Annotated in this window: 205 protein-coding genes, 1 tRNA gene, 1 other RNA gene, 3 pseudogenes and 1 riboswitch (2 of these 211 only partly in view); of the genes and pseudogenes, 96 read left to right on the top strand and 114 right to left on the bottom strand. The window is 52.5% G+C overall.

Annotated features, from left to right (window positions below; genetic code table 11):
* The 5 genes from GFB57_RS06140 to GFB57_RS06120 all read left to right on the top strand — a co-directional run.
* Nucleotides 1-2,027 carry the 3' portion of a Tex family protein gene (locus tag GFB57_RS06140; protein WP_003023521.1) on the top strand. It extends 307 nt beyond the left edge of the window, so only the last 2,027 of its 2,334 coding nucleotides appear in the window; its start codon lies beyond the left edge, outside the window; its stop codon occupies nt 2,025-2,027.
* A 375-nt stretch (nt 2,028-2,402) separates the two neighbouring features.
* Entirely contained in the window at nt 2,403-2,630 is a 228-nt protein-coding gene (feoA, locus tag GFB57_RS06135; protein ID WP_003023519.1) for a ferrous iron transporter A, read from the top strand.
* Nucleotides 2,631-2,648: 18 nt separating this feature from the next.
* Nucleotides 2,649-4,967 carry a Fe(2+) transporter permease subunit FeoB gene (gene feoB / locus GFB57_RS06130; protein WP_003023518.1) on the top strand — a complete coding sequence of 773 codons (2,319 nt, stop codon included), beginning with the start codon at nt 2,649-2,651 and terminating at the stop codon, nt 4,965-4,967.
* Nucleotides 4,968-4,978: 11 nt separating this feature from the next.
* The gene (gene feoC, locus GFB57_RS06125; RefSeq protein ID WP_003023516.1) at nt 4,979-5,215 is read left to right on the top strand and encodes a [Fe-S]-dependent transcriptional repressor FeoC; all 237 of its coding nucleotides are present in this window, start codon (nt 4,979-4,981) and stop codon (nt 5,213-5,215) included.
* Between the two features lie 245 nt (nt 5,216-5,460).
* Nucleotides 5,461-6,399 (top strand): Rpn family recombination-promoting nuclease/putative transposase, encoded by a 939-nt coding sequence (locus GFB57_RS06120; RefSeq protein WP_003023514.1) that lies wholly within the window; start codon nt 5,461-5,463, stop codon nt 6,397-6,399.
* Nucleotides 6,400-6,444: 45 nt separating this feature from the next.
* Here the strand turns inward: GFB57_RS06120 and bioH are convergent, their stop codons facing one another.
* Nucleotides 6,445-7,215: a pimeloyl-ACP methyl ester esterase BioH gene (gene bioH / locus GFB57_RS06115; protein WP_003023512.1), complete on the bottom strand. Its 771-nt coding sequence runs from the start codon at nt 7,213-7,215 to the stop codon at nt 6,445-6,447.
* 37 nt (nt 7,216-7,252) lie between these two features.
* Here bioH and gntX point away from each other — a divergent pair, with 37 nt between their 5' ends.
* The 3 genes from gntX to gntT all read left to right on the top strand — a co-directional run bounded on the left by gntX (nt 7,253) and on the right by gntT (nt 10,255).
* On the top strand, nt 7,253-7,936 hold the full coding sequence (gntX, locus tag GFB57_RS06110; RefSeq protein ID WP_003023511.1) for a DNA utilization protein GntX: 684 nt from the start codon (nt 7,253-7,255) through the stop codon (nt 7,934-7,936).
* A gap of 58 nt (nt 7,937-7,994) precedes the next feature.
* Nucleotides 7,995-8,570: a Fe-S biogenesis protein NfuA gene (gene nfuA / locus GFB57_RS06105; RefSeq protein ID WP_003023509.1), complete on the top strand. Its 576-nt coding sequence runs from the start codon at nt 7,995-7,997 to the stop codon at nt 8,568-8,570.
* A 368-nt stretch (nt 8,571-8,938) separates the two neighbouring features.
* Nucleotides 8,939-10,255, top strand: coding sequence for a gluconate transporter (gene gntT / locus GFB57_RS06100; protein ID WP_003023507.1), 1,317 nt, complete (start codon nt 8,939-8,941; stop codon nt 10,253-10,255).
* Between the two features lie 96 nt (nt 10,256-10,351).
* Here the strand turns inward: gntT and malQ are convergent, their stop codons facing one another.
* Nucleotides 10,352-12,439: a 4-alpha-glucanotransferase gene (malQ, locus tag GFB57_RS06095; RefSeq protein ID WP_003023504.1), complete on the bottom strand. Its 2,088-nt coding sequence runs from the start codon at nt 12,437-12,439 to the stop codon at nt 10,352-10,354.
* Nucleotides 12,440-12,448: 9 nt separating this feature from the next.
* Entirely contained in the window at nt 12,449-14,842 is a 2,394-nt protein-coding gene (gene malP / locus GFB57_RS06090; protein WP_003023502.1) for a maltodextrin phosphorylase, read from the bottom strand.
* 618 nt (nt 14,843-15,460) lie between these two features.
* On the opposite strand from malP, the gene malT reads away from it, so the two are divergent.
* Nucleotides 15,461-18,166 carry an HTH-type transcriptional regulator MalT gene (gene malT, locus GFB57_RS06085; protein WP_003023501.1) on the top strand — a complete coding sequence of 902 codons (2,706 nt, stop codon included), beginning with the start codon at nt 15,461-15,463 and terminating at the stop codon, nt 18,164-18,166.
* Nucleotides 18,167-18,207: 41 nt separating this feature from the next.
* Here the strand turns inward: malT and GFB57_RS06080 are convergent, their stop codons facing one another.
* The 3 genes from GFB57_RS06080 to glpE all read right to left on the bottom strand — a co-directional run bounded on the left by GFB57_RS06080 (nt 18,208) and on the right by glpE (nt 20,294).
* Nucleotides 18,208-18,966, bottom strand: coding sequence for a DeoR/GlpR family transcriptional regulator (locus GFB57_RS06080; protein WP_003023499.1), 759 nt, complete (start codon nt 18,964-18,966; stop codon nt 18,208-18,210).
* A gap of 95 nt (nt 18,967-19,061) precedes the next feature.
* Nucleotides 19,062-19,892, bottom strand: coding sequence for a rhomboid family intramembrane serine protease GlpG (gene glpG / locus GFB57_RS06075; RefSeq protein WP_003023496.1), 831 nt, complete (start codon nt 19,890-19,892; stop codon nt 19,062-19,064).
* A gap of 75 nt (nt 19,893-19,967) precedes the next feature.
* The gene (glpE, locus tag GFB57_RS06070; RefSeq protein ID WP_003023495.1) at nt 19,968-20,294 is read right to left on the bottom strand and encodes a thiosulfate sulfurtransferase GlpE; all 327 of its coding nucleotides are present in this window, start codon (nt 20,292-20,294) and stop codon (nt 19,968-19,970) included.
* Nucleotides 20,295-20,492: 198 nt separating this feature from the next.
* Between glpE and glpD the strand changes: the two genes are divergently transcribed.
* Nucleotides 20,493-22,001, top strand: coding sequence for a glycerol-3-phosphate dehydrogenase (glpD, locus tag GFB57_RS06065; protein WP_003023494.1), 1,509 nt, complete (start codon nt 20,493-20,495; stop codon nt 21,999-22,001).
* Between the two features lie 90 nt (nt 22,002-22,091).
* Here the strand turns inward: glpD and glgP are convergent, their stop codons facing one another.
* From glgP to asd, 6 genes are all read right to left on the bottom strand, one after another.
* Nucleotides 22,092-24,539, bottom strand: coding sequence for a glycogen phosphorylase (glgP, locus tag GFB57_RS06060; RefSeq protein WP_003023492.1), 2,448 nt, complete (start codon nt 24,537-24,539; stop codon nt 22,092-22,094).
* A 19-nt stretch (nt 24,540-24,558) separates the two neighbouring features.
* The gene (gene glgA / locus GFB57_RS06055; RefSeq protein ID WP_003023490.1) at nt 24,559-25,992 is read right to left on the bottom strand and encodes a glycogen synthase GlgA; all 1,434 of its coding nucleotides are present in this window, start codon (nt 25,990-25,992) and stop codon (nt 24,559-24,561) included.
* Nucleotides 25,992-27,287 (bottom strand): glucose-1-phosphate adenylyltransferase, encoded by a 1,296-nt coding sequence (gene glgC / locus GFB57_RS06050; RefSeq protein ID WP_003023489.1) that lies wholly within the window; start codon nt 27,285-27,287, stop codon nt 25,992-25,994. Before glgC ends, glgA begins: the two co-directional genes overlap by 1 nt.
* Nucleotides 27,288-27,301: 14 nt before the next feature.
* Complete coding sequence (gene glgX, locus GFB57_RS06045; RefSeq protein ID WP_003023487.1) at nt 27,302-29,278, bottom strand: glycogen debranching protein GlgX; 1,977 nt, start codon at nt 29,276-29,278, stop codon at nt 27,302-27,304.
* On the bottom strand, nt 29,275-31,461 hold the full coding sequence (gene glgB / locus GFB57_RS06040; protein WP_003023485.1) for a 1,4-alpha-glucan branching enzyme: 2,187 nt from the start codon (nt 31,459-31,461) through the stop codon (nt 29,275-29,277). Before glgB ends, glgX begins: the two co-directional genes overlap by 4 nt.
* Before the next feature lie 273 nt (nt 31,462-31,734).
* Nucleotides 31,735-32,841 (bottom strand): aspartate-semialdehyde dehydrogenase, encoded by a 1,107-nt coding sequence (gene asd / locus GFB57_RS06035; RefSeq protein WP_003023482.1) that lies wholly within the window; start codon nt 32,839-32,841, stop codon nt 31,735-31,737.
* Nucleotides 32,842-33,032: 191 nt separating this feature from the next.
* On the opposite strand from asd, the gene yhgN reads away from it, so the two are divergent.
* Entirely contained in the window at nt 33,033-33,626 is a 594-nt protein-coding gene (gene yhgN / locus GFB57_RS06030) for an NAAT family transporter YhgN (RefSeq protein ID WP_003023480.1), read from the top strand.
* 1,024 nt (nt 33,627-34,650) lie between these two features.
* Entirely contained in the window at nt 34,651-35,097 is a 447-nt protein-coding gene (locus GFB57_RS06025) for a hypothetical protein (protein ID WP_003023478.1), read from the top strand.
* Between the two features lie 95 nt (nt 35,098-35,192).
* Here GFB57_RS06025 and gntU read toward each other — a convergent pair whose 3' ends face one another.
* The 5 genes from gntU to GFB57_RS06000 all read right to left on the bottom strand — a co-directional run bounded on the left by gntU (nt 35,193) and on the right by GFB57_RS06000 (nt 40,186).
* Nucleotides 35,193-36,533, bottom strand: coding sequence for a gluconate transporter (gene gntU, locus GFB57_RS06020; RefSeq protein WP_003023477.1), 1,341 nt, complete (start codon nt 36,531-36,533; stop codon nt 35,193-35,195).
* The gene (gntK, locus tag GFB57_RS06015) at nt 36,533-37,063 is read right to left on the bottom strand and encodes a gluconokinase (protein WP_003023475.1); all 531 of its coding nucleotides are present in this window, start codon (nt 37,061-37,063) and stop codon (nt 36,533-36,535) included. The genes gntU and gntK overlap by 1 nt, the downstream gene beginning before the upstream one ends.
* A 141-nt stretch (nt 37,064-37,204) precedes the next feature.
* Nucleotides 37,205-38,200 carry a gluconate operon transcriptional repressor GntR gene (gntR, locus tag GFB57_RS06010; RefSeq protein ID WP_003023473.1) on the bottom strand — a complete coding sequence of 332 codons (996 nt, stop codon included), beginning with the start codon at nt 38,198-38,200 and terminating at the stop codon, nt 37,205-37,207.
* 129 nt (nt 38,201-38,329) lie between these two features.
* On the bottom strand, nt 38,330-39,025 hold the full coding sequence (gene yhhW, locus GFB57_RS06005; RefSeq protein WP_003023472.1) for a quercetin 2,3-dioxygenase: 696 nt from the start codon (nt 39,023-39,025) through the stop codon (nt 38,330-38,332).
* Between the two features lie 123 nt (nt 39,026-39,148).
* Nucleotides 39,149-40,186 carry an oxidoreductase gene (locus GFB57_RS06000; protein WP_003023471.1) on the bottom strand — a complete coding sequence of 346 codons (1,038 nt, stop codon included), beginning with the start codon at nt 40,184-40,186 and terminating at the stop codon, nt 39,149-39,151.
* Nucleotides 40,187-40,244: 58 nt separating this feature from the next.
* Here GFB57_RS06000 and GFB57_RS05995 point away from each other — a divergent pair, with 58 nt between their 5' ends.
* The 7 genes from GFB57_RS05995 to GFB57_RS05965 all read left to right on the top strand — a co-directional run bounded on the left by GFB57_RS05995 (nt 40,245) and on the right by GFB57_RS05965 (nt 46,392).
* A complete protein-coding gene (locus tag GFB57_RS05995) occupies nt 40,245-40,376 on the top strand; it encodes a hypothetical protein (protein ID WP_009364666.1) in 132 nt (43 codons plus the stop codon).
* 226 nt (nt 40,377-40,602) lie between these two features.
* A complete protein-coding gene (gene yhhY / locus GFB57_RS05990) occupies nt 40,603-41,091 on the top strand; it encodes an N-acetyltransferase (protein ID WP_003023469.1) in 489 nt (162 codons plus the stop codon).
* Nucleotides 41,092-41,137: 46 nt separating this feature from the next.
* A complete protein-coding gene (locus GFB57_RS05985; protein WP_003023468.1) occupies nt 41,138-42,022 on the top strand; it encodes a hypothetical protein in 885 nt (294 codons plus the stop codon).
* Nucleotides 42,023-42,344: 322 nt separating this feature from the next.
* On the top strand, nt 42,345-43,559 hold the full coding sequence (locus GFB57_RS05980; protein ID WP_003023466.1) for a PfkB family carbohydrate kinase: 1,215 nt from the start codon (nt 42,345-42,347) through the stop codon (nt 43,557-43,559).
* A gap of 15 nt (nt 43,560-43,574) precedes the next feature.
* Complete coding sequence (locus GFB57_RS05975) at nt 43,575-44,336, top strand: glutamine amidotransferase (RefSeq protein WP_290366944.1); 762 nt, start codon at nt 43,575-43,577, stop codon at nt 44,334-44,336.
* 53 nt (nt 44,337-44,389) lie between these two features.
* A complete protein-coding gene (locus tag GFB57_RS05970) occupies nt 44,390-45,361 on the top strand; it encodes a DMT family transporter (RefSeq protein WP_003023463.1) in 972 nt (323 codons plus the stop codon).
* Nucleotides 45,358-46,392 (top strand): phosphotriesterase, encoded by a 1,035-nt coding sequence (locus GFB57_RS05965; protein WP_003023461.1) that lies wholly within the window; start codon nt 45,358-45,360, stop codon nt 46,390-46,392. The genes GFB57_RS05970 and GFB57_RS05965 overlap by 4 nt, the downstream gene beginning before the upstream one ends.
* A 44-nt stretch (nt 46,393-46,436) precedes the next feature.
* Here GFB57_RS05965 and ggt read toward each other — a convergent pair whose 3' ends face one another.
* On the bottom strand, nt 46,437-48,182 hold the full coding sequence (gene ggt, locus GFB57_RS05960; protein WP_003023458.1) for a gamma-glutamyltransferase: 1,746 nt from the start codon (nt 48,180-48,182) through the stop codon (nt 46,437-46,439).
* A gap of 118 nt (nt 48,183-48,300) precedes the next feature.
* Between ggt and GFB57_RS05955 the strand changes: the two genes are divergently transcribed.
* Nucleotides 48,301-48,741 (top strand): DUF2756 family protein, encoded by a 441-nt coding sequence (locus tag GFB57_RS05955; protein ID WP_003023456.1) that lies wholly within the window; start codon nt 48,301-48,303, stop codon nt 48,739-48,741.
* Here the strand turns inward: GFB57_RS05955 and ugpQ are convergent.
* The 11 genes from ugpQ to livK all read right to left on the bottom strand — a co-directional run bounded on the left by ugpQ (nt 48,738) and on the right by livK (nt 59,194).
* Nucleotides 48,738-49,481 (bottom strand): glycerophosphodiester phosphodiesterase, encoded by a 744-nt coding sequence (ugpQ, locus tag GFB57_RS05950; protein ID WP_003023454.1) that lies wholly within the window; start codon nt 49,479-49,481, stop codon nt 48,738-48,740. The genes GFB57_RS05955 and ugpQ overlap by 4 nt on opposite strands.
* Nucleotides 49,478-50,548, bottom strand: a complete 1,071-nt coding sequence (locus GFB57_RS05945; protein ID WP_003023452.1) for a sn-glycerol-3-phosphate import ATP-binding protein UgpC — start codon at nt 50,546-50,548, stop codon at nt 49,478-49,480. The genes ugpQ and GFB57_RS05945 overlap by 4 nt, the downstream gene beginning before the upstream one ends.
* Nucleotides 50,549-50,550: 2 nt before the next feature.
* Complete coding sequence (gene ugpE, locus GFB57_RS05940; protein ID WP_003023450.1) at nt 50,551-51,396, bottom strand: sn-glycerol-3-phosphate ABC transporter permease UgpE; 846 nt, start codon at nt 51,394-51,396, stop codon at nt 50,551-50,553.
* Nucleotides 51,393-52,280 (bottom strand): sn-glycerol-3-phosphate ABC transporter permease UgpA, encoded by an 888-nt coding sequence (gene ugpA, locus GFB57_RS05935; RefSeq protein ID WP_003023448.1) that lies wholly within the window; start codon nt 52,278-52,280, stop codon nt 51,393-51,395. Before ugpA ends, ugpE begins: the two co-directional genes overlap by 4 nt.
* A 100-nt stretch (nt 52,281-52,380) precedes the next feature.
* On the bottom strand, nt 52,381-53,697 hold the full coding sequence (ugpB, locus tag GFB57_RS05930; protein ID WP_003023445.1) for a sn-glycerol-3-phosphate ABC transporter substrate-binding protein UgpB: 1,317 nt from the start codon (nt 53,695-53,697) through the stop codon (nt 52,381-52,383).
* Nucleotides 53,698-53,943: 246 nt separating this feature from the next.
* A complete protein-coding gene (locus GFB57_RS05925) occupies nt 53,944-54,225 on the bottom strand; it encodes a hypothetical protein (RefSeq protein WP_003023442.1) in 282 nt (93 codons plus the stop codon).
* A gap of 102 nt (nt 54,226-54,327) precedes the next feature.
* Nucleotides 54,328-55,041, bottom strand: a complete 714-nt coding sequence (livF, locus tag GFB57_RS05920; RefSeq protein ID WP_003827581.1) for a high-affinity branched-chain amino acid ABC transporter ATP-binding protein LivF — start codon at nt 55,039-55,041, stop codon at nt 54,328-54,330.
* A 17-nt stretch (nt 55,042-55,058) separates the two neighbouring features.
* Nucleotides 55,059-55,826, bottom strand: a complete 768-nt coding sequence (livG, locus tag GFB57_RS05915) for a high-affinity branched-chain amino acid ABC transporter ATP-binding protein LivG (protein WP_003023438.1) — start codon at nt 55,824-55,826, stop codon at nt 55,059-55,061.
* Nucleotides 55,823-57,100 (bottom strand): branched chain amino acid ABC transporter permease LivM, encoded by a 1,278-nt coding sequence (gene livM / locus GFB57_RS05910; RefSeq protein WP_003023436.1) that lies wholly within the window; start codon nt 57,098-57,100, stop codon nt 55,823-55,825. Before livM ends, livG begins: the two co-directional genes overlap by 4 nt.
* Complete coding sequence (gene livH / locus GFB57_RS05905; RefSeq protein ID WP_003023435.1) at nt 57,097-58,023, bottom strand: high-affinity branched-chain amino acid ABC transporter permease LivH; 927 nt, start codon at nt 58,021-58,023, stop codon at nt 57,097-57,099. Before livH ends, livM begins: the two co-directional genes overlap by 4 nt.
* A gap of 61 nt (nt 58,024-58,084) precedes the next feature.
* On the bottom strand, nt 58,085-59,194 hold the full coding sequence (livK, locus tag GFB57_RS05900; protein ID WP_003023433.1) for a high-affinity branched-chain amino acid ABC transporter substrate-binding protein LivK: 1,110 nt from the start codon (nt 59,192-59,194) through the stop codon (nt 58,085-58,087).
* A 423-nt stretch (nt 59,195-59,617) separates the two neighbouring features.
* On the opposite strand from livK, the gene panM reads away from it, so the two are divergent.
* Together panM and GFB57_RS05890 are read left to right on the top strand one after the other, a co-directional pair.
* Nucleotides 59,618-60,001 (top strand): aspartate 1-decarboxylase autocleavage activator PanM, encoded by a 384-nt coding sequence (gene panM / locus GFB57_RS05895; protein ID WP_003023430.1) that lies wholly within the window; start codon nt 59,618-59,620, stop codon nt 59,999-60,001.
* A pseudogene (locus tag GFB57_RS05890) lies at nt 59,986-60,112 on the top strand (hypothetical protein). Before panM ends, GFB57_RS05890 begins: the two are co-directional and overlap by 16 nt.
* A gap of 83 nt (nt 60,113-60,195) precedes the next feature.
* Here the strand turns inward: GFB57_RS05890 and livJ are convergent.
* The 5 genes from livJ to ftsY form a co-directional block, all read right to left on the bottom strand.
* Nucleotides 60,196-61,299, bottom strand: coding sequence for a branched chain amino acid ABC transporter substrate-binding protein LivJ (gene livJ / locus GFB57_RS05885; RefSeq protein ID WP_003023428.1), 1,104 nt, complete (start codon nt 61,297-61,299; stop codon nt 60,196-60,198).
* 270 nt (nt 61,300-61,569) lie between these two features.
* On the bottom strand, nt 61,570-62,424 hold the full coding sequence (gene rpoH / locus GFB57_RS05880) for an RNA polymerase sigma factor RpoH (RefSeq protein ID WP_003023425.1): 855 nt from the start codon (nt 62,422-62,424) through the stop codon (nt 61,570-61,572).
* A gap of 255 nt (nt 62,425-62,679) precedes the next feature.
* Nucleotides 62,680-63,738 carry a permease-like cell division protein FtsX gene (gene ftsX, locus GFB57_RS05875; RefSeq protein WP_003023423.1) on the bottom strand — a complete coding sequence of 353 codons (1,059 nt, stop codon included), beginning with the start codon at nt 63,736-63,738 and terminating at the stop codon, nt 62,680-62,682.
* Nucleotides 63,731-64,399, bottom strand: coding sequence for a cell division ATP-binding protein FtsE (gene ftsE, locus GFB57_RS05870; RefSeq protein ID WP_003023420.1), 669 nt, complete (start codon nt 64,397-64,399; stop codon nt 63,731-63,733). The genes ftsX and ftsE overlap by 8 nt, the downstream gene beginning before the upstream one ends.
* Nucleotides 64,400-64,401: 2 nt before the next feature.
* Nucleotides 64,402-65,901 carry a signal recognition particle-docking protein FtsY gene (gene ftsY, locus GFB57_RS05865; protein WP_003023419.1) on the bottom strand — a complete coding sequence of 500 codons (1,500 nt, stop codon included), beginning with the start codon at nt 65,899-65,901 and terminating at the stop codon, nt 64,402-64,404.
* Between the two features lie 276 nt (nt 65,902-66,177).
* Between ftsY and rsmD the strand changes: the two genes are divergently transcribed.
* Together rsmD and GFB57_RS05855 are read left to right on the top strand one after the other, a co-directional pair.
* The gene (rsmD, locus tag GFB57_RS05860; protein WP_003023417.1) at nt 66,178-66,774 is read left to right on the top strand and encodes a 16S rRNA (guanine(966)-N(2))-methyltransferase; all 597 of its coding nucleotides are present in this window, start codon (nt 66,178-66,180) and stop codon (nt 66,772-66,774) included.
* Nucleotides 66,764-67,039 (top strand): DUF1145 family protein, encoded by a 276-nt coding sequence (locus GFB57_RS05855; protein ID WP_003023415.1) that lies wholly within the window; start codon nt 66,764-66,766, stop codon nt 67,037-67,039. Before rsmD ends, GFB57_RS05855 begins: the two co-directional genes overlap by 11 nt.
* 100 nt (nt 67,040-67,139) lie before the next feature.
* On the opposite strand, the gene GFB57_RS05850 is transcribed toward GFB57_RS05855, so the two are convergent.
* Nucleotides 67,140-67,499 carry a DUF2500 domain-containing protein gene (locus tag GFB57_RS05850; protein WP_003023413.1) on the bottom strand — a complete coding sequence of 120 codons (360 nt, stop codon included), beginning with the start codon at nt 67,497-67,499 and terminating at the stop codon, nt 67,140-67,142.
* 141 nt (nt 67,500-67,640) lie between these two features.
* On the opposite strand from GFB57_RS05850, the gene GFB57_RS05845 reads away from it, so the two are divergent.
* A complete protein-coding gene (locus GFB57_RS05845) occupies nt 67,641-68,267 on the top strand; it encodes a lysoplasmalogenase (RefSeq protein ID WP_003023410.1) in 627 nt (208 codons plus the stop codon).
* 74 nt (nt 68,268-68,341) lie between these two features.
* On the top strand, nt 68,342-70,540 hold the full coding sequence (gene zntA, locus GFB57_RS05840; RefSeq protein WP_003023407.1) for a Zn(II)/Cd(II)/Pb(II) translocating P-type ATPase ZntA: 2,199 nt from the start codon (nt 68,342-68,344) through the stop codon (nt 70,538-70,540).
* Nucleotides 70,541-70,633: 93 nt separating this feature from the next.
* On the opposite strand, the gene tusA is transcribed toward zntA, so the two are convergent.
* Nucleotides 70,634-70,879, bottom strand: coding sequence for a sulfurtransferase TusA (tusA, locus tag GFB57_RS05835; RefSeq protein ID WP_003023404.1), 246 nt, complete (start codon nt 70,877-70,879; stop codon nt 70,634-70,636).
* A gap of 168 nt (nt 70,880-71,047) precedes the next feature.
* Between tusA and GFB57_RS05830 the strand changes: the two genes are divergently transcribed.
* On the top strand, nt 71,048-71,713 hold the full coding sequence (locus GFB57_RS05830; RefSeq protein WP_003023401.1) for a 7-cyano-7-deazaguanine/7-aminomethyl-7-deazaguanine transporter: 666 nt from the start codon (nt 71,048-71,050) through the stop codon (nt 71,711-71,713).
* Between the two features lie 72 nt (nt 71,714-71,785).
* Nucleotides 71,786-72,343 (top strand): DcrB family lipoprotein, encoded by a 558-nt coding sequence (locus GFB57_RS05825; protein ID WP_003023399.1) that lies wholly within the window; start codon nt 71,786-71,788, stop codon nt 72,341-72,343.
* Nucleotides 72,344-72,346: 3 nt separating this feature from the next.
* Here the strand turns inward: GFB57_RS05825 and GFB57_RS05820 are convergent, their stop codons facing one another.
* Nucleotides 72,347-73,564: an MFS transporter gene (locus tag GFB57_RS05820; protein WP_003023396.1), complete on the bottom strand. Its 1,218-nt coding sequence runs from the start codon at nt 73,562-73,564 to the stop codon at nt 72,347-72,349.
* Between the two features lie 133 nt (nt 73,565-73,697).
* On the opposite strand from GFB57_RS05820, the gene GFB57_RS05815 reads away from it, so the two are divergent.
* The 3 genes from GFB57_RS05815 (at nt 73,698) to nikR (ending at nt 75,839) form a co-directional block, all read left to right on the top strand.
* Nucleotides 73,698-74,747: an AI-2E family transporter gene (locus GFB57_RS05815; RefSeq protein ID WP_003023393.1), complete on the top strand. Its 1,050-nt coding sequence runs from the start codon at nt 73,698-73,700 to the stop codon at nt 74,745-74,747.
* 62 nt (nt 74,748-74,809) lie between these two features.
* Nucleotides 74,810-75,388: a 4'-phosphopantetheinyl transferase AcpT gene (acpT, locus tag GFB57_RS05810; protein ID WP_003023390.1), complete on the top strand. Its 579-nt coding sequence runs from the start codon at nt 74,810-74,812 to the stop codon at nt 75,386-75,388.
* Between the two features lie 49 nt (nt 75,389-75,437).
* The gene (nikR, locus tag GFB57_RS05805) at nt 75,438-75,839 is read left to right on the top strand and encodes a nickel-responsive transcriptional regulator NikR (protein WP_003023387.1); all 402 of its coding nucleotides are present in this window, start codon (nt 75,438-75,440) and stop codon (nt 75,837-75,839) included.
* A gap of 95 nt (nt 75,840-75,934) precedes the next feature.
* On the opposite strand, the gene GFB57_RS05800 is transcribed toward nikR, so the two are convergent.
* The 3 genes from GFB57_RS05800 to GFB57_RS05790 are packed head-to-tail and all read right to left on the bottom strand — an operon-like array spanning nt 75,935 to nt 80,870.
* Nucleotides 75,935-77,059 (bottom strand): ABC transporter permease, encoded by a 1,125-nt coding sequence (locus tag GFB57_RS05800; protein ID WP_003023385.1) that lies wholly within the window; start codon nt 77,057-77,059, stop codon nt 75,935-75,937.
* Complete coding sequence (gene rbbA / locus GFB57_RS05795; protein WP_003023382.1) at nt 77,059-79,806, bottom strand: ribosome-associated ATPase/putative transporter RbbA; 2,748 nt, start codon at nt 79,804-79,806, stop codon at nt 77,059-77,061. The genes GFB57_RS05800 and rbbA overlap by 1 nt, the downstream gene beginning before the upstream one ends.
* On the bottom strand, nt 79,803-80,870 hold the full coding sequence (locus GFB57_RS05790; RefSeq protein ID WP_290366943.1) for an HlyD family efflux transporter periplasmic adaptor subunit: 1,068 nt from the start codon (nt 80,868-80,870) through the stop codon (nt 79,803-79,805). The genes rbbA and GFB57_RS05790 overlap by 4 nt, the downstream gene beginning before the upstream one ends.
* Before the next feature lie 401 nt (nt 80,871-81,271).
* Nucleotides 81,272-81,455: riboswitch (M-box (ykoK) riboswitch) on the top strand.
* Nucleotides 81,456-81,510: 55 nt separating this feature from the next.
* Between GFB57_RS05790 and GFB57_RS05785 the strand changes: the two genes are divergently transcribed.
* Nucleotides 81,511-82,524, top strand: coding sequence for a magnesium transporter (locus GFB57_RS05785; RefSeq protein WP_003023378.1), 1,014 nt, complete (start codon nt 81,511-81,513; stop codon nt 82,522-82,524).
* 38 nt (nt 82,525-82,562) lie between these two features.
* Here GFB57_RS05785 and GFB57_RS05780 read toward each other — a convergent pair whose 3' ends face one another.
* A complete protein-coding gene (locus tag GFB57_RS05780; RefSeq protein WP_003023377.1) occupies nt 82,563-83,756 on the bottom strand; it encodes an NAD(P)/FAD-dependent oxidoreductase in 1,194 nt (397 codons plus the stop codon).
* A gap of 229 nt (nt 83,757-83,985) precedes the next feature.
* Here GFB57_RS05780 and pitA point away from each other — a divergent pair, with 229 nt between their 5' ends.
* Nucleotides 83,986-85,485 (top strand): inorganic phosphate transporter PitA, encoded by a 1,500-nt coding sequence (gene pitA / locus GFB57_RS05775; RefSeq protein ID WP_003023373.1) that lies wholly within the window; start codon nt 83,986-83,988, stop codon nt 85,483-85,485.
* A gap of 64 nt (nt 85,486-85,549) precedes the next feature.
* Here pitA and uspB read toward each other — a convergent pair whose 3' ends face one another.
* The gene (gene uspB, locus GFB57_RS05770) at nt 85,550-85,885 is read right to left on the bottom strand and encodes a universal stress protein UspB (RefSeq protein WP_003023371.1); all 336 of its coding nucleotides are present in this window, start codon (nt 85,883-85,885) and stop codon (nt 85,550-85,552) included.
* A gap of 392 nt (nt 85,886-86,277) precedes the next feature.
* Here uspB and uspA point away from each other — a divergent pair, with 392 nt between their 5' ends.
* Nucleotides 86,278-86,715, top strand: coding sequence for a universal stress protein UspA (uspA, locus tag GFB57_RS05765; RefSeq protein ID WP_003023368.1), 438 nt, complete (start codon nt 86,278-86,280; stop codon nt 86,713-86,715).
* Between the two features lie 281 nt (nt 86,716-86,996).
* Nucleotides 86,997-88,469 carry a dipeptide/tripeptide permease DtpB gene (gene dtpB / locus GFB57_RS05760; RefSeq protein ID WP_003023364.1) on the top strand — a complete coding sequence of 491 codons (1,473 nt, stop codon included), beginning with the start codon at nt 86,997-86,999 and terminating at the stop codon, nt 88,467-88,469.
* A gap of 48 nt (nt 88,470-88,517) precedes the next feature.
* Here the strand turns inward: dtpB and GFB57_RS05755 are convergent, their stop codons facing one another.
* Entirely contained in the window at nt 88,518-89,021 is a 504-nt protein-coding gene (locus tag GFB57_RS05755; RefSeq protein ID WP_003023361.1) for an Rrf2 family transcriptional regulator, read from the bottom strand.
* Between the two features lie 232 nt (nt 89,022-89,253).
* Between GFB57_RS05755 and GFB57_RS05750 the strand changes: the two genes are divergently transcribed.
* Entirely contained in the window at nt 89,254-90,453 is a 1,200-nt protein-coding gene (locus tag GFB57_RS05750) for an NAD(P)/FAD-dependent oxidoreductase (RefSeq protein WP_003023357.1), read from the top strand.
* A gap of 105 nt (nt 90,454-90,558) precedes the next feature.
* On the opposite strand, the gene rsmJ is transcribed toward GFB57_RS05750, so the two are convergent.
* Both rsmJ and prlC read right to left on the bottom strand, forming a co-directional pair.
* Nucleotides 90,559-91,308: a 16S rRNA (guanine(1516)-N(2))-methyltransferase RsmJ gene (gene rsmJ / locus GFB57_RS05745; protein ID WP_003023353.1), complete on the bottom strand. Its 750-nt coding sequence runs from the start codon at nt 91,306-91,308 to the stop codon at nt 90,559-90,561.
* An 8-nt stretch (nt 91,309-91,316) separates the two neighbouring features.
* On the bottom strand, nt 91,317-93,359 hold the full coding sequence (gene prlC, locus GFB57_RS05740; RefSeq protein ID WP_003023349.1) for an oligopeptidase A: 2,043 nt from the start codon (nt 93,357-93,359) through the stop codon (nt 91,317-91,319).
* 208 nt (nt 93,360-93,567) lie between these two features.
* Here prlC and GFB57_RS05735 point away from each other — a divergent pair, with 208 nt between their 5' ends.
* On the top strand, nt 93,568-94,410 hold the full coding sequence (locus tag GFB57_RS05735; protein WP_003023347.1) for a 23S rRNA (adenine(2030)-N(6))-methyltransferase RlmJ: 843 nt from the start codon (nt 93,568-93,570) through the stop codon (nt 94,408-94,410).
* Nucleotides 94,411-94,514: 104 nt separating this feature from the next.
* Nucleotides 94,515-95,867 carry a glutathione-disulfide reductase gene (gene gorA, locus GFB57_RS05730; RefSeq protein WP_003023342.1) on the top strand — a complete coding sequence of 451 codons (1,353 nt, stop codon included), beginning with the start codon at nt 94,515-94,517 and terminating at the stop codon, nt 95,865-95,867.
* Between the two features lie 41 nt (nt 95,868-95,908).
* Here the strand turns inward: gorA and GFB57_RS05725 are convergent, their stop codons facing one another.
* A complete protein-coding gene (locus GFB57_RS05725; protein WP_003023339.1) occupies nt 95,909-97,303 on the bottom strand; it encodes a cytochrome-c peroxidase in 1,395 nt (464 codons plus the stop codon).
* A 427-nt stretch (nt 97,304-97,730) separates the two neighbouring features.
* On the opposite strand from GFB57_RS05725, the gene GFB57_RS05720 reads away from it, so the two are divergent.
* Nucleotides 97,731-99,380: an alpha,alpha-trehalase gene (locus GFB57_RS05720; protein WP_003023337.1), complete on the top strand. Its 1,650-nt coding sequence runs from the start codon at nt 97,731-97,733 to the stop codon at nt 99,378-99,380.
* Nucleotides 99,381-99,407: 27 nt separating this feature from the next.
* Here GFB57_RS05720 and GFB57_RS05715 read toward each other — a convergent pair whose 3' ends face one another.
* Nucleotides 99,408-100,997, bottom strand: a complete 1,590-nt coding sequence (locus GFB57_RS05715; protein WP_003023334.1) for an STY4199 family HEPN domain-containing protein — start codon at nt 100,995-100,997, stop codon at nt 99,408-99,410.
* 167 nt (nt 100,998-101,164) lie between these two features.
* Between GFB57_RS05715 and GFB57_RS05710 the strand changes: the two genes are divergently transcribed.
* Both GFB57_RS05710 and GFB57_RS05705 read left to right on the top strand, forming a co-directional pair.
* Nucleotides 101,165-101,704 (top strand): GNAT family N-acetyltransferase, encoded by a 540-nt coding sequence (locus GFB57_RS05710; RefSeq protein ID WP_003023332.1) that lies wholly within the window; start codon nt 101,165-101,167, stop codon nt 101,702-101,704.
* Nucleotides 101,705-101,790: 86 nt separating this feature from the next.
* A complete protein-coding gene (locus GFB57_RS05705; RefSeq protein ID WP_003023330.1) occupies nt 101,791-102,141 on the top strand; it encodes a hypothetical protein in 351 nt (116 codons plus the stop codon).
* Nucleotides 102,142-102,159: 18 nt separating this feature from the next.
* On the opposite strand, the gene GFB57_RS05700 is transcribed toward GFB57_RS05705, so the two are convergent.
* From GFB57_RS05700 to GFB57_RS05685, 4 genes are all read right to left on the bottom strand, one after another.
* Nucleotides 102,160-102,762 (bottom strand): response regulator transcription factor, encoded by a 603-nt coding sequence (locus tag GFB57_RS05700; protein WP_003023327.1) that lies wholly within the window; start codon nt 102,760-102,762, stop codon nt 102,160-102,162.
* A 412-nt stretch (nt 102,763-103,174) separates the two neighbouring features.
* On the bottom strand, nt 103,175-103,327 hold the full coding sequence (locus GFB57_RS05695; protein WP_225623515.1) for an EAL domain-containing protein: 153 nt from the start codon (nt 103,325-103,327) through the stop codon (nt 103,175-103,177).
* 120 nt (nt 103,328-103,447) lie between these two features.
* The gene (locus GFB57_RS05690; RefSeq protein ID WP_003023322.1) at nt 103,448-103,888 is read right to left on the bottom strand and encodes a winged helix-turn-helix domain-containing protein; all 441 of its coding nucleotides are present in this window, start codon (nt 103,886-103,888) and stop codon (nt 103,448-103,450) included.
* Nucleotides 103,889-104,410: 522 nt separating this feature from the next.
* The gene (locus GFB57_RS05685; protein ID WP_003023319.1) at nt 104,411-105,169 is read right to left on the bottom strand and encodes an SDR family oxidoreductase; all 759 of its coding nucleotides are present in this window, start codon (nt 105,167-105,169) and stop codon (nt 104,411-104,413) included.
* A 119-nt stretch (nt 105,170-105,288) separates the two neighbouring features.
* Here GFB57_RS05685 and GFB57_RS05680 point away from each other — a divergent pair, with 119 nt between their 5' ends.
* The 3 genes from GFB57_RS05680 to GFB57_RS05670 all read left to right on the top strand — a co-directional run bounded on the left by GFB57_RS05680 (nt 105,289) and on the right by GFB57_RS05670 (nt 108,931).
* Nucleotides 105,289-106,188 carry a LysR family transcriptional regulator gene (locus GFB57_RS05680; protein ID WP_003023316.1) on the top strand — a complete coding sequence of 300 codons (900 nt, stop codon included), beginning with the start codon at nt 105,289-105,291 and terminating at the stop codon, nt 106,186-106,188.
* A 71-nt stretch (nt 106,189-106,259) separates the two neighbouring features.
* Nucleotides 106,260-107,258, top strand: coding sequence for an inner membrane protein YhjD (yhjD, locus tag GFB57_RS05675; protein WP_003023314.1), 999 nt, complete (start codon nt 106,260-106,262; stop codon nt 107,256-107,258).
* 350 nt (nt 107,259-107,608) lie between these two features.
* On the top strand, nt 107,609-108,931 hold the full coding sequence (locus tag GFB57_RS05670; RefSeq protein WP_003023312.1) for an MFS transporter: 1,323 nt from the start codon (nt 107,609-107,611) through the stop codon (nt 108,929-108,931).
* A 93-nt stretch (nt 108,932-109,024) separates the two neighbouring features.
* Here GFB57_RS05670 and GFB57_RS05665 read toward each other — a convergent pair whose 3' ends face one another.
* Both GFB57_RS05665 and pdeH read right to left on the bottom strand, forming a co-directional pair.
* Nucleotides 109,025-111,085 (bottom strand): AsmA family protein, encoded by a 2,061-nt coding sequence (locus tag GFB57_RS05665; protein WP_003846134.1) that lies wholly within the window; start codon nt 111,083-111,085, stop codon nt 109,025-109,027.
* A 78-nt stretch (nt 111,086-111,163) separates the two neighbouring features.
* Nucleotides 111,164-111,931, bottom strand: coding sequence for a cyclic-guanylate-specific phosphodiesterase (pdeH, locus tag GFB57_RS05660; protein ID WP_003023308.1), 768 nt, complete (start codon nt 111,929-111,931; stop codon nt 111,164-111,166).
* Nucleotides 111,932-112,161: 230 nt separating this feature from the next.
* Here pdeH and GFB57_RS05655 point away from each other — a divergent pair, with 230 nt between their 5' ends.
* Entirely contained in the window at nt 112,162-113,091 is a 930-nt protein-coding gene (locus GFB57_RS05655; RefSeq protein WP_003023305.1) for a sugar kinase, read from the top strand.
* 100 nt (nt 113,092-113,191) lie between these two features.
* Here GFB57_RS05655 and GFB57_RS05650 read toward each other — a convergent pair whose 3' ends face one another.
* The 4 genes from GFB57_RS05650 to GFB57_RS05635 form a co-directional block, all read right to left on the bottom strand.
* Entirely contained in the window at nt 113,192-114,685 is a 1,494-nt protein-coding gene (locus tag GFB57_RS05650) for a pitrilysin family protein (protein WP_003023304.1), read from the bottom strand.
* A 221-nt stretch (nt 114,686-114,906) separates the two neighbouring features.
* Entirely contained in the window at nt 114,907-116,193 is a 1,287-nt protein-coding gene (gene dctA / locus GFB57_RS05645; RefSeq protein ID WP_003023301.1) for a C4-dicarboxylate transporter DctC, read from the bottom strand.
* A 157-nt stretch (nt 116,194-116,350) separates the two neighbouring features.
* The gene (hmsP, locus tag GFB57_RS05640; protein WP_003023299.1) at nt 116,351-118,357 is read right to left on the bottom strand and encodes a biofilm formation regulator HmsP; all 2,007 of its coding nucleotides are present in this window, start codon (nt 118,355-118,357) and stop codon (nt 116,351-116,353) included.
* A 226-nt stretch (nt 118,358-118,583) separates the two neighbouring features.
* Nucleotides 118,584-118,691 carry a type I toxin-antitoxin system toxin Ldr family protein gene (locus GFB57_RS05635; RefSeq protein ID WP_003023297.1) on the bottom strand — a complete coding sequence of 36 codons (108 nt, stop codon included), beginning with the start codon at nt 118,689-118,691 and terminating at the stop codon, nt 118,584-118,586.
* 427 nt (nt 118,692-119,118) lie between these two features.
* Between GFB57_RS05635 and megL the strand changes: the two genes are divergently transcribed.
* Together megL and GFB57_RS05625 are read left to right on the top strand one after the other, a co-directional pair.
* Nucleotides 119,119-120,315: a methionine gamma-lyase gene (megL, locus tag GFB57_RS05630; RefSeq protein ID WP_003023295.1), complete on the top strand. Its 1,197-nt coding sequence runs from the start codon at nt 119,119-119,121 to the stop codon at nt 120,313-120,315.
* 117 nt (nt 120,316-120,432) lie between these two features.
* A complete protein-coding gene (locus GFB57_RS05625; RefSeq protein WP_003024323.1) occupies nt 120,433-121,731 on the top strand; it encodes an amino acid permease in 1,299 nt (432 codons plus the stop codon).
* A 35-nt stretch (nt 121,732-121,766) separates the two neighbouring features.
* Here GFB57_RS05625 and GFB57_RS05620 read toward each other — a convergent pair whose 3' ends face one another.
* The 12 genes from GFB57_RS05620 to GFB57_RS05565 all read right to left on the bottom strand — a co-directional run bounded on the left by GFB57_RS05620 (nt 121,767) and on the right by GFB57_RS05565 (nt 133,906).
* Nucleotides 121,767-122,969 carry a sigma 54-interacting transcriptional regulator gene (locus GFB57_RS05620; RefSeq protein ID WP_003024321.1) on the bottom strand — a complete coding sequence of 401 codons (1,203 nt, stop codon included), beginning with the start codon at nt 122,967-122,969 and terminating at the stop codon, nt 121,767-121,769.
* 176 nt (nt 122,970-123,145) lie between these two features.
* The gene (dppF, locus tag GFB57_RS05615; protein ID WP_003024319.1) at nt 123,146-124,150 is read right to left on the bottom strand and encodes a dipeptide ABC transporter ATP-binding subunit DppF; all 1,005 of its coding nucleotides are present in this window, start codon (nt 124,148-124,150) and stop codon (nt 123,146-123,148) included.
* The gene (dppD, locus tag GFB57_RS05610; RefSeq protein WP_003024317.1) at nt 124,147-125,130 is read right to left on the bottom strand and encodes a dipeptide ABC transporter ATP-binding protein; all 984 of its coding nucleotides are present in this window, start codon (nt 125,128-125,130) and stop codon (nt 124,147-124,149) included. The genes dppF and dppD overlap by 4 nt, the downstream gene beginning before the upstream one ends.
* A 10-nt stretch (nt 125,131-125,140) precedes the next feature.
* Nucleotides 125,141-126,043 (bottom strand): dipeptide ABC transporter permease DppC, encoded by a 903-nt coding sequence (dppC, locus tag GFB57_RS05605; RefSeq protein WP_003024315.1) that lies wholly within the window; start codon nt 126,041-126,043, stop codon nt 125,141-125,143.
* Between the two features lie 9 nt (nt 126,044-126,052).
* Nucleotides 126,053-127,072: a dipeptide ABC transporter permease DppB gene (gene dppB / locus GFB57_RS05600; protein WP_003024312.1), complete on the bottom strand. Its 1,020-nt coding sequence runs from the start codon at nt 127,070-127,072 to the stop codon at nt 126,053-126,055.
* A gap of 166 nt (nt 127,073-127,238) precedes the next feature.
* Nucleotides 127,239-128,846 carry a dipeptide ABC transporter periplasmic-binding protein DppA gene (dppA, locus tag GFB57_RS05595; RefSeq protein WP_003024308.1) on the bottom strand — a complete coding sequence of 536 codons (1,608 nt, stop codon included), beginning with the start codon at nt 128,844-128,846 and terminating at the stop codon, nt 127,239-127,241.
* Nucleotides 128,761-128,997, bottom strand: a complete 237-nt coding sequence (locus GFB57_RS05590; protein WP_127674029.1) for a hypothetical protein — start codon at nt 128,995-128,997, stop codon at nt 128,761-128,763. Before GFB57_RS05590 ends, dppA begins: the two co-directional genes overlap by 86 nt.
* Nucleotides 128,998-129,510: 513 nt before the next feature.
* Nucleotides 129,511-129,644, bottom strand: a non-coding RNA gene (locus GFB57_RS05585) — RtT sRNA.
* A gap of 31 nt (nt 129,645-129,675) precedes the next feature.
* A tRNA-Pro gene (locus tag GFB57_RS05580) sits at nt 129,676-129,752 on the bottom strand.
* A 91-nt stretch (nt 129,753-129,843) separates the two neighbouring features.
* Nucleotides 129,844-131,538: a kdo(2)-lipid A phosphoethanolamine 7''-transferase gene (gene eptB, locus GFB57_RS05575; RefSeq protein WP_003024304.1), complete on the bottom strand. Its 1,695-nt coding sequence runs from the start codon at nt 131,536-131,538 to the stop codon at nt 129,844-129,846.
* 212 nt (nt 131,539-131,750) lie between these two features.
* Nucleotides 131,751-132,953: an MFS transporter gene (locus GFB57_RS05570; RefSeq protein WP_003024301.1), complete on the bottom strand. Its 1,203-nt coding sequence runs from the start codon at nt 132,951-132,953 to the stop codon at nt 131,751-131,753.
* A gap of 251 nt (nt 132,954-133,204) precedes the next feature.
* On the bottom strand, nt 133,205-133,906 hold the full coding sequence (locus tag GFB57_RS05565; RefSeq protein ID WP_003024299.1) for an autotransporter outer membrane beta-barrel domain-containing protein: 702 nt from the start codon (nt 133,904-133,906) through the stop codon (nt 133,205-133,207).
* Nucleotides 133,907-134,063: 157 nt separating this feature from the next.
* Between GFB57_RS05565 and tag the strand changes: the two genes are divergently transcribed.
* Together tag and GFB57_RS05555 are read left to right on the top strand one after the other, a co-directional pair.
* Nucleotides 134,064-134,633 (top strand): DNA-3-methyladenine glycosylase I, encoded by a 570-nt coding sequence (gene tag, locus GFB57_RS05560; protein WP_003846107.1) that lies wholly within the window; start codon nt 134,064-134,066, stop codon nt 134,631-134,633.
* On the top strand, nt 134,623-135,063 hold the full coding sequence (locus GFB57_RS05555) for an N-acetyltransferase (RefSeq protein ID WP_003024293.1): 441 nt from the start codon (nt 134,623-134,625) through the stop codon (nt 135,061-135,063). The genes tag and GFB57_RS05555 overlap by 11 nt, the downstream gene beginning before the upstream one ends.
* Here GFB57_RS05555 and GFB57_RS05550 read toward each other — a convergent pair.
* A complete protein-coding gene (locus GFB57_RS05550; protein ID WP_003024290.1) occupies nt 135,032-137,365 on the bottom strand; it encodes a molybdopterin guanine dinucleotide-containing S/N-oxide reductase in 2,334 nt (777 codons plus the stop codon). The two genes, GFB57_RS05555 and GFB57_RS05550, sit on opposite strands and share 32 nt — an antisense overlap.
* Nucleotides 137,366-137,524: 159 nt before the next feature.
* On the opposite strand from GFB57_RS05550, the gene GFB57_RS05545 reads away from it, so the two are divergent.
* The 6 genes from GFB57_RS05545 (at nt 137,525) to ghrB (ending at nt 143,478) form a co-directional block, all read left to right on the top strand.
* Nucleotides 137,525-138,187 (top strand): OmpA family lipoprotein, encoded by a 663-nt coding sequence (locus GFB57_RS05545; RefSeq protein WP_003024287.1) that lies wholly within the window; start codon nt 137,525-137,527, stop codon nt 138,185-138,187.
* Between the two features lie 141 nt (nt 138,188-138,328).
* Nucleotides 138,329-139,345: a LacI family DNA-binding transcriptional regulator gene (locus GFB57_RS05540; RefSeq protein ID WP_003024286.1), complete on the top strand. Its 1,017-nt coding sequence runs from the start codon at nt 138,329-138,331 to the stop codon at nt 139,343-139,345.
* A 99-nt stretch (nt 139,346-139,444) separates the two neighbouring features.
* Complete coding sequence (locus tag GFB57_RS05535; RefSeq protein ID WP_003024284.1) at nt 139,445-140,194, top strand: hypothetical protein; 750 nt, start codon at nt 139,445-139,447, stop codon at nt 140,192-140,194.
* A gap of 3 nt (nt 140,195-140,197) precedes the next feature.
* Entirely contained in the window at nt 140,198-141,136 is a 939-nt protein-coding gene (locus GFB57_RS05530) for a sugar kinase (protein WP_003024282.1), read from the top strand.
* Between the two features lie 64 nt (nt 141,137-141,200).
* On the top strand, nt 141,201-142,481 hold the full coding sequence (locus GFB57_RS05525; RefSeq protein ID WP_003024280.1) for an MFS transporter: 1,281 nt from the start codon (nt 141,201-141,203) through the stop codon (nt 142,479-142,481).
* Between the two features lie 22 nt (nt 142,482-142,503).
* On the top strand, nt 142,504-143,478 hold the full coding sequence (ghrB, locus tag GFB57_RS05520) for a glyoxylate/hydroxypyruvate reductase GhrB (protein ID WP_003024278.1): 975 nt from the start codon (nt 142,504-142,506) through the stop codon (nt 143,476-143,478).
* Between the two features lie 58 nt (nt 143,479-143,536).
* On the opposite strand, the gene GFB57_RS05515 is transcribed toward ghrB, so the two are convergent.
* Nucleotides 143,537-144,247, bottom strand: a complete 711-nt coding sequence (locus GFB57_RS05515) for a DUF3053 domain-containing protein (RefSeq protein ID WP_003024276.1) — start codon at nt 144,245-144,247, stop codon at nt 143,537-143,539.
* Between the two features lie 380 nt (nt 144,248-144,627).
* Here GFB57_RS05515 and GFB57_RS05510 point away from each other — a divergent pair, with 380 nt between their 5' ends.
* The 3 genes from GFB57_RS05510 (at nt 144,628) to cueP (ending at nt 146,137) form a co-directional block, all read left to right on the top strand.
* The gene (locus GFB57_RS05510; protein WP_003024273.1) at nt 144,628-144,918 is read left to right on the top strand and encodes an HTH-type transcriptional regulator; all 291 of its coding nucleotides are present in this window, start codon (nt 144,628-144,630) and stop codon (nt 144,916-144,918) included.
* A gap of 279 nt (nt 144,919-145,197) precedes the next feature.
* Nucleotides 145,198-145,410: an RNA chaperone/antiterminator CspA gene (gene cspA, locus GFB57_RS05505; protein WP_000014594.1), complete on the top strand. Its 213-nt coding sequence runs from the start codon at nt 145,198-145,200 to the stop codon at nt 145,408-145,410.
* Nucleotides 145,411-145,597: 187 nt separating this feature from the next.
* The gene (cueP, locus tag GFB57_RS05500) at nt 145,598-146,137 is read left to right on the top strand and encodes a copper-binding periplasmic metallochaperone CueP (RefSeq protein ID WP_003024269.1); all 540 of its coding nucleotides are present in this window, start codon (nt 145,598-145,600) and stop codon (nt 146,135-146,137) included.
* Nucleotides 146,138-146,250: 113 nt separating this feature from the next.
* Here the strand turns inward: cueP and glyS are convergent, their stop codons facing one another.
* From glyS to GFB57_RS05485, 3 genes are all read right to left on the bottom strand, one after another.
* Nucleotides 146,251-148,320, bottom strand: a complete 2,070-nt coding sequence (gene glyS, locus GFB57_RS05495; protein WP_003024265.1) for a glycine--tRNA ligase subunit beta — start codon at nt 148,318-148,320, stop codon at nt 146,251-146,253.
* A gap of 9 nt (nt 148,321-148,329) precedes the next feature.
* Entirely contained in the window at nt 148,330-149,241 is a 912-nt protein-coding gene (glyQ, locus tag GFB57_RS05490; RefSeq protein WP_001168551.1) for a glycine--tRNA ligase subunit alpha, read from the bottom strand.
* A gap of 95 nt (nt 149,242-149,336) precedes the next feature.
* Nucleotides 149,337-149,645: a YsaB family lipoprotein gene (locus tag GFB57_RS05485; protein WP_003024259.1), complete on the bottom strand. Its 309-nt coding sequence runs from the start codon at nt 149,643-149,645 to the stop codon at nt 149,337-149,339.
* Between the two features lie 172 nt (nt 149,646-149,817).
* On the opposite strand from GFB57_RS05485, the gene GFB57_RS05480 reads away from it, so the two are divergent.
* Entirely contained in the window at nt 149,818-150,813 is a 996-nt protein-coding gene (locus GFB57_RS05480) for an acyltransferase (protein WP_003024258.1), read from the top strand.
* On the opposite strand, the gene yiaB is transcribed toward GFB57_RS05480, so the two are convergent.
* The 3 genes from yiaB to xylA all read right to left on the bottom strand — a co-directional run bounded on the left by yiaB (nt 150,810) and on the right by xylA (nt 154,179).
* Nucleotides 150,810-151,163 (bottom strand): inner membrane protein YiaB, encoded by a 354-nt coding sequence (yiaB, locus tag GFB57_RS05475; protein WP_003024257.1) that lies wholly within the window; start codon nt 151,161-151,163, stop codon nt 150,810-150,812. The two genes, GFB57_RS05480 and yiaB, sit on opposite strands and share 4 nt — an antisense overlap.
* 167 nt (nt 151,164-151,330) lie before the next feature.
* Nucleotides 151,331-152,785 carry a xylulokinase gene (xylB, locus tag GFB57_RS05470; protein WP_003024254.1) on the bottom strand — a complete coding sequence of 485 codons (1,455 nt, stop codon included), beginning with the start codon at nt 152,783-152,785 and terminating at the stop codon, nt 151,331-151,333.
* Nucleotides 152,786-152,856: 71 nt separating this feature from the next.
* Nucleotides 152,857-154,179 (bottom strand): xylose isomerase, encoded by a 1,323-nt coding sequence (gene xylA, locus GFB57_RS05465; protein ID WP_003024252.1) that lies wholly within the window; start codon nt 154,177-154,179, stop codon nt 152,857-152,859.
* Nucleotides 154,180-154,540: 361 nt separating this feature from the next.
* On the opposite strand from xylA, the gene xylR reads away from it, so the two are divergent.
* The gene (xylR, locus tag GFB57_RS05460; protein WP_003024250.1) at nt 154,541-155,719 is read left to right on the top strand and encodes a D-xylose utilization transcriptional activator XylR; all 1,179 of its coding nucleotides are present in this window, start codon (nt 154,541-154,543) and stop codon (nt 155,717-155,719) included.
* A 44-nt stretch (nt 155,720-155,763) separates the two neighbouring features.
* Here xylR and GFB57_RS05455 read toward each other — a convergent pair whose 3' ends face one another.
* Entirely contained in the window at nt 155,764-156,588 is an 825-nt protein-coding gene (locus GFB57_RS05455) for a protein bax (protein WP_003024247.1), read from the bottom strand.
* 316 nt (nt 156,589-156,904) lie between these two features.
* Between GFB57_RS05455 and malS the strand changes: the two genes are divergently transcribed.
* Nucleotides 156,905-158,935: an alpha-amylase gene (gene malS / locus GFB57_RS05450; protein WP_003024245.1), complete on the top strand. Its 2,031-nt coding sequence runs from the start codon at nt 156,905-156,907 to the stop codon at nt 158,933-158,935.
* Nucleotides 158,936-159,111: 176 nt separating this feature from the next.
* Entirely contained in the window at nt 159,112-160,362 is a 1,251-nt protein-coding gene (gene avtA, locus GFB57_RS05445) for a valine--pyruvate transaminase (RefSeq protein WP_003024242.1), read from the top strand.
* A 34-nt stretch (nt 160,363-160,396) separates the two neighbouring features.
* Here avtA and GFB57_RS05440 read toward each other — a convergent pair whose 3' ends face one another.
* Together GFB57_RS05440 and yiaJ are read right to left on the bottom strand one after the other, a co-directional pair.
* Nucleotides 160,397-160,870, bottom strand: coding sequence for a 4Fe-4S dicluster domain-containing protein (locus GFB57_RS05440; protein WP_003024240.1), 474 nt, complete (start codon nt 160,868-160,870; stop codon nt 160,397-160,399).
* 117 nt (nt 160,871-160,987) lie between these two features.
* Complete coding sequence (gene yiaJ / locus GFB57_RS05435; protein WP_003024237.1) at nt 160,988-161,803, bottom strand: IclR family transcriptional regulator YiaJ; 816 nt, start codon at nt 161,801-161,803, stop codon at nt 160,988-160,990.
* A gap of 217 nt (nt 161,804-162,020) precedes the next feature.
* On the opposite strand from yiaJ, the gene yiaK reads away from it, so the two are divergent.
* The 8 genes from yiaK (at nt 162,021) to araD (ending at nt 169,596) form a co-directional block, all read left to right on the top strand.
* Nucleotides 162,021-163,019 (top strand): 3-dehydro-L-gulonate 2-dehydrogenase, encoded by a 999-nt coding sequence (yiaK, locus tag GFB57_RS05430; RefSeq protein WP_003024235.1) that lies wholly within the window; start codon nt 162,021-162,023, stop codon nt 163,017-163,019.
* A gap of 11 nt (nt 163,020-163,030) precedes the next feature.
* Complete coding sequence (locus tag GFB57_RS05425; protein ID WP_003024232.1) at nt 163,031-163,495, top strand: YhcH/YjgK/YiaL family protein; 465 nt, start codon at nt 163,031-163,033, stop codon at nt 163,493-163,495.
* Nucleotides 163,496-163,508: 13 nt separating this feature from the next.
* On the top strand, nt 163,509-164,441 hold the full coding sequence (locus GFB57_RS05420; protein WP_003024231.1) for a DUF4862 family protein: 933 nt from the start codon (nt 163,509-163,511) through the stop codon (nt 164,439-164,441).
* 31 nt (nt 164,442-164,472) lie between these two features.
* On the top strand, nt 164,473-165,792 hold the full coding sequence (locus tag GFB57_RS05415) for an MFS transporter (RefSeq protein ID WP_003024226.1): 1,320 nt from the start codon (nt 164,473-164,475) through the stop codon (nt 165,790-165,792).
* A gap of 97 nt (nt 165,793-165,889) precedes the next feature.
* The gene (locus GFB57_RS05410; protein WP_003024224.1) at nt 165,890-167,392 is read left to right on the top strand and encodes an FGGY-family carbohydrate kinase; all 1,503 of its coding nucleotides are present in this window, start codon (nt 165,890-165,892) and stop codon (nt 167,390-167,392) included.
* Complete coding sequence (gene ulaD / locus GFB57_RS05405) at nt 167,392-168,054, top strand: 3-keto-L-gulonate-6-phosphate decarboxylase UlaD (protein ID WP_003024221.1); 663 nt, start codon at nt 167,392-167,394, stop codon at nt 168,052-168,054. Before GFB57_RS05410 ends, ulaD begins: the two co-directional genes overlap by 1 nt.
* Nucleotides 168,047-168,907 carry an L-ribulose-5-phosphate 3-epimerase gene (locus GFB57_RS05400; protein ID WP_003024218.1) on the top strand — a complete coding sequence of 287 codons (861 nt, stop codon included), beginning with the start codon at nt 168,047-168,049 and terminating at the stop codon, nt 168,905-168,907. The genes ulaD and GFB57_RS05400 overlap by 8 nt, the downstream gene beginning before the upstream one ends.
* Nucleotides 168,901-169,596: an L-ribulose-5-phosphate 4-epimerase gene (gene araD, locus GFB57_RS05395; protein ID WP_003024215.1), complete on the top strand. Its 696-nt coding sequence runs from the start codon at nt 168,901-168,903 to the stop codon at nt 169,594-169,596. Before GFB57_RS05400 ends, araD begins: the two co-directional genes overlap by 7 nt.
* 4 nt (nt 169,597-169,600) lie before the next feature.
* Here the strand turns inward: araD and GFB57_RS05390 are convergent, their stop codons facing one another.
* On the bottom strand, nt 169,601-170,416 hold the full coding sequence (locus GFB57_RS05390; protein WP_003024213.1) for a helix-turn-helix domain-containing protein: 816 nt from the start codon (nt 170,414-170,416) through the stop codon (nt 169,601-169,603).
* A gap of 252 nt (nt 170,417-170,668) precedes the next feature.
* Between GFB57_RS05390 and GFB57_RS05385 the strand changes: the two genes are divergently transcribed.
* Both GFB57_RS05385 and GFB57_RS05380 read left to right on the top strand, forming a co-directional pair.
* Nucleotides 170,669-172,069 carry an MFS transporter gene (locus tag GFB57_RS05385; RefSeq protein WP_003024209.1) on the top strand — a complete coding sequence of 467 codons (1,401 nt, stop codon included), beginning with the start codon at nt 170,669-170,671 and terminating at the stop codon, nt 172,067-172,069.
* A 10-nt stretch (nt 172,070-172,079) separates the two neighbouring features.
* A complete protein-coding gene (locus GFB57_RS05380; protein WP_003024208.1) occupies nt 172,080-174,035 on the top strand; it encodes a glycoside hydrolase family 127 protein in 1,956 nt (651 codons plus the stop codon).
* A gap of 87 nt (nt 174,036-174,122) precedes the next feature.
* Here GFB57_RS05380 and GFB57_RS05375 read toward each other — a convergent pair whose 3' ends face one another.
* The gene (locus GFB57_RS05375; protein ID WP_003024206.1) at nt 174,123-174,863 is read right to left on the bottom strand and encodes a MipA/OmpV family protein; all 741 of its coding nucleotides are present in this window, start codon (nt 174,861-174,863) and stop codon (nt 174,123-174,125) included.
* A 121-nt stretch (nt 174,864-174,984) separates the two neighbouring features.
* Here GFB57_RS05375 and GFB57_RS05370 point away from each other — a divergent pair, with 121 nt between their 5' ends.
* Complete coding sequence (locus GFB57_RS05370; RefSeq protein WP_003024204.1) at nt 174,985-175,947, top strand: LysR family transcriptional regulator; 963 nt, start codon at nt 174,985-174,987, stop codon at nt 175,945-175,947.
* Between the two features lie 7 nt (nt 175,948-175,954).
* On the opposite strand, the gene GFB57_RS05365 is transcribed toward GFB57_RS05370, so the two are convergent.
* The 9 genes and pseudogenes from GFB57_RS05365 to GFB57_RS05325 all read right to left on the bottom strand — a co-directional run bounded on the left by GFB57_RS05365 (nt 175,955) and on the right by GFB57_RS05325 (nt 186,115).
* Entirely contained in the window at nt 175,955-177,091 is a 1,137-nt protein-coding gene (locus tag GFB57_RS05365) for an HlyD family secretion protein (RefSeq protein WP_003024202.1), read from the bottom strand.
* A gap of 5 nt (nt 177,092-177,096) precedes the next feature.
* Nucleotides 177,097-177,420, bottom strand: a complete 324-nt coding sequence (locus GFB57_RS05360; RefSeq protein ID WP_003024200.1) for a DUF3302 domain-containing protein — start codon at nt 177,418-177,420, stop codon at nt 177,097-177,099.
* 211 nt (nt 177,421-177,631) lie between these two features.
* Nucleotides 177,632-179,170 carry an aldehyde dehydrogenase AldB gene (gene aldB / locus GFB57_RS05355; RefSeq protein WP_003024198.1) on the bottom strand — a complete coding sequence of 513 codons (1,539 nt, stop codon included), beginning with the start codon at nt 179,168-179,170 and terminating at the stop codon, nt 177,632-177,634.
* A 92-nt stretch (nt 179,171-179,262) separates the two neighbouring features.
* Nucleotides 179,263-180,414, bottom strand: coding sequence for an L-threonine dehydrogenase (yiaY, locus tag GFB57_RS05350; protein ID WP_003024196.1), 1,152 nt, complete (start codon nt 180,412-180,414; stop codon nt 179,263-179,265).
* Nucleotides 180,415-180,603: 189 nt separating this feature from the next.
* On the bottom strand, nt 180,604-182,448 hold the full coding sequence (selB, locus tag GFB57_RS05345) for a selenocysteine-specific translation elongation factor (protein ID WP_003024195.1): 1,845 nt from the start codon (nt 182,446-182,448) through the stop codon (nt 180,604-180,606).
* On the bottom strand, nt 182,445-183,836 hold the full coding sequence (gene selA / locus GFB57_RS05340; RefSeq protein ID WP_003024193.1) for an L-seryl-tRNA(Sec) selenium transferase: 1,392 nt from the start codon (nt 183,834-183,836) through the stop codon (nt 182,445-182,447). The genes selB and selA overlap by 4 nt, the downstream gene beginning before the upstream one ends.
* A 98-nt stretch (nt 183,837-183,934) precedes the next feature.
* Nucleotides 183,935-184,543: a glutathione S-transferase gene (locus GFB57_RS05335; RefSeq protein WP_003024191.1), complete on the bottom strand. Its 609-nt coding sequence runs from the start codon at nt 184,541-184,543 to the stop codon at nt 183,935-183,937.
* 70 nt (nt 184,544-184,613) lie between these two features.
* Nucleotides 184,614-185,751 (bottom strand): annotated as a pseudogene (locus GFB57_RS05330) (HlyD family secretion protein).
* 2 nt (nt 185,752-185,753) lie between these two features.
* Nucleotides 185,754-186,115, bottom strand: a pseudogene (locus GFB57_RS05325) (DUF3302 domain-containing protein).
* A 531-nt stretch (nt 186,116-186,646) separates the two neighbouring features.
* Between GFB57_RS05325 and mtlA the strand changes: the two are divergent.
* The 3 genes from mtlA to mtlR all read left to right on the top strand — a co-directional run bounded on the left by mtlA (nt 186,647) and on the right by mtlR (nt 190,519).
* Entirely contained in the window at nt 186,647-188,563 is a 1,917-nt protein-coding gene (gene mtlA / locus GFB57_RS05320; RefSeq protein ID WP_003024181.1) for a PTS mannitol transporter subunit IICBA, read from the top strand.
* Nucleotides 188,564-188,783: 220 nt separating this feature from the next.
* Complete coding sequence (gene mtlD, locus GFB57_RS05315; protein WP_003024180.1) at nt 188,784-189,932, top strand: mannitol-1-phosphate 5-dehydrogenase; 1,149 nt, start codon at nt 188,784-188,786, stop codon at nt 189,930-189,932.
* Entirely contained in the window at nt 189,932-190,519 is a 588-nt protein-coding gene (gene mtlR, locus GFB57_RS05310; RefSeq protein ID WP_003024179.1) for a mannitol operon repressor MtlR, read from the top strand. Before mtlD ends, mtlR begins: the two co-directional genes overlap by 1 nt.
* A gap of 12 nt (nt 190,520-190,531) precedes the next feature.
* On the opposite strand, the gene GFB57_RS05305 is transcribed toward mtlR, so the two are convergent.
* Nucleotides 190,532-190,738, bottom strand: a complete 207-nt coding sequence (locus GFB57_RS05305; protein ID WP_003024176.1) for a hypothetical protein — start codon at nt 190,736-190,738, stop codon at nt 190,532-190,534.
* Nucleotides 190,739-191,030: 292 nt separating this feature from the next.
* Here GFB57_RS05305 and GFB57_RS05300 point away from each other — a divergent pair, with 292 nt between their 5' ends.
* The 6 genes from GFB57_RS05300 (at nt 191,031) to trmL (ending at nt 197,327) form a co-directional block, all read left to right on the top strand.
* Nucleotides 191,031-191,393, top strand: coding sequence for a YibL family ribosome-associated protein (locus GFB57_RS05300; protein ID WP_003024174.1), 363 nt, complete (start codon nt 191,031-191,033; stop codon nt 191,391-191,393).
* A 262-nt stretch (nt 191,394-191,655) separates the two neighbouring features.
* The gene (gene lldP, locus GFB57_RS05295; protein ID WP_003024172.1) at nt 191,656-193,311 is read left to right on the top strand and encodes an L-lactate permease; all 1,656 of its coding nucleotides are present in this window, start codon (nt 191,656-191,658) and stop codon (nt 193,309-193,311) included.
* On the top strand, nt 193,308-194,084 hold the full coding sequence (gene lldR / locus GFB57_RS05290) for a transcriptional regulator LldR (RefSeq protein ID WP_003024170.1): 777 nt from the start codon (nt 193,308-193,310) through the stop codon (nt 194,082-194,084). The genes lldP and lldR overlap by 4 nt, the downstream gene beginning before the upstream one ends.
* Nucleotides 194,081-195,271 carry an FMN-dependent L-lactate dehydrogenase LldD gene (gene lldD / locus GFB57_RS05285; protein WP_290366942.1) on the top strand — a complete coding sequence of 397 codons (1,191 nt, stop codon included), beginning with the start codon at nt 194,081-194,083 and terminating at the stop codon, nt 195,269-195,271. Before lldR ends, lldD begins: the two co-directional genes overlap by 4 nt.
* Nucleotides 195,272-195,466: 195 nt before the next feature.
* The gene (locus GFB57_RS05280) at nt 195,467-196,807 is read left to right on the top strand and encodes an aromatic acid/H+ symport family MFS transporter (protein WP_003024165.1); all 1,341 of its coding nucleotides are present in this window, start codon (nt 195,467-195,469) and stop codon (nt 196,805-196,807) included.
* Nucleotides 196,808-196,853: 46 nt separating this feature from the next.
* Entirely contained in the window at nt 196,854-197,327 is a 474-nt protein-coding gene (gene trmL / locus GFB57_RS05275; RefSeq protein ID WP_003024163.1) for a tRNA (uridine(34)/cytosine(34)/5-carboxymethylaminomethyluridine(34)-2'-O)-methyltransferase TrmL, read from the top strand.
* 86 nt (nt 197,328-197,413) lie between these two features.
* Here the strand turns inward: trmL and cysE are convergent, their stop codons facing one another.
* From cysE to GFB57_RS05250, 5 genes are all read right to left on the bottom strand, one after another.
* Nucleotides 197,414-198,235, bottom strand: coding sequence for a serine O-acetyltransferase (gene cysE / locus GFB57_RS05270; protein ID WP_003024160.1), 822 nt, complete (start codon nt 198,233-198,235; stop codon nt 197,414-197,416).
* 78 nt (nt 198,236-198,313) lie between these two features.
* On the bottom strand, nt 198,314-199,333 hold the full coding sequence (gene gpsA, locus GFB57_RS05265; protein ID WP_003024157.1) for an NAD(P)H-dependent glycerol-3-phosphate dehydrogenase: 1,020 nt from the start codon (nt 199,331-199,333) through the stop codon (nt 198,314-198,316).
* Nucleotides 199,333-199,800: a protein-export chaperone SecB gene (secB, locus tag GFB57_RS05260; RefSeq protein WP_003024155.1), complete on the bottom strand. Its 468-nt coding sequence runs from the start codon at nt 199,798-199,800 to the stop codon at nt 199,333-199,335. Before secB ends, gpsA begins: the two co-directional genes overlap by 1 nt.
* Before the next feature lie 46 nt (nt 199,801-199,846).
* Nucleotides 199,847-200,098 carry a glutaredoxin 3 gene (grxC, locus tag GFB57_RS05255; RefSeq protein WP_003024152.1) on the bottom strand — a complete coding sequence of 84 codons (252 nt, stop codon included), beginning with the start codon at nt 200,096-200,098 and terminating at the stop codon, nt 199,847-199,849.
* Between the two features lie 52 nt (nt 200,099-200,150).
* Nucleotides 200,151-200,582: a rhodanese-like domain-containing protein gene (locus tag GFB57_RS05250; protein WP_003024148.1), complete on the bottom strand. Its 432-nt coding sequence runs from the start codon at nt 200,580-200,582 to the stop codon at nt 200,151-200,153.
* A 249-nt stretch (nt 200,583-200,831) separates the two neighbouring features.
* Here GFB57_RS05250 and gpmM point away from each other — a divergent pair, with 249 nt between their 5' ends.
* The 3 genes from gpmM to GFB57_RS05235 are packed head-to-tail and all read left to right on the top strand — an operon-like array spanning nt 200,832 to nt 204,608.
* On the top strand, nt 200,832-202,376 hold the full coding sequence (gene gpmM, locus GFB57_RS05245; RefSeq protein ID WP_003024144.1) for a 2,3-bisphosphoglycerate-independent phosphoglycerate mutase: 1,545 nt from the start codon (nt 200,832-200,834) through the stop codon (nt 202,374-202,376).
* Nucleotides 202,377-202,409: 33 nt separating this feature from the next.
* Nucleotides 202,410-203,669: a murein hydrolase activator EnvC gene (envC, locus tag GFB57_RS05240; protein ID WP_230472378.1), complete on the top strand. Its 1,260-nt coding sequence runs from the start codon at nt 202,410-202,412 to the stop codon at nt 203,667-203,669.
* Nucleotides 203,670-203,672: 3 nt separating this feature from the next.
* Nucleotides 203,673-204,608: a divergent polysaccharide deacetylase family protein gene (locus GFB57_RS05235; protein WP_003024138.1), complete on the top strand. Its 936-nt coding sequence runs from the start codon at nt 203,673-203,675 to the stop codon at nt 204,606-204,608.
* Here GFB57_RS05235 and GFB57_RS05230 read toward each other — a convergent pair whose 3' ends face one another.
* The 3 genes from GFB57_RS05230 to kbl all read right to left on the bottom strand — a co-directional run bounded on the left by GFB57_RS05230 (nt 204,609) and on the right by kbl (nt 208,070).
* Nucleotides 204,609-205,646 carry a glycosyltransferase gene (locus GFB57_RS05230; RefSeq protein WP_003024135.1) on the bottom strand — a complete coding sequence of 346 codons (1,038 nt, stop codon included), beginning with the start codon at nt 205,644-205,646 and terminating at the stop codon, nt 204,609-204,611.
* Between the two features lie 192 nt (nt 205,647-205,838).
* Nucleotides 205,839-206,864, bottom strand: coding sequence for an L-threonine 3-dehydrogenase (gene tdh, locus GFB57_RS05225; RefSeq protein WP_003024132.1), 1,026 nt, complete (start codon nt 206,862-206,864; stop codon nt 205,839-205,841).
* 9 nt (nt 206,865-206,873) lie between these two features.
* Entirely contained in the window at nt 206,874-208,070 is a 1,197-nt protein-coding gene (gene kbl, locus GFB57_RS05220; protein WP_003024131.1) for a glycine C-acetyltransferase, read from the bottom strand.
* 215 nt (nt 208,071-208,285) lie between these two features.
* Here kbl and rfaD point away from each other — a divergent pair, with 215 nt between their 5' ends.
* From rfaD to GFB57_RS05200, 4 genes are read left to right on the top strand one after another with little or no spacing between them, the layout of a single operon-like run.
* Complete coding sequence (gene rfaD / locus GFB57_RS05215; protein WP_003024128.1) at nt 208,286-209,218, top strand: ADP-glyceromanno-heptose 6-epimerase; 933 nt, start codon at nt 208,286-208,288, stop codon at nt 209,216-209,218.
* Between the two features lie 12 nt (nt 209,219-209,230).
* Complete coding sequence (gene rfaF, locus GFB57_RS05210; protein ID WP_003024126.1) at nt 209,231-210,277, top strand: ADP-heptose--LPS heptosyltransferase RfaF; 1,047 nt, start codon at nt 209,231-209,233, stop codon at nt 210,275-210,277.
* A gap of 3 nt (nt 210,278-210,280) precedes the next feature.
* Nucleotides 210,281-211,249, top strand: a complete 969-nt coding sequence (gene rfaC / locus GFB57_RS05205; RefSeq protein ID WP_003024124.1) for a lipopolysaccharide heptosyltransferase RfaC — start codon at nt 210,281-210,283, stop codon at nt 211,247-211,249.
* Between the two features lie 22 nt (nt 211,250-211,271).
* Complete coding sequence (locus GFB57_RS05200; RefSeq protein WP_290366941.1) at nt 211,272-212,516, top strand: O-antigen ligase family protein; 1,245 nt, start codon at nt 211,272-211,274, stop codon at nt 212,514-212,516.
* A 36-nt stretch (nt 212,517-212,552) separates the two neighbouring features.
* On the opposite strand, the gene GFB57_RS05195 is transcribed toward GFB57_RS05200, so the two are convergent.
* From GFB57_RS05195 to rfaQ, 7 genes are read right to left on the bottom strand one after another with little or no spacing between them, the layout of a single operon-like run.
* Complete coding sequence (locus GFB57_RS05195; RefSeq protein WP_003024120.1) at nt 212,553-213,338, bottom strand: glycosyltransferase family 25 protein; 786 nt, start codon at nt 213,336-213,338, stop codon at nt 212,553-212,555.
* A 26-nt stretch (nt 213,339-213,364) separates the two neighbouring features.
* Entirely contained in the window at nt 213,365-214,378 is a 1,014-nt protein-coding gene (locus tag GFB57_RS05190) for a UDP-glucose--(galactosyl) LPS alpha-1,2-glucosyltransferase (protein ID WP_003024117.1), read from the bottom strand.
* A 51-nt stretch (nt 214,379-214,429) separates the two neighbouring features.
* Entirely contained in the window at nt 214,430-215,446 is a 1,017-nt protein-coding gene (gene waaO / locus GFB57_RS05185; RefSeq protein ID WP_003024113.1) for a lipopolysaccharide 3-alpha-galactosyltransferase, read from the bottom strand.
* A gap of 5 nt (nt 215,447-215,451) precedes the next feature.
* Entirely contained in the window at nt 215,452-216,540 is a 1,089-nt protein-coding gene (gene waaB / locus GFB57_RS05180; RefSeq protein WP_032932753.1) for a lipopolysaccharide 1,6-galactosyltransferase, read from the bottom strand.
* A gap of 19 nt (nt 216,541-216,559) precedes the next feature.
* Nucleotides 216,560-217,357 (bottom strand): lipopolysaccharide core heptose(I) kinase RfaP, encoded by a 798-nt coding sequence (gene rfaP, locus GFB57_RS05175; RefSeq protein ID WP_003024109.1) that lies wholly within the window; start codon nt 217,355-217,357, stop codon nt 216,560-216,562.
* Nucleotides 217,350-218,474, bottom strand: coding sequence for a glycosyltransferase family 4 protein (locus GFB57_RS05170; RefSeq protein ID WP_003024107.1), 1,125 nt, complete (start codon nt 218,472-218,474; stop codon nt 217,350-217,352). The genes rfaP and GFB57_RS05170 overlap by 8 nt, the downstream gene beginning before the upstream one ends.
* Complete coding sequence (gene rfaQ, locus GFB57_RS05165) at nt 218,471-219,541, bottom strand: lipopolysaccharide core heptosyltransferase RfaQ (RefSeq protein WP_008321754.1); 1,071 nt, start codon at nt 219,539-219,541, stop codon at nt 218,471-218,473. The genes GFB57_RS05170 and rfaQ overlap by 4 nt, the downstream gene beginning before the upstream one ends.
* 396 nt (nt 219,542-219,937) lie before the next feature.
* On the opposite strand from rfaQ, the gene waaA reads away from it, so the two are divergent.
* Together waaA and coaD are read left to right on the top strand one after the other, a co-directional pair.
* A complete protein-coding gene (gene waaA / locus GFB57_RS05160; RefSeq protein ID WP_003024103.1) occupies nt 219,938-221,215 on the top strand; it encodes a lipid IV(A) 3-deoxy-D-manno-octulosonic acid transferase in 1,278 nt (425 codons plus the stop codon).
* 8 nt (nt 221,216-221,223) lie between these two features.
* Nucleotides 221,224-221,703 (top strand): pantetheine-phosphate adenylyltransferase, encoded by a 480-nt coding sequence (gene coaD, locus GFB57_RS05155; RefSeq protein WP_003024099.1) that lies wholly within the window; start codon nt 221,224-221,226, stop codon nt 221,701-221,703.
* Nucleotides 221,704-221,741: 38 nt separating this feature from the next.
* On the opposite strand, the gene mutM is transcribed toward coaD, so the two are convergent.
* The 4 genes from mutM to radC all read right to left on the bottom strand — a co-directional run bounded on the left by mutM (nt 221,742) and on the right by radC (nt 223,958).
* On the bottom strand, nt 221,742-222,551 hold the full coding sequence (mutM, locus tag GFB57_RS05150; protein WP_003024097.1) for a bifunctional DNA-formamidopyrimidine glycosylase/DNA-(apurinic or apyrimidinic site) lyase: 810 nt from the start codon (nt 222,549-222,551) through the stop codon (nt 221,742-221,744).
* Between the two features lie 98 nt (nt 222,552-222,649).
* On the bottom strand, nt 222,650-222,817 hold the full coding sequence (gene rpmG, locus GFB57_RS05145) for a 50S ribosomal protein L33 (protein WP_003024094.1): 168 nt from the start codon (nt 222,815-222,817) through the stop codon (nt 222,650-222,652).
* A 20-nt stretch (nt 222,818-222,837) separates the two neighbouring features.
* On the bottom strand, nt 222,838-223,074 hold the full coding sequence (gene rpmB, locus GFB57_RS05140) for a 50S ribosomal protein L28 (RefSeq protein WP_003024071.1): 237 nt from the start codon (nt 223,072-223,074) through the stop codon (nt 222,838-222,840).
* A gap of 218 nt (nt 223,075-223,292) precedes the next feature.
* Nucleotides 223,293-223,958, bottom strand: coding sequence for a DNA repair protein RadC (gene radC, locus GFB57_RS05135; RefSeq protein ID WP_003024068.1), 666 nt, complete (start codon nt 223,956-223,958; stop codon nt 223,293-223,295).
* A 171-nt stretch (nt 223,959-224,129) separates the two neighbouring features.
* On the opposite strand from radC, the gene coaBC reads away from it, so the two are divergent.
* The 3 genes from coaBC to slmA all read left to right on the top strand — a co-directional run bounded on the left by coaBC (nt 224,130) and on the right by slmA (nt 226,499).
* Nucleotides 224,130-225,350 carry a bifunctional phosphopantothenoylcysteine decarboxylase/phosphopantothenate--cysteine ligase CoaBC gene (gene coaBC, locus GFB57_RS05130; RefSeq protein WP_003024066.1) on the top strand — a complete coding sequence of 407 codons (1,221 nt, stop codon included), beginning with the start codon at nt 224,130-224,132 and terminating at the stop codon, nt 225,348-225,350.
* Nucleotides 225,328-225,786, top strand: coding sequence for a dUTP diphosphatase (gene dut, locus GFB57_RS05125; protein ID WP_006687626.1), 459 nt, complete (start codon nt 225,328-225,330; stop codon nt 225,784-225,786). The genes coaBC and dut overlap by 23 nt, the downstream gene beginning before the upstream one ends.
* Nucleotides 225,787-225,902: 116 nt before the next feature.
* The gene (slmA, locus tag GFB57_RS05120; RefSeq protein ID WP_003024060.1) at nt 225,903-226,499 is read left to right on the top strand and encodes a nucleoid occlusion factor SlmA; all 597 of its coding nucleotides are present in this window, start codon (nt 225,903-225,905) and stop codon (nt 226,497-226,499) included.
* Nucleotides 226,500-226,581: 82 nt separating this feature from the next.
* On the opposite strand, the gene pyrE is transcribed toward slmA, so the two are convergent.
* Entirely contained in the window at nt 226,582-227,223 is a 642-nt protein-coding gene (pyrE, locus tag GFB57_RS05115) for an orotate phosphoribosyltransferase (protein WP_003024058.1), read from the bottom strand.
* 65 nt (nt 227,224-227,288) lie between these two features.
* A complete protein-coding gene (gene rph / locus GFB57_RS05110; RefSeq protein ID WP_003024054.1) occupies nt 227,289-228,005 on the bottom strand; it encodes a ribonuclease PH in 717 nt (238 codons plus the stop codon).
* A 125-nt stretch (nt 228,006-228,130) separates the two neighbouring features.
* Here rph and GFB57_RS05105 point away from each other — a divergent pair, with 125 nt between their 5' ends.
* On the top strand, nt 228,131-228,994 hold the full coding sequence (locus GFB57_RS05105) for a YicC/YloC family endoribonuclease (protein WP_003024052.1): 864 nt from the start codon (nt 228,131-228,133) through the stop codon (nt 228,992-228,994).
* A 259-nt stretch (nt 228,995-229,253) separates the two neighbouring features.
* Nucleotides 229,254-229,871: a trimeric intracellular cation channel family protein gene (locus tag GFB57_RS05100; protein WP_003024049.1), complete on the top strand. Its 618-nt coding sequence runs from the start codon at nt 229,254-229,256 to the stop codon at nt 229,869-229,871.
* Here the strand turns inward: GFB57_RS05100 and ligB are convergent.
* Nucleotides 229,868-230,686: the 3' end of an NAD-dependent DNA ligase LigB gene (gene ligB, locus GFB57_RS05095; RefSeq protein WP_003024046.1), read on the bottom strand. The gene runs 861 nt beyond the window's last position; only the last 819 of its 1,680 coding nucleotides appear in the window; its start codon lies beyond the right edge, outside the window; it ends in the stop codon at nt 229,868-229,870. The two genes, GFB57_RS05100 and ligB, sit on opposite strands and share 4 nt — an antisense overlap.

The raw sequence follows: 230,686 nt of genomic DNA, 5'->3' as shown, positions 1-230,686 counted from the left end.
TCTATCTGCCGTACAAACCTAAGCGCCGTACCCGTGGGCAGATTGCCATTGAAGCAGGCCTTGAGCCGCTGGCAGACCTGCTGTGGAACGAGCCGTCTCACGACCCGGAAACAGAAGCCGCTAAATATCTCAACGCCGACAACGGCGTGGCGGATACCAAAGCGGCCCTCGACGGCGCACGTTACATCCTGATGGAACGCTTCGCTGAAGATGCCGCGCTGCTGGCGAAAGTGCGTGACTACCTGTGGAAGAACGCGCATTTGGTTTCCACCGTGGTAAGCGGTAAAGAAGAGGAAGGCGCGAAATTCCGCGACTACTTCGATCACCACGAACCGATCTCTACCGTGCCATCCCACCGTGCGCTGGCCATGTTCCGTGGCCGTAACGAGGGCGTGCTGCAGCTTTCGCTGAATGCCGATCCGCAATTCGATGAGCCGCCAAAAGAGAGCCACGGCGAGCAAATCATTCAGGATCACCTTGGCCTGCGACTGAACAACGCACCGGCAGACAGTTGGCGTAAAGGCGTTGTGAGCTGGACATGGCGAATTAAGGTGCTGATGCACCTCGAAACCGAACTGATGGGCACCGTGCGCGAACGCGCGGAAGATGAAGCAATCAACGTCTTTGCCCGTAACCTGCATGACCTGCTGATGGCGGCTCCGGCCGGCCTGCGCGCCACCATGGGCCTCGATCCCGGCCTGCGTACCGGCGTGAAGGTGGCGGTTGTTGACGGTACCGGTAAGCTGGTCGCGACCGACACCATTTATCCACACACCGGTCAGGCCGCCAAAGCCGCCGTTGCCGTTGCGGCGCTGTGTGAAAAATACAACGTTGAGCTGGTGGCGATTGGTAACGGTACAGCGTCGCGCGAAACCGAGCGCTTCTTCCTCGACGTGCAGAAACAGTTCCCGAAAGTCACCGCGCAGAAAGTGATCGTCAGCGAAGCCGGGGCATCGGTTTACTCGGCTTCCGAGCTGGCGGCGCAGGAGTTCCCGGATCTCGACGTTTCATTGCGTGGCGCAGTGTCTATCGCCCGTCGTTTGCAGGATCCGCTGGCTGAGCTGGTGAAAATCGATCCGAAATCGATCGGTGTGGGCCAGTATCAGCACGACGTTAGTCAAACGCAGCTGGCGCGTAAGCTGGACGCGGTGGTGGAAGACTGTGTGAACGCCGTCGGCGTCGATCTCAATACCGCTTCCGTTCCGCTGTTGACCCGCGTGGCCGGTCTGACACGCATGATGGCGCAAAACATCGTCGCCTGGCGTGATGAGAACGGTCAGTTCCAGAACCGTCAGCAACTGCTGAAAGTCAGCCGTCTGGGGCCAAAAGCCTTTGAACAGTGCGCAGGCTTCCTGCGCATCAACCATGGCGATAACCCACTGGATGCCTCCACCGTTCACCCGGAAGCCTATCCGATTGTGGAACGCATTCTGGCCGCTACCGAGCAATCGCTGCGTGACCTGATGGGCAACAGCAACGAACTGCGCAATCTGAAAGCCGCCGATTTTACTGACGAACGCTTCGGGGTGCCGACCGTCACCGACATCATCAAAGAGCTGGAAAAACCGGGCCGCGATCCGCGTCCTGAATTTAAAACCGCGCAGTTTGCCGATGGCGTCGAAACCATGAACGATCTGCTGCCGGGAATGATCCTGGAAGGGGCGGTCACCAACGTCACCAATTTTGGCGCGTTTGTTGATATCGGCGTTCATCAGGATGGCCTGGTGCATATCTCTTCGCTGTCGAATAAATTCGTCGACGATCCACACACCGTGGTGAAAGCGGGCGACATTGTGAAGGTGAAAGTGCTGGAAGTGGACCTGCAACGTAAGCGTATCGCGCTGACCATGCGTTTGGACGAGCAGCCGGGTGAAACCAATGCGCGTCGCGGCGGCGGGAATAACGATCGCACTCAGGGCAATCGCCCGGCGCCAAAAGCGGCGAAACCGCGTGGCCGTGACGCCCAGCCTGCGGGCAACAGCGCGATGATGGATGCGCTGGCGGCGGCAATGGGTAAAAAGCGCTAAGTTTAAACCGTGTGCCGGATGACGGAATCAATACCTTATCCGGCATATTTAATATATGCCCCGCTTCTCACCACAATATATTTATCACTTTATTAACAGATGAAACCTTAATTAAACATTAAGATTCTCAATAATTACCTCCGCGAACCATTCTTTCCCTACAAGAATAAATATTGAGGAATATCAAAATTGGCTCAAATTATTATCCAATTGTACATTCCGTCACATTTATTCTATTGATGATAGAAACCATTCTCATTATCATTGTTTTGTTGATTATTTACTCTTTCCTTACGTTGGCTAATCATCTGGTCTCATGCCGCCCTGTCGCCCCATGAGGTAATCATCCAGTTAGCGAGATATAAGTAGGTCCCTATGCAATTCACTCCTGACAGTGCGTGGAAAATTACCGGCTTTGCCCGTGAAATCAGCCCGGCTTATCGTCAGAAACTGTTGTCACTTGGCATGCTGCCCGGTTCCTCCTTCAACGTAGTACGCGTCGCCCCGCTCGGCGATCCTATCCATATCGAAACGCGTCGCGTAAGTCTGGTATTGCGTAAAAAGGATTTGGCGTTATTAGAAGTGGAAGCGGTTTCCTGTTAATACAGTGAGTCTATAAAAATGAAAAAACTAACCATTGGTTTAATTGGTAATCCTAATTCCGGCAAGACAACTTTATTCAACCAGCTCACCGGCGCGCGCCAGCGTGTAGGTAACTGGGCTGGCGTTACCGTTGAGCGTAAAGAAGGTCATTTCGCCACAACGGACCATCAGGTCACGCTGGTGGATTTACCCGGCACCTATTCTCTGACGACAATCTCATCCCAGACCTCTCTCGATGAGCAGATTGCCTGCCACTATATTTTAAGCGGCGACGCGGATCTGTTGATCAACGTGGTCGATGCTTCAAACCTTGAACGCAACCTCTACCTGACGTTGCAACTGCTTGAGTTGGGCATCCCCTGCATCGTCGCGTTGAATATGCTGGATATCGCTGAAAAGCAGCAAATCCGTATTGATATCGACGCCCTCTCAGCACGTCTTGGCTGCCCGGTGGTTCCGCTGGTTTCCACCCGCGCCCGCGGCATTGAAGCGCTGAAGCTGGCGATCGATCGCTACAAAGAAAACGACACCGTCGAGCTGGTCCATTATGCCCAGCCGTTGCTGCAGGAAGCGGACTCCCTCGCCGACGCGATGGCCAAAGATATGCCGCTCAAACAGCGCCGCTGGCTGGGCCTGCAGATGCTGGAAGGCGATATCTACAGCCGCGCCTATGCGGGTGATGCCGCGCAAAATCTCGATGCCTCTATCGCACGCCTGAGCGAGACAATGGACGATCCGGCGCTGCATATCGCCGATGCGCGCTATCAGTGCATTGCCGCTATCTGCGATACCGTCAGCAATACTCTGACGGCAGAACCGAGCCGTTTCACCACCGCGGTAGATAAAATCGTTCTCAACCGCTTCCTCGGGCTACCGATTTTCCTGTTCGTGATGTACCTGATGTTCCTGCTCGCCATTAACATCGGCGGCGCACTGCAACCGTTGTTTGACGTTGGCTCCGTAGCACTCTTTATCCATGGTATTCAGTGGATTGGCTACACGCTGCACTTCCCGGACTGGCTAACCATCTTCCTGGCCCAGGGCCTTGGCGGCGGGATTAACACCGTGCTGCCGCTGGTACCGCAAATCGGCATGATGTATCTGTTCCTCTCCTTCCTTGAAGACTCCGGCTACATGGCGCGCGCCGCGTTTGTGATGGACCGTCTGATGCAGGCGCTGGGACTGCCGGGCAAATCGTTCGTCCCGCTGATCGTCGGCTTTGGCTGTAACGTACCGTCCGTGATGGGCGCACGTACGCTGGACGCCCCGCGTGAGCGTCTGATGACCATCATGATGGCGCCGTTTATGTCCTGCGGCGCACGTCTGGCGATTTTCGCCGTCTTTGCCGCGGCGTTCTTTGGTCAGAACGGCGCACTGGCGGTCTTCTCGCTGTACGTACTGGGTATCGTGATGGCGGTGTTGACGGGCCTGATGCTCAAACACACCATCATGCGTGGTGAAGCAACGCCGTTCGTGATGGAGCTGCCGGTATATCACGTGCCGCACATCAAGAGTCTGATTATTCAGACCTGGCAACGCCTGAAAGGCTTCGTTCTGCGTGCAGGTAAAGTCATCATCATCGTCAGCATTTTCCTCAGCGCGTTTAACAGTTTCTCGCTGAGCGGGAAAATCGTCGATAACATCAACGACTCTGCTCTGGCCTCCGTTAGCCGTGTTATTACTCCAGTGTTTAAACCGATTGGCGTTCACGAAGATAACTGGCAGGCAACCGTAGGTTTGTTCACCGGCGCGATGGCGAAAGAAGTGGTGGTGGGTACGCTGAACACGCTCTATACCGCGGAAAACATTCAGGAAGAAGAGTTCAACCCGGCAGATTTCCACCTCGGTGACGAGCTGCTCGGCGCAGTGGATGAAACCTGGCAAAGCCTGAAAGACACCTTCAGCCTGAGCGTACTGGCTAACCCTATCGAAGCCAGCAAGGGCGACGGCGAAATGGCGACGGGCGCAATGGGCGTGATGGGCGAGAAATTTGGCAGCGCCGCAGCCGCGTACAGCTACCTGATCTTTGTTCTGCTGTATGTGCCGTGCATTTCAGTGATGGGCGCTATCGCACGTGAATCCAGCCGTGGCTGGATGAGTTTCTCGATTCTGTGGGGCCTGAATATCGCCTACTCTCTGTCGACGCTGTTTTATCAGACGGTCAGCTACAAAGAGCACCCGACCTACAGCCTGGTGTGCATTTTAGCGGTCATCCTGTTTAACATCGTGTTGCTGGGCCTACTGCGTCGAGCTCGCAGCCGCGTGGACCTCGCACTGCTGGCAACCAACAGAACGGCGAGTTCCTGCTGTTCCAGCACGACTGGCGATTGCCACTAAGGTTATCGACAATGGCATCACTTATTCAGGTTCGTGATTTATTGGCTTTGCGGGGGCGTATGGAGGCAACACAAATTAGCCACACGCTGCATACCCCGCAGCCCATGATTGACGCCATGCTGAATCAGTTAGAAAAGATGGGCAAAGCGGTGCGGATTCAGGAAGATGCCGACGGGTGTCTTTCCGGAAGCTGCAAAAGTTGCCCGGAAGGTAAAGCCTGCCTGCGCGAATGGTGGGCTTTACGCTAATCAGATGCTATTTGCCGGATGGCGCTACGCTTATCCGGCCTACAAATGATGCAAACGTCCAGGCCGGATAATTCGTTTATGCAGATATCCGGCTTTTTTGCGTAATGGATTCCACATAGATTTCATTATTTCAGCAAAAAAGATCTATCCTCCAGCCAGCTACGCATCGTTATTAATTCGTGGATGATTACTGCCGACCATGAAAGTAGAGTCTCGTCATCTTGTTTCTCAGGTGACGGATCGCCATGAATACTGACACGACTGCTACGCCGCATGACGCGATTTTCAAAACGTTCTTAAACCACCCGGCAACCGCACGCGACTTTCTTCAGCTCCATCTTCCAGCCTCTTTACAAAAACTATGCGATCTTAAAACGCTGCAACTGGAATCAGGCAGCTTTATCGAGGACGATTTACGCGCGTACTATTCCGACGTGCTGTGGTCGTTAAAAACTCGCGAAGGTGATGGTTACATTTACACCATTATTGAACATCAAAGCAGCGCCGATGCTCACATGGCATTTCGGCTAATGCGCTATGCCATTGCGGTAATGCAGCGTCATCTGGATGCGGGACATAAGAAGCTGCCTCTGGTAATCCCCCTACTTTTTTATCATGGTGCAGCAAGCCCATACCCCTATTCACTTTGTTGGCTGGACGAGTTTGATGACCCAGAGTCCGCCAGACAGCTTTATAGCACCGCGTTTCCATTGATCGATATCACCGTTATGCCCGATGACGAGATTATGCAGCATCGCCGGATGGCGCTGTTGGAACTCATCCAAAAACATATCCGTAAACGCGATTTAATGGGGCTGGTAGAAAAACTGGCCATCCTGCTTGTTAAAGGACACGCTAATGACAACCAGTTGAAAGCCTTGTTTAATTACCTGATGCAAGCCGGAGACACCATGCATTTTGGGGAATTTATTCATGAAATCGCCGAACGTTTACCCCAACATAAGGACAAGTTGATGACTATCGCCGAAAGATTACGACAGGAAGGGCATCTTAATGGCCTTCAGGAAGGCCATCGGAAAGGATTACAAGAGGGGTTACAAACGGGCAAACGAGAGGAAGCTTTGCGCATCGCGACAACCATGCTAGTGGATGGTATCGACAGATTAACAATACTCAGAATTACCGGGCTTAGCGCTAAAGACCTGCCTGCGCAACCGCATTAATTTCAGGCCCGGCAAGCGCGACGCTACCGGGCAAATCAACATTGGCTATAGCTGTTGTTTTAACGCCACCAGCGCTGAGCAGAACTCCGCCGGATGCGAGATAAACGGCGCATGCGCCGCCTTAGCAAACACCAACGACTCGCTCTGCGGCCACAGGGCATCCAGCATCGGGACGACTTTGCGCGGCACCAGGCCATCAAGATAGCCGTACAACCGCAGGAAAGGCATTTCCACCGCGCACAGCGGTTCACGCAAATCAACTGTTTTCAGGATCTCCAGCCCGCCATTAAGCACCTCGACTTCCGGCATGGGTAAAGCAAGCACCGTTTTCTTCAACGCTCGCGCATCCTGACGCGCGGTTTCAGTACCCATCGTTTGCAATGCCAGAAAACGCTCCACTGTACGCTGGAAATCTTCGCTCAGCTGCTGCTGGAAGCCTGCCAGCACCTCTGGCTTGATACCCGGCCACTCATCCCGCGCGCTAAAGCAAGGGGAAGACGCGACGGTCACCAGCGCCTGAACACGCTCAGGATGCGTTAAGGCTACCTGACTCGCGACCAACCCGCCCAGACTCCAGCCGAGCCAGATAGCTTTCTCCGGTGCCTGATTCAATACCCGCTCAGCCATCTCTTCCAGCGACATTGCACCGAAACCCTGGCTACGACCAAATCCCGGTAAGTCGACAAGATGCAGCGTAAAATGCGAACTCAGTTCCTCGCTTATGCAATGCCACACTTGCGCATTCAGTCCCCATCCGTGCAGCAGCACAAGATGGCAATTTCCCGAACCCTGGGTCTGCCACCAGATGTCATTCATCAGTTATTGTTCTCTTTTAGCCTGAAAGGATGCATCTATGCTAACAGTACCGGGATTGTGCTGGCTATGCCGAATGCCCCTGACGTTAGGGCATTGGGGGATCTGCTCAGTCTGTACGCGGGCAACGCGCCAACACGCCAGCCTATGCCCCCAATGTGGACTCCCTGCCGCTCATACCGTCATTCCCTGTGGGCGCTGTCTGCAAAAACCGCCGCCGTGGCAGCGGCTGGTCACCGTCAGCGACTATGTTCCGCCGTTGAGCGGGCTTATCCACCAGCTCAAGTTTTCGCGACGCAGCGAAACAGCCTCCGCTCTTTCGCGTTTGCTGTTGCTGGAGGTACTACAGGCCCGGCGCGTCAGCGCTCTTCCTCTGCCAGACAGGCTGGTCAGCGTCCCGCTCTGGCAACGCCGACACTGGCGCAGAGGGTTTAATCAGAGCGATTTACTGTGCCGTCCGCTTGCACGCTGGCTGGGTTGCGACTGGGACAGCCAGACCGTCTCGCGGGTTCGGGCAACCGCCACGCAGCACCATCTCAGCGCCCGATTACGTAAACGTAACCTGAAAAATGCCTTTCGCCTTGAATTGCCGGTGCAGGGACTCCATATGGTTATTGTGGATGATGTCGTCACTACCGGAAGTACCGTCGCGGAAATCGCGCAGCTGCTTTTACGCAACGGCGCGGCGACTGTCCAGGTATGGTGCCTGTGTCGAACCTTGTAGAGCCTCGATGATGGGCGTATTATAACCAAGTAAAATAGTCAACTATTAGGCCATTACTATGATCCATATTTCCGATGCTGCACAAGCGCACTTTGCCAAACTGCTGGCAAATCAGGAAGAAGGGACACAAATCCGCGTATTTGTGATTAATCCCGGCACGCCTAACGCTGAATGCGGCGTTTCTTATTGTCCGCCGGACGCCGTGGAAGCAACCGACACCGCCATTAAATTTGACCTGCTGACCGCATATGTTGATGAACTGAGCGCACCGTATCTGGAAGATGCAGAAATCGATTTCGTTACCGACCAGTTAGGCTCCCAGCTGACCCTGAAAGCACCAAACGCCAAAATGCGTAAAGTTGCCGATGATGCGCCGCTGATGGAACGCGTGGAGTACATGCTGCAATCGCAGATCAACCCACAGCTGGCTGGCCACGGTGGTCGCGTATCTCTGATGGAAATCACCGATGAAGGCTACGCCATTCTGCAGTTTGGCGGCGGCTGTAACGGCTGTTCAATGGTCGATGTGACGCTGAAAGAAGGTATCGAGAAGCAGCTGCTGGCTGAATTCCCTGAACTGAAAGGCGTTCGCGATTTAACCGAACACCAGCGCGGCGAGCACTCTTACTACTAACGACCAGACTTGTAGGCCCGGTAAGACGCATCCGCGTCGCCACCGGGCATCGATGCCGGATGGTAGCGTAAACGCTTTATCCGGCCTACGCCCTTACATTTCTCTGCACGTACCCTGTAATAATCCCCTGCATAATTTGACCAGCCTCTCATAATTTAAATTTTGCCTGCCCAGGTGATTTTCAAGCGCCACATGTTACCCGTATCATTCGTATCAGCACCTAACACACACATAATAGCCAGCTAAACTGATTAGTTTTGCAGGCAACCAGCATTGGTGCTGAGAATACTCTGTTCCCGGTCGGGACAATCGGAATTTGTCATCTAAACACTGACGTTACCCATAACAAAGTTAAGGCCAGGTAAATCATGCCATTAGTCATCGTTGCTATCGGTGTAATCTTGTTACTCCTCCTGATGATCCGTTTCAAAATGAACGGTTTCATCGCTCTCGTCCTGGTGGCGCTTGCTGTCGGATTGATGCAAGGGATGCCACTGGATAAAGTCATCGGTTCAATTAAAGCCGGCGTCGGCGGAACCCTTGGCAGCCTCGCCCTGATTATGGGTTTTGGCGCCATGCTGGGCAAAATGCTGGCAGACTGCGGCGGCGCACAGCGCATCGCAACCACGCTGATTGCTAAATTCGGCAAAAAACATATTCAATGGGCGGTGGTATTAACCGGCTTCACCGTTGGTTTTGCCCTGTTCTACGAAGTTGGTTTCGTACTAATGCTGCCGCTGGTGTTCACCATTGCCGCTGCTGCCAATATCCCGCTGCTGTACGTTGGCGTGCCAATGGCTGCGGCACTGTCCGTAACGCACGGCTTCCTGCCACCGCACCCGGGTCCAACCGCTATTGCCACCATTTTCCACGCAGATATGGGTAAAACCCTGCTGTTTGGTACGATTCTGGCAATCCCGACCGTTATTCTCGCCGGTCCGGTATACGCACGTTTCCTGAAAGGCATTGATAAGCCAATCCCGGAAGGTCTGTACAGCGCAAAAACCTTCACTGAAGAAGAGATGCCAGGCTTTGGCGTCAGCGTCTGGACCTCTCTGGTCCCGGTTATTCTGATGGCAATGCGCGCCGTGGCGGAGATGATTCTGCCGAAAGGTCATGCTTTCCTGACGGTTGCAGAATTCCTCGGTGACCCGGTCATGGCAACGCTGATTGCAGTGCTGATTGCGATGTTCACGTTTGGTCTGAACCGCGGACGTTCGATGGATCAGATTAACGACACGCTGGTGTCTTCAATCAAAATCATTGCGATGATGCTGTTGATCATCGGCGGCGGCGGTGCCTTCAAACAGGTTCTGGTTGATAGCGGCGTGGACAAATACATCGCCTCAATGATGCACGGCTCTAACGTGTCTCCGCTGCTGATGGCATGGTCTATCGCTGCAGTACTGCGTATCGCATTGGGTTCCGCAACCGTTGCAGCGATCACCGCTGGTGGGATAGTGGCGCCGCTGATTGCAACAACCGGCGTAAGCCCTGAGCTGATGGTTATTGCGGTTGGTTCCGGTTCTGTCATCTTCTCCCACGTGAACGATCCAGGTTTCTGGCTGTTCAAGGAGTACTTCAACCTAACCATCGGTGAAACCATCAAGTCATGGTCAATGCTGGAAACCATTATCTCCGTCTGCGGTCTGGTAGGGTGTCTGCTACTGGGTATGGTGGTCTGATAAAACGGTGCCGGGTGGCGCTTCGCTTACCCGGCCTACCGCTGTCATCGTAGGCCGGATAAGACGCACTCTGCGTCGCCATCCGGCAAAATAACACTACTTCTTCTTCGCCGCCGCTTTTCGCCGCTTATCCAAATCCTTAATCAGCTTATTCACTCTCTCATCGGCGAACATCTGCTCCAGCGTGGCGGTGAGCTTACGCCGCCAGTTTTTGTACTGGTCGCTGGTCCCCGGAATGTTAACCGGTTCAGCCATATCCAGCCAGTCTTCCGGTTGTAGGCCCAGCAGCGCACTGTTGCTGTCAGCGATGTAGCGTTGCATGCCGCGATTAAGAATCGGCGTCATCGACATCAGGGATGCCTTGTGACCGGCACGTTTTGGCAGGCAGCCGTATTTGTGCAGCGCGTCCAGCAGCCCCTGTTTCGCCAGTTCTCGGTCCTGATACAACCCGCGCAGCACGACTTCATCCGGATACAGGCCCAGTGCTTTACCCAGCGTCAAATCGCCGCTATCCCAATAACCTTTAAGCGTAGGTAGGTCATGCGTCGCCGCGACTGCCATTGATTGTTCCGGGTACGCTTTCGGCGTACGGAAGTTTTTCTCATGGTCATTCTCGAAATAAAGCACTTTGTAGGAGTACACGCCGCTGTCGCGCAGCTTGCTGACGATCTCCACCGGCACAGTACCCAGATCCTCACCAATTACCATGCAGTGATGACGTTTACTCTCCAGCGCCAGAATTGAAAACAGGTCATCGACCGGATAGTGCACGTAAGCGCCGTGATCGGCAGTTTCACCGTAGGGGATCCACCACAGACGCAGCATCGACATAACATGGTCGATACGCAGCGCACCGCAGTTCTGCATATTGGCGCGCAGCAGTTCGATAAACGGTTCGTAGGCGCGTGCCGTGATGATGTGCGGATCCATCGGCGGCAGCCCCCAGTTTTGTCCGAGCGGACCGAGAATATCCGGCGGCGCACCAACCGAGGCTTTCAGGCAATACAGCTCGCGGTCGCACCAGGTTTCCGCCCCACCTTCGGCCACGCCAACCGCCAGATCGCGATACAGTCCAATCGGCATCGCAAAACTCTGGCTGGTTTTCCAGCAGTCAGCAAACTGGGTATACGCCAGCCACTGTAACCACAGGTAGAAATCCACATCGTCACGATGTTCTTCGCAGAAGCGTTTTACCTCTGGCGAGTCCACTGACTGGAAAGCTTCCGGCCACACCGGCCATCCCCAGCGTAATGCGTCCTCTTTGACCTGATGCGCATGCAGCGCATCAAAGGCTGCCTGCCAGTAGAGGCTGTCCCCTTCCTGAGACACAAACTGGCGAAATGCCGCCATCTGCTCATCATCACGTGCAGAGAAGCTTTTCCACGCCATACGTAGCGCCGTCATCTTCAGTGCAGTAACGGCAGAATAATCAACCCACTCGGCATCGCGCGCACGTTGCAGAGCTTGCTGAGTCGCGGGTTTCTGCCACCACGCCTGCGCCTCTTTACTCAGGCGGAAATCGTCTACGGCGTTCACATCAATATAAATCACGTTCAACCAGCGGCGTGAAGACGGGCTGTACGGGCTGGCGCTCTCCGGGTTAGCCGGATACAGCGCGTGAATAGGATTAAGCCCGATAAACGCGCCGCCGCGTTGCGCCACATCTACCAGCATGGCGCGGAGATCGCCAAAGTCGCCAATCCCCCAGTTCTTTTCTGATCGCAGGGTGTAGAGCTGAACGCATGCGCCCCACAGCTTCTGCCCGGCTAACAGCGCCTGCGGTTCATAGCAGCGTTTTGGCGCCACGATGATACGACAATGGGTACGCAGCTCGCCCTGAGTCAGGGTCAACGTGTGATACCCCTCCGGCAGCTTCGCCGGAAGAGTGAAAGATTTACCGCCGACGGCATGCCCTTTGTGCTGCACGCCCTCTTCGGTGGTCAGCAGCCAGTTAAACTCTCCGCTTCCCTCAACCGCCAGCGGCATTTTCTTGCCAGCGGTGTAGACCATGACATTCGGCACCGGAATTACCGCCACCTGAGTGGCAGCGGTGGTGCGATGCATGGCGTCAAGCAAACGCCGTTTGGTTTCGGCACCAATAGACTGCGGTTTACCGTGGGCATTAATGTAATTGGGGCTGATCCCCGCCGCCAGCGCGGCATTATCCAGACGTTTGCTTTCCATCGCGATTCCTTAACGTTTCGCCTGCCAGATACGAGCCTGATAATCGCGGATGGAGCGATCCGAGCTGAACATGCCGCAACGTGCGGTATTCAGAATCGCCGCCCGGGTCCAGGCTTCCTGGTCACGATACAACACGTCAACCTGCTTCTGAGCTTCAACGTAGGCCGCGAAGTCCGCCATCACCAGATACGGGTCGCCGCCCTGCTTGCCGATACTGTGCAGCATCTGGTCAAAGGCATGCTTGTCGCCGTCGCTGTATTTCCCGCTTTCCAACTCTTTCAGGACAGCATCCAGCACTTTGTCTTTTTTACGCCATTTCACCGGGTCGTAGCCTTTGGCTTTGAGCACCTTCACCTCTTCCACGGTATGACCAAAGATAAAGATATTCTCGTCACCCACCTTCTCGGCGATTTCGACGTTTGCGCCATCCAGCGTACCAACGGTTAACGCACCATTCAGCGCCAGCTTCATGTTACCGGTACCGGAAGCCTCTTTCCCTGCGGTTGAAATCTGCTCAGAGATATCCGCCGCCGGGATCAGCATTTCCGCCGCCGAGACACAATAATCCGGCAGGAAGACGACCTTCAGCTTGTCGCCAACTTTCGGGTCGTTATTGATAGTTTGTGCAACCTGGTTGATGGCGAAGATGATATTTTTCGCCAGGTAGTAACCTGGAGCAGCTTTTGCGCCAAACAGGAATACGCGCGGCACGCGATCTGCCTGCGGGTTGTCACGGATTTCTTTGTACAACGCCAGAATATGCAGCAGGTTGAGGTGCTGACGCTTGTATTCATGCAGACGTTTAATCTGAATATCAAAGATAGCGTTAGTCGTTATTTCAATACCGGTACGCGCTTTAATAAACTTCACCAGGCGCTCTTTGTTCGCCAGCTTGATGTCGCGATACTGCTGACGGAACTTCGCGTCGTCGGCATATTTTTCCAGGTTAATCAACTGGTCGAGGTCGTTGGCCCACTCTTTTTTCAGCGTTTTATCCAGCAGTGCGGCAAGCGCCGGGTTGCACTGCTTAATCCAGCGACGTGGGGTAATCCCATTGGTGACGTTATGGAATTTGTTCGGCCAGAGCTGGTGATATTCAGGGAACAGATCTTTCACCACCAGATCGGAGTGCAGCGCCGCCACACCGTTAACAGCAAAGCCGCTGACCACGCACATGTTAGCCATGCGCACCTGTTTGTTGTGCACCACCGCCAGCTTCGCCCAGACTTCAGCATCACCCGGCCAGGTTTTATCGACCAACGTCTTAAAGCGCTCGTTGATCTCTTTGATGATTTGCATATGGCGCGGCAGTAGCGCTTTCACCAGCTTCTCGTCCCAGCACTCCAGCGCCTCTGGCATAAGGGTGTGGTTGGTGTAAGCAAAGGTTTTGCTGGTAATGGCCCACGCATCGTCCCAGCTCATCTGGTGCTCATCAATCAGCACGCGCAGCAGCTCAGGAATGGCAATGGTCGGGTGAGTATCGTTGAGCTGAATAACTTCAAAATCAGCCAGCTCATGCAGTTTACGCCCTGCCAGATGATGGCGGCGCAGAATGTCAGCTACGGAACAGGCACACTGGAAGTACTGCTGCATCAGGCGCAGCTTTTTACCCGCGGTGTGGTTATCGTTCGGGTACAGCACTTTCGTCAGTTTTTCGGCGTCGATGCCCTGCTGCTCTGCGCGCAGGAAATCACCGTCGTTAAATTTGGTCAGGTTAAACGGATGCGCGTGGCTGGCCTGCCACAGACGCAGCGGTTGCGCTACGCCGTTACGGTAGCCGAGAACTGGCAGATCCCAGGCCTGACCGGTGATGGTAAAACCTGGCTCCCAGTGGCCTTCTTTGCTGACCTTACCGCCAATCCCAACCTGCACATCCAGCGCCTCGTTGTGACGGAACCACGGGTAGCTGCCACGATGCCAGTCATCCGGGGCTTCCATCTGTTGCCCATCGGCAAACGACTGACGGAACAGGCCGTACTGGTAGTTGAGGCCATAGCCCGTCGCCGACTGGCCGACAGTCGCCATCGAATCGAGGAAGCAGGCTGCCAGGCGTCCCAATCCACCGTTACCCAACGCCGGATCGGTCTCTTCTTCCAGCAGGTCGGTCAGGTTGACGTCATGTGCTTTCAGCTCATCGCTCACCTCCTGATACCAGCCGAGGTTGAGTAAGTTATTGCCGGTCAGACGGCCAATCAAAAACTCCATCGAGATGTAGTTAACGTGACGCTGATTTTTTGCCGGTTTCGCCGCAGGCTGGGCGCTGAGTAACTCAGCCAACGCCCCACTCACTGCCTGCCACCACTGGCGCGACGTCATTTCTTGAGCCGACAGTAAACCGAAGCGCTGCCACTGACGCGTCAGGGCAGCCTGAAATTGATCTTTGTTGAAAGTAGGCTGTGACATAGGGGTTCCAGATCCTTAGGTAATAAAACAACGTTATCGCTAGTTTGCCTGGCTCGTTGTTGACATTCCTCATCCTGGCACGGATTAGGGAGGGAGGAGGAGCGGGGATGAGCATAAAAGTGTGATCTCCGCCACTTAAAGGGGGCGTAATCACCCGTAAATTCGCGCAAACCGTGCATAACGCTCTTTGAATGACGCATTAATAACAAAGGATTAATCGACAATATCAAATAGTGGAGTGACGATGAGAAACAAAATGTAAATAGAGAAATAGTTTCTAACCTGAAATATCTATGCCGGGTAAGATAATTCACATAAAAATTTTAAGTCGGCCACAAAATTCGTCGATTTTGATTAGCCGCCTGGGTAACCATATAAAAACAGAGGGATTTTTCGACACATTAAAAATTACAACGGATCCAGTCGCCACGCCTGTTGCGACTCTTTAAAACAATTATTGCAATAGATGTATAGATTTGTGACATAGTGCAAAATCAGACACACAAAAAGTCCGCTTAGCTTGCATAAAACACCAATCTGGCCGACCTTATATCTATTAATTACGAAGCGCAAAAAAAATCATTCTTCCCTATTTTCACACAGTGAAGTGACTAACTTATGTTGATTCCGTCTAAATTAAGTCGTCCGGTTCGACTCGACCATACGGTGGTTCGTGAGCGCCTGTTGGCTAAACTTTCCGGCGTGAACAATTTCAGGCTTGCCCTGATAACAAGTCCTGCTGGTTATGGAAAAACAACGCTGGTTTCACAATGGGCGGCGGGGAAGAACGACTTAGGTTGGTACTCTCTGGATGAAGGCGATAATCAACAAGAGCGCTTTGCCAGCTATCTGATCGCCGCCATCCAACAGGCAACGGGTGGACATTGCACCACCAGCGAAGCGATGGTGCAAAAGCGCCAGTACGCCAGTCTGACGTCACTGTTTGCCCAGCTATTTATCGAACTGGCCGAGTGGCACCGTCCGCTCTACCTGGTGGTGGATGATTATCATCTGATCTCCAATCCAGCTATTCACGAAGCGATGCGTTTCTTCCTGCGTCACCAGCCTGAAAACCTCACGCTGGTCGTACTGTCGCGCAACCTGCCGCAGTTGGGTATTGCCAATCTGCGGGTGCGCGATCAACTGCTGGAAATAGGCAGCCAACAGCTGGCCTTTAACCATCAGGAAGCCAAACAATTTTTCGACCGACGTTTGTCCTCTCCCATTGAAGCGGCAGAAAGCAGCCGGATGTGCGATGACGTTGCTGGCTGGGCCACAGCGTTACAGCTGATCGCCCTCTCCGCCCGCCAGAACAACCATTCTGCGCACCAGTCCGCACGCCGTCTCGCGGGGATCAACGCCAGCCATTTGTCCGATTATCTGGTTGATGAAGTGCTGGACAGCGTCGACCTCGGCACCCGTCACTTCCTGCTGAAAAGCGCCATTCTGCGTTCCATGAACGATGCGCTGATCGTCCGCGTTACCGGGGAAGAAAATGGCCAGATGCGGCTGGAAGAAATTGAGCGCCAGGGGTTATTCCTGCAGCGGATGGATGACGTTGGCGAGTGGTTCAGCTATCACCCGCTGTTTGGCAGCTTTTTACGCCAGCGCTGCCAATGGGAGTTGGCGAACGAACTGCCCGAAATACACCGCGCCGCCGCCGAAAGCTGGATGGCGCAAGGCTTCCCCAGCGAAGCTATCCACCACGCGCTGGCGGCCGGTGACGCCCATATGCTGCGCGATATCCTGCTTAATCATGCGTGGGGACTGTTTAACCACAGCGAGCTGACGTTACTGGAAGAGTCGCTGAAAGCCCTGCCGTGGGAAAGCCTGCTGGAAAATCCGCGTCTGGTTCTGCTACAGGCCTGGCTGATGCAGAGCCAGCACCGCTACGGAGAGGTTAACACCCTGCTGGCGCGCGCAGAGCAGGAAATAAAAGGCGACATGGAACCAACGCTGCACGCCGAATTCAACGCTTTACGGGCGCAGGTAGCGATTAACGATGGCAACCCTGACGAAGCCGAACGCCTGGCAAAACTGGCGCTGGATGAATTACCCATCGCCTGGTTCTATAGTCGTATCGTCGCCACCTCGGTGCACGGCGAAGTCCTGCACTGTAAGGGCGATCTCACGCGCTCTCTGGCGTTAATGCAGCAAACCGAGCAAATGGCACGTCATCATGACGTCTGGCATTACGCACTGTGGAGCCTTATCCAGCAAAGCGAAATTTTGTTTGCCCAAGGCTTTTTACAGGCCGCCTGGGAGACTCAGGAAAAAGCGTTCCAACTGATCAAAGAGCAGCACCTGGAACAGCTGCCGATGCACGAGTTCCTGGTGCGCATTCGTGCGCAGCTACTGTGGGCATGGGCGCGTCTGGACGAATCAGAAGCCTCTGCCCGTAGCGGTATTGAACTGCTTTCCACTTTCCAGCCGCAGCAGCAGCTACAGTGTCTGGCGCTGCTGGTTCAGTGTTCACTTGCGCGGGGCGATCTTGATAACGCTCGCAGCCTGCTCAACCGTCTGGAAAACCTGCTGGGCAACGGTCACTATCACAGCGACTGGATCTCCAACGCCGATAAGGTGCGGGTGATTTACTGGCAAATGGTGAGCGACAAAAACTCTGCCGCCAACTGGCTGCGCCACACGCCGAAACCAGAATTCGCCAATAACCACTTCCTGCAAAGCCAGTGGCGCAACATCGCTCGCGCGCAAATCCTGTTGGGTGAGTTTGAACCGGCTGAAATTGTGCTGGAAGAGTTGAATGAAAATGCGCGCAATCTGCGCCTGATGAGCGATCTGAACCGTAACCTGCTGCTGCTTAATCAGCTCTACTGGCAGGCAGGGCGCAAAAATGACGCCCAGCGTGTGTTACTCGACGCCCTACAGCTGGCGAACCGCACCGGGTTTATCAGCCACTTTGTTATTGAAGGCGAGGCCATGGCGCAACAACTGCGTCAGCTGATTCAGCTCAATACCTTACCGGAACTCGATCAGCACCGCGCCCAGCGCATTTTGCGTGAAATTAACCAGCATCATCGCCATAAATTCGCCCACTTCGATGAAGGGTTCGTTGAGCGTCTGCTGACTCACCCGGAAGTACCGGAGCTTATCCGCACCAGCCCGCTGACCCAGCGCGAATGGCAGGTTCTGGGACTAATTTATTCGGGCTACAGCAACGAGCAGATCGCCGCAGAGCTGGCCGTCGCGGCAACGACCATCAAGACGCACATCCGCAATTTGTACCAAAAGCTCGGCGTCGCACACCGCCAGGATGCGGTGCAACATGCGCAGAAGCTGCTGAAAATGATGGGATACGGCGTTTAGTTAATGCCTGATACGCGACGCTTATCAGGCCTGGAATTACCTTAGCACAGCTCTAACTGAATATGATGGTCAGCAATCACCTGCATCACACCAGCAGGCGGCAGCGTATCGGTATACACCGCATCCACCATGCTGATGCTGCCCATATTCACCATCGCGTTACGCCCAAACTTCGAGTGGTCCACCACCAGCATCACATGACGTGAATTCTCAATGATCGCGCGTTTGGTGCGAACTTCGTGATAATCAAATTCCAGCAGCGAACCATCGCTGTCGATACCGCTGATGCCTAAGATGCCGAAGTCCAGACGGAACTGAGAAATAAAGTCGAGAGTCGCTTCGCCCATAATACCGCCGTCGCGGCTACGCAGTTCGCCACCGGCGAGGATTATGCGGAAATCCTCTTTCGCCATCAGCGTATTCGCCACATTGAGGTTGTTGGTCACAATGCGTAAATTGCTGTGATTGAGCAGCGCGTGAGCCACCGCTTCCGGCGTGGTTCCGATATCAATAAACAGCGTAGAACCGTTCGGGATCTGCGTGGCAACTTTGCGGGCAATGCGCTCTTTTTCCGCCGTCTGCGTTGCTTTACGGTCATGCCACGGGGTGTTAACGGAGCTGGATGGCAACGCCGCGCCGCCGTGATGGCGCAAAATCATGTTCTGATCGGCCAGATCGTTAAGATCGCGGCGAATCGTCTGCGGGCTGACGGAGAAATGCTCCACCAGCTCTTCAGTACTGACGTATCCCTGTTTTTTTACCAGCTCGATAATCGCGTCATGTCGTTGTGTTTGCTTCATTATTGTTCCCTGAAATTTTGCCGGATGCGCTGACGCTTATCCGGCCTACAAATTGGTCCAAACGCACACCGCCTTCCGGCACCACAAAACTTGAATCAAGTTCGTTTTCGTACATTTATAGTATCGGCAAACGCCATTGCCAAACCCACGGCCAACCCGGCGATATGAGCGCCATTCGCCATCGACATGCCGAATAGATCAAACCAACCGGCAACAATCCAGATCAAGGCAAAGATAATCAAACCACGCTGCAGGAAAATACCGCTCTGCGGATCGCGCTCGCCGCGCAACCACACGTAGCCCATCAGCGCATATACCACGCCAGACAATCCACCAAACCACGGGCCGCTAAATTTCTGCTGAACATAGCCGCTCAACAGGGCGCTGATCACGGTAATAACAATCAGTTTTCCACTGCCCAGACGCTTTTCAACCGCACCGCCGAGATACCACCACCACAGCAGGTTGAACAGAATATGCATCAGCGAGAAGTGCATAAAAGCGTGGGTGAAATAACGCCAGAATTCAAATTTCAGCGAAGGGTCAAACGGCCATGCCAGCCAGAGCATCACAGCCTGGTCGCCCAGCACGTTCATCGCGATAAACACCAGCACACACGCGGCCATCACCAACCAGGTTACCGGACCTGCGCGTTCGCGCAATGTGGCCAGGAACGGATAACGTTGGTAGCGCAGACCGCTGTCGGTCTGACCCGACTGCCAGCTTGCCGCGAGGTAGCGCGGATCGCCCGGATTTTCCAGAAACCGCACCAGTTCAGCGTGCACGCGCTGAGCCTGGGACTCATCCGCCAGCCAGACATCCGTTTGCTGATGTTGTTGAATCGTCAGGATAACGCCCTGTGTCGCCATATAATCAACGAATGCCTGCGCCACGCGGGGGTTAGCAAAAGAGGTAATCATCAACATGGTTGCTGTCGCTTATTCCACACAAAAGAGGACAGTATATCTATCCTGCCCGTTTCAGGCTGCATCTTTGTTAGCTTACGAACCGTATGCCACTTCTGCCGGAAAATGTCGATGCCAGGCATCGAAGCCGCCGTCAACGCTGTAAACCGCGTCATAGCCCTGCTGCAGAAGATATTGCGCCGCGCCTTTACTGCTGTTGCCGTGATAACACATCACCAACACGGCAGTGTCGAAATCATGCTCGCGCATAAATGATCCCAGCGTGTCGTTCGTCAAATGAAATGCCTGTGGGGCATGGCCCATTGCATAGCTTTGCGGGTCGCGAATATCCACTAACACCGCCGCCCCCTGATGCAGCTTCTGATGCGCTTCTTCGACATTAATACATTCAAACTGATCCATTGCTCTCTCTTCTTTTTATGGCAGGTGACGTTTTTCGGACATGTTACTGCTTAGTGTACGTCCCGACGGCAGTTAAACGCCATAATGTTATATGTATCACTGTAAATTGTTTATCCGATGTTACCAATGGCGCGATTCTTTGCTATTATGCTCGATAACGAACATTAATGAGCTATAACGAAAGTGCGAGAGGCCAGCATGGAAACCAAAGATCTGATTGTGATAGGTGGAGGCATCAACGGTGCCGGTATCGCGGCAGATGCCGCTGGACGCGGTTTATCCGTGCTGATGCTGGAAGCGCAGGATTTAGCCTGCGCCACCTCTTCCGCTAGCTCCAAACTCATCCACGGTGGCCTGCGCTACCTGGAACACTACGAATTTCGTCTGGTGAGCGAAGCGCTGGCCGAACGTGAAGTGCTGTTGAAAATGGCACCACACATCGCCTTCCCGATGCGCTTTCGTCTGCCCCACCGCCCGCACCTGCGTCCGGCGTGGATGATCCGCATTGGTTTGTTTATGTACGATCATCTGGGCAAACGCACCAGTTTGCCAAGTTCTACCGGTTTGCGTTTTGGCGCAGATTCCGTAATGAAACCTGAGATTGTGCGCGGTTTCGAATATTCTGACTGCTGGGTAGACGATGCACGACTGGTTTTGGCAAACGCCCAAATGGTCGTACGCAAAGGCGGAGAAGTATTAACCCGCACTCGCGCCACCTCTGCTCGCCGTGAAAACGGTTTGTGGATTGTTGAAGCTGAAGATATCGATACCGGCAAAAAACACACCTGGCAGGCGCGTGGCCTAGTCAACGCCACCGGTCCGTGGGTGAAAGAGTTCTTTGACGACGGTATGCACCTGCCATCACCGTACGGTATTCGCCTGATTAAAGGCAGCCACATCGTGGTGCCGCGTGTACATACCCAGAAGCAGGCTTATATTCTGCAAAACGAAGATAAACGCATTGTGTTTGTCATCCCATGGATGGACGAATTCTCGATCATCGGGACGACAGACGTTGAATACAAAGGCGATCCGAAAGCCGTGAAAATTGATGAAAGCGAGATCAATTACCTGCTGAAGGTTTACAACGCGCACTTTAAGAAGCAGCTGGGCCGTGATGATATCGTCTGGACTTACTCGGGCGTGCGTCCGCTGTGCGATGACGAGTCTGACTCACCGCAGGCGATCACCCGTGATTACACGCTGGATATCCACGACGAAAACGGCAAAGCGCCGCTGCTGTCGGTCTTTGGCGGTAAGCTGACGACCTATCGTAAGCTGGCTGAACATGCGATGGAAAAACTGGCGTCGTACTATCAGGGCATCGGCCCGGCGTGGACCAAAGAGTGCATTCTGCCCGGCGGTGACATTGGCGGCGATCGCGAAGACTACGCGGCCAAACTGCGCCGTCGCTACCCGTTCCTGACCGAGTCGCTGGCGCGCCATTATTCTCGCACCTACGGCAGCAACACCGAATGGGTCATCGGCGAAGCCACCTCGCTTGCCGAGTTAGGTGAAGACTTTGGCCATGAGTTTTATGAAGCCGAGCTGAAATATCTGGTCGATCACGAATGGGTTCGTCGTGCAGAAGATGCGTTGTGGCGTCGCACGAAAGAAGGTATGTGGCTGAACGCTGAGCAGCAGTCGCGCATGACCCAGTGGCTGGCAGAATACATTGAGAAGCACCAGCTGTCGCTGGCGTCCTGATAAAAATGCCGGATGGCGGCGACGCTTTATCCGGCCTACAAAAGTGCATAAACGTAGGCCGGGCAAGCGAAGCGCCCCCGGCCTCGTGTTTTACAACCGCACCGAATCAATATGCCAGATGTTTTCGGCGTACTCTTTGATCGTCCTGTCCGATGAGAAGTAACCCATGTTGGCGATATTAATCATCGATTTGGTAGTCCACTCTTCCGGGTGACGATACAGTTCATCAACCTTATCCTGACAATCAACGTAACTGCGATAATCCGCCAGCACCTGATAGTGGTCGCCAAAGTTGATCAATGAGTCCACCAGGTCGCGATAGCGTCCCGGCTCCTCCGGGCTGAATACGCCGCTGCCGATCTGCGTCAGCACCTGGTGCAACTCCTCGTCTTTCTCGTAATATTCACGCGGCTTATAGCCTTGACTACGCAAGGCTTCAACCTCTTCCGCCGTATTACCAAAGATAAAGATATTTTCTGCGCCCACATGTTCCAGCATCTCGACGTTGGCACCATCCAGCGTACCGATGGTCAACGCGCCATTCAGCGCAAATTTCATGTTACTGGTCCCGGAGGCTTCGGTCCCGGCCAGTGAAATCTGCTCAGACAGGTCGGCAGCTGGAATTATTACCTGCGCCAGGCTGACGCTGTAATTGGGGATAAACACCACTTTCAGTTTGTCGCCAATTTGCGGATCGTTATTGATCACTTTTGCGACGTCGTTGATCAGATGAATGATGTGCTTCGCCATGTAATAGGCCGAAGCCGCTTTACCGGCGAAGATATTCACACGCGGCACCCACTCGGCGTCAGGATCGGCCTTAATGCGGTTGTAGCGGGTGATCACATGCAGCACGTTCATCAGCTGACGTTTGTATTCGTGAATACGCTTGATCTGTACGTCAAACAGCGATTTCGGATTCACTACCACGTTAAGCTGCTGGGCAATGAGCGTGGCCAGACGTTTTTTGTTCTCCAGCTTCGCCCGGCGTACCGCCTGGTTCACCAACGGGAAATCGCAGTGCTGTTCAAGCTCGCTCAACTGGCTGAGATCGGTACGCCAGGTGCGGCCAATATTCTCATCCAGCACCTCAGAGAGCGGCGGGTTAGCCAGCGCCAGCCAGCGACGCGGCGTCACGCCGTTGGTAACGTTGCAGAAGCGGGTCGGGAAGATCTTCGCAAAGTCAGCAAATAGCGACTGCACCATCAGGTTGGAGTGCAGTTCAGACACACCATTAACCTTGTGGCTCACCACGACCGCCAGCCATGCCATACGCACCCGGCGGCCGTTAGATTCATCGATAATCGACGTCCGCCCCAGCAGACCGGTATCGTTCGGATACTGCTCCTGCAGCGTTTTCAGGAAGTAGTCGTTAATCTCAAAAATGATTTGCAGATGGCGCGGCAGAATTTTGCCCAGCATATCCACCGGCCAGGTCTCCAGCGCTTCGCTCATCAAAGTGTGGTTGGTATACGAGAAAACCTGACAGCACACTTCAAACGCATCATCCCAACTGAACTTGTGCTCATCAATCAACAGACGCATCAGCTCAGGGATCGACAGCACCGGGTGGGTGTCGTTGAGGTGAATGGCGATTTTATCCGCCAGATTATCGTAGGTTTTGTGCAGTTGATAATGACGATTCAGAATGTCCTGCACCGTGGAGGAGACCAGGAAATACTCCTGGCGCAAGCGCAGCTCGCGTCCTGAATAGGTGGAGTCATCCGGATAGAGCACGCGGGAGACGTTCTCGGAGTGGTTTTTATCTTCCACCGCCGCAAAGTAGTCGCCCTGGTTAAATTTACCGAGGTTGATCTCGCTACTGGCCTGGGCATTCCACAGGCGCAGCGTGTTGGTGGCATCGGTGTCGTAACCGGGGATAATCTGGTCGTAGGCAACCGCGAGGATCTCTTCGGTTTCTATCCAGCGCGTTTTCTTGCCTTCCTGCTGTATACGCCCGCCAAAGCGCACTTTGTAGCGCGTATTGTGGCGTTTGAACTCCCATGGGTTACCGTATTCCAGCCAGTAGTCCGGCGACTCTTTCTGTCGGCCATCAACAATGTTTTGCTTGAACATGCCGTAGTCATAACGAATACCGTAGCCGCGTCCCGGCAGTCCCAGCGTTGCCAGTGAGTCCAGGAAGCAGGCCGCCAGGCGCCCGAGGCCGCCGTTGCCAAGACCCGGGTCATTTTCTTCATCGATCAGATCTTCAAGATCCAACCCCATACCTTCCAGCGCATTTTTGACATCGTCATAAATACCCAACGATAACAGTGCATTGGAAAGCGTGCGGCCAATCAAAAACTCCATAGACAGGTAATAAACCTGGCGAGTTTCCTGGGATAATTGCGCACGATTAGAACGCAGCCAGCGCTCCACGAGACGATCGCGCACCGCGAACAACGTGGCGTTCAGCCACTCATGTTTATTGGCAATGACCGGGTCCTTACCAATCGTGAACATCAGCTTGTAGGCGATAGAATGCTTAAGTGCCTCTACGCTGAGTGTGGGCGATGCATAAGTAAATGGAGCATTCATATAGGTGATTCCTGGATATCTATTTCAAGCGATAGTAAAGCTCACGGTATGACTTCGCCGCGACTTGCCAGCTAAAATCCATGGTCATGGCCTGACGTTGTACAAACCGCCACAGCGAAGGCCGGGACCACAATACGAAAGCACGCCGGATCGCGCGTAGTAGCGACCAGGCATTACTATCTTCAAATACAAACCCACTGGCGATACCATCCGCCAGGTTTTCCAGCGAACTGTCAGAGACCGTATCAGCCAGCCCACCGGTGCGCCGCACCAGCGGCAGCGTGCCGTACTTCAGTCCATACAACTGCGTTAAGCCACATGGCTCAAAACGGCTGGGAACCAATATCACATCGGCCCCACCCATGATGCGGTGCGAGAAGGCTTCGTGATAACCAATCTGCACGCCCACTTGCCCCGGATGTTCCGCCGCCGCGGCGAGGAAACCTTCCTGCAACACCGGATCGCCCGCGCCAAGTAACGCCAGTTGCCCCCCCTGCTCTAACAGACCCGGCAGAGCCTCCAGCACCAGATCCAACCCTTTCTGACTGGTCAGGCGACTGACTACGGCAAACAGCGGCACTTTATCGTTAACCTTAAGTCCCATCGCGATCTGTAGCTGCCGTTTGTTCTCCGCCTTTTCTTCCAGAGTGTCACGCGTATAGCGCGACGCCAGCAGCAGGTCGGTTTCCGGGCTCCAGATTTTTTCATCCACACCGTTCAGCACGCCGGAAAGCCGTCCTTCCCGATGACGCTGCTGCAACAGACCTTCCATACCATAGGCAAACTGCGGTTCGGTAATCTCCCGCGCGTAAGTTGGACTCACCGCCGTAATGTGGTCTGCGTAGTACAATCCTGCCTTCAGGAACGAAATCTGGCCGTTAAACTCCAGCCCGTGCACATTAAAGAACGACCATGGCAATTGGATGTCATCCATATGCTTTGCATAAAACATGCCTTGATACGCCAGGTTGTGTACGGTGAACACCGATTTCGCCGGATGGCCGCGCGCCGCCAGATACGCCGGGGCCAGACCGGCATGCCAGTCGTGCGCATGCACCACATCCGGGCGCCAGAATGGGTCAAGGCCGCAGGCCATTTCACATCCGGCCCAGCCAAGCAACGCAAAACGCAGGACGTTATCGGTATACGCAAACAGGTTGGTGTCGTGATACGGGCTACCGGGACGGTCGTAGAGATGCGGCGCGTCAATCAGGTAAATACCCACACCGTTGAAATGCCCGAAAAGCAGCGTGATACGTCCAGCGAAGGTATCGCGACGCGTCACGACCTGTGCATCGGGAATGCCGCGACGAATATCAGGAAACGCCGGGAGCAACACGCGGGCATCCACGCCGTCCGCAATTTGCGCGGCAGGTAACGCCCCAATAACATCCGCCAGTCCCCCGGTTTTTAACAGGGGGAACATCTCTGAACAAACGTGTAAAACCTGCATTATCGCTCCTGTTTGATCTGCAGTTTGCGCAGCATTTCACGCGTGACCAGCACAATGCCTTCCTCTGAACGGTAGAAACGACGCGCATCTTCTTCCGCGTTTTCACCTATCACCATGCCTTCAGGAATAACGCAGGCGCGGTCGATAATGCAACGACGTAAACGGCACGAACGTCCCACCCACACTTCAGGTAACAACACTGCCGAATCAATGTTACAGAATGAATTCACCCGCACTCGCGGGAACAGAACCGACTGCACCACCACCGAACCTGAAATTATGCATCCGCCAGAAACCAGCGAGTTCAGCGTCATTCCGTGGCTACCGGAACGGTCCTGCACAAATTTCGCCGGTGGCAGCGATTCCATGTGCGTTCGGATTGGCCAGTCCTGGTCGTACATATCCAGTTCAGGCGTCACCGAAGCCAGATCAAGGTTCGCCTTCCAGTAGGCTTCCAGCGTCCCCACATCGCGCCAGTACGGTTCGGATTCCGGGTCAGACTGCACGCAGGACAACGGGAATGGATGCGCATATGCCATGCCAGCTTCGGTGATTTTCGGGATAATGTCTTTGCCAAAATCGTGACTGGATTTTTCATCGAGATCATCTTCCGCCAGCAGTTCATACAGATAATCGGCGTTGAAAATGTAGATCCCCATACTGGCAAGAGATTTGGTCGGGTCGCCTGGCATCGCTGGTGGGTTGGCGGGTTTTTCAACGAACTCGATAATTTTATCGGTGTCGTCCACGTCCATCACGCCAAACGCGCTGGCCTCTTCAATAGGCACTGGCATACAGGCCACGGTGCAACGCGCGCCCTTCTCGACGTGGTCGATCAGCATGCGTGAGTAGTCCTGCTTATAAATATGATCGCCCGCGAGGATCACCACGTATTCCGCTTTATAGCGTCGAATGATGTCCAGGTTTTGGGTCACCGCATCCGCCGTTCCGCGATACCAGTTTTCACCCTGCATTCTCTGCTGGGCAGGCAGCAAATCGACAAACTCGTTCATCTCTTCGCTAAAGAACGACCAGCCGCGCTGAATATGCTGCACCAGCGTGTGGGACTGGTACTGAGTGATCACGCCGATACGGCGGATCCCGGAGTTAATACAGTTGGATAAGGCAAAATCGATAATGCGGAACTTACCGCCAAAGTGCACAGCAGGTTTGGCACGTTTGTTGGTCAAATCTTTTAAGCGGGTACCGCGGCCACCGGCCAGGATCAGGGCAACAGATTTTAATGGCAGCTGGCGCGCCAACATTACACGATCGTTCTTCTCTAAACTCACCATGACTAACTCCTTTTTTATCTTCTCTGGAACACACACAGTCCGTGCGCAGGTCCCTGCCAGACAGCCGTAAGCACCGGATTATCCTCTCCGGCAAATGGGGGAATGGCATGCCATTCCCCTTCAGGTAAAACGATATCTGTCACCTCAAGCGTGGCGTTTATTGCAATCAGAAAACGGTCTGAAAGCTGGATTTGCATCTGCCTCGGGCCGTTTTGCCACTCATCCGCACTTAAGGGTTGTGCGTACTTATTCAGCCAACGAACATTGCCATCGCCCTCTTCCCACCAGCAATCCCCTGTTAATGCAGGGATTTGCCGGCGCAGATGAATCAGCGCGGCGGTAAATGTGGTTAGCCCACTGTTTGCCTGCTGCCAGTCCAGCCACGTTAAGGCGTTATCCTGACAGTAAGCGTTATTGTTGCCGTGCTGGCTATGACCATGCTCATCGCCCGCCAGCAACATCGGCGTCCCCTGAGAGAGCAACAGCGTAGTTAACAGCGCATGAATGCTGTCGCGCCGTCGCTCAATCAGGTCCAGCGTGCCGCCTAATCCTTCTTTACCATGATTGTCGCTGTAGTTATTGCTAGTGCCGTCGCGATTTTCCTCACCATTCGCTTCATTGTGCTTATTTGTGAAGCACACACAGTCGCGTAGCGTAAAACCGTCGTGCGCGGTCACCAGATTGACCGTGGCGCTGGGTTTGCGACCCTGGCGTTTAAACACATCGCTGGATGCGGCAAAACGCCCGGCAAACTCGCCCAACGAGAGATTACGCTGGAGCCAAAAGCGTCGCGTCGCATCGCGGAAATGGTCATTCCACTCGGCAAACGGAGGGGGGAAATTCCCCACCTGATACCCGCCTTCACCAATATCCCACGGTTCCGCAATCAGCTTCACGCGTGAGAGCAGCGGACAGGTTTGGATCGCGGTAAACAGCGGCGCATCCTGACGAAACGCAGGTGTACGCCCCATGACGGAAGCCAAATCAAAACGAAAACCATCTACATGGCAGGTTTCAACCCAATAGCGCAGGCATTCACATGCGTATTCCACAACGCCGGGATGGCTCAAATTGAGGGTGTTCCCACAACCGGTCCAGTTGTAGTAATCACCATCGTCCCTGATCCAATAATAGCTACGGTTATCAATTCCGCGCAGCGAGAAGACAGGCCCTTCGAGATCCAGCTCGGCGCTGTGGTTCAAAACGATATCGAGAATGACCTCAATCCCCGCTTTGTGCAGCGCTTTTACCGCGTCGCGAAACTCATCAAGCGCACTCTCCGGCGAACAGGCATAGGCCGGATGCAGCGCGAACATGGCCACCGGGTTGTAGCCCCAGTAGTTCGACAGGCCCAGCCGCTGAAGTCGCGGTTCGCTGGCAAAATGCGCCACCGGCAGCAGCTCCAGCGCGGTAATGCCGAGACGCTTGAAATAGTCGATCATTACCGGATGACCCAGCGCTTTGTAGGTTCCGCGAATCTCTTCCGGCAGGTCAGGATGCAAATACGTCAACCCTTTGACATGCGCTTCGTAAATCACGGTATTGCCCCACGGCGTGCGCGGCGGGGCATCATCCTCCCAGTCATAATGGTCGGACACCACCACGCCCTTCAGCGCGATGGTGGCATTATCATGGTGATCCGGTTCATTTAGCCCGCCGTGCAGCAGCGGGTTATCTTTTAACTCGCCCTCGACCCTACGGGCGCAAGGGTCGAGCAGCAGCTTGGCTGGGTTAAACCGGTGGCCCTGCTGCGGTTGCCATGGGCCATGAACGCGATAGCCATAGCGCAGACCGGGCCGGGCGTTGGCCAGATAGCCGTGCCAGACATCGCCGCTACGCCCCGGCAGGTCGTAGCGGAGTTCGCAACCGTCCTCGTCAAATACGCATAATTCAACGCGTTCAGCGTGGGCTGAGAAGAGAGTAAAATTAACGCCATGGCCGTCATACGTTGCACCATGGGGGGTGGCGTTGCCGGTTGCCAGTTGCGTCATTCCCCCTCCCGAACCAGCCAGATCGTTGCCAACGGCGGCAACGTGAGGCTCAGTGAATGCTGACGACCATGACTGGCGATTTCATCACTGTGCACCGCACCGCCGTTGCCAGTATTGCTGCCGTGGTAATGCATCGAATCGGTATTGAGGATCTCACGCCATTTCCCCGGCTGATTGATACCGAAGCGATAGCCGTGGCGGGGCACAGGCGTAAAGTTACTGACCACGATGATTTCATTGCCGACCTTGTCACGACGCACGAAAGCCAGCACCGAACGTTCTTTGTCATCCACCACCAGCCACTCAAAGCCATAGGCGTCAAAGTCGAGCTCGTGCAGCGCTTTGTGATGACGATAGGTGAGGTTCAGATCGCGCACCAGACGCTGTACGCCGTGATGCCAGTTATCACCGCCTTCCAGCAGGTGCCAGTCGAGGCTGGCGTCATGGTTCCATTCACGTCCCTGCGCAAACTCGTTGCCCATAAACAGCAGTTTCTTACCGGGGAAGGCCCACATCCAGCCGTAGTAGGCGCGCAGGTTGGCAAATTTCTGCCACGCATCGCCCGGCATGCGGTCGAGAATCGATTTCTTGCCGTGCACCACTTCATCGTGCGACAACGGCAGGACAAAGTTCTCGGTGTAGTTGTACAGCATGCCGAAGGTCAGCTTATCGTGGTGATGTTGGCGATAAACCGGATCCAGTTTCATGTAGTCCAGCGTGTCGTGCATCCAGCCGAGGTTCCACTTATACCAGAACCCTAAACCGCCCATGTCCTGCGGTCTTGAAACGCCGGCAAAGTCAGTGGACTCTTCCGCCATGCTCACCGCACCAGGCACCTGTTCGCCAAGAATACGGTTGGTATTGCGTAAAAACTCAATGGCTTCGAGGTTTTCACGACCACCAAATTCGTTCGGGACCCATTCCCCTTCTTTACGGCTGTAGTCGCGATAAATCATCGATGCCACGGCATCCACGCGCAGCGCGTCGATACCAAAGCGCTCAATCCAGTACAGGGCGTTGCCCACCAGATAGTTGCTGACTTCACGGCGGCCATAGTTGTAGATCAGCGTGTTCCAGTCCTGGTGATACCCTTCTCGCGGATCGCTGTGCTCATACAGCCTGGTGCCATCAAATTCTGCCAGACCAAAGTCGTCCGACGGGAAATGGCCCGGCACCCAGTCAAGAATGACGTTCAGCCCCGCCTGATGCGCGGCATTCACAAAATAGCGGAAGTCATCGCGCGTACCAAATCGACGGGTCGGCGCATACATGCCGGTAGGTTGGTAACCCCAGCTACCGTCGAACGGATGCTCGTTAATCGGCAACAGTTCAAGGTGGGTAAAGCCCATCCACTTGGCGTAAGGCACCAGTTGATCCGCCAGCTCGCGGTAGCTCAGCCAGAAGTTGTTATCGGTATGACGACGCCATGAACCCAGGTGCACTTCATAGATAGATATTGGCGCATCAAACTGGTTGGCTTTTTTACGCTCCTCGCTCTGCACCACTTTTTCCGGCAGACCACAGATAAGCGACGCGGTTTCCGGGCGCATTTGCGCTTCGAAGGCGTAAGGGTCCGCTTTGATTCGCAGCTTACCGTTGGCATCGATCATCTCATATTTATACAGCTGGCCATGCTGCGCGCCGGGGATAAACAGCTCCCAGATACCGCTTTCTTTGCGCAGGCGCATCGGGTGGCGACGGCCATCCCAGTAGTTGAACTGCCCAACCACTGACACGCGTTGAGCGTTAGGTGCCCAGACAGAGAAGCGCGTGCCGGTTACGCCATCCATGGTATCCGCATGCGCGCCCAGCGTTTCGTAAGGTCGCAGGTGCGTACCTTCAGATAGCAGCCAGGCATCCATATCCTGGATCAATGGGCCAAAACGATAAGGGTCATCAATCAGATTCTGCTGTCCATGCCAGACAACGGCCAACTGATAGCGAAAGAAATTTTTACGGCGGGGAAGTACTGCACAGAAAAAACCACGAGAGTCGAGGCAATCCAGCTTGCCGACTTTGCGTCCGGTTTTGGGTTCGATCACCCACACTTCGGTGGCGTCAGGTAATAGGGCGCGGACTTCAAGTCCAGCGTCAGTTTGGTGCATACCGAGTACGGAAAAAGGATCCGCAAAATGGCCTGCAATTAGCGCATTAATCACGTCTCTATCGATACGAACGGACATGGTTGTCATCCTGTTTTATGGTGTCACCCCTTCCAACTGATTTTCGACATCAGGTAGCGACACTTTTTTTGACCTGAACGGCGCAGCACAATTGTGCATCCTCTCTGCGTCGTCCCACCTTCAGGCAACAACTTAATACCTCCGGTACTAAGTCACCCTTAAAGAATAGCCAATGCTTTATCTTACTCCCGGTAAAAAATGAAACATCTGCGCTTACTCCTGTATTACGCAAAAAAAAGGGTGACTCAGCACCCTTTGATCATTAACAAACCATTACGCCAGTTGACGTAACATGCGGCGCAATGGCTCCGCAGCACCCCAAAGCAGCTGGTCACCTACGGTAAAGGCTGACAGGAACTCCGGTCCCATATTCAGCTTACGCAGACGACCTACTGGCGTGGTCAACGTGCCGGTAACGGCCGCCGGGGTTAACTCACGCATGGTGATTTCACGATCGTTTGGTACTACTTTCGCCCACGGGTTGTGCGCCGCCAGCAGTTCTTCCACGGTCGGAATAGACACATCTTTTTTCAGTTTGATGGTGAACGCCTGGCTGTGGCAGCGCAACGCGCCGACGCGCACGCACAGACCATCAACCGGGATCACGGAAGACGTGTTGAGAATTTTGTTGGTTTCCGCCTGTCCCTTCCACTCTTCACGGCTCTGACCGTTATCGAGCTGTTTGTCGATCCACGGAATCAGGCTACCGGCCAGCGGTACGCCGAAGTTATCAACCGGCAGTTCGCCGCTGCGGGACAGCGTCGTTACTTTACGTTCGATATCGAGAATAGCAGAGGATGGGGTCGCCAGTTCATCGGCCACATGGCCATACAGATGACCCATCTGAGACAACAGCTCGCGCATATGACGCGCGCCGCCGCCGGAAGCCGCCTGATAGGTCGCCACGGAGACCCAGTCGACCAGGTCGTTGGCAAACAGGCCACCGAGGGACATCAGCATCAGGCTAACGGTACAGTTACCGCCGACAAAGGTCTTAATCCCTTTATTCAGGCCATCGGTGATGACATCCTGGTTAACCGGATCGAGAATAATGATGGCATCGTCTTTCATACGCAGCGAAGAGGCCGCGTCGATCCAGTAACCCTGCCAACCGCTTTCACGAAGCTTTGGATAGATTTCGTTGGTATAATCGCCGCCCTGACAGGTCACGATGATATCGAGCGCCTTCAGCGCATCCAGATCAAAAGCGTCCTGAAGCGTGCCGGTCGCGGTTCCACCGAATGTCGGTGCCGCCTGCCCGAGCTGGGAAGTAGAAAAGAAAACAGGGCGAATGGCGTCGAAGTCACGCTCCTCAACCATGCGTTGCATGAGAACAGAGCCGACCATACCGCGCCAGCCGATAAAACCAACATTTTTCATAGCGTTTTTTTCCTGCAGAGATGTGTGCTGTGTATGTATGCCAGTGTCCTGGTGGCATATCCTTCACCATACAAAATGCAGCCAAAGTCGCAAGTGAAATTAATCAATGATAGCGAAGCCATCAGTAATGCGACTTATCCCGCTGCGCAAGCAAGCAGAAAGTCCGTGGTAATTATCAGGGAATTTGAGTTATGAATGAAATCATTTCAGCGGCAGTTTTATTGATCCTGATTATGGATCCACTCGGAAATCTGCCCATTTTCATGTCCGTATTGAAACATACCGAACCAAAACGCCGCCGCGCGATTATGATTCGCGAGCTGTTCATTGCGCTGTTGGTGATGCTGATATTCCTGTTTGCGGGCGAGAAAATTCTGGCATTTCTTAACCTGCGCGCGGAAACCGTTTCTATCTCCGGGGGCATCATTTTGTTCCTGATCGCCATTAAGATGATTTTCCCCAGCGCCACCGGGAATAGCACCGGGCTTCCGGCGGGTGAAGAGCCGTTTATCGTTCCGCTGGCGATCCCGCTGGTAGCGGGTCCAACAATCCTGGCTTCACTAATGCTGTTGTCGCATCAGTATCCTAATCAGATGGGGCATCTGGTAATCGCCCTGCTGATCGCCTGGGGCGGTACGTTTGTGATTCTGTTGCAGTCGTCGCTGTTTTTGCGTCTGCTGGGGGAGAAAGGGGTGAACGCGCTGGAGCGCCTGATGGGGCTGATTCTGGTGATGATGGCCACCCAGATGTTCCTCGACGGCGTACGGATGTGGATGAAGGGGTGACCGTTTTGAAGCTGGAGAGCATGGCATTTCAGAGAACGATTCCGTTCACGTTATGTTCATTGCTTCTCTGAGATCTCGTCACCAGTGAACGTGTTAAGGGGGCTACGCAGCCCCCTTAACAATCCCGGCTCCCGGCAGGAAAATTGCCACTTCGTGGTTCCCTCCACTTATTCCTCCAGGCTACCGGGCCGGGCGCGAGGCAGCGTCCATGCAAAACGCGCCCTGAACCCGCATCCCTGCGGGTTCTCCCAGCCTTACGGAAACGCGTCGGCAATTTTCAGCCGGACCAGCCCACACCTGACCACCTGAGCTTTTACTTGAATACCTCTGAACAGCAAAACGGATATAGCTGAAAGCCAGATCGCTGAAGCGACACCCTGGTCCGGCTGAAAATCGATGAGGCGTTGACGGCTGACCGGGGCTGCCCGCAAGGATGCGGGCAGAGGGGACGGCCTGCATGGATGCAGGCTCGGCCCCGACCCGACAGGCAGACGGCATAAGACGAATACATCGCGCAGCGACGATTTTCCCGCCGGGAGCCTGGGTTGCAAGGGAGGCGGCGGTGAGCCTCCCTTGCACGTTCACGGGTATCAGCGCTTCAGAGAAATGACACCACTGAGGTGAACGGAAACCTGAGCAATAATCACATGTTCACCCTACATGTTTAACTGAACGGCATTGCGCTGTAATTTCAGGTATTCCTTATGCTTTTAAGTCGCTGATATAACGTATTTTCATTTCTGCGAAGCGCCTTCCGGAATGCCCTCTTGTCAGCATCGCGGATTAGCATTATCTTCTCGATTCACCTGCAAAATCAGGTGACAGGATTGGTCCCCTGATTACCTCATTCGCGATAAAATTCACTTTTATCGTGCGACCAGCTACACCTCAATGGTGGGCTGGACGGTGGCGTCGTAAGGCGCGCCGGTATCCAATGAGGCCGGTAGGACCAACTCCGTTCAGTCCGCCACCCAAAGGTTGGTCCCTTCGGTGGTGGTAAATTTCACTCATTGGAGGCTGCCCTATGGCGACTACCCCTCTCTTTTCACACTCTTTATTTACCCTGCCCTTTAGCCATGCCACGGATTTCACCGAACTGGCGGATAACTGCGAGCGTTTTGTCGAAGGACTGGTTGAATGCCATGACCCGGTTGAAAAACTGGCGATTTGTGCACGTCTGTCGGCCTGTCTCGCGTTATTGCAACCGACCTTAACGGAGCCTGTACCGCAGCATCTGCAGGCCAGTCTGACGGTAGAAACATTCCCGACCCGTTTTCCCCTTTTCGAGCCTGAGACAGACCAGATGGGGCGTTACTGCCAGCTTTTGACGCATTTACTGATGAGCAAAACGCTTTCTGATGATATGGAGCGAGTAGCGGGTGATTTGCTGCAGGATTTGGTGGGCTATTTCGCCGACACGCTGAAAGCGCCGCGTTGGTTGAAAACCGAGGATGGGGTGATGGTGCTGTAAAAAAGCCGGGTGACGCTTGCGCTTACCCGGCCTACGATGTGGATGTGTGCTCATTTCCAGGCCCGGTAAGCGCAAGCGCCACCGGGCAACAAGACTCAGCTCAACAGCTGGAAGGCAATCATACCGACAATTGCGCCGACCGTACCGAGGATGGTTTCCATCATCGTCCAGGTCTTCAACGTTTGTGCTTCCGTTGCGCCGGTAAATTTACCGAACAACCAGAAACCGGCGTCGTTAACGTGGCTGACCACGATCGAGCCGCCTGCGATACAAATAGACAGTGCCGCCATCTGTGCGCCGGAGAAGTTTAGCTGTTCAATCACCGGCATCACCAGACCGACCGCCGTTAAGCACGCCACGGTCGCAGAACCCTGAATGATACGCACCGCTGCCGCCAGCACGAAGCAGGTAATGGCAATCGGCAGACCCATTCCGGTTAACGCTTCGCCCAGCGCCGGACCGACGCCGGAATCAACCAGCACTTGTTTAAACACGCCACCTGCACCAATCACCAGCAGGATAATCCCCGCCGGTTGCAGCGCATGACCGCAGATCTCCATCACTTTGTCTTTTGGCATACCCTGGCGAATCGCCAGACCGTAAATCGCCACCAGACAGGCAACCAGAATCGCGGTAAACGGGTGGCCGATAAACTCAAACCATTCGTAAGTTGAAGAACCAACCGGCACAAAGCGCGCGGCGATGGTTTTCAGACCAACCAATACCAGCGGCAGCAGGATCAGCGACAAGCTAAAGCCGAAGGACGGCATTTTACCTTCGCCCAGATGCGGCTCGGTAATGTCATCAGGAATGTTCAGCTCAACGTAACGGCTGATGAAATTACCCCACAGCGGCCCGGCGATAATCATGCCCGGAATCGCGGCACACAGGCCAATCAGGATCATCCAGCCAAAGTCAGCGTGCATCTGCGAAGCCAGCAACATCGGCGCTGGCCCCGGCAGTAAAAACGCCGCAGCCGCCGCTACGCCTGCAAACAACGGAATGACTAATTTAACCAGGTTGGTACCGGTGTGACGCGCCATCGAGAACGCTACGCTAATCAGCAGCACAATCGCCACCTCAAAGAACAGCGGTAGCGCGCAAATCAGACCGGCCAGGCCAATCGCGTAATGTGCGCGGCTGTGGCCGAAGGATTTCAGCATTTTGACGGCAATTTGATCGACTGCGCCAGTCTCATGCAAAATCTTGCCGAACATCGCCCCCAACGCCACAACAATCGCCAGGAAACCAAGCGTGCCTCCCATCCCTTTTTCCATAGTCGCGGCGATTTTATCGAGCGGCATACCGGAAAAGAGACCTGCACCAATAGACACCACCATCAAAGCAAGGAAGGCGTGCATACGCGCCTTCATCACTAAAAACAGCAGTAATAAAACGGACCCTACTGCTGTTAAAACAAGCGTTAATGTACTCACTACTTACTGCCCTGGTTAATAACCTCAATGGTGCTGGCGACCACACCGTCCAGTGGTTGATCGATATCGACCACCAGTACATCGTTTTCATTCGCACCTGGTTCTTCCAGCGCTTCAAACTGGGTCACCAGCATCTGCGTTTTGAAGAAGTGGCCTTTACGCGCTTTCAGACGGCTTTCGATAACGTCAAAATCCCCTTTCAGATAGATGAAAGAGAGGTTCGGGTTACCGTCGCGCAGCTGGTCGCGATAGACTTTTTTCAGAGCGGAACAGACGATCAGCGAAACCTTGTTGGTACGCTGCATCGCAAAGGCGGCGTCATTCAGCGCCTGTAACCACGGTTTACGGTCATCATCGTTGAGTGGCTCACCAGAAGCCATTTTCATGATGTTGCTGCGCGGATGGAGAAAATCGCCATCAAGAAACGCGGCCTGCAGTTGATGCGCCACTTCGCTGGCGACAGCAGATTTACCGCTGCCCGATACGCCCATCAGAACGTAAACGTGGTGATCATGATTAGTCGTGCTCAAAGCGTTGCCCCCACTGGTACAAGAATCTGGAAATTGTTACGGGTAACTGTTATCGGTAACATTGTCCAGCCGGATAAATAGAGAAGCAATATCCATTCGTGCTCGAAGTGTATAAGTGTGAGCTACTTCAAACTTGTTGGCTTAAATAGATCCGCCCGGTGACAAGGTGAAACCTAAATCTAACATTTTAGGTGTGACTGCTTCACCACGGATGCGCGCCAGCAGGCGTTCAGCACCAATGCTGCCCATGCGTTCACGCGGCGTGAGCACGCTCGCCAGACGCGGCTCCATCACCTGTCCGATGTCGTGACCGTGGAATCCGGCAATCGCCATGTCATCCGGGATTTTTAGCCCTAAACGCTGGCATTCGAAGGCCGCCCCTACCGCCAGGTCATCGTTGGTACAGAAAATGCCGTCGAGCTGCGGGTATTCGCGCCGCGCCTGACGGATGAGTTCAATACCGGAGGAGTAGGAAGAAGACTGTTCCACCATCACGCTGTACGGCACCAGGTTGGCATCGCGCATTGCCTGCTCGTAGCCCCTCTGTTTGATGATAGTACGTTCATCAAGACGTGCGCCAAGATAGGCAACATGACGGTGCCCGCGGGCGATGATAGCGGCAGTCATCTGGCGCGCGGCTTCGAAGTTGTCGAAACCGACGGCGATATCCAGACACGGGGACTGGCTGTCCATCAGCTCAACCACCGGGATACCGGCGACCTCAATCATTTTCAGCGTACGAGGCGTATGGCTACGTTCGGTGAGGATCAGGCCATCGATATTCCACGACAGCATCGATTCCAGGCGCTCTTGTTCCATCTCTGGCTTATAGCCGTAGTGCGCAAGCATAGTTTGATAACCATGGGCGTCGGTGACGGCCTCAATGCCGCGTAACACTTCAGCAAAAACCTGGTTAGTGAGAGACGGTAACAACACGCCGATAGCGCGGCTGGTGGCGTTAGAAAGGATATCAGGAGCGCGATTGGGAATATAACCCAGCTCATCAAGTGCAGCGGCAATTTTGCCCCGCAGCGCCACGGAGACCTGCTCCGGGTTACGCAAAAAGCGACTGACCGTCATTTTAGTCACGCCCACGCGGTCGGCTACATCCTGAAGTACGGGTCTTTTCTTTTTCATCGTCCTGAAGCGTTAAAAAGGGATAGATTCCCCCAGTTTACCACGGACGCATGGAATTAATGACAAACGATGAAAAGCCGGATGTCGACGCTTTCGCGTCTTATCCGGCCTACATCAGGTTCCAGCACGTTATACAGGCGGCAAGTCAAACAGCAATACTTCGCTGTCGCTGTCGGCATGAATAGAAATTGCCTGTTCATCCCAGATTGCCAGACCGTCGCTGGTGGTCGCTTTGGTTCCGTTAATGGTGACGTTGCCTTTAACGACCTGGATCCAGACGCGACGTTCAGCGGCAATCTGATGTACCGACTGCTCATCTTTGACCAGCGCCCAACGGTACAGCTCCATATCCTGGTACACTTTCAGTGAGCCATCGCGGGCATCAGGCGACAGCACCAGTTGTTTACCCTGAGCGGCATCGAAACGGCGCTGTTCATAGCGCGGCGTAATACCGTTTTCCTGCGGCATGATCCAGATCTGATACAGATGCAGCTTCTCAGTATTACTCGGGTTGTACTCCGAGTGACGGATCCCCGTCCCGGCGCTCATAATCTGAAACTCTCCGGCCGGCACCTGCTCTTTGTTGCCCATGCTGTCCTGATGTTCCACCGCGCCTTCCAGCACGTAGGTCAGGATTTCCATGTCTTTATGGGGGTGAGTGCCAAAGCCCTGACCTGCGTCGATCACGTCATCGTTAATCACGCGCAGTGCCGAGAACCCCATAAAATTCGGGTCATAGTAGTTGGCAAAAGAGAAGGTATGCCAGGAATCGAGCCAGCCATGATTCGCATGACCGCGGTCGTTAGCTTTGCGTAAATAGATCATTGTGTTCACCCCCAGATGTTTTCGATGGAGTAAGTGTGGACTCAATCCGCCTGGGATCATAGAGGGTGAAAATTGACTCCTCTGTTCAAAAAATATGAATAAACCCAGAGGAGTCTGTGCAGGCTATTTGGCGAGGGTTATCGTCGCCGGAGATGCCTGTTCGAAGGCGCGTTCGAGAATCTCCAGGTTGGTTAGAACTTCAGATTCCTTGACGTAATTAGGCGTACCGGCGGTCAGCGTCTGGTACAGCGCATCATAGACGCGACCGTAATCCCCTACCTCCGGCTTCACCTCTTCTTTTACTGTGATGCCGTCATCGTTGACATACTCCAGCATTCCGATGGAATCATCAGCAGCGAAACCTGGCTCACCCGGCATGATATTGGCCTTCAGACTGGTTTCCTGCTGGTCGATGCCGTACTTCACAAACGAGCCTTTGGTGCCATGGACGATAAACTTCGGATAGTCGATTTTCACCAGATGACTGGTTTTAACAATGGCTTTCAGGTCGCTGTAAAACAGCTGCGCTTCAAAGGTATCGTCCGGGTTCGCTTTATTACGCAGGCTGCGGATGTCATACGCCACATGATCGGGGCGTCCGAACAGCGAGATAATCTGATCCATGGTGTGTACGCCCAGGCCATAAAATGCGCCATCCTGTGGCAATCCCGGCTTAGTTTCCGCCTCGGGACGGTAGTAATCGAAATGGCTTTCAACCTCAACAATTTCGCCGAGCTTGCCGCTCTCAATCGCTTTTTTAGCAGTGAGAAAGCAGGAGTCAAAACGGCGATTCTGATACGGCGTAACGGTCAGCCCTTTGCTTTGCGCCAGTTCGAACAGCACTTTTGCTTCTGCCAGCGTCGGCGTGAACGGTTTCTCAACCAGCACGTTTTTACCCGCCTCCAGCGCACGTTTGGCGTAGTCAAAATGGCTGTCAGCATGGGTACAAACGATCACTAACTTCACCTGCGGATCGTTTAAGATCTCGTCGAGGCCGCTGGTGAAGTGAATATGTGAATACTGCGGCGCCTGCTCTTCCGGCCTGGCGTTACGGCGGAAAATGTGCGCGACATGCCAGCTATTTTTGCGGTTGAGGACGTACGGCAAATGGTAGCGAGTGGTACTTTTACCAAAACCAATAAATGCGCAGTGTAAGGTCATGAGACAGTCCTTTTGAAGATGATTATCTACACCATAGCGCAAAGCGGCTGGAGACTGAATGTTGGATTCTTTGCCGGATGCGGCGTTGCCTTATCCGGCCTACAAAACCCAGGTCTCAGCCGTAGGCCGGATAAGCGCAAGCGCCATCCGGCATCATCCCGGGGACAAAATGACAAGTAAGCCAGGCTGAAACAAAACCCCAAAAAAAAAGCCAGCAAAAGCTGGCTAAAGTAATACTGGAAGCAATGTGAGCAATGTCGTGCTTTCAGGTTCTCCGTAGGGGTTCCCCTGAACGCAGAGCAATAATAATCATTCTCATTCGCACTTGTCTACTTCTTTTTGCAAAAAAATGCAGTTGACGGAATTTTCTTTCTCAGCGAGGGTAAAGACTCAATTAACCCTGAAGGAGATAAGGAATGAGTGAGATAGTGATACGCCACGCTGAACCGAAAGATTACGACGCAATTCGTCAGATCCATGCCCAGCCAGAGGTGTATCACAACACGCTACAGGTTCCTCATCCTTCCATGGAGATGTGGCAAGAGCGACTAACCGAACGGGTCGGAATCAAACAACTGGTCGCGTGCATTGATGATATCGTCGTCGGACATCTCTGTATTGAGGTCGCGCAGCGCCCCCGCCGCAGCCATGTCGCCGATTTTGGTATCTGCGTTGATGCCCGCTGGCAGAATCGCGGCGTTGCCAGCGCGCTTCTCCGTACGATGATCGACATGTGCGACAACTGGCTGCGCGTCGACCGTATCGAGTTAACGGTGTTTGTTGATAACGAACCTGCTGTTGCGGTCTATAAAAAGCATGGCTTTGAGATCGAAGGGACAGGTAAGAAATACGGCCTGCGCAACGGCGAGTACGTGGATGCGTATTTTATGGCACGCGTGAAATAAATTTAAGGGCGAGTCTTATCGCCCTGCTTATTGAAAGGACGCAATAGTGAAAAAGTTTGTTCCCCTGGTTTTACTGGCCTCGCTCTCCCCAGCTTTTGCCACTACCGTACAAAATCTCGATGCCGTACCCGGCGCTATTCAACATACTGAAGGTAAACAGATTTTTGCTGAGCAAATGGCAGGGGCAACACCTGCGAAAGGATTTGGTGAACTTCCACAGGGATTATCAGAGAACCAGTGGATTGGCTGGGTTGCGCCGAACGAAAATCCTAATAATCTGATCCTCACTGGCGCCAAAGCCTGGGGAAAAGACGGGAAATACATTGGCGTCGCCTGTTTTGCTGACAATCAGGCCGATGCCGGGCAGGCAAAAAAGTACGCGGATAACACCTGTCCGGAAAACTACAACAACGGACGCGCCAATAAATTATATCTCGGCGTTTTCTCCTGGCAGAACCAACAGCTGCAGCCGATTGCCCGCTCGGAAAAACCATTAAACCAGATCTCAGCGTGGAATAAAGCTGCCGAGAAAGAGAGCGATGATGAGTCCGTCAGACCGCTGGCTTATTATACAAAATTGGATCTGGCACCGTACCGGATCGCTCCCGATACTCTGGCGTTCGGGGTGCGCGGTGGCTACTCCGATGCCTACTCCGGCGGTGGGGCATTTTATGAAGTGCTGGAACTCTACACCATCAAAGACAGCAAGATAATCAACGTGTTTTCTGACCTTGTTTATTACTATTCGGATATCGCCGGAGACTGGAATAAAGACGGCACAAGGCAGCACGACATCAGCGAGAGTAAGTACATCCTGAAATTGCGGTCGGCAAAGACGCAGGGATTTTATGATTTAGAGGTCGTGAACCTGCAGGATAAAAGCAGCCAAATATTTCACTGGTCTGAATCACTGCAACAGTATGTTCCTTAAGGAACTAATAAGACCTGCAACGTTCAGAAGGCTGTAGGTCATTATCCTTAATCTCCCCGTCGTTACATGCAAAAGCGGAATTGCCATCCAATCCTGGCATAAAGTTGTTGATTGCAGTCCATCGCCTCCGCCGTCATCTTCAGGCGTAACAACCGCCTGAATCATAGGGTTATTTTACTTACTATCTTCATCGCTATTTATCTTAACTTTAATAATATTAATATTACATTTTTGTTTTTTTTTGGTTTCTGCCATCACTTTATGGTGACAATCACAACAATATACTTCCCCTGGGACTAACTTAACCACGGTGAGGTAAAAAATGAAATTTGAACGCCATCATAGAATATTGAAAGAAATCAGTATTTCGGGAGTTGTAAAAGTTTCAAATCTGGCGAAAAGTCTCAAGGTAACAAAGGAAACTATTCGCTCAGATCTCAATGAACTTGCCGGACAGGGATATCTCACTCGCTGTCATGGTGGTGCATTTATTACCCTTGACTCTCTTGATAACGTTGCAAAAAACGAAATTGCTTATGTGCTGGAAAAATATGAATCAGCGCAGAAAATAAAAAAAGGTCTCTCTGCCATGAAGAATAATGTATGTGTTATTGGCTCGTTCAATGTTGATATTATCAGTTACCTACCGAGACTCCCCTCGACAGGCGAATCATTACTTGCCGATAAATTTATTTTTTCGCCCGGAGGTAAAGGATGCAATCAGGCATTAGCTGCAAGCTATGCCGATTCTGATGTGCATTTTATTACTAAAGTAGGGTCAGACCATTTCAGTGATTACGCCATTAATTTTATAAACTCATCAAAAATCCATAAAAGCGTTATCTATCAGACCAAAGAAACACAAACAGGTACAGCTACTATTATGGTGAATGGAGATACCGGGGATAACGTCATCGCTATCTACCCCGGTGCTAACATGACAATTTCCCCTGATGAAATCACCATACAAAAAGAAGCCATCGTTCATTCAGATATTGTTCTCGTACAACTGGAGACAAATTACGAAGCGCTTCACCAAACCATTCGTCTCGCACAGAAAAATGATATCCCTGTCATTATAAATCCAGCACCATACAATGAAATGGTCAATACCATTATTGATAATATTGATTATATCACGCCAAATGAAACCGAAGCGGGTCTGTTGGCAAACATGTCCGTCAATGATATTGAGTCGGCAAAAAGTGCGGCAAAGATTATTCATCAGAAAGGCGTCAAAAATACCATTATCACCCTAGGGAGCAAAGGCTCCCTCGCTTATGACGGAACACAATTCATCTATTCTCCGGCATTCCCGGCAGTTGTAAAAAATACCGCAGGAGCGGGTGATGCCTTCAATGGTGCACTCGCATCTGGCCTTGCTAAAGGAAAATCACTGGCATCTGCATTGTGCTACGCCAGTGCATTCGCCTCGCTTGCTGTTGAAACACCCAATGCCTCTGACATGCCAGAAAACGAATCCGTTCTTCATCGCATTCAAGGTTCGCATTACAAACAAACTATCTCGACTCACTAAATCAAGGAGCAGACTATGAATAATACACAGAAAAAACTAAAGGTGCTCTTTATTGGAGAATCCTGGCATATTCACATGATCCATTCAAAAGGCTATGACAGTTTTACCTCCAGTAAATATGAAGAGGGTGCCCCATGGTTACTGGAATGCTTAAAGAAAGGCGGAGTAGAAGTTGATTACATGCCTGCTCACACCGTGCAAATCGCATTTCCAGAAAGCATTGATGAGCTAAACCGTTACGATGTCATTGTCATTAGCGATATCGGCAGCAATACGTTTCTGTTGCAAAACGAGACGTTCTATCAGCTAAAAATAAAGCCCAATGCTCTGGAATCAATTAAAGAGTATGTCAAAAATGGTGGTGGACTGCTCATGATTGGCGGCTATCTGTCATTTATGGGTATTGAGGCAAAAGCTAATTACAAGAACACCATTCTTGCCGAGGTTTTGCCAGTTATTATGCTTGACGGCGATGACCGGGTAGAAAAACCAGAAGGTATCTACGCTGAGGCTATTTCCCCTGAACATCCTGTCGTTAACGGATTCACCGACTACCCGGCATTTCTTGGATATAACCAGGTTGTCTCTAGAGAAGATGCCGATGTTGTCTTAACAATAAATAATGACCCGCTGTTAGTGTTTGGTGAATACCAACAGGGTAAAACCGCCTGCTTCATGAGCGACTGTTCGCCGCACTGGGGAACACAGCAATTTATGTCCTGGTCGTTTTATACCGACCTGTGGGTTAACACGCTTCAATTCATCGCCAGAAAATAAAAAACAATGGAGTAACGAAAGTTACTCCTTTTATAAAATATAAGGATTGATGTATGAACAAGAATAAGTACTCAACCCCCTTACTGATGCTTGCAACTATCTTAGCCGGTATGCTTTCCCCTATGCAGTCTGCCGTTAATGGGCAATTGGGACACTGGTTGCAGGATGGAAATGCTTGCGCAGTAATCTCGTTCGCCAGTGGTCTGGTCGTCATGTTTTTTATTATTATTGCGCGCAAAGAAACACGCCAGCAATTCGCGTCGATCCCAGCTCTGATAAAAACGCGGAAAATCCCTTTGTGGAATTGGTTTGCCGGATTATGCGGGGCGATGGTTGTATTTTCGGAAGGGGCATCAGCCAGCGCGTTGGGCGTTGCCACGTTTCAAACTGCATTAATTTCCGCCCTCCTCCTTTCCGGCCTGCTGTGCGACCGTTTTGGTGTCGGTGTGGACGAGAAGAAATACTTCACGCCATGGCGCGTTACTGGCGCATTGTTCGCTGTTATTGCCACGATTTTTGTCGTGTCACCACAGTGGCATTCAACCTCCTTTATCCTGCTCGCTATCCTTCCATTTTTGGCAGGATTACTCGCTGGCTGGCAGCCCGCTGGAAATGCCAAAGTTGCCGAGGCAACGGGCTCTATGCTGGTTTCCATTACCTGGAACTTCATCGTCGGCTTTTGTGTGCTGGGCGCTGCGCTGGCGATACGTGTCGCATTAGGTCATGTCACCGTCCAGTTACCCGATACGTGGTGGATGTATCTCGGTGGCCCGCTGGGTCTGCTGTCCATCGGGCTGATGGCGATTCTGGTCAGAGGCTTAGGGCTGTTGATGCTCGGTGTTGCTTCTACCGCGGGTCAATTGCTTGGCTCAGTGTTGATTGATGAACTTATCCCGTCACTGGGTAATACGGTCTATCTGGTCACGATCATTGGGACGCTGTTTGCGCTAATAGGCGCAATTGTTACCACCATCCCCGAATACAGAGCATCCAAAATGGCGCAAAAAATGGAGGTGTCAGGATGAAAGGTTTCCTGCAAACCGTGACAGGCCCAGTGGCGCACACGGATATGGGTCTGACGCTACCGCATGAGCATCTGTTTAACGATTTATCATCGGTTGTTGACGAACCGCATTATGAATTCTCACAGCAACTCGTGGGGAAAAAGGTCAGCGCTGATCTGCAGTGGGGATTGAAACATGATCCCTACTGCTGCGCCGATAACATGGACAGAAAGGAAATTGATGATGTCATCTTTGAAATCAACAACTTTATGTCACTGGGAGGCAGGACGATTGTCGACGCGACAGGTTCTGAATCTATCGGTCGAGATGTCTTGTCATTGCGAGAAGTGGCATTAAAAACCGGTTTGAACATCGTAGCTTCATCAGGACCTTATCTGGAGAAGTTTGAAAGTGCCAGGATCCACAAACCTGTCGAGTTGTTAGCCTCACTTATTGATAAGGAACTGAATCAGGGGATAGGCGAGACGGATATTCGCGCCGGCATGATAGGTGAAATTGGCGTATCACCCGCTTTTACGCAGGCGGAACGCAACAGTCTGCGAGCGGCTTCTCTGGCACAACGTAATAATCCTCATACTGCGATGAATATCCATATGCCAGGGTGGCTGCGGCTGGGTGATGAGGTGCTGGATATTGTCCTTGAAGAGATGAACGTCTCTCCGGCAAAAGTCTCGCTGGCGCATTCAGATCCTTCGGGAAAAGATGTTGCCTATCAACGAAAAATGCTCGATCGCGGCGTATGGCTTGAATTTGACATGATTGGCCTGGACATCACTTTCCCAAAAGAAGGTATCGCCCCAGGCGTTCAGGAAACCGCAGATGCGGTAGCACATCTGATTGAATTGGGTTACGCCGATCAGATAGTTTTAAGCCATGATGTTTTTCTCAAACAGATGTGGGCAAAAAATGGGGGGAACGGTTGGGGATTTGTCCCGAATGTTTTCCTCGCCTATCTGGCCGCCCGTGGAGTAGACAACGATACTCTACGCAGGCTCTGTATTGATAACCCAGCGCGGTTGCTCACGGCATAGCCAACAAAACGCCCGGTGCCTGACACCGGGCTATTAATCAAAAATCAGTATCCCGCCGTTAAATCATCCACGGAACGCGGGTCAGATGCGCCATACAGTGCACCATCCGGTCCTACCATAATGCTCTGCGTGCTGCCCATCGCTTCCTTCAGCGCGACTTTCTGCCCTTTCTGCTCCAGCAGCTTAATGGTGTCCGGGCTAAACCCTTTCTCAACGCGCAGTTCATCGGGCAACCACTGATGATGGAAGCGCGGCGCGTTGGTCGCTTCGGCGACGTTCATTCCAAAATCAATGCTGTTGACTACCATTTGCAGCACGGTAGTGATGATTCGGCTCCCGCCAGGGCTGCCGGTAACCAGCCAGGTTTTCCCGTCTTTTACCACGATAGTCGGCGACATTGATGACAGCGGACGCTTCTTCGGCCCAACCGCGTTGGCATCGCCGCCCACCAGCCCATAAACGTTCGGCACGCCCGGCTTGGCGGAGAAATCGTCCATTTCGTTATTAAGCAGAATGCCGGTGTTACCCGCCACAATGCCGGTGCCGAAGGTGGTGTTCAGGGTATACGTCACCGCCACGGCATTACCGTCTTTATCCACCACCGAGAAATGGGTGGTCTGATTGCTTTCATACGGCGCGAGCTTGCCAGGTTTGATCTGGCTGGAAGGCTTAGCCTTGTTGATATCAATTTGATCGGCAAGCGATTTGGCATAGGCTTTGTTGGTCAGCGCCTGCCACGGTACTTTCACAAAATCCGGGTCGCCCAGATACTCCGAGCGGTCGGCGTAGGCATATTTCTCCGCTTCAGCCATTACCTGCATGGCATCAGCGCTGCCAAACCCGTACTTCTTCATATCGAAGTTTTCGAGAATATTGAGGATCTGCACAATGTGAATACCGCCAGAGGACGGCGGTGGCATCGAGAAGACCTGATACCCGCGATAGTCGCCGCTAATCGGCGTACGCTCCACGGCTTTATAGCTGGCTAAATCCTCTTTGGTCATCAACCCGCCGTTTTTCTGCATTTCCCCAGCTATCTGTTCGGCAATTGCCCCTTTATAAAACGCATCCGGACCGTTCTCGGCAATCATCTCCAGGCTTTTCGCCAGGTTCGTTTGCACCAGCTTGTCGCCCTTTTTCAGCGGCTCGCCGTCTTTCCAGAAAATGGCTTTGCTGTTCTCGTGATTAGGGAGCACTTCGCTGCCATAGGTTTTCAGATCGTCGGCCAGCGCGTCGTTAACCACAAAGCCTTCTTCCGCCAGCTTCATCGCCGGGCGCACGACTTTGTTCAGCGGCATCGTGCCGTATTTCTCCAGCGCCAGCGAGAAACCCGCCACGGTACCCGGCGTACCGGATGCCAGATGTGAGGTTAGCGACTTTTTCGCATCGGCGTTGCCCTGTTCATCAAGGAACATATCACGGGTCGCGCCAGCGGGAGCCATTTCACGAAAATCGATCGCCGTGGTGTTACCGTCTTTGGTACGCAGCAGCATAAACCCACCGCCGCCCAGATTACCCGCCTGCGGATGCGTCACCGCCAGCGCGTAGCCCACGGCAACAGCGGCATCAACGGCATTCCCGCCCTGTTTCAGAATATCCACCCCAACCTGGGTGGCTAAAGCATCTACGGAAGCCACCATCCCCTGTTGCGCGCGAACGGGATGGAACACATCTTCCTCGACACCGTAGGATACCGGCGGTGGCGCAGCCGGCGCGGCAGCAACGCTAAAACAACTTCCTGAGAGCAGAGCAGCAATGGCTACCCGGCGTAAAAACGTCGGTTTTATCATCGTTATTCTCCAGATGTACGGGGGTCTGCCCCCACTAAGCCTGGTGCATAACTCTGAAATAATCATCGTAACGGCGAGAAAGGAGTAAACTTAAATGATCCCCGAGAGGAGAAAAGCGATGAAACGACTCTTACTTTTAGCCATGCTCTTGCCGTTTGCAGGCTTTGCACAGCCCATCAACACCATGAATAACCCGAATCAACCCGGTTATCAGATCCCGAGCCAGCAGCGTATGCAAACCCAAATGCAATCACAGCAGATTCAGCAGAAAGGGATGCTCAACCAGCAGTTGCAAACGCAGACGCGCATGCAGCAACAGCATATGGAAAACCAAATCAACACGAACACCCAGCGCGTGCTGCAGTCTCAGCCGGGCGAGTTGAATCCTGGACAGCAGCAAATGCTGCCTAACAGTAACGGTGGGATGTTGAGTGGAACCCGTAATCCGGACAGCTCGCTCAATAAGCAACATATGCTGTCGGAGAAAAAGAACGGCGACATGCTGAAGCCCTCCAGCACGCCGCAGCCTAACGTTCCGTTAAAAACGATTGGGCCTTAACAGGGTCGGAAATCCGGACCAATGGTATCAATGGCATCGGTACAGATGCAGTCCACACCCCAGCGCAGCAGTTCCGCCGCGCGCTGGGGTCGGTTGACGGTATACACCAGAATACGTAGCCCCGCATCGCGCAGCGCATCCACGCGCGCCTCATCCAGCAGCTTATGATTAAGATGAATAGAGACGCAGCCAAGCCGCGTGGTCAGCTCACGCCAGTCCTCGCGCCATTCATCCAGCAGCAAACCTCTCGGCAGTTCAGGCACCGCCTGCTGCGCCGCTTCTAGCGCATCAATTTCAAAGGATGACAACAGTGGTGACGTCATTCCCGCCCACAATTCACGCGCGGCCAGCGCCACGACCTTCCCGGTGAGCGCCCCCGTCCCGGTGGTGGGTTTGATCTCAATATTTGCCATCATGCCGTGCTGGCGACAGCGCTCAGCAACTTGCGAGAGCAGCGGCAACGGTTCGCCTTTAAACTCACCGCTAAACCAGCTGCCGGCGTCAACACGCAATAGATCCTGCCAGTTCAATTCGCCAGCCACGCCCCAGCCGTTGCTGGTGCGTTCCAGGTTGTCGTCATGCAGTAAGAAGATCTCACCGTCTTTCGACAATTTAGCGTCAAACTCGATCATGGTATGCCCATATTGCGCCCCCATGTCGATTGCCGCCAGGGTGTTTTCCGGGGCTAACTTACCGCCGCCGCGATGGGCGACAATATGGGGGTAAGGCCAGTTATTCATACGCGTTGTCCTGTTTCGCCATCAAAAAGATGCAGATGATGTTCTGGCAGATGCAGCCACAGCGTACTGCCTGCCGTCGGGCGATGCTGATGCGCCAACCGCACCACCAGCTTTTGCTCACCCCAACGTCCATGTGCCAGATTATCCGCACCCAGCATTTCCAGCGTGTCGACGACCAGCGGCACGCCGCCTTCGGCCTGCGAGCTTAGCGCAATATGCTCCGGGCGGATACCCAGCGTCATGTTACGCCCAATACACTCCCTGGCGCTTCTGCCGATGGGTAACGTCATGCCGCCCTCCAGCTCAAAATGGGTACCCGTAGCGCTGATGCGCCCATCAAGCAGATTCATCGCCGGGCTGCCGATAAAGCTCGCCACAAAGCGGCTGGCGGGTTTTTCATACACCTCAACTGGGGTACCGATTTGCTCGGCAATACCTTTGTTCATTACCATTACCCGTTGGGCGAGGGTCATCGCTTCAACCTGATCGTGCGTCACGTACAGCGAGGTGGTTTTCAGTCGGCGATGCAAATGTTGTAACTCCAGACGCATCTGTACGCGCAGCTTGGCATCAAGGTTAGAAAGCGGCTCATCGAACAGGAATACCGCCGGGTCACGTACAATCGCTCGTCCCATCGCTACGCGCTGGCGCTGGCCGCCGGAAAGTTCGCGCGGACGACGTTTGAGCAGCTCACCTAGCTCGAGAATACGCGCCGCCTCATTTACCCGCTCAGCAATGTGTTCCTTGCCCATCCCGCGGATTTTCAGCCCCCAGGCCATGTTTTCTTCCACGCTCATATGCGGGTAGAGAGCATAGTTTTGAAAGACCATCGCAATGCCGCGATCCTTCGGCTCCATCTCGGTGACGCGTTTATTATCAATCCAGATATCGCCGCCGCTTACCCGTTCAAGCCCGGCCACCATCCGCAGCAGCGTAGACTTACCGCAACCGGATGGTCCAACCATCACAATAAATTCCCCGTCCGCGACGTCCAGCGTCAGCGGTTTAATCACCTGGGTTTTACCGTCCCAGCTTTTGGTTACTGCCTGTAGTTTTAAACCAGCCATTTTTATTTCTCACTGTCCACTAAACCACGCACAAACGCGCGCTGCATGGCTAACACGATGATTACCGGAGGGATGAGCGTCAGCAGCATGGCGGCCATTACCTGGTTCCACTGCGTGGTGCCTTCACCGGTGGCAATCATGCCTTTGATACCCGCCACCGCAGTGCCCAAATTGACGTCGGTAATAATTAACAACGGCCACAGATACTGGTTCCAGCCGTAGATAAAGGTAATAACGAACAGCGCCGCCAGATTGGTTTTTGACAGCGGTAGTACGATATCGCGGAAAAAACGCATTGGTGACGCGCCGTCAATACGCGCCGCCTCAACCAGTTCATCCGGCAGGGTCATAAAGAACTGACGGAACAGGAAAGTCGCTGTCGCAGATGCCATCAACGGCAGTGTCAGACCCGCATAGCTGTCGAGCATCTTCAGGTTGGCGATCACTTCTACCGTCGGGAAAATACGCACCTCAACCGGCAGCATCAGGGTGATAAAAATCATCCAGAAGAACAGGTTGCGCAGCGGAAAGCGAAACCAGACGATGGCAAATGCGGAAAGCATAGAGACAGTAATTTTCCCTACCGTAATGCTGAACGCCATGATGAAACTGTTGAGCATCATCAGCCAGAACGGCGCGCTGTTGACGCCCACGCCGTTGACCCAGATGTATTTCATGTTTTCCAGCAGCTGCGTGCCGGGAACCAGTGTCATCGGCGTCTCAAACACCGCTTTGTTGTCCAGCGTCGCCGCGACAAACGCGACGTACAACGGAAACAGGATCACCATGATCCCCATAATCAACATGGCATGGCTGAATATTGTCAGCCCACGACGGTTCTCAATCATTGGTAACGCACCTTACTTTCCACATAGCGGAACTGCACCACCGTCAAAATAATGACCAGGAACATCAGCACCACCGATTGTGCAGCGGAAGAAGCCAGATCCAGCCCGACAAAACCTTCGCGATAGATCTTATAAATCAGCGTCGTGGTCGCCTGTACCGGCCCGCCTGCAGTGGCAGCATCAATCACCGGGAAGGTGTCAAAGAAGGCATACACCAGATTCACCACCAGCAGGAAGAAGCTCACCGGGGCAATAAGTGGCAGCGCCAGTTTAAAGAAGCGGCGAACCGGCCCCGCACCGTCAATCGCGGCGGCTTCGATCAGCGAGCGAGGAATAGACTGCAGTGCGGCAAAGAAGAACAGGAAGTTGTAACTAATCTGCTTCCAGACCGACGCGAACACCACCAGGAACATTGCCTGACCGCTGTTTTGCGCATGGTTCCAGTCATAGCCAAACTCACCGAGAAAATGGGTAATCAGCCCGCGCCCGGGGTTAAACAGGAAGATCCACAATACGGCGGCAACGGCGGGCGCAACGGCGTAAGGCAACAGCATTAGCGTTTGGTAAAAACTGCTGCCGCGTACCACGTAATTCACCAACGCCGCAAAAAATAACGACACCAGCAGACCGCTTACCGTGACTAACGTACTGAACTTAATGGTGGTCCAGAATGAGTCGAGGTAGTACGGGTCATGAAACAGCGCGACAAAGTTTTCCAGTCCGACAAACTGGCTGGAAAGACCAAACGGATCAACGGATTGTAGCGAGTACCACAGCGCTTCACCGGCAGGCCAGATAAAGAAAATAACGGTGATAACCAGCTGCGGAGCCACCAGTAAATAGGGAAGCCAGCGCGAACGGAACACCGGACGGGATGAGGACATGGAAGTTTGATTCCTGAACAGCGCCGGATGGCGCTACGCTTATCCGGCCTACGCGCATTTGTAGGCCGGGTAAGGCACAGCCGCCACCCGGCATTTCACATTACGATTTGGTCGATTGCTCAAAGCGGCGCAGTAACTGATTGCCACGCTCAACGGCGGCATCCAGCGCCTGCTGCGGGTTTTTCTTCCCGGTCCAGACGCTTTCCAGCTCTTCATCCACAATGGTACGGATCTGCGGCATGTTGCCCAGACGCAGCCCTTTGGTGAACGGCAACGGCGGCTTGTTCAGCATCTGGCGGGTGGCAATATCAGCCCCAGGGTTCTTATCATAGAAGCCCTGCTCACGGGTCAGGTCGTAGGCAGCTGTGGTGATCGGCAGATAGCCGGTCTTCTGATGCCATTCGGCAGCAATTTCAGGCTTCGCCAGGAAGTTGAGGAACTTCGCCACGCCTTCGTAGGTGGCTTTGTCTTTGCCCTGCATCACCCAAAGACTGGCCCCACCGATAATTGCGTTCTGCGGCGCGCCCTTCACATCGGCATCGTACGGCATCATTCCGACGCCATAGTTGAATTTCGCGTAATGGCGGATATCAGCCAGCGACCCGGAAGAGGCGGTGGTAATGGCACAATCCCCGTTATAGAACTTCTCAGTGGATTCGTCCTTACGCCCGAAGTAGCTGAAATCGCCTTTTTTGTTCAGCTCTTCCAGCAGAGCGATATGTTTTACCTGTTCCGGTTTATTGAACTCCAGCACCGCGTCAGTACCGTCAAAACCGTTGTTTTTGGTAGCGACCGGCAGACCGTTCCAGGCACTGAAGTTTTCAATCTGAATCCACCCCTGCCAGCCGCTGGCGTAACCGCACTTCATGCCTGCCGCTTTCAGCTTCGCGGTGTACTCCGCCAGGTCCTGCCAGGTTTTCGGCGGCTGCTCAGGGTCTAAACCAGCTTTTTTAAAGGCATCTTTGTTGTAGTACAGCACCGGAGTGGAGCTGTTAAACGGTTGAGAAAGCAAATGTCCGCTTTTAGAGTCGGTGTAATAACCAGAAACCGTCGGTACGAACTGAGACTCATCGAAGTTGATGCCAGCCTCTTTGAATACTTCATAGACCGGTTTAATGGCTTTCGAAGCCATCATCGTTGCCGTACCCACTTCATAAACCTGTAGCAGCGCAGGCGCGTTTCCGGTACGGAAAGCGGCAATTCCTGCACTCAGGCTCTGCTCGTAGTTGCCTTTGTACTGCGGAACAATTTTGTAGTCGGGATTGGCGGCATTAAAACGTTGCGCCAGAGAATCAACTTCTTTACCCAGTTCGCCTTCCATTGAGTGCCAGAATGGGATGGTGGTGACCGCCAGTGCCTGACCTGCAAACGCCAGGCTAAGTGCCAGTCCTAAAGCTGTATGTCGTAACGATATCATCGGTTATCTCTCTTGTTGTGCCGGATGCGCGATATCACGCGTTTTATGCTCGCGGGGGTAACATGACATGCTCGAATGACAGAAAAATAACTTTTTTATTACAAAAAAAAGATAGTAAGGCGACAAACAGATGGCAAGGCGGTGAAAGCGTAGTGACAGGAAAATGCGGAGTGGTGCACAACAAAGCCGGGTAGCGGTATGCCTTACCCGGCCAGGATGGCGTTATCTGTTGCTGCAGGAGAAAGATTAATCTCTGCGCCAGCGTCGTTCGTACTCATTCTGTAAACGCTGCTGCTCTCGTCGCTCACGTTCACGTTGGATATCTGATTTATCATCTTCCCAGCCCGGGCATACCGAGCTGGTAAACACTTCGCAGGGCGAGTCGGATTGCGCTAACGGGTTGTCCGATTTCTCTTCCCAGATTGCGGGATCGCGCGGGTCAAACGCTGGCGGTGTCGAGGCCAGGGTAGTTAAAGAAAGCGTCAAAAACAAACTGCCAATCATCATGCAGGTACCTGAACGAATCATCCTTTCTCCATGTTCATTTTTTATTATTGATAACTATTCTCAATAATAACATAGCGCAATAAAAAGGGGCCACAGCGGGCCCCTTGTCTATTCAGAGAATGATTAACCGCCCAGATACGCACTGCGCACCGCTTCGTTAGCCAGTAGCGCATCGCCAGTGTCTTCCAGCACCACATGACCGTTTTCCAGCACGTAGCCGCGATCGGCGAGTTTCAGCGCCTGGTTAGCGTTCTGTTCGACAAGGAAGATGGTCATCCCCTGCTCGCGCAGTTGCTCAATGGTGTTAAAGATCTGCTGGATGATAATCGGCGCCAGACCCAGCGATGGTTCATCAAGCAGTAGCAGCCTCGGCTGGCTCATCAGCGCACGGCCTATCGCCAGCATCTGCTGTTCACCGCCGGACATCGTTCCCGCACGTTGAATACGACGCTCATGCAGGCGAGGAAACAGGTCATACACCCACTTGATGCGTTCCTGAAACTGGTCTTTCTCGGCAAAGAAACCGCCCATCGCCAGGTTCTCTTCCACCGTCATACGGGAAAACACGCGACGCCCTTCCGGCACAATCGCTACCGCTTCGCGCATGATTTTCGCCGTCTGCCAGTCGGTAATGTCTTTACCATCAAAGACGATTCGCCCGCTGGTCGCTCGCGGGTCACCACACAATGTGCCGAGCAGCGTGGTTTTTCCCGCGCCGTTGGCACCAATCAGAGTAACGATTTCACCCTGGTTGATATACAAGCTGACGTCGTGCAGCGCCTGTATCTTGCCGTAGTGGGCGTTGACTTTGTCGAACGATAACATCGCCTTATCCATATTAATCCTCGCCCCCATTATGCTTCACCTAAATAGGCGCGGATAACATCCGGGTTATTACGAATCTGTTCCGGCGTCCCATTCGCCAGCGGCGTGCCCTGGTTCACCACGTAAATACGGTCAGAAATCCCCATCACCAGCTTCATGTCGTGCTCAATCAACAAAATGGTGGTGTTGTGATGGTTACGCAGTTCAGCAATCAGCTCGTCCAGCTCTTTGGTCTCTTTCGGGTTGAGTCCTGCAGCGGGTTCGTCGAGCATCAGGATTTCCGGCTGGGTCACCATGCAACGGGCAATCTCCAGACGACGCTGATCGCCGTAGGCCAGGTTACTCGCCTGACGGTTGGCGTGCTCCAGCAAACCAATACGCTCCAGCCAGGTGGCGGCGCGATCCAACGCTTCACTCTGCGCGCGACGGAACGACGGAGTTTTCAACAGGCCGGAGAAGACGCCGGTTTTCAGTTGCTGATGTTGCGCCACCAGCAGGTTTTCAATCACCGTCATTTCGCGAAACAGACGTACGTGCTGGAAAGTACGCACCACGCCCATACGCGCGATTTGCTGACCCGGTAGTCCTTCCAGATGCTGGTCGCGCAGCTTAATCGTCCCGCCGGTCGGCTTATAAAAACCGGTCAGACAGTTAAAGACCGTGGTTTTTCCCGCGCCGTTTGGCCCGATTAACGAAACTATTTCCTGCGGCCGCAGTTCCAGTTCAACGTTGTTTACCGCCAGCAGACCGCCGAAGCGCATCATCAGGCCGTTAACAGATAATAATGGCTGACTCATGCCTGCTCTCCTTTTGCTTCCCCGTTTTTCAGTTTCAACTGTGGACGGGTCATCGGCAACAAGCCCTGCGGACGCCAGATCATCATCAGTACCATTAAACCACCCAGCATTAACATGCTGTATTCGTTGAAATCACGCATCAGCTCGCGTGACACTACCAGCAGGATGGCCGCGAGGATCACCGCAAACTGTGAGCCCATTCCGCCCAATACCACAATCGCCAGCACAAAGGCCGACTCGGCAAAGGTGAAGGATTCCGGGCTGACAAACCCCTGGCGCGCGGCAAACAGCGTACCGGCAAAACCGGCAAACGCGGCGCTGATGGTAAAAGCTGTCAGTTTGATGCGCGTAGGGTTTAAGCCCAGCGAGCGACAGGCAATTTCATCTTCACGTAGCGCTTCCCACGCACGGCCCAACGGCATACGCAGCAGACGGTTAATCACAAACAGCGAGAAGACCACCAGCAGCAGCGCCACCAGATAGAGGAAAATGACGCGGTCAGAGGGATCGTACTTGACGTTAAAGAAGTTGCTGAAGGTATCCCAGCCGCCTTCACGAGCGGTACGGCTAAACTCCAGACCGAAAAAGGTCGGTTTCGGGATCTGGCTGATACCGTTCGGGCCACCGGTCACTTCGGTGTTGTTGAGCAGCAGGATACGGACGATTTCACCGAAGCCTAAGGTCACAATAGCCAGATAATCACCGCGCAGGCGCAGTACCGGGAAGCCGAGCAGGAAGCCAGCAGCAGCGGAAACCAGCCCCGCCAGCGGCAGACAGGTCCAGAAGCCGAGTCCGTAATAGTGGTTCAGCAGCGCGAAGGTGTAAGCGCCAATGGCATAAAAGCCGCCGTAGCCCAGCACCAGCAGGCCGGAAAGCCCCACCACCACGTTTAAGCCGAGGCCGAGGATGATATAAATCATCGTCAGCGTGGCGATATCCACCGTACCGCGCGAGACCATAAACGGCCACGCCACGGCAATCACCAGCAACGCCACCAGGAACAGCTTCTGTTTAACGGTGGAGCCGTCAATCGCCGGCAGAATAAACTTCGGTCCGGAGACGCTCTTCAGGCCCTTCTGGAAAGCTGGACGCAGCAACTGAAAGAGGAAGACCACGCCAGTACCAATAAACACCCACTGCCAGCGAATATCCGCCGCGGAATCCACCACCAGTTTGGTGCCGTCAAGCTCTAACTGAACGCCCATAAAGACGCCCGCCAGGACGAAGAACATGGCGGCAGAGAGCAGCGCCATTGCAAAATGCATCGGTTTCATACTTTCTCTACCTCCGGGCGACCCAGAATACCGGTCGGCATCACCAGCAGCACCAGAATCAGCAGCGCGAATGAAACGACGTCTTTGTATTCAGTACTCAGATAAGCAGAGGAGAGCGCTTCCGCGACGCCCAGAATCAGGCCGCCGATCATCGCCCCAGGAATGCTGCCGATGCCGCCAAGCACCGCTGCGGTAAAGGCCTTCATCCCGGCCATAAAGCCGATGTACGGGTTAATTACGCCATAGAATTGACCAAGCAGCACGCCCGCGACCGCCGCCATTGCCGCGCCAATCACAAAGGTCAGCGCAATCACGCGATCGGTGTTGATGCCGAGCAGGCTGGCCATTTTCAGGTCTTCCGCGCAGGCACGGCAGGCGCGCCCCATACGGGAGTAACGGATAAATAGCGTCAGCGCCAGCATCGCCAGGAAGGTTACAATCCAGATAACCAGCTGCATGGTGGTGATGGAAGCAGAGAAGTTTTCGCTACTGCCAACGGTCCACTGCCCATTAAACAGGCTGGGCAGTGCCACATCGCGCGAACCTTCCGTCAGGCTGACGTAGTTTTGCAGGAAGATGGACATCCCGATAGCGGAAATCAGCGCAATCAGGCGCTTAGAGCTGCGCACGGGTCGATACGCCACGCGTTCAATGCTCCAGCCGTAGGCGCTGGCAATCACAATCGCGCCAACGAAGCCCGCCGCGACCAGTAGCCAACTGGAATCAATGCCCATCATCATTAGCGCAGCGATGATCATAAAGGAGACATAGCTGCCGATCATATACACCTCGCCATGGGCGAAGTTGATCATGCCGATAATGCCGTACACCATCGTGTAACCGATGGCGATCAGCGCGTAGGTGCTTCCCAGCGTGACGCCGTTAAACATCTGCTGCAAGAAATAGAGGAACTGCTCGGACATAAGGTAACCTTTTTATACCCGCCCATTTTACACGGGCGGTGGGATAACTCGTCTTCAGGTATTACTTCGCGACGGTCGATGAACCGTCCGCATGCCACTGGAAGACACCAAACTCAAATCCCTTCAAATCGCCTTTTTCGTCCCATTTCAGCGGCCCAATCACGGTATCAGCCCCGTGTGCTTTCAGATCTTTCACCAGGTCCAGCGGCTCTTTGCTACCGCTGCGATCCATTGCTGTCGCCAATGACTGGACGGCTGCATAAGTGATCCACACGTACGGTCCAGTTGGATCTTTCTTGTCAGCTTTGAGCGCATCGACGATAGCTTTATTCGCCGGATCCTGGTCATAGCGTTTTGGCATGGTCACCAGCATGCCCTCAGCGGCATCACCAGCAATGTTAGACAGCGACGCATTGCCGACGCCCTCTGGTCCCATAAACTGGGTTTTCAGCCCGACGGAACGTGCCTGGCGCAGCATTTGCCCCATTTCCGGGTAGTAGCCGCCGTAATAAACAAAGTCGATATTTTCTTTTTTCAGGCGAGCGATCAGCGCAGAAAAATCTTTTTCCCCGGCGGTGATACCGTCAAAGAAAACGATGTTGGCTTTGCCCGCTTTCAGGCTGTCCTGCACTGAACGCGCCAGGCCTTCACCGTATTGCTGTTTATCGTGAATGATGGCAATGCGCTGCGGCTTCACCTTCTCCAGAATGTATTTCGCGGCGGTCGGCCCTTGAGAGGAGTCCAGGCCCGCTGTACGCATAATGTGAGCGTAACCGCGCTGGGTCAGTTCCGGGTTTGTGGCGCCCGGAGAAATCATCAGAATGCCTTCATCTTCATAGATATCTGATGCGGGCTGCGTGGAAGATGAGCACAGATGTCCAATAACGTACTGAATGCCGTCATTGACGATTTTGTTCGCTACTGCAACGGCCTGTTTCGGATCGCAGGCGTCGTCATATTCCACAGCGACCAGTTTGTCGCCTTTGACCCCGCCTTTGGCATTGATATCTTTAATGGCCTGACGTGCGCCATTAAATTCCATATCACCCCACTGCGCGACCGGACCTGACATCGCGCCGACAACAGCGACCTTGATATCTTCCGCCATGACCGCGTGTGACATTGCCAGTGCTATCACCCCTGCGATGATTGTTTTCGCATTCCGTTTCATTACCTGAATCCCCATTCGTGACGTAATTAATATTTTGTATTTATGTGGTTAAAAAGCAGTCTGTGCTTTTTTTGAACTGCACTATTTTTACCAGTCTCATTAATGGTTTAGCGCAGTCATTTAAGCAAAATCAGGCTAAAATCTCTATTTTTCAGTCGATTAAGAAAAGATAATATTCTGCTTTTCACTATAGATAAACAAAAAAAAGCACGTTTGTCAGCATAAAATAACGGTACAAAGAGCCGAATAAAATGCTGCATTCCAGGGTATTATTCTGCCTGTTTTTCAATCTCTACGGTTTCAAACTGTCATTACTGTTGTTACAAAATTATTAATCTGGTTATTCACATAAAAAAGAGAAAGCATCCGGGCGAATTATTTCGGTACACTCATTCCATCTTTTGTGATTTGGACATGCTGTTAATGAAGCTGACCATCGTTCGTTTAGATAACTTTAGCGACCAGGACCAGATTGATCTGGGCAAAATCTGGCCGGAATATTCCGCCTCATCATTAAGCGTAGATGAAACGCACCGGATCTACGCCGCGCGCTTTAACGAGCGTCTGTTAGGCGCAGTTCGCGTAACCCTGAGCGGCACACAAGGCGCATTGGATTCATTGCGCGTACGCGATATCACCCGCCGCCGCGGCGTCGGGCAGTATTTGATCGAAGAAGTGATCCGGGAAAACTCTGACGTGAGTTCATGGTGGATGGCCGACGTCGGCGTTGAAGACCGCAGCGTGATGGCCGCGTTTATGCAGGCGTTAGGGTTTACGGCCCAGGAAAATGGCTGGGAAAAAAGATAAAAAAGCCGGATGGCGCTGACGCTTATCCGGCCTACATGCTGGGAGAAAAAATAAAAAACCACCTCGCAATTTTCCAAGAATTTCGCGCTGCAGGAAGGCGGCAAGTTATGAAGTCCCCGGGAGCTTACAGAAGTAAGTGACCGGGGTTGAATAACGTAGCCAACGCACCTGCAGCGCGAAAGGCGCCAGGAAAATTACTTGGCGTCTGTCGCCGTACCATTAGCATGCCAGTCAAACACGCCGAATTCGAAGCCTTTCAGATCGCCCTTCGCATCCCATGACAGCGGCCCCATTACGGTTTCCACTGAGTTTGCTTTCAGGTATTTGGCAATTTCAGCCGGGTCGTCAGACTGGTTCAGACCGGCCTGCAAGGATTGCAGCGCGGCGTAGGTGGTCCATACGAATGCACCGCTCGGATCCTGTTTCTTGGCTTTGATCGCGTCCACAATCGGTTTGTTCGCCGGAACCTGATCGTAGTTCTTCGGTTTCGTTACCAGTAAGCCTTCCGCAGACTCACCCGCGATGTTAGACAACGACACGTTCGCTACCCCTTCTGGTCCCATAAACTGGGTTTTCAGACCCGCAGCGCGTGCCTGGCGCAGAATCTGCCCCATTTCCGGGTGGTAACCACCGTAGTAAACGAAATCGATATTCTCTTTCTTCAGACGCGCCACCAGAGTAGAGAAATCTTTCTCGCCAGCGGTGATCCCATCGAAGAACACCACGTCAGCGTTGGCTTTCTTGAGGTTGTCCTGCACGGAACGCGCCAGGCCTTCACCATACTGTTGTTTGTCGTGAACGATCGCAATGCGCTTCGGCTTCACTTTTTCAACGATATATTTGGCAGCAGTCGGGCCCTGATCGGAATCCAGACCGGTGGTACGTAACACCAGGTTATAGCCGCGTGCGGTCAGCTCTGGCGCCGTTGCCGCTGGGGTAATCATCAGAATGCCTTCGTCTTCATAGATATCTGACGCAGGCTGAGTGGAAGATGAGCACAGGTGGCCGATAACATATTTAATCCCGTCGTTGACCACTTTGTTAGCTACCGCTACCGCTTGTTTCGGGTCACAGGCATCGTCATATTTCACCATGACCAGTTTGTCACCTTTCACGCCGCCTTTGGCATTGATATCTGCAATCGCCTGCTCTGCGCCAGTAAATTCCTGATCGCCATACTGCGCTACCGGACCGGACATCGCGCCGACGACAGCAACTTTAATATCCTTAGCAAACGCCATATTGCTCAAAGACAGGGCGATACATCCTGCCAATAACGCTTTACCCTTCATATTCATCCTGACAATCCCCATTATTGTGGTTATTACGTGTGTTGTGATGTTGTTGTTCAGCACTTTATTTCGATTATTGGATAGCCACCCGTGCTTTAGCAGCATACTCTGCTAAAACATACCCGATTTTTATTATTTTGGAATAGCTAAATTTGACATGCAGATAACAACTTGATGACAAAAAGCATAAACGTCAGGAGAGAGGGGGAGAGATAAAAACAAAAAACCCCGGATTTTCATCCAGGGTTTATCAGCATTTCCAGGTCGGCTGGAAGATTATGCTTCGATCGCCGCGCGCAATTTTTTCATGGCGTTCTTTTCAAGCTGACGAACACGTTCAGCGGAAACGCCATAGCGATCGGCCAGTTCCTGCAACGTCGACTTGTTGTCTTCGTCCAGCCAACGAGCACGAATGATGTCCTGGCTACGCTCGTCCAGACCTTCCATTGCGTGGGTCAGTTTGTTCGCGGCCTGATCTTCCCAGTTATCTTCTTCAATGCCGTCGGCAAAGTTAGAAGATTTATCCTGCAGATACAGCACCGGGGCCATCGGCTGGCTGTCAGACTCATCGTCTGAAGACATGTCAAACGTCATGTCCTGCGCCGCCATACGGGATTCCATTTCGCGCACGTCTTTGCTGGAAACACCCAGCTCGCGAGCAACCATTTCAACTTCATCCTGGTTAAACCAGCCCAGACGCTGCTTGGTTTTACGCAGGTTAAAGAACAGCTTACGCTGCGCTTTAGTGGTCGCGACTTTAACGATACGCCAGTTACGCAGAACGTATTCGTGGATCTCAGCTTTGATCCAATGCACAGCGAAGGAAACCAGGCGCACACCCACTTCCGGGTTGAAACGGCGCACGGCTTTCATCAGGCCGATATTACCTTCCTGAATCAAATCCGCCTGCGGCAGGCCATAGCCCGCATAATTACGAGCAACATGAACAACAAAGCGCAGGTGAGACAGGATCAGCGTTTTAGCTGCTTCCAGATCGCCCTGGTAATGCAGCTTTTCAGCCAGTGCCCGCTCCTCGTCAGCCGACAACATCGGCCACGCGTTCGCAGCCCGGATGTAAGATTCCAGGTTACCAACAGGGGCTAAAGCTAAATTTTGCATTTCTTTGGTCATTCAAATCCTCTCAATCTTTTCATCTGGCGCATTGGCTAAAACCAATAGCAACAACCATGCCAGAGCTTATGAGCAACGAGAATATCATTCAATCTTTTATCAGACAGTGATTTTATCCACAAGTTCCATGTCGTAATGTGTATAGATTACGCACAAAATGTGACATCACAATGAATACGCCGGGAAGAGATCACAGGGACTCTTTCCCTGCAGAGCGAACTACTCAGTGCAGGGAAAGATTATACCAGAGATTTTTTAATCGGGGGTAAAGTGGCGTAAATGTTGAACCGTGGCAAGCCAGGCTGCCACCCAGCCAATCATCGAGCACACCAGCAGCAATAACAGGCATTCATCGAATGATAAGCCATTGATATCAAACTTGGTTCCAAATACCTGTGCCACTTCAGTCACCGCTGACGACAGACGCATCACCAAAATTTCTGACAAAATCAGTGAAAGAAATGCACCGGAAAAACCGAGCAGTGCCCCGCCGTAGAGGAACGGACGCAGGATAAATCCATCCGTCGCGCCAATCAGTTTTTGCACGTTAATAGTATCGCGACGCGCAAAAATACTCAGACGCACGCTGTTACCGATGACGAGGAAGACCGCCGCCACCATCAGCACGCCAATCATCGCGGAAACGCGTCCGACAAGACCCGTCAGCGCCGCCAGGCGAGCGAACCAGCTGTCATCCATCCGCACTTCATCAATACCGTTGATTTGTGCGATGCGGTCACGCAGCGTGTTTAGCGACTCCGTACCCTGGAAGTCCAGTTTGGGGATCACCACCGCCACGGCCGGCAGCGGGTTCTCTTCCAGCATATCCAGCGCACCGCCAAATCCAGACCAGTTACGGAATTCGCCCAGCGCGTCGTCACGGGAAAGATAATTCACTTTCTCCACGCCCTGCTCGGCCTGCAACTGACCAACCACCCGCGCCGCCGCATCATCATCCAGCGTTTTTTGCAGGTAAACGGTGATCTGCGGGGACGGATAATACTGGCTTGCTGCATGGTTTACGTTCTTATAAACCATGTAGCACACGCTTGGTAGCGTCAGGGAGATGGCAATAACCATCACCGTCAGGAACGTCGCCAGCGGCTTGCTTTTCAGGTCCTGTAACGCGCCCTGGAACGCATAACGTACCTGCTCATTAAAGACATTGGTTTTACGCGAGTTCGGCTTTGGCGTGGCCTTCGCACGCTTAGGCGCGTTGCGACCGCCGTCACCCGGTGCACCGCCCGATTTACGAAAGCGATCCAGTCGGCCACCGAACTGCTTGATTTGATTAATAGCGTCACGTCTATTCATGCGCCAGGCCTCCATGCAGATGTCCATCGCTCAGAACCATTTGGCGATAGGAGCGACGGGAGATCAGGCCAATATCGTGCGTGGCCATTAATACCGTGACCCCGACGCGGTTAAACTCTTCGAACAGGCGCAGGATCCCTTCCGACAGCGCGTCATCCAGGTTCCCCGTTGGTTCATCCGCCAGCAGCACCGCTGGTTTATTCACCACCGCACGGGCAATGCCGACGCGCTGTTGTTCACCGCCAGAGAGCTGAATCGGGAAGTTTTTCGCTTTGTCCAACAGCCCGACCTTATCCAGCGCCGCTGACACGCGACGACGAATATCGTCCCCGCTGGCGCCCGCGATGATCAGTGGGATTGCCACGTTGTCAAACACGGTTCTGTCCATCAACAGGTGGTGATCCTGAAAAATCATGCCAATCTGACGACGCAGAAACGGCACTTCGCGGTTTTTCAAACGGCTGATGTCATGCCCGCTAAAGTAGATTTTCCCGGCGCTGGGCCGTTCAATTCCACAAATCAGCTTCAGCAGGGTACTTTTCCCCGCGCCGGAGTGGCCGGTCAGAAACGCCATCTCGCCAGGCTGCATATGGAAGGTCACTCCCTGCAGCGCTTGTCTCCCACCGAGATAGGCCTTGCTGACATGTTCAAAGCGAATCATTGTTAATCCTCTCGGGCAAAAAGTGCCTCTATAAAATCGTCCGCTTTAAACGGACGTAAATCCTCGATACGTTCGCCCACACCGATATAGCGGATAGGGATGCCAAACTGATCGGCAACCGAGAAGATAACCCCGCCCTTCGCCGTACCGTCCAGCTTGGTCAGGGTGATACCGGTTAAGCCCACCGCTTCATGGAACAGTTTGGCCTGGCTTATCGCATTCTGCCCGGTGCTGGCGTCGATAGTCAGCATAACTTCATGCGGCGCATCTTCGTCCAGCTTCTTCATGACGCGAACGATTTTTTTCAATTCTTCCATCAGGTGCGATTTATTCTGCAAACGCCCTGCGGTATCAGCGATCAGCACATCTACGTTACGCGCCTTCGCCGCCTGGATGGCATCAAAGATAACGGACGCGGAATCCGCACCGGTATGCTGAGCAATCACCGGGATATTATTACGCTGACCCCAGACCTGCAGCTGTTCTACCGCCGCCGCACGGAAAGTATCGCCCGCCGCCAGCATTACTGATTTACCCTGCTGCTCAAACTGACGCGCCAGCTTACCAATAGTGGTGGTTTTGCCCACACCGTTGACGCCAACCATTAAGATAACAAATGGTGTTTTGCCCTCAACATTCAGCGGTTCGTCAACCTTCGCCAGAATCTCGCCCATCTCTTCTTTCAGCAGGCCGTACAGCGCTTCCGCATCTTTAAGCTGCTTGCGGCTGGCACCTTCTGTCAGATTCGCAATGATCTTACGGGTCGTTTCTACGCCCACATCGGCGATCAGCAGCTGCTCTTCCAGCTCTTCAAACAGATCATCGTCGATCTTTTTACCACGGAACAGACTGATAAATCCGGAACCGAGGTTTTCTTTTGTTTTCAGCAGGCTGCGTTTCAGACGCGCAAAGAAACCTTCTTTGGTTGGTTTTTCCTGCTCCTGGACCACCTCTTCTTCTACCGGTTCTTCTACCGGCGCCACCATAACCGCTTCTTCAGCAGCCTCAGCGGCCAGCGCCTGGGCTTCCAGCTCTTCGTCGGTCAGTTGCGGCTCGTTTTCAGCTTCTTCTTCAGCCGCCTCAACGATTTCCACGGTTTCCGCTTCGGCCTGCCACTCTTCGGCAGAAACTTCTTCGGTTTTCACCTCTTCCGGCAGCGGCAATTCTTCGCGTTCGATAACCACCGCCGCTGGCGTTTCCACTACAGTTTCAGCAACCGGCTCAATTTCCGGCTGCGCTTGTTCGGCGACAGGTTCTTCTTCCGGCTGCGGTTTCTCAATTTCCGCAACCTGTTCAGTTACTTCAACGACTTCAGCTGCAAAGGCTTGCGTTTCCGCCTCGCTACGGGTTTCCTCGGCGCGCGGCTGTTCGTCAACGACGGTAGTTTCTTCAGCAACCGGTTGTTGTTCTTCGTTTTTTACTTCTGTCTCGTTTTCCGGTGCCTGCTCTTTTTGACCAAAGCCCAGCCAGGAAAAAAAGCCACGTTTTTTCTCTTTCGCCATTTGCGACTACACTCCCCCGCTGTTGCTTCATGGCACAGCGTCAACGCTATGTACATAGCAGCTAAAAAAATGATGAAATAGTCTATCACTTATACCCAATGAATTTCGAGTTACGTCAAGGCGGCAAGCGCACGAATCCCGATGAGCTTACTTTTAGTAAGTGATTCGGGTAAGTAAGTGCAGCCAACGAAGAGGTAACTTGAAAAGCGACGGGTTAACTTAACTCACATCACCGCCTGGAATGACATGCTATAGGCGGATTGAGCAATAATAGAAATGAAAAAACCGAATCACTCTGGTAGCGGCCAGATCCGCATTATTGGCGGACAATGGCGTGGCCGTAAACTCCCGGTTCCGGACAGCCCCGGCCTGCGTCCGACCACCGACCGTGTGCGCGAAACGTTGTTTAACTGGCTGGCCCCGGTAATGGTCGATGCTCACTGTCTGGACTGCTTCGCCGGCAGCGGCGCGCTGGGGCTGGAAGCCCTCTCTCGCTATGCGGCAAATGCGACGCTTCTGGAGATGGATCGCGCGGTATCTCAGCAGCTACAAAAGAACCTCGCCACCCTGAAAGCCTCCCATGCCCACGTCGTCAATACCAATACGCTGACATTTTTGGCTCAGACGGGTACGCCGCATAACGTGGTATTTGTGGATCCGCCGTTTCGCAAAGGGTTACTGGAAGAAACATTAACACTTCTGGAAACTCATGGCTGGCTGGCAAATGAAGCGTATATTTACGTTGAAAGCGAAGTAGAAAACGGTTTGCCGCCGGTTCCGGTGAACTGGTCGCTATACCGTGAGAAAGTTGCCGGACAGGTCGCCTATCGCCTGTACCAACGTGAAGCACGAGGAGAACACGATGTTGATTAACCTGGGACGCCTGCTGATGCTGTGCGTCTGGGCATTTTTACTACTGAATATTTTCCAACCCTTTCCACGCCCACTTAACATCTTCGTTAACGTCGCACTGATATTTATGGTGCTGATGCATGGCATGCAGTTGGCGCTACTAAAAAGCACCATGCCTAAAGATGGCCCACAGATGACCAACGGAGAGAAAATCCGTATTTTTCTGTTCGGCGTCTTTGAGCTACTGGTGTGGCAGAAGAAGATTAAAGATCAGCTGAAGAAGTAACTGCGATCTTTTCGCCCGGCGGCACGTTGCGAGCCGGGGCGAAAAAATCTGTAGGCCGGATAAGGCGTAAGCCGCCATCCGGCATCAGTCAGATGACACCTTAGCGTTCAAGCGTAAAATCAACAAAACGTGAACCTTTGTAACTTAGCGTGCCTTTATCCCCGACCGTTAGCGCATGGTACTGCTGAGCATCCAGACGAAACGTCTGCTCCAGGCCGCCGTTTTGTGGCTTAAAGCTGGCTTCATAGCGCATGCTGGTTCCCGCCGGGCTCACTTCCTGTTGACGGGATCGTCGATCGTTAAGCGGTTTTTCCCGTTTGTTACTCACCACCACCTGCTTTTGCACCAGCGGCGCCGCATCATTATCGGCTTTTTCACGCCGCTGCTGAACAAAGCGAAACGACGCGGCGACAACAATTAAGATAATGATAACAATGAAAAAAAGTGGTGGTTTGCTCATAGTATTAACCCATCAGAAAATGCGGAAATAAGCATACATTGCCCGTTATGGTGTTGTCATCTGGCAGTGTCGACCTCTACACTGGACAGTAGAGCCGTAAGCACCCCGCTTACGAAAAAATAACGAATTCAAGGAACTAAGATGCTTTGGTCGTTTATCGCTGTCTGCCTTTCCGCATGGTTGTTCGTGGATGCTTCCTATCGTGGGCCCGCCTGGCAACGCTGGGTCTTTAAACCCCTGACGTTACTCCTGCTGGCGCTGCTGGCCTGGCAGGCGCCAATGTTTAACGCTATCAGCTATCTGGTGCTGGCTGGTCTGCTGGCCTCGCTGCTGGGCGATGCGCTGACGTTATTGCCGCGCCAACGCCTGCTGTACGCAGTGGGGGCATTCTTCCTGTCGCATCTGCTGTATACCATTTACTTCGCCAGCCAAATGACGCTGTCGTTCTTCTGGCCTTTGCCGTTGGTGCTGGCGGTACTGGGGGCGTTGCTGATCGCCGTGATCTGGACGCGTCTGGAAGAGCTGCGTGTCGCTATCTGCACCTTTATTGGCATCACACTGATGATGGTCTGGATGGCCGGTGAGCTGTGGTTCTTCCGCCCGACCGCTCCGGCGCTGTCGGCATTTATGGGCGCATCGCTCCTGTTCATCGGCAATATTGTCTGGCTGGGTAGCCATTACCGTCGTCGCTTTCGCGCCGATAACGCCATTGCCGCCGCCTGCTACTTCGCCGGACATTTCCTGATTGTTCGTTCGTTGTATCTTTAAAACGCTTGACTCTGGAGTCGACTCCAGAGTGTATCCTCCGGTTAATACGAAATGATTATCAACCGGAGGATGCCATGTCGACACCTGATACCAGTGGCAAAAAGGCCCCACAATTTTCTTCTTTCAAGCCAGCGCCTGCGCCACAAAAGGCGGATGACTGCTGCTGCGAAGGAAGCTGCTCCACTACACCGCCCGTATCCGATACCGTACTAGGTACCCGCTATTCTTGGAAAGTGGCGGGCATGGACTGTGCAGCCTGCGCCCGCAAAGTAGAGAATGCGGTCCGCCAGGTCAGCGGCGTCAACCAGGTCCAGGTTCTGTTCGCCACTGAAAAACTGGTGGTCGATGCCGGTTCCGATATCCGCCAGCAAGTTGAAAACGCGGTGCAAAAAGCAGGCTATACCCTGCGCGATGAGCACGCGACGGACGCCACCCCCGAGTCACGTTTTAAAGAAAACTTACCGCTGATTTCGCTGATTATCATGATGGCGATTAGCTGGGGGCTGGAGCAGTTCAATCATCCCTTCGGTCAGATAGCGTTTATCGCCACCACGCTGGTCGGTCTGTATCCCATTGCCCGTCAGGCCCTGCGTCTGATGAAAACCGGCAGCTACTTTGCCATTGAAACATTGATGAGCGTGGCCGCCATCGGCGCACTGTTTATCGGCGCGACGGCGGAAGCCGCCATGGTGCTGCTGCTGTTTTTAATTGGCGAACGCCTGGAAGGATGGGCCGCCAGCCGCGCCCGTAAAGGGGTCAGTGCACTGATGGCGCTCAAACCGGAAACCGCCACGCGCCTGCGTAACGGCGAGCGCGAAGAGGTGGCTATTAATAGCCTCCGCCCTGGCGATGTTATTGAAGTTGCCGCGGGTGGGCGTTTACCTGCCGACGGCAAACTGGTTTCCGGCTTTGCCAGTTTTGATGAAAGCGCACTGACCGGCGAATCGATCCCGGTTGAACGCGCCACCGGCGAGAAAGTCCCGGCAGGTGCTACCAGCGTGGACCGTCTGGTTACGCTGGAAGTGCTCTCCGAACCGGGCGCCAGCGCCATTGATCGTATTCTGAAGCTGATTGAAGAAGCGGAAGAACGTCGCGCCCCCATTGAGCGCTTTATTGACCGTTTCAGTCGAATTTACACTCCAGCTATTATGGCGGTTGCGCTGCTGGTCACCCTCGTACCGCCGCTGCTGTTTGCCGCATCCTGGCAGGAGTGGATTTATAAAGGACTGACGCTGCTGTTGATTGGCTGTCCTTGCGCCCTGGTGATTTCAACCCCCGCAGCCATTACCTCTGGTCTTGCCGCCGCGGCGCGTCGTGGAGCGTTAATCAAAGGCGGTGCCGCGCTGGAACAGTTGGGTAGAGTCACACAGGTGGCGTTTGATAAAACCGGCACCCTGACCATCGGTAAACCGCGCGTCACAGCGATTCATCCGGCAAGCGGTATTGGTGAAGCTGAACTGCTGGCACTGGCGGCAGCAGTAGAGCAAGGTGCGACACACCCGCTGGCACAAGCGATTGTCCGGGAAGCACAAACACGCGAACTGACTATTCCTGTCGCAAGAGAGCAACGGGCTCTGGTTGGCTCTGGAATTGAAGCGCTGGTCGACGGCGAGCGCGTGCTGATTTGCGCCGCCGGTAAGCAGCCTGCTGATGCCTTTGCCGGGCAGATAAGCGAGCTGGAAAGCGCGGGCCAAACGGTGGTGCTGGTGCTGCGTAACGATACTGTACTCGGCGTGCTGGCCCTACAGGACACGCTGCGCGACGACGCTCGCAACGCTATCGCCGAGCTTGATCAGATTGGCGTGAAAGGCGTGATCCTGACCGGTGATAACCCGCGTGCAGCGGCCGCCATTGCCGGTGAACTGGGTCTCGAATTTAAAGCAGGACTCTTGCCGGAAGATAAGGTGCAGGCCGTTACCCATCTCAACCGACAATCGCCGCTGGCGATGGTTGGCGACGGTATCAACGACGCTCCGGCAATGAAAGCGGCTACCATCGGCATTGCGATGGGAAGCGGGACCGACGTCGCGCTGGAAACCGCCGATGCCGCCCTGACCCACAACCGCCTGCGCGGTCTGGTGCAAATGATTCAACTGGCGCGGGCCACCCACGCCAATATTCGCCAGAACATTGCGATTGCGCTGGGCCTGAAGGGGATTTTCCTCGTCACCACGCTGCTCGGGATAACCGGATTGTGGCTGGCAGTGCTGGCCGATACGGGGGCAACGGTACTGGTGACCGCTAACGCGCTGCGGTTGTTACGTAAAGGATAGTTTTTTGCCGGATGACGGCGTGGCCTTATCCGGCCTACGGGTTACACGTTCTTTGTAGGCCGGATAAGCGTTAGCGCCATCCGGCAAACAAAACTAGTGACCTTTACGCAGCAGATAGCGGTACGGCAGCGAGTCGGTCTCTTTGGCCACTAGCTCATGCTCCATAAAGGTACAGAAGCCAGGAATATCGCGGGTTGTTGCCGGATCGTCGGCGACAATCAGCAGTGTTTCACCGGCCTGCATGCCACGTACGGTTTTACGCACCATCATCACCGGTTCCGGGCAGCGCAGTCCCTGGGCATCAAGAGTATGGTCGGGGGAAGTAAACAGGTCGCTCATCGTCGTCTCATTCATACAAAAACGGCGTTATTTTACGCTCTGTTGTGGCGTAAGCCAATCAGGTTAACGATTGCGTGAAAAACAACCATTGCAATGTGCTCTTAAAGCAGTATCATGCGACGGTTTTTTATTGGGTTCCCTCACCCCATCCAACAAAAAGGTCACAATATGACTCCGTTTACACAAACTCAGCGCCTAAAAGCGTTGTTCTGGCTATCGCTATTTCATCTGCTGGTGATCACCTCCAGCAACTATCTGGTGCAGCTTCCAATCTCCATTTTTGGTTTCCATACCACATGGGGCGCGTTTAGCTTTCCGTTTATTTTCCTCGCGACCGACCTGACCGTGCGTATTTTTGGCGCGCCGCTGGCTCGACGTATCATCTTTGCGGTGATGATCCCCGCGTTGCTGATCTCCTATGTCGTTTCGTCCCTGTTTTATATGGGATCGTGGCAGGGATTTGGCGCACTGCTGCACTTTAACCTGTTTGTTGCCCGTATCGCCGCCGCCAGCTTTATGGCTTACGCGCTGGGACAAATTCTGGATGTGCATGTCTTTAACCGCCTGCGCCAGAACCGTCGTTGGTGGCTGGCACCGACAGCGTCCACGCTATTTGGCAATATCAGCGATACGTTGGCCTTCTTCTTTATCGCTTTCTGGCGTAGCCCGGATGCCTTCATGGCCGAGCACTGGATGGAAATCGCGCTGGTCGATTACTGTTTCAAGGTGCTGATCAGCATTATTTTCTTCCTGCCGATGTACGGCGTGCTGCTGAATATGTTGCTGAAAAGGCTGGCAGATAAATCCGAAATCGCTGCATTGCAGACGAGTTAAAGGTTCATTTTCCGAGTTGTGATAAGATGGACGAATGAGCCGTTATGGCCGTTTATCGAAAGGAAGAAGTCAATGCGCAATCTGGTTAAATATGTCGGTATTGGCCTGCTGGTTATGGGGCTTGCAGCCTGTGATAATAGCGATACAAAAGCGCCAGCCGAGGGTGCTGCCGCAGAAAGTAGCGCCAGCGGACAACCGGTCAGCCTGCTGGACGGCAAACTCAGTTTTTCCCTGCCAGCGGATATGACCGATCAGAGCGGCAAGCTGGGCACCCAGGCGAACAATATGCACGTCTATTCTGACGCAACCGGCCAGAAAGCGGTGATTGTGATTGTTGGCGACAACACCAACGAAGACCTGGCTGTGCTGGCAAAACGTCTGGAAGATCAGCAGCGTAGCCGCGACCCACAGCTGCAGGTCGTCACCAATAAATCTATTGAGCTGAAAGGCCACACGTTGCAGCAGTTAGACAGCATCATCTCAGCCAAAGGCCAGACCGCTTACTCTTCCGTATTGCTGGGTAAAGTGGACAATCAACTGCTGACCCTGCAAATCACGCTGCCTGCTGACGATCAGCAAAAAGCGCAGACTACCGCAGAAAACATCATTAACACGCTGGTTATCCAGTAACGGTTAAGACGATGACGCGGCCTCCGGTGACACCACCTGAGGCCGTTTTTTTAGCCGCCATGTCAGCAATAACGCCACCGCCACCAGCCCAGCTGCCGCCAGATAGATAACCGGCACGCCCGCCCACGTCATTATCAACCCGGCCAGCGGCCCGGTAACCCCCAGCGATAAATCCATAAACACCGTGTAGGTCGCCAGCGCAGCGCCCTGATTTTGCTGCGGGACGGCTTTTACCGCTACCACGCCCAGCGCCGGGAAAACCAGTGAGAACCCAGCCCCAGCCAGCAGAACGCCGATTTTCGCCATCCACGGCATGGAAGCCATCCCGACCAGCAGCAGCCCGACAATCTCGACGCTAAAGCAAATCATCGCCACATTCAGCCCGCCTAAACGGTTGATACCATTTGGGAACAACAGTCGAGTGCCGACAAATGTGCAGCTAAAAAGCGTCAGCGCGAAAGCTGCGCCGTCCCAGCCTTTGGCATCATAAAACAGGGTAATAAACGTGGCGATCACCCCAAATCCAGCGGAGGCCAGGGCCAGCGCCATACCGTACAACCAGACGCGCCCGAGCACCGCGCGAAACGGCAACGGCTTGCCTTTGCTGGCCTTCACCGCAGGACGAGGGAGCGCCAGCAGTATCGCCACCAGCGCCACGCCCATCACGGTCAGCGCCAGCCCCTGTAAGCCCCCCCAGGCATAAAACAGAACGCCCAGCGGCGCGCCTATCGCCATCGCGCCATAGGTCACGATGCCATTCCAGGAAATCACCCGTCCGATGTGCATTGAGCCAACCACCCCCACGCCCCACAGCGTAGAGCCAGTTCCGGCAAAGCTTTGCCCGATCCCGAGAATCACCCGCCCCAGACACAGCAGCAGCAGACTAGCCAACGGCCAGCCGTTCGTTGATCCCGCCAGCAAATAGCCCAGACCACTTAAAAAGCAGCCACACAGCCCGAATACCACAATCTTCTTTGGCCCCAGCAGATCGGCATAGCGACCGGCATGCGGACGGCTCAGCAGCGTAGCGAAATATTGCAGGCTGATAACCAACCCAGCCCAGAAGGCGCTGAACCCCATCACATCGTGGACGTAGCCCGGCAATACCGCGAGCGGCAGGCCGATGGTCAGATAGCTGGCGAAGTTGAACATCACCACAGAGACAATGCGCAGATTAAGGCGTAAACCGTTCAGCGTCGGTTCAGCGACGGGTTCGGGCATGGAGGGTCACCACGTTTTCACAACAGTGTTTCATTTCTACCATGTTGCCGCGCAGAAATCAGCAGTCAGTTTAGGAATCTCAGCCGCAAGCCAGCCGCTACACTTAATGCAAAAACGCAAACAGGAAGAAAATATGACAACCGCTCAGCCCGATAAAACGGGTTTGCACATTTTACTCAAACTGGCTGCTTTGGTGGTGATCCTCGCCGGTATTCATGCCGCGGCGGATATCATTGTGCAACTGCTGCTGGCCCTCTTTTTTGCCATTGTATTGAATCCGCTGGTCGCCTGGTTTATTCGCCGGGGAGTACGTCGCCCGGTTGCCATTACGCTCGTAGTGGTGGTGATGCTGTTCGTCCTCACGGCACTGATCGGCGTCCTCGCGTCTTCGATCACGGAATTCATGGCCATGCTACCCAAATACAACAAGGAGCTGACACGTAAGGTCCTGCATTTACAAGAGATGGTTCCCTTTTTAAATCTGCATATGTCCCCGGAGCGCATGCTACAACGCATGGACTCCGACAAAATAATGACCTTCACCACCACGCTGATGACAAGTCTTTCCGGCGCCATGGCCAGCGTCGTTCTGCTGGTGATGACGGTCGTCTTTATGCTGTTTGAGGTACGTCATGTTCCTTATAAGCTGCGCTTTTCGCTGAACAACCCACAAATCCATATTGCGGGGCTGCATCGGGCGCTCAAGGGCGTATCTCACTATCTGGCACTGAAAACGTTGCTCAGCTTATGGACCGGTGCCATCATCTGGCTGGGTCTGGCGCTGATGGGGATTCAGTTTGCTCTGATGTGGGGCGTGCTGGCCTTCCTGCTAAACTACGTGCCCAACATTGGCTCGGTCATTTCCGCCGTCCCGCCCATGATCCAGGCGCTGCTGTTCAACGGCATTTACGAATGCGTACTGGTTGGTGCGCTGTTCCTGGTGGTGCATATGGTTATTGGCAATATCCTCGAACCCCGCATGATGGGGCATCGGCTGGGATTATCGACGCTTATCGTCTTCCTCTCTTTGCTGGTATGGGGATGGCTGCTCGGCCCGGTAGGCATGCTGCTCTCTGTGCCGTTAACCAGCGTGTGTAAAATCTGGATGGAAACGACCACAGGCGGTAGCAAACTGGCAATTTTACTCGGACCCGGCAGGCCCAAAAGTCGATTACCGGGATAAACTTGCAAACAGCATGTGAAGAGTGGTACACAACCCCATTATTACTAAAGGTTAGTCCTGATATGTACCGGATCGTTCTTGGGAAAGTTTCTGTTTTAAGCGCTGGCGAACTGCCTGCCGCGATGAAAGAGCAAGCGCCGCAAGGTGTTCGCCGTGCGCGCTGGCTGGCAGGTCGCGTGCTGCTTTCCCATGCACTTTCGCCATTACCGAACATCATCTATGGCGAGCAAGGAAAACCGGCCTTTTCCGCCGATACGCCGCTGTGGTTCAATCTCAGCCACAGCGGCGATGACATCGTCCTGCTGCTCAGCGACGAAGGGGAAGTCGGCTGCGATATTGAAGTTATTCGCCCGCGCGATAACTGGCAAACGCTGGCAAATACGGTATTCAGTCTTGGGGAACACGCTGAAGTTGAAGCCGAACACCCGGAGCAACAGCTGGCGGCGTTCTGGCGCATCTGGACGCGTAAAGAAGCTATCGTGAAACAGCGCGGCGGCAGTGCCTGGCAAATCGTCAGCGTCGACAGTACCGCGCTGACCTCCTCACTCTCCGTCAGCCAGTGCCAGATCGATACCCTGAGCCTGGCGGTTTGCACCCCCACGCCATTTACCCTGACCGCCGACGCCGTACACAGGCTGTAATGTTTTCATTCCCGTGCACCGCCGCGCAATATCGTAAGGTTGAAATCTGATGCAACGTATCACCATCACACTTGATGACGATTTATTAGAAACGCTCGACGGCCTGAGTCAGCGCCGTGGCTACAACAACCGTTCCGAAGCGATCCGCGATATTCTGCGCGGCGCACTGGCGCAGGAAACCACTCAGGAGCACGGCACTCAGGGCTTCGCGGTACTCTCGTATGTTTATGAGCATGAGAAGCGTGACCTGGCGAGCCGCATTGTTTCTACCCAACACCACCACCACGATTTATCGGTCGCCACGCTGCACGTGCACATCAACCATGACGACTGCCTGGAAATCGCCGTACTAAAAGGCGACATGGGCGATGTACAGCATTTTGCCGATGACGTGATCTCCCAACGCGGCGTGCGCCACGGTCATTTGCAGTGCCTGCCGAAAGAAGAGTAATTGCCTGTTTCGTTGCCGGATGGCGGCTACGCCTTATCCGGCCTACTCCGTTACCGTTTGTAGGCCAGGCAAGCGAAGCCCCCTGGCAATAATGTTTACGCCATCGTGCCAATCGTCTTTCTAAAGCGCAGCAGCGCTATCAGGAAGAACGCGCTGCCAATCGCCAACAGCGTCATGAACTGCGGCCAGACGATGCCAAACCCTGCGCCGCGGTAAAGTATCGCCTGCGCGAGGCTGACAAAATGGGTAGTTGGCATAGTCAGCATTATGTCCTGCACCGCCTGCGGCATGCTTTCACGCGGTGTAGAACCACCAGAGAGCATCTGTAGCGGCAGCAGTACCAGAATCATCAGTAACCCCAGTTGCGGCATAGAGCGCGCCAGCGTGCCCATAAAAATACCGATCGAGGTGGTGGCGAACAGGCTCAGCGCCACGCCCAGCATAAACAGCGGTATCGAACCTTCAATCGGTACGCCAAGCACGCCTTTTACCATCAGCATCAGCGACAGACCGGAAACCACCAGCACCACCAGACCCATCGACCAGATTTTTGCCATCATGATCTCAAACGGCGTCACCGGCATCACCAGCAGATGCTCAATGGTCCCGTGCTCGCGCTCGCGAATTAGCGCCGACCCGGTAAGCACGATCGCCAGCATGGTGATGTTGTTGATAATCGCCATCACCGCGCCAAAGCGGGCAGGTTCCAGATTAGGGTTAAAGCGCATACGCATTTCCAGCGCCACCGGCGGCTCACGATTGTCACGGTATCGGGCCACAAAGCTGTTCACCTCGCCGCTGATGATATTCTGGATATAGCTGTTGCCGGTAAAGGCCTGGCTCATCCGCGTGGCATCGACGTTAACCTGTATATCCGGCTGCCGACCGGCCAACACATCACGCTGAAAATCAGGTGGAATGTTCACGGCGAAGGTGTAGCGCCCGGCGTCCAGTCCGGCATCCATCTCATCAGCGGTGATCATCTCCGGCGGTAAAAACCACGGGCGATAAAAGCTGTTCACAATCCGGTTCGACAACTGCGACTGGTCCATATCGGCAATAGCAATCGGAGCCAGATGCAGCGAACCCGGCAGGACGGTCGCGGAAGAATAAACCGAAATCGTGAAGGCAAAGACGATCAGCGTCAGCATCGCTTTGTCACCCAGCAGGCTGCGCAACTCTTTGATACCGAGGTTATAAATATTGCGTAATCGGCGCATCACCCCTCCTGTTTTTTCAGCAGTAATACGCTCAGACCAATCACCACCGGAATGGCTACCGCCAGCGGAATAAACAGCTGCCAGAGATCGGTCAGATCCAACGCTTTAGAGAACGTCCCACGCGCGATGGTCAGAAAATGGCTGGTCGGGTAAATTTCACCAATCCAGCGTCCAGGCCCTTCGAGCGAGGCGACCGGGTCGATCATCCCGGAGAACTGCGTCGCCGGGATCAGCGTAATAATCGCCGTACCAAAAATAGCCGCGATCTGGCTTTTCATAAACGTGGAAATTAACAGACCCAGCCCGGTGGCAATGGTGACGTACAACAGCGCGGCCAGCGTCAGGGTTAAAAAACTCCCTTTATGCGGGACGCCGAACACAAACACCGACAGCGCACACAGCAGCAGGAAGTTCAGCATCCCCAGCACGATGTACGGCAACTGTTTGCCGAGTAAAAACTCGCTGCGGGTCGTGGGCGTAACGTACAGGTTGATAATCGACCCCAGCTCTTTCTCACGCACTACGCTGAGGGCGCTGAGCATCGAGGGGATCATCATCAGCAGCAGCGGGATCACCGCCGGAACAATCGCCGGCAGACTCTTTACATCCGGGTTGTAACGATAGCGAGTTTCAATGGTCATCAGCCCGTTTTGCCCACTGGCATTGGGTTGACGCGCCATCACATCCTGCAGCCAGGTCTGGTGCATCGCCTGTACGTAGCCTCTGACCGTTTCAGCGCGGCTCGGCATTGCGCCATCGACCCAGACGCCAATCTTCACCGGCGTGCCACGCGCGATATCGCGGCCAAAGTTTGGCGGGATCTCTATTGCTACCGCCACTTCGCCCGAACGCATCCGTTTGTCCAGCTCGTCATAACTGGTGAGCGGCGGCTGTTCGATAAAATAGCGCGATCCCGCCAGATTCAGTGTCCACGCCTGGCTGCTGACGGTCTGGTCACGATCGAGCACCGAAAAACGCAGGTTTTCCACATCCATGCTGATGCCGTAGCCCATGATCAGCATCAGGATCACTGTGCCCATCAGCGCCAGGGTTGAACGTACCGGATCGCGTCGTAGTTCCAGCGCTTCACGGCGGCTGTAGCTGAACAACCGCCGCAGGCTAAAGCCCTGCCGCGGCGGCTGACTATTTTCATGCGCTATCGGAACATTGGCTGGCGGTAACTGAGCTTCCGGTGCCGGGCATGCCGCTTCCTGTAACCAGGAGATAAACGCCTCTTCCAGACTGGCGGCGCCACGCTGTTTCACCAGTTCCTGCGGCGTGCCGCTGGCCAGTACTTTTCCGGCGTGCATCAGCGACATGCGGTCGCAGCGCTCCGCTTCGTTCATAAAGTGGGTGGAGATAAAAATGGTCACTTTGTCCTGCCGCGACAGATCGACCATCAGTTGCCAGAACATGTCCCTCGCCACCGGATCGACCCCGGAGGTCGGCTCATCAAGAATGAGCATTTCCGGGCGATGGATCACCGCCACCGCCAGCGACAGGCGTTGACGGATCCCCAACGGCAGCGCGCCGGGCAACGCGTCTTCGACATCGGTCAGCGAAAAGCGCTCGCTCATCTCTTGTACCCGCCCGGGGATTTCTGCTTCGGGGATATGGAACAACCGCGCATGTAGTTCGAGGTTTTGCCGGACGGTCAGCTCGCTGTAGAGCGAAAACGCCTGCGACATATAGCCCACCCGGCGGCGGGTATCGATATTCTTCGGGTCAACCGCTTGCCCAAACAGCCACGCCTCACCTTCGCTTGCGGGTAGCAGACCGGTGAGCATCTTCATGGTGGTGGATTTACCGCAGCCGTTGGAGCCGAGAAAACCGAAGATTTCCCCGCGCGGAATACGAAAGTTAACGTGGTCAACGGCGACAAACTTACCGAAGCGCATAGTCAGGTCTTTCGCCTCGATAGCAATCTCTTCCTGCTCAGCGTGATACGGCGGGATCACCACCGGCTTATGCGCCTGGCGCTGGGCTTCAGGTAGCAGCGCGATAAACGCCTGCTCCAGCGTGTTGCTGTTGGTTTGTTCGCGTAGCTGCTGGGCGCTCCCGGTGGCTAACACCTCCCCGGCGTTCATCGCCACCAGCCAGTCAAAGCGCTCGGCTTCTTCCATGTAAGCGGTCGCAACCAGCACGCTCATGTTAGTCTGCCGCTGGCGAATGCTGTTAATTAGATCCCAGAACTGGGCGCGGGACAGCGGATCGACCCCGGTGGTGGGTTCATCGAGAATTAACAGTTCCGGGTCGTGGATTAACGCACAGCACAGCCCCAGCTTTTGCTTCATCCCGCCCGAGAGTTTCCCGGCGGGACGGTCGCGAAACGGTGCCAGGCCGGTGCTGTTCAGCAGCTCGGTAATCCGCGCTTCGCGTTCCGCTTTATCATGACCAAACAGCCGGGCAAAGAAATCGACGTTCTCATACACCGACAGCGTATGGTACAGGTTTTTCCCTAACCCCTGCGGCATCCAGGCAATGCGCGGGCAGACATCCCGTCGATGTTTTGGGTCGCGCATATCGCCGCCTAGCACCATCACGTTGCCGTGTTCAATGACCCGCGCGCCGGAGATGAGCGACAGCAGGCTCGATTTTCCGACGCCATCCGGGCCAATAAGCCCCACCATACAGCGGGCAGGGATATCCAGCGTGATGTTGTTCAGCGCGACCGTTTTCCCGTAATGCTGACTCACGCCGTCAAGGTGCGCCACGGGAGGAACGGGAACCAGCGCCAGATGCGTCATTGCGGCAACCTCACCACCAGGTCGTCAGGCCAGGGGCGATTTTCATCAACACGCACCCACGCCATGCCCGGCAGACCGGTTTTCACGTACTCCAGATGCTGCTGCAACAGCTCTGGCGGGATACGCGCTTTAACGCGGAACATCAGCTTCAGCCGTTCATCACTGGTTTCGACCGTTTTCGGCGTGAACTGCGCGACGCTAGCCACAAAGCTAATGGTCGCCGGAATACGCAGATCCGGCGCAGCATCCAGCACCAGGCGAGCTTCACCGCCAATCTTCAATAAACCAGCCTGTTCGGTAGGTAAGAAGAACGTCATGTAGACATCGCTGAGATCGACCATATTCAGTACGCGACCGCCCGCGGAAAGCACCTCGCCCGGTTCGGCGACACGGTACTGCACGCGACCATCGCGCGGGGCTTTCAGCTCGCTGTCATCAATATCAGCGGCAATGCGACGTTCGGTGGCCTGCGCGGCTTCTACACGGGTTTGCGCCTGAATGATGCTGGTACGTGCGGCTTCAATTGCGGCTTTTGCCGCAGAGACCTGCGCCTTGGCGGATTCCAGTGCCGCGCGAGCACTTTCAGCCGCGGCCCTGTCGTCATCCAGCTGTTGCTCGGATACAGCCCCACTCAGGGATAGAGAACGGGAGCGAACGTGACGTTTAGAGACCGACTGCAGTTCCGCCTCGCGCTGTTTTACCACCGACTGCGCGGCGCGCATTTCACTTTGCCGCTGTTCCAGCAGCGCTCGTGCCGCCGCCACCGCGCTTTCGGCTTCTTTGATTTGCGCGACAGCTTCCAGCCGCTGCTCCTGCAGCACGCGGGTATCCATTTTCGCCAGCACCTCGCCCTGACGAACGAACTGCCCTTCCGATACGAGGATTGTGTCAATTCGTCCGGCAATCTTGGTGGCAATATCCACTTCGGTAGCTTCTATTCTGCCGTTGCTGGCCGCGAAACCTTCCGGAATCCCCGCAGGACGCAACATCCACCATGCTATTGCAGCAACCACCACCACAATACCCGCGCCCCACCACACCAGATGACGCTTAATCTTTTCCATATCCGACCCGCCGTAATCCCTGTTATCAAACGATGCGTGTCACAAAGCCCACTGAACAGCTATTCAGCGGGAGATTCCATCCGGGATGAGAAGGAATGAGAAATAATGGCCAGAGTGCGGACAGGCGTAATAGCAACGCACGCCGCGAAGGAAGTGAGTGACGAAAATGCTGTGAAATCGGGTAGTAATGTTGTCATCATCAGCGTTCCTGGCCGGAAATGAAACACGCATACTCATAACTGCTGTCTATTGAATACTAACACTTGGATTCAATATGTCTATTCGGTTGTCGTTTCCAGTTCAGCCCTGGCAAAAGAAATATTTCGTATATCAACGATTGATAAACAATCGCAACTATAAACATAATCAATGATTAGGCATCCCTATAATAGCGGCTCATTTACCGATCTCGTTATGGCGAGGCTCCTGTACAAATACAAGTTACCGCCCTGCTGGTATCGAGAGAGACCACTCAGGGAAATACAGGCATCCATCGAATCAAGGTGTTGCCAAGGTAACTTCTGACGATTTCACCATCGGACAGATACGTTGTTCAGTGCTAAAACCAGGACGTAGGGATCTGCCTGTGCTAACCCTGTCTTGTTCGCCCCTATGAGAGATTTTTATAGGGAATTACACCATGTCATCTATGCCACTCTGCGCCGCTCATCATCCTATGCCGGATTTCAACGGCGACGCTATCGCCCAATATATGCGCACCGATTTTATTACTCTGCCGGACCATCTCAGCGTGAACGGCGCTCGCGAGTACTTTGTCTCCCAACTCACAACGGATGACATCCCAGGCCAGGTCTTTGTTGTGGCCGGAAAAGCGCTGCACGGGGTGTTATCCATCAAGCGCTTATTGCAGGAAAAAGATACGTCGCTGAACATCAACCATCTTACGGACAGCTGTTTATTTCATGTAAAGCCTGATGATGAACGGGCGCAGGTCGTTGCCGAGTTAGCCGAACGCGAAGTCGATCTGGTTGCTGTCGTTGAGAGAGGTGAGCTGGTCGGTTGTCTGATGGAAAAAGAGATCGCTCATCTACAGGAAGATGATGTTACCGAAGACGTTCAGCTTCAGGGCGCCACGCTACCGCTGGAAAAACCCTATCTGGAAATTAGTCCGTGGACATTGTGGAAAAAGCGTTCGGTCTGGCTCCTGCTGCTGTTTGTCGCAGAAGCCTATACCAGCAGCGTGCTTCAGCATTTTGAAGAGGCGCTGGAATCCGCAATTGCCCTGGCCTTTTTTATTCCGCTATTAATTGGTACTGGCGGCAACAGCGGTACGCAGATCACTTCGACGCTGGTACGTTCAATGGCGCTTGGAGAAGTGCGGCTGCGCGATATGGGCCGGGTGATCCGCAAAGAAGTTTCAACTTCGCTGCTGATCGCTCTGACGCTGGGCCTGGCAGGGTGCTTACGCGCGTGGATGATGGGCATCGGCATGGAAATCACGCTGATCGTCAGCCTGACGCTGGTTTGCATTACGCTGTGGAGCGCCGTGGTGTCATCAGTGATCCCCATGGTGCTCAAGCGTATCGGCATTGATCCCGCCGTGGTTTCAGCCCCGTTTATCGCCACGCTTATCGACGGTACCGGATTAATTATCTACTTTAAAATCGCCCAGCACTTTCTTGGTCTGAACTAATGATAACGCCCGGCAGCTCAGGTTGTCGGGCGTCACAGTCAGGCTGGCGCTAAATCTTGCGCACACGCCCAGGCGCTCGACCATGCCCACTGGAAGTTATAGCCTCCCAACCAGCCGGTAACGTCCATCACTTCGCCGATAAAATAGAGTCCCGGCACTTTACGTGCTTCCATCGTGCGCGATGAAAGCTCATTGGTATCAACGCCGCCCAGTGTGACTTCAGCGGTACGATACCCTTCCGTACCGTTCGGCTGCACCCGCCAATCGGTCAGCGTATCAACCAGCGTTTGTTGATCGCGCACGTTAAGCTGTTTCAGCGAGACGTCCGGGATTTGCCCTAACTGCTGTAAACATTCCACCAGCCGTTTTGGCAACTGCATAGCAAGCGTATTCTTTAAGCTCTGATTAGGGTGGGCGCTGCGTTGGTCATCGAGGAAGCTCGCAAGGTCAACATCCGGCAACAAATTAATGCTGACAAATTCGCCTGGCTGCCAAAAACTGGAAATCTGCAGTACGGCCGGACCAGAAAGCCCGCGGTGTGTAAAGAGCAGATTTTCACGAAAGACGGTGCCGTCCTCGGCGGTGATAACAGAGGAGACCGACACGCCAGAGAGCACCTGAAGCTGCTCCAGCAGTGGCTTATGCAACGTAAAGGGCACCAGTCCTGCGCGCGTTGGCAATACGTTCAGACCGAACTGTTCGGCAATTTTATAACCAAACGGCGTCGCGCCCAGCCCCGGCATAGAGAGACCACCAGAGGCAATAACCAGCTTTTTCGTGCCCACGATCATCCCGTTCAATTCGAGAATGAAATCATCACCCTCTCGCTCGACGCTCAGAACTTCGCTTCGTAACCGCATAGTTACGTTACCTTTTTCACACTCGTCTACCAGCATATCGACAATTTGTTGGGCGGAATCATCGCAGAACAGCTGGCCTAGCGTTTTTTCGTGCCAGGCAATACCGTGTTTGCCCACCAGGTCGATAAAATCCCACTGCGTGTAACGCGCCAGCGCCGATTTGCAAAAATGGGGGTTTTGGCTCAAATAGGCGGCAGGCTCGACATAAAGATTGGTAAAGTTGCAGCGTCCCCCGCCAGACATGAGAATCTTACGCCCCGGCTTTTTACCATTATCAATCAGCAGTACGCGACTACCTGCTTGTCCTGCCTGCGCGGCACAAAACATACCCGCTGCGCCAGCGCCTATAATAACGGTATCAAACCTTTCCACGTTGCGATCCTCTCTAAAAAGCGGGTGTGAATTGTAAAGATTCCTCAGTGGTCGCACCAGCACCAAACTACCGATAAAGGGTATTTAACTGAAATATATAGGATAATTCTTTAGTGGTGTAAAACAAAGCAGGAGACAAATCAAAAAAACTCTATATTTCACTTTGCCCGCGCCGCCAAAGTCACTGATAATGCGCCGCGTTCATGTCCTCAAAATGGCGTAACGTCCTATGCTACATTTGTTTGCTGGCCTGGATTTACATACCGGGCTTTTACTATTGCTTGCTCTGGCTTTTGTGCTGTTCTACGAAGCGATTAACGGCTTCCATGATACAGCCAATGCTGTCGCAACCGTGATCTATACCCGTGCAATGCGTTCGCAATTGGCGGTGGTCATGGCTGCGGTGTTCAACTTCTTTGGTGTTTTGCTGGGCGGTCTCAGCGTGGCGTATGCCATCGTGCATATGCTACCAACGGATCTGCTGCTTAATATGGGATCGTCACATGGCCTTGCCATGGTGTTCTCCATGCTGCTGGCAGCAATTATCTGGAACCTGGGTACCTGGTACTTTGGTTTACCTGCATCCAGCTCCCACACGCTGATTGGCGCCATTATCGGTATTGGTTTAACCAATGCGCTGATGACTGGCACCTCGGTAGTGGATGCACTTAACATTCCGAAAGTTATCGGTATTTTTGCTTCGCTTATCATCTCGCCAATTGTTGGTCTGGTGGTTGCAGGCGGTCTTATCTTCATTCTGCGTCGCTACTGGAGCGGTACAAAAAAACGTGCCCGTATCCACCTGACGCCAGCAGAACGTGAAAAGAAAGATGGCAAGAAAAAGCCGCCGTTCTGGACCCGTATTGCCCTAATCCTCTCCGCTATCGGCGTGGCGTTCTCTCATGGCGCTAACGACGGGCAGAAAGGCATTGGTCTGGTGATGCTGGTGCTGATTGGCGTAGCGCCTGCAGGTTTCGTGGTGAATATGAATGCTTCCGGTTACGAGATTACCCGTACCCGTGATGCCATCAATAACGTCGAAGTCTTCTTCCAGCAGCGTCCTGACCTGCTTAAACAGGCCACAGGCGTAGACCAGTTGATTCCGTCCCCGACGGACGCGGCACCAGCGACGACGACAGAGTTCCATTGCCACCCGGCGAATACCATCAACGCGCTGGAACGTGCGAAAGGTATGCTGGCGAACCTGGAAACCTACGACAAGTTAAGCGTCGAACAGCGTGGTCAGCTGCGCCGTATTATGCTGTGCATCTCTGATACCACGGATAAAGTGGTTAAGCTGCCTGGCGTAAGCACTGACGATCAGCGTCTGCTGAAAAAACTGAAAGCTGACATGCTGAGCACCATTGAGTATGCGCCTATCTGGATCATTATGGCCGTCGCACTGGCGCTGGGCATTGGTACCATGATCGGCTGGCGTCGCGTAGCCACCACCATTGGTGAGAAAATCGGTAAGAAAGGCATGACCTATGCCCAGGGGATGTCGGCACAGATGACTGCCGCAGTCTCTATCGGTCTCGCCAGTTACACCGGTATGCCCGTTTCCACCACCCACGTTCTCTCTTCTTCCGTTGCGGGGACGATGGTTGTTGATGGCGGCGGTTTACAGCGTAAAACGGTGACCAGCATTCTGATGGCCTGGGTCTTCACCCTGCCAGCCGCAATTCTTCTTTCCGGCGGGCTTTACTGGCTCTCTCTGAAGCTTATCTAAGCGAATGCACGGTAAAAAAGCGGGTCAGTTTTCTGACCCGCTTTTTTTGTATCTGTCGTTGGCATCAGTGCCAGATAATCAGCGCAACCATGCTGATTAGCACCAGGCCACATAGCGCGCTGGTGAGGATGAACTGACCGCGAACCCGCTCACAGCGGCGAATAAACTCATCATCATGATGATCGCGGTAACGCTGAGCGTAGATATACCACACCAGACGCATCTGCTTGTTCGGTTGCCCATGCGAGGTAAAAAAGCCCCCACCATCTACATACTGGTAAAGCAATGGATCGCAACCACGAAGTACCACTAACAGTGCGCGTAACGAAGAAAAATAGCGCGCCATATTAACAATGCAAACGACACATAAAGCCCAGAACAATGCAATGGTGCTTATCATACCTCCTCCCCGGCGACCCGCCCACGGAACTCCTTTCCGGGACTACCGCTCCCCGATACCCTGCCAAATCATTCAGTGAAGAGTACAGCCGAACCGTTCGTATTAGTATCACGCATCCGAACGCCTCTCTAGATAGTGTAGGAGATTAGTTAATTTTTTTGCCAGAAGGTTAATCGCTATCAATGCAATTAACTAAAAAATTTGTTTAACTGCTTGGCAAGCAAGGCGGATTGACGGATTATCCTGGTCGCTATAATGTAAGGATAGTCCTTATATGGTACGTTTTTACGACTGGGCTAGCCCCGCGCGCAAGGTTCGCAGGATGCGGATGACGCGGCGGCAGGTAAACGCCAGCAGGCTAGTCATCGACAACTTATGGAAGGAGTAACACTATGGCTTATAAACACATTCTTATCGCGGTTGATCTTTCTCCGGAAAGCAAAGTTCTGGTTGAAAAAGCGGTCTCTATGGCGCGGCCTTACAATGCTAAAGTCTCCCTTATCCACGTTGACGTAAACTATTCCGACCTGTACACCGGGCTTATCGACGTGAATCTGGGCGACATGCAGAAACGCATTTCTGAAGAAACCCACCACGCGCTAACCGAGCTTTCCACCAACGCAGGCTACCCTATCACCGAAACCCTGAGCGGTAGCGGCGACCTGGGCCAGGTTCTGGTTGATGCCATCAAAAAATACGACATGGATCTGGTCGTTTGTGGTCACCACCAGGATTTCTGGAGCAAGCTAATGTCCTCCGCGCGCCAACTGATCAACACTGTCCACGTCGACATGCTGATTGTTCCGCTGCGTGACGACGAAGAAGCATAAAACGCTGGCCGTCGGGAGATAACCCGACGCGCTACAAGTCGTTAAGCCTGTAAACGCCCGCCTTTGCGGGCGTTTTTGTTTTTATCATTCAGACACAATTAGTACATCAATCCAACAAATAAATCATAATTAGTGTGATCAACTAATTGGATCGAAAACTATCTCTATAATACTCTACTCCTGCGGCCAATAACCGCAGTCTATAACAAAATAAGACTTTTTCGGCGCGTTTAAGCATACGCGTTCATACTTTTCGGGATGGCTTTGAAAGGCGATGGAATATGAATAAAACTGCACCTACGGGCTTGCTGCAGCAACCTCGTCCGTTCTTCATGATCTTCTTTGTGGAATTATGGGAACGATTTGGCTATTACGGCGTTCAGGGCATCCTGGCGGTATTTTTTGTTAAGCAGCTCGGTTTTTCGCAGGAACAGGCATTTGTCACCTTTGGTGCATTTGCCGCGCTGGTCTACGGCCTGATCTCGATCGGCGGCTACGTCGGCGACCATCTGTTAGGCACTAAGCGTACGCTGGTACTCGGCGCCATTGTGCTGGCGATCGGCTACTTCATGACCGGGATGTCACTGCTTAAGCCCGACCTGATTTTTATTGCTTTGGGTACCATTGCCGTCGGTAACGGGCTGTTTAAAGCCAACCCGGCAAGCCTGCTGTCAAAATGCTATCCACCGAAAGACGCCCGTCTGGACGGTGCTTTCACCCTGTTTTATATGTCGATTAACATCGGTTCACTGCTGTCGTTGTCGCTGGCACCGGTGATTGCCGATAAGTTTGGCTATGCGGTGACCTATAATCTGTGCGGGGCCGGGCTTATTGTCGCGCTGTTGGTCTACTTTGCCTGCCGTGGAATGGTGAAGAATATCGGTTCAGAGCCAGACCATAAGCCGCTGAATTTCCGTAATCTATTCTGCGTGCTGGCCGGAACGGTAGTGATGGTATTTATCTGCGCCTGGCTGATGCACAACGTGCAGATTGCCAACCTGGTGCTGATCGTCCTATCGATTGCCGTGACGATCATCTTCTTCCGTCAGGCCTTCAAACTGGATAAAACCGGGCGCAACAAAATGTTTGTGGCCTTTATCCTGATGCTGGAAGCGGTGGTGTTCTACGTGCTGTACGCGCAGATGCCAACTTCGCTGAACTTCTTTGCTATCAATAACGTGCACCATGAAATTCTTGGTTTCGCCATCAACCCGGTAAGCTTCCAGGCGCTGAACCCGTTCTGGGTGGTACTGGCGAGTCCGGTACTAGCTGCAATCTATACCCGTCTGGGCAACAAAGGTAAAGACCTGACCATGCCGATGAAGTTTACGCTCGGTATGTTCCTGTGCTCGCTGGGTTTCCTGACCGCCGCTGCAGCCGGAATGTGGTTTGCCGATGCGCAGGGGCTGACGTCGCCGTGGTTTATCGTGCTGGTGTATCTGTTCCAGAGCCTGGGTGAACTGCTGATTAGCGCCCTGGGGCTGGCTATGGTCGCCGCTCTCGTGCCACAACACCTGATGGGCTTTATTCTCGGGATGTGGTTCCTGACCCAGGCAGCAGCCTTCCTGATGGGGGGTTATGTCGCGACGTTCACCGCCGTACCAGAGAACATCACCGACCCGCTGCAAACGCTGCCTATCTATACCAACGTCTTCAGTAAGATTGGTCTGGTGACCCTGGCCGTAACGGTGGTGATGGCGATTATGGTGCCATGGCTGAACCGCATGATTAATACGCCGAGCACCGAACAATAACCTTCAGTGCCGGATGGCGGCTATTGCCCTATCCGGCATTTTCACTCACTACCCTTTACGCGCGTCTATCCACTCCTGCACTTCCACCACAAAGGTGTCCGGCGCTTTGCGGTACATTTTGCGCGCCAAGTCCAGAATCGTATGCTGACCGAGCGCTTCTTCCATCCGCTGCTGGGCCATGTCCATTACCGAACGCACACCACAAATGCCTTCACAGGCCCACTCTGGTGGATGCTCCTCAAATACCGCCAACCGCTGGCGAATTTCACGACATTCAAAGATGCGCTTATCACCATCAATAGCATTCACCACATCCAGCACAGTGATGTGTTCAGCAGGTTTAGCTAACTGGAAACCACCGCCCTTGCCTTCAATGCTGCGCACCAGACCCGCTTTGGACAGACGGGTGAAAATTTTTGCCAGATAGTCATATGGCACACTTTGCAGTTCGGCAATTTCCCGCACGCTCATATCCCGCGCGTCGCCCTTACTGTCGACCATACACATCAGGCTATGAATGCCGTACTCAACCCCAGAACTGTAGAATGCCATTCTCTTATCTCAGTCAAAATTAATCTGAGTTTATTGTAGCTTTTTCGTTTCACTCATTCCAGACAGCAAAGTACCCCCTCTTCACAATAAAACTTTAAATACATATTTATCAAATAGATAATAAAAAATCCTCACCCTTTGAGGCAAAAAGGATCTCAATCGCATTGCAATTCATAACTACGACAAATAAAATCCGAGTAAATAACTCGTAGTCACCAGTGAGAAAACTCCAATGCGTAAACAAATTCTGATCGTGGGCGCCGGCTTTGCCGGTATGTGGGCAGCATTAAGCGCCGCACGACTGGCGGATAAACATCAGCAGGCCATTGATATTACAGTAATTGCGCCACAGCCAGAGCTGCGTGTCCGCCCACGTTTTTATGAAAGCGCCGTTCATACGCTGGTCGCACCACTGCAACCGCTGTTTGACGTTACCGGCGTCAACTTCCTGCAAGGTCACGTCGAGCAAATCCTCCCGGACTCTAAAGAGGTGAGCTGGAAAGATGCCAACGGTGACATTCATCTGCGCCGCTACGACCGCCTGGTGCTTGCCAGCGGAAGTCACGTAAACCGCGACACCGTCACCGGTGCCGCCGAGCACGCGTTTGACCTCGACCAACTTGAGAGCGCCGCCGTACTGGAGCAGCACATTAACGATCTGGCATTACATCCGGAAAGTGAGGCTCGCAATACGGTAGTGGTCTGCGGCGGCGGCTTTACCGGCATTGAAATGGCGCTGGAATTACCAGGTCGTTTGCGCGAAATATTGGGCGCTGATGCTAAGACCAGAGTTGTCGTAGTTGAACGCGGCGCTCAGCCGGGTGGACGCTGGAGCCAGGAATTACGTGACGTGATTATCGAAGCCTCTGCTGAACTGGGCGTCGAGTGGCTGGTCAATGCGGAAGTAGAGTGCGTGGATGCCTCTGGCGTCACGCTGAAAGATGGACAGGTGATTTCTTCCCAGACAGTTATCTGGACCGTCGGCGTACAGGCTAATAGCCTGACAGCACAGATTAACGCCCCGCGCGATCGCCAGGGCCGTCTGCATGTAAATGCCAATCTGCAGGTTGTGGGTCACGATGATATCTACGCCACTGGCGATGTAGCCTACGCCGCCACCGACGACAAAGGCAATCATGCGCTGATGACCTGCCAGCACGCCATCTTGCTGGGTAAATTTGCCGGTAATAATGCCGCGGCAGACCTGTTAAACATAACACCACTGCCATATCGTCAGGAAAACTACGTCACCTGCCTGGATCTTGGTGCCTGGGGTGCGGTGTATAGCGAAGGATGGGATCAGCAGGTGAAACTGACGCGCGCAGAAGCGAAAAAGCTGAAGGTGTCGATTGTCAGCGAGCTGATTTACCCGCCGAAGGCGGACCGCGCGGTAGCGTTTGAGATTGCCGATCCGCTGGCACCGTTTGTTTAACCCGTGATGCCGGATGCGGCTACCGCCTTATCCGGCCTACTAACGGCACCGAACTGTAGACCCGATAAGCGTAGCGCCATCGGGCACTATAGCTGACCATCTGGCCTATGCCGTTCCCGCATAAATATCGAACCGATGCCCTTTTGTAACTACCGCGTTCGGCGTGGCGACATCCGCCAGCGGCGGCGCGTAGTCCGGACGCTTCACCACCACTCGTTTGGTGGCTAACTGACGAGCAGGCTCCAGCAGCCCATCCGCATCCAGATCCGGCCCCACCAGCGACTGAAACACGCGCATCTCTTTTTTCACCAGCGCGCTTTTCTGCTTATGTGGGAACATCGGGTCGAGGTACACCACCTGCGGGCGCGGCGTGATATCGGTTAACGCCGTCAGGCTCGACGCGTGAATCAACTGCAAACGCTCCTGCAGCCACGGACCGATTTCCGGGTCGGCATACCCGCGCGCCAGGCCATCGTCAAGCAGCGCAGCAACCACCGGATTACGTTCCAGCATTCGTACGCGACAGCCTACCGAGGCCAGTACAAACGCATCGCGCCCCAGCCCTGCGGTTGCATCGACCACATCCGGCAGGTAATCGCCTTTAATGCCGACCGCCTTCGCCACCGCTTCACCGCGGCCACCGCCAAATTTGCGCCGATGGGCCATCGCACCGCCCACGAAATCGACGAAGATACCGCCGAGCTTAGGTTCATCGCGTTTGCGCAGCTCCAGATGTGCTGTCGTCATCACCAGCGCCATCAGGTTATCTTCATCGTGTTCCAGTCCCCAGCGGGCGGCCAGAACAGATAAGGCGCCGTCTCCGGCGCCTGTTTCATCGACTAAGCAGATTTTCACGTGAATAATCAGCCTTTAATCCCGTAATGCTCCAGCATTGCATCCAGCTGTGGTTCACGGCCACGGAAGCGCTTGAACAGTTCCATCGGCTCTTCAGAACCGCCACGGGTGAGGATGTTATCGAGGAACGATTGTCCGGTTTGACGGTTGAAAATCCCTTCATCTTCGAAGCGAGAGAAGGCATCTGCCGCCAGCACGTCGGCCCACAGATAGCTGTAGTAACCCGCCGCGTAGCCACCAGCAAAAATGTGGCTGAAGGCATGTGGGAAGCGGCCCCAGGTTGGGCCCGGCACCACTGCGACCTGTTTTTTAATTTCCGCCAGCGTGTCGAGGATTTTAGCCCCTTGCTGCGGGTTAAATTCCGCGTGCAGACGGAAATCAAACAGACCGAACTCCAGTTGACGCAGAATAAACAGCGCCGCCTGGTAGTTTTTCGCCGCCAGCATTTTATCCAGCAGTTCCTTCGGCAGCGGTTCGCCAGTTTCATAATGGCCGGAGATAAACGCCAACGCTTCTGGCTCCCAACACCAGTTTTCCATAAACTGGCTCGGCAGTTCGACCGCATCCCATGGCACACCGTTGATACCGGAAACACCGGCAGTTTCGATACGGGTCAGCATATGGTGCAGACCGTGGCCGAACTCGTGGAACAGGGTAATCACTTCATCGTGGGTAAACAGCGCAGGTTTACCGTTCACCGGACGGTTAAAGTTACAGGTCAGGTAGGCAACCGGTTTTTGCAACGTGCCGTCACTTTTACGCATCTGGCCGACGCAGTCATCCATCCACGCCCCGCCGCGTTTATGTTCACGGGCATACAGGTCGAGGTAGAAGCTGCCGCGCAGCTCGTTATTTTCATCATACAGCTCGAAGAAACGAACTTCCGGATGCCAGACGTCAACATCGGTGCGCTCCTTAGCGGTAATGCCGTAAATACGTTTAACCACTTCAAACAGGCCGTTAACGGCTTTGTTCTCCGGGAAATAAGGACGCAGCTGCTCGTCGCTGATGCTGTAGAGGTGCTGTTTTTGTTTCTCGCTGTAGTAAGCGATATCCCACGGCTGCAGCTCATCAACACCAAATTCCGCTTTGGCGAAGGCGCGCAGCTGAGCCAGCTCTTTCTCCCCCTGCGGACGGGCACGTTTCGCCAGATCGGTCAGGAAGTCGAGGACCTGCTGCGGGTTCTCCGCCATTTTGGTAGCCAGAGATTTAAAGGCGTAGCTTTCAAAGCCCAGCAGCTGTGCCAGTTCGTGGCGCAGCGCGAGGATCTCTTCCATTATCGGGCTGTTGTCCCATTTGCCCGCATTCGGCCCCTGGTCAGACGCGCGCGTGGAGTAAGCGCGATACATCTCTTCACGCAGCCCCTGGTTGTCACAGTAGGTCATCACCGGCAGGTAGCTTGGGATATCCAGCGTTAACAGATAGCCTTCCTGCTCTTTGGCTTCCGCCTGGGCCTTCGCCGCAGCCAGCGCGCTTTCCGGCATACCAGCCAGCTCGGCTTCATCGGTGACTAACTTCGTCCAGCCCATCGTGGCATCAAGGACGTTATTGCTGTACAAGTTGCCGAGCTCAGACAGACGGGTGGCGATTTCACCATAGCGCTGCTGTTTTTCCTTCGGCAGACCAATACCAGAAAGCTCAAAATCGCGCAGCGCGTTATCGACCGCTTTTTTCTGCGCGGTACTCAGGGTGGCGTAATGATCGCCATCACGCAGGTCGCGGTACGCTTTGTACAGGCCTTCATGTTGTCCAACCCAGGTGCTGTATTCAGACAGCAGCGGCAGCGTTTGTTCGTAGGCCTCACGCAGTTCCGGGCTGTTTTTCACCGAGTTCAGGTGGCTAACAGGAGAGAAAATACGCCCCAGCACATCGTCAACTTCCGCCAACGGCTGGCAGAGATTTTCCCAGGTGTACGGCGCGCCCTGCGCAACCACACGTTCAACGTTTTCGCGGCAATCGTTCAGCGCCTTAGTGACGGCAGGCACGACATGCTCAGGCTGAATTTTAGAAAACGGCGGCAGTTCGAAGGGAGTCAGCAATGGATTGGTCATTAGCGCGGTCCTGTTGAAAAGAGTGAATGAAGCGCGTATCCGGCGCTGTGCATATTAATTTGTACAATGGGGTTAAGTGTAGAGGATTTCAATGCTAACCGTGACGGAAAGACGCCCGGTGGTGCTGCGCTTACCGGGCCTACGGGTAATCTGTGCCGATCTGCTGTAAACTGTGGCAAATCGTCATTTCAGCGGAATTTCATTACCCATGCTCAGTTATCGCCACAGTTATCACGCAGGCAACCACGCCGACGTCCTGAAACACACCGTCCAGAGCCTGATCATTGAATCGCTCAAAGAGAAAGAAAAACCGTTTCTCTATCTGGACACCCATGCTGGTGCTGGCCGTTATCAGCTGAGCAGTGAGCATGCCGAACGTACCGGTGAATATCTGGAAGGGATCGCCCGTATCTGGCAGCAGGACGATTTGCCTGCCGAACTGGAACCCTACATTGGCGTAGTGCAACACTTCAACCGTAGCGGTCAGTTGCGCTACTACCCGGGCTCTCCGTTAATTGCTCGCCAGCTGCTGCGCGAACAGGATAGCCTGCAATTAACTGAACTGCACCCGAGCGACTTTCCCCTGCTGCGCGGCGAATTCCAGAAAGATGAGCGCGCACGCGTGGCCAAAGCCGATGGTTATCAGCAGCTGAAAGCAAAATTGCCACCGGTTTCACGTCGTGGGCTGATCCTTATCGATCCACCCTACGAAATCAAAAGCGACTATCAGGCGGTGGTCACCGGTATTAACGAAGGCTACAAGCGTTTCGCGACCGGCACCTATGCGCTGTGGTATCCGGTGGTTCTGCGCCAACAAATCAAGCGCATGATCCACGATCTCGAAGACACCGGCATCCGCAAAATTCTGCAAATTGAACTGGCGGTGCGCCCGGACAGCGATCAGCGCGGTATGACAGCGTCTGGCATGATTGTGATTAACCCGCCGTGGAAGCTGGAGCAGCAGATGAACAACGTTCTGCCGTGGTTGCACAGCAAACTGGTTCCGGCAGGAACCGGTCATACCTCGGTAAGCTGGATCGTGCCGGAGTAATCGCAGCCATCGGTGGAACCTTTTAATATCAGGTATACAATCGCGAATATTTTGGCGGATGGCGTAACGCTTCTCCGCCCTACAATGAACATGAAGGAGCGGTCATGACCAAGCACTATGATTACATCGCTATTGGCGGCGGCAGCGGCGGTATTGCCTCCATTAACCGTGCAGCAATGTACGGCCAGAAATGCGCACTCATTGAAGCCAAAGAGTTAGGCGGAACCTGCGTTAACGTGGGCTGCGTACCAAAGAAAGTGATGTGGCATGCCGCCCAGGTTCGCGAAGCGATCCACATGTACGGGCCGGATTACGGTTTCGACACCACCATCAATAAGTTCGACTGGGATAAACTGATCGCCACGCGTACCGCTTATATCGATCGTATTCATACCTCGTACGACAATGTGCTGGGCAAAAATAATGTCGATGTGATTAAAGGCTTTGCCCGCTTTGTGGATGCCAAAACCATTGAAGTGAACGGTGAAACCATTACTGCCGATCATATTTTGATCGCCACCGGCGGTCGCCCGAGCCATCCGAACATTCCGGGTGTGGAATACGGGATCGACTCCGACGGTTTCTTTGAGCTGCCCGCGCTGCCGAAACGCGTTGCGGTCGTCGGCGCAGGTTACATCGCCGTTGAGCTGGCAGGCGTGATTAACGGCCTGGGTGCCCAAACGCATCTGTTCGTGCGTAAACACGCGCCGCTACGCAGCTTCGACCCGATGATCGTCGACACGCTGGTTGAAGTGATGAACGCCGAAGGCCCGACTCTGCATACCCACGCGATTCCGGAAGCGGTCGTTAAAAACGCTGACGGCAGCCTGACCCTGCAACTGGAAGATGGTCGTAGCGAAACGGTAGATTGCCTGATTTGGGCAATTGGTCGTGAACCAGCCACCGATAACTTCAACCTGGCAGTTACTGGCGTGAAAACCAACGAAAAAGGCTACATCGTCGTTGATAAATATCAGAACACCAGCGTGCCGGGTATTTATGCCGTCGGCGATAATACCGGCGCCGTTGAGCTGACGCCGGTTGCCGTTGCCGCGGGCCGTCGCCTGTCCGAGCGTCTGTTTAACAACAAACCGGACGAACATCTGGACTACAGCAACATCCCGACCGTGGTCTTCAGCCATCCGCCAATTGGCACCGTGGGCCTGACCGAGCAGCAGGCTCGTGAACAGCACGGCGATGACCAGGTGAAAGTGTATAAATCATCATTTACCGCGATGTATACCGCTGTCACTTCACATCGTCAGCCGTGCCGCATGAAGCTGGTTTGCGTCGGTCCGGAAGAGAAGATTGTCGGTATTCACGGTATTGGTTTTGGAATGGATGAAATGCTGCAAGGCTTCGCGGTCGCACTGAAAATGGGCGCCACCAAGAAAGACTTTGATAACACCGTTGCGATTCACCCAACGGCAGCAGAAGAGTTCGTTACCATGCGTTAATCAATAAAATACCGGATGGCGCTTTGCCATCCGGTTTTCTCTTATTTACCCTGCATATACGGCGTATACACCCCGTTCAGACTCTCAAGGAACGCCACGATATCGTCGATATCTTCCTGCGGCAGTTCTTTACCCACCTGATAACGCAGCATCAGTTTTACCGCACCGTCGAGCGTAGGCACATCACCTCGATGGAAATAAGGTGCGGTCAGCGCAACGTTACGCAAGCCAGGGACTTTTTGACGCAGCTTGTCACGTAATTCATTAGTGACGTTCATGCGGCCAATATCTGCGGCAGTGACCTCGCCGAAATTAAAGTCCTTTTTCAAACCCAATGGCTCAAATGAACGCCCGCCTAAAATAATACCGCCATGACAGGTCGCGCACTTATTATCTTTAAACAACTGATAGCCATGTTTCTGCTGGGCGGTTAACGCCGCTTCATCACCGCGTAGCCATTTATCAAACGGCGAATTTGGCGTAATTAGCGTTTTCTCAAACTCAGCAATCGCATCGGTAATATTATCTCCGCTGAATCCCTGCGGATAAACCGCGATAAACTCTTGTTTGAGTTGCGGATCCTTATCCAGTTTCTGGATAATTTCATCCCAGGATTTAGACGCCATCTCGATAGGGTTCAACGGCGGGCCGCCTGCCTGCGCCTGCAATGTTGGCGCACGGCCATCCCAGAATTGTTCAACGTTGAAGACTGAGTTAAATACCGTCGGCGCGTTGATAGGACCAACCGCGCCGCCTACGCCGATTGACGTTTTGCGGCCATCCACGCCGCCCGCATTCAGGGCATGGCAGTGCGCGCAAGAAATCGTGCTGTCACCGGAAATACGCGGGTCGTGATAAAGCGTAAAGCCCAGCGCCACTTTGCGGGCATCGGTCGGAATGCTTTCCGGTATCGGCTGCACAGGCTCATTACGATGCTGCACGGCGGTATCGTTACTGGCGTAATACTGCTCGCGCTGTTTCGCAATCCAGCCCAGGATCTCTGCTCGCTCCGTATCGCTTACCTTGCCGGCCCAGTGCAGTGCGGTATAACGCGTCGGCGGCATGGTGTCGTACTGCATCACCCATTCAATTTTATTCAGGTCGCTTTGCGAAACGGGTTTATCTGCGACCAGCGCCGCACGAACGGCCTCAAGATTGAATGATTTGTATCCCAGTTGAATATCGTAATTCATCAACTGCTTAGCGACAGGAAAAGAAGAATAGAAAGGTAATTCAGCTGAAGGCGTGTGACAATAATCGCATCCTTTTTCGCGTAAAAAACCTAATACTTTATTATTTTCTTCCAGCGTAGAGGCCTGAACATCTGCCTGTTTACTACGTTGATTATCGTGATACCACACATAACCGGATAATCCAAAATAACAAATCACGACGCCAGCTATGGCAATCGCGGTAAGACGGGTAATGATTTTCATTATTTTACCCTCACCGTTGTGAGTTATTGTGACCCAGAAAAATTAGAATAATGAGTGCATAGTCTTTATCAGACTTAACCATCATAGAAAGTAAGGGATTTATTATTTTGATAAGTATCAAGCAATTACATGGGGGATAACTATCGATAGAATAGCCTGTGCCTATTACGGAGATAAGCCGTTATGGTTTTCCGTTCACAACTCGTTGCAATCGAATGTTCTGAAAATGAAATATCTTCAGGTCACGCGGAATTATGAATTCTTCATTATATTCATTGGGATAGTCTTATTTTCTAAATAATATGCAGCACTAAAACGTGATCAACCGCACGCTTTACTCACCAGACACCGAAGCGAATGTCTACGCTTAACTGACGACCGGGCAATAGCCTTAATCTTTCAACGTCCATCGGAGGTCTTTCTCATCATGCTCAACCAGAAACTACCCCACGCCCCTTCAGAAGAAATGACGATCGATATCGATCTGCTTTATGAAATGGATCCGTGCGAGTTAAAGCTGGATGAAATGATTGAGGCAGAGCCAGAGCCGGAGATGATTGCAGGGTTACCCGCGTCAGATGCGTTAACCCCCGCCGATCGTTACCTCGAGCTGTTTGAACACGTCCAGTCATCCAAACTATTTGCTGATAGCAAAACCTTCCCTGATTGTGCGCCCAAAATGGACCCACTGGACATTTTGATCCGCTATCGCAAAGTTAAACGCCACCGCGACTTTGATCTGCGACGCTTTGTCGAAAACCATTTCTGGCTACCGGAAACGCCCTCCAGTGAATATGTGTCCGATCCGGCAAGCTCGCTGAAAGAGCATATCGATCAACTGTGGCCTGTGCTGACGCGCGAGCCGCAGGATCACATTCCCTGGTCCTCGCTGCTGGCGTTACCGCAATCATATATTGTGCCCGGCGGACGTTTTAGCGAAACCTACTACTGGGATTCCTACTTTACCATGCTGGGTCTGGCAGAGAGCGGTCGCGAAGACCTGCTGAAATGTATGGCGGATAACTTTGCCTGGATGATTGAAAACTATGGCCACATCCCCAACGGTAACCGTACTTACTATCTAAGCCGTTCGCAGCCGCCGGTCTTTGCGCTGATGGTGGAACTGTTTGAAGAGGATGGCGTACGCGGCGCACGTCGTTACCTTGAACATCTGAAAATGGAATACGCATTCTGGATGGATGGCGCCGATTCCCTGGTGCTCAACCAGGCCTACCGTCACGTGATCAGAATGTCGGACGGCTCTCTGCTCAACCGCTATTGGGACGATCGTGATACGCCGCGTGATGAATCTTGGCTTGAAGACGTCGAAACCGCCAAGCATTCGGGTCGTCCACCCAATGAGGTGTATCGGGATTTGCGCGCGGGCGCGGCCTCCGGCTGGGATTATTCCTCGCGCTGGCTACGCGATGCAGGCCGCCTTGCCAGCATACGCACCACGCAGTTCATCCCGATTGATCTGAACGCCTTCCTCTACAAGCTGGAAAGCACTATCGCCAATATTTCCGCGCTGAAAGGCGACAAAGAAACGGAAGCGCTGTTTCGCCAGAAAGCCAGTGACCGTCGCGATGCGGTAAACCGCTATCTGTGGGACGATGAAAACGGCTGCTATCGCGATTACGACTGGCGGCGCGAACAAATGGCCCTGTTCTCTGCCGCCAGTATTGTGCCGCTGTATGTCGGTATGGCAACACATGAACAAGCCGACCGGCTTGCTAACGCGGTTCGCAGTCGCCTGCTCACGCCCGGTGGTATTTTAGCCACGGAGCATGAAACTGGGGAACAGTGGGATAAACCGAACGGCTGGGCGCCGCTGCAGTGGATGGCGATCCAGGGCTTCAAACTGTACGGTGACGACCATCTCGGGGATGAAATCGCCCGTAACTGGTTGAAAACGGTGAATCTCTTTTATCAGGAACACCACAAGCTTATCGAAAAATACCACATAGCCGACGCAGCGCCGCGCGAAGGCGGCGGCGGGGAATATCCGTTGCAGGACGGCTTTGGCTGGACCAATGGCGTGGTGCGCCGACTCATCGGTTTGTATGGCGAACCCTAGCGGCTGACGGTCTGAGTCATCAGGATGTCAGTTAATCGCATCGTATAACTCGGCATGAATTTTCTGCCATTTCTTGTTCTCAGGGCTTGGCTGGGCGCGAACACGCAGCTCGGCCTGCTCAAGATCATATTGCTGACGCGCAACGACCGCAGGCACCGAACAAAAACTTTGCAGATAACTTTTATGCAGCGATGTGAGTGACGCCCCATTCGACATTGCATGGCTGAGCGTAGTCATAAACTGTCGGCATGGTTTGCTTTCATCCATCTGCGAAGGGTAACGCAGCAGCAGTCTCAACACCTCGGTATTGCCCGCTGAGAACGCCTGCTCCGTCCACGCCAGCTTCCAGTCCATCCCACCCTGCAGGAACAGTGACGTCACGCGGGTGTCATTGCGATCGATAGCCGCCCGCATGTTAAAGGCATCCCAGGTGATACCCATTCGGGTCACCGCCTCCCGCGCGCTGGGGGCGTCACGTCGCGGTTCCTCCTGCACAATTTCAACGGATTGTCCGGATGACGCCTGTGGCGCTGGCGAAGTGAATAACCAGAACGCACCCAGCGAAATCGCCAGCACCATCACGCCGACCGCTACCCACAACATGCCGGAAATCAGCTGTTCACGTTCTTCCGCCGAGCGTTTGGCCCGCTTCTCCGGCGGATCAATACTGTCTGCGATTTCATGCTTATCGCCTCCCGCTTGCTCGTCTTTTTGCTTTGCCGTTTCCCAAAACTGGCGGACCATGGACTCATCAGATTCCAGATACGACGCAGGATTAATGCGCGTACGCCGTTCTTCAAATGCCCGTTGCACAGGATGAGTTATCTGCCGGTACTGGTAGTCCAGCAACAGCAATTGTACTGACGTCAGCGGCTGCTGCGCGATAACGTAGTTACGAGCCAGGCGGCAATCATCCAAAAACATGCGTAGCGTGATGCGCGGCTCAACAAACGACATCAGCACCGAGGTATCGTTAAAAATCTGCGTAAAGTGGCGAACGAATAATTTCTTATCGACGACCATCAGTGCCAGCTCGCTAAAAATCATACCGTCCAGCGCATCTCGTCCTTCGCCTAACTTTAGCCAGCGACGCAGACGTTCACCGCCAAAGTGCTGTTTCAGGAAGCTGTTGAGAGGATGCTGATCCGGCCATACCCGCGCAATCAGGGATTTGAGGGTTAATTCTATTGCGCGAAGTTGACGCTGCGCCCGCATCTGAGCATCCGGCTCTACAGGTGCAATTTCGGTTTGATACTTCAGGATGGGCTGTTGCTGGCGCAATTGTTCCAGAGAGGCCACAAAGCGCAGCGCTGAAATCAGCTGGTTTTCACTGACATCCTGGCCATTTTCATATTGGGGTACACTCTGTTGAAGATGGCGTAGCCGCAGAGTGAACTGGCTCAATTGCGCATCATTCATCTGCAACCGTCTGGCGACAGCCCCCCAGCCGCCCAGATTCAGTCGTGCCTGATCCAGTTGTTCGAGAAACCACCGAGGGTCTTTGCCTTCTGTGACATGTACGCCTAACAGCAATAATATTTCTATCGACGCCTGACGGATAATCCCCAGACAATGTTCAAAGGGTGTACATGTCGCTTGTAACGCGCTATTGGTCATCATCTTCCCTAAAAGGACCCAAAACGTGCGGCCTCATCATGGTATGTAATTATCTTTTTTAAACGCAACGTTGTGCCGATGTAGACTAGAACACATTCATATAGCAAATAAATAAGTTTTACAGTGACTTCCGCACAATCATTGAAAATTATTCTGGAGATAAGCCTGTGCCTGTATTGCAAACATCACGTCTGCTCTGCCGCCCACTGACAGAAAATGACTGGACGTTCTTCTTAACACTACAGCAGAATCCAGATGTGATGCGCTTTGTCGCTGACACGCGTAGTGAAGAAGAGATACGGACAGCCTTCAACTCCCGCCTGCCTGAATGGTCTCCCGGCAGCCCGCACTGGCTATGTCTGGTCCTGTGCGATAAGGCATCGGGAGCACCGCTTGGAGTGACTGGATATATTCATGAGAACAATGAATGTGCCGAGGTCGGTTTTCTGCTCGCCCCTGAAGCGCAGGGGAAAGGTTATGGTACTGAATCTCTGCATGCAGTTTGCGATTTTGCATTTACCACCGGAGGGCTACGCCGGCTGACGGCCTGTGTCACCGCAGGAAACGAAGCCTCACGGCGTCTGTTGGAAAAGGTCGGGTTCATTCACGAAGGCACGCTGCGGGAAAGCTACTGGCTGCATCAAAACTGGAATGATGACTGGATTTTCGGCCTGTTAAAACACGACTATCAGCCACCCGCAGCATAAGACGTTTTGCTGAAAAAACTGGCTGTATGGCAACTGGCGTAACGAGGGTGGTTTCTTAAAATAGGTCTCTTTGTACAGAGATGAATATGCCACTCCATTCAACGTATTTCACGCCCGCCTGTGTTGCATTTATTAAACAATGGCAAGGCCTGTCACTGGAAAAGTATCAGGACAAAAATGGTGTCTGGGTGATTGGCTACGGGCACGAAATCACATCCGATGAAAGCTTTCCTGCGCCTGTTTCGGTAACGCAGGCAGAAACACTACTGCTCGCGGATCTGGAAATCTGCGAGGAATTCATACACCAGAAAATGCCGCAAATAAAAGAAAGGTTTCAACAGGAAGCGTTAATTGCGTGGATGCTCAGCGTGGGGATAAGCCGGTTTTGTGCTGCAGAATTCTGCTTGGGGGTTATTTCACAGCCAGAAACGTTCTGACTGTGAAATATTCGCCCGTTAAATAGCGTCGTTTAACATCATTGCCGCCTGCGTACGGTTTTTTACCTCGAGGCGCTGATACAGCGATTCAAGATGGGCTTTGACCGTTCCGGTGCTGATATTTAACAATCGACCAATTTGTTTATTTGATTCTCCGGCGGCAAGCATAGTCAGAATCTCTCGCTGACGCGCACTAAGCGATCTGATATTTTGCCCGCTGTTCTCGGGGGTTGCCATGCAATCTCTGGGGATAAATATCATTCCCATTGCAATGCTATTGAGAGCCAGCGTGAAGGTTTCCGCGTCAGAGTCGCGTGGAACAATGGCCAGCACATTCAATTGCGTAACCTCCTGCAGCCATTTTTTACGGCAGTCCGTTGCTGTTACCAGCACTTTTACCGTCGAAAAGCGTTGCGCTATCTGCTGTAGCAAGTCACGGCAGAACTCAGCGTCCTGGTCGCCATCCAGCATTATCAGTGCATCAGGGGTGTCTTCCAGTTTCTGCCAAAGGTCATCTGCCTGACTGACACCCTGAACATCCACTCCTGGAATACGCTCTTGTAAACTTACATTCATTCCATGAATAAATATCGACTGCCTGTCAAACATTATTACCTGCATTACTTATCTCCGTCTGAATAAGATACTAGCCTTAACACGCGGAAGGGTATTACCCGAGGGGTAAAATAAGAAGTCACCATTTGGCGGGGGCCATTTTACCGATAGACGGAGAAGAAAAAAGTAGAAATCGCAAATAGTTACAGCTCAAACCAAATAATCACACAAAGGGACAAAAGTGGCGCTAAACATTAAGGAAATCCTTAATATCCAATACTCAAAATCAGCTTATTAATATTAATTTTTCGAAGTTTATATTCTTTGATAAAAATAAGGAACTCACGATAGCAGACAAATATGTTACAAAACGAAATATCGCATTAAATGATCATCAACTGTAGTTTTCCGCCTAACAGCGTTGCTATATCAATCGACACTGAAGGCTACGGGTGATTGCATCACTGTGATCAGGACTTCAAACAAACTGGTCTTGTAAAAAATCACAGTTCTTTAAGCGCAAATAATGGGCCTGAACCTGAGTCTCAACACCTTCGGCTATCGCCCGCAGATTCATCTTCTTCGCCAGTTCGATAACCCGCTGAACGCTTGCAGGGGCAAGCTTTTGCATGAGCGCCATCGCATCTGACTCAAAGTGCGCTTAGCGAACATTCATTGAAAATAGAAAGCAAAGATAACGATAAAAAAAGCCCCTCGCACTACATGCTCAGGGCAAATACCTGGGTTGACATCACTCACTCAGGTTATCTATTTTCTCCCTTTTTTTGACAGCATGAGTTGGGAGTTCGCTCACTTTGTAATAAACGGGAATAACATCAGGATAATTGATGACATAACCCTGACCTCTTATATTAAGGATAAAATCCCTGGGTAACCCCAGCAGGCCAAGTTTATTATTAAGATTGTGCAGGACTTGCCATAATCTTTGCGCAGAAGGGCTCAGATTATGCGCTTCCCAGATTTTTTCATATAACTCTTCTTTCGGTACCGGCTGGCTCCTGGCATTTATTAATAAATACAGGAAAAGCCTGAGCATTGTTTCATTAAAGTAAATTGACGCAAAAACGATGTTTTTCTCGGTATGGCTACCCGTAAGCCGATACAGTCGGCGATTAGAAATGTCAAAATGAATTTCAGCACCAATCATAAATCCATATAGACGATAGCCCATATCTTATACCCACGTTAAATGAAGACGAACATGCACCTCTACATATAAGCGTTGAGATAATCCATACCGTTTGTATGGTGGATTATATGACTGCTATAAATGCTTTCCAATCTTCATCCCAATCTACTATGAGGAAGCGGTCGTTTAGTATTCGTTTATGGTAGATTTAAGGTTATAAATGAAATTCACGATTTATTATTCTTCCTATGCGAAATTTTTAGCACATAGGCCATGTTTTCACATACGCGGTCGAACGCTCAATTTTTAATGTCGAATTTTTAACATTTCGAAGAATTAAATTCTGAATACGTGGGGGATGAGGAAGTGATCATGATTTCTTCTGAGACAAATCCGCTGTCGAAGAAAAATGAGTTATTCAGAAAGTTTATCCCGGATTTCTTTCGGCACCGCGATCGCTGAATTAGATTGCAGATAATACCGGTAAACGCCACCAGCTATATTTTTACCTGGAGTGGCGCACCGGTTTTCTATTGCTCAAAAGCTGAATAAGATACGAGCGATTTACAGGAACATTCCGCCCGATACTTCGATACGCTGCGCTGTCATCCAGGCCAGCTCATCGCTGAGCAACGCGGCAATCGCGTCGCCAATATCATCCGGCAAGCCCGCGCGTCCCAGCGCCGTTTGCGATGCCACATATGCATTCAGCTCTTTATTATCCCGCAGTCGACCGCCGCCAAAATCGGTTTCAATCGCCCCAGGCGCGATGATATTTACTGAAATACCCCGCTCTCCCAGTTCTTTCGCCTGATAACGCGTCAGTACTTCCATCGCCCCTTTCATTGAGGCATAGGCGGCATACCCTGGCAGTGCAAAACGCGCCAGTCCCGATGAAACATTCAGGATCCTGCCGCCATTCTGGATCAACGGCAACAGACGTTGGGTCAGGAAGAAGGGGCCCTTAAAGTGAATGTTCACTAATTGATCAAACATCGCTTCGGAGGTATCGGCAAAAGCGCCATACAGACCAATTCCGGCATTGTTCACTAAATAATCAAACGCCTCACGATTCCACATGCTCTTCAGCTGCGCTTGTACCTCATGAGTAAAGGACTCAAAGCCAGCCACATCGCTGACATTCAGTTGTATTGCCGCAGCTTTTCTGCCTTTTTGCTCAATTTCAGCAACCACATCCAGCGCCGCCTGCTGCTGGCTGTTGTAGGTAAAGATAATGTCCGTTCCTCTGTCAGCCAGCTTAAGTGCGGCGTTTTTACCGAGCCCACGACTACCACCAGTCACTAATGCGATACGTTGCGTCATAAGAAACCTCATTTCCGACGTTGTGATGATTGAGATAAAGCTTATTAGGTGATAGAAAAACAATAAATGTCGTCTGTTGCGCATTACTGTTTCATTTGGAACAACAATAGGGCATGAGAATGGATAAAATTCACGCAATGCAGTTGTTCATCCGCGTCGCAGAACTGGAGAGCTTTTCGCGTGCGGCAGACACCCTTGGTCTTCCTAAAGGTAGCGTATCGCGCCAAATCCAGGCCCTGGAAAATCATCTGGGCACACAGTTGTTGCACCGCACTACCCGCCGCGTTCAGCTCACACAAGACGGTATGATCTATTACGAACGCGCAAAAGATTTGTTGAGCAATCTGGATGAACTGGATGGACTATTTCATCACGATCCATCCAGCATCAGCGGCAAGCTGCGCGTCGATATGCCGGTTGGCGTGGCGAGAAACCTGGTGATGCCCCGCTTACCCACTTTCTTGCATCAGTATCCCGGCCTTGAGCTCGAACTCAGCAGCAGCGACCGCCTGGTGGATTTGGTCCGCGAAGGTTTCGACTGTGTGGTACGCGTAGGCACGCTGAAAGATTCAGGGCTGATTGCGCGCCCAGTGGGGAAACTCACGCAGATTAACTGCGCCAGCCCGCAGTACCTCGCCCGCTTTGGTTATCCGGAAAGCCTGGAGGATTTAGCTTCACATGCAGTGGTGCACTACTCGGTCAATTTGGGAACGCGTGCGCAAGGTTTCGAAGTGGCGACAGAAAACGGCACGCAATGGGTTAAAACCGGCGGCATGCTAACGGTAAACAGTACCGAAACCTATCACGCGGCATGCCTTGCCGGTCTGGGCATTATTCAGGTACCGCGCATTGGCGTGCGTGATGCCCTGCGCGCCGGTACGCTGGTCGAAGTGTTGCCGCAATATCGCGCCGAGCCAATGCCGGTCTCTTTGCTTTATCCGCATCGACGCAACCTCTCTCGCCGGGTACATCTGTTTATGGAATGGCTGACTGGCGTGATGAAAGACTATGTGGATTAGTCCATTTTTCAGGATGCGCCCCTGAGCAGGCTATAATGTCATGAGTGAAGAAAATAAGGACAACCGATCGGATGACGCAGGAACAAGACGCAAAACACCCTACGCCAGAACATAAACCAGCCTCCGCCGCGCCGGAGAAAAACGCTAAAGCGAACCAGGCGCTGAAAACGGCTCTGACCTTCGCCGATAAAATTCAACGTCAGCCCATCATCGCCCATCTTATTCGTGCCGCAGAGCGGTTTAACGATCGTATGGGAAATCAGTTTGGCGCCGCCATTACCTACTTCTCGTTTCTCTCGATGATCCCGATCCTGATGGTGTCGTTTGCCGCCGCGGGTTTTATTCTCGCTTCGCACCCTACACTGTTGCAGGATATCTTCAGCAAGATTTTGTTGAACGTCAGCGATCCGACGCTCGCCTCTACGCTGAAAAACACCATTAATACCGCCGTACAGCAACGTACCACTGTAGGTCTGGTAGGGCTTGGCATCGCGCTCTATTCCGGCATTAACTGGATGGGAAACCTGCGCGAAGCGATTCGTGCTCAGTCGCGGGATGTCTGGGAGCGTACCCCACAGGATCAGGAAAAAATTTGGGTCAAATATCTGCGTGATTTTATCTCATTGATTGGCTTACTGGTTGCGCTGATTGTTACCCTGTCCATTACCTCTATCGCCGGTTCCGCCCAGCAGATGATTATCTCTGCGCTGTATCTCGACGGTATCGAATGGCTGAAGCCCGCCTGGCGGCTGATCGGCCTGACCATCTCTATTTTCGCCAACTACTTGCTGTTCTTCTGGATTTTCTGGCGGCTACCGCGTCACCGACCGCGTAAGAAAGCGCTCATACGCGGCACATTTATCGCGGCTCTGGGGTTTGAAGTCATCAAAATGATCATGACATATACCCTGCCGTCACTGGTGCAATCGCCGTCAGGCGCGGCGTTTGGTTCCGTGCTTGGATTGATGGCGTTCTTCTACTTCTTCGCTCGTCTGACTCTGTTTTGCGCTGCCTGGATTGCCACCGCAGAATACAAAGACGACCCACGTATGCCGGGGAAAACGCAGTAGCCACCGCCGGATTAGTTGTGAATTACCGGATGGCGTCGCACGCGTCTTATCCGGCCTACGGGTGAGTTTTGTAGGCCGGATAAGCGCAGCTCCATCCGGCAATTATAATGCCGCCCGATCTCACTGATTTAGTGAATAAATCCAACCCGTAACTTTTATTTAACCAAAAACTAGTTTTATCATCTAAGTTTTAAATTATGTGAAGCATTTCATGGAAGTGAAATCTCAAGCCTAAAAATTATCCCCTTTTTGCTCCATTTTTGACCATTCTCAAAGTTTGTTACAGATTGAAATGTCTCTTTTGCTGTGCGTAATATGACCTTTCGTTCGGCCAAAAATAAGAAAATATTATGCAAGCAACAGCCACAACACTCGACAACGAACAGGAACACACACCGGTCAACTCGCGCAATAAAGTCGTCGTCGCCTCGCTCATTGGCACCGCCATTGAGTTCTTCGACTTCTATATTTACGCCACCGCCGCGGTGATCGTGTTCCCGCATATCTTCTTCCCGCAGGGGGATCCGACTGCCGCGACGCTACAGTCCCTGGCGACTTTTGCTATCGCCTTTGTGGCACGACCGATCGGTTCTGCGGTATTCGGGCATTTCGGCGATCGCGTCGGCCGTAAAGTCACGCTGGTTGCCTCACTGCTCACCATGGGGATCTCGACGGTTGTGATTGGCCTGCTGCCGGGCTATGAAACAATCGGCATTTTCGCCCCCTTGCTGCTGGCGCTGGCGCGTTTTGGTCAGGGTTTAGGTCTGGGCGGTGAATGGGGCGGCGCGGCGTTGCTGGCGACGGAAAACGCACCACCGCGCAAACGCGCGCTGTACGGATCATTTCCGCAGTTGGGCGCGCCTATTGGCTTCTTCTTCGCCAATGGTACCTTTCTGCTGCTCTCCTGGCTGCTGACCGACGAGCAGTTCATGAGCTGGGGTTGGCGCGTACCGTTCATCTTCTCTGCGGTACTGGTGATTATCGGGCTGTACGTTCGCGTTTCGCTGCATGAATCCCCGGTCTTCGCCAAAGTAGCCGCGGCGAAAAAGCAGGTGAAAATCCCGCTGGGTACCCTGCTGACCAAACATGTTCGCGTTACGATCCTCGGCACGTTCATCATGCTGGCAACCTATACGCTGTTCTATATCATGACCGTCTATTCGATGACGTTCAGCACCGCAGCCGCGCCTGTAGGACTTGGCCTGCCGCGTAATGAAGTGTTGTGGATGCTGATGATGGCGGTGATTGGCTTTGGCGTCATGGTGCCGGTGGCGGGCCTGCTGGCCGACGCATTTGGTCGTCGCAAGAGCATGCTCATCATCACCACGCTTATCATTCTGTTTGCGCTGTTTGCCTTTAAACCACTGCTCGGCTCTGGCAATCCGGTGCTGGTTTTCGCCTTCCTGTTGCTGGGCTTAAGCCTGATGGGGCTGACATTTGGTCCGATGGGCGCGCTGCTGCCGGAGCTGTTCCCGACCGAAGTGCGCTACACGGGGGCGTCGTTCTCGTACAACGTTTCGTCGATTCTTGGTGCTTCCGTTGCCCCATACATCGCTGCATGGTTGCAGGCGAATTATGGTCTGGCGGCAGTCGGTACGTATCTGGCATCAATGGCGGCGTTAACGCTGATTGCGCTGCTGTTAACCCATGAGACACGGCATCAATCGCTGTAATTTGATTGCCTGATGGCGCTATGCTTATCAGGCCTACAAACTGCAATCCCCCGTAGGCCGGATAAGGTGTTTACACCTCATCCGGCGCTCTCATCACTTCTTCATCTGCGACAGGATTGTCCGGCACTGATTAGCATCCCCTTCAGAAGGTGAAATCAGCGCCAGCAGGGCCGCCGCTGGCGTCACCAGCGTTGCCAGCGCAGCAGCAACCGCACCGCGCGCAATCAGCGGTCCGGCCTTCACGCCTGCCTGCGGATTCTTAAAGGTGCCGCGAACATACAACGGCGAACGCAGAGTAATAATACGAATCCCTTTACTCTCCGGATCGATGGTTAAATCCAGTTGCTCCGACGCAAAGCTTGCCGTACCGGTGACATTAATGACTGCGTTTTCCGTATCAAAAGCAAAAATCTGCGGACGCGCCACGCCGTTAACAATATCCAGATTCGCCGCCGCGCAGTTCACCCGCACTTCGTCATCGCCAAATATCTGCCCGACAAGATAGTTCCCCAGATTCAAGCCCACAATTTCCATCAGATTCCGGCTGATCAAACCGTCATTCATCAGCAGTTTCAGGTTGCCATTGCTGTTACCCAACAGCGCCGCCACCGAGTTTCCGCTCCCACTAAACCTGGCGTCACCGTTCATTTCACCAAGCGTTTTTTGCATCAGTTCCACATCCGGCATCAGCGCTTTAAGCTTCAGGCGGCGAGCCTGGATATCCGCCTGCCCCCGCATCGGCTTTTTATCCCCTTCCAGATGGATGCTGGAAACAATGCTGCCTCCAGCAAGACCAAATTTCAGCGGTTGCAGACGCAGGTCGGCATTTTTCAGGATGATATGAGTGGAGAGATCGCTGATCGGTAGGCTACTGCCATGCTCAATACGCCGTCCTTTGAAACGCACGTCAGCGTCCATGACGTTCCATTTGTCAGTTTCAAAACGGTCATACGGCAACACCTTGTCCGCAGGCTGAACGCTCTTCTCACCTTTGCGCTGTTCAGATTGTTTTGCCCGTTCCGCCCCTTTGCCTGAATCCACCCCGATCAGCGGCCCCAAATCGGCCAGCCTCAGCTGGCGTGATTCCACATCGCCCTTCAGCATTGGTCGCGGCTTGCCGGTGGTGTAGGCCAGCGTTCCGTGAATATCGCTGTCGCCAATGCGGCCATTGAAATCGCGATAATCAAAAACAGAGGATTTTTCCGGGTCAATTTTCGCCACCAGACGTCCGTCGGTTTCAAACGGCGGCGTATCCGGAAGCAGCACGCCGGTCAAATCGTATAAATCCCCTAGCGAATCTCCCGAGAATTTAAGTCGTAGATCCGCCCCGCCCATGTTCATCGGATCGTTTATCGTGCCGATAAACGCTACGCGCGTATTGCCCGAACGGAAATCAGCCTGAATCGGGAAAGGCGTATCTTCACCACGCAGCGCCAGCATTCCGCCAATTTTTCCGCTACCGCTTAGCGGTTCGCCGTTATATCGCCCTTGCGCTTTCAGACCAAACACGTAGTCCTCGACGTGGGCGTTGCTCTCTTTACCTTTTGCGCCGGTCACTTCGCTAAAGGGCAACGGTTTGCCCAGCGGATCGACCAGGATCTCAATCTCCGACTTCGTCATCTTATCGTTAATGGCGATGCGTCCCTGGTCAAACAGAATGTTATCCAGCCGGAACGACCACGCGGATGGCGGCGCATTAGGATCGCGGTTTTCGTCCCCAGCTAAGTTAAAGGTCCAGTTATTGTTTTTCTCCGACAGGCGGATCAGCCGCGCATCGGGTTTGACCAGCTTGACCCACGGGAGCCAGACGGTTTTTGTCAGCAGTGCCAGTGGGGCGAGCGTAGCTTCAACACGCGGGAGATGCACCATGGTAACGTCAGGAATGTCTGGCGGGTTGCCGAGGATGATATCTTCAGCATGAACATGCGGCCACGGAACCCAGCTACGCCAGCCGGTTTCCTGCTTCTGGCGTTCCCAAACCACACCCAGGTCACCCCGTATAGCAAAGGGCCGGTTGAGTTCTGTAGAGACTTTCTGGTTGATGGTCGGTTTGAGCCGGTTCCAGTCAAATGTCGCAATCACAATGATGAGTACGACGATCAACAACAAGAAAACCCCTATTACTGAAGTGGTTATTTTACCTGTTTTCGTCATGTCTAACCTCTCTACTTCCTTCCTTGCCTGTCCTAAAGATAGTCCAGCAGGATGAAAAGGAGGTGTTCTACGTCCTCATCAAAGCGACAGGATCACCTCTTCAAGCGTGTCCAGAGGCACTGGACGAGAGAGAAAATAGCCTTGCGCGGCAAAAGCTGGTGAGTTTTGCACATCACGCCACTCTTCCAGCGTTTCAACGCCTTCGACAATCACGCCGCGGCAATAGCGGTTCATCAGCTGTAATAGTAGTGTGAAGAGATTACGTCCCTCCGGCGTCTTGCGCAGCATGACGAACAAGTCTCGCGCCACTTTGATATAGTCATAATTCACTTCACTAAGCGCCGAGAAGTTCGCCATTCCGGTACCAAAATCATCCAGCCAGAGCGGGCCAAACTCGCACATTGAGGCGAAGGACGACCCCTTCGGTAAGCGGATATGTTCCACTAGCTCAAAACGCAGCCACGGCAGGCCTTCAATGATTTTCAGGATTTCGGGATCCTGGCGCATCGCTATGAGCGTTGGTCCATCGACGTTCACGGAAGCCAGCAGGTTGTTGGCTCTGAAAAAGTCCCCTTTCAGCTCAAGTTGAAGAAGTTGTTCTATCACCACATCAACACGATGTCGGACGGTTACTTCGGCAAAATAGCGGTCTGGCGCAATACGTTGGGATGGATTATCAGGATGGCTCACGACAGTCAGCAGTTCAACAGCCATCAGTCGTCCGTTGGTCTGGTAAATTGGCTGGTAGGTGTAAGCACGCTCGCACTGCAGCCAATAGCGTCTCTCCTGCAAGTTTTCAATACTCGCATCGAGCGTAATGAGCTGCTGGGTAACCTGCTTTATCATCTGAGATGTCCTGTAAATAAGAGTGTGACTGACCGGACTCGTCAAAGGTTATCGGCGCTCAGACGCAGAACTTTACGTTCAGCTGTGCGCAAAAATAAAAACTAAGCGGCAAAAACAACGCAGAACACGTGCTGGCTCAAAAAAATAATGGAACGATGTTTTAATATAGTTGACCGCTTAACACCCACAGCGCACACTAACGCTAATTTTTTTCAGAGCAGGTTACGACTATGTCCAGAAAGATTGCCGTGATTGGCGAATGCATGATTGAGCTGTCACAGAAAGGCGCTGACGTTCAGCGCGGATTCGGTGGCGACACGTTGAATACATCCGTTTATATCGCCCGTCAGGTCGATGCTGCGGCACTTTCCGTACACTATGTGACTGCACTGGGTACCGACAGTTTTAGCCAACAAATGCTGGAGTCCTGGCAGGGTGAAAACGTGGATACCTCATTAACCCAGCGCATGGAAAACCGCCTGCCGGGTCTCTACTACATTGAGACCGACAGCACTGGCGAGCGCACCTTCTATTACTGGCGTAATGAAGCCGCCGCAAAATTCTGGCTGGAGAGCGAGCAGTCTGCAGCGATTTGCGAAGAGCTGGCGACATTTGATTACTTGTATCTGAGCGGAATCAGCCTGGCGATTTTAAGCCCGGCAAGTCGTGACAAGCTGCTGTCGTTGCTGCGTGAATGCCGTGCCAACGGTGGAAAGGTCATTTTTGATAATAACTACCGCCCGCGTCTGTGGAGCAGCAAAGAAGAAACCCAGCAGGTGTATCAGCAGATGCTGGAATGCACCAGTATCGCATTCCTGACGCTGGACGATGAAGACGCGCTGTGGGGTGAAAAACCCGTTGCTGAGGTGATTGCCCGTACTCACGCAGCTGGTGTACAGGAAGTGGTTGTGAAGCGTGGCGCAGACTCTTGCCTGGTTTCCATCGCGGGCGAAGCGCTCATCGATGTTCCGGCCGTTAAATTGCCGAAAGAGAAGGTGATCGATACCACTGCGGCCGGAGACTCCTTCAGCGCCGGATATCTGGCGGTACGTCTGACCGGTGGCAATGCCGCTGATGCCGCAAAACGCGGCCACCTGACGGCAAGCACCGTGATTCAGCACCGCGGGGCGATTATCCCACGCGACGCTATGCCGCAATAACGTCGATTATCCGGTCTGCATACCGTAGGCCGGGCAAGCGAAGCGCCCCCGGCATCTCCAATGCCGGATGGCGGCGTAACCGTCTTATCCGGCCTACAGGTTATTGTACCGGCGGGATATCTGTCACTTCAGGGTGTGATTCATCCGTTTCAACAGATGTTGCCGCTGCGGTAACGGGCGCCATAATGCTATCCCACGTCGCCTGCAGATCCTTCATATTGAATTCAGGTTCACCCTTCGGCTGCAGCAGAATTAACGCCATATCTTGCGACAGCTGCTGTCGCAGGTCCTGATTCAGCATCTCAACACTCAGGCTGTTGAGGAAGCTCTGGCGTAAACGCTGATACTGTTCAGGCGCAATATCCACCACCTGATTTTGCAGCGAGCGCAAACGCTGGCTGATCAAAATATCGGTATCGGTACGACCATAGGTGGCAAACAGCTTCTGCAGTTCCAGATTCTTTTGCGCGACCAGCGCATTGAACTCTTCTTCCGGAAGTCCTTTATCACGCACTTTCGCCAGCTCACGCGCAACCGTACCCAGATTGGCGTTCAGCTTATCGTTTGGCGACTCAACGTTAATCGCACACTGCGCGCGCAGGAACAGCACCCGGCAGTCAAATCCGAGGCCAATGTCTTTGGCATTGTTTTTGGTTAGCTCTTGCTGAATGTGCCAAAACAGCGCCTCACGAGCTAAATCAGCGCGCCAGTAACGTAACAACGCGGCAGATTCACGGATCGGTTGCCACGGCATATCCCACATAATAGACAGGCGATCCTGGCGTACCGCATCGGTCATAATGCTTACGGCTTCTGCTCGCAGCGGAGAGAGCGTAGGTACCGGTGCAGGCGTTTCGCGTTTTCCTTTTAACTCGCCAAAGGTTTTATTGATTTGCTCAGCTACGCTGCGTGCATCAACGTTACCGACGATGATCAGCGTCATCGCGTCCGGGGTATACCATTTCTGGTAGAAAGACTGAATTTTCGCCGCATCTACAGGCGTTTTCAGCGGATCGGCGGGATCGTGCCCCAGCAGGGTCGATCCCTTCAGACGGTAACGCCACCACCCTTCTTTGGTATCTGACGGCCAGGTTGCAACCATATCTTCGCTGCTCAGCGCATGATTGACCGTTTCAGAGGTGATGCTCAGATTGCCGGAGATATTCGCCAGGTAAGAAAGTGACTCTTTCAGTAGATCGTTACGGCTGTTTGGCAGACTGAGGTTGTACAACGTGGAATCATAGGAAACGATAACCGGCGGCATGGGACGTTTGGGATCGAACCCCTGCTGCCACAATGAACGGGCTTGCGTGGCATCGAGGCCACCGCTTTGCGTCAGCGCGATACGTGGGATCGCATGGCTGAAACCACTCTGTTGCGTATTTTCGGTGAGTGAACCGGTATTAACCAGCAGGCGGACCTCAATACGGTCGCTGGGGCGCTGGGGAGTGGCTAACACTTGCCACTGTAGACCATTTGCCAGCGTGCCCTGTTGCCACGCCGGGTCAGGCTGGAGCGCATCTGCCTGCACATAGCTGGCAGTGGCCATCATCAGCAAGCCGCCCGCTAAAAGTCGAATTTTTGTGCCCTGCATGTGAACCCCTGATCAACTATCCTGGAAATAAAAAGACAGCCCGCAAACGGACTCTCTGAATATGACGTTAAAAACACTTCGTGTTAGACCGCGAGAACATAAAAATGTCACGGAAGAAGTGAAAAAATCCCGAGCCGCCGAATCGACGGTTTCAGGCACAGGGGGTAATTATGCGCAAACGCCCGCAGTCCTGGAAGGGAATACGGGCATAAGTGACGAGATTAAGAGGATATTTCGTGCGTTTTGCCATCCGGCGCACGATTATTCAGCACATCGTCCAACTTTTTATGGTCCAGTTCTTTGACCCATTTAGCGACGACGACAGTTGCCACACCGTTGCCGACCAGGTTAGTCAGCGCACGTGCTTCAGACATAAAGCGGTCAATACCAAGAATCAGTGCCAGACCCGCAACCGGCAAATGGCCCACCGCAGAGATCGTCGCGGCCAGAACAATGAAGCCACTCCCGGTCACACCCGCTGCACCTTTTGAGGAGAGCAGGAGCACCACCAACAGGGTTATCTGATGGAAGATATCCATATGGCTGTTGGTTGCCTGAGCGATAAACACCGCCGCCATCGTCAGATAGATTGATGTCCCATCAAGGTTAAACGAGTAGCCCGTGGGTATAACCAACCCGACAACCGACTTCCGGCAGCCCAGTTTTTCCATCTTATCGAGCATACGCGGCAGCGCGGATTCAGAAGAAGACGTACCCAGTACGATCAGCAGTTCTTCACGGATATAGCGGATGAATTTGAAAATGCTGAAGCCGGTTGCGCGAGCAATGGAGCCCAGAACCACAACCACAAACAGAATACAGGTGATGTAGAAGCAGATTATCAGCTGACCCAGTTGCACCAGCGTTCCGACGCCATATTTACCGATGGTAAAGGCCATGGCCCCGAAAGCACCGATCGGCGCCAGGCGCATGATCATATTGATGATGCCGAAAATAACCTGCGAGAAGCTTTCAATCACGTTGAAAATCATCTGGCCTTTGCTGCCCAGACGGTGCAGCGCAAAACCAAACATTACCGCAAACAGTAATACCTGCAGGATGTTACCGCTGGCGAACGCGCCAATCACGCTACCCGGGATAATATCCATCAGGAAGCCTACGATCCCCTGGTCTTTTGCCTGTTCAGCGTAAATGGCAACCGCTTTAGCGTCCAGCGTCGCCGGATCGACGTTCATTCCGGCACCGGGTTGCACCACGTTGACGATGATAAGGCCGATGATCAGCGCAATCGTACTGACAATTTCAAAATAGAGCAGTGCAACCGCACCGGTGCGGCCTACTGCTTTCATACTTTCCATGCCTGCAATGCCGGTCACGACAGTACAGAAGATGACAGGTGCGATGACCATCTTGATGAGCTTAACGAAAGCATCACCAAGCGGCTTCATTTGGGCGCCTAATTCAGGGTAGTAATGGCCAAGGAGAATACCAATGGCAATTGCTGTCAGGACCTGAAAGTAAAGGCTTTTGAATATAGAGGTCTTCATAGGGTGTCCTTAAAGTAAAAACCACAGGTCTTGTAAGGTTTTGTTTAACCTGCGGCCTTAAAGTAACACCCACTCAACATGACAGAAATGCACCTGGATCATAATTGATACAAAAATGTTAAAAATTTTGAGCTGGCTCGCACAAGCGAGACCTTTTTTAACTTTTGTAATCAGCGCTTTCCGGTGCCAGATAACGTTCTTCGAAGATATTTGCCGGAACGGGTCGGGCAAACAGGAAGCCTTGTGCCACTTCCACCCCGGCTTTTGATAACCATTCGCGTTGCGCTTCGGTTTCAACGCCTTCGGCGATCATCTGCAAGTTGAGGCTATGTGCCAACTGAATGATGGCGGAGATCATGCTGCAATCTTCGGGCACGCCATCGACAAACATCTTATCGATTTTGAGTACATCTACCGGCAGCGACTTCATATGCTGTAGCTGTCGCAGACCCGCATACCCCATGCCAAAGTCGTCCAGGGCGATACGCACACCCGCGTTGCGCAGCGGTCGCAAAATGGCCACTGCGGCGTGGGGATCGTCAATATGCCGGCTTTCGGTCACTTCCAGAATCAATGTGCCAGGCTTAATGCGATAGCGCGTCAACAACTCCAGCAGATCAGACACCATACTTGGGTGCATCAACTGGAGAGCGGATAAATTCACCGAGAGCGGCAGCATGAGACCGCGTTCTTGCCAGGCTGACAGCTGGCGGCATGTTTCTTCCAGCACCCAATAACCAACTGTCACCATCAGACCACAAGACTCAATTCTGTCGATTAACCCTTCCGGCAGCTCCCAGCTACCGTCCGGCTGCTGCATCCGCAATAATGCTTCTGCGCTCAATACCTTGCCGCTGGACATCTCTACCTGGGGCTGCATCCAGAGCGCAAATTGCTGGTTATCCATGGCGGTTAAAATATCGTTCTCTTGGGTTAAACGCTGCTGCGCCTCTTCCATCTGCAACGGATCAAAGAACTGAATTTGGTTTTTACCTTTATGACGCGACGTTAACACAGCTGACAGGGCGCGGCGGTAGAGCTGCTCTGCGGTTAAATCACCATAAAACATCGCCACCCCAATGTTGCAGGTAGGACGTAGTTGAATACCCTGAATCGGTAACCGCTCATTAACGATAGTGAGTACTTGCTGACCTAGCGTAATAGCGTGCCAGGGTTCTTTTACACCATGGGCGATAATGGCAAAGTCATAGCCACTCACCTGGGTAAGCACCATCCTGGGAGCCAATACCGACTTCAGTTTTTCGACCAGCGTAAGTAATAGGATTTCTCGCTGGGTTTCGGTTAACACACCCGCGGTGTCACGTAGGGTTTCGCAGGTGACAATCATCAGCGCCGTCGTCTGTTGGCGGGTAACAACCTGCTCCAGTAGCCCCATTAAAAACGACTTATTGGGCAGTTCGGAAACCGGGAAACGCATTGCTAAGTCGCTTTGATCTTCGCTATGTCGCTGAATCAACTGCTGATTAAGATTGTAGCTACGTACCAACATACCAATCTCATCATCCTGATGTAGACGCGGCAATGCCAGTTGATAACCAATCAGGTCCTGCTGCTGAATGTCGTTCAGCTCACGGGCAATTTTACGTAAGGGGTGCACAATCAAGCGGTTAATGCACCAGGAGATGGCGACGGTCAGTATTAGCGACAAAAGTAAGTAAATGGTCACTAACGTCGAGAGCGTACTCATCACGAATTTGTACATGCGGTACGAATCCGCCTGCAGCACCAGATACGCCAGCGGTTGTGGGTTAGCGGAACGTTCAAGAGAATAGATCGGCAGCGAAATTTGTACCGGAAGCTCAAACAGGCGGGTCACCGTAACCGGAACCGGACGTTCGGGTATAAAGCTCATCCGCAGCGCCTGGAACTGATTAGGCAGCACCACATCGGCGCGACTTACTACGCCTGCAGGCCGAATACTTCTTAAAATAGCTTCCGCTTCGGGAATATCCCCTTTCAGGATAGTGTTCGACAGAGGTTCACGAACAGAGCGAGCGATACTTTCCAGTTGCGTAGCCGTGTTATAGCGGTTTTGCTGGACCAGATGGAACAACAAAACGGTGCAAAAAATAAAAACGAACACCATAACAACGGCCGCAACCATTGCCATCTGCTTAATTGTTAACGAGCGACTGACACGCAAACTGACTCTCCACGGATAGACGAAACTGCCGTCAGAGTATACCCGATCGTAGCGGTATTAAGAGAGGCGGTATCTGAAAACTTCCCAGCGTGCATTATCGCGACAGGATAGGCACCTGGCGACGAGATTTATCTGCATTTAAGCCGAACCAGGCCGCAAGGTTAGCCCCTGCGGCCTGGTTCGGGCGCATGTTGCCATTACGGCAGGCAGACGCCCACAAAGTGCATTACTTCCTGTTACGCAGCCAGTTCACAATCAAGCTGGCAATAATGCCAGCGATAATTGGAGCCGCTAAATCGTGCCAGAAAGCCACGCCTAACTGTGCGAGCGTCATATAGCCGCCTGTGTTGCAATGGCAACTGTTCGCGGCTATTCTTAACTTGTCTGGAGTCAAGTTAGCCCCCGTTTTGTTGCCAGGTTTATACCGAACAACGTGCGGGGGTTTTCTCTTTCCAGCAACCTATGCCGCCGGGGATCAAGCCCCCGCAACATCGCGCCTCACCGGGTTAACCCGGCTTGCTGCTGATTCTACGGTAACACTTCCGTCTCATCACCCCGGAGTGATCCAGTCTGCGTAAAGCCTCGCAATTACGGCTTAATAAATCCGCCAATCGCTGGAAAGTTTCTTGCCAACTGGCAACTTTCCTGACGGCCATCCGCACGATAAAACTAATAACATATTGATATCTATTAGTTTATTTTCTGGCACAGCGATTGCTATATGACTGTGAGCTGTTCTGTTCCGAATCAAAGGAGATATCATGTCTGACTGTCGTACTTACGGATTCAACACCCAGATCGTTCACGCGGGGCAACAACCCGACCCTTCAACTGGCGCGCTCAGTACGCCTATTTTCCAGACTTCAACGTTTGTTTTTGACAGCGCCGAACAAGGTGCCGCCCGCTTTGCGCTCGAAGAGTCCGGGTACATTTACACCCGCTTGGGTAACCCTACCACTGATGCGCTGGAGAAAAAGCTGGCGGTACTGGAAAGAGGTGAAGCCGGGCTGGCTACCGCGTCCGGTATTTCTGCTATCACCACAACGCTGTTGACGCTTTGTCAGCAGGGTGACCATATCGTTTCCGCCAGCGCGATTTACGGTTGTACCCACGCGTTTTTGTCGCACAGCATGCCGAAGTTTGGGATTAACGTTAGCTTTGTCGACGCCGCGAAACCGGAAGAAATCCGCGCCGCCATGCGCCCGGAAACCAAAGTTGTGTATATCGAAACGCCCGCTAACCCGACGTTGTCGCTGGTCGACATTGAAACGGTAGCCGGTATCGCCCATCAGCAAGGCGCATTGCTGGTGGTGGATAACACCTTTATGTCGCCGTACTGTCAGCAGCCTTTGCAACTGGGCGCGGATATTGTGGTGCACAGCGTCACCAAATATATCAACGGTCACGGGGATGTGATTGGCGGCATCATTGTTGGTAAGCAGGAGTTTATCGACCAGGCGCGGTTTGTTGGCCTGAAAGATATCACCGGCGGCTGCATGAGTCCTTTCAATGCGTGGTTGACGCTGCGCGGCGTTAAAACGCTGGGCATTCGTATGGAGCGTCACTGTGAAAATGCGCTGAAAATCGCCCGCTTCCTCGAAGGGCATCCGTCCATTACCCGGGTGTATTATCCAGGCCTGTCATCGCATCCGCAGTATGAGCTGGGCCAGCGACAAATGAGCCTGCCAGGTGGAATTATCAGCTTCGAAATCGCCGGCGGCCTCGAGGCTGGCAGACGGATGATCAATTCTGTAGAATTATGCCTCCTCGCGGTCAGTCTCGGTGATACCGAAACCCTCATTCAGCACCCAGCGTCTATGACACATTCGCCCGTTGCGCCAGAGGAACGGCTTAAAGCAGGTATTACCGACGGGCTTATCCGTCTTTCTGTGGGTCTTGAAGATCCAGAAGATATTATTAACGACCTTGAACACGCCATCAGAAAGGCAACATTCTGACCAATATGGCCTGAACCGACGCCGTTCGGTTCAGGTTGTTGAGAATCAAGGCACAACAGTCTGGCAATACGCGCAATCCTCTTTCGGGGAGAACGTGTATTTTGGGCAGGGGGTTCTATGCAGGACAACACATTACAATTAAGCAACAATACAGCAACCGCCGTACCATTCTCAAAAAAAATACCGTTTACGAAATACGATTTTGGCTGGGTATTACTGTGCATAGGCATGGCCATTGGTGCCGGAACGGTACTGATGCCGGTACAAATTGGCTTAACCGGCATTTGGGTATTTATCGTCGCCTTTATTATTGCTTATCCGGCAACTTATATTGTGCAGGATATTTATTTAAAAACATTATCAGAAAGTGAAACCTGTAATGACTACACGGATATTATCAGTCATTATCTGGGAAAAAACTGGGGCGTATTTCTTGGCGTCATCTATTTTCTGATGATTATTCACGGCATATTTATTTATTCCTTATCCGTGGTTTTTGACAGCGCCTCATATATCAAAACCTTCGGCTTGACCGAGTCCGATCTTTCACAGTCGATAATCTACAAAGTGGCCATTTTTGCCGTGCTGGTCGCCATTGCTTCCGGGGGAGAAAAACTGCTATTCAAAATCTCCGGCCCGATGGTAGTGGTCAAAGTGGGTATCATCATCGTATTTGGTTTTGCGATGGTTCCGCACTGGAACTTCGCTAATATCAGCGCCTTCCCTGAAGCCTCGGTGTTCTTTCGCGATGTGCTGCTGACTATCCCGTTCTGCTTCTTCTCCGCGGTGTTTATTCAGGTGTTGAACCCTATGAACATCGCCTACCGCAAACGGGTGGCGGACCGGGTACTGGCCACACGTATGGCTATACGCACGCATCGGATCAGTTACATTACGCTGATAGCGGTCATCCTGTTTTTCTCTTTTTCTTTTACCTTTTCCATTAGCCATGAAGAAGCCGTTTCGGCCTTCGAACAAAATATTTCCGCACTGGCGCTGGCGGCACAGGTCATTCCGGGACAGATTATTCATATCACCTCAACGGTATTAAATATCTTCGCCGTATTAACCGCGTTCTTTGGTATTTATTTGGGATTCCACGAGGCGATCAAAGGAATTATTCTTAACGTACTGAGCCGCGTTATTGACGTGGAAAAAATTAATCCTCTGGTACTTACGCTGGGTATTTGTACCTTTATTGTTATCACCCTGGTGATTTGGGTATCGTTTCGCGTATCAGTACTGGTGTTCTTCCAGTTAGGCAGCCCGCTGTACGGGATTGTGTCGTGTATTATTCCGTTTTTCCTGATCTATAAAGTCACACAGCTGGAAAAACTACGCGGGCTGAAAACCTGGCTAATCCTGTTGTACGGGATCCTGCTGTGCCTGTCGCCATTACTGAAGCTGATGGAATAACCCGCGTAAACTGCGCCGTCAGCTCCTGGCGGCGCTTAGCTCACACTCTCCAGTTGATAGCTGCGAATTTTATTCAGTACCGTGGTATGTGACACCCCCAGCGCTTTGGCGATATGCCGCGACGACACATTCTCTTCCATCATCTGTTCAATAAGCTGGCGTTCCGCATACAAAACCTGCTCTTTAAAAGGACGTTCTGTCGGGCCTTGCTCAGCGGCGGGCAAATTCACCATCCCTAATTCTTCGGGCGTAATGACATCGGATTCCGCCATTAGCATCAGACGAATAATGGTATTTTCCAGTTCGCGCACGTTTCCCGGCCAGCTGTGATGGTGCAAGGCATCAAAACAAGCTTTATCCAGAATGATCCGCCGCTGGAATTCCTTTGCGTATTTCTGCACAAAGTGGCGAATCAACAGACTGATGTCCTGCGGGCGTTCCCGCAAGGGCGGAATAGTCAGGGAAAGTACATTGATGCGGTAATAGAGATCGGCGCGCAGCAGACGTTGTTCCACCATATCTTCCAGATTGGCGTTGGTTGCCACAATAATGCGTACATTAACCGGAATAATTTGCGCCCCGCCAACGCGACGGATCCCGCCATCCTGCAGGACGCGCAATAATTTAGCCTGTAAGCCCAGCGACATTTCACCAAATTCATCGAGAAAAAGGGTGCCTTTATCGGCCATTTCAAACAGCCCTTTTTTGCCTTTACAATCCGCGCCGCTAAAAGCCCCTTTCTCATAACCAAAGAATTCACTCTCCATAAGCGACTCAGGTAGTGCAGAGCAGTTGACCGGAATAAACGGATAAAAACGTCGCTGCCCGGAATTATGGATAGCCCGGGCCAGCAGCTCTTTGCCGGTACCCGTATCGCCACGGATCAGAACGGTATATTTGCTGTCAGCAATTTTTATCGCCTTTTCGATAAGCGCGTGCATGCTCTGGCTGCTGCAAATAATGTCAGAGAAATAACGCGGGCGTTCCGGCTCCGGCGTTGACAGCTCGCTTATCTCCTCACAGAGGTAGGCGACATTAATAATATCGGCGCGCTGGCTTAAACAGGATTGCACACAGGAAATATCCTGTAGCTGGCGGCACCAGGATTTAATCAGGATCCGTCCAGGTGTGACTTTCATGGAGATGATATTGATATCGCAGCAGGAAAATTCCTTCAGGACATCCTCAACCATCGACAGACGATCAATTGTTTTAATATCCCAGCGTATCGTGACCACATTTGCTCCTGATAGTTAGCAACTGCGAAATAGATATTTCTGTGACGAGAGGAAACCTGACTACATTTTAGACGCTGTGGAATAATATTCTGCCAGAGGACTCACATTGTGGACGGAAAAACAAAATATAAAAAAACCGGAGCACAAGGCTCCGGTTATCGGGTCATAACCCACGTTTATTGCTGTGGGTTTTCGTCCTGGTCAACGGCGAAACAGGCCACCAGCTGACCGCCATAGTCTTTTAACTGTGGCTGAAGCTGAGTACACGGACCAAAGCGACGGCGGCAACGGGCGTTGAATGCGCAGCCTGGTGGTGGATTCAGCGGGCTTGGCAGCTCACCGGTCAGCTTGATACGCTCGCGGCGATCGTCCGGGTTCAGGCGCGGCGTTGCGGAGAGTAGCGCCTGAGTGTACGGATGCCGTGGATTATTGAAGATCTGATCCTTGGTTCCTTTTTCCACACAGCGGCCTAAATACATCACCATCACTTCATCGGCAATGTGCTCTACCACCGACAGGTCGTGCGAGATAAAGACGTATGACAGCCCCAGTTCCTGTTGCAAGTCCATCATCAGGTTCAGCACCTGCGCACGTACGGAAACGTCCAGCGCCGAGACCGGTTCGTCGGCAATCACCACATCCGGGTCAAGCATCAGACCGCGGGCAATGGCGATACGCTGACGCTGGCCGCCGGAGAACATATGCGGATAGCGGTCGTAGTGCTCGGTTTTCAGCCCCACTTTCGCCATCATAGCCAGCGCTTTTTCACGACGCTCCTCTTTGCTGAGCGTGGAGTTGATCAGCAACGGCTCTTCCAGAATCTGCCCTACTTTTTTACGCGGGTTCAGGGAACCATAGGGGTTCTGGAACACTATCTGGATTTTCTGCCGACGCAGCTTCTGCGCCTGCGGGTCATGCTTGAGTAAATCCTGACCCTGGTAATACAGCTCACCGCCAGTCGGGATTTCAATCATCGTCAGCAGACGGCCAAGGGTGGATTTCCCACAGCCCGACTCACCTACCACCGCCAGCGTTTTACCGCGCTCCAGAGTAAAGGAAACGCCATCCAGCGCTTTCACCAGGCGTTCCGGGGCGAACATGCCCTTCTTCACCGGGTAGTGTTTTTTCAGGTCAATTGCCTGCAACAGCGGCTGTTGCGCGGCGGCCTTTTGCGTACTCATAGCCCAGGCCTCCCGGCATCATCAAGTGGGTAGTGGCATTTTGACTGACGACCGCCTTCCAGCAGGTTCAGTTCAGGTTCTTCAGCGCGGCATTTGTCGGTCGCATAGGGGCAGCGTGGATTCAGCAAACAGCCGCTCGGGCGGTCATATTTACCGGGAACCACGCCCGGCAGTGAGGCCAGACGCGCTTTGTCCTGAGCAAACTCCGGCAGCGCGCGCAGCAGCGCCTGGGTGTAAGGATGACGCGGCGCGCGGAAGATATCCTGCGCGGCCCCGGTTTCCACTACCTGCCCAGCGTACATCACGATGATTTTGTGTGCCGCTTCAGCCACCAGCGCCAGATCGTGCGTGATTAAGACCAGCGCCATGTTCTCTTTTTGCTGCAATTCCAGCAGTAGCTCGATGATCTGCGCCTGAATGGTCACATCCAGCGCCGTTGTCGGTTCATCTGCAATCAGCAGCTTCGGACGACAGGCAATTGCCATCGCGATCATCACGCGCTGACTCATCCCACCGGACAACTGGTGCGGATAGACATCCAGACGCGAGGCCGGATCGGGGATCCCCACCAGCGTCAGCAGGTCAATTGCCCGCTGAATACGCGTTTTTTTGTTGCCGCCCTGGTGCACCTTGATGGCTTCCATAATCTGGTAGCCGACGGTGTAGCAGGGGTTAAGACTGGTCATCGGGTCCTGGAAGATCATTGCCACTTCCGCACCCACCAGTTGGCGACGCTCTTTCTCAGAGATGCGCTTCAGGTCGCGACCATTAAACTCCAGATTTTCGGCCATAACGCGGCCAGGGTAGTCAATCAGTCCCATAATCGCCAGCGAGCTGACGGACTTACCAGAACCAGACTCCCCAACAATGCCAACCACTTCACCCTGATTCACACTGTAGCTAATGCGGTCTACGGCGCGGAATTCGGAACCTACGTCGCCGAAATGCACCGATAATTTATCTACATTTAATAACGCCATCTCGAACCTCTTACTGCTTCAGTTTGGGATCGAGCGCGTCACGCAGACCGTCACCCATCAGGTTAAATGCCAGCACCGTCAACAGGATCGCCAGCCCCGGGAAGGTCACGACCCACCAGGCGCTTTGGGCAAACTGCAGAACGTCAGAGAGCATGGTGCCCCATTCCGGCGTAGGCGGCTGTGCACCCATCCCCAGGAAGCCGAGGGCAGCCATATCGAGAATGGCGTTAGAGAAGCCAAGCGACGCCTGAACAATCAGCGGCGCAAGACAGTTAGGCAGAATATTGACGAACATTTGGCGCATCGCGCCGGCTCCCGCCACGCGGGATGCGGTGACGTAGTCGCGGTTAACTTCCACCAGCACAGCGGCGCGCGTCAGACGCACATAGTGCGGCAATGCTACAAACGTCAGCGCCAGCGCAGCGTTGCCTATCGAGGGACCAAATACCGCCACCAGCACCAGCGCCAGTAACAGGCTCGGCAATGCCAGCATGATATCGACCACACGCATGATGACGTTATCGACAATTCCACCAAAGTAGCCAGCGATCAGCCCAAGAACCACGCCCATCAGCAGGGAGAGTACAACCACCAGACAGCCAACCAACAGCGACAGACGCGCACCGTACATCAGGCGGGACAGCACGTCGCGGCCCACATCATCAGTACCAAACAGATGCGCCATGGTACCGCCTTCCTGCCACGCAGGCGGAGCTAGTAGCGTATCGCGGAACTGGTCTGCCGGGTTGTAGGGTGCAAGGACGTTGGCAAAGACCGCAATCAGGATCATCACCACAACGTACACCAGCCCAACAACCGCACCTTTGTTGCGTTTAAAATAGTGCCAGAACTCCTGCAGCGGGGTCATGGGCACCGGTGCAGCAATAACTTTATTTTCAGTAACCTGTGACATGATGGCCCCTTACTTCTTATGCCGAATACGCGGGTTCACCACGCCGTACAGCAGGTCTACCAGCAGGTTGACGAGGATAATCATCGTCGCGACCAGTAATACCCCGCCCTGCACTACCGGATAATCACGGCGTTGCAGCGCATCGATCAGCCAACGTCCCAGCCCCGGCCACGAGAAGATAGTCTCGGTCAGGATTGCCCCTGCCAGCAACGTACCAACCTGCAGGCCGATAACGGTGACAACGGGCAGCATCGCGTTACGCAGAGCGTGAATGATGATGACGCGCATACGGGTCAAACCTTTAGCGCGCGCGGTACGAATGTAATCCTCACCCAGCACTTCCAGCATCGATGAACGGGTCATACGCACAATGACCGCCAGAGGTATAGTGCCCAGCACCATTGCCGGTAGGACCATATGCGCCAACGCATCGATAAAGTTGCCCTCTTCACCCCAGATGGCGGTGTCGATCAGCATAAAACCGGTCAGCGGATTGGAATCATCAAGGAACACCATGTCGCTCACCCGCCCAGAAACTGGCGTCAGGTTCCACTGCACGGAAACCAGCATGATCAGCATCATGCCCCACCAGAAAATCGGCATGGAGTAACCGGTCAGCGCCAGGCCAACGGCGGTGTGATCGAAAATGGAGCCGCGCTTAACGGCAGCAAGTACACCCACCGGGATACCCACTGAGACGGCGAAAATCATCGCGCAGACGCCGAGTTCCAGCGTGGCTTTGAATCGAGGTACGAACTCTTCCCACACCGGTAAGCGGCTTTTCAGTGAGATACCTAAATCGCCATGCATAACCCCCCAGATATAGTGGAGGTACTGCTGCCACATCGGCTTATCCAGACCGAGTTCAGCCAGCAGTTGAGCATGACGCTCAGGGGAGATCCCACGTTCACCTGCCATGATCATAACCGGATCGCCGGGGATCATATGGACGAAGGCAAAGGTGAGAAGAGTGATACCGATAAACGTGGGGATGACGAGTCCCAAACGTCGGAGAATGAACTGCAACATAACCCGGATTCTCTCTAATGACGCACGGCCTGGAACCGTGAGTCTGCATTGCTCACAAATCTTATCCCACGCAAACTGCATCGTGGGTAAAGCATTACGCCGGATGGCGCTGCGCTTATCCGGCCTACACAATACCGGGGCGCAGCGCTTCCTTGATTGCTTTTAATTATTCGACAGAGACGTTTTCGAAGTGGTGTTTGCCTAATGGATCAACCACATAGCCTTTTACTTCTTTACGCACTGGTTCATACACGGTGGAGTGAGCAACAATCAGAGCCGGGGCCTGATCGTGCATAACAACCTGAGCTTGCTTGTACAGTTCAATACGTTTGTTGTGATCGTCGGTCGCACGCGCCGGTTGGATCAGGTCTTCAAACGGCTTGTAGCACCAGCGAGAGTAGTTGGAGCCGTCTTTCGCTGCCGCACAACTGAACAGGGTGGCGAAGAAGTTGTCCGGATCCCCGTTGTCACCGGTCCAACCCATCATCACCGCCTGATGTTCACCCGCTTTGGCGCGTTTCAGATACTCGCCCCACTCGTAGGTCACAATCTTGGCCTGAACGCCAATTTTCGCCCAGTCAGCCTGAACCATTTCTGCCATACGACGTGCATTCGGGTTATATGGACGCTGTACCGGCATAGCCCACAGCTCAACGGTAAAGCCTTTGTCCTGACCGGCTTCCTTCAACAGCGCTTTGGCTTTCTCAGGATCGTAGGTGTAGTCTTTAACGTCGTCGTTATAGCCCCACATGGTCGGTGGGATCAGGTTTTTCGCGGCAACGCCAGCACCCTGATAAACCGCTTTGATGATCGCTTCTTTGTTTACCGCGTAGGTCAGCGCCTGACGGACTTTCACATCATCAAACGGTTTCTTCTCGGTGTTGAAAGAGAGGTAGCCAACGTTCAGACCGGCCTGCTCCATCAGGTTGATATTTTTATCCTGCTTCATGCGCGCGATGTCAGCCGGGTTCGGGTACGGCATCACCTGGCACTCGTTCTTCTGCAGTTTGGCGTAACGCACAGAAGCGTCTGGCGTAATGGAGAAGACCAGACGGTCGATCTGCGGCTTAGTGCCCCAGTAACCTTCGAATGCTTTATACAGAATACGAGAGTCTTTCTGGTACTGCTGCAGCTGGAACGGACCGGTACCGATTGGGTTCAGATCCACTTTCTCCGGGGAACCGGCTTTCAGCATGTTGTCCGCATATTCTTTGGAAAGAATAGAAGCGAAGTCCATCGCCAGGTCAGCCAGGAACGGTGCTTCCGGGCGAGTCAGTACGAACTGAACGGTTTTATCATCCACTTTTTTCACTTCGGAGATCAGGTCTGGCAGACCCATCCCTTCGAAGTATTCATAGCTGCCGCCAGAAACTTTATGGTACGGGTTCTGGGCGTTTTTCTGACGATCGAAAGAGAACACCACGTCATCGGCGTTTAATTCGCGCGTCGGTTTGAAATCTTTGTTGTCCTGCCACTTCACGCCAGGGCGAAGGTGGAAGGTATAGGTTTTACCGTCTTCGCTGATTTCCCACTTCTCAGCAAGTCCCGGGATCACTTCAGTTGTGCCGGTTTTGAACTCGACCAGGCGGTTATAGATCGGCACGGAGCTGGCATCATAGGTGGTACCAGAGGTGAAAAGCTGCGGGTTAAAGCCTTCAGGAGATCCTTCTGAACAATAAACCAGAGTTTTAGCCTGTACGCTTGCTGCGACGGTCATAGCCACCAGGCTCAGACCAAGCTTCAGCATCCCTGACTTCTTCAAGGAAATACTCATTCTTCTGCTCCAAATGTGATGTTTGTTGTTTTACCCTTTGCAATGGGTTTGCACCGCCTGGCCTTTTTTGTTTTTTACCCGGCCGGGTCAGCGTTAAGAGGATGGGGATTCCGTTCACATAAGCGACTGAGTTGCAGTGCGGATTCTCCATGAAATGCCCCTCATACCCTACAATCTGTCAACAGAATGTGAAAACGTCAATACAGGTAACCGCGATTTACACCAACGGTGAGAATTGGCAAACAAAGATTAAAAAAAGTGCAAGCGGGTATTTTCAGCAGGGAAATTTGTGCTACGCGCACTATGCCAGAATAAACATCTTCATACTTCGCAACATTTGGAGATTAACATTTATGCAATTTATTCAAATTTTCCCAATGAATGCTGCATATCTGAGCGATTAATGCCATGAACGTTAAAACGCACAGCGGAAAATGCCAGCGCCAGCCATAAGTAGCGCAAAAAAAGTTTCAAGCAAACATAAAAAAAGGCAATGGAATATGTCACAGAATCGTTAACTGTCAGTGGGAAGTGATGCACAATTTTTGCAGATAAAAGGAAGGTCAAAGGTGGGGTTGGAATAACGCCATACACGCTGGGATGAAACTGAGTCTGTAGGCCGGATAAGGCAAAAAACCCTGCTCGTTGAGCAGGGTTTTGAATTTGGTCGGTGATAGAGGATTACTCGCCACTACGTGGCTCGCCCTGCGGGCCGTTGCTGACGCAACGTTCTCTCGCTACGCTCGAGTCGAACCTCTTACCCCCGGAGGTTCTCATCCTCCTGGGCTATAAAGCAAAAAACCCTGCTCGTTGAGCAGGGTTTTAAAATTGGTCGGTGATAGAGGATTCGAACCTCCGACCCCTTCGTCCCGAACGAAGTGCGCTACCAGGCTGCGCCAATCACCGAATGCGGGGCGCATCTTACTGCTCAGCCACGCGCCCGTCAATCCCTTAGTATCAAAATGCCATTTGATCGGCGAGAAAGTCAGCAGCTCTGTTACTGGGCTGTAACCTTCTTCGCGTCCGGGATACGACACCAGTTGTTATTCTCGTTAATCCCCCCATTTGGCGAGGTATAACCAAGGCAACCCAGAACGGTATCGTACAGTTCCACATGACGACGCGGCACCTTCATCTCAGCTTCTTGCTTCAGGTGCGCAAATGCCTTCGCATGGTCAGGGTCTTCCAGATATTTGTCTGACATCCACACCATCATAGGAACGCGGAACTGCTCAGGCGGCGCCATTTTACGCGGCGTACCGTGCAGATGCTCACGTTCGTTAATTGACTCACCGTGATCGGCGGCGTAGAACACAATCGCTTTCTTATCGCGCAATTGATCAAACACTTTGGTAATAAAGTGATCAACGTAGGTTACCGAATTATCAAATGAATTAATCATCTCAGCTTTCGAGCAGCCACTATCCACGTTGACACACTCCGGCTTCCACTGTGCATATTCGCGGGTGTAGCGCTGGGTGTAGTTAAAATGCGAGCCCTTGGTGTGCAGAATAATCAGACGCTTTTCGCCATCATCAGTCTTCTGTAAAGATTGCTGCATCTCATTAATCAGCAGCATATCGTCAACGTTTTTGCCACGGTTACGCGGCTCAGCGCCAATCTGCTCACGATAGGCAATGTTCTCTGCCATAGTATTGCTGTAGAACCACATCTCGCTTTGCATCGCGTAAAGATCGGTCTTGAACCCTAACTGGCCGAGCACAGAAAAGACGTTTTGTTCTTTCAGAGTACGCTGCGGGTTTTCTTCCGCCCCGCCCTCGCGCACAAACATACAGCGCAGCGAAAGTTTAGTCGCCGTATCACAGGAATATCCTCGGAACGCGGCCAGATTTTTCTCCTGGGCGAGCCTTGGCGTGGTATTGCGCTCATAGCCAAAAATCCCCATATGATCCCAGCGGGTCGTTTCGCCAATAATAAAGACCACGTAGGTGTCGTCGAGGTTTTTGGGCGCAACATAGGTAAACTTCTTCGCCGGGTTCATCAGCGATTTGTTGTCTGAGGATTCATCCACCTGTGCCCAGGCGTACAAACCCAGCGCAGAGAGCCAGTTTGACGGCAGATAGGAATTCGCCACAACCCCACCATAGCTGGGTAAATCGATTCCTGTTTCTCGCTCAACGCTTCTCTGTTGCATGCTCAGCAAGCGAATCGGCGCCCATACCATCAGGCCAGCCACCAATACCACCGCCACGCTACGCCATCTCATGCCAGGCGTGCGGATCTGTTTCATCAGGGTATAGCGGCAGCGATTACTCCAAATCAGAACCAACGGTAAAATGCTGACCGAAACCAGCCACACGATAAAATGCCAGCCAACAACTTCTTTCGATAAATCAATATCCGTTGTCATTACGGAGGCAATAATACCGTAGCCAATGACCACGTTCAGGAAGGTCATGTAATAGCTGGCGCCAGCAGAGCAGAGCACCACAAACGTTGCCAGTACACGCCAGGCGCGTCGGCCAAATAAAGAGAGAATACGGAGTAAAAAGAAGGTCACCAGCACAGTGCCAGCTAATTCAACAACCGCAGAGAGTCCTTTCCAGACGGTAAACTCGTGCGCATATCCGCTAAAACGACGGAAAAACACAGCGCAATTCATAAAAAGACCGATATAGATCGCCAGCAAGAAACTCAGCTTCTGCTGCGTCATCGATTTGATATATCTCATGCAAACAAACCCTGGAGGAAGGGATAAAAACACCCTGCGCAAAAGCCTGTCAGGCCATACAGGGGAAAAGTGCGACAAATGCAGATAATAAGACAATTCTACAGCGCAGGTAAGTAGACCACAGGAGGGAAGAAAAGTGCTTATAGAGAATGCAAACGGCGCATATATTTTTGTAAATATATGCGCCGGGCATTAATCAGACCACTAATAGATCAGGCGTGTGCCTCGGTATAGACGCTACGCTGCGGCTGACGAATAGTGGTAGAAAGCGCCAGCGAGATAATTAACAGCGCAAAGATAACGCAGAAGGTCACATAGAATCCGCCGAACAGCGAGGCGATAATGGAACCACAAATGCTACCGATACCGAAACCTAAGTAAATGACACCGTAGTTTTTAGCCAGGTTGTTCAAACCGAAGAACTCACTCACCAGTGACGGGAACACGGTGATGGTGCCGCCAAAGTTAAATGCCACACAGGCAATCGCCGTAAAGAAGGTCACATCATTCAACGGCGCGAACAGCAGTGCCGCCATACCCACCAGCGAAACGACCTGCCCAATGGTGATAACGCGAATACGAGAGATTTTGTCGGACAGAATCCCCAGAACCAGACGACCGGACAGGTTAGCGATAGAAATCACGGTCACCGCGTTTGCCGCCGTTGCCACATCCATATGTGCCAGACTTTGTGCGATATCTTTCGCCACGCCAATTACGTACAGCCCGCTCATACACGCCGTCAGGAACATGACCGCCAGCATCCAGTACTGCGGTTTACGCATGGACTGCGCCAAGGTGTAGTCATTCTCAACCACGCCATTTTTCGTTTTCACTTCCTGATTCGGGGCGTCTTTCATCAGCGTGGAGCCAAAGACGATCATTACCAGCACAATCGCGCCCCAGATCATGAAGGTTTTTTCCAGACCCACGGTGCTCAACAGTTGGCTATCGATGAATTTAAAACCGAGGCTGCCAAGACCGTAAGAACCGATAGCGAAGGCGGAAATCAGCCCTTTACGCTCCGGGAACCATTTTACACAGTTGGAAAGCGTTAACAGGTAGCCTGCGCCATCCGCCAGACCAACCAACACACCAGCGCTCAGCCACAGCATAATCAGGCTGTCAGAGTGTGCCGTTAAGAAGAAGCCAACACCGAGTAAAATACCGGAGGCCATGGTGACGCGTTTCACGCCAAAACGTTCCTGCAGTTTCCCGGCGACGGAAGAAGAAATTGCCAGCCCGAGGCTCAGCAGGCCAAAGGAAAAGGCAACCTGACTCACCGGCGCATCAAGCTTAGAAGAAAGCGCACCGTTAAACAGGCTCCAGGTATAAACAGAACCTAAAGCAAATTGGGTAATGATGGTGCCGATCAGTGTCAGCCAGCGGGTACGCTGATAATCAGAAGTTTTCATGGCAGTCTTCCTGCATAAACAAAATGGGAAATTCTCTGCCAACAACCATACCGAAGCGTTTTTATGAGCAGGGGAAAACGGCATGAAATGCCGCCAGGACGGAATGAAATGCCTGGAATGCGGAATGAATGACGAGACAAAAAGTCGGGTTACTGAATTTTATCGCATGAGTTAGTACACGCTATCGCTGGAGTGCGTGTGATTGTTAATCTCAACATGTAATCAAGATGTTTATGTGATGATTGTTTACGTTAAAATTTGGCGCTCACTCCCATGGTGTACATATAGTCGCTGTTGTTGGTGCTATTTTCCGCCTGCGACAGCGCCGCGTAAGCCGCCATATGCGGGTTCAACAGCATATCCGCACCGACGGTAACATCTACCCAGTTACCGTCCTGACCCGCCGCCGTCATGCGACTGAGACCCGACTGCGCCTTCCAGATATTTTCGCCAAACTGCTGGTTATAACTGATTTGCGCCCACGGTCGCACATCACCGAACTGCGAATTGACTCGCCAACCCAACGAGCTCACGCTGGCATGCCACAGCGGATCGTTCTGCGTTGCCGACGTCGCGCTATCGCCAAATTCGTTGTAAGTAGATGTGGTGGAACCGTCATAATGCAGCGCGGCAACCGGACCGGTTGTCACCTGCCTTGAAAGCGGGAAGTTCCAGCCCATACTCATGCCGCTGGTGGCATCCATTGGCGTCTCATCCGCCAGATTCACCACGGGCCCCGCCACGTTCTGAGTGGAACGAATACGTTCTTCCAGAATGTCGTTATAACGTGGTTGGTGATCGCTGTCCCATGTATAACGTTCAGCCGTATGCCCTGACAGCGCATCAACGATATATTCTTGTTGCCAGCCATATGCTGTATTGATGGACAGCGCACAAACTATGACGCTCGCCAGAGTTAACCTTTGGCGACCACTACTGTTTCTTATAAGCATCAACGCGACTCCAGAAAAGAGCCGAATTCGGCGATATTATTGTCATTGTGTGAAGTATTTGGGCCAGCAGGCCTTGTATTAAATATTGTCTTTTTAGCTGGCGCGTCAAGGCGGGCCGAATGAAATTTTTACGCCAGTAAAAACAGCGAGGAAGAATATGCAGCGTTGCGGATGGGTCAGTCAGGATCCACTTTACATTGCCTACCACGACAAGGAATGGGGCGTCCCCGAAACCGATGGCAAAAAGCTGTTCGAAATGATCTGCCTCGAAGGCCAGCAGGCCGGGTTATCGTGGATTACCGTACTCAAGAAACGGGAAAATTATCGCCACGCTTTCCACCATTTTGACCCGGAAAAAGTGGCAGCCATGACCGAAGAGGATGTGGAAAGGCTGGTACTGGATGCCGGCATAATTCGCCATCGCGGAAAAATTCAGGCCATTATTGGCAACGCTCGCGCCTTTCTGACGATGGCACAAAACGGAGAGTCGTTTAGCGAGTTCGTCTGGTCATTTGTTGATAACCAACCGCAAGTGACCCGCGCCGCCAACCTGAGCGATATTCCCACCTCCACGCCTGCGTCAGACGCGCTGTCTAAAGCGTTAAAAAAACGCGGATTTAAGTTTGTCGGCACCACCATTTGTTACTCCTTTATGCAGGCATGCGGCCTGGTCAACGATCATGTCACCAGCTGCATCTGTTATCCGGGAGAACAACATGATTCGTGAATCAAAGGCTGAAGATCTACCGGCGATTCTGACGCTGTGGATGAAAAGCACAATCCATGCCCATCCGTTTATCGAAGAGCGCTACTGGCGCGAAAGTGAATCCGTGGTGCGGGATGTTTATCTGCCAGCCGCGCAAACCTGGGTGTGGGAAGAAGAAGGCGAGCTCAAAGGTTTTGTCAGCGTCATTGATGACCGCTTCCTCGGCGCGCTGTTTGTCGCGCCTGCCGCCATCAGAAGCGGGATCGGCAAAGCGCTGGTGCAGCATGTGCAGCAGCGCTTTTCGTTACTCAGCCTGGAGGTCTACCAGAAGAATCAATCAGCGGTGAACTTCTACCATGCGCTGGGTTTTCGCATTGAAGACGGCGCATGGCAGGAAGAGACTCATCATCCTACGTGGATTATGGGCTGGCAGGCGGATCAAACGCCGTAAGCGCCAGGTTCGGTCCGCTGTATTTTTCGAGCCACGCCAGCGCGGTGTTGCCTGCGCAGCCATTCCCCAGCTTCGAGCTGGGGAGATCTTTGGTCAGCACGTTGACGGCGCCATTTTTACAAATACCGTTCGCTGCGAGATCCAAATCCGGCCAGGCGCCTTCATGAATACAGATAACGCCGGGTTTAATACCCGCCGTCACCACCGCGCCCGCCAGAACTTGACCACGCTGGTTCCACACCCTGACCGTATCGCCATCCGCAATGCCGCGCGCGTGGGCATCCTGCGGATGAATCGTTACCGGCTCACGATCCGCTACCGCATACTGCTCACGCAACGCGCTGTAGTTAAGCTGACTGTGCAAACGGTGCGCCGGATGGGCGGAAAGCAGCTGTAGCTGGCCCGGTTCGGCGTTACCGAACCACTCATCCGGCTCCAGCCACATCGGGTGCCCCGCACAGTCCGCGTAGCCGTAACCAGCAATCCTCGCGGAGTAGATTTCAATTTTTCCGCTGTCCGTTTTCAGCGGATGAGCCTGCGGGTCGCGGCGAAAATCCGCAAAACGGATAAACTGCGCGCTGGCGGCATTTTCCGGCATTTCGATCAGGGCGTTGCGCTGCCAAAACTCGGCGAAAGGCGGCAATGTCACCTGCTGACTGGCCCCACGTTGCCCGGCAATATTGTAAAACGTCTCCAGCCATTCCAGCTCGCTTTTGCCTTCGGTGAATCGCTCGTAACCGCCCTCTTCCCAGCGTTCACTCAGCTCGGCAAAAACATCATAATCATTTCGCGCTTCGTCCTGCGGCGGCACAACCTGCTTCATCGGCACCAGGTGCTGGTTGCTGTAATCGCCGGTCATGGTCACATCATTGCGCTCAAAGGAGGTGGTCGCTGGCAGTACGATATCGGCATGCTTCGCTGCGGCGGTCCAGAAACACTCCGAGATAACCACCAGCTGCGGTTTTTGCCAGGCGCGAATTAAACGGTTAGTGTCCTGATGATGGGTGAAGTTAGCGCCACCAGCCCACCACAACATGCGGATGTCCGGGAAATGGCGGTCCATGCCGTTGTGCTGGTAAAAACCACCGGGATTTTCCAGCGCTTCAACAATTCGCGCCACCGGGATTTTATCTACCGCGTCGGTACCGCCTTTAACGCTGCCCTGCATTGAAGCCAGCACCGCAGCCCGGCGCGTTGGATTGCCGCCGTTGGCAAAATGGTACGACAGCCCAAAACCGCCGCCTGGCGTCCCGATTTGCCCGAGCATGGCGGCCAGGGTGACGATCATCCAGTGTTTCTGCTCACCATACTGTTGGCGCTGCATCCCCCATCCGGCCATCAGCATAGTGGTATTTTGGTGAAATATCGCCGCAAGTTCGCGTATTTTTGTTGCGGGTATACCGCAAATCTCCGCAGCCCACTCTGCCGTTTTCACAACATCATCAGATTTACCCAGCAGATAGTTTGCAAAACGGTCATAGCCGGTGGTACACCGGGCGAGAAAATCCTCGTCATGCCAGCCGTTTTCCACCAGCGTATGCGCGATGCCCAGCATCAGCGCCACGTCGGTCCCCATATGCGGGGCAATCCATTCCATCTTTTCGCCAAAGAATTCGACGCTTTCCGATCGCATCGGATCGATACAGATCAACCGTTTACCGCTGTCGCGCAAAGCCTCAAAGTAAGCAAGCCCCTGCTCATCGGACGCGTTCCAGGCAATCTTCAGTGTATTCAGCGGATTAGCGCTCCATAACACCACCACCTCGCTGTTCTCAAGCACCACAGGCCAGCTGGTTTGCTGCTGGTAAACTTCGTTACAGCCCACCACGTACGGCATGATCGCCTGCGCAGCCCCCGTCGAATAATCCCCCAGATGCCCGGTATAACCGCCTGCCAGCGCCATATAACGCTGTAGCAGAGTTGCCGCTTTGTGTAACACGCCATTAGATCGCCAGCCGTAGGAACCGGCAAAAATCGAGGCCGGGCCGTAGCTGTCACGGATACGTTTATGCTGCGTATGGATAAGATTCAGCGCATCGTCCCAACTGACGCGAACAAATTCATCCTGCCCACGCACGCCCTGGGGATTCTCCGGCGAGGCGAGAAAGCCTTTACGCACCATTGGAAAACGTACCCGCGTTTTACTGTGAACCTGGTCGCGCACCACGGTTTGCAAAGAGTTGGGATGGGAAGTGGGCAACGCGCCACACGAGGAGAAAACCGTCTCACCATCGGTGTCGACGAGAATTGGTCCCCAGTGGGCGGCGGTTAACACCGAGTAATGTGCGGGTGAATTAGCCAAGATGGCGCTCCTGAATGCGATGTGACGGCTTATTTATTATGCCGTTCAATGTTACTTACAAATTTCAGAGTCTTCCCTGGAATTTTCTTCATGTTCACACGTCATAATCAACCGCCACGGTCGCTGTGGCAAAGAAGAAAAAGTCATTAAGGAATTAAGATGAAGAAACGTGTTTTTGTTATTGCTGCCATCGTGAGCGGCGCCCTGGCGGTTTCTGGCTGCACAACAAACCCTTACACCGGCGAACGCGAAGCGGGTAAATCCGGCATTGGCGCGGGTATTGGCTCTCTGGTCGGCGCGGGCATTGGCGCACTCTCTTCTTCGAAGAAAGATCGCGGTAAAGGCGCACTGATTGGCGCGGCGGCGGGTGCGGCCGTTGGTGGTGGTATCGGCTATTACATGGACGTGCAGGAAGCCAAACTGCGCGAAAAAATGCAGGGAACGGGCGTCAGCGTGACGCGTAGTGGCGATAACATCATTCTGAATATGCCGAATAACGTCACCTTCGACAGCAGCAGCGCCAACCTGAAACCTGCTGGTGCCAACACTCTGACCGGCGTGGCAATGGTACTGAAAGAGTACAATAAAACCGCCGTCAACGTGCTGGGCTTCACCGACAGCACCGGCAGCCAGGATCTGAATATGCGTCTGTCTCAACAACGCGCGGACTCCGTGGCCAGCGCCTTGATCACGCAAGGGGTTGCCGCTAATCGTATCCGCACTCAGGGCATGGGTCCGTCAAATCCGATCGCCAGCAACAGCACGGCGGAAGGTAAAGCGCAGAACCGTCGCGTAGAGATTACGTTGAGTCCTGTGCAGTAATCGTTGAGCCGGGTGGCGGCTTCGCCTTACCCGGCCTACGTTCGACATGTAGGCCCGGTAAGCGCAGCGCCACCCGGCAAATTACTTGCTTCGTCAGATTTTCCCGCTAAGGTATTCACACGAAATTCATGGAAATCAGCGATGAGCAAATCAACACGGGCAACCATCAGCGATGTGGCGAAAGCCGCAAAAACCGGCAAGACCAGCATTTCACGCTATCTCAACGGTGAAAAGCACCTGCTTTCCGACGCGCTACTGGCCCGCATTGAACAAGCCATTGCCGATCTCGACTACCGTCCCAGCCTGATGGCAAGAGGCCTTAAACACGGTCGTACCCGCCTGATTGGCCTGATCATCGCCGATATTACCAATCCCTACTCCGTCAACGTGTTGAGCGGCATTGAAGCTGCCTGCCGCGATAAAGGCTTTACCCCGCTGGTGTGTAACACCAACAACGAAGTGGATCAGGAACTGCATTATCTTGACCTGCTGCGCAGCTACCAGGTCGAAGGGATTGTGGTCAACGCCGTCGGGATGCGCGAAGAGGGGCTGAACCGCCTGCAGCAGTCTGCGCTGCCGATGGTGCTGATTGACCGTAAAATTCCCGATTTCGCCTGTGATATGGTCGGGCTGGATAACACCCAGGCGGCAACGGTTGCCACGGAACATCTGGTCGAACAAGGTTTTGAAGCCATCCTGTTCCTCAGCGAACCGCTCGGCATGGTGAATACCCGCCGCGAACGCCTGAGCGCTTTTCGCGCCACCCTCGCACAGTACCCCAGCGTTATCGCACAAAATGCCGAAGTCCCGCTCACGGACAATACGCAACTGGACGACACCCTGAGCCAGTTCCACCAGCAGCACCGGGGAATGCGCAAAGCCGTTATCTCAGCCAATGGCGCTCTCACACTGCAGGTTGCCCGCGCCCTGAAACGCATTGGCCTTAACTGGGGCAGCGATATCGGCCTGCTCGGTTTTGACGAACTGGAATGGGCCGAACTGGCGGGCGTTGGTATTACCACGTTGAAACAACCTACCTGGCAGATTGGCTACACCGCCGTTGAGCAGGTTGTACGCCGGATCGATGGCGGCTCTGCTGCCATTCAGGAACAGGTCTTCTCCGGCGAACTGATCGTTCGCGGCTCTACCGCCCGTTAAATTTCCTTCGTGATGGTGATCATAAATTCAACATCATAAGCTTTTCTTTGGAACCGGTTCCATCTAGCGTTATAGCAAGAACGCTAGTCTGGAGTTTCCATGAAAAGAAAAATTATGGTGGTCACCGCCGCTTACGGCCATGACCAGGTACGGGCCGCTGGCGGGCAAACGGCAATGCTGCCCATTATCGCTGAAGCCGGTGCTGACGGCGTCGAAATCCGCCGCGAATTGCTGACCGACGCCGAGCTGCACACGCTGTCTACGGTGGCATCTGCTATCGAAATCTTCGGCCTGCTGGCCTGTTACTCAGCGCCTGAGCCGTTGTTCCTTGAGGACGGTAGCCTCAATCCCCGACTTCCTGCGCTACTTGAAGAAGCACAGGCCCTGCAGGCGCTATGGCTAAAAGTCTCCCTCGGCCATTTCTCCCATACAGAACAGTTCAACGTGTTACGTGAATGGCTGGACAACAGCGGAATGGAACTGGTTGTCGAAAACGATCAGACCGCCTGCGGACGCCTGAAGCCGATGCAGCGCTTTAACGAAGCCTGCCAGACGCAAAATCTGCCGATATCTCTGACCTTCGATATGGGCAACTGGCTGTGGGTGGGCGACTCCCCGGAACAGGCGGCGCAGAAACTGGCGTCAACCGTTGGGTATATCCATGTCAAAGCCGCCGTTGCACATCGCGACAGCTACCGTGCCGTACCGCCTGATGCAGCCGATCCGCGCTGGCTGACGCTGTTGAAAACGCTGCCGGGCGATGTTCCACGCGGCATTGAGTTTCCCCTGGAAGGGCAGGATTTGGCGGCGGTTACCCGCCGTTACGTCGAGTTGTTACGCGAGGAGTAACGCATGAAAAATTCACTGGATGTGGTAACGATTGGTGAAGCGATGGCGATGTTTGTCGCCACGCAAACCGGCGAACTGGCGGATGTGGAGCAGTTTCTCAAGCGCGTTGCTGGCGCTGAACTCAATGTGGCGACCGGTCTTGCCCGGCTGGGCCTGAAGGTCGGTTGGGTAAGCCGTGTAGGCAACGACAGTTTTGGCCGTTTTATCGTTAAGTCGCTGGAAAAAGAAGGGATTGATGCGCAGGGAGTCACCCAGGACGAGCGTTACGCTACCGGCTTTCAGCTTAAATCTAAGGTCGAAAATGGAACCGATCCCATTGTGGAATACTTCCGCAAAGGTTCCGCTGCCAGCCACCTCAGCATTGAGGATTATCACGAAGCCTACTTCACCAGTGCGCGCCACCTACACCTGAGCGGCGTAGCGGCGGCGCTTTCTGCCAGCTCTTATGAACTACTGGCGCATACCGCCCGTACCATGAAGGCCCAAGGGAAGACCATCTCGTTCGACCCGAATTTGCGCCCGGTGCTGTGGAAAAGCGAAGCCGAGATGGTGGAAAAACTGAACCGTTTGGCATTCCAGGCCGACTGGGTTTTGCCCGGATTAAAAGAGGGCATGATTTTAACCGGTCAGCAGACGCCTGAAGCCATCGCCGACTTTTATCTGCGCCACGGGGTGAAGGCCGTGATCATCAAAACCGGGGCTGATGGCGCCTGGTACAAAACCGCCGGCGGTGAACAAGGCTGCGTTGCACCGGTAAAAGTCGACAACGTGGTCGATACGGTCGGCGCAGGTGATGGCTTTGCCGTGGGCGTTATTAGCGCACTGCTGGAAGGCCGTTCGTTGCATCAGGCGGTGACCCGCGGCAATAAAATTGGCGCACTGGCCATTCAGGTTCAGGGCGACAGCGAAGGATTACCCACACGTGAACAATTAGGGGAATAAATTCCCGGCCAACTCTGTACCCTACATACAGAGGCGGCGTAACAGCATAACCAGAGGGCAGTCTATGAATAGCTCAACTAATGCAGCAAAACGCTGGTGGTACATCATGCCAATCGTGTTTATCACGTATAGCCTGGCGTACCTTGACCGCGCGAACTTCAGCTTCGCCTCCGCCGCAGGTATCAACGAGGACCTCGGCATTACCAAAGGGATCTCTTCCCTGCTGGGCGCGCTGTTTTTCCTTGGTTATTTCTTCTTTCAGATCCCGGGCGCAATTTACGCCGAACGCCGCAGCGTACGAAAACTGATTTTTGTCTGTCTGATCCTCTGGGGTGCCTGTGCGTCGTTAACCGGCATGGTTAGCAATATTCCAATGCTTGCCGCCATCCGCTTTATTCTTGGCGTCGTTGAAGCCGCGGTCATGCCCGCAATGCTGATTTATATCAGTAACTGGTTTACGAAGTCCGAGCGTTCGCGCGCAAACACTTTCCTGATCCTCGGTAACCCGGTTACCGTCCTGTGGATGTCCGTGGTTTCCGGGTATCTGATCCAGGCGCTGGGCTGGCGGGAAATGTTCATCATCGAGGGCTTCCCGGCCATCATCTGGGCGTTCTGCTGGTGGGTGCTGGTAAAAGACAAACCGTCTCAGGTCGGTTGGCTGTCAGAATCTGAAAAAGCCGCCCTTCAGGCACAACTGGAAAAAGAGCAGCAAGGCATCAAAGCTGTGCGTAACTATAGCGAAGCCTTCCGCTCACGTAACGTCATCCTGCTGTGTATGCAGTATTTCACCTGGAGTATTGGCGTCTATGGTTTTGTCCTGTGGCTGCCGTCGATTATCCGCAACGGCGGTGCAAATCTGGGGATGGTTGAGGTTGGCTGGCTGTCATCCGTACCTTATCTGGCGGCGACGGCGGCGATGATCCTCGTTTCCTGGGCCTCCGATAAACTGCAAAATCGTAAGCTGTTTGTCTGGCCACTGTTACTGATAGCTGCTTTCGCTTTTATCGGCTCCTGGGCCGTGGGCGCAGACCACTTCTGGATTTCTTACACGCTGTTGGTTATTGCGGGTGCGGCAATGTATGCCCCTTATGGTCCTTTCTTTGCCATCATTCCTGAAATGCTGCCGCGTAACGTTGCCGGGGGTGCAATGGCGCTGATTAACAGTATGGGCGCGCTAGGCTCATTCTTTGGTTCATGGTTTGTCGGCTACCTCAATGGCGCTACCGGCAGCCCGTCCGCCTCGTACATTTTTATGGGGGTAGCGCTTTTTGTCTCAGTATGGCTAACTCTCGTTGTTAAGCCTGCTAATAATCAACAGCTACCTATTGGCGCACGCCACGCTTAAATTTTAACTTACGGAGATTCGCATGAAGCCGTCCATTATTCTCTATAAAGCGTTACCTGACGATTTACTGCATCGCCTGGAAGAGCATTTTACTGTGACTCAGGTGCCTAACCTGCGCCCGGAAACGGTCGCACAGCACGCTGAGGCTTTTGCCAATGCGGAAGGTCTGCTGGGCTCCAGTGAAGCCGTCAATACCGCTCTACTGGAGAAAATGCCGAAACTGCGTGCGACCTCCACGATTTCCGTCGGCTATGACAACTTCGACGTCGATGCCCTTAACGCGCGTAAGGTGCTGTTGATGCACACGCCAACCGTACTGACAGAAACCGTCGCCGATACGGTGATGGCGCTGGTGTTAAGCACCGCTCGCCGCGTGGTAGAAGTGGCTGAACGGGTGAAGGTCGGTGAATGGACCAAAAGTATCGGGCCGGACTGGTTCGGTACGGATGTGCACCACAAAACGCTGGGGATTGTCGGCATGGGCCGCATTGGGCTGGCGCTGGCACAACGTGCGCATTTCGGCTTTAGCATGCCGATTCTCTATAATGCGCGCCGTCATCATCAGGAAGCAGAAGAACGCTTCAATGCGCGCTACTGCGACCTCGATACGCTGTTACAAGAATCCGATTTTGTCTGCCTGATCCTGCCGTTAACCGACGAAACGCATCATCTGTTCAGCACCGAACAGTTTGCCAAAATGAAGTCTTCCGCCATTTTCATTAACGCCGGACGTGGGCCGGTGGTCGATGAAAAAGCACTGATTGCCGCCCTGCAAAACGGCGAAATTCATGCCGCTGGCCTGGATGTGTTTGAGCAGGAGCCATTACCGGCAGACTCACCGCTGCTGTCGCTGCCAAACGTGGTTGCTGTGCCGCACATTGGTTCAGCCACGCACGAAACGCGCTATAACATGGCGGCCTGTGCGGTGGATAACTTAATCGATGCGCTGCAAGGACGCGTTGAGAAGAACTGCGTAAACCCGCAGGTCGCGCGATAAACAAAAGGCCGGGTAGCGCTTACACTCACCCGGCCCTTCATATCTTACAGCGGCTTAATTACTGAGCGGCATTCACCGCAGCAGTCCAGGCCTGGTTAAATGCCTGATGTTGAGCAGCCAACGGGCCAATCAGCGTGTTGTACTGACTTGCCTGCTGTGACGTTGGGAACTGGATACCGTTGGCGACAAAGCTCACCTGCGTATCCTGCTGCGCCACAAAATCACCAACCTGCACTAACTGCTGCGTGAAGATTTGCGCTGCAGGGATCAGCGGCTGTAACGCCTCTGCAGGTACAGTAACGACTTTATTGTAAACCTGGTCAAAGACCGGCTTCAGATCTTCGCCCTGCTTCAGCGCGCCATGCGCAGCATCTGCCTGTAGTTTCGCATTCTGCAACTGTTGCCCTAATACACCTAGCGCACCATTTGCCTGACGCAGCGGCTCACGCTGAGTCACATAATCCTGAGGAACACGAATCGCATTTACGCTATCAACCACCGGACGTAGACCGGAGTCCATCGCCTGATTAACCTGCTGCGAATAGCCATACAGAATCGCGTAATCGGACACAAACGGGCCAAACTGTTTTTTCTGATCGGCGGTCAGCGTTGGTAAACGCTCTCCGCTACGCATTGCAGTATTCTGCAGAAAATCGATAAACGCTTTACGTTGATCGCCTTCTTTATCAAAACACCCACTCAGGCCAACTACCATTAAGAGCGCCAAAACAGGCGCAAACCAGCGAGAGCAGGACTTACCTGTCGCCATTTTAATACTCCTTTCACCCAAAAATGCGCACAACGACACCCGCGTGCCTGACGTTAACAAGGATAGTCCAGGTCAGCCCCGCAAGATACCCTTTCCGCATAATCTTGTGGGGGAAAATAACCGTTCCCACCACCGTTCGTTTTGCTAAACAATGCTGCATTTACTACTCGGCGTCATATTTTAGTCATCTTTACAATCGGAATCGATCGTTCGGAGATCCCGACCTTTATCAGTTTGTTAGCCAGTAACAGATTGTCACCTGCGATCTGCTGAAACGAATCCAACTCTCAAACCCCGAATCCGACTTCATTTTTTGCGACTACTCTTAATGAGCTTCGAAGAAATTCACGATCCCGCTGTGTGATTTGTAGGAGTTCTCAATGGAATACAAAGATCCTATGTTTGAACTGCTGAGCAGTCTGGAGCAGATTGTTTTTAAAGATGTATCGCAGACGGTCACTCTGACGCAAAAAACCAACCCTTTCACCGAATTTGAACAGTTACGACGAGGGACAGGTTTAAAAACAGATGATTTTGCCCGAGTAATGGGCGTGACAGTCGCGATGGTTCATGAATGGGAGTCTAAACGCGTAAAGCCTTCCACTACCGAATTGAAGTTAATGCGCCTGATCCAGGCAGATCCAAGATTAAGTAAGCAACTGATGGATTGAACTATTTTTCAATTTTGCTTAAAAACGGTCCTGTAACGGGGCCGTTCCCTTACGAAGGTTATCCACAAAAAAGAAAATAGTAGTTGCATCCACATGCGTAAAATGAGTTAATGCCCTCAACGGTTTGACGTACAGACCATTACAGCAGTTAGTAAGGCAAGTCCCTTCAAGAGTTATCGTTGATACCCTTCGTAGTGAGCATTTCCTTTACTGTTAAAAAATCTGTAAAGCACGCCATATCGCCGAAAGGCACACTTATTTTTTAAAAGGTAATACACTATGTCCGGTAAAATGACTGGTATCGTAAAATGGTTCAACGCTGACAAAGGTTTCGGCTTCATCACTCCTGACGATGGCTCTAAAGACGTGTTCGTACACTTCTCTGCTATCCAGAACGATGGCTACAAATCTCTGGACGAAGGTCAGAAAGTTTCCTTCACCATCGAAAGCGGCGCTAAAGGCCCGGCAGCTGGCAACGTAACCAGCCTGTAAGCTTAAAAAGCTCAAGATTCTGAATCCCTGCCAAACGGCGGGGATTTTTTTTATCTGTACTTCTTAAAACGCCTCGCCCACACGCGTCTTTGCATTACTTTACCCGCCGCCCCTTTGACCTTTCCCTAAGGGCAAGCTTTATAGTGAGCCAGTCTGTATTCCACAACGTTCACAAGGAATTGAAGCTATGTCGAAATCCTCATTACTGCTGGTTTTAGGTTTACTCACCACCGGTAGCGCGTTCGCCGCAACCCCTGAAGCCACTTTTTTGGCGGAACACGGGCTCAGCGGAAAATCCGTCGAGCAAATCGTCGAGGCCATTGACCAGTCTCCACAGAGCCGCCCACTGCCCTACTCGGCATCCGTCACCAGCACTGAACTGAAGCTCTCTTCAGGCGATCAGATCTATACCCTGCCGCTCGGTGACAAGTTCTATCTGTCATTTGCCCCTTATGAATGGCAAACACATCCTTGCTTCAACCACAGCCTTTCCGGTTGCCAGGGCGAAATGCCGGAGAAGACATTCAATGTCAAAGTGACGGATAACAAGGGTGATGTAGTGCTACAAAAAGAGATGAAGAGCGGTCGAAATGGCTTCGTCGGGGTTTGGCTACCGCGCAATATGGCAGGCACCATCGCAGTAAGCTACAACGGCAAAAAAGCGGAGTATCCCATTAAGACCATGGAAGACAGCCAGACCTGTCTGACTAAATTACAGCTGCGCTAACAACATAAAAAAATGCCGGATGGCGCAATGCTTATCCGGCCTACTGGTGTTTATCTCGTAGGCCGGATAAGGCGAAGCCGCCATCCGGCATTTTCTAAGTCAGCTCAGGACCGTTACTGTAGCAGCGAAATATCCGCCACGCGCAGGAACAGTTCGCGCAGTTTTTCGAGCATGGAGAGACGGTTGATACGCAGATCTTTATCTTCTACGTTGACCATCACTTTCTCGAAGAACGCATCAACCGGCTCACGCAGTTCCGCTAACTCAACCAGCGCTTCCTGGTAATGGCCAGCGGCGAAAACAGGCTCCAGCTTATCGCGCAGCACCACAACCTGCATCGCCAGCGCAATTTCTTCCGGCTCTTTCAGCGTTGCCGCATTCACACGGTCATTCAGCGTTTCTTCAGACTTCGCCAGGATGTTCGATACACGTTTGTTCGCGGCAGCCAGCGCGGACGCGGCCTCCAGTGTACGGAAGTGCGAAACCGCCTTCATACGTGCGTCGAAATCAGCCGGACGAGTCGGACGACGCGCCAGCACGGCCTGAATGGTATCGACGGTATAACCTTCGTCCTGATACCAGGCGCGGAAGCGACCAAGCATAAAGTCGATAACGTCATCCACCACGTTGGCGTTGGTCAGCTTGTCGCCATACAGACGAACAGCCTCTTCCGTCAGCGTTTGCAGATCCAGATTCAGGTTCTTCTCAACGATGATACGCAGCACGCCCAGCGCAGCACGACGCAGCGCAAACGGGTCTTTGTCGCCTTTCGGATGCTGACCAATACCGAAGATACCCGCCAGGGTGTCCATCTTGTCAGCAATCGCCACGGCACAAGCCACCGGGTTAGACGGCAGGTCATCACCGGCAAAACGCGGCTGATACTGCTCGTTCAGCGCCACAGCGACATCTTCCGCTTCGCCATCGTGACGCGCGTAGTGCATTCCCATCACGCCCTGAGTGTCGGTGAACTCGAAGACCATGTTGGTCATCAGGTCGCACTTGGACAGCAGGCCAGCACGCGTTGCGTGGTTAACGTCAGCGCCAATTTGACCAGCAATCCAGCCCGCCAGCGCCTGGATACGGTCAGTCTTATCGCGCAGCGTACCCAGTTGCTGTTGGAACAGCACGGTTTGCAGACGCGGCAGATGGTCTTCCAGGCGTTTTTTACGGTCGGTATTGAAGAAGAACTCGGCATCCGCCAGACGCGGACGAACAACCTTCTCGTTACCGGAGATAATCTGGGTCGGATCTTTCGATTCGATGTTGGCAACGAAGATAAAGTTCGGCAGCAATTTGCCGTCGTTCGCATAAACCGGGAAGTACTTCTGGTCACCTTTCATGGTGTGTACCAGCGCTTCAGACGGAACAGCGAGGAATTTCTCTTCGAATTTCGCGGTAAGCACTACCGGCCATTCTACCAGCGAGGTGACTTCTTCCAGCAGGCTTTCGCTCAGGTCAGCGTTACCGCCAATCTTACGCGCCGCTTCTTCAGCATCGGCTTTGATTTTCGCTTTACGCTCAGCGTAATCCGCAATGACTTTGCCTCGCTCACGCAGGATTTCCGGATACTGATCGGCAGAATCGATAATGAATTCCGGCTCGCCCATAAAGCGGTGTCCACGGATCACGCGATCGGACTGAATGCCCAGAATCGTTGCCGGAATCACTTTGTCGCCCAGCAGCAGAGTCACGGTGTGAACCGGACGCACGAAGTGAACGTCAGACGCGCCCCAGCGCATCAGTTTCGGGATCGGCAGCTTCGCAAGCGAAGTGGCGATCATGTTTGGCAGCAGCGTTTCAGCGCTTTCGCCTTTCACATGTGCGCGATACAGCAACCATTCGCCTTTGTCGGTAGTCAGACGCTCAGCCTGATCAACCGTGATGCCGCAGCCACGTGCCCAACCTTCTGCCGCTTTGCTCGGTTTGCCTTCAGCGTCAAACGCCTGGGCAATGGCCGGACCACGTTTTTCAACTTCACGATCGGGTTGAGATTCCGCCAGATTCGCGACTTTCAGCGCCAGGCGACGCGGTGCAGCAAACCACTCAACGTTGCCGTGCGCGATGCCAGCGTTGTCCAGCTCCGCGGTAAAGTTTGCAGCAAAGGACTCAGCCAGGCTGCGCAGTGCTTTTGGTGGCAGCTCTTCAGTGCCGATTTCCACCAGAAAAGTTTTCTCAGACATGGCCGCCTCTTATTTGTCTTTGTTGCACATCGGGAAGCCAAGGGCTTCACGGGAAGCGTAGTAAGCTTCTGCCACTGCTTTGGTCAGGGTGCGAATGCGCAGGATATAGCGCTGACGCTCGGTGACGGAGATGGCTTTACGCGCATCCAGCAGGTTGAAGCTATGGGCGGCTTTCAGAATACGTTCATACGCAGGCAGCGGCAGCGGATTTTCCAGCGCCAGCAGCTGCTGCGCTTCTTTCTCGTACTGCTCGAAGCAGGTGAACAGGAAGTCCACGTCGGCGTATTCAAAGTTGTAGGTGGATTGCTCCACTTCGTTCTGATGGAACACGTCACCGTAAGTGGTTTTACCCAGCGGGCCGTCGCTCCAGACCAGGTCGTAAACGCTGTCTACGCCCTGAATGTACATGGCCAGACGTTCCAGACCGTAGGTAATTTCCCCGGTTACTGGTTTACATTCCAGACCACCAACCTGCTGGAAGTAGGTGAACTGAGTCACTTCCATGCCGTTCAGCCACACTTCCCAACCCAGACCCCAGGCACCCAGCGTCGGGTTTTCCCAGTTATCTTCCACGAAACGAATATCGTGAATGGTCGGGTCCATACCCAGCTCTTTCAGAGAACCCAGGTACAGCTCCTGAATGTTGTCCGGTGACGGCTTAATCACTACCTGGAACTGATAGTAGTGCTGTAAGCGGTTCGGGTTTTCGCCATAGCGGCCATCGGTCGGACGACGGGAAGGCTGCACATAAGCAGTCGCCATCGGTTCCGGCCCCAGCGCACGCAGGCAGGTCATTGGGTGAGATGTTCCCGCGCCGACTTCCATGTCCAATGGTTGAACAATGGTGCAGCCCTGGCGAGCCCAGTAATCCTGTAAGGTCAGGATCAAGCCCTGGAAGGTCCTGGTATCAAACTTTTGCATATTATTTCGTGCTGGATACGTGTGGATTTAAAGGAAGCGATCAGTATACCCGCTGGCTGCAAGATATACAGTACGAAACGGGAAAAAGGGGGAACTTAGCGCATGGAAAGGTGCAAAAACTGCCCGTCTGCATCAAAAGAACAGACAAAACTCTCTTTACGGAAGGTAGAACCACGCATCTCATAGCTGCCCTGGAATTGCTCCAGGCCGGAGATATCAATTTTCTGCGCGCCAGTGTTGTAGCGTTGCGCCGCCTCATTTTTGCACAATGACTCCATATCCAGCGAACGTGTGGCACTGACCTTAACCTTTTGCGCTTTCTGCGCGGGTGCAGACGGTTGTGTGTCAGCGCACGCTACCAGCAAAAGGGTAGCGATTGTGGGAAAGAAATACTTCATCATCATTTTATTACCGCCTGGTTTGCTGGTCAGTCTTATTATTAGTGTCTGGAAACAGATCCTATTTTGAGAATCTCATCAGACCATCTCAAGCTTTAGCGTAAGAACTCGGATTATTCCAGTGAGCTACGTTCGCAAAATATCGGTCAGACTTTTTTTAATGGACACAGAGGAACTGATGCAGCCCAAAATTTTCTGGATTGATAACCTGCGCGGGATAGCCTGTTTAATGGTCGTGATGATCCACACCACGACCTGGTACATCACCAATGCGCAAAGCGTCAGCCCGTTGAATTGGGATCTGGCTAACGTGCTCAATTCAGCCTCTCGCGTCAGCGTCCCGCTGTTCTTTATGATTTCGGGTTATCTGTTTTTTGGCGAGCGTAGCGCCAAACCGCGCCATTTCCTGCGCATCACGCTCTGCATTCTGTTTTACAGCAGCGTGGCGCTGGCCTATATCCTGCTGTTTACCTCGATCAACGCTGAGCTGTCGCTGAAGAACCTGCTGCAAAAGCCGGTGTTCTATCATCTGTGGTTTTTCTTCGCGATCGCCGTCATCTACCTGGTTTCTCCGCTGATACAGGTGAAAAATATCAGCGGCAAGATGCTGCTGGCGTTGATGGTGGTGATAGGCGTGATTGCCAATCCCAATACCGTCTCGCAAAAAATTGGCGGTTTTGAATGGCTACCCATTAACCTGTACATCAGCGGCGACACCTTCTATTACATCCTGTACGGCATGCTGGGCCGGGCGATTGGCATGATGGATACGCAAAAGCGCGCGCTCAGCTGGCTCTGTGCGGCGTTATTCATTACCGCAGTATTTATTATTTCTCGTGGCACATTGCATGAACTGCGCTGGCGAGGCAATTTTGCCGACACCTGGTACCTCTACTGCGGCCCTGCGGTATTTATTTGCGCCGTCTCACTCCTGACGCTGGTCAAAAATACGCTCAGCACACGTACTCTGCCGCTACTGGGCCTTATTTCTCGCCATTCATTGGGCATTTATGGTTTTCATGCGCTGATCATTCACGCACTACGAACCAACGGAATTGAACTCAAAAACTGGCCACCGCTGGATATGCTGTGGATTTTCAGCGCCACGCTGGCAGGCAGTTTACTGTTGTCCATACTGTTGCAGCGCATCGATACGCGCAGGCTGGTGAGTTAATCCCCCATATTTTGCAGACGTAGCAACAAAACTTGCCCCAGTAAACATATGATGAATGCCACCGGATACAGCCCTTTTTCGAGGGGCGATAACGGGGCGTTCCAGACGCCCACCAGCAGCAACCCTATCGTGATGAGTGTGACCATTTGACATACAGAGGCGAAGCAATCGTCGCTCTGATCGAGATTTTCAGCACGCTGATAAACATATGTCACAAACATTCCCGTCATCAGCACGCCGAAAAAATAGCCTTTGCCACTCAATAACGGGCATGCCCGCCATAAGCCAATACTGTAAGTCAGTATGCCTGAGAGAAATAACATCCATGGCAACAGCCTTGTCGTCTTCATTGGGATCTCCTTATCCATCATGGATACAATATGAATAACCCGCTAAAGACAACACAGAAAAATGGCACTACGCCGGACTTTCAGAATAAATCCATGCGTACTAACTATTTATTGGATTGAAATATACATTTGATAAATCCCCTCTGTTTACCAGAGGGGAACGAGGATCAGGACATCAGCGGTTGCAATTGCAGGTAGATTCGGCGGAAGGTTTCCCGACGTTGTTGGTAAAGCGCGTGGCGCCCGGCGTCAGGATAATGCGCTTGTTCCAGCGTAAGCTGAGGCAGAAGATCTGATAAAGGCCGCTGCGGATTCATGGCAATTTGCGCCAGTCGCGCCGCACCAAGTGCAGGGCCGACATCACCGCCGGTACGATAATCCAGCTGCAATCCGCTGATGTCAGATAGCATCTGACGCCAGTATTCGCTGCGCGCCCCGCCGCCAATCAACGTAATGCTGGCGGGCTGCACGCCGCAGGCATGTACTACGTCCATACCGTCAGCCAGCGCAAACCCCACACCTTCCAGCACCGCCTGCGCCAGTTCTGCCGGACCATGCTGATGCGTCAGACCGAAAAATACGCCCTTGGCCTGCGGATTGTTATGCGGCGTACGTTCACCGGAAAGATAAGGTAAAAACCAGACCGGCTCCGCGAGTTCATCAGCCTGTTGCGCAGCGTCAATCAATGCAGGAACGCTCGCCAGTCCGGTTAATTTTGCCGCCCAGTCCAGACACGATGCCGCACTTAACATCACAGACATCAGATGCCATCGCTCAGGCAAAGCATGGCAAAAACTGTGAACCGCACTTTCCGGTTTGCTAAGGAAACCATCACTCACCGCAAAATAGACACCGGATGTCCCCAGCGAAAGCATCGCCTGACCGGCATTCATCATGCCTACGCCAACCGCCCCCGCCGCGTTATCACCACCTCCGGCAACAACCGCAACCTCCTGCATTCCCCAGGCTTTAGCGACGTCTGGCAACAAGGTTCCGGTAATCTCGCTGCCTTCATAGAGCGCAGGCATATGTGCGCGAGTCAGTTTACAGGCAGCCAGCATGACATCGCTCCAGTCACGCTTCGCGACATCCAGCCACATTGTCCCTGCCGCATCAGACATATCGCTGGCAAAATCACCGGTCATGCGCAAACGCAGGTAATCTTTCGGCAGCAGGACTTTATCAACCCGCCTGAAAATCTCCGGTTCGTGGCGCTGCACCCACAGCAGCTTTGGCGCGGTAAAGCCAGGCATCATCAGGTTGCCGGTGATGGCACGCGACTGCGGAACCCGCTCCTCAAGCATGACGCACTCTTGCGCGCAGCGACCATCGTTCCACAGAATAGCCGGACGCAATATATTCTGTTGCTCATCCAGTAGCGTCGCGCCGTGCATCTGTCCGGCAATCCCCAACGCTTTCACCTCGCGGAGTGAATGCTGCAGGCCCAATGCTTTCACAGCCCGATCCGTTGCCGACCACCACTGCTCAGGGTCTTGTTCAGACCATAACGGATACGGGCGCGAGACGGTGAGTTTCTCCGTGTGCGAAGCGACCACATCCCCCTGCTCGTTGAGCAGGATGGCCTTCACGCCTGATGTGCCAAGATCTATCCCGATATACATAAGGCATCGTTCCTTAAAGAAAGGCCCGGTAGCGCGAGCTGACCGGGCTTACGGACGTTCTCAGAAACCCGTTATTTGTCGAACAAATAATGGTTCACCAGATTTTCCAGCAATTCCTGATGACCGCTCTGGTGCACCGGCGCCAGGTTATGTTGTTCAGCGTACTGCGCAATTTCCGTCAGCGTCATCTGCCCTTTCAGAATTTGCTGGCCCAGCTCACCATTCCAACCGGCATAACGTTTTGCCACGCGCTGATCCAGACCACCGTCTTCAATCATACGGGCCGCAATTTTCAACGACAGTGCCATGGTATCCATCGCGCCAATATGACCATAGAACAGATCATATTTATCGGTACTCTGACGACGCACTTTGGCATCGAAGTTCAGGCCACCAGTGGTGAAGCCGCCCGCCTTCAGGATTTCGTACATCACCAGCGCGTTCTCTTCTACGCTGTTCGGGAACTGATCAGTGTCCCAGCCCAGTTGCGCGTCACCACGGTTGGCATCAACAGAGCCAAACAGACCCAGCGCGATAGCGGTGGCGATTTCGTGATGGAACGAGTGGCCCGCCAGCGTGGCATGGTTAGCTTCGATATTCAGTTTGATCTCTTTTTCCAGACCGAACTGCTTGAGGAAGCCGTAGACGGTCGCCGCATCGTAGTCGTACTGGTGCTTGGTCGGTTCCTGCGGTTTCGGCTCGATAAGCAAAGTGCCCTGGAAACCGGTTTTGTGTTTGTGTTCCACCACCAGTTGCATGAAGCGACCAATTTGCTCACGTTCCTGACGCAGATCGGTATTCAGCAGCGTCTCATAGCCTTCACGACCACCCCACAGAACGTAGTTTTCACCGCCTAACTTGTGCGTGGCATCCATGGCCGTAACCACCTGCGTGGCGGCCCAGCTGAATACTTCCGGATCAGGGTTCGTAGCCGCACCCGCGCCGTAGCGTGGGTTGGTAAAGCAGTTTGCTGTTCCCCACAGCAGCTTCACGCCGCTCTGTTCCTGTTTTGCCGCCAGCACATCAACCATCTGCGCAAAGTTGTTTTTGTACTCTTTCAGTGAAGCCCCTTCAGGCGAGACATCCACATCATGGAAGCAGTAGTAAGGCACGTTCAGCTTGTGGAAGAACTCAAATGCCACGTCCGCCTTGCGTTTCGCCAGCGCCAGTGCTTCACCAGGCTGCTGCCACGGACGATCGAAAGCCCCCATACCGAACATATCCGCACCGTTCCAGCAGAAGGTATGCCAGTAGCAGGCAGCAAAACGCAGATGATCTTCCATACGTTTGCCCAACACGATTTCGTCAGGATTGTAATGGCGAAATGCGAGCGGGTTAGTGGATTGAGTACCTTCAAAACGAACACGATCGAGTTGGTCAAAATAAGCCGGCATAATAAGCTCCATAATCAGGTAATACGGTAAGTAAACTGCGATATGGCTATACTGGAATTTCCTGATTTATTGCTCAATTACGTTATTTCACACCGCTATTAAGAGAATACCCAAACGTGCGCTGGCTCCCAAAAAAACGCGCTGAAAAACGAAATAAAAAAGCGATCGCGATCGAAGGTTAGCCATTAAACAAAAAACCGTAATGCGCAGATGAAAAATGACAATTGTCATCCCGCTGACAGTATGTAAATTTTGCCTGGCCTCAGGCAATCAGGAAATTTGTCACGCTTCATCAAGCAGTCGTACCGGCGGTTTTGCTAGTATCGACAGGCCCACGTTAACCTTTCCAGGACAGGTTCTTATGTTTGATAAACGTCACCGCATCACTCTGTTATTCAATGCCAATAAAGCCTATGACCGTCAGGTGGTAGAAGGAGTGGGTGAATATTTACAGGCATCGCAATCCGAGTGGGATATATTCATTGAGGAAGATTTCCGCGCCCGTATCGATAATATTAAAGACTGGTTAGGCGATGGCGTTATTGCCGATTATGACGATGATGACATTGCGCAATTACTTGCCGATGTCGATGTTCCGATCATCGGCGTTGGGGGTTCCTACCATCGGGAGCAAGATTACCCCCCGGTACATTACATTGCTACCGACAACCACGCGCTGGTAGAAAGCGCTTTTCTGCATCTGAAAGAGAAAGGGGTTAACCGTTTTGCGTTTTACGGCCTGCCTTCCTCAAGCGGTAAACGCTGGGCCGCAGAACGTGAATATGCCTTTTGCCAGTTGGTGGCTAAAGAAAAGTACCGCGGCGTCGTCTACCAGGGGCTGGAAACTGCGCCGGAAAACTGGCAGCACGCGCAAAATCGTCTGGCAGACTGGCTCCAAACGTTGCCGCCGCAAACCGGCATTATCGCGGTCACCGACGCGCGGGCACGACACGTCCTGCAAGTCTGCGAGCACCTACATATTCCGGTACCGGAAAAGCTATGCGTGATAGGAATAGATAACGAAGAACTGACCCGTTACTTATCACGGGTAGCGCTGTCATCCGTGGCTCAGGGAGCCCGGCAGATGGGCTACCAGGCCGCAAAACTCCTGCACCGCTTGCTGGCGAATGAGGCGCTGCCGCTGCAACGCATTCTGGTTCCTCCGGTGCGCGTGGTTGAGCGGCGCTCAACCGATTACCGCTCCTTGACCGATCCTGCCGTTATTCAGGCGATGCACTTTATCCGCAATCATGCCTGCAAAGGGATTAAGGTTGAGCAAGTTCTTGATTCAGTAGGGATTTCACGTTCAAATCTGGAGAAGCGTTTTAAAGAAGAGGTCGGAGAGACTATCCACGCCGTGATTCATGCCGAAAAGCTGGAAAAAGCGCGCAGTCTGTTGATTTCTACCACGCTTTCAATCAACGAAATTTCACAGATGTGTGGCTATCCGTCTCTGCAGTATTTCTATTCGGTCTTCAAGAAAGAGTACGACACGACGCCAAAAGAGTATCGCGATGTGAACAGCGAAGTGTTGCTGTGAGGATTATTGCCGGATACGGCGAAGCCGCCATCCGGCACACAGAATTACATATGCGCGGCGATTAAACGCTGGTTATCCTGATACATTGCGAACAGATAGTTGTTGTAGCTCTGTCCTTTAGTGGAATAACCCTTCAGCTTATGGATCATCGCGGTAGCGGTGACTTCCTGATCGGCTTTACGCAGCTGCGCACGTGATTTACGGAAAGAAGAGTAAGCCGGGTGCGTGTTCAGGTTGATGACGTAAGCATTCACCGACTCTTTCACCGATTCAAACTGTGAGTAGCCTTTCACCTTACCTGGGGCATTGTTACAACGACCTTTGCCACATTTCATGCCAAACAGGTTGTTATTGCTACGCGCCAGCTTCGACGTACCCCAGCCGCTTTCGGCCGCAGCCATGGTTGCCACCATACTGGTCGGGATAATGTCTACGCGCTCAAGCAGCGTATTCCACGGAATTTTACGCGTGTTGCCAGACCAGCTCACCTTGTAGCGCTTCGCGATGTCTTTCATACGCGTACGCTCAGTCGGTGACCAGCGGTTCTGGTACTGTTTTGAAATCAGCCAGTTACGGTCCGCAGTAATGGCAGCATTTTGACTGGTAATATAAGGCATAACCGTCCGGAGAAACGCTTTTTTCCTTGGTGTTCCGGAAGGGTATTTTCGCAAATCAGGAAGTGAACTACTCTTTGCACTATTGCGAGAATACTCTTGTTTACTGCTAACCTGTTTATTACTTGCCTTGGTTATCTGGGGCTTGTGACTCGTTGTCGCCGTGTGTGTCTTTGCCAGCACCTCACCCGAAAATGCAACGGTGAGTAACATAAGAATCATTGCCCCATATCGTCGAATGGGAGTCAATATCATTAGGTCTCCTGGTCGGATTTATACATTCCAACACCTTATATTTTTCACAAAAATGAGAGATGAATCTCAAATCATATCAAAAATAGCCGTCAAGAGCACCCAAAGGAATAGTCCAATTCTGAAACTATGTCACGCATTAACGGTTCAGGGTGCCATTAATTCGAAGAAAATGTGGAGGTTATCGCAAAATAAGTTCATTTTTTGAACGCGATCGCTCACCCTCACTTCTCCTCCTGGCGGAATCGACTCAAAGGATGAGTTTCCAGCCTGATTTCACTGGCAAACTGGCGAAAACAGCAGCACCAAGGACAGCATTATGAAACTTGCCGCCGTTGCGCTGGCGCTCATGCCCGGCATTGCCATCGCCTCATCATGGACTTCTCAGGGACTCCCCACCTTCGAAGCGGAAGGTACGGGTAAATTCGTCAGCCATGCAGCGTTGACGAAGGGTACTCGTCCTTTAATCCTAAATTTTGACCAACAGTGCTGGCAGCCTGCTGATGCGATAAAACTCAACCAGATGCTATCGCTAAAACCGTGTGAAGGCGCGCCGCCGCAGTGGCGTTTATTCAAAGACGGCGATTACACGCTGGAAGTCGATACTCGCTCCGGAACGCCAACGTTGATGCTCTCGGTAAAAAGCGCCGCAGACCCTGTCACGACCCAGATTCGCCAGTGCCCGAAATGGGATGGTTCGCCGTTAACACTGGATGTGAGCCAGACCTTTCCGGAAGGTGCCGTGGTGCGCGATTACTACAGCAAACAAACGGCAACGGTAAAGAATGGGTCGATTACCCTACAGCCTGCCGCAGCCAGTAACGGGCTGTTGCTGCTGGAACGGGCGGAAACCGATGCCCCGGCTGCTTTCGACTGGCATAACGCTACGGTGTATTTCGTTCTGACGGATCGCTTTGTAAATGGTGACCCAGGCAACGACCACAGCTACGGACGTCGCAACGACGGCATGCAGGAAATTGGCACTTTCCACGGTGGCGATTTGCGCGGACTCACCAGTAAACTCGACTACCTGCAACAGTTGGGCGTCAACGCCTTGTGGATCAGCGCACCGTTTGAGCAAATTCACGGTTGGGTCGGCGGTGGCACCAAAGGCGATTTCCCCCACTACGCTTATCACGGCTATTACACTCAGGACTGGACTACGCTCGATGCGAATATGGGTAATGAAGCTGACCTGCGTGCCCTGGTTGACGGTGCGCACCAGCGCGGCATTCGTATCCTGTTCGATGTCGTCATGAATCATACCGGCTACGCCACGCTGGCGGATATGCAGGAGTATCAGTTTGGGGCGCTGTACTTGTCGGGCGATGAACTGAAAAACACGCTCGGTGAACGCTGGACGGACTGGAAGCCAGCCGCCGGGCAAAGCTGGCACAGCTTTAATGATTACATCAACTTCAGCGATAAAACAGGTTGGGAAAAATGGTGGGGGAAAAACTGGATCCGTACCGATATTGGCGATTACGACAATCCTGGCTTTGACGACCTGACCATGTCACTGGCCTTCCTGCCCGATCTGAAAACCGAATCCACCACGCCTTCCGGGCTGCCAAACTTTTATCAGCACAAACCAGATACGCACGCTAAAGCTATCGCCGGTTACACGCCCCGCGATTATCTGACGCACTGGCTCAGCCAGTGGGTGCGTGATTACGGGATTGACGGCTTTCGGGTTGATACCGCCAAACACGTCGAGCTTCCCGCCTGGCAGCAATTAAAAACACAGGCCAGCGCAGCGCTGGCTGAATGGAAGAAAGCCAACCCGGATAAAGCGCTGGATGATAAACCTTTCTGGATGACCGGCGAGGCCTGGGGTCACGGCGTGATGCAAAGCGACTATTACCGTCACGGCTTTGATGCGATGATCAATTTCGACTATCAGGAGCAGGCGGCAAAGGCCGTCGATTGTCTGGCAAATATGGATGTCACCTGGCAACAAATGGCTGAAAAACTGCAGGATTTCAACGTCCTGAGCTATCTCTCCTCGCACGATACGCGTCTGTTTCGCGAAGGTGGAGACAAAGCCGCCGAGCTATTGCTGCTGGCGCCTGGCGCGGTACAACTCTTTTACGGCGACGAGTCGGCCCGACCCTTTGGACCAACAGGTTCAGACCCATTGCAGGGCACGCGCTCAGAAATGAACTGGCAGGATGTGAGCGGGAAATCTGCTGCCAGCGTCGCACACTGGCAGCGCATCAGTCAGTTCCGAGCCAGACATCCCGCCATCGGCGCCGGTAAACAGACTACGCTTACCCTGAAGCAGGGATACGGATTTATCCGCGAGCATGACGACGATAAGGTGATGGTGGTGTGGGCCGGCCAGCCCTGATCCCAACAGGCTTCCCGCTGTGCATACGGCGGGAAGCCCAACACAAAATAAAAAACCAGCCAGGCAAACATCTGCAGCACAAAACATCAATCCGGTCCGCTTCCCCTGATTTGCACCCTGCCATGGGTAGCGCTATGGTTAGCCACTTTACTACTCAGTTCGACAGACCCCCTGCTATGACATTCTCACTTTTTGGCGACAAATTTACCCGCCATTCAGGCATCACCCGCCTGATGGAGGACCTCAACGACGGTTTACGCACCCCAGGCGCCATCATGCTCGGCGGTGGTAATCCGGCGCAAATTCCAGAGATGCAAAATTACTTCCAGTCTCTGCTGACAGATATGCTGGCAAACGGCAAAGCCGCTGATGCGCTTTGCAATTATGACGGTCCGCAAGGGAAAACCGAGCTCCTGTCTGAGTTGGCGAAACTGCTACGTGAGAAGCAGGGTTGGGATATCGAGCCACAAAATATTGCACTGACAAATGGCAGTCAGAGCGCGTTTTTCTACTTATTCAATCTGTTCGCCGGACGCCGCGCTGACGGAACAACGCAAAAAGTGTTATTCCCATTAGCCCCGGAATACATTGGCTATGCCGATTCCGGGCTAGAAGAAGATCTTTTCGTCTCCGCGCGTCCGAACATCGAACTGTTACCGGAAGGCCAGTTTAAGTATCACGTTGATTTTGAACACCTGCACATCGGTGAAGAGACGGGGATGATCTGCGTGTCACGCCCGACTAACCCGACAGGCAACGTGATCACAGACGACGAGCTGATGAAGCTGGACCGGCTGGCCAACCAGCATGGGATCCCGCTGGTGATTGATAACGCCTATGGCGTACCATTCCCTGGCATCATCTTTAGCGAAGCGCGTCCACTGTGGAACCCCAACATTGTGCTGTGCATGAGCCTTTCCAAGCTGGGCCTGCCAGGTTCCCGCTGCGGCATCATTATCGCCAATGAAAAAATCATCACTGCGATTACCAATATGAACGGCATCATCAGCCTTGCTCCTGGCGGGATGGGACCGGCGATGATGTGCGAGATGATTAAACGTAACGATCTACTGCGCCTGTCCGAAACGGTAATTAAACCGTTTTACTATCAGCGCGTTCAGGAGACGATTGCGATTATTCGCCGCTACTTGTCAGAAGATCGCTGCCTTATCCATAAACCAGAGGGCGCGATTTTTCTTTGGCTGTGGTTCAAAGATTTGCCCATTACTACTGAACTGCTGTATCAGCGCCTGAAAGCGCGCGGCGTACTGATGGTTCCCGGTGACTACTTCTTCCCGGGGCTGGATAAACCCTGGCCACATACCCATCAGTGCATGCGGATGAACTACGTGCCAGAACCAGAGAAAATCGAAGCTGGCGTGAAGATTCTGGCTGAAGAGATCGAACGCGCCTGGCTGGAAGGCTAACGCAAACCCGACCCAAGTGCGGGTCGGGCTCACTTCACAGCGGTTGTGAACGCAGACGCTGTCGCTGAATACTGACGGCATCAATACACTGCAACGCGCTGGTCGGGCAGGCTTCTACGCACGCAGGCCCCGTCTCACGATGCCAGCACAAATCGCATTTTATCGCCTGCACCCGCGACGAACGGGCAACGACATTCATTGCCCCAAACGGGCAGGCCAGCATACAGCTTTTACAACCAATACAACGTGTCTGTTCAACGAAGATATGCCCATGTTCACGACGAATGGCGTGCGTTGGGCAAACATTCGCACAGGGAGCGTCTTCGCATTGATGGCAGGCGACCGCCGTTGTAAAGGTGTCATCTTTGATTACCCGAATCCGCGGTATAAACGCAGAAGAAGAGACCGACGCACAGTCCTGGTTTTGCTGGTGCGCGACGACGCAGGCAACTTCGCAGGTACGACACCCAATACATTTTGCCGCATCCGCCATAATAAACGCGTTCATTGTCCCCTCCCTCTGCGTGAAAACCACAGAGTGCCAGAGAGGTCGCCCTTGTCGCTTTGATCGGACAGGGGAAACGGTTAAATAGTGTCAGGTGCCTGAATAACTATGGATCTCTGCCTAATCGCGAACGGTAAAACCCAGCTCATTTGAAATCGCCTGCGCGGTTTCCCGTAGTGGCTTGAGTAGATTTTTTTCCCCTATCTGCTTAAGTCGCGAGGTAGAGAGTGAAATTGACACCGCGTACGGCACCCGACCATGAATATCAAACACCGGCACGGCAATACAGGAAACGCCCAGTTCGTTCTCTTCCCGATCCATCGCCATACTGCTTTCGCGGATCTGCGCCAATTCGTCGTACATCGCCGGTAAACCGGTAATGGTATTGCGGGTCAGGGGCTGAATAAGATCCTGATGGCTCTCCCAGTAGGCTTCCACATAATCCGCATGCCCAAACGCCATGTAAATTTTACCCATCGCCGAGCAATACAGCGGCATATGTTGGCCGATATAAGCGCGGGTACGCAGCATGCCCGTCGTCGGTTCCAGCTTATAAATCAGAATCGCGTGGTCATCTTCACGGCTTGAGAAGTTGATGGTTTCACCGGTGGCGATATTCAGCGCTTCGAGGTGCGGCGCAGCAACATGGATGATGTTCAGTGACGACAACGCCTTCTGACCCACGGCAATAAATTTGGTGGTCAGGCGATAACTCCCTGCCGCTGGCGCGGGGGTGACATACCCACAGGATTGCAGCCCTTGCAGGAGTCGATGCACAGTACTTTTGTTCAGCCCTGCCAGTTCAGACAAATGCGCCAACGGGCACCCATTCGGATAGTTACTCAGAATCTCAATCAACATCAAACCACGGAACAGGCTCTGACTTCCGGCTGGCCTCTCTTTGTCTTGCGTCATTTCACTCTCTTTTGTGCCCATCGCTTCCGCTCCCCTTTTCGTCGCGCTCTGATGGTAGCGCAAAGTGTGTTTCAGTTCACGATCTGAACCGAAAAAACACAACTATTTGATTTTGATGATTTTAAAAAATAGACCACCCCGTTGATCTGTCAAAATTTGATCGCTATATTTGAAATCAGATTTCGCATAGTGAAATTTAGAGATAAAAAAGCGATCAAATTTAAACAAGGAAACAGGAATGAAAGTCACTTTTGAGCAGTTGAAAGATGCGTTCAATCGGGTACTGCTGGCACGCGGTATCGCCGTTGAAACCGCCGATGCCTGTGCCGAAATGTTTGCGCGCACCACCGAGTCCGGCGTGTATTCACACGGCGTGAATCGTTTTCCTCGTTTTATTCAGCAATTAGATAACGGCGACATCATTCCTGAGGCCAAACCGCAACGCATTACTAGCCTGGGAGCGATTGAACAATGGGATGCCCAGCGTTCGATCGGAAATCTGACGGCGAAAAAGATGATGGACAGAGCCATTGAGCTGGCCTCCGATCACGGTATTGGCCTGGTCGCACTGCGTAACGCCAACCACTGGATGCGCGGCGGCAGCTATGGCTGGCAGGCGGCGGAGAAAGGTTACATCGGTATCTGCTGGACTAACTCGATTGCCGTCATGCCGCCGTGGGGTTCGAAAGAGTGCCGCATTGGTACTAACCCGTTGATCGTCGCGATCCCCTCATCGCCAATCACCATGGTTGATATGTCGATGTCGATGTTCTCCTACGGCATGCTGGAAGTGAATCGCTTGGCCGGTCGCGAACTGCCGGTAGATGGTGGCTTTGATGATGAAGGCAATCTCACTAAAGAGCCGGGCGTTATCGAAAAAAACCGCCGCATTTTACCAATGGGTTACTGGAAAGGTTCAGGTCTGTCGATTGTGCTGGATATGATCGCCACCCTGCTTTCAGACGGTTCTTCCGTGGCCGAGGTCACCCAGGACAACAGCGATGAATATGGCGTTTCACAGATTTTTATCGCCATTGAAGTGGATAAGCTTATCGACGGCGCCACCCGCGACGCCAAACTGCAGCGCATTATGGATTTCATCACCTCCGCCGAACGCGCCGATGAAAACACACCTGTCCGCCTGCCGGGCCACGAGTTTACAAAGCTGCTGGAAGAAAACCGCCGCAACGGTATCACCGTTGATGACAGCGTCTGGGCCAAAATTCAGGCCCTGTAAGGAGCAACACCATGATCTTCGGACATATTGCTCAGCCTAACCCATGTCGTTTACCCGCGGCGATTGAAAGGGCACTCGACTTTCTGCGCAGCACAGATTTCCGCAATCTGGAACCGGGTGTGGTAGAAATCGACGGTAAAAATATCTTCGCGCAGGTTATCGATTTAACCACGCGTGACGTTGCCGAAAATCGCCCGGAGGTGCATCGCCGCTACCTGGATATTCAATTTCTGGCCTGGGGCGAAGAGAAAATCGGGATCGCGATTGATACCGGGAATAACCAAATCAGCGAATCATTATTAGAACAGCGCGATATTATTTTTTATCACGCCAGCGAACATGAATCTTTCATTGAAATGATTCCGGGAAGTTATGCCATATTTTTCCCGCAGGATGTTCATCGCCCTGCATGTCATAAAACTGTCGCCACGCCGATCCGCAAAATAGTCGTGAAGGTTGCTATTTCAGTTTTATAAAAAGGAGCACAACATGAGCGTTAATAATGCCGGTTATATTATCGGTGCGTACCCCTGTGCACCCTCATTTCACCAAAAGAGTGAAGAGGAAGAGAAGGAATTCTGGCGACAGCTCGCCGATACTCCGGATATTCGCGGTCTGGAGCAGCCCTGCCTTGAACATCTTCACCCGTTAGGCGACGAATGGTTATTACGTCATACGCCGGGCGACTGGCAAATCGTAGTCACCGCCATTATGGAAACCATGCGCCGTCGCGGCGCAAACAGCGCTTTTGGGCTGGCCTCCAGCGACGAAGAACAGCGTAAAGCCTGCGTGGCGTATTACCGTCATCTGCAGCAGAAAATCAACCATATCAATACGGCACACGCCGGAAAAGTGATTGCGCTGGAACTGCATGCCGCCCCCAATGCCAGCAACCCAAATGTTGCGCAGGCCACCGACGCGTTTGCCCGTTCGCTGAAAGAAATTACCTCCTGGGACTGGTCCTGCGATCTGGTGCTGGAACATTGCGACGCCATGACCGGCATTGCGCCGCGCAAAGGCTTTCTGCCGTTAGACAATGTGCTGGAGGTCATTGCCGGGTATGACATCAGCGTGTGCATTAACTGGGCGCGATCGACCATTGAAGGGCAGAATCCCGCCCTGGCGCTGGACCACACGCAGCAGGCCAAACGGGCTGGAAAACTGGGCGCGCTGATGTTCTCCGGTACCACGCTTGCGGGGGAATACGGTGAGTGGCAGGACTTACACGCGCCGTTTGCCCCATTCTGCCCACAAAGCCTGATGACCACCGACCATGCCCGCGAATTATTCGCCTGTGCAGAAGCCGAACCACTGCAATTTGCCGGTATTAAATTGCTGGAAATAAACGCCAATGCAGATGTGAACCATCGCGTAGCAATATTGCGCGACGGTATCGCCGCATTAAATAAAGCAAAACTATAAAAATAAAATACTACTCTACGAGAATATTAATATGAACATGACCTCTCGCCCTACACTCAAAGATATACCCCGTCAGCGCTGGCTGCGGATTATTCCACCTATTCTCATCGCCTGTATTATTTCTTATATGGACCGCGTCAATATCGCTTTCGCGATGCCGGGCGGAATGGATGAGGAATTAGGTATTTCCGCCACCATGGCAGGACTGGCTGGCGGTATTTTCTTTATCGGTTATCTGTTTTTACAGGTTCCCGGCGGAAAAATTGCCGTTCACGGTAGCGGCAAGAAATTTATCGGCTGGTCGCTGGTTGCCTGGGCGGTTATTTCCGTCCTCACGGGGTTAATCACTAATCAGTACCAACTGCTGGTTCTGCGCTTTTTACTCGGCGTTGCCGAAGGCGGCATGCTGCCGGTGGTGCTGACGATGATCAGTAACTGGTTCCCCGACGCCGAGCGTGGTCGCGCCAATGCGATTGTGATTATGTTTGTGCCGATTGCCGGGATCATTACCGCTCCGCTCTCGGGCTGGATTATCACCGTTCTCGACTGGCGCTGGCTGTTCATCATTGAAGGTTTGCTTTCCGTCGTTGTACTGGTGTTGTGGGCCTATACCGTTTACGACCGTCCACAGGAGGCGCGCTGGATCTCTGAGGCCGAGAAAAATTACCTGGTCGAAACGCTGGCCGCCGAGCAAAAAGCCATTGCCGGAACGGAAGTCAAAAATGCCTCTCTGGGCGCGGTGCTTTCCGATAAAACCATGTGGCAGCTCATCGCGCTGAACTTCTTCTATCAGACCGGGATTTACGGTTACACCCTGTGGCTGCCGACCATCCTCAAAGAGTTGACGCACAGCAGCATGGGACAGGTCGGTATGCTCGCCATTCTGCCGTACGTCGGGGCCATTGCCGGGATGTTCCTGTTCTCTTTTCTCTCTGACCGCACCGGTAAACGCAAGCTGTTCGTCTGCCTGCCGTTGATTGGCTTTGCCCTGTGCATGTTCCTTTCCGTGGCGCTGAAAAATAACGTCTGGCTGGCTTATGCCGCGCTGGTCGGCTGCGGCTTCTTCCTGCAATCGGCAGCGGGCGTGTTCTGGACCATTCCGGCGCGTTTGTTCAGTGCGGAAATGGCCGGTGGCGCGCGTGGAGTCATCAACGCGCTGGGCAACCTCGGCGGCTTCTGCGGTCCTTATGCGGTCGGCGTACTCATCACCCTGTATAGCAAAGATGCGGGGGTTTACTGCCTGGCTATCTCACTGGCTATGGCCGCGCTGATGGCGCTGCTGCTGCCAGCCAAATGCGACGCCGGTGCCGCTCCGCTAAAGACACTGAATCCACATAAACGTACAGCGTAAAACAATGCCCGGTGGCGCTGCGCTTACCGGGCCTACAGGTAGCAACCGTCCCAGGCCGGATAAGCGCAGCGCCATCCGGCAAAAATGAGATAACAAGATGAGTGAGAAAGAGACCTTCTGGCTGGGTATTGATTGTGGCGGTACGTATCTGAAAGCCGGGTTGTATGACGCCAAAGGTCATGAACATGGCATTAACCGGCAATCGTTGCAGACCGCATCGCCATTGCCCGGTTACGCCGAACGCGATATGCACCAGTTGTGGCAACAGTGTGTAGCCACGATCGCCGGGCTGTTAGCGCGCACCGGCGTCTGCGGCGATCAAATCAAAGGCGTCGGTATTTCCGCTCAGGGCAAAGGCCTATTCCTTCTCGATAAGCAGGATAAACCGCTGGGCAATGCCATCCTCTCTTCCGACCGCCGGGCGATGGACATCGTTCAGCGCTGGCAGCAGGATGGGATCCCTGAGCAGCTCTACCCGGTCACCCGCCAGACATTGTGGACCGGGCATCCGGCATCATTGCTGCGCTGGGTGAAAGAGAATCAACCTCACCGTTACGCGCAAATTGGCTGCGTCATGATGGGCCATGACTATCTGCGCTGGTGCTTAACCGGCGTCAAAGGCTGTGAAGAGAGCAATATTTCCGAGTCGAACCTCTACAACATGGCTTCGGGTCAGTACGACTCGCGCCTGACCCAGTGGCTGGGCATCAGTGAGATCGACAATGCGCTACCGCCGATTGTCGGTTCAGCAGAAATATGCGGGGAAATCACCGCTCAGACAGCCGCCATAACCGGTCTGGCGGCGGGCACGCCCGTCGTCGGCGGACTGTTTGATGTGGTTTCCACCGCACTCTGCGCCGGTATCGAAGATGAATACACCCTCAACGCGGTGATGGGTACCTGGGCCGTCACCAGCGGGATCGCTCACGGTCTGCGCGACCACGAGGCCCATCCCTATGTTTATGGGCGCTATGTCAGCGACGGGCAGTACATCGTTCACGAAGCCAGCCCGACCTCTTCCGGCAATCTGGAATGGTTTACCGCCCAGTGGGGCGAACTCTCTTTTGCTGAGATCAATCAGGCCGTCGCCAGCTTACCGAAAGCCGGTAGCGAGCTTTTCTTCCTGCCCTTTTTGTACGGCAGCAACGCCGGGCTGGAGATGACCAGCGGCTTTTATGGCATGCAGGCAATACACACTCGCGCCCACTTATTACAGGCCATCTACGAAGGCGTGGTTTTTAGCCACATGACCCACCTCAACCGCATGCGCGAACGTTTTACGAAGGCGCATACCCTGCGCGTCACCGGCGGTCCGGCGCACTCCGACATCTGGATGCAAATGCTGGCAGACGTCAGCGGTTTACGTATCGAATTGCCGCAGATTGAAGAGACCGGTTGCTTTGGCGCTGCGCTCGCCGCCCGCGTCGGCACCGGCGTTTACTCCAACTTCAGCGACGCCCAGCGCAGCCTACAGCACCCGGTACGCACGCTATTGCCGGACGCCGCCGCGCAGGCGAGCTACCAGCGTAAATACCGCCAATACCTGGATTTAATTACCGCACTACAGGGCTACCACGCCCGCATTAAGGAGCACGAATGATGAGTCGACCATTACTGCAACTGGCGCTCGACCACACCAGCCTTGAAGCCGCACAACGCGACGTCGCGCTGCTACAAGAGAACGTCGATATCGTTGAAGCGGGGACGATTCTCTGCTTAACCGAAGGGCTGAGCGCCGTGAAAGCACTGCGTGCCCAGTGCCCGAATAAAATCATCGTCGCCGACTGGAAAGTGGCCGATGCGGGCGAAACCCTCGCGCAGCAAGCCTTTGGAGCAGGTGCCAACTGGATGACCATCATCTGTGCTGCGCCGCTGGCGACGGTAGAGAAAGGTCATGGCATCGCGCAGTCCTGCGGCGGTGAAATTCAGATGGAGCTGTTCGGTAACTGGACGCTGGATGATGCCCGCGACTGGTATCGCGTTGGCGTTCGCCAGGCGATTTACCATCGTGGCCGCGATGCTCAGGCCAGCGGACAACAGTGGGGAGAAGCAGACCTGGCGCGCATGAAGGCGCTTTCTGATATTGGTCTGGAACTGTCGATTACCGGTGGGATCACGCCCGCCGATCTGCCGTTGTTTCGCGAAATTAACGTCAAAGCTTTTATTGCCGGGCGCGCGCTGGCGGGAGCGCAAAACCCAGCGCAGGTTGCTGGCGAATTCCATGCGCAAATCGACGCCATCTGGGGAACACAGCATGCGTAATCATCCATTAGGTATCTATGAAAAAGCGCTGGCGAAAGACCTCTCCTGGCCGGAACGGCTGGTGCTGGCAAAAAGCTGCGGTTTTGATTTCGTCGAGATGTCGGTGGATGAAACCGATGAACGTCTGTCGCGTCTCGACTGGAGTCCGGCTCAGCGCGCATCGCTGGTGAGCGCGATGCTGGAAACCGGCGTAGCGATCCCGTCAATGTGCTTGTCCGCCCACCGTCGTTTTCCCTTTGGCAGCCGCGATGAAGCCGTGCGTGAGCGGGCGCGAGAAATAATGAGCAAAGCCATTCGTCTGGCGCGCGACCTGGGTATTCGCACCATTCAGTTAGCCGGTTACGACGTCTATTACGAAGAACATGACGCAGGAACGCAGCAGCGCTTTGCCGAAGGACTGGCATGGGCAGTCGAGCAAGCCGCCGCCGCGCAGGTGATGCTGGCGGTAGAAATCATGGATACCGCGTTTATGAACTCGATCAGCAAGTGGAAAAAGTGGGATGAAATGCTGTCATCGCCGTGGTTCACCGTTTATCCGGACGTGGGCAACCTCAGCGCCTGGGGGAATGACGTCACTGCCGAATTGACGCTGGGCATTGACCGCATCGCTGCTATCCATCTGAAAGACACGCTGCCGGTAACCGAAACTCATCCGGGCCAGTTTCGCGATGTGCCGTTTGGCGAAGGGTGCGTGGACTTTGTTGGCATCTTCAAAACGCTGCATCAGCTGAACTATCGCGGGTCGTTTCTGATTGAAATGTGGACTGAAAAAGCGAAAGAGCCGGTACTGGAAATTATCCAGGCACGGCGCTGGATAGAAGCACGCATGCAGGAAGGAGGATTTCCATGTTAGAACAACTGAAAGCCGAGGTGCTGGCGGCAAACCTGGCGCTCCCGGCTCATGGCTTAGTCACCTTTACCTGGGGCAACGTCAGCGCAGTGGATGAAACACGTAAACTGATGGTGATTAAGCCATCCGGCGTGGAATATGAGGTGATGACCGCCGACGACATGGTGGTAGTGGATATTGCCAGCGGCAACGTAGTGGAAGGCAACAAAAAACCGTCGTCCGACACACCAACCCATCTGGCACTGTATCGTCGTTATCCACAGATCGGCGGGATCGTCCATACCCATTCTCGCCACGCGACGATCTGGTCGCAGGCGGGTCTGGATCTCCCGGCATGGGGCACCACGCATGCCGATTATTTCTATGGTTCTATTCCGTGTACGCGTCTGATGACCGCTGAAGAGATCAACGGCGAATATGAATATCAAACCGGAGAGGTGATCATTCAGACCTTCGAGCAGCGCGATCTCAATCCGCTGCAGGTTCCGGCGGTATTGGTGCACTCCCACGGACCGTTCGCCTGGGGTAAAGACGCCGCAGACGCGGTGCATAACGCTGTGGTGCTCGAAGAGTGCGCCTACATGGGGCTGTTCTCTCGCCAGTTAGCCCCGCAATTGCCGGATATGCAGTCTGAGTTGCTGGATAAACATTATCTGCGCAAACACGGGGCGAATGCGTATTACGGACAATAACGGGTCAGGCGCTATTGATATGTTCTTTGCAATAGCGCCGTTTCCACGCCGCGGGCGTCAGGCTGGTGTGCTTGTGGAATATTTTGCGAAAATACCCCACATCATTAAATCCACATTTCATCGCCACTTCGGTTAGCGACAGCGAATCGCTGATTAACAGTTTTTCTGCCGCCCTTACCCGCTGACGGTGCAACGCTTCGGTTAGCGTCAGCCGGAAAGCCCCACGGAAAACGCGCCCCAGATAGTCCGCATTGCAATGCAGCTCTTTCGCCAGAGTTGAAGCACTAATCGGCAGGTGGAACCGGGTGTGAATGATTTGCTGCGCTTTCCAGGCTAGCGCATTACCGGGGCTTTCGGCGAGGTGCTCGCTGGCAGCCGCAGAAATTTGCTGCAAAATTAGCAGCAGGATCAGTTCCAGCGCCATGCTGCGATGAATATTTTCCTGCTCGCGTAAGAACTGGCGAAACAGCGAAATAATATATTGGGGCTCGCCCACCCGGGTATGCTGAGGTATAGCAAGTAACGATCCTGCTATTGATGCTTCATTTTCTGCTGTCACCTCAAAGTGCAACCAGTAAAATTTCAAATCAGCCGGAAATTGCCCAACGCCAATATGCAAGCGCTGCGGCCACAGCAGCAAACTTTCTCCGGCATTCACGCAAAAAACTGTCTGACCTTCGCTAATTGTTAATGTCCCTTTTTCAACAAAGATAATTTCCCAGGATTGCAATCGTCGCGCAGGATGACTGCCCACGCCCCGGGAAATAAATAGCCCACCATTTTGAACTTTAATCGGAAGAGACATGGATAATTCGAGCATATATATTCAAATTCCCGCTTTCTACATTATTTAAACCGCTCTTTATCATTGATTATTTACGATAAATCCGCTTTCCGCCGGATCGAAATCACATTTTTATAATGAAGTCGGAATTGTCATCTTTTTATACTTTTCTCTTCCCTTGTTGACCCAAACATTTCGTGCAGAATAAATAACGTATTTTGCAAATTACAAACAAATAACCCGCAACGTAGCGGGATACTTTCTGAACATCCTCTCCGGGAGTTATTTATGACTTCGGCTCCGATTACAACATCTGATTTGGCACAGCACGCCCAGGACGACAAATTATCCCTGCGTGAAAAAATTGGTTATGGGCTAGGCGATGCTGGCGGGACGGTAATTACCTGCCTGATCATGAACTTCCTGACATTTTTCTACACCGATGTCTTCGGGTTAACGCCTGCGCTGGTCGGCACATTATTTATTGCCCTGCGTGTATTTGACGCCATTTCCGACCCCATCATGGGCGTGCTGGCCGACCGTACGCAAAGCCGCTGGGGGCGCTTTCGCCCATGGCAACTGTGGGTTGCGATTCCGATCGGTATTATTGGCGTGCTCACTTTTACCGTCCCGGACGCCAGCATGGGGGTCAAGATCGCATGGGCATTCGGCACCTATCTCCTGCTCTCTGTCGGCTATACCGCCATCAACGTACCGTATTGTGCGCTGATCAACACCATGACGACCCGCCATAATGAGGTGATCGCCTGTCAGTCCTGGCGCTTTGTGCTGTGCGGCGTGGCGGGATTCCTGGTTTCCGTTGGTCTGCCGTGGATGGTGGATATTCTGGGTCAGGGCAATGCCGCGCAGGGTTATCAGTTTGGCGTGGGCATCCTGTGTGCCATCGCGGTGGTGATGTTCCTGTGCTGTTTCTTCTGGGTTCGCGAGCGTGTGCCGCTGGCGATGATGGGGAAATTTACCCTGCGTGAACACATTGGCGGGCTGCGCAAAAACGATCAGCTATTGTTGATGCTGGTAATGTCTTTCCTGCTGATCAACGTCTTTAATATTCGCGGCGGCGGGTACATGTATTTTATTACCTACGTGCTGGAAGGCAGCACCGCCTATACGTCGCTGTTTTTCACCATGGTCACTTTCGCGTCCATCATCGGTTCAGTGATCGTCAGCCCCCTGACCCGCCGCATCGATACCGTCAAACTCTATTACTACACCAATCTGGTGCTGACGGCCCTGGCGATACTGATGTGGTTCCTGCCAACCGGCCCGGCTTATCAGACGCTGTGGCTGGCAGTCATCCTCGGTAACGGCATTATTTTAGGCTTCACGCTGCCGTTGCACTTCTCACTGATGGCCTTCGCCGACGATTACGGCGAGTGGAAAACCGGCGTACGTTCCTCCGGCATGAATTTCGCCTTCAATCTGTTCTTCATCAAGCTGGCCTGGGCCTCAAGTGCGGGGATCATCAGCCTGCTGTTTATTTTTGTCGCCTATCAGCCAGGCGCTGGTAACCAAACCACCAGCTCGCTGCAAGGAATTACCGCGATGGAGACGCTGCTGCCCGCGCTGTTCCACCTGCTGTTGGCGCTGTCTATCCGCATCTGCAAACTCAATAATCCGATGATGTCGCGCATTGCCACCGATCTGCGTCAGCGTCATGTACAGCCTTAAGGAGCACGAAATGAACGTACTGGAAGTCGACCTGCATAAGCTCACCGTCAGCGATCCGTTCCTCGGACAATATCAGCAGTTGGTGCGTGACGTGGTGATCCCCTATCAATGGGATGCGCTCAATGACCGCATTGCAGAGGCGGAACCAAGTCATGCGATAGAGAATTTCCGTATCGCCGCGGGCCTGCAGGATGGCGAATTTTACGGCATGGTTTTTCAGGATAGCGACGTAGCAAAGTGGCTGGAGGCCGTTGCCTGGTCCCTGTGCCAGAAACCCGATGCGGAACTTGAACAAACGGCCGATGAAGTCATTGAACTGGTGGCGGCCGCCCAGTGTGAAGACGGCTATCTCAATACGTACTTCACAGTGAAAGCACCGGATGAACGCTGGACCAACCTCGCCGAGTGTCATGAGTTGTACTGTGCAGGTCATTTGATCGAAGCAGGCGTCGCGTTCTTTCAGGCAACGGGTAAACGCCGTCTGTTAGAGGTGGTGTGTCGCCTGGCGGATCACATCGACAGCGTGTTTGGACTCAGGGAGAATCAACTGCGCGGCTACCCAGGACACCCGGAAATCGAACTGGCGTTAATGCGCTTATACGAAGTGACCCAGCAACCACGCTATATGGCGCTGGTAAATTACTTTGTGGAACAGCGCGGCGCACATCCCCATTTCTATGACGAAGAGTACGAAAAGCGCGGCCAAACCTCTTACTGGCATACTTACGGTCCGGCATGGATGGTGAAGGATAAACCCTATAGCCAGGCTCATCAGCCCATTTCAGAACAGCAAACGGCGATCGGGCATGCGGTGCGCTTTGTCTACCTGATGACCGGCGTCGCTCATCTGGCACGCTTAAGCCAGGACGAAGGCAAGCGTCAGGATTGCCTGCGTCTGTGGAAAAACATGGCCCAGCGCCAGTTGTACATTACCGGCGGGATCGGTTCACAAAGCAGCGGCGAGGCGTTTAGCAGCGATTACGATCTGCCCAACGACACCGTGTATGCGGAAAGCTGCGCCTCAATCGGCCTGATGATGTTCGCCCGCAGAATGCTGGAAATGGAAGCCGACAGCCAGTATGCCGACGTGATGGAGCGCGCCCTGTATAATACCGTATTGGGCGGGATGGCGCTCGATGGCAAGCACTTCTTCTATGTGAACCCGCTGGAAGTACATCCTAAGTCATTAAAATTAAATCATATTTATGACCACGTGAAGCCCGTTCGTCAGCGCTGGTTTGGCTGCGCCTGTTGCCCGCCGAATATCGCCCGCGTGTTAACCTCAATTGGCCACTACATCTATACACCGCGTCAGGACGCGCTGTATATCAATATGTACGTGGGCAATAGCATGGAGGTCCCTGTTGTAAACGGCTCGCTTAAACTGCGTATTAGCGGAGATTACCCATGGCATGAGCAGGTAAAAATCACCATCGAATCACCGCAGTCGGTTTATCACACCCTGGCTCTGCGCCTGCCAGACTGGTGCTCCGCGCCGCAGGTTTTGTTGAATGGTCAGCCGATTGAGCAGGATATTCGCAAAGGCTATTTGCACATCAGTCGAACCTGGCAGGAAGGCGATACGCTCAGTTTGACCCTGCCAATGCCGGTGCGTCGGGTATACGGAAATCCATTAGTGCGTCATGTTGCCGGTAAAGTCGCCATTCAGCGTGGACCACTGGTATATTGCCTGGAGCAGGCCGACAACGGCGAGGAATTGCATAATCTGTGGTTGCCAAAAGAGAGTGAGTTCAGAGTATTCGAAGGTAAGGGATTGTTCAGCCATAAAATGTTAATTCAGGCTGAAGGTGTGAAGCAAAGTGCAGCCGATGCAGCACAACAATCGTTGTGGCACTACGATGTTTCCCCAACTTCGCGTCAGGCGCATACATTGACGTTTATTCCGTGGTTTAGCTGGGCAAACCGTGGTGAAGGCGAAATGCGTATCTGGATAAACGAGCAGTAATAATAAGGCGGATGGCGGCGGTTAGCCCCCATCCGTCAATGTCTCATGAAAAGATTGCCCTCCTCCCTGAGGACAAACGGGTGAGAATCAGAAACGCCAGGTCAGACCGGACATAAAGGTAAAGCTGTCATCGCGATCAACCATCGGGCTATTTTTAATGTCATCCGGCAGTGCGCTATAATTGGCGCTTGCCAGCAGCGTCAGGTTAGTGGTCAATGCGTATTTAGCGGACAGGCCAACATACGGTGTCCAGCTATCGCCTGGGGAATAGCTTGATAAGCCACTACGACGGGACTCATTACCCGATATGCCGTAGTAGTATTCATTGAAGTTTTCGTCATAGTAGAGCACGCCAATCGATGGCGTCAGCGTCAGCTTGCCCATCGGCATTGGACGGAACAGTGAAACTTCCCCTACCCAGCCATTACTGTTGTCCAGCACATCCGCAGCGGCGGAGACTTTCACGCTACCCCATCTTTCATGGTGATACCACGCGGCACCCGCCATTGCAGTTGCGTCACGCTTATCCAGCTTTTTCATCGCATGATCGTCATTATCGCCGGGATCAAACTCAAGCGGCATATAAGAGGCAGTAATACTAAATTCATTACTTTCACTCTTAGACAAAATATAACCTAGCGTTGTTTGCCTAAAATAAAATGATTCACTTTCGTAACTGACTAGCGGTACTGCGTGAACATTATCATTATACCCGCGATAAGGTGATTCATTATATACAGCACCAGCGCCAATAGAAAACTCTGCGGCAGTTGCACTCGCCATAAAAGAAAAGGCGAGCAGCGCCACAATATTGTGTTTAATTAACATGCCAACATTCCATTTTAAAATAAGCTACAAAACTGGTGCATAATAATGCTTACAATTTCATCGGTGCAAGGTTCATATTTATATAGTAATATATAAAAAATTATATATATTGGGCTTGGCGATGAATAAATTACAACTTAAACACCGGGAGTTGAAGATTATTTCGGTAATCGCTGCCAGTGAAAATATCAGTCATGCCGCGACTGTTCTCGGCATCGCACAGGCCAACGTCAGTAAATATCTTGCTGATTTTGAATCAAAAGTTGGATTAAAGGTGTTTGACCGCACCACCCGGCAACTGACCCTCACGCCGTTTGGTATAGCGTTACTTCCTTACATCAATGACATGTTAGACAGAAACGAGCAGTTAAATAATTTCATTGCTGATTATAAGCACGAGAAACGTGGAAAAGTAACGGTATATGCACCAACCGGAATTATCGCTTACTTATCGCAACATGTTATTGCAAAAATTATGGATATTGGCGATATCAGTCTGGTGCTAAAAACCTATAACCTGGAACGTAAAGCCTTTTATGAAGGAGTCGAATTTCCTGATGACTGTGATGTTTTAATTACTTATGCACATCCAAAAGATGAATCTTTGGTCGCCAGTTTTATTACCAAATATGTGGTTACCGCTTTTGCCAGCAAGGAATACCTGGCTCAACATCCCATCAGTACTCCAGAAGAACTTGAGCATCACTCCTGTATTCTGATCGATTCCATGATGATTGATGACGCCAACATTTGGCGATTCTCTTCCCCCGGTGGTAAAGAGATGAATGATTATCGCGTAACGGGTAATTATGTTTGCGACAATACGCAATCTGCGCTGTCGTTGGCGCGAAACCATCTGGGCATTGTTTTTGCACCGAAGGCGAGCGTACAAAAAGAAAGTCAGCCTAACGGGCTGGTTCCGTGTTTCTCCGGACAGCATGAATGGTGGCTGGATCTGGTGGCGATTTTCCGCAAACGTGAATATCAGCCATGGCGGGTACAGTTTATTCTTGATGAGATGTTGGCGGAGATTCGCCGGCAACTTGCTCAGTCGCTGGATCAGCAGACTGAGCAAGCAAAATAGCCTGAGTTTAATGATCGAGATACAGGTAATGTACCCAACTGGTCATGCGCAACAAGACTTTGCGCATGACGGACACATGTTCGAAGTGGTCAGAATAAACCGCGACCTGCGCGTAGATCCCATCAGGTAACGCGCTAACCTCCGCATTATCATTCAGCTCAATCGTGGCGATTACCCCTTCCGAACCGGGCGTAGAATTTAAGGATTGCAGCGCCCCATTCGACTGGTATGTCCCGCCCGGCACTGCCGGACTAATTGCAGCCAGTTTACCGCTGAATACCTTACCCGGCAGCGCGTTAAATACCACTTCCGCTTCATCGCCAGGTTCCAGACGCAGCAGCGAGTTCTGACGGAACTGGGCGATAATTTGCCTTTTTTGATCCGGGATGAATACCATCACCGGACGCATCGGCAGCGCGGCGGCATAGGTTCCCGGGCGCATCAGCACCTGCGTCACATAGCCATCGCTGGGTGCGCGAACCACAGTCTGGTCCAGGTTGAACTCCGCTTCGGCTAACTGCGCTTTCAGGCTGGCAATTTGCGAATTCTCGCCCAGTATCAGGCTGTCTAACTGACTCTGGATTTGCTGCTGCTCCGCGACGGAAGATTTCACCGACGCTTCCTGCGCCAGATAGTTTTGCCGCGCCGCATCAATATCGCGTTCAGAAAAAGGATTCACCTTCGCCTGACTACCCTGCGCATAGCGCTGGTAATCTTTTGCCAGTTTGTCACGCGTGGCCTTTGCCCGCTGCGTGTTGGCTATCATTTCGTCTAACTGCGCAACCAGAGCCTGCTCTTTATGCTGTGCGGTGACAATATCAGCTTTCAGGCGATCGACCCGTGCCTGATAACGCCCTGGATTAAGCTTAAACAGAACCTCGCCTTTTTTGATTAGCGTATTCTTCTTATCCGTCACTTCTGTCACTACACCCGTTACCTGCGGCACCACGGGAATAGAAATTACCGCCTTTTGTGCTTTAAAGGTATACGGATGGTTATAATTCATCAGTAATATAAGCCCGCAAACAATGAATATACCGCCTAATGCTGCGGTAGGAACTGTCCATTTATTTACAGGAATTTTAAAAATTTTAAATATTGACCATGCACACGCCACATAGGTCAGAACAATTAGTAAATCCATCGATATTACTCCGCCGGAGAGGTCTTGGCCTCACCCAGTTTCTTTTCCAGATCCGCAACCCTTGCCTGAAGCTGGATCAGGGAAGAATCCGCGCTCTGCATACCCCATCCGCGCTCCGGACGATAAAGCGTTGCCCAGATCCATAAAAAGGGCCAAATAACATGTAAGGTAAACAAACTAACCCAACCCGCAACATGTATTGCGTCGGCATGGGGGTGGTTACGTTTCTTTGCAATTAGATAGGGAATATCATGCAGAATAATAATCCCGTAAAAAATGACCAGGAATACAAAAATAAGCACTCCTAATGCAAAATAATTAAGGAACATATTTGCCTCAGGGATTTAAATTAAGGAATTCAGATGCAATTTGATTTAAACAATAGAGTTGATAATAGTATTGGAATGACCAGACTGGATGCAATTTTCTTATTTATATAACGATATATGGGTTTCTATATATACACGTCGTCTTTCGAGCTGCAGGACATAACTTGATGCCCGGTACGCTAAACGCGACCGGGCAGTAAGAGACGTGAAATTAAAACAGCCCCAGTGGTTTATCAGAGTAGCTCACCAACAGGCACTTGGTTTGCTGATAATGTTCAAGCATCATCTTATGCGTCTCGCGCCCGATGCCTGACTGCTTATAGCCACCAAACGCCGCATGTGCCGGATACGCATGGTAACAGTTGGTCCAAACTCGCCCTGCCTGAATCCCACGTCCCATTTTGTACGCCAGATTTCCATTACGACTCCAGACACCAGCACCAAGCCCATATTGGGTGTCATTAGCGATTTCCAGCGCCTCTTCCATGGTTTTAAACGTTGTGACAGCCAGAACCGGCCCGAAGATCTCCTCCTGGAAAACCCGCATGTTGTTCTTACCAAACAGAATGGTTGGTTCGAGGTAGTACCCCTCTTTTAACTCGCCATCCAGCTGCTTGCGCCGCCCGCCGGTGAGAACATCTGCTCCTTCTTTCTTACCAATGTCGATGTAATTCAGAATAGTTTCCAGTTGACCATGCGACACCTGCGCGCCCATTTGCGTCACGCTGTCTAACGGGTTGCCGCTACGGATACTTTCCACCCGACGAATGGCTCTTTCCATAAAACGTTCATAAATGGATTCCTGAACCAGCGCACGACTCGGACAGGTACACACTTCGCCCTGGTTGAAGGCAAACAATGCAAAACCTTCCAGCGCTTTGTCAAAGAACGCATCTTCTTCATCCATCACGTCCGCGAAGAAGATATTGGGTGATTTCCCGCCCAGTTCCAGCGTGACAGGAATAATGTTCTGCGTGGCGTACTGCATGATCTGCTGCCCAACTTCCGTTGAGCCGGTAAACGCCACTTTCGCAATACGTTTTGACGTCGCCAGATACTCACCGATCTCCCCACCCGCGCCGTTTACCACGTTCACCACGCCAGGCGGGAGCAGATCGCCGATGACTTCCATCAGCAACAGTACGGACAGCGGCGTCAGGCGCGCGGGTTTCAGCACCACGCAGTTACCCGCCGCCAGCGCGGGTGCCATCTTCCAGCTGGCCATCAGCAGCGGGAAGTTCCACGGGATAATTTGCCCTACCACGCCAAGAGGTTCATGGAAGTGATAAGCCACGGTTTCGCTATCAACCTCGCTGATTCCCCCTTCCTGCGCACGAATACAGGAGGCAAAATAGCGGAAATGGTCAATTGCCAGCGGCACATCGGCCGCGCTGGTTTCGCGGATGGGTTTACCGTTATCCCAGGTTTCAGCCGTTGCCAGCAGCTCCAGATTTTGCTCCATACGATCGGCAATTTTGAACAAAATCGCCGCCCTGTCCTGCACGGAAGTCTGCGCCCATTTATCTTTTACTTTATGCGCGGCATCCAGTGCCAGATCGATGTCCTTTTTGCCGGAAGAGGCCACTTCGCACAGTAATTGCCCGGTTACCGGCGTCAGGTTTTGGTAATACTCGCCGTCCACCGGGGCAACCCAGTCACCACCGATAAAGTTATCGTATCGGGCTTTTAACTTCAGGGAGTAACCATACTCGCCGGGGTAAATACGCGTTGAAGGGGGGTTATTGGTCATGACCGTCTCCTTGCTGTAGGGGTACTACAAGGGTAGACGGGACTGGCGAATTATTCGCCAGCCTTTTACTGCTTTACGACAGGTATCACGAATTACATGGCAGCACGATAAATCGCCATGATTTCTTCATGTGTCGCCTGAATCGGGTTAGTGAAACCACAGGCATCTTTCAGGGCATTAGTCGCCAGAACGGCAAAATCTTCTTCCTTCACGTTCAGCTCACGCAGACCGGCCGGAATATTCACTTTCTGCGCCAGTTCGCGGATCGCCGCGATGCAGGCTTCTGCCCCTTGCTCTTCGCTCAGACCAGCAACGTTCACACCCATTGCCGAGGCGCAATCGCGCAGGCGGGCGGCAGCAACTTTACTATTAAATACCTGTACATGCGGCAGCAGTACGGCATTACATACTCCGTGTGGCAGATCGTAGAAGCCACCCAGCTGGTGCGCCATTGCATGCACGTAGCCAAGAGAGGCATTGTTAAAGGCCATACCTGCGAGGAACTGCGCATAGGCCATGGCTTCGCGCGCCTGAGCATTACTGCCCTCTTCAACGGCGACCGGCAGGTTTTGCGCAATCATGGTGACCGCTTTCAGCGCACATGCATCGGTAATCGGCGTGGCAGCAATCGACACGTAGGCTTCGATAGCGTGTGTTAACGCATCCATACCGGTAGCCGCCGTCAGAGACTTCGGCATGCCGACCATCAGCGAGGAGTCGTTAACCGACAGCAGCGGCGTAACGTGCTTATCGACAATCGCCATTTTAATGTGGCGTACTTCATCGGTGATGATGCAGAAGCGGGTCATTTCAGATGCCGTACCCGCCGTGGTGTTGATGGCGATCATCGGCAGCTGCGGTTTTGCAGAACGGTCTACACCTTCGTAATCGCAAATATCCCCACCATTAGCCGCCACCAGCGCAATACCTTTTGCACAATCGTGTGGAGAACCGCCACCGAGAGAAATAACGCTATCACAGTCGTTTTCAGTCAACATTTGCAGGCCAGCGGCAACGTTGCTGGTTGTGGGATTAGGATGCGTACCATCGTAAATTACGCTGAAAATATCACGTTCCTTTAATGCCTTTTGAATCTCGCCAGCCATACCTAATTTCGTCAGCATGGCATCCGTGACAATCAGCGTACGGCGAAAACCATATTCCGCCATTGTATTCATTGCGTCTTTTAATGAATCAGCGCCGATTACATTCACGGAAGGAATAAAAAATGTTGAAGCAGCCATTGTACGATCCTTAATTACTCTAAAAGAGTCAGGAAGCATACGAGTGAAATATCCAACAGAATATGATCATGGTTGTTATTTTAATAACAACCACAATTAAAAAGCACATTAGGTTTATAATCTAATGTGCTTATTTCAATCAATATCTATTTTGTATTAATTCATTTAATTCCTGAATTAATTGTTTCATTACTTTTCGGGGAACAGCAATGCATCGCGTAATAAATGATCATTTCCCCGACGGCGAGTAAAACCAATGCGATCAAAATATTCCAGAATCTGAATAGCCAATTTGCGCCCGATGTTAAGCCTGTCGCGAAAATCAGCGGCACATGTCGATCCCCTTTCCTGATCCAGTTCGCGGATCATATTGGCAAAGGCCACTATCCGATCGTTACGGTAATAACGATCTTTCACGATCGCGGTGATGATGCCTTGCTGCGCCGCTTGTCGTAACACCACACGCATCATTTGCTCATCCGTGCCCGTCTGTTTTGCCAGGTCGCGCACCCACCACGGCTCATCGCCAAAAAGCGGTTCTGCTTTTTGCCAGATAGCCTGCTGCTCATCGCTGAAACCGGCCTTGTGATCGGGCAAATGCAGCCAGCCATGATGACTATGGATGACGCCGCTCTCGCGCATCTTTTCAATCAGCAGCAGGACCAGCGCTTCATCTTCCATCGGCAAAGCCATCCGGCGCAGGCGTTCGCGCCCAGGTCCAGGCTCATCGCGGTGCTGGTCGTGGTAAGTCGCCAGCGTATCGAGGATTTTGCGCTGCCAGCGCGCTGCAACAGTGGCATCCAACAAACTGTATCCCGCCTGAATAAAACCATGCTGCTCGATCAACGGACGCATGCCGTTACCGTTGAGCTGACGCGCCCAGGCGAAGTCGGGAATATTTACCGCTCCACGCGTCAGATGCAACGCCAGAGCGTCACCATCACTCTGTGCGTTTTCCAACGCCGACAGCCACTGCAAATATTCCGGCTTACGCTTCCCGCGACGCGGCGGATTGAGCGTGACCACGCGCGCACCGGCCAGCGTCGTGCGAGCCGAAATATCGCGCAGCACCAGACGATCGTTATCGGCGAGCCAGAGCGGCGTATCAAACACCAGTTCCGCCAGCGTCCCTTCAAGCAGCGAGATTCTCCCGGTAACGTGGCTGGCAGCGTGGTGAATATGCAACGGTTGCCACTGCATCAGCGGCGCGGCATGTTCTAAAGAGACAATCACGCGGGTAAACGCCTCTGGCGGCGCATCAGCAAGCAGCCAGTCGCCGCGGTTAAGTTCTTCTTTTTGCGCATCACCGGCAATATTTAGCGCAATACGTTGTCCCGCCTGCGCGCGATCGGTGGCCTGATTTTGTGCATGCAGGCTACGTACGCGCATCGGTTTGTTGACGCCCGTGAGCCACAGTGTGTCACCGACATTCACTTCACCGCTGAGCGCCGTCCCGGTCACCACCAGTCCCGCGCCTTTGACCGTAAAGGCACGGTCAATCGCCAGGCGGAAGCTGTGATCGCGGGCATGCTCGCGCGACGTTAATTGCAGCAAATGTTCGCGCAGTTCCTCGATGCCACGGCCTTCACTGGCGGCAGTGACGAATAGCACCGACTCCGCGAAACCATAATTCCCCAGCGTGGCCTTAATCTCCGCACGCACCTCTTCAATTCTTGCTTCGTCCACGCGGTCGGCTTTCGTAAGCGCCACGGTGATCTGCGGATTACCCGTCAGTTGCAGAATTTGCAAATGCTCACGCGTTTGCGCCATCACGCCGTCATCACACGCCACCACCAGCAGCGCGTGATCAATCCCACCAACACCCGCCAGCATGTTAGACAGAAACTTTTCGTGTCCGGGTACATCGATAAATCCCAGTATCCGCCCGTCCGGCTGCGGCCAGTAGGCATAGCCGAGATCGATGGTCATACCGCGCTTTTTTTCTTCCGGCAGACGGTCGGCATTCACGCCGGTAATCGCCTGTAATAACGTTGTTTTTCCGTGGTCAACGTGTCCGGCGGTTGCAATAATCATTTCAGCATCATCTCCATAAACCGGGTCTCGTCTTCAAGGCAGCGCAGATCCAGCCACATGCGGCCATCATAAATCCGGCCAATGATCGGCACGGGCAGTGCACGCCAACGGGCGGCCAGTGCTTCGAGGCGGCTACCGCGTCCGTCATGGGGGGTAAAGGTTAATGCCGCGCTGGGCAGCCTATCAACCGGTAGCGAGCCGCTGCCAATTTGCGACAGGCAAGGCATGACGTTCAGGGCGAATTCGTCACCGTAATGCTCGGCAAGCCGTGCCTGTAAGTGTTGGGCCTGCGCGTGGACAGCCTCCTGCGAGCGAGTGAGCTGGCGTAACGTCGGCAACTTCTGCGCCAGCGCTTCCGGATGCAGGTAGAGCCGCAGCGTCGCTTCCAGCGCAGCCAACGTCATTTTATCAGCCCGTAATGCGCGTTTCAGCGGATGGCTCTGTAAGCGAGCGATCATCTCTTTTTTACCGACGATAATCCCGGCCTGCGGCCCGCCCAGTAATTTATCGCCAGAGAAGCTCACCAGACTGACGCCAGCGGCAATCAGCTGTTGCGGCATCGGCTCCTGCGGTAATCCATACTGGCTGAGATCGACCAGTGAGCCGCTGCCGAGATCCGCCACTACCGGCACATCCAGTTCCTTGCCAATAGCGGCCAGCTCAGCCTCATCCACCGACTTCGTAAAGCCTTCAATGCTGTAATTACTGGTATGGACTTTCATCAGCAGAGCGGTATTTTCATTCACCGCCTGACGGTAATCTTTCGCATGGGTCCGGTTGGTGGTACCGACTTCGCGCAGAACACATCCGGCCTGGCACATCACGTCCGGAATACGAAACGCGCCGCCAATTTCCACCAGCTCACCGCGCGAAACGACCACCTCTTTGCCGTTGGCCGTGGCGGCCAGCATCAGTAAAACCGCTGCCGCATTGTTATTGACGATACAGGCGTCCTCCGCTCCCGTCAGACGACAGAGTAAATCCGCCAGCGCCCGATCCCGATGTCCACGTCCGGCATCATCCAGGCTATATTCCAGCGTCACTGGCGTGCGCATTGCTTGCACCACCGCCTCGATCGCTTCTTCGGCCTGCGACGCTCGCCCAAGGTTGGTATGCAGCACCGTTCCGGTCAGGTTAATCACCGGACGCAGCGCGCTTTGCGATTCTCGTTCCAGACGGGCGCTGGCTTCTTGCGCCCAGTCCTCACACCATGCCGGGAGCGCGTGCGTGTCGCGAATCGTATCTCTGGCTTCGTCAAGCATATGACGCAGCAGGTCAACCACCCGGGTATGACCGTGAGATTCACGTAAGGCTGGGAAGGCGCTATCGCGCAATAAACGATCGATAGCGGGAAGCTGGCTGTAGAGTGAACGCATGTCGGTTGTCATGAAAGGGCCTGGCTGTTGGTGGCCCTCTCCACCGCGGAGAGGGCTATCGATATAGGAAGGATTGTACCGTGACTTTGCTCAGGCAGGTATTATCTGCATCAAGCCTTTGGCGGTTCTGTGCGGGCAAAACTTTCGCGTTGAAAAAGCGTTTCCACCAGTTTGACCAGACGTGGGCGGTCCACACACCAGCCGGGCGCGACCCGACGGAAATTGAGATAACCGACGGCACAGGCAATCGCGATGGTAGCCAGGTTAACCGTATCCGTTTTCAGCGTACCGTCCGCCAGATAGCCTTCCAGCATATCCAGACTGCGGGTGATCTTCTCCCGCTGGCGTAACAATTCAGTTTCTGACTGCTGCGCGGCGGGGCGAGCCTGCTCGCGCACCGAGACTAATCCCGCATCCATAATACCGTCGGCCAGCGCTTCCAGTTGACGAACTTTGAGTGCCGCTAACGGTTCACCCGGTAGCATGGCTGGCGCAATATCCAGCAGCTCTATGTATTCTGCGATGATCGGAGAGTCAAACCAGTACTCACCCTCATCGGTGACCAACGCGGGTACTTTTCCTAGCGGGTTATAACGCGCCACGCCACTATCCGCGCTATAGGGAAGTTCATTCACAAATTCGAAGGTGATGCCCTTTTCCAGTAACAGAATAGAAATTTTACGCACAAAAGGGCTGGTATAGCTGCCAATGAGTTTCATGCCGGGTCCTTTTTGCCAACAAAAATATCAGTATGGCTCAGGTCACCGTAAATGGCAGGTGATGACGGTCTCAATGATCCAAATAAAGATAATGCATCCAGCTGGTCATGCGCAGCAGCACTTTACGCATCACTGACACGTGAGCGAAATGGTCGGAATAGACCGCCACCTGGGCATAGATACCGTCCGGCAGCGCATCCACATCGGCATTAGGATCCAACTCAATCGTAGCCAGCACGCCATCGGTACCCGGCACCACCGTTAAGGACTGTAATGCCCCCTGCGCCTGATAAGAACCGCCCGGCACAACCGGAAGAATGGAGGTCAACTTGCCGGAGAAAACCTGACCAGGCAGCGCGTTGAAGACCACTTCCGCTTCATCACCCGGTTTAAGACGCAGCAACGAGTTCTGGCGGAATTGCGCCACAATTTGCCGTTTCTGTTCTGGAATAAATACCATCACCGGGCGCAGAGGTAGTGCGGCGGCGTAGGTCCCGGGCCGAATAAGCACCTGCGTAACATAGCCGTTGCTGGGGGCACGGACGATAGTCTGCTCAAGATTGTATTTGGCTTCAGCGAGCTGAGCGCGCAGAGACGCAACCTGAGATTGCTCCCCGTTGACCATACTGTCTAACTGACTCTGAATCTGCGTCTGTTCGGCAACGGAACCTTTTACCAGCGCGTCCTGTGCCAGGATAGTTCTGCCGGGCGTTGTCGATATCGCTTTCAGAGAAGGGATTAACCTTCGCCTGGCTGCCCTTCAAATAGCGTTGATAATCTTTATACAGACGATCGCGTTCAGCGGAAACGCGGGTAGTGTTGGCGACGGCTTCAGAAAGTTGGGCTTTCAGATTGTCGATGTTGTGTGTGGCGGTAACAAGATCAGCCTGCAGTCTGTCAACACGTGCCTGATAGCGGCCTGGATCGAGTTTAAATAACACTTCGCCTTTTTTAATCAACTGATTATTTTTATCCGTTACCTCACTAACAATTCCTGTGACTTGCGGAGTGATCGGAATTGAAATAACCGCTTTTTGCGCCGTAAAGGTATACGGGTGGTTATAGTTCATTAATAAGATCAGTCCCGCAACAATGAATACCCCACCTAATGCAGCAGTAGCGAGCGTCCATTGGTTTACCGGAATACGGAATATTTTAAAGATGGCCCAGGCAAAGGCCACATAGGTCAGGACTATCAACAAATCCATGATTAAATCTCCGGAAAGGTGGAGTAATCTGTTTTCTTCTCCCCATCCAGTCTTTTTCCAACTGGGTGATGCGCGCTGCCAGTGCGGCAATCTCGGGGTCTGGGTCCTTTCCGTTCGACATGATGTGTGATTGCATGCCCCACCCACGTTCAGGCTGGTAGAGCGTCGCCCAAATCCACAGGAACGGCCATATTGCATGGAGTGTAAACAGGCTAATCCAACCCGCCGTATGAATGGCATCAGCATGAGGATGGTTGCGTTTTTTAGCCATGTTATAGGGAATATCGTGAATGGCGATGATTCCGTAAAACAGAACCAGAAAGACGAAGATCAGCACGCCCAGTGCGAAATAATTTAGAAACATACCTGCCTCGAATTCACGCTAATTAGAGTTTTTTTATGCCGGCAGCCGCATGCACCCAGGCTGATGTTTTGAACATAACTGCAGTTTGGGGTTTTCGCCATACCACAAAATAAATATTTTTTCTGGTGAGAAGTTGCTTTCTTTTGCAATAAAAATATCGGGGGGTAGAACCTGCTGTAGATCACATCCGAGCAAATGCAGATGAAAATACTTTGCGATCTGCATCACAAAGATTCAACAAACAGCAAAGGATAAAATGTGAATCAGTTCACATTTACCCCCCATTTTTGGCGAATTCTGATCCAGTGATGTTTTTTTGTACTGATATTTTGTGATTAAGATCACATTAACTAACGCCATACACCCTATATTTACGTGACGAATATCACATAAAAGGTCATCGACTGGACAGTTGAACGATTCAGTGCCAGATTTCGCAGTATCTACAGGGTCCGGCTACCTCCTGCCGCTACATTAACAAACCTCGGGCTTTCAGCCTGCGCGATAGCAAACATAAGAAGGGGTGTTTTTATGTCATCCGATATTAAGATCAAGGTGCAAAGCTTTGGTCGATTCCTCAGCAACATGGTGATGCCAAATATCGGCGCGTTTATCGCGTGGGGTATTATCACCGCATTATTCATTCCGACAGGGTGGTTGCCGAACGAAACGCTGGCGAAGCTTGTCGGTCCTATGATCACCTATCTGCTGCCGCTGCTGATCGGTTATACCGGTGGTAAGCTGGTTGGCGGCGAACGTGGCGGCGTGGTTGGTGCTATCACCACCATGGGCGTTATCGTCGGTGCAGATATGCCAATGTTCCTCGGCGCGATGATCGCAGGTCCGCTGGGCGGCTGGGCTATCAAACATTTCGACAACTGGGTAGACGGTAAGATCAAGTCCGGTTTTGAGATGCTGGTGAATAACTTCTCCGCAGGCATCATCGGGATGATCCTCGCCATTCTGGCATTCCTTGGCATTGGCCCATTGGTTGAAGCACTGTCCAAAATCCTGGCGGCAGGCGTTAACTTCATGGTTGTCCATGACATGCTGCCGCTGGCGTCTATCTTCGTTGAACCGGCGAAAATCCTGTTCCTCAACAACGCCATCAACCACGGTATTTTCTCACCGCTGGGTATTCAGCAGTCCCATGAGATGGGCAAATCCATCTTCTTCCTGATTGAAGCTAACCCGGGTCCGGGTATGGGCGTTCTGCTGGCATACATGTTCTTCGGTCGCGGCAGCGCTAAGCAGTCTGCGGGCGGCGCGGCAATCATCCACTTCCTGGGTGGTATCCACGAAATTTACTTCCCGTACGTGCTGATGAACCCACGTCTGATCCTGGCCGTTATCCTCGGCGGTATGACTGGCGTATTTACCCTGACTATCCTGAACGGCGGTCTGGTTTCTCCGGCCTCTCCGGGTTCTATCCTGGCCGTGCTGGCCATGACGCCGAAGGGCGCTTACTTCGCTAACATCGCTGCTATCTGTGCTGCTATGGCAGTCTCCTTTGTGGTTTCAGCCATTCTGCTGAAAACCAGCAAAGTGAAAGAAGATGATGACATTGATGCCGCAACCCGTCGTATGCACGACATGAAAGCGGAATCCAAAGGCGCATCTCCGCTGGCGGCTGGCGACGTGACCAACGACCTGAGCCATGTGCGTAAAATCATTGTTGCCTGCGATGCCGGTATGGGTTCCAGCGCCATGGGTGCGGGCGTACTGCGTAAGAAAGTGCAGGATGCAGGTCTGTCTCAGATTTCCGTTACTAACAGCGCGATTAACAATCTGCCGCCGGATGTGGATCTGGTCATTACCCACCGTGACCTGACCGAACGCGCGATGCGCCAGGTGCCTCAGGCACAGCACATTTCGCTGACCAACTTCCTCGACAGCGGCCTGTACTCCAACCTGACCGAACGTCTGGTCGCTGCACAGCGCCACAACGTGAACGAAGAGAAAGTCCGCGATCACCTGAAAGACAGCTTTGAAGAGGGTGATACTCACCTGTTCAAACTGGGTGCGGAGAATATCTTCCTCGGTCGTAAAGCCACTAACAAAGAGGAAGCAATTCGCTTTGCTGGTGAGCAACTGGTGAAAGGCGGTTACGTTGAGCCAGAATACGTCGAGGCGATGCTGGACCGCGAAAAACTGACTCCGACTTACCTCGGCGAGTCCATCGCAGTACCGCACGGGACGGTTGAAGCCAAAGACCGTGTGCTGAAAACCGGTGTGGTGTTCTGCCAGTACCCGGAAGGCGTTCGCTTCGGTGAAGAAGAAGACGATATTGCCCGCCTGGTGATTGGTATCGCAGCACGTAACAACGAGCACATCCAGGTGATTACCAGCCTGACCAACGCGCTGGATGACGAATCCGTGATCGAACGTCTGGCCCATACCACCAGCGTGGATGAAGTTCTGGAGCTGCTGGCGGGTAAAAAAGCTTAACGGTTAAGTATCTCCAAAATAGTTCGAGCTGCAGGAAGGCGGCAACGCAGTGAATCCCCAGGAGCGTACATAAGTACGTGACTGGGGTGAGCGAGGAGAGCCAACGCATCTGCAGTTCGAAATATGAAGGCGATATCCTCTCCCTTGTGGAGAGGGTTAGGTTGAGGGAAAAGCCTCACCCCAGCCCTCTTGGGTAAAAACATTGATGAAGGTTAATACTATGAAAGCATTACATTTTGGCGCAGGTAATATCGGTCGTGGCTTTATCGGCAAACTGCTGGCGGACGCGGGGATACAGCTGACGTTCGCGGATGTAAATCAGGTCGTACTCGATGCCCTGAATGCCCGTCATAGCTATCAGGTTCATGTCGTAGGTGAAAACGAACAGGTTGATACCGTCTCCGGCGTCAACGCCGTGAGCAGCATCGGCGATGATGTCGTCGACCTGATTGCCCATGTAGATTTAGTCACTACCGCCGTCGGTCCAGTCGTGCTTGAGCGTATCGCTCCGGCCATCGCCAAAGGGCTGGTTAAACGCAAGGCACAGGGCATAGCTACTCCGCTGAATATCATCGCCTGTGAAAACATGGTGCGCGGAACGACCCAGTTGAAAGGCCATGTAATGAACGCGCTGGCAGATGAAGACAAAGCCTGGGTTGAAGAACATGTTGGCTTCGTCGATTCCGCCGTGGACCGCATTGTTCCGCCTTCGGCTTCAGCAACCAATGACCCGCTGGAAGTTACCGTAGAAACCTTCAGTGAGTGGATTGTCGACAAAACACAGTTCAAAGGTGAACTACCAAATATCCCAGGAATGGAATTAACTGATAACCTAATGGCATTTGTCGAACGTAAACTCTTCACGCTGAACACCGGGCATGCTATAACCGCGTACCTCGGAAAATTGACCGGTCATCAAACCATCCGTGACGCGATTCTCGACGAGAAAATCCGCGCAGTGGTAAAAGGTGCGATGGAAGAGAGCGGCGCGGTACTGATCAAACGCTATGGTTTTGATGCAGCAAAACATGCGGCATACATTCAGAAAATCCTCGGTCGCTTTGAAAACCCGTATCTGAAAGATGACGTTGAGCGCGTGGGTCGTCAGCCGCTGCGTAAGCTGAGCGCGGGAGATCGTCTGATTAAACCGCTGCTGGGTACGCTGGAGTATGGTTTGCCGCATGCGAATCTGGTTATCGGTATTGCGGCAGCGATGCACTATCGCAGCGAAGAAGATCCGCAGGCACAGGAACTGGCCGCGCTGATTGACGAAAAAGGTCCACAGGCCGCGCTGGCGCAAGTTTCCGGGCTGGATGCCAACAGCGATGTCGTGCTTGAGGCTGTTAACGCGTATAACGCAAAGAAATGATGCAGGACCTGGCGCAGGATATCCTGCGCCTGAATAATAGATTGTCAGATATGCAGGCAATAATGGAACAAACGCAGGCCTTTGAAAATCGTGTGCTTGAGCGTCTGAATGCTGGCAAAACCGTACGCAGCTTCCTCATCACCGCCGTAGAACTGCTCACCGAGGCGGTGAATATTCTTGTGCTTCAGGTATTTCGCAAAGACGACTATGCGGTGAAATATGCTGTAGAACCACTGCTTGACGGCGACGGTCCGCTGGGCGATCTTTCCGTTCGCCTGAAGCTCATCTACGGTCTGGGCGTGCTCAGCCGACCGGAGTATGAAGACGCCGAGCTTCTGATGGCGCTGCGGGAAGAGTTAAACCATGACGGCAATGAATATGCGTTCACCGACGATGAAATTCTTGGTCCGTTTGGCGAACTCCACTGCGTGACGGCACTCCCGCCGCCACCGCAGTTTGATACCTCAGACTCAGGTCTGCACGCGATGCAGATCCAGCGCTACCAGCAGATGGTGCGCTCCACGATGGTACTTTCCCTGACCGAGCTGATTTCTAAAATCAGCTTAAAAAAAGCCTTTCAAAAATAAGACTATGCTTGCTTATTTCTCTTCCTGCTGCGGTCGATAAAGCTGCCGATAGTACGCCAGACGTTGCAGATACAACTGCGCATTCTCCTGCGGTATTTCAGAAGGGACAACGTTGCGTGGCGGTGTTTTATTCAGATACTCGCGAAAAGCCTGGCTTGAAGCCATAAAATCGACCGTCTTATCAATTAGAGCCGAAACGTTCTCACCTATTTTCGCCATAATCTTCCCTCCTCCATGTATTAACCGCGCTCAGCCTGCGCGGTTGATCATTTAAGTTTAGGATCGGTTTGGCAAATACATTAAGGAAAACGTGCTTCACTATGAACCCGCCAACAAAATGCGCCATGGTCGATCTTATCGCTTAAAATTCCTTATTAATCAAAATAGTAATGTTTTCATTAGCTGAATAATACTTGCAACATTTGATTATTTATCTTCGATTAGTTGTGAATAATCCCGCTCTGCGCGCATACTATAGGATATTCATCCTATTTTTATCAGAAGCTATCCTATGAAAGAAGTCGAAAAAAACGAAATTAAACGCCTGAGCGATCGTCTGGACGCTATCCGCCACCAGCAGGCTGACCTGTCTCTGGTTGAAGCCGCCGACAAATATGCTGAGTTGGAGCAAGAGAAAGAAACTCTGGAAAACGAGATTGCGCGTCTGCGTGAAGTCCATGGTCAGAAGCTGAGCAAAGAAGCGCAAAAGCTGACGAAACTCCCTTTCCGTCGTACCATCACCAAAAAAGAACAGGCCGACATGGGCAAGCTGAAGAAGAGCGTGCGCGGCCTGATTGTCGTTCACCCGATGACCGAGCTTGGCCGTGAAATGGGCCTGAAAGAAATGACAGGCTTCGCGAAGAGCGAGTTCTGATCTCCCACCGGGCAACATCCGCTTGCCCGGTCCTTCACTTCCCCTCGCAATTGGCCCTACCAATTTTAGCCAGATCATACCAGTACCTCACATTTCATTAAAATGTGAGTACAATACCGTTGCCAATAAATAACATTTGATTAACCATTCATTGTCATTACCCCTACACAACAATATTGGCAGGGCCACTTTTACACATAATGTGACGAAGATTTGAGCAAAGACTCATTCCATTATGTCGGCGGCCCCCAGGAGACCTGCAATGAATCTCTGGCAACAGAACTACGACCCGGCCGGTAACATCTGGCTTTCTAGTCTGATCGCATCGCTCCCCATCCTGTTCTTTTTCTTCGCCCTGATTAAGCTCAAGCTGAAAGGCTACGTTGCGGCGTCATGGACGGTGGTGATCGCTTTGTCGGTCGCCTTGCTGTTTTACAAAATGCCGGTCGATCACGCTCTGGCATCCGTAGTGTACGGTTTCTTCTACGGTCTGTGGCCAATTGCCTGGATCATTATCGCTGCGGTATTCGTCTATAAAATCTCGGTGAAGACTGGGCAGTTCGACATTATCCGCTCCTCGATACTCTCGATTACCCCAGACCAGCGTCTGCAAATGCTGATTGTCGGTTTCTCCTTTGGGGCATTCCTCGAAGGGGCGGCAGGCTTCGGTGCTCCGGTAGCGATTACCGCCGCGCTGCTGGTTGGCCTTGGCTTTAACCCACTGTATGCGGCAGGCTTGTGCTTGATCGTAAACACCGCTCCAGTCGCTTTTGGGGCAATGGGCATTCCGATTCTGGTTGCCGGTCAGGTTACCGGGCTGGACAGCTTCGAGATTGGCCAGATGGTGGGCCGTCAACTGCCGTTCCTGACCATTATCGTGCTGTTCTGGATTATGGCGATTATGGATGGCTGGCGTGGTGTCAAAGAAACCTGGCCTGCGGTGATGGTCGCTGGCGGCTCGTTTGCTATCGCGCAGTATCTCAGCTCTAACTTTATCGGACCGGAACTGCCGGACATCATCTCTTCTCTGGTTTCCCTGGTCTGTCTGACGCTGTTCCTGAAGCGCTGGCAGCCGGTACGCATCTTCCGCTTTGGTGATATGGGCGCTTCGCAGGTCGATATGGATCTGTCGCGCACCCGCTACACCGCCGGGCAAATTATCCGCGCCTGGTCGCCGTTCCTGTTCCTGACAGCTACCGTCACGCTGTGGAGCATACCGCCGTTTAAAGCGCTGTTTGCGCCAGGCGGCGCGATGTACCACTGGGTGGTCAATATTCCGGTTCCGTTCCTCGACAAGCTGGTTGCCCGTATGCCGCCGGTCGTACACGAAGCCACAGCCTACGCGGCGGTGTACAAATTTGACTGGTTCTCCGCGACCGGTACAGCAATACTGTTTGCCGCCCTGCTGTCCATCGTCTGGCTGAAGATGAAGCCGTTTGCTGCGCTTCAGACCTTTGGTAGCACGCTGAAAGATCTGGCGCTACCTATCTACTCCATCGGGATGGTGCTGGCATTCGCCTTTATCTCTAACTACTCCGGGCTTTCATCCACCCTGGCATTGGCCCTGGCGCACACCGGCAGCGCATTTACCTTCTTCTCGCCGTTCCTTGGCTGGCTGGGGGTATTCCTGACTGGATCCGACACCTCATCAAACGCACTGTTTGCCGCCCTACAGGCCACGGCCGCTCAGCAAATCGGTGTTTCGGATGTATTGATGGTGGCTGCAAATACCACCGGCGGCGTGACCGGAAAGATGATCTCTCCGCAATCTATCGCTATCGCCTGTGCGGCAGTGGGATTAGTGGGAAAAGAGTCTGACCTGTTCCGCTTTACCGTGAAGCACAGTCTGATTTTCACCTGCATGGTGGGTGTGATTACCACACTGCAGGCCTATGTCTTAACCTGGATGATTCCATGATAGTGATGCCCAGACGCCTGTCAGACGAAGTCGCATCTCGTGTGCGGGCGCTGATTGAAGAACAACAGCTGGAAGCGGGCATGAAGTTGCCCGCTGAGCGTCAGTTGGCCGTACAGCTCGGCGTATCGCGCAACTCGCTGCGCGAGGCGTTAGCAAAGCTGGTGAGTGAAGGCGTACTGATTAGCCGTCGTGGCGGTGGGACGTTTATCCGCTGGCAGCATGAGGCATGGTCTGAACAAAACATCGTTCAGCCGCTGAAAACCCTGCTGGCGGACGATCCTGATTACAGTTTCGATATTCTGGAAGCCCGCCACGCCATCGAAGCCAGCACCGCCTGGCACGCAGCTATGCGTGCCACTGCTGCCGACAAAGAGAAGATCAGGCTCTGTTTCGAGGCCACACAAAGCGAAGATCCAGATCTCGCCTCGCAGGCAGACGTTCGCTTTCATCTCGCCATTGCAGAGGCCTCACACAACGTGGTGCTGTTACAGACCATGCGCGGTTTCTTCGACGTATTGCAGTCTTCGGTGAAACAGAGCCGCCAGCGTATGTACCTCGTGCCGCCCGTATTTTCACAACTGACGGCACAGCATCAGGCCGTACTGGATGCGATTGTTGCCGGAGATGCCGACGGCGCGCGTAAAGCGATGATGGCGCACCTCAGTTTTGTCCACACCACGATTAAACGATTTGATGAAGATCAGGCCCGCCAGGCGCGAATCACCCGCCTGCCCGGTGACCCTGGTGAGAATAGCAGGGAGAACAACACATGATTATTTCAGCAGCCAGCGACTATCGCGCCGCAGCCCAGCGCATCCTACCCCCCTTCTTGTTCCACTATATTGACGGTGGGGCGTATGCAGAGCACACTTTGCGCCGTAACGTGGCAGACCTGTCGGAGGTGGCCCTTCGCCAGCGCGTGCTGAAGAATATGTCCGACCTGAGCCTGGAGACAAAGCTGTTCAACGAAACGCTCTCCATGCCGGTGGCCCTTGCACCTGTCGGTCTGTGCGGCATGTATGCGCGTCGGGGCGAAGTTCAGGCCGCCGCCGCCGCTGATGCCAAAGGCATTCCGTTTACGCTTTCCACAGTATCCGTATGCCCGATTGAAGAAGTCGCCCCGACTATCAAGCGTCCGATGTGGTTTCAGCTGTATGTTCTGCGCGATCGCGGCTTTATGCGTAACGCCCTGGAACGAGCCAAAGCGGCAGGTTGCTCCACGCTAGTTTTTACCGTCGATATGCCAACACCTGGCGCACGCTACCGTGACGCCCATTCCGGGATGAGCGGCCCAAATGCCGCACTGCGCCGCTACTGGCAGGCAGTCACCCATCCACAATGGGCATGGGACGTTGGCCTGAACGGTCGCCCGCATGATTTAGGCAATATCTCGACCTATCTTGGCAAACCCACCGGCCTTGAGGATTACATCGGTTGGCTGGCGAATAACTTCGATCCGTCAATTTCCTGGAAAGACCTCGAGTGGATCCGCGAATTTTGGGATGGTCCGATGGTGATCAAAGGGATCCTCGATCCTGAGGATGCTCGCGACGCCGTACGCTTTGGCGCCGACGGCATCGTTGTCTCTAACCACGGTGGGCGCCAGTTAGATGGCGTGCTGTCTTCAGTCCGCGCGCTGCCCGCCATTGCCGATGCGGTAAAAGGCGATATCGCGATTCTGGCAGACAGCGGGATCCGCAACGGTCTGGACGTCGTACGCATGATTGCGCTGGGTGCGGATAGCGTGCTGCTGGGCCGTGCTTATCTGTACGCGCTGGCAACCCACGGTCAGGCCGGTGTGGCGAATCTGCTGAATCTGATCGAGAAAGAGATGAAGGTGGCAATGACCCTGACCGGTGCAAAATCAATTAGCGACATCAGTCATGATTCGCTGGTACAAGAACTGGGAAAAAGCCTGCCTGCTGCGCTGGCACCTCTGGTTCAGGGTAGCGCGGCGTAACAATATCCCCATATAACCCACTTTCTGCATGGTCGGTCTGTTCTCAGCCCGACCATTTTTTATCCAAAAATAACGACTAGTTAACATTTATAACCAATATATTTGACAACTTTTTATCCACCTGTCAGATGTATATACAAGCTAATACAAGGGCGAAATATACAGATAACAACCATCATAACGGGCGAGGGTAACATGGCTTATTCCGGAAAAGTGAATATCCAGCAGGCGATAGATGACAGTCCTTTTTCGCGCTTCCACTGGGTCATTATTGTCCTGGGTTTTCTGGTCCTGGCCATCGACGGCTTCGATACGGCGGCGATGGGCTATATTGCGCCCACGCTCTCAGCCGACTGGGGCATCAAGAAACAGGATCTCGGACCGGTGTTAAGCGCCGCGCTATTGGGCCTGTCATTTGGTGCACTGCTGGCCGGGCCGATTTCCGATCGTATGGGCCGTAAACGCGTGCTGGTCTTTTCCTGTCTGTTTTTTGGCCTCGCCAGTCTGGGAACTGCCTATGCCCAGACGCTGAATATGCTCACATTTTGGCGCTTTCTCACCGGGCTGGGTCTGGGCGCGGCAATGCCCAATGCCATCACCCTGGTGTCAGAATTTGCACCAAAACGCTGTCGTTCAATGGCGATTAACACCATGTACTGCGGCTTTCCGTTAGGGGCTGCAGGCGGCGGGGTGATCTCCTCCTGGCTTATCCCCAACTACGGCTGGCACAGCGTCCTGCTTGCCGGTGCGATCGCCCCGCTGGCCCTCACCGTATTGTTGGTGCTGTTCCTGCCGGAGTCGGTGAAGTATCTGGTTCACCGCGGTAAAGGGGTTGCACAGGTTAAACGCATTGCTCAACGCTTTATGTCGGGAAGTCTGGAACAGGTTACCCAGTTTTATCTGGATGAAGACCGCGTCACGGTCAAAAAAGGCAGCGTGGCACAGCTATTCAGTATGCCCTGGCTGCCGGGCACGCTGATGCTCTGGATGACCTACTTTATGGGATTGGTTATCTATTACGTGCTGTTGAGCTGGATGCCAACGCTGATGCTGGGAATGGGCTATCCGCTGGCTGAATCCGCCTGGCTGACATCGCTATTTACCTTCGGCGGTACTGCGGGGATCCTGCTGGCCGGTTGGTTAATGGATCGCTGGGAAGCACATAAAGTGGTGTCACTCGGCTTTATTCTGACGATGCTGTTTGCCCTCGCTCTCGGGTTTGAACATAACCATATCATCTTGTTCGGCGCACTGATCTTCCTGATGGGGATTACCATGAACGGCGCGCAGTCCGGGCTGCAGACGCTGGCCGCCACGTTTTATCCGACCCACTGTCGCGCGACGGGCATTGCCTGGATGCAGGGCGTGGGCCGCTTCGGTGGCGTAGCCGGAACGATGATGAGCGCCCAGTTGCTTTCCCTGCAATGGCAGGCAGACAGTATATTAATGTTCCTCAGCCTTCCGGCGCTGGTTGCGGCTGCCGCAACGATTTACAAACTGCAACGCTATAAACCGCACGCGCTGACCGTCGCATAGTACCCGCTCTTTCTGCTATTCTGCCCCCCGTTATCAAGGGGGCAGTATGCTTAACATCGTTTTATTCGAACCAGAAATCCCGCCAAATACCGGCAATATTATCCGTCTTTGCGCCAACACCGGCTTTCGTCTGCATATTATTGAGCCAATGGGCTTTACCTGGGACGACAAGCGCCTGCGTCGCGCGGGGCTGGATTACCATGAGTTTACCGCCGTGCTGCGCCACCCTGATTACGCCAGCTTCGTCGCCGCAGAAAATCCGCAACGTCTGTTTGCCCTGACCACCAAAGGTACGCCAGCGCATAGCGCAGTAAGCTATCAGGATGGGGATTATCTGATGTTTGGCCCGGAAACTCGCGGTCTGCCACCCAGCATCCTCGACGCGCTGCCAGCCGAACAAAAAATTCGAATTCCGATGATGCCGGACAGTCGCAGCATGAACCTGTCAAATGCGGTGTCGGTGGTGGTGTATGAGGCCTGGCGCCAGTTAGGTTATCCCGGCGCGGTATTGCGTAGTTGATTTGTGTCGGATGGCGGCTGACGCCTTATCCGACCTACGAGATTTGTAGGCCCGGTAAGCACTGCGCCGCCGGGCATAGCTCGAAATCAGATGCCATCGCCGTATTCGAAAGTATGATGTATCCCGTTGAAATGCTGATCCATATCCATAGACGGTTTATCGCTGTCAGGCTTACCGACGATGCGTGCAGGTACGCCTGCCGCAGTGGTATGCGGGGGTACCGGTTGTAAAACCACGGAACCTGCGCCAATCTTCGCGCCGCGCCCGACTTCAATGTTGCCGAGAATTTTTGCTCCCGCGCCAATCATTACACCTTCACGAATTTTCGGATGACGATCGCCGCCGGCTTTACCGGTCCCGCCTAGCGTGACGGATTGCAGAATAGAGACATCATTTTCAATCACTGCCGTTTCACCGACCACAATGCCGGTTGCGTGATCGAGCATAATCCCACGGCCAATTTTTGCCGCCGGATGAATGTCTACCTGGAAGGTAACGGACACCTGATTTTGCAGGAAGATCGCCAGCGCCTGACGCCCCTGATGCCACAGCCAGTGACCGATACGGTAGGCCTGAAGCGCATGAAAACCCTTCAGGTACAGAAGTGGGGTGGAATATTTATCGACAGCCGGGTCACGCGTACGTACCGCCTGAATATCACAGGCCGCTGAGGCAATCATTTCAGGATCGGCGGCATAGGCCTCTTCCACGACTTCGCGAATCGCAATGGCGGGCATGATTGGAGAAGCGAGTTTATTCGCCAGCATATAGCTTAGCGCACTGCCGAGATTTTCATGTTTGAGCAGCGTTGCGTGGTAAAAACTGGCCAACATTGGCTCACATTCCGCCAGTGCCCGGGCTTCCGCTTTAATGTTTTTCCAGACGATATCCAGTTCTTCACACGGCATTGCGTACTCCAGAAGGTAGCAAAACGACCGACCCGTTCTTCGCGGGTCGGGTCGTTAGATTGAAACGGTTCCTTACGGCTAGTGGCTGCTTCGCTCGTCCTTGCGCGCACGACCTAATAACGTCAATGCTGCCTCGCGCGCGTTTTTTCCGCAATACAATACTTGATAAATTTCCTCGGTTATTGGCATCTCGACACCAAAACGGTGCGCCAATTCACGAACTTCTTTCGTATTGCGGTAGCCTTCAACCACCTGACCAATCTTGTCCTGCGCGCCCTGCACGTCCATACCCTGGCCGAGCATCATGCCAAAACGACGGTTACGCGACTGGTTGTCGGTACAGGTCAGCACCAGATCGCCTAAACCCGCCATCCCCATAAAGGTGGCAGGATCGGCACCCAGCGCCGCGCCAAGGCGAGACATTTCGGTCAGTCCACGGGTGATCAATGCGGTACGCGCATTCGCGCCAAAACCGATGCCGTCAGACATCCCCGCACCAATCGCAATGACGTTTTTCACCGCGCCGCCAAGCTGCACGCCAATGAAATCCGGGTTGCTGTAAACGCGAAAGCTTTTGCCGCAGTGCAGCAACTGCTGGAGATCGTCAGCAAAGGCGTCGTCCGTCGAGGCCAGAGAAATCGCCGTCGGCATGCCCGCAGCTAGCTCTTTGGCGAACGTCGGGCCGGAAATAACCGCCAGTGGAATTGAGTCCCCCAGCGCTTCACGCGCGACGTCCTGCAGCAGACGCCCCGTTTCCGCCTCCAGACCTTTTGTCGCCCAGACCAGTCGTGCGTCAGGACGCATCAGCGGTTTGATGTTACGCAGCACTTCGCCAAAGACGTGGCTCGGCACCACCACCAGGATATTACGACTGGCGGCCAGCGCAGTGGCTAAATCACTTTCCAGGCGCAGCGTTTCGGGAAAAGGCACATCAGGGAGGAACGCGACGTTGCAGCGATCGTGCTCAAGGGTCGCGATATGTTTCGGATCATGGCCCCACAGGACAACCTGATGGCCATTTCTTGCCAGGGTGATGGCAAGAGCGGTGCCGTACGAGCCGGCACCAATCACAGTCATTGAAGCATTACTTTGGTTCATCAGGCATCCTGATGTTCTTCAGTACCTTCGCCAGCCTGCTGCTGTAAATAGTTCATGAACAGCGCATCAAAGTTGACCGGCGCAAGGTTCAGTTGCGGGAACGTACCGCGTGATACCAGGCTGGTGATGCATTCACGGGCATACGGGAACAGAATGTTCGGGCAGTATGCGCCCAGGCAATGCGCCATCTGAGTCCCTTCGATACCACTGATGGAGAAAATACCGCCCTGCTGAACTTCGCACAGGAACGCAGTTTCTTCACCCAGGGAAGCCGTTACGGTGACACGCAGCACTACTTCATACACGTCATCTGCCAGTTGGGTAGATGCGGTATCAAGATCCAGTTTAACCTCTGGCTGCCAATCTTTCTGGAAAACATGCGGTGCATTTGGCGCTTCGAAAGACACATCCTTGGTATAGATACGTTGGATCTGGAAAGCCATTTCAGTGTTATTTTGTTCTGACATGTTTAGAAAACCCTTAGTGTTGTCCTTTAAATACTTTCAGTACGCCTTATCGCAGCAGGGGATCCAGTCCACCACGCGCATCCAACGCATACAAGTCGTCACAACCGCCAATGTGCTGTGCATCAATAAAAATCTGCGGAACCGTCGTACGGCCACTGCGCTTGATCATCTCTTCACGCTTTACGGCATCGCCGTCAATCGGAAGCTCCTGGAAACTCACACCCTTGCTGTTCAACAGCGCTTTTGCGCGATGGCAAAACGGGCAGGTTGCTTTGGTGTAGATCTCAATATTGGCCATGACTTATCTCCAGTGTTCTTTTTACCCTGCGGCATGAAAGAAGACGGGTAAATTACTTGCCGCGAACCAGTGGCAGATTCTCACCACTCCAGCCCGCTACGCCGTCTTTCAGTACGGATACCTGCTCAAAACCGGCTTTAATCAGCGCAGTTGCTGAATCCTGGCACTGCATGCCTGAACCATCAACCACAATCACAGGTTTGTTTTTGTGTTTTTCAAGTTCGCCAAAATTGTTGGCTTTGATTTCGCTCGGCAGCAGGTTAGTGGAGCCTGCGATATGGCCTTTGCGGAAGTCGTCGCGCTGGCGTAAATCCACAACAACGGCGTCTTCTTTGTTGATGAGACGTGTAGCTTCGCCGCGAGTAATCACCTTCACTTTTGAGGTCAGGCTCTTAAACGTGGTAAATAATACAGCCGCCAGTAACGCAATCCAGGCGATACTCAAGACAGGGTGGCGACTAACAAATTGCATAATTTCTTGCATGGGGGGTAACAACTCCCGACTCAGTGATTAAAAAAACCAGGAAAGGAGTATACCTGCGCGTTGGCGCAAATACAGCCAGAGCGTGCATTGGATTGCATTTTTGCGGGGCGCTACGGAAAAAAAAATGTAAATCGGTGTTCCCCTTGGCACGCGATCCCCCATTATTTGATCTTCGGGGGCTACTTTATCGATTCAGCTGTAGTAAAATTACGCAATTATTTTTTATCTCTTGAGTGTGAGGTTGTCGCAATGTCGGTTTCTAAAAAACCTATGGTACTGGTGATTCTGGATGGCTACGGCTATCGCGAAGACAGCCAGGATAACGCCATTTTTAGTGCTAAAACCCCGGTAATGGATGCGCTGTGGGCAAAACGTCCGCATACCCTGATTGATGCGTCCGGTCTGGAAGTCGGCCTGCCCGATCGCCAGATGGGCAACTCCGAAGTGGGTCACGTCAACCTGGGCGCGGGCCGTATCGTGTATCAGGACCTTACACGTCTGGACGTTGAAATCAAAGAACGTACTTTCTTCGCTAACCCGGTGCTGACCGATGCGGTCGACCAGGCAAAAAATGCCGGGAAAGCGGTACACATCATGGGTCTGCTCTCTGCTGGCGGCGTTCACAGCCACGAAGATCACATCATGGCGATGGTAGAAATGGCCGCTGAACGCGGCGCTGATAAAATCTATCTGCACGCTTTCCTTGATGGTCGTGATACTCCGCCGCGCAGCGCTGAACATTCACTGCAGAAATTCGAAGAGAAATTTGCCGCGCTGGGCAAAGGCCGCGTAGCGTCCATCATCGGTCGTTACTACGCTATGGACCGCGACAACCGTTGGGATCGCGTTGAACAGGCTTACGATCTGATGACGCTGGCGAAGGGCGAGTTCCAGTTCGCTACGGCGGTTGAAGGTCTGCAGGCTGCTTATGCCCGCGACGAAAACGACGAATTCGTTAAAGCCACCGTGATCCGTGCCGAAGGTCAGGCAGATGCTGCTATGGAAGATGGCGATACGCTGATTTTCATGAACTTCCGTGCTGACCGTGCGCGTGAAATCACCCGTGCGTTTGTTAACGCTGATTTCGACGGCTTCGCCCGTAAGAAAGTCGTTAACCTCAACTTTGTGATGCTGACCGAATACGCGGCAGACATCAAAACTGCGGTTGCTTACCCACCAGCATCTCTGGCCAACACCTTTGGTGAGTGGATGGCGAAGAACGAAAAAACGCAGCTGCGTATTTCCGAAACTGAAAAATATGCGCACGTGACCTTCTTCTTCAACGGCGGCGTAGAAGAGCCGTTCAAAGGCGAAGACCGCATCCTGATCAACTCTCCGAAAGTTGCGACCTACGATCTGCAACCGGAAATGAGCTCTGCTGAACTGACCGAGAAGCTGGTTGCAGCGATTGAGAGCGGTAAATACGACACCATCATTTGTAACTACCCGAACGGCGACATGGTTGGTCACACCGGGGTGATGGAAGCAGCGGTTAAAGCGGTTGAAGCGCTGGATCACTGCGTTGAGCAGGTGACTAAAGCGGTTGAGTCCGTTGGCGGCCAGTTGCTGATCACCGCAGACCACGGTAACGCAGAGCAGATGCGCGATCCGTCCACCGGTCAGGCACATACTGCACATACCAACCTGCCCGTTCCGCTGATTTATGTCGGTAGTAAGAACGTCAAAGCAGTCGAAGGCGGCAAACTTTCTGATATCGCCCCGACGATGCTGACGCTGATGGGTATGGAAATCCCGCAAGAGATGACTGGTAAGCCGCTGTTCATCGTGGAATAATCCCTCCCCATGAGGGGAAAGGCGATTAATACCATCACTCGGGCCGTGAAACCGCGTAAGTTTTCAGTCAGGCCCTTGTTCTACGCCAGCGCGCTTAGCGCTGGCGTATTGCTGTGCGCCTTTTCCGCCCACGCGGACGAACGCGACCAGCTCAAATCTATTCAGGCCGATATCGCGGCAAAAGAACGCGCGGTACGCCAACAGCAACAACAACGTTCCACTCTCCTCGCTCAGCTTAAAGCTCAGGAACAAGCCATCGCCGTTGCCGCAAGGCAGTTACGCGAAACGCAGAACTCACTGGCACAGCTGAACACGCAAATCGCAGAGATGAACGCAGCACTCGCGAAGCTGGAAAAGCAACGAGCAGCGCAAGAGCGCAGTCTGGCAGCCCAGTTAGACGCCGCGTTTCGCCAGGGTGAACACACCGGTATTCAGCTCATCCTTAGCGGCGAAGAAAGCCAGCGCGGACAGCGCCTGCAAGCCTATTTCGGCTACCTGAACCAGGCGAGGCAAGAAACTATCGCGCAGCTGAAACAAACCCGCGAAGAGGTCGACTCGCAAAAAGCCGAGCTGGAAGATAAGCAAAGCGAACAGCAGACGCTACTGTACGAACAGCGCGCTCAGCAGGCTAAGCTGGAACAGGCACGTAACGAACGCCAGAAAACGCTTTCGAGTCTGGAATCATCGATTCAACAGGGTCAGCAGCAGCTAGGCGAAATGCGCGCCAACGAATCGCGCCTGCGCAACAGCATTGCTCGCGCCGAAGCCGCAGCCAAAGCACGCGCGGAACGTGAAGCCCGCGAGGCGCAGGCCGTACGCGATAAGCAACAGGATGCATCACGGAAAGGCTCAACCTACAAACCGACCGAAAGTGAAAAATCTCTGATGTCACGTACCGGCGGTTTGGGTTCGCCACGCGGCCAGGCATTCTGGCCCGTTCGGGGTCCAACCCTACATCGTTATGGCGAACAACTGCAGGGTGAGCTACGTTGGAAGGGGATGGTTATTGGCGCATCCGAAGGCACCGAAGTTAAAGCCATTGCCGATGGTCGCGTCATTCTGGCGGACTGGTTGCAGGGCTATGGCCTGGTGGTCGTCGTTGAGCACGGTAAAGGCGATATGAGCCTGTACGGTTATAACCAGAGCGCACTGGTCAGCGTCGGTACGCAGGTTCGCGCCGGGCAGCCTATAGCACTAGTGGGTAGCAGCGGCGGTCAGGGCAGGCCGGCACTCTATTTCGAAATTCGTCGCCAGGGTCAGGCGGTCAATCCACAGCCGTGGTTGGGAAGATAAGTTTTGCCACAACAATTTCGTCGTCTACTACTCTCTCTCGCCAGCCTGCTGGCCTTCGCAACACCTGTTTTTGCTGGCAAACTCGCCATCGTCATTGATGATTTCGGCTATCGCCCACACACTGAAAACCAGGTACTGGCGATGCCTTCTACCATCTCCGTTGCCGTTCTGCCTAACGCCCCACATGCGCGTGAAATGGCAATCAAAGCGCATAACAGCGGGCATGAAGTCTTAATCCATCTGCCAATGGCACCGCTGAGCAAGCAGCCGTTAGAGAAAGATACTTTACGCCCTGAAATGAGCAGCGAAGAGATTGAGCGAATTATTCGCGACGCGGTAAGCAAAGTACCGAATGCGGTCGGTCTGAACAACCATATGGGCAGCGCGATGACCTCCAGCCTGTTTGGCATGCAGAAGGTGATGCAGGCGCTGGAACGCTACGATCTCTACTTCCTGGACAGCATGACCATTGGTAACAGCCAGGCAATGCGCGCAGCGTCAGGAACCGGCGTGAAGGTCATCAAACGCAAAGTCTTCCTGGATGACACGCAAAACGAAGCCGATATTCGCCGTCAGTTTAATCGTGCCGTCGAGCTGGCGCGCCGCAACGGTTCCGCAATCGCCATTGGCCATCCTCACCCGTCTACGGTTCGTGTCCTGCAACAGATGCTGTATAGCCTGCCAGCCGACATCACGTTGGTTCGCCCAAGCAGCCTGCTCAATGAACCGCAGGTGGATACCTCCAGACCAAACCTCACGCCACCGAAGAACGGTACACCTGATGCGCCGCGTAATCCTTTCCGCGGGGTGAAATTATGCAAACCGAAGCAGCCGTTAGAGCCAGTGTACGCCAGCCGCTTCTTCAGCGTGCTCGGCGAAAGCATTACCCAAAGCACGCTGGTGCAGTATATGCGCCTGCAGTGGCAGGGCTGGCAATAATCACTCTTTGCTATCCAGCGTTAAATGAGCCAGGCGGCGCGGCGTCAGTGCTTTATCGCGCCACTGGCTAAAGCGGATAGCCCACAACAGCACCTGATAACCCAGCTTAACGCTGCAAATATTGCTTACCATACGCTTGAACATACCCGACACGAATACTTCAGCAATCATGCGCTGGCGGATTTTCTCGTCCGGTTCTTTACGTATGCAATGACAAACGCGTAGCGCTTCGTAAATCACCTGCTGTTTGAATTCCGGGTAAATGGGAATACGCCCAGCGTAGTCGTGATTCATCTTATCCAGCAGACGGGTAATTTTGATGTAGTGGCGCTGGTAAGCGAGGTTTTTCAGCCCAGTGCGCGGCAGACGGCTAACAGATGCGCCGTGCAGGAAGTATTTATACAGAGGGATTTCCGTGTAACGCGCGCGCTTCGCATTAAACATAAACTCCGTCGTCCAGATAATATCCTGGTGATGCAGGCCAGACAGGAAGGTCAGCCCCGCGTCGCGGATAGTCTGATGACGATAAACGCCCATCCAGACAACGTGTCGCCAACGGCGGCTGGCTAACGCTTTGCGTAACCAGTCTGGCCCGGTCATCACGCCGGTAGAACGAATACGATCGGTAGGAATGGATGCCCAGGTGTGGCCGGTTTCCGCAATACACCAATCAGCGTTGCACTGCGCAACATCCAGGTTGTCTTTCAGCGCCATAGTCATCAGCGTTTCATACATTTCCGGGTAGGCAATATCATCGCCGTCTACGTACGCGATGTACTCCCCCCTGGCGACTTTCATACCGGTATTGCGCGCCGCCGAAACGCCCCCATTGCGCTGGTGCAGCAGATGAACGTGCGGATAACGATCCGCATAAGACTGAGCAAGCTCCGCAGAGTTATCCGTAGAGCCATCATTAACAATGATGATCTCCAGGTTCTTCCAGGTTTGCGCAATCAGCGAATCCATACACGCAATGAACGGTTCACCCGTGTTGTAAAGCGGCATAATGACGCTCAGGAGACCAGGGATATAGGTCATATCAAATCCAGCCAGACAATAGAGTAATCGGCACTTTTTAGCATATTAAGCGGTAGATTTTCAGAAAAAATTATTAATTCTTTAGCGGAAAATGCGCCGGGCGGGAGAGATTGTGCAGGCAAAAAACGCCCCGGATGATTAATGATAATCAACATCCGGGGACAACACACAGAATCCACAGGGTGGATACGGTTAATCCCAGCTCAGGATCACTTTCCCTGACTGGCCTGAACGCATCGCGTCAAAGCCCTGCTGGAATTCATCGATGGAGAATCGGTGGGTGATGATCGGCGACAAATCCAGACCAGACTGGATCAGTGCAGCCATTTTGTACCATGTCTCAAACATCTCACGACCGTAGATACCTTTAATAAACAGTCCTTTAAAGATAACTTTGGTCCAGTCGATGGACATATCAGATGGCGGAATACCCAGCATAGCAATACGGCCACCGTGATTCATGGTGTCCAGCATAGCGCGAAACGCTGGCGGCGCCCCCGACATCTCCAGGCCCACATCAAACCCTTCGGTCATACCCAGTTCAGCCATCACGTCGGTCAGATTCTCTTTCGATACGTTGACCGCGCGGGTGATACCCATTTTGCGCGCCAGCTCAAGGCGATACTCATTAACGTCGGTGATCACCACGTGGCGTGCGCCAACGTGCTTCGCGACCGCCGCCGCCATAATACCGATTGGACCCGCACCGGACACCAGTACATCTTCCCCAACCAGATCGAACGACAGCGCCGTGTGCACTGCATTACCGAACGGATCGAAGATAGACGCCAGGTCGTCGGAGATATTGTCCGGGATTTTAAATGCGTTAAATGCCGGGATCACCAGGTACTCCGCAAAGCAGCCCGGACGGTTTACACCGACACCGGTCGTATTGCGGCACAGGTGAGTACGTCCACCGCGGCAGTTACGGCAATGTCCGCAGGTGATATGACCTTCGCCTGAAACGCGATCGCCGATTTTAAAGCCTTTAACTTCCTGACCGATGCCAACAACTTCGCCGACATATTCATGCCCAACGACCATCGGTACTGGGATGGTTTTTTGCGACCATTCATCCCAGTTATAAATGTGAACGTCAGTCCCGCAGATGGCTGTTTTACGGATTTTAATCAGCAAATCGTTATGACCGACTTCCGGTTCAGGAACGTCAGTCATCCAAATGCCCTCTTCCGCTTTCAGTTTGGATAACGCTTTCATTTCACATCCTCAGGCAATAACGCCCAGTTGTTTACCAATGCGTGTGAACGCCTCAACAGCACGCGTAATCTGCTCAGGGGTATGCGCCGCAGACATCTGTGTACGGATACGCGCCTGGCCTTTTGGAACCACCGGATAGAAGAATCCGGTAACGTAAATCCCCTCTTTTTGCAGCTCGCGGGCGAACGCCTGCGCCACTACTGCATCACCCAACATCACCGGGATGATCGCGTGATCCGCACCGGCTAACGTAAAGCCTGCGGCAGACATTTGCTCGCGGAACTGACGTGCGTTCGCCCACAGGCGGTCGCGCAGGTCGCTGCCAGCCTCAACCATTTCCAGCACTTTAATGGAGGCCGCAACAATCGCTGGCGCCAGTGAGTTGGAGAACAAATAAGGACGGGAACGCTGACGCAGCCACTCAACAACTTCTTTGCGCGCTGCGGTGTAACCACCGGATGCGCCGCCGAGTGCTTTACCCAGCGTACCGGTGATGATGTCCACGCGACCCATCACGTCACAGTATTCATGGGAGCCACGACCATTTTCGCCGACAAAACCGACGGCATGGGAATCATCAACCATGACCAGCGCGTCGTATTTATCCGCCAGATCGCAAACGCCTTTCAGGTTAGCGATCACACCATCCATAGAGAACACGCCATCAGTGGCGATCAGGATATGACGAGCGCCCGCTTCACGTGCTTCTTTCAGGCGAGCTTCCAGTTCCACCATATCGTTGTTGGCGTAACGGAAACGTTTTGCTTTACACAGACGAACGCCATCAATGATAGAAGCGTGGTTCAGGGCATCGGAAATAATTGCGTCTTCTGCGCCCAGCAGCGTTTCAAACAGGCCGCCATTGGCGTCGAAGCAGGAAGAGTAAAGGATGGCATCTTCCATACCGAGGAATGCCGCCAGTTTTTGCTCCAGTTGCTTATGGCTATCCTGGGTACCGCAAATAAAGCGAACCGAAGCCATACCAAATCCGTGAGAATCCATACCCGCTTTTGCCGCTGCAATCAGCTCCGGGTGGTTAGCCAGTCCCAGATAGTTGTTCGCACAAAAGTTAATAACGTGGCTTCCGTCCGCCACGGTGATATCCGCCTGCTGGGCAGATGTAATAATGCGCTCTTCTTTAAACAATCCTTCCGCACGTGCGGTGTCGAGATCGTTGGTTAACTGTTTGTAAAAATCCCCACGCATTTCAATTCTCCAGACTGGGCAAATTTCAGCACATATTACCCAAAGCTATACGTTGATACGAGATGACGCATCATCACTTCTTCAAAATGAAGCATAAATCACGTGTACCCGCACGGCTTATCGGTGAATGGCTGAAGCCTGAGCCATGTAGTGATATGATAGAAAGTATTCGTGTCTGAGATTGTCTCTGACTCCATAATTCGAAGGTTACATTTATGATCATCGTTACCGGCGGCGCGGGCTTTATCGGCAGCAACATCGTTAAGTCCCTGAATGATAAAGGCATCACCGACATCCTGGTGGTGGACAACCTGAAAGACGGCACCAAGTTTGTTAACCTGGTGGATCTGAATATTTCTGACTACATGGACAAGGAAGACTTCCTGATCCAGATTATGGCCGGGGAAGATTTCGGCGATATCGAAGCGATTTTCCACGAAGGCGCATGCTCTTCCACCACCGAGTGGGACGGCAAGTATATGATGGATAACAACTATCAATACTCCAAAGAGCTACTGCACTACTGCCTGGAGCGTGAAATCCCGTTCCTGTACGCGTCCTCTGCCGCCACCTATGGCGGTCGCACTTCTGATTTCATCGAATCCCGTGAATATGAGAAACCGCTGAACGTCTATGGCTACTCAAAATTCCTGTTCGACGAGTACGTTCGTCAGATCCTGCCAGAAGCCAACTCTCAGATTGTTGGCTTCCGCTATTTCAACGTCTACGGACCGCGTGAAGGCCATAAAGGGAGCATGGCGAGCGTCGCTTTCCACCTCAATACCCAGCTTAACAATGGCGAAACACCAAAACTGTTCGAAGGCAGCGAAAACTTCAAACGTGATTTCGTTTATGTTGGCGATGTGGCTGCGGTAAACCTGTGGTTCCTGGAAAACGGAGTATCCGGCATCTTTAACCTCGGTACCGGTCGCGCAGAATCTTTCCAGGCCGTTGCTGACGCAACGCTGGCGTACCACAAAAAAGGCAGCATTGAGTACATTCCATTCCCGGAAAAACTGAAAGGCCGCTACCAGGCGTTTACTCAGGCAGACCTGACCAACCTGCGCGCAGCGGGCTATGACAAGCCGTTTAAGACCGTCGCCGAAGGCGTAACGGAATATATGGCCTGGCTGAACCGCGACGCTTAAGGCAGGCAATCTATGAGGATTCTGGTGGTTGGCCCGTCATGGGTGGGCGACATGATGATGTCGCAAAGTCTCTATCGCACGCTCAAGGCGCGCTATCCCCAGGCGATAATCGACGTGATGGCACCCGCATGGTGCCGTCCTCTTTTATCGCGGATGCCGGAAGTCAATGAAGCGATCGCGATGCCGCTTGGGCATGGCGCTCTGGAAATTGGTGAACGGCGTAAGCTCGGTCATAGCCTGCGTGAGAGGCGCTATGACCGCGCTTATGTGCTGCCTAACTCGTTTAAATCCGCGCTGGTGCCCTTTTTTGCAGGTATTCCGCATCGTACCGGTTGGCGTGGTGAAATGCGCTACGGCCTGCTCAACGATGCGCGCGTGCTGGATAAAGACGCATGGCCGCTGATGGTCGAACGCTATGTAGCCCTGGCCTACGATAAAGGCGTCATGCTGTCGGCTAAAGATTTGCCGCAACCTCTGCTGTGGCCACAGTTGCAGGTCAGCGAAGGTGAAAAGTCTCTGACCTGTAGCCAGTTCTCCCTTTCTGCCGAACGCCCCATCATCGGTTTTTGCCCGGGTGCGGAATTTGGTCCGGCGAAACGCTGGCCACACTACCATTATGCTGAACTGGCAAAACAGCTGATAGACGAAGGTCATCAGATTGTGCTGTTTGGCTCGGCAAAAGATCATGAAGCCGGAAATGAAATCCTGGCAACGTTAAGCGTTGAGCAGCAGGCCTGGTGTCGTAATCTGGCGGGCGAAACGCAGCTGGAGCAGGCCGTTATTCTGCTCGCCGCCTGCAAAGCGGTCGTCACCAACGACTCTGGATTAATGCACGTTGCCGCAGCGTTGAATCGACCTCTGGTAGCGTTGTATGGCCCAAGTAGTCCGGACTTTACCCCGCCGTTGTCGCACAAAGCACGGGTCATTCGTCTGATTACGGGCTATCACAAAGTGCGCAAGGGCGATGCGGCAGAAGGCTATCACCAAAGCCTGATTGACATCACACCCCAGCGTGTACTGGAAGAACTCAACGACCTGTTGTTACAAGAGGAAGCCTGACGGATGCGGGTTCTGATCGTTAAAACGTCGTCTATGGGCGATGTACTGCATACGTTGCCCGCATTAACCGATGCGCAGCAGGCTATTCCGGGTATTCAATTTGATTGGGTGGTGGAAGAAGGATTCGCGCAGATCCCTTCCTGGCATGCAGCCGTTGACCGGGTCATCCCAGTGGCGATTCGCCGCTGGCGTAAAGCCTGGTTTTCAGCGCCGATTAAAGCCGAGCGTAAAGCGTTTCGCGATGCGGTACGTTTGCAGCAGTATGACGCGATAATTGATGCGCAGGGTCTGGTTAAAAGTGCGGCGTTAGTGACGCGTCTGGCACGTGGCGTCAAGCATGGTATGGACTGGAGTACGGCCCGCGAGCCGCTGGCTAGCCTGTTTTATAATCGCAAGCATCACATTGCTAAACAGCAACATGCGGTAGAACGTACGCGTGAATTGTTCGCCAAAAGTCTGGGATATGCTAAACCGCAGTCGCAGGGTGATTACGCTATTGCGCAGCATTTCAGGAATGACCGTAAGGCTGATGCAGGCCAGTATGCTGTATTTCTGCACGCCACTACACGTGATGATAAGCACTGGCCTGAAGCCAACTGGCGGGAGCTGATTGGGCTGTTAAATAATACGGGCATCCGTATTAAACTCCCCTGGGGCGCCCCTCATGAAGAAGAGCGCGCCAAAAGGCTGGCGGAAGGTTTTCCTTACGTCGATGTCCTGCCGCGGATGAGTCTGGAAGAGGTTGCTCGCATCCTGGCGGGAGCAAAATTTGTGGTGTCGGTTGATACAGGTCTCAGCCATTTAACCGCCGCATTGGATCGCCCCAATATTACGTTATATGGCCCGACAGACCCGGGATTGATTGGTGGATATGGGAAGAATCAGATAGCATGTATTTCATCATCGCATGACCTTGAAGATATCCCATCTCAAGATATACTGGACATAATAAAAACAAACATATGCATTTAATAAATTGTGGATCATCTTTTTTATGATAAATAGAAATAACGCCGATAGCATAATGTATTCAATAACAATGGGATTATGTTTCCTTGCGTTATTGCTTTTACCATTTGAGCAAGGCTTTGCCTTAAAATCGCTAAGAATTGCTGGAGAAATTGCATTACTAGCTATCATAATTTCGCCAAATAAATATTTAAAATCAGAACATAGATATATAGCACTCAGTCTCTTAGCCCTGTCAATTTTGTCATTTTTATGGTTCAGGATATATAAAACACCAGATTCAGAATATGTAGGTGCTTATATGAACTATCGAGACTGGAGTCTGGCAGGGTTATTTACAGCATTTACAATTCCTGTCGTGACCAGTATAAGAGATCGCTCAGAAAAGATAATGAAAAATATTCATCTTTTCATCGCTCTATTAGTTAATCTGATATATATAGTATATGCGTACTATCAATTTTTCATCCTTAATGAAAGCAGAGCAACTTTATCATTGGCGTATGGACCAAATGCAACAGGTGCAGCATATACAATTACTTTTATTTCATTGTATGCATTAATCGCGATATCAACGCTTGTCACAAAATTTAGATTACCACTGCTTATAATTTTTAGCTTTGCAAACTTCATTGCTATTTCTGCAACAGGCACAAGAGCAGGAATTATTATATATCCATTAGTTATTATCTTTATTTTTTGGAATGAGCTAAAAAGACACAGTGTAACAGCAAGAAAAACCAGTATTTTCTCTATTATTGTACTTGCGATGTTCTCCAGTGTATTATTATATAAGCCAATTATTGAAAGGGTGAACAATTTAAAGTCAGACATAGAGCAATACCATGAGAATAACACAGTGACGTCTGTGGGAGCTCGCTTTGCGATGTATAAAACGGGTATCGAATCCTCGTACAATAACTTCACAGGACAATCGCTTGAAGAACGAGGATATAAAATCAAAAAAATTGTCGAAAATAATAAGGAACTATCTGGAGCACTGTTATTTCTTAACATTCACCTTCATAATCAGATAATTGATACACTATCAACCACTGGTTGGTTAGGCGTAATATTGAATATCCTATTCTTAATCTCTATAATTACATTCATACACAAGAAAAACATACCGATGATGTATACTTATGTGGTGGCAATAGTATTATATGGATTAAGTGACATTTTGACATACGCAGTCCCAGTACCACTCGCATGGTTATTAACATTAACATTAATATGCTCACTAGTTAATAACAAAGAAAAAATCTAACAAAAAAAGCCAGAATTATAAAATCCTGGCTTTTTATTATATAAAGCAACCAAGTAACACCCTAAACTTATATCGCCACAATAGCAATTTGGAAATTAAATAGTTTCTTTTTTTTACTTTAGTTTGGTTTTTTTTATTAATACGACTATTTTCCAGATGTGAGTTCAATGAGTTAACCAAGGGATGAGAAACTATATCACAAAAATAAATATCATTCATCACACCATTATCTAATAGAATTTTTCTATCATCGATCAAATAAAAGCCATGGGTGGAGAGTAATAATAAAGCTCGTTGACAGTATTGTCTATCAACAATATAACAGCACGTCCGCGTTACTTTGTGCTTCTTATATGTTGCCTTCCGAAAATTAACAGGTCCAATCTTTGAAACATTAAGTAAACTTAAGCCAAAAAGCTGATGGTCAGAAGTTCCCTGTTGACCACCAAGTACATATGAGCAACCATTCTTAAGTATATCCGTTGATTGAGAAAGTGTGTGTACCACAGCAGCCAACCTGGAATCAAATGAGACATCATCTTCAAGTATAAGAGCCCACTTGAAATTGTTATCTAATATTTTTTGATACACACTGAGATGGCTTAATGTACAAGCCATTTCTGGTTCAGTCATCTCACCATATACTTTCCCTGAGTTAATAGGGACGTTCCTTTTTTTATCTTGAAATAATTCGCTCCGGTAATCAATTGCATCAAAGAATTCATAGCCAATATTTACATTGGCAAGAAGCCTCGAGATATTTTCTCTTCGCTCAACATCATTCTTAAGAGAAATGATAAAAACAGGAAAGTTATTATTCATAGGTATAGTATTCACTGCATTACAGCCTAATTAAAAATCTTAATTTTTTGATATAGAAACAATGAACATAAAGCTTTTATATAACTCCTTTGATATATATAGTGCTTATACTCTTCTTTATATTCAGGTTTCGTCTTTGCCTTCAAATACCTGTCATTTTTCCATGGTGTTAACTCATAAACAGTCCGGAAATAACTTGAAGCGTCATATGCTCCCCATTCATGCCATGGTTTCGTGACACCTGTATAATGAATAAAGACGGTTTTTTCTGTAATGTATTTTTTATAATTACTTTTATCTTTTTTTTCAAACTCAGACTTCAACGGATAAATTGAATTATATATTCTATCGAGATAGACCAACCGCCCGCGGAAAATTATATTTAATGCATCTTGATCAGGATATTTTAAATTATTCCCCTCATTTCTAATTAGAGAAAATATTTGATCTGAGATATTTTTTTCTTTCCACTGCTGCAAGTTAGCAAGAATAACACCTGAATTAAAATATTTACCTTGAAAATCAATATTCAATCGCTGCTGGTTCCGTTTCTGCGTAGATTCAACATCAGGGATAACAGCGGCAAACTTATCGCCTAAATACAACTCCTCTAACTCTGTCAGTTCATTTTTACAAATTACATCAGAATCAAGATAGAGGAGCGCATTCATACTTTGAGATAGATAATCAAATGCCAATAACCGGTAATATATTGACAATGGCCATATTGCACTTACTGGCAATTTACCGAGAATTCTCTCATCAATCGTATAAATATTAATGACGGCATCAAACTGCTCCGAAATTAACTTCAAGCGCCTAGCGTATTCTTCTGATATAGTATTAGTAAAAACATGGAAACAATAATTTCGTTTTCTTTTTTTATTATTTTCGAGAATAGATGCTATGGAAATTGCAGCTCCCATCTGGTAATTAGCATCTGTACCATATGCAATGTTAAAGTAACCATCTTGAACCCGTAATAGATTATTATTAGTAAATGAATACTCTTTCTTAATATATTGTGTTAATACATCCATATTTTCCACCCAAAAGAAATCAAGCAAATCGTTGGATTTGAGACTACCAAATTACTTGATGATTGCTTTTACTTTATAGGCATAGTATTTTCCCCAACAGAGAAATGCTTGAGTAAATTTTTTCTGTTTCAAAAAATGCTTAGCTGCATACCTACTTTGCACTGTATTTTGAGGTTCAAAAAGTTTTGTATTCTGCCACGGTGAAGCATCTTTTGCCTGATAGAAAAAACTTGAGACAGGATAATCTCCCCATGAATGCCAAGGCTTCGTTGGCCCGATATAGTGTACAAGCACAGTTGAATTTCGTACCGGGTTTACAGTAATGTCTTTCAATTCGTAGTTAATACTATATTGAGTATTAAATTTCCTATCTATAAATTTTATTTTACCCGTTAGCAAAATATTCAAAACATCCTGATCAAAATGTGTAATTTTGTTCGTTATTTCTTGATCATTCAACAGTTCAATAGCATTTGAGGATATTCTTTGAGCAGCCCAAACAGGTGGCTGAATTAAAAGAAAACCGGAATTAAAATACCCATCAACTAGACCCGGTGTTGATAAATGCTCTGCCCTCCGTTTCCACCATTTTTCATCGCCCTCAGCAACAACAGCAGCAATATCATCAGGATCAAAGTTGAAGTCAATTAACTCTTGAATGCTTCCTTTACAGACAATATCAGCATCAAGATACAGAATCCTATCAAGTTTATCAGAAAAATAATCAGCAATAATAAACCGAAAATAGATCGCATAAGACCAACTTCTTGTACTAGGGAGTGTTTTTAGCGTATCTCCGTTTATTAAGTATATAAAAATACGAGTTTTGTATTTTTTGGCCAACATTTCAAATTCTTCACGAAAATCCGTTGAAAAATAGTCCGTGAATACATGAAAAGCAAGTTTTTCTTGTGGATTATTAATCAAAATTGAGGCAATAGATACACCACATCCAAATAAGAAATTTTTGTCCAATCCATAACAGACATTAAAACATTCCGTCTCATCATATCCAGAATAATTATAATCTATTTGAGAAAGGATAAATCTATTATCATTTAAGCACATACGATTTACTTCTCACTTTTATGGACTACAGATAAGATGGTCTCATTCATATTTTTATAATATACAGAATCATAAAATTCAAACATTGATTCTTTGATTTCTTTCGCAGATATAGTAAGAGGTTCAGAAATAATTTTATTTAATAGCATAGTAAATTCAGTTAGGTTACCCGGTGAATATAAAAAACCATTTATACCATTCTTTATTATATCTTCAGGACCAGACTCACAATCAGAACTGATGCATGGTATGCCATATGACATAGCCTCTAGCAATGTCATAGGGAATCCTTCAAAGGATGATGTTAGTAATAATGCACTAACATATTTTATCTCATTTTTTACCAGAGCCCAGGGATCCGATTGCCAACCGTGCCAAGTAATATGATTATCAATTTTAAGCTCCTTAGCATAACTCTGGCACTTAATAAAATCTGAACCATCACCGATGACATGAAGCTTCCATTTTCCGTTCGCATTAGAAAGCCCATCAAGTAAATCTTTTATTCGCTTCTGTCCTTCAAATTTCATACGGCCGATATAGAGGAAGGTTGTTACATCTTCTTTACCTGGTGATGGAATTGTTTCTTCTTTCCTAGCGATTGGATTGTAAATGAGACTGACCGAGTCTTCTGGTACACCTCTCGCCATAATCTGCCGTTTAATACCAGAACTGATTGCCAGATGATGATCGGCATAGACTATGTTCTCAGCATACTTCTTATGATCAAGAGAAAAATGTGGCCATGAAAAAAGTTTAAAATTTACCCCTGACTTCAATCTGGCCTTATTTACTAGAAGACAGGATAAAACATCGATACAAATAACAGCATCAGGATTATTTTTTTTAAGCCATTTTTTAAAATCAGAAACTTGTTTCATCCGTCTTAAAAAGGAAATTTTTTGCCTGGAGAGAGAGTATTCGACATTAATTCCACGCAACCAATTTTTATCCATTTTATCATTTCGACAAAAAAAGAAAACACTGCACTCATCAGGCTGTGATTTGGTCTGAAGAGTACTGATGACATTTTTAATTACTGTCTCCATTCCACCGAATCCGGAAACAGCTTCACCGACGAATGTTATTTTCATAAAGTTAGTTTATTATATTTTAAAGAGATTTTCGTTGTGTACGTTCACGAATTTTTTCAGCTTTCATCTCTGTTTGGGTCAGCAATTTTTCTTCCCGAGAAAGAACATTTCTTAGAGATATGCCAAAGTAAGTTTTCATAAACCGGAAAATATCGCGCTGCGTCAAACCAATATTCATTGATGAAAAATAGAGCCCTATCAGGTCTTTATCTCGCCAGCGGCGAGGAACCTTACTGCGAATCTGAGCACGATGCAGGTCAATAATAGAAATCTTTAAATCATCCTCATAACCAGTGAAGGGTAAATGCAGTAGGAAATGACAAATATAGCAATCACGATGGTTAATCCCTCCTGCGTGCATCTTACGGACCATCGTGGCGACACGATTTATAATTATCCGCTTCACTTTGATATCAGGAGGATTCATCGCCCAATCGGCACAATAATCTTCCAGACTAATCGTTGGCGTCAGATCCTCTGTAATAATGAACGACGTTCTGGTCAGAGGATTCAACCCCTTTTCGCCAAAACCAACGCCATGCATCGTATCTACGCCTAAATTACTAAGCCGGTGAATAGCATTCCACTCTCGATCCGCACCTAAAACAGGCATGCGAAAAGAGAGCAGATTTTTCACGATCTCTTTAAGAGAAGTACCCCGATGCCATTTGAGGAAATAGCTTCTTTCAGCTAGTTCAAATCGCAAAGTTCGGCGAGTTTCCAGCTCTCTGAATACTTCACCCTGCAATGTTTTGACTTCCTCAAAAGCATCTTTGCCGCGCCAAAGTGTGGTCAACGGCTCTTTCAACTCAACCATTCAAACCACCTGTAATGAGGTCTGCCGCTTTTTCCGGCAAACTATACAAATCCTGTGTATCCGCATAATGCCGTGCATTTTCTGCCCACGCAGCACGCAATGAAGGTTGCGTCAGCACTTCACATAAAACCTTGTTTAACATGTCCTGCCGGAAGGGCTCTTCAATTACCACACCACAATTTGCATCCTCAATATAGTGCGCATATCCACATACCGACGATGTCAAAACTGGCAACCCCGCAGTAATTGCCTCCAGAAGCACAATACCCGCAGCCTCCTGGTACGCTGGATGCAAGAGCAAATCGGCAGCAGCCATTAATTCTGCGACATCATTCCGCCCAGAGAAAAAATGGACATTAGCCTGAACTCCATGCTTTTCCGCCAACACTCCAAATTTTCGCGGTTTATCCTGCCCAACAATGAACAACAACGTATTATGCCGCAACATTTCGGGCAGGGATGCCAACGCCTCAATAGAACGGTCAACCCCTTTGCGGGTAAAATCAGACCCCACCTGCAGCAATAAATGCTGCTGCTCCGTTATGCCGTTTTTCTGGCGATAAACTTCACGGCTATTTGGGATCTGTTGGCTATATTTTCTGTCCGGATAAATTCCCGGAGGGAGAATATGAAAACGCCCAGCCTCGGTCTGATAATGCTTCTGGAAATCAGCAATCTGTTTGTCAGTTAGCATTAATAGCTGTGTCGGTTTACCCTGCGCAAACGTCGCGCGTTCAAAAGCAGCATAGTGACGATAACGTGACGTTAGACGGTAGAAAAAACCTTTTTCTTGTGCCACTTTCTCGGCATAGCAGACGTCTGCAGCATAGTAAACGTCCAGCCCCGGCATTTTATTAAACCCCACAACGCGATCGACAGGATGTTCACGTAAGTGCACTTGTACCCATGAATAATACTCAGCATTACGACCATGATTCGTTCGCGATTTAACCGGAACCCGAATCAATTCAAAAACATCAGGGCATTCCCCTTCCCAAAACTGAGTGTAGATCCGAACGTGGTGTCCGCGGGCGGCAACAGTTTGAGCAATTCGCATAAAATCCCGCTGCAAGCCACCAAACGGGAAATATTTATATAAACAGAAAGCGACGATCATAGCGGTACATCTCGGATGTCGGTTTGCACATTTTGCGGTAACATTTTTTCCGTAGCAGCAATCACATCTTCGGCGGGAATAACGGAAAGATATCTGTTATTCCGATCGAGCTCGTTTCTCTGTGGCATAGGTTGATAATTGCCTGCCCAAAACTGAATAATATCGTCAGTCCAGGGACGCCAGAAAATATGATCAGTGGCACCAAACAGGCAAATCACTGGCGTTTTTACCGCTGCAGCAATATGACCAGGCGCAGAATCGACGCCAATGAAGAGATCCGCATGGTCAATCAATGCTCCCAACTCGGGGAAAGTGGTTTTGCCAGCAAGTTCCGTAACGGGCCGGGTTTCGCATGCCTGTGCAATTTCTTCCACACAAGCCAGGTCATCTGCCGAAGGGCCTGACGTCAGAATAACCTTGTATCCACGACGATGTAGTGCATCAATTACACGAGAAAATTTGTCGTTATCCCAGCATTTAAATTGCTGTCTTGCGGTTGGCTGAATAACCACATAGCGCCCTTTAATTCCCAAGGTATCCAAATTTTTATGAATTTTCTGCCAGTGCTCGGGAGCATAGCTCATAGTAGTATCTTGATAAAAATCAGTGATACCTAAAGGCTCCAGCACAGATAAATTACGCTCAACAATATGAGCACCATGAATAGGTGCTAATTGTGTGAAACTATTTTTCCAAAAACCATGCTGTCGGTGGCCATAAAGCTGTGAGATTTTCACACGAGCAGAAAGACAACGAACAATGACTGCAACCATCCACTGATCGGTGAGATTGACGACAAGATCATACTGGTTGGCGCGCAAAGTTTTGATCAGCGAAAGGGCATTTTTAATCTTATCTGTGGTTTTTACCCCCTTATTACTGATCCCATAAAGTGCATTAATTTCAGGGTTTTCAGATAAAATTGGGATCGTATCCTGGTAAAGCAGCACATCGATTTTAGCGTCAGGATAATTCTGCTTTAGCGTACTAATAACAGGAGTTGTTAACAACATATCTCCGTGAAAACGCATTTTTATGACCAGGATTTTTCGAAATTGCTTTTCCACAAGCGACTCTTTTGTTGTGATTGTCTGGTTAAGTTAAGCAGAAAAAAGCACGCTACCGCCCCAGGCTCAACAGCTACCTGATTACTGATATCGCACTGATTTTTACGTGCTAGTGTATCACTTCTTTTGCCATGTTCCGACTCGAATAATCTTTGCACAAATAATGTTCTTTATTCTTTTAAATCAATATGTTGATATGTTACATGTTTTTGAGTTTTAGCACTATATCTCGACTAAACCTGAAAATTTCAACAGAAAACGTAAAGATGCAAAAGATGTTGTTCCCATTGGCAGTTCCCACAAAGGGCGCTATTTAATTTAAAAATAGGAAAAGTATTGGTAAAGCCACAGCTAAATACATAGAATCCCCAGCACATTCATAAGTCAGCTACCATTATGCTCGAATTGCTTTACACCGCCCTTTTCTACCTTATTCAGCCTTTGATCTGGATACGGCTTTGGGTGCGCGGACGTAAGGCTCCGGCCTACCGTAAACGCTGGGGCGAACGCTACGGCTTTTATCGCCACCCGCTAAAACCCGGCGGGATCATGCTTCATTCGGTTTCTGTGGGCGAAACACTGGCTGCAATCCCATTAGTTCGCGCTCTGCGTCACCGTTATCCCGACTTGCCGATCACGGTCACCACTATGACGCCAACCGGTTCCGAGCGCGTACAATCTGCTTTTGGCACTGACGTTCAGCATATTTATCTGCCTTACGATTTACCGGATGCCCTGAACCGTTTTCTGAATAAAGTTGACCCCAAACTGGTGTTAATTATGGAAACCGAGCTGTGGCCAAATCTGATCGCGGCACTCCATAAGCGTCACATTCCTCTGGTTATTGCCAACGCACGTCTTTCTGCTCGTTCAGCCGCTGGCTATGCGAAATTAGGTAAATTTGTTGGCAGACTACTGCGTCGAATTACGTTAATTGCCGCACAAAACGAAGAAGATGGCGCACGTTTTATTACACTTGGTGCCAGAAGCAATCAGGTCACCGTTACTGGCAGCCTGAAGTTTGATATATCCGTCACGCCACAACTGGCCGCAAAAGCGGTGACATTACGTCGTCAATGGGCTCCTCACCGTCCGGTATGGATTGCAACCAGCACCCACGACGGCGAAGAAAGCATCATCATTGCCGCCCATCAGGCGTTATTAAATCAGTTCCCGAATCTTTTGCTAATTCTGGTTCCCAGACATCCTGAACGGTTCCCGGATGCAATTAACCTCGTACGCCAGGCTGGGCTAAGTTATACCACTCGTTCTTCGGGTGAAGTTCCGTCCTCAGGCACTCAGGTTGTGATCGGCGATACCATGGGTGAGCTGATGTTGCTGTATGGCATTGCCGACCTTGCTTTTGTCGGCGGTTCACTGGTTGAACGTGGTGGACACAATCCACTGGAAGCCGCGGCACATGCTATTCCAGTGCTGATGGGACCACATACGTTTAATTTTAAAGACATTTGCGCCCGCCTCGAACAGGCAAGCGGATTGATCACCGTCACCGACGCACCTACGCTGGTAAAAGAAGTATCTTCTTTACTGACCGATGCAGATTATCGTAATTTTTATGGCCGTCACGCAGTTGAAGTTCTGTATCAAAATCAGGGCGCGTTACAGCGTCTGCTGCAGCTGCTGGAACCTTATCTGCCACCCAAAACGCATTGAGGCAAGTCATGCAAAAACGGGCGATTTATCCAGGAACCTTTGATCCCATAACTAACGGCCATCTTGATATCGTGACGCGTGCGACCAGCATGTTCGATCACGTGATCCTGGCGATTGCCGCAAGTCCCAGTAAAAAACCGATGTTTACCCTTGAAGAGCGCGTCGAGCTGGCGCAACAGGCAACGGCGCATCTAGGCAATGTGGAAGTTCTGGGATTCAGCGACTTAATGGCAAATTTTGCCCGTGATAATCAGGCTAACATTCTGATCCGAGGCCTACGCGCGGTAGCAGATTTTGAGTATGAAATGCAGCTGGCGCACATGAACCGCCACCTAATGCCGCAACTGGAAAGCGTCTTTCTGATGCCGTCTAAAGAGTGGTCATTTATCTCATCGTCACTGGTGAAAGAAGTCGCCCGCCATCAGGGTGATGTGACGCACTTTCTGCCGGAAAACGTCCATCAGGCGTTAATGAGTAAGTTGAAGTAATGTGCCTGGCCGGATGCTGCATCCGGCCAGCAATGACACTATTTCTGACAGCGACGGCAATAGAACGTTGTACGCTGAGCGTGTTTTGTCGCAACAATCGGTGCGCCACATGCGCGGCAAGGTTCACCTTCTCTCCCATAGACCTGCAGCTCCTGGGCAAAATAGCCCGGCTTACCGTCACTTTGCAGAAAATCCTTCAGCGTCGTCCCGCCCTGCTCGATAGAACGCAGCAAAACCGCCTTGATAACGCGTACCAGCAGTTCGCACTCATCCTGCGACAGCGATGATGCCAGACGGTCAGGATGGATACCAGCCGCAAACAGCGACTCGCTGGCATAGATGTTTCCCACCCCTACCACCAGCTTGTTATCCATCAGCCAGGGTTTAATCGCCGTTTTCTTCTTTGCACATTTCTGCTGTAGATAACCGGCGTTGAAATCGTCACTCAGCGGCTCAGGGCCAAGATGGGCGAGGACATTATGTCCATCCAGCTCTTTAGTCCACAGCCAGGCACCAAAGCGACGGGGATCGGTATAACGCAGAACTTTGCCATTGCTCATCACTAAGTCAACGTGGTCGTGCTTATCTGCCGGAAGCTCTTCAGGAAGGATACGCAAACTACCCGACATCCCCAGATGAATGATTACCCAGCCATCCGGCAGCTCCAGAAGCAGGTATTTTGCGCGCCGCTGTACGCTCAGGACAGGTTTATCGCTCAGGCGATAGATTTCCTCTGATACCGGCCAACGCAAACGACCGTTACGCACAGTCGCGTGCATAATCGTTGCCCCTACCAGATGCGGCTCAATCCCACGGCGACTGGTTTCGACTTCAGGTAATTCAGGCATAGTATCTCCGGCGGTGTATCAGGTCTCATTAATATGGGGACGGCCAGAAAACAAAAAACCCCGCCGAGGCGAGGTTTTTTGCTACATCGAAACTAAAATTATTTGATTTTAGCTTCTTTGTACAGTACGTGCTGGCGTACAACTGGATCGAATTTTTTCAGTTCCAGTTTTTCCGGCTTAGTACGTTTGTTCTTCGTAGTGGTATAGAAATGACCAGTACCAGCAGAAGAAACCAGCTTGATTTTCTCACGAATACCTTTAGCCATGATTTATTTCCTCTTAGTACTTAGTACTTTTCGCCACGGGCACGCAGTTCAGACAGAACTGTTTCGATGCCTTTCTTATCAATTACACGCATACCTTTAGCAGATACACGCAGGGTGACAAAACGCTTCTCGCTCTCAACCCAGAAACGGTGAGAGTGCAGGTTCGGCAGGAAACGGCGTTTAGTCGCGTTCAGTGCGTGGGAACGGTTGTTACCGGTCACCGGACGCTTGCCAGTAACTTGGCAGACTCGGGACATGTCTATTCTCCAAAAATCAAATTAGCTCGAGCTTCGTATGGGGTATCGGCGCCTCGTCAGGCTTTACAGCCCGGTCATCGCATAGTTCTAAGTGAACTCTCGATTGCCAGGCCCAAATGCCAAACCCGAGATTCTCAAAGGTGGCGTAGTATACGCTGACCCGGCGTTATGCTCAAGTCCCGAACAGACAAAGATCCCGATGGATCGCGTAAAGTGCGTTAAATCCAACCGCGTTCCGCAAAAGAAACGTACTCTCCGCGCCCAATGACCAGATGATCAAGCACCCGGATATCCATGAACTGACAGCATTTCACAACACGCTCGGTGATGAGTTTATCTGCTTTACTCGGCTCTGCACACCCCGAAGGGTGATTATGCGCAAGGATCACGGCGGAAGCATTCATTTTTATCGCTTCGCGGACAATTTCTCGCGGATGTACCTCGACGTGGCTTAGTGTCCCGGAAAAAAGTTTGCTGTGTTTAATCACTTGATGTTGAGAATCCATAAAGATCACCAGAAAGATCTCGCGTTCCTCTTGCGAGAGCTGGCTTTGCAGAAATTCACGCGCCATTTCCGGGCTAAGTAGAGCACGCTCCTCTATCACTCGCACGTTGTAGTAGCGTCTTGCCAGCTCCGCAATACCCTTCAACTGTGCATACTTCGCGATACCGATTCCCGGAACATAGCTAAAATCCATGTAATCAGCAGACAACAAACCATACAACGACTCAAAATGCTGAAGCATCTCTTTCGCCAGCGTAAGCACATCTTTACCCTGAATGCCGGTACGTAAAAAAAGCGCCAGTAACTCAACATAGGTCAGCGAACTGGCCCCCTGTGCCAACAGCTTTTCCCTGGGCATCATACTTCCTGTATTGTCCATACTTTTCCCTCCTTTCGCGTCCGCATAGTGGCATAACACCGACGGTGAATCGACGCGCTGTTTTCACTTCTTCGTAGTGCCTCGCAAAGTAGAAGGCGGTCAAAAGCACGACAAATTGCGGATTGTGATAAAATATCCGCCTTCTGGTGAAACCCAACAGGAAAGATCATGATGAGCCTGGCCGGTAAAAAAATCGTACTTGGCGTCAGTGGCGGTATTGCTGCGTACAAAACCCCTGAGCTGGTGCGTCGTTTACGGGAACGCGGCGCTGACGTCCGCGTGGCGATGACCGAAGCGGCAAAAGCATTTATTACTCCCCTGAGTTTACAGGCAGTTTCAGGTTATCCCGTTTCCGACAGCCTGCTTGATCCCGCAGCCGAAGCTGCGATGGGCCACATTGAGCTGGGAAAATGGGCCGATTTGGTCATCCTGGCGCCCGCTACAGCAGACCTGATTGCTCGTGTCGCCGCAGGTATGGCCAACGACCTGGTGTCAACGATTTGTCTGGCAACGCCTGCTTCTGTTGCTGTACTGCCAGCCATGAACCAGCAGATGTATCGCGCAGCCGCGACCCAGCACAATCTGGGTATTCTTGCCTCACGCGGTTTGCTCATTTGGGGCCCGGACAGCGGTAGCCAGGCATGTGGCGATGTCGGTCCTGGACGTATGCTGGATCCGTTAACGATTGTGGATATGGCGGCAGAACATTTTTCGCCTGTCAACGATCTGCAACATCTCAACATCATGATTACGGCGGGCCCGACGCGTGAACCGCTTGATCCCGTGCGTTATATTTCCAACCATAGCTCCGGGAAGATGGGATTTGCTATCGCGGCCGCTGCAGCAAAGCGCGGGGCAAACGTCACACTGGTGTCGGGTCCGGTTTCGTTATCCACACCACCATTTGTTCAGCGGGTTGATGTGATGACCGCGTTGGAAATGGAAGCCGCTGTGCAGTCTGCAGTGCAACAACAGCATATTTTTATCGGCTGCGCTGCAGTCGCTGATTATCGCGCTGAAACTGTCGCCCACGAAAAAATAAAAAAACAAGCGACGCAGGGTGATGAATTAACTGTAAAAATGGTCAAAAACCCGGACATTATCGCCGGTGTTGCCGCACTGGATGCTAACCGTCCTTTTGTCGTTGGGTTTGCCGCCGAAACAAATAATGTGGAAGAATATGCCCGGCAAAAACGCATCCGCAAAAACCTTGATGTGATCTGTGCGAACGACGTTTCGCTGTCAACTCAAGGGTTTAACAGCGATAGCAACGCATTACACCTTTTTTGGCAGGATGGAGACAAAGTCTTACCGCTTGAGCGTAAAGAACTCCTGGGCCAATTATTACTCGACGAGATCGTGACCCGTTATGATGAAAAAAATCGACGTTAAGATTCTGGACCCGCGCGTAGGGCAACAATTTCCGCTCCCGACGTACGCCACTTCTGGTTCTGCCGGACTTGACCTGCGTGCTTGTCTTGATGACGCCGTAGAACTGGCACCGGGCGCAACAACGCTGGTGCCAACCGGGTTAGCTATCCACATTGCCGATCCTTCTCTGGCAGCGGTGATGCTCCCGCGCTCCGGATTGGGCCATAAGCACGGTATCGTGCTGGGCAATCTGGTTGGTTTGATTGATTCCGACTACCAGGGCCAACTGATGGTGTCCATCTGGAACCGTGGTCAGGACAGCTTCACTATTGAGCCGGGCGAACGTATCGCGCAGATGGTATTTGTACCAGTCGTGCAGGCTGAATTTAATCTGGTGGAAGAGTTTGAAGCCACCGATCGTGGCGAAGGTGGCTTCGGCCATTCCGGGCGCAAGTAACCCGCAGAAAAGTATCCCATAGCGTAATAACGCAATAACACACCGCAAACAACAGTTTGCGGTCGCTGTGTGGATGCCTGCCTGGCAAGAGCTTATTTTCAGGGGTATTTTGTAACATGGTAGAAAAGCAAACTGCGAAAAGGAATCGTCGCGAAGAAATACTTCAGTCTCTGGCACTGATGCTTGAGTCCAGCGATGGTAGCCAACGCATCACCACAGCAAAGCTGGCAGCCTCAGTTGGCGTATCCGAAGCGGCATTGTATCGCCATTTCCCCAGCAAGACCCGTATGTTCGATAGCCTGATTGAGTTTATCGAAGATAGTCTGATTACGCGCATCAATCTGATTTTGAAAGATGAAAAAGACACCAGCGCGCGTCTGCGTCTGATCGTTCTGCTGATTTTAGGGTTTGGTGAGCGTAATCCGGGCCTGACGCGAATTCTGACCGGACACGCGTTGATGTTCGAGCAAGACCGTCTGCAAGGTCGCATTAACCAACTTTTTGAGCGCATTGAAGCGCAGTTGCGCCAGGTTCTGCGAGAAAAAAGAATGCGTGAAGGTGAAGGCTACACCGTGGATGAAACGCTGCTGGCCAGCCAGTTACTGGCTTTCTGCGAAGGTATGCTATCCCGGTTTGTACGTAGCGAATTTAAATACCGCCCAACGGATGATTTTGACACCCGCTGGCCGTTGGTTGCCGCTCAATTGCAGTAGCGGTTTCGTCTTGTCCGGCCTACGTAAACCGTAGGCCCGGTAAGTGCGTAGGCCGGATCAGTGCAGCGCTATCCGGCTGTCCTTATACACCGTATGCTTCGCGATAGGCTCGTACTGCCGCCAGGTGCTCCGCCATCTCCGGTTTCTCTTCCAGATACGCAATCAGGTCTTTCAGGGTGATAATAGAGATCACTTTGCAACCGTAATCACGTTCCACTTCCTGAATAGCGGAAATCTCGCCGCGACCGCGTTCCTGACGATCGAGAGAAATCAGTACCCCCGCCAGAGTGGCGCCATTCGCCTGGATAATTTCCATCGACTCACGAATCGCCGTACCTGCGGTGATAACATCATCCACCAGCATCACGCGCCCCTCAAGTGCACTACCGACCAGATTGCCACCTTCACCGTGGGTCTTCGCCTCTTTACGGTTAAAGCAGTACGGCAAATCTTTATCGTGGTGTTCAGCCAGCGCAACGGCCGTTGTAGTCGCAATCGGAATACCTTTGTACGCTGGGCCAAACAGCAAATCGAACTCAATACCGGAATCCACCAGCGCTTCGGCGTAAAAACGGCCTAACAGAGCCAGGTCGCGCCCGGTATTAAACAGTCCGGCGTTGAAGAAATAGGGGCTTTTACGCCCGGATTTCAGCGTAAACTCGCCAAACTTTAGTACCTGCTTGCTAAGCGCAAACTCAATAAACTGGCGCTGATACGGTTTCATGGATTCGCTCCTCATCTCACTTTATTACAGACAAAAAAAAGGCGACTCATCAGTCGCCTTTAAAATCAATTTTCTAACGCCGCCTTCTGCGTCGCTACAATGGATTCGATTCCCCCTCGGGCCAACGCCAGTAGGGTGAGAAGTTCTTCATGGCTGAATGGCTCACCTTCCGCCGTGCCCTGAACCTCTATAATGCGACCGTCTTCAGTCATCACTACGTTCATGTCGGTTTCTGCAGCAGAGTCTTCAACGTACTCAAGGTCACAGAGTGCTTCACCGTTCACAATGCCCACGGAAACCGCGGCGACCATCCCTTTCATCGGGTTAGTTTTCAGTTTACCGCTCGCGACCAGCTTGTTAAGCGCATCCGCCAACGCAACGCATGCGCCGGTAATTGATGCGGTGCGCGTCCCACCATCGGCCTGGATAACATCGCAGTCCAGCGTAATGGTGAACTCACCGAGCGTCTTCAGATCAACAGCGGCGCGCAACGCGCGAGCGATCAGACGCTGGATTTCCATGGTACGACCGCCCTGCTTACCTTTCGCCGCTTCACGGGCGTTACGGGTGTGTGTGGCGCGTGGCAGCATGCCGTATTCTGCGGTGATCCAACCCTGGCCCTGACCTTTCAGAAAACGCGGTACGCCTTCATCAATAGAAGCGGTACATAGCACTTTGGTATCACCAAATTCGACCAGCACGGAGCCTTCAGCGTGTTTTGTATAATTACGGGTCAGGGTGACGGGACGCACCTGATTGGCACTACGACCTGCTGGACGCATGATAAAATCTCCGGCTTGAAACGAATGTGGCTGCGCATTATACGGACTTCCGACTGTTATTCCTATCCTGACAAGACGTGGATGGCTATAATCCTCCCATCTCATCTTTAAAAACAGGAACGTCTATGATCCGCAGCATGACCGCTTACGCCCGGCGTGAAATCAAGGGTGAATGGGGTAGCGCTACCTGGGAAATGCGCTCGGTAAACCAGCGTTATCTGGAAACTTATTTTCGCCTGCCGGAGCAGTTCCGTAGTCTCGAACCCGTAGTTCGCGAACGTATCCGCACGCGTCTGACGCGCGGTAAAGTCGAATGTACGCTGCGTTTTGAGCCTGATGCCAGTGCACAAGGCGAGCTGATTCTGAATGAAAAACTCGCTAAACAGCTCGTTAGCGCTGCTAACTGGGTCAAAATGCAGAGTGATGAAGGTGAAATTAACCCGGTTGATATCCTGCGTTGGCCAGGCGTAATGGCAGCCCAGGAGCAAGATCTGGACGCCATTGCCGCCGAAATCCTCGCCGCGCTTGACGGTACGCTGGATGACTTTATCGTTGCGCGTGAAACCGAAGGTCAGGCACTGAAGGCGTTGATCGAGCAGCGTCTGGAAGGCGTCAGCGCTGAAGTCACAAAAGTGCGCGCACATATGCCGGAAATCCTGCAATGGCAGCGCGAGCGTCTGGTAGCCAAACTGGAAGATGCTCAGGTGCAGCTGGAAAATAACCGCCTTGAGCAAGAACTGGTGCTGATGGCACAGCGTATCGACGTGGCTGAAGAACTGGATCGCCTGGAAGCTCACGTCAAAGAAACCTACAACATTCTGAAGAAAAAAGAGGCGGTTGGCCGTCGTCTGGACTTCATGATGCAGGAATTCAACCGTGAGTCGAATACTCTGGCATCGAAGTCTATCAATGCCGAAGTGACTAACTCCGCAATTGAACTGAAGGTATTGATCGAGCAAATGCGCGAGCAAATTCAGAATATCGAGTAAGTCACCATCTCACGTAGCCCGTCAATAAACGGCGGCGCTACGTGCTTTTCCCGACGCTATCAGTTCTCATCTATGCGACAAGAATTATATTTTCTCATCATTTATTGTCACCACTCATATCACAAAGCGCATGCCATAACGTGTTTACAACAATTTCGCATTAGCTGTAGTAATTAAAATCACTTCACCTTAGAAAATCTCAATCGTGACAGTGCGCACAAATCGTTAACCTTAGCCCCCAGCAAATCAGGGGGAATACATGCTGTTACACGTTTTATACTTAATTGGTATTACTGCCGAAGCCATGACCGGTGCGCTTGCGGCTGGGCGTCGTCGTATGGATACGTTTGGCGTCATTATCATTGCCACCGCGACAGCAATTGGCGGTGGTTCAGTACGCGATATTCTTCTCGGCCATTATCCGCTCGGCTGGGTAAAGCACCCTGAATACGTTATTATCGTAGCCACTGCCGCGGTACTGACCACTATTATTGCTCCCGTGATGCCCTATCTGCGCAAAATATTCCTCGTACTGGATGCGCTGGGCCTGGTGGTCTTTTCTATTATCGGGGCTCAGGTGGCACTGGATATGGGCCATGGACCGATTATCGCCGTGGTCGCTGCGGTCACTACCGGGGTTTTCGGCGGCGTATTACGCGATATGTTCTGCAAACGCATCCCGCTGGTGTTCCAGAAAGAACTGTATGCCGGCGTATCATTTGCCGCTGCCGTGCTGTACATCGTGCTGCAGCATTATGTCTCCAGTCATGATGTAGTAGTTATCTCTACCCTGCTCTTCGGCTTTACCGCCCGACTACTGGCGCTGCGCCTGAAGTTAGGTCTGCCTGTATTTTACTATCGCCATGAAGGCCATTAAGGCATAAAGCCCGCGATCCGCTGAGCAGCTAACCAGTTGCTCAGCGCTGTGACCTCTCGATCCTCCAGCCACTGAATAACCTGCCGTGCCCGCTGCTCCCCCATGAAAGGAAGCTGCCGCCAGCTTTGTTCATCGCGTTCTTGCAATTGCTGCCACGAACCATCCCTGCTGGCATTCAGCGTTGCCTGTGTTAACGGTATTCCCATAGCAATCAGCCAGCGCGTGAACGGAAGATCGCGTGACAGGTTGAATTGATGCCATAACTTCTCCCCTTTGCTTACACCAAATGTGGACTGTAGTTGTTCCTGAGTTAGCCCGAGCCAGGAAAAGATATGCTCAAAGCGATACACCTGGTGGAGCTCCCGCCATCCCGCCTCGCCGATGCCCTCCAGCCCCAGCACCTCTTTGGCCCCCAGCCAGACCAATCTGGCAACAAACTGTTCCTGGCACTGCGCTGTGGCATAAAAACAGGTTAATGAATTGAAGCGCCCCTCAGGTGGCACTGGCTTAATACGCTGGGTACTGCGCCAGACCACCTCATCTATACGGGGGATCCCTTGTCCGGCCAGGCTCACCAGAATCTGATCGCCAGGCGCGATATCCCATTCATCCCAGCGTCGAACGGAGCCAATATTGACGCGCTGTACGCGTTTATCATCCAGCATGACGGGAGTCAGCAATGCTACCACCGCAATTTTCCCGCTTTTACCAACGGAGAACTGAATACCCGTTACCTCAGACACCCTGGCCACGGGAGGATATTTCCACGCAGCCAGCCAGTCTCCCTGTCCGGGTAGCCAGTATCGCGCCTGCGG

Origin of the sequence: Citrobacter sp. S39 (assembly GCF_009495675.1) — a bacterium.
GTDB lineage: Bacteria > Pseudomonadota > Gammaproteobacteria > Enterobacterales > Enterobacteriaceae > Citrobacter > Citrobacter freundii.
The sequence above is the reverse complement of the archived record's forward strand: the minus strand, read 5'-3'. Positions and strand labels throughout refer to the sequence as shown.

Coding starts and splice junctions, on each gene's coding strand:
- malS (WP_003024245.1), top strand. CDS start 156,905: ATGAAACTTGCCGCCGTTGCGCTGGCGCTCATGCCCGGCATTGCCATC.
- GFB57_RS05625 (WP_003024323.1), top strand. CDS start 120,433: ATGCAGGACAACACATTACAATTAAGCAACAATACAGCAACCGCCGTA.
- GFB57_RS05540 (WP_003024286.1), top strand. CDS start 138,329: ATGAGCAAATCAACACGGGCAACCATCAGCGATGTGGCGAAAGCCGCA.
- GFB57_RS05545 (WP_003024287.1), top strand. CDS start 137,525: ATGAAGAAACGTGTTTTTGTTATTGCTGCCATCGTGAGCGGCGCCCTG.
- grxC (WP_003024152.1), bottom strand. CDS start 200,098: ATGGCCAATATTGAGATCTACACCAAAGCAACCTGCCCGTTTTGCCAT.
- feoB (WP_003023518.1), top strand. CDS start 2,649: ATGAAAAAACTAACCATTGGTTTAATTGGTAATCCTAATTCCGGCAAG.
- GFB57_RS05410 (WP_003024224.1), top strand. CDS start 165,890: ATGAGTGAGAAAGAGACCTTCTGGCTGGGTATTGATTGTGGCGGTACG.
- GFB57_RS05510 (WP_003024273.1), top strand. CDS start 144,628: ATGGAATACAAAGATCCTATGTTTGAACTGCTGAGCAGTCTGGAGCAG.
- selA (WP_003024193.1), bottom strand. CDS start 183,836: ATGACAACCGACATGCGTTCACTCTACAGCCAGCTTCCCGCTATCGAT.
- livK (WP_003023433.1), bottom strand. CDS start 59,194: ATGAAACGGAATGCGAAAACAATCATCGCAGGGGTGATAGCACTGGCA.
- pitA (WP_003023373.1), top strand. CDS start 83,986: ATGCTACATTTGTTTGCTGGCCTGGATTTACATACCGGGCTTTTACTA.
- nfuA (WP_003023509.1), top strand. CDS start 7,995: ATGATCCATATTTCCGATGCTGCACAAGCGCACTTTGCCAAACTGCTG.
- tusA (WP_003023404.1), bottom strand. CDS start 70,879: ATGAGCGACCTGTTTACTTCCCCCGACCATACTCTTGATGCCCAGGGA.
- ugpQ (WP_003023454.1), bottom strand. CDS start 49,481: ATGAATAACTGGCCTTACCCCCATATTGTCGCCCATCGCGGCGGCGGT.
- rpmG (WP_003024094.1), bottom strand. CDS start 222,817: ATGGCTAAAGGTATTCGTGAGAAAATCAAGCTGGTTTCTTCTGCTGGT.
- livG (WP_003023438.1), bottom strand. CDS start 55,826: ATGAGTCAGCCATTATTATCTGTTAACGGCCTGATGATGCGCTTCGGC.
- rpoH (WP_003023425.1), bottom strand. CDS start 62,424: ATGACCAAAGAAATGCAAAATTTAGCTTTAGCCCCTGTTGGTAACCTG.
- GFB57_RS05425 (WP_003024232.1), top strand. CDS start 163,031: ATGATCTTCGGACATATTGCTCAGCCTAACCCATGTCGTTTACCCGCG.
- GFB57_RS05190 (WP_003024117.1), bottom strand. CDS start 214,378: ATGGATGTATTAACACAATATATTAAGAAAGAGTATTCATTTACTAAT.
- ftsE (WP_003023420.1), bottom strand. CDS start 64,399: ATGATTCGCTTTGAACATGTCAGCAAGGCCTATCTCGGTGGGAGACAA.
- gpsA (WP_003024157.1), bottom strand. CDS start 199,333: ATGAACCAAAGTAATGCTTCAATGACTGTGATTGGTGCCGGCTCGTAC.
- yiaK (WP_003024235.1), top strand. CDS start 162,021: ATGAAAGTCACTTTTGAGCAGTTGAAAGATGCGTTCAATCGGGTACTG.
- GFB57_RS05170 (WP_003024107.1), bottom strand. CDS start 218,474: ATGATCGTCGCTTTCTGTTTATATAAATATTTCCCGTTTGGTGGCTTG.
- livF (WP_003827581.1), bottom strand. CDS start 55,041: ATGGATAAGGCGATGTTATCGTTCGACAAAGTCAACGCCCACTACGGC.
- lldR (WP_003024170.1), top strand. CDS start 193,308: ATGATAGTGATGCCCAGACGCCTGTCAGACGAAGTCGCATCTCGTGTG.
- prlC (WP_003023349.1), bottom strand. CDS start 93,359: ATGACCAATCCATTGCTGACTCCCTTCGAACTGCCGCCGTTTTCTAAA.
- glyQ (WP_001168551.1), bottom strand. CDS start 149,241: ATGCAAAAGTTTGATACCAGGACCTTCCAGGGCTTGATCCTGACCTTA.
- uspB (WP_003023371.1), bottom strand. CDS start 85,885: ATGATAAGCACCATTGCATTGTTCTGGGCTTTATGTGTCGTTTGCATT.
- dppC (WP_003024315.1), bottom strand. CDS start 126,043: ATGTCACAGGTTACTGAAAATAAAGTTATTGCTGCACCGGTGCCCATG.
- GFB57_RS06120 (WP_003023514.1), top strand. CDS start 5,461: ATGAATACTGACACGACTGCTACGCCGCATGACGCGATTTTCAAAACG.
- GFB57_RS05820 (WP_003023396.1), bottom strand. CDS start 73,564: ATGCCCGAACCCGTCGCTGAACCGACGCTGAACGGTTTACGCCTTAAT.
- dppF (WP_003024319.1), bottom strand. CDS start 124,150: ATGAGTACGCAAAAGGCCGCCGCGCAACAGCCGCTGTTGCAGGCAATT.
- GFB57_RS05750 (WP_003023357.1), top strand. CDS start 89,254: ATGCGTAAACAAATTCTGATCGTGGGCGCCGGCTTTGCCGGTATGTGG.
- gntT (WP_003023507.1), top strand. CDS start 8,939: ATGCCATTAGTCATCGTTGCTATCGGTGTAATCTTGTTACTCCTCCTG.
- GFB57_RS05555 (WP_003024293.1), top strand. CDS start 134,623: ATGATTCGTGAATCAAAGGCTGAAGATCTACCGGCGATTCTGACGCTG.
- rpmB (WP_003024071.1), bottom strand. CDS start 223,074: ATGTCCCGAGTCTGCCAAGTTACTGGCAAGCGTCCGGTGACCGGTAAC.
- rfaD (WP_003024128.1), top strand. CDS start 208,286: ATGATCATCGTTACCGGCGGCGCGGGCTTTATCGGCAGCAACATCGTT.
- GFB57_RS05815 (WP_003023393.1), top strand. CDS start 73,698: ATGACAACCGCTCAGCCCGATAAAACGGGTTTGCACATTTTACTCAAA.
- avtA (WP_003024242.1), top strand. CDS start 159,112: ATGACATTCTCACTTTTTGGCGACAAATTTACCCGCCATTCAGGCATC.
- GFB57_RS05400 (WP_003024218.1), top strand. CDS start 168,047: ATGCGTAATCATCCATTAGGTATCTATGAAAAAGCGCTGGCGAAAGAC.
- glgA (WP_003023490.1), bottom strand. CDS start 25,992: ATGCAGGTTTTACACGTTTGTTCAGAGATGTTCCCCCTGTTAAAAACC.
- GFB57_RS05670 (WP_003023312.1), top strand. CDS start 107,609: ATGCAAGCAACAGCCACAACACTCGACAACGAACAGGAACACACACCG.
- GFB57_RS05705 (WP_003023330.1), top strand. CDS start 101,791: ATGCCACTCCATTCAACGTATTTCACGCCCGCCTGTGTTGCATTTATT.
- ugpA (WP_003023448.1), bottom strand. CDS start 52,280: ATGTCCTCATCCCGTCCGGTGTTCCGTTCGCGCTGGCTTCCCTATTTA.
- GFB57_RS05565 (WP_003024299.1), bottom strand. CDS start 133,906: ATGCTTATAAGAAACAGTAGTGGTCGCCAAAGGTTAACTCTGGCGAGC.
- GFB57_RS05680 (WP_003023316.1), top strand. CDS start 105,289: ATGGATAAAATTCACGCAATGCAGTTGTTCATCCGCGTCGCAGAACTG.
- GFB57_RS05365 (WP_003024202.1), bottom strand. CDS start 177,091: ATGGATTTACTAATTGTTCTGACCTATGTGGCGTGTGCATGGTCAATA.
- waaO (WP_003024113.1), bottom strand. CDS start 215,446: ATGTGCTTAAATGATAATAGATTTATCCTTTCTCAAATAGATTATAAT.
- GFB57_RS05390 (WP_003024213.1), bottom strand. CDS start 170,416: ATGCTCGAATTATCCATGTCTCTTCCGATTAAAGTTCAAAATGGTGGG.
- glgB (WP_003023485.1), bottom strand. CDS start 31,461: ATGTCCGTTCGTATCGATAGAGACGTGATTAATGCGCTAATTGCAGGC.
- panM (WP_003023430.1), top strand. CDS start 59,618: ATGAAGCTGACCATCGTTCGTTTAGATAACTTTAGCGACCAGGACCAG.
- livJ (WP_003023428.1), bottom strand. CDS start 61,299: ATGAATATGAAGGGTAAAGCGTTATTGGCAGGATGTATCGCCCTGTCT.
- GFB57_RS05995 (WP_009364666.1), top strand. CDS start 40,245: ATGTTGGATTCTTTGCCGGATGCGGCGTTGCCTTATCCGGCCTACAAA.
- GFB57_RS05455 (WP_003024247.1), bottom strand. CDS start 156,588: ATGATATTGACTCCCATTCGACGATATGGGGCAATGATTCTTATGTTA.
- GFB57_RS05855 (WP_003023415.1), top strand. CDS start 66,764: ATGTTGATTAACCTGGGACGCCTGCTGATGCTGTGCGTCTGGGCATTT.
- GFB57_RS05535 (WP_003024284.1), top strand. CDS start 139,445: ATGAAAAGAAAAATTATGGTGGTCACCGCCGCTTACGGCCATGACCAG.
- selB (WP_003024195.1), bottom strand. CDS start 182,448: ATGATTATTGCAACCGCCGGACACGTTGACCACGGAAAAACAACGTTA.
- GFB57_RS05440 (WP_003024240.1), bottom strand. CDS start 160,870: ATGAACGCGTTTATTATGGCGGATGCGGCAAAATGTATTGGGTGTCGT.
- GFB57_RS06000 (WP_003023471.1), bottom strand. CDS start 40,186: ATGACCTTACACTGCGCATTTATTGGTTTTGGTAAAAGTACCACTCGC.
- GFB57_RS05850 (WP_003023413.1), bottom strand. CDS start 67,499: ATGAGCAAACCACCACTTTTTTTCATTGTTATCATTATCTTAATTGTT.
- dppA (WP_003024308.1), bottom strand. CDS start 128,846: ATGAGTATTTCCTTGAAGAAGTCAGGGATGCTGAAGCTTGGTCTGAGC.
- GFB57_RS05700 (WP_003023327.1), bottom strand. CDS start 102,762: ATGCAGGTAATAATGTTTGACAGGCAGTCGATATTTATTCATGGAATG.
- glpE (WP_003023495.1), bottom strand. CDS start 20,294: ATGGATCAGTTTGAATGTATTAATGTCGAAGAAGCGCATCAGAAGCTG.
- radC (WP_003024068.1), bottom strand. CDS start 223,958: ATGGACAATACAGGAAGTATGATGCCCAGGGAAAAGCTGTTGGCACAG.
- xylA (WP_003024252.1), bottom strand. CDS start 154,179: ATGCCGGCTTATTTTGACCAACTCGATCGTGTTCGTTTTGAAGGTACT.
- eptB (WP_003024304.1), bottom strand. CDS start 131,538: ATGAGATATATCAAATCGATGACGCAGCAGAAGCTGAGTTTCTTGCTG.
- slmA (WP_003024060.1), top strand. CDS start 225,903: ATGGTAGAAAAGCAAACTGCGAAAAGGAATCGTCGCGAAGAAATACTT.
- GFB57_RS05250 (WP_003024148.1), bottom strand. CDS start 200,582: ATGCAAGAAATTATGCAATTTGTTAGTCGCCACCCTGTCTTGAGTATC.
- GFB57_RS05420 (WP_003024231.1), top strand. CDS start 163,509: ATGAGCGTTAATAATGCCGGTTATATTATCGGTGCGTACCCCTGTGCA.
- ugpE (WP_003023450.1), bottom strand. CDS start 51,396: ATGATTGAGAACCGTCGTGGGCTGACAATATTCAGCCATGCCATGTTG.
- pyrE (WP_003024058.1), bottom strand. CDS start 227,223: ATGAAACCGTATCAGCGCCAGTTTATTGAGTTTGCGCTTAGCAAGCAG.
- cueP (WP_003024269.1), top strand. CDS start 145,598: ATGTCGAAATCCTCATTACTGCTGGTTTTAGGTTTACTCACCACCGGT.
- GFB57_RS05105 (WP_003024052.1), top strand. CDS start 228,131: ATGATCCGCAGCATGACCGCTTACGCCCGGCGTGAAATCAAGGGTGAA.
- coaBC (WP_003024066.1), top strand. CDS start 224,130: ATGAGCCTGGCCGGTAAAAAAATCGTACTTGGCGTCAGTGGCGGTATT.
- cspA (WP_000014594.1), top strand. CDS start 145,198: ATGTCCGGTAAAATGACTGGTATCGTAAAATGGTTCAACGCTGACAAA.
- GFB57_RS05195 (WP_003024120.1), bottom strand. CDS start 213,338: ATGAATAATAACTTTCCTGTTTTTATCATTTCTCTTAAGAATGATGTT.
- zntA (WP_003023407.1), top strand. CDS start 68,342: ATGTCGACACCTGATACCAGTGGCAAAAAGGCCCCACAATTTTCTTCT.
- GFB57_RS06080 (WP_003023499.1), bottom strand. CDS start 18,966: ATGAAGCAAACACAACGACATGACGCGATTATCGAGCTGGTAAAAAAA.
- livM (WP_003023436.1), bottom strand. CDS start 57,100: ATGAAACCGATGCATTTTGCAATGGCGCTGCTCTCTGCCGCCATGTTC.
- waaB (WP_032932753.1), bottom strand. CDS start 216,540: ATGAAAATAACATTCGTCGGTGAAGCTGTTTCCGGATTCGGTGGAATG.
- malQ (WP_003023504.1), bottom strand. CDS start 12,439: ATGGAAAGCAAACGTCTGGATAATGCCGCGCTGGCGGCGGGGATCAGC.
- xylR (WP_003024250.1), top strand. CDS start 154,541: ATGTTTGATAAACGTCACCGCATCACTCTGTTATTCAATGCCAATAAA.
- GFB57_RS05385 (WP_003024209.1), top strand. CDS start 170,669: ATGACTTCGGCTCCGATTACAACATCTGATTTGGCACAGCACGCCCAG.
- yiaY (WP_003024196.1), bottom strand. CDS start 180,414: ATGGCTGCTTCAACATTTTTTATTCCTTCCGTGAATGTAATCGGCGCT.
- GFB57_RS05530 (WP_003024282.1), top strand. CDS start 140,198: ATGAAAAATTCACTGGATGTGGTAACGATTGGTGAAGCGATGGCGATG.
- glpG (WP_003023496.1), bottom strand. CDS start 19,892: ATGTTGATGATTACCTCTTTTGCTAACCCCCGCGTGGCGCAGGCATTC.
- kbl (WP_003024131.1), bottom strand. CDS start 208,070: ATGCGTGGGGATTTTTACAAACAGTTAACCAACGATCTCGACACCGCA.
- rfaC (WP_003024124.1), top strand. CDS start 210,281: ATGCGGGTTCTGATCGTTAAAACGTCGTCTATGGGCGATGTACTGCAT.
- rbbA (WP_003023382.1), bottom strand. CDS start 79,806: ATGACGCATCTGGCGCTGGTTCCCGTTCCTCCCGTGGCGCACCTTGAC.
- araD (WP_003024215.1), top strand. CDS start 168,901: ATGTTAGAACAACTGAAAGCCGAGGTGCTGGCGGCAAACCTGGCGCTC.
- megL (WP_003023295.1), top strand. CDS start 119,119: ATGTCTGACTGTCGTACTTACGGATTCAACACCCAGATCGTTCACGCG.
- ftsX (WP_003023423.1), bottom strand. CDS start 63,738: ATGAATAGACGTGACGCTATTAATCAAATCAAGCAGTTCGGTGGCCGA.
- GFB57_RS05370 (WP_003024204.1), top strand. CDS start 174,985: ATGAATAAATTACAACTTAAACACCGGGAGTTGAAGATTATTTCGGTA.
- coaD (WP_003024099.1), top strand. CDS start 221,224: ATGCAAAAACGGGCGATTTATCCAGGAACCTTTGATCCCATAACTAAC.
- GFB57_RS05100 (WP_003024049.1), top strand. CDS start 229,254: ATGCTGTTACACGTTTTATACTTAATTGGTATTACTGCCGAAGCCATG.
- GFB57_RS05725 (WP_003023339.1), bottom strand. CDS start 97,303: ATGAAAATCATTACCCGTCTTACCGCGATTGCCATAGCTGGCGTCGTG.
- acpT (WP_003023390.1), top strand. CDS start 74,810: ATGTACCGGATCGTTCTTGGGAAAGTTTCTGTTTTAAGCGCTGGCGAA.
- GFB57_RS05785 (WP_003023378.1), top strand. CDS start 81,511: ATGTCATCTATGCCACTCTGCGCCGCTCATCATCCTATGCCGGATTTC.
- GFB57_RS05970 (WP_003023463.1), top strand. CDS start 44,390: ATGAACAAGAATAAGTACTCAACCCCCTTACTGATGCTTGCAACTATC.
- ugpB (WP_003023445.1), bottom strand. CDS start 53,697: ATGATATCGTTACGACATACAGCTTTAGGACTGGCACTTAGCCTGGCG.
- ghrB (WP_003024278.1), top strand. CDS start 142,504: ATGAAGCCGTCCATTATTCTCTATAAAGCGTTACCTGACGATTTACTG.
- GFB57_RS05945 (WP_003023452.1), bottom strand. CDS start 50,548: ATGGCTGGTTTAAAACTACAGGCAGTAACCAAAAGCTGGGACGGTAAA.
- glpD (WP_003023494.1), top strand. CDS start 20,493: ATGGAAACCAAAGATCTGATTGTGATAGGTGGAGGCATCAACGGTGCC.
- secB (WP_003024155.1), bottom strand. CDS start 199,800: ATGTCAGAACAAAATAACACTGAAATGGCTTTCCAGATCCAACGTATC.
- GFB57_RS05375 (WP_003024206.1), bottom strand. CDS start 174,863: ATGTTAATTAAACACAATATTGTGGCGCTGCTCGCCTTTTCTTTTATG.
- ggt (WP_003023458.1), bottom strand. CDS start 48,182: ATGATAAAACCGACGTTTTTACGCCGGGTAGCCATTGCTGCTCTGCTC.
- GFB57_RS05690 (WP_003023322.1), bottom strand. CDS start 103,888: ATGGGCTATCGTCTATATGGATTTATGATTGGTGCTGAAATTCATTTT.
- GFB57_RS05590 (WP_127674029.1), bottom strand. CDS start 128,997: ATGGAGAATCCGCACTGCAACTCAGTCGCTTATGTGAACGGAATCCCC.
- GFB57_RS05230 (WP_003024135.1), bottom strand. CDS start 205,646: ATGACCTATATCCCTGGTCTCCTGAGCGTCATTATGCCGCTTTACAAC.
- GFB57_RS05925 (WP_003023442.1), bottom strand. CDS start 54,225: ATGATTCGTTCAGGTACCTGCATGATGATTGGCAGTTTGTTTTTGACG.
- GFB57_RS05650 (WP_003023304.1), bottom strand. CDS start 114,685: ATGCAGGGCACAAAAATTCGACTTTTAGCGGGCGGCTTGCTGATGATG.
- GFB57_RS05715 (WP_003023334.1), bottom strand. CDS start 100,997: ATGACCAATAGCGCGTTACAAGCGACATGTACACCCTTTGAACATTGT.
- bioH (WP_003023512.1), bottom strand. CDS start 7,215: ATGAATGACATCTGGTGGCAGACCCAGGGTTCGGGAAATTGCCATCTT.
- GFB57_RS05665 (WP_003846134.1), bottom strand. CDS start 111,085: ATGACGAAAACAGGTAAAATAACCACTTCAGTAATAGGGGTTTTCTTG.
- glgC (WP_003023489.1), bottom strand. CDS start 27,287: ATGGTGAGTTTAGAGAAGAACGATCGTGTAATGTTGGCGCGCCAGCTG.
- GFB57_RS05200 (WP_290366941.1), top strand. CDS start 211,272: ATGATAAATAGAAATAACGCCGATAGCATAATGTATTCAATAACAATG.
- GFB57_RS05360 (WP_003024200.1), bottom strand. CDS start 177,420: ATGTTCCTTAATTATTTTGCATTAGGAGTGCTTATTTTTGTATTCCTG.
- lldD (WP_290366942.1), top strand. CDS start 194,081: ATGATTATTTCAGCAGCCAGCGACTATCGCGCCGCAGCCCAGCGCATC.
- GFB57_RS05755 (WP_003023361.1), bottom strand. CDS start 89,021: ATGGCATTCTACAGTTCTGGGGTTGAGTACGGCATTCATAGCCTGATG.
- yhhY (WP_003023469.1), top strand. CDS start 40,603: ATGAGTGAGATAGTGATACGCCACGCTGAACCGAAAGATTACGACGCA.
- GFB57_RS05415 (WP_003024226.1), top strand. CDS start 164,473: ATGAACATGACCTCTCGCCCTACACTCAAAGATATACCCCGTCAGCGC.
- dppD (WP_003024317.1), bottom strand. CDS start 125,130: ATGGCGTTATTAAATGTAGATAAATTATCGGTGCATTTCGGCGACGTA.
- GFB57_RS05335 (WP_003024191.1), bottom strand. CDS start 184,543: ATGAAACTCATTGGCAGCTATACCAGCCCTTTTGTGCGTAAAATTTCT.
- glyS (WP_003024265.1), bottom strand. CDS start 148,320: ATGTCTGAGAAAACTTTTCTGGTGGAAATCGGCACTGAAGAGCTGCCA.
- yiaB (WP_003024257.1), bottom strand. CDS start 151,163: ATGAAGACGACAAGGCTGTTGCCATGGATGTTATTTCTCTCAGGCATA.
- ftsY (WP_003023419.1), bottom strand. CDS start 65,901: ATGGCGAAAGAGAAAAAACGTGGCTTTTTTTCCTGGCTGGGCTTTGGT.
- dctA (WP_003023301.1), bottom strand. CDS start 116,193: ATGAAGACCTCTATATTCAAAAGCCTTTACTTTCAGGTCCTGACAGCA.
- GFB57_RS05825 (WP_003023399.1), top strand. CDS start 71,786: ATGCGCAATCTGGTTAAATATGTCGGTATTGGCCTGCTGGTTATGGGG.
- GFB57_RS05655 (WP_003023305.1), top strand. CDS start 112,162: ATGTCCAGAAAGATTGCCGTGATTGGCGAATGCATGATTGAGCTGTCA.
- GFB57_RS05955 (WP_003023456.1), top strand. CDS start 48,301: ATGAAACGACTCTTACTTTTAGCCATGCTCTTGCCGTTTGCAGGCTTT.
- rfaP (WP_003024109.1), bottom strand. CDS start 217,357: ATGGTTGAGTTGAAAGAGCCGTTGACCACACTTTGGCGCGGCAAAGAT.
- rsmD (WP_003023417.1), top strand. CDS start 66,178: ATGAAAAAACCGAATCACTCTGGTAGCGGCCAGATCCGCATTATTGGC.
- gntX (WP_003023511.1), top strand. CDS start 7,253: ATGCTAACAGTACCGGGATTGTGCTGGCTATGCCGAATGCCCCTGACG.
- yhhW (WP_003023472.1), bottom strand. CDS start 39,025: ATGATCTATTTACGCAAAGCTAACGACCGCGGTCATGCGAATCATGGC.
- lldP (WP_003024172.1), top strand. CDS start 191,656: ATGAATCTCTGGCAACAGAACTACGACCCGGCCGGTAACATCTGGCTT.
- gntR (WP_003023473.1), bottom strand. CDS start 38,200: ATGAAAAAGAAAAGACCCGTACTTCAGGATGTAGCCGACCGCGTGGGC.
- trmL (WP_003024163.1), top strand. CDS start 196,854: ATGCTTAACATCGTTTTATTCGAACCAGAAATCCCGCCAAATACCGGC.
- rph (WP_003024054.1), bottom strand. CDS start 228,005: ATGCGTCCAGCAGGTCGTAGTGCCAATCAGGTGCGTCCCGTCACCCTG.
- livH (WP_003023435.1), bottom strand. CDS start 58,023: ATGTCCGAGCAGTTCCTCTATTTCTTGCAGCAGATGTTTAACGGCGTC.
- malT (WP_003023501.1), top strand. CDS start 15,461: ATGTTGATTCCGTCTAAATTAAGTCGTCCGGTTCGACTCGACCATACG.
- GFB57_RS05300 (WP_003024174.1), top strand. CDS start 191,031: ATGAAAGAAGTCGAAAAAAACGAAATTAAACGCCTGAGCGATCGTCTG.
- tag (WP_003846107.1), top strand. CDS start 134,064: ATGCAGCGTTGCGGATGGGTCAGTCAGGATCCACTTTACATTGCCTAC.
- rfaF (WP_003024126.1), top strand. CDS start 209,231: ATGAGGATTCTGGTGGTTGGCCCGTCATGGGTGGGCGACATGATGATG.
- mtlD (WP_003024180.1), top strand. CDS start 188,784: ATGAAAGCATTACATTTTGGCGCAGGTAATATCGGTCGTGGCTTTATC.
- feoA (WP_003023519.1), top strand. CDS start 2,403: ATGCAATTCACTCCTGACAGTGCGTGGAAAATTACCGGCTTTGCCCGT.
- GFB57_RS05965 (WP_003023461.1), top strand. CDS start 45,358: ATGAAAGGTTTCCTGCAAACCGTGACAGGCCCAGTGGCGCACACGGAT.
- GFB57_RS05480 (WP_003024258.1), top strand. CDS start 149,818: ATGCAGCCCAAAATTTTCTGGATTGATAACCTGCGCGGGATAGCCTGT.
- GFB57_RS05380 (WP_003024208.1), top strand. CDS start 172,080: ATGAACGTACTGGAAGTCGACCTGCATAAGCTCACCGTCAGCGATCCG.
- GFB57_RS05695 (WP_225623515.1), bottom strand. CDS start 103,327: ATGCAAAAGCTTGCCCCTGCAAGCGTTCAGCGGGTTATCGAACTGGCG.
- dut (WP_006687626.1), top strand. CDS start 225,328: ATGATGAAAAAAATCGACGTTAAGATTCTGGACCCGCGCGTAGGGCAA.
- GFB57_RS05975 (WP_290366944.1), top strand. CDS start 43,575: ATGAATAATACACAGAAAAAACTAAAGGTGCTCTTTATTGGAGAATCC.
- gpmM (WP_003024144.1), top strand. CDS start 200,832: ATGTCGGTTTCTAAAAAACCTATGGTACTGGTGATTCTGGATGGCTAC.
- GFB57_RS05515 (WP_003024276.1), bottom strand. CDS start 144,247: ATGGCGACAGGTAAGTCCTGCTCTCGCTGGTTTGCGCCTGTTTTGGCG.
- feoC (WP_003023516.1), top strand. CDS start 4,979: ATGGCATCACTTATTCAGGTTCGTGATTTATTGGCTTTGCGGGGGCGT.
- mtlR (WP_003024179.1), top strand. CDS start 189,932: ATGCAGGACCTGGCGCAGGATATCCTGCGCCTGAATAATAGATTGTCA.
- GFB57_RS05735 (WP_003023347.1), top strand. CDS start 93,568: ATGCTCAGTTATCGCCACAGTTATCACGCAGGCAACCACGCCGACGTC.
- mutM (WP_003024097.1), bottom strand. CDS start 222,551: ATGCCTGAATTACCTGAAGTCGAAACCAGTCGCCGTGGGATTGAGCCG.
- GFB57_RS05790 (WP_290366943.1), bottom strand. CDS start 80,870: ATGGAAAAGATTAAGCGTCATCTGGTGTGGTGGGGCGCGGGTATTGTG.
- asd (WP_003023482.1), bottom strand. CDS start 32,841: ATGAAAAATGTTGGTTTTATCGGCTGGCGCGGTATGGTCGGCTCTGTT.
- GFB57_RS05720 (WP_003023337.1), top strand. CDS start 97,731: ATGCTCAACCAGAAACTACCCCACGCCCCTTCAGAAGAAATGACGATC.
- uspA (WP_003023368.1), top strand. CDS start 86,278: ATGGCTTATAAACACATTCTTATCGCGGTTGATCTTTCTCCGGAAAGC.
- waaA (WP_003024103.1), top strand. CDS start 219,938: ATGCTCGAATTGCTTTACACCGCCCTTTTCTACCTTATTCAGCCTTTG.
- GFB57_RS05485 (WP_003024259.1), bottom strand. CDS start 149,645: ATGATGATGAAGTATTTCTTTCCCACAATCGCTACCCTTTTGCTGGTA.
- dppB (WP_003024312.1), bottom strand. CDS start 127,072: ATGTTGCAGTTCATTCTCCGACGTTTGGGACTCGTCATCCCCACGTTT.
- xylB (WP_003024254.1), bottom strand. CDS start 152,785: ATGTATATCGGGATAGATCTTGGCACATCAGGCGTGAAGGCCATCCTG.
- GFB57_RS05980 (WP_003023466.1), top strand. CDS start 42,345: ATGAAATTTGAACGCCATCATAGAATATTGAAAGAAATCAGTATTTCG.
- glgX (WP_003023487.1), bottom strand. CDS start 29,278: ATGACGCAACTGGCAACCGGCAACGCCACCCCCCATGGTGCAACGTAT.
- GFB57_RS05280 (WP_003024165.1), top strand. CDS start 195,467: ATGGCTTATTCCGGAAAAGTGAATATCCAGCAGGCGATAGATGACAGT.
- GFB57_RS05635 (WP_003023297.1), bottom strand. CDS start 118,691: ATGACGCTCGCACAGTTAGGCGTGGCTTTCTGGCACGATTTAGCGGCT.
- GFB57_RS05685 (WP_003023319.1), bottom strand. CDS start 105,169: ATGACGCAACGTATCGCATTAGTGACTGGTGGTAGTCGTGGGCTCGGT.
- GFB57_RS06025 (WP_003023478.1), top strand. CDS start 34,651: ATGGCGACTACCCCTCTCTTTTCACACTCTTTATTTACCCTGCCCTTT.
- gorA (WP_003023342.1), top strand. CDS start 94,515: ATGACCAAGCACTATGATTACATCGCTATTGGCGGCGGCAGCGGCGGT.
- yhjD (WP_003023314.1), top strand. CDS start 106,260: ATGACGCAGGAACAAGACGCAAAACACCCTACGCCAGAACATAAACCA.
- nikR (WP_003023387.1), top strand. CDS start 75,438: ATGCAACGTATCACCATCACACTTGATGACGATTTATTAGAAACGCTC.
- GFB57_RS05830 (WP_003023401.1), top strand. CDS start 71,048: ATGACTCCGTTTACACAAACTCAGCGCCTAAAAGCGTTGTTCTGGCTA.
- pdeH (WP_003023308.1), bottom strand. CDS start 111,931: ATGATAAAGCAGGTTACCCAGCAGCTCATTACGCTCGATGCGAGTATT.
- dtpB (WP_003023364.1), top strand. CDS start 86,997: ATGAATAAAACTGCACCTACGGGCTTGCTGCAGCAACCTCGTCCGTTC.
- GFB57_RS05305 (WP_003024176.1), bottom strand. CDS start 190,738: ATGGCGAAAATAGGTGAGAACGTTTCGGCTCTAATTGATAAGACGGTC.
- mtlA (WP_003024181.1), top strand. CDS start 186,647: ATGTCATCCGATATTAAGATCAAGGTGCAAAGCTTTGGTCGATTCCTC.
- yiaJ (WP_003024237.1), bottom strand. CDS start 161,803: ATGGGCACAAAAGAGAGTGAAATGACGCAAGACAAAGAGAGGCCAGCC.
- GFB57_RS05845 (WP_003023410.1), top strand. CDS start 67,641: ATGCTTTGGTCGTTTATCGCTGTCTGCCTTTCCGCATGGTTGTTCGTG.
- glgP (WP_003023492.1), bottom strand. CDS start 24,539: ATGAATGCTCCATTTACTTATGCATCGCCCACACTCAGCGTAGAGGCA.
- cysE (WP_003024160.1), bottom strand. CDS start 198,235: ATGCCGTGTGAAGAACTGGATATCGTCTGGAAAAACATTAAAGCGGAA.
- tdh (WP_003024132.1), bottom strand. CDS start 206,864: ATGAAAGCGTTATCCAAACTGAAAGCGGAAGAGGGCATTTGGATGACT.
- ulaD (WP_003024221.1), top strand. CDS start 167,392: ATGAGTCGACCATTACTGCAACTGGCGCTCGACCACACCAGCCTTGAA.
- GFB57_RS05800 (WP_003023385.1), bottom strand. CDS start 77,059: ATGCGCCGATTACGCAATATTTATAACCTCGGTATCAAAGAGTTGCGC.
- yhgN (WP_003023480.1), top strand. CDS start 33,033: ATGAATGAAATCATTTCAGCGGCAGTTTTATTGATCCTGATTATGGAT.
- aldB (WP_003024198.1), bottom strand. CDS start 179,170: ATGACCAATAACCCCCCTTCAACGCGTATTTACCCCGGCGAGTATGGT.
- GFB57_RS05525 (WP_003024280.1), top strand. CDS start 141,201: ATGAATAGCTCAACTAATGCAGCAAAACGCTGGTGGTACATCATGCCA.
- GFB57_RS05570 (WP_003024301.1), bottom strand. CDS start 132,953: ATGAAAACTTCTGATTATCAGCGTACCCGCTGGCTGACACTGATCGGC.
- malP (WP_003023502.1), bottom strand. CDS start 14,842: ATGTCACAGCCTACTTTCAACAAAGATCAATTTCAGGCTGCCCTGACG.